General features: G+C 64.0%; 157 protein-coding genes, 1 tRNA gene, 1 other RNA gene, 3 pseudogenes and 1 riboswitch. Of the genes and pseudogenes, 88 read left to right on the forward strand and 74 right to left on the reverse strand.

What is annotated here, in order from left to right; genetic code table 11:
• The first annotated feature begins 45 nt into the window (after positions 1 to 45).
• Positions 46 to 3,036, forward strand: coding sequence for an FtsK/SpoIIIE family DNA translocase (locus tag ACO1XS_RS05935; protein WP_486390221.1), 2,991 nt, complete (start codon positions 46 to 48; stop codon positions 3,034 to 3,036).
• Between the two features lie 316 nt (positions 3,037 to 3,352).
• Here ACO1XS_RS05935 and ACO1XS_RS05940 read toward each other — a convergent pair whose 3' ends face one another.
• On the reverse strand, positions 3,353 to 4,558 hold the full coding sequence (locus tag ACO1XS_RS05940) for a lactonase family protein (RefSeq protein ID WP_486390222.1): 1,206 nt from the start codon (positions 4,556 to 4,558) through the stop codon (positions 3,353 to 3,355).
• Between the two features lie 222 nt (positions 4,559 to 4,780).
• On the opposite strand from ACO1XS_RS05940, the gene ACO1XS_RS05945 reads away from it, so the two are divergent.
• A complete protein-coding gene (locus ACO1XS_RS05945) occupies positions 4,781 to 4,939 on the forward strand; it encodes a DUF3096 domain-containing protein (protein ID WP_173256516.1) in 159 nt (52 codons plus the stop codon).
• Between the two features lie 39 nt (positions 4,940 to 4,978).
• Here the strand turns inward: ACO1XS_RS05945 and ACO1XS_RS05950 are convergent, their stop codons facing one another.
• Positions 4,979 to 5,224 (reverse strand): hypothetical protein, encoded by a 246-nt coding sequence (locus ACO1XS_RS05950; RefSeq protein ID WP_331571792.1) that lies wholly within the window; start codon positions 5,222 to 5,224, stop codon positions 4,979 to 4,981.
• Between the two features lie 199 nt (positions 5,225 to 5,423).
• Here ACO1XS_RS05950 and ACO1XS_RS05955 point away from each other — a divergent pair, with 199 nt between their 5' ends.
• Together ACO1XS_RS05955 and ACO1XS_RS05960 are read left to right on the forward strand one after the other, a co-directional pair.
• A complete protein-coding gene (locus ACO1XS_RS05955) occupies positions 5,424 to 7,262 on the forward strand; it encodes a glycoside hydrolase family 15 protein (RefSeq protein WP_331571794.1) in 1,839 nt (612 codons plus the stop codon).
• Positions 7,263 to 7,551: 289 nt separating this feature from the next.
• On the forward strand, positions 7,552 to 8,829 hold the full coding sequence (locus tag ACO1XS_RS05960; RefSeq protein ID WP_481581927.1) for a polyhydroxyalkanoate depolymerase: 1,278 nt from the start codon (positions 7,552 to 7,554) through the stop codon (positions 8,827 to 8,829).
• Between the two features lie 84 nt (positions 8,830 to 8,913).
• Here ACO1XS_RS05960 and ACO1XS_RS05965 read toward each other — a convergent pair whose 3' ends face one another.
• Positions 8,914 to 9,546 carry a TetR/AcrR family transcriptional regulator gene (locus ACO1XS_RS05965; protein WP_331571798.1) on the reverse strand — a complete coding sequence of 211 codons (633 nt, stop codon included), beginning with the start codon at positions 9,544 to 9,546 and terminating at the stop codon, positions 8,914 to 8,916.
• A gap of 291 nt (positions 9,547 to 9,837) precedes the next feature.
• Between ACO1XS_RS05965 and rsxB the strand changes: the two genes are divergently transcribed.
• Positions 9,838 to 10,680, forward strand: coding sequence for an electron transport complex subunit RsxB (gene rsxB, locus ACO1XS_RS05970; RefSeq protein ID WP_331571800.1), 843 nt, complete (start codon positions 9,838 to 9,840; stop codon positions 10,678 to 10,680).
• A 10-nt stretch (positions 10,681 to 10,690) separates the two neighbouring features.
• Positions 10,691 to 11,335: an endonuclease III gene (gene nth / locus ACO1XS_RS05975; protein ID WP_486390223.1), complete on the forward strand. Its 645-nt coding sequence runs from the start codon at positions 10,691 to 10,693 to the stop codon at positions 11,333 to 11,335.
• Between the two features lie 43 nt (positions 11,336 to 11,378).
• On the opposite strand, the gene ACO1XS_RS05980 is transcribed toward nth, so the two are convergent.
• Positions 11,379 to 12,296 (reverse strand): DMT family transporter, encoded by a 918-nt coding sequence (locus ACO1XS_RS05980; protein WP_331571804.1) that lies wholly within the window; start codon positions 12,294 to 12,296, stop codon positions 11,379 to 11,381.
• 127 nt (positions 12,297 to 12,423) lie between these two features.
• Between ACO1XS_RS05980 and ACO1XS_RS05985 the strand changes: the two genes are divergently transcribed.
• Positions 12,424 to 12,858, forward strand: coding sequence for a DUF1841 family protein (locus tag ACO1XS_RS05985; RefSeq protein WP_331571866.1), 435 nt, complete (start codon positions 12,424 to 12,426; stop codon positions 12,856 to 12,858).
• A 146-nt stretch (positions 12,859 to 13,004) separates the two neighbouring features.
• Here the strand turns inward: ACO1XS_RS05985 and ACO1XS_RS05990 are convergent, their stop codons facing one another.
• Positions 13,005 to 13,388 carry a c-type cytochrome gene (locus ACO1XS_RS05990; protein WP_331571806.1) on the reverse strand — a complete coding sequence of 128 codons (384 nt, stop codon included), beginning with the start codon at positions 13,386 to 13,388 and terminating at the stop codon, positions 13,005 to 13,007.
• Between the two features lie 57 nt (positions 13,389 to 13,445).
• A complete protein-coding gene (locus tag ACO1XS_RS05995) occupies positions 13,446 to 13,814 on the reverse strand; it encodes a c-type cytochrome (RefSeq protein WP_331571808.1) in 369 nt (122 codons plus the stop codon).
• A 267-nt stretch (positions 13,815 to 14,081) separates the two neighbouring features.
• Here ACO1XS_RS05995 and ACO1XS_RS06000 point away from each other — a divergent pair, with 267 nt between their 5' ends.
• The 4 genes from ACO1XS_RS06000 to ACO1XS_RS06015 all read left to right on the forward strand — a co-directional run bounded on the left by ACO1XS_RS06000 (position 14,082) and on the right by ACO1XS_RS06015 (position 17,714).
• Entirely contained in the window at positions 14,082 to 14,924 is an 843-nt protein-coding gene (locus ACO1XS_RS06000) for an AAA family ATPase (RefSeq protein ID WP_331571810.1), read from the forward strand.
• 37 nt (positions 14,925 to 14,961) lie between these two features.
• Positions 14,962 to 16,137 (forward strand): vWA domain-containing protein, encoded by a 1,176-nt coding sequence (locus tag ACO1XS_RS06005; RefSeq protein ID WP_331571812.1) that lies wholly within the window; start codon positions 14,962 to 14,964, stop codon positions 16,135 to 16,137.
• Positions 16,138 to 16,268: 131 nt separating this feature from the next.
• A complete protein-coding gene (gene tal / locus ACO1XS_RS06010; protein ID WP_331571814.1) occupies positions 16,269 to 17,222 on the forward strand; it encodes a transaldolase in 954 nt (317 codons plus the stop codon).
• Between the two features lie 60 nt (positions 17,223 to 17,282).
• Positions 17,283 to 17,714: a VOC family protein gene (locus tag ACO1XS_RS06015; protein ID WP_331571816.1), complete on the forward strand. Its 432-nt coding sequence runs from the start codon at positions 17,283 to 17,285 to the stop codon at positions 17,712 to 17,714.
• A 52-nt stretch (positions 17,715 to 17,766) separates the two neighbouring features.
• On the opposite strand, the gene ACO1XS_RS06020 is transcribed toward ACO1XS_RS06015, so the two are convergent.
• The 4 genes from ACO1XS_RS06020 to ACO1XS_RS06035 form a co-directional block, all read right to left on the reverse strand.
• Positions 17,767 to 18,876, reverse strand: coding sequence for an FUSC family protein (locus tag ACO1XS_RS06020; RefSeq protein ID WP_331571818.1), 1,110 nt, complete (start codon positions 18,874 to 18,876; stop codon positions 17,767 to 17,769).
• Between the two features lie 59 nt (positions 18,877 to 18,935).
• Complete coding sequence (gene mctP, locus ACO1XS_RS06025) at positions 18,936 to 20,486, reverse strand: monocarboxylate uptake permease MctP (RefSeq protein WP_331571820.1); 1,551 nt, start codon at positions 20,484 to 20,486, stop codon at positions 18,936 to 18,938.
• Complete coding sequence (locus ACO1XS_RS06030) at positions 20,483 to 20,725, reverse strand: DUF3311 domain-containing protein (protein WP_173256500.1); 243 nt, start codon at positions 20,723 to 20,725, stop codon at positions 20,483 to 20,485. The genes mctP and ACO1XS_RS06030 overlap by 4 nt, the downstream gene beginning before the upstream one ends.
• A 168-nt stretch (positions 20,726 to 20,893) precedes the next feature.
• Positions 20,894 to 21,817: a class I SAM-dependent methyltransferase gene (locus tag ACO1XS_RS06035; RefSeq protein ID WP_331571822.1), complete on the reverse strand. Its 924-nt coding sequence runs from the start codon at positions 21,815 to 21,817 to the stop codon at positions 20,894 to 20,896.
• Positions 21,818 to 22,057: 240 nt separating this feature from the next.
• On the opposite strand from ACO1XS_RS06035, the gene ACO1XS_RS06040 reads away from it, so the two are divergent.
• The 6 genes from ACO1XS_RS06040 to ACO1XS_RS06065 all read left to right on the forward strand — a co-directional run bounded on the left by ACO1XS_RS06040 (position 22,058) and on the right by ACO1XS_RS06065 (position 30,588).
• Positions 22,058 to 24,163, forward strand: coding sequence for a hypothetical protein (locus tag ACO1XS_RS06040; RefSeq protein WP_486390224.1), 2,106 nt, complete (start codon positions 22,058 to 22,060; stop codon positions 24,161 to 24,163).
• Between the two features lie 80 nt (positions 24,164 to 24,243).
• Positions 24,244 to 25,464, forward strand: a complete 1,221-nt coding sequence (locus ACO1XS_RS06045; protein WP_331571826.1) for an MFS transporter — start codon at positions 24,244 to 24,246, stop codon at positions 25,462 to 25,464.
• A 162-nt stretch (positions 25,465 to 25,626) separates the two neighbouring features.
• Positions 25,627 to 26,736, forward strand: coding sequence for an aromatic ring-hydroxylating dioxygenase subunit alpha (locus ACO1XS_RS06050; RefSeq protein WP_331571828.1), 1,110 nt, complete (start codon positions 25,627 to 25,629; stop codon positions 26,734 to 26,736).
• Positions 26,737 to 26,824: 88 nt separating this feature from the next.
• Positions 26,825 to 29,203, forward strand: a complete 2,379-nt coding sequence (locus ACO1XS_RS06055; RefSeq protein ID WP_486390279.1) for a penicillin acylase family protein — start codon at positions 26,825 to 26,827, stop codon at positions 29,201 to 29,203.
• Between the two features lie 78 nt (positions 29,204 to 29,281).
• On the forward strand, positions 29,282 to 29,848 hold the full coding sequence (locus tag ACO1XS_RS06060; protein WP_331571830.1) for a TetR/AcrR family transcriptional regulator: 567 nt from the start codon (positions 29,282 to 29,284) through the stop codon (positions 29,846 to 29,848).
• A 314-nt stretch (positions 29,849 to 30,162) separates the two neighbouring features.
• Positions 30,163 to 30,588, forward strand: coding sequence for an organic hydroperoxide resistance protein (locus tag ACO1XS_RS06065; RefSeq protein WP_331571832.1), 426 nt, complete (start codon positions 30,163 to 30,165; stop codon positions 30,586 to 30,588).
• 434 nt (positions 30,589 to 31,022) lie between these two features.
• On the opposite strand, the gene ACO1XS_RS06070 is transcribed toward ACO1XS_RS06065, so the two are convergent.
• Positions 31,023 to 31,925: a LysR family transcriptional regulator gene (locus tag ACO1XS_RS06070; protein ID WP_331571836.1), complete on the reverse strand. Its 903-nt coding sequence runs from the start codon at positions 31,923 to 31,925 to the stop codon at positions 31,023 to 31,025.
• Between the two features lie 111 nt (positions 31,926 to 32,036).
• Between ACO1XS_RS06070 and ACO1XS_RS06075 the strand changes: the two genes are divergently transcribed.
• The 11 genes from ACO1XS_RS06075 to ACO1XS_RS06125 all read left to right on the forward strand — a co-directional run bounded on the left by ACO1XS_RS06075 (position 32,037) and on the right by ACO1XS_RS06125 (position 42,926).
• Positions 32,037 to 32,915, forward strand: a complete 879-nt coding sequence (locus tag ACO1XS_RS06075) for an alpha/beta fold hydrolase (RefSeq protein ID WP_331571838.1) — start codon at positions 32,037 to 32,039, stop codon at positions 32,913 to 32,915.
• Between the two features lie 4 nt (positions 32,916 to 32,919).
• Positions 32,920 to 34,338 (forward strand): 3-isopropylmalate dehydratase large subunit, encoded by a 1,419-nt coding sequence (gene leuC, locus ACO1XS_RS06080; protein ID WP_486390225.1) that lies wholly within the window; start codon positions 32,920 to 32,922, stop codon positions 34,336 to 34,338.
• Positions 34,335 to 34,949 carry a 3-isopropylmalate dehydratase small subunit gene (gene leuD, locus ACO1XS_RS06085; protein WP_331571842.1) on the forward strand — a complete coding sequence of 205 codons (615 nt, stop codon included), beginning with the start codon at positions 34,335 to 34,337 and terminating at the stop codon, positions 34,947 to 34,949. The genes leuC and leuD overlap by 4 nt, the downstream gene beginning before the upstream one ends.
• Before the next feature lie 108 nt (positions 34,950 to 35,057).
• Entirely contained in the window at positions 35,058 to 36,365 is a 1,308-nt protein-coding gene (locus ACO1XS_RS06090; RefSeq protein WP_486390226.1) for a dicarboxylate/amino acid:cation symporter, read from the forward strand.
• 139 nt (positions 36,366 to 36,504) lie between these two features.
• Positions 36,505 to 39,090 carry a bifunctional aconitate hydratase 2/2-methylisocitrate dehydratase gene (acnB, locus tag ACO1XS_RS06095; RefSeq protein WP_331571846.1) on the forward strand — a complete coding sequence of 862 codons (2,586 nt, stop codon included), beginning with the start codon at positions 36,505 to 36,507 and terminating at the stop codon, positions 39,088 to 39,090.
• Between the two features lie 308 nt (positions 39,091 to 39,398).
• Positions 39,399 to 40,226 carry an AraC family transcriptional regulator gene (locus ACO1XS_RS06100; protein WP_486390227.1) on the forward strand — a complete coding sequence of 276 codons (828 nt, stop codon included), beginning with the start codon at positions 39,399 to 39,401 and terminating at the stop codon, positions 40,224 to 40,226.
• 81 nt (positions 40,227 to 40,307) lie between these two features.
• A complete protein-coding gene (locus ACO1XS_RS06105; RefSeq protein ID WP_486390228.1) occupies positions 40,308 to 40,709 on the forward strand; it encodes a cupin domain-containing protein in 402 nt (133 codons plus the stop codon).
• A gap of 8 nt (positions 40,710 to 40,717) precedes the next feature.
• Entirely contained in the window at positions 40,718 to 41,194 is a 477-nt protein-coding gene (locus ACO1XS_RS06110) for a GNAT family N-acetyltransferase (protein ID WP_331571870.1), read from the forward strand.
• A 158-nt stretch (positions 41,195 to 41,352) separates the two neighbouring features.
• The gene (locus tag ACO1XS_RS06115) at positions 41,353 to 41,883 is read left to right on the forward strand and encodes a GNAT family N-acetyltransferase (protein WP_331571852.1); all 531 of its coding nucleotides are present in this window, start codon (positions 41,353 to 41,355) and stop codon (positions 41,881 to 41,883) included.
• A 304-nt stretch (positions 41,884 to 42,187) separates the two neighbouring features.
• Positions 42,188 to 42,565: a toxin-antitoxin system TumE family protein gene (locus ACO1XS_RS06120; protein ID WP_331571854.1), complete on the forward strand. Its 378-nt coding sequence runs from the start codon at positions 42,188 to 42,190 to the stop codon at positions 42,563 to 42,565.
• On the forward strand, positions 42,558 to 42,926 hold the full coding sequence (locus ACO1XS_RS06125) for an HVO_A0114 family putative DNA-binding protein (RefSeq protein ID WP_331571856.1): 369 nt from the start codon (positions 42,558 to 42,560) through the stop codon (positions 42,924 to 42,926). Before ACO1XS_RS06120 ends, ACO1XS_RS06125 begins: the two co-directional genes overlap by 8 nt.
• A 112-nt stretch (positions 42,927 to 43,038) precedes the next feature.
• On the opposite strand, the pseudogene ACO1XS_RS06130 reads toward ACO1XS_RS06125, so the two are convergent.
• Positions 43,039 to 43,287 (reverse strand): annotated as a pseudogene (locus ACO1XS_RS06130) (DNA-deoxyinosine glycosylase); the annotation flags it as partial.
• Between the two features lie 64 nt (positions 43,288 to 43,351).
• Here ACO1XS_RS06130 and ACO1XS_RS06135 point away from each other — a divergent pair.
• A pseudogene (locus ACO1XS_RS06135) lies at positions 43,352 to 44,089 on the forward strand (IS3 family transposase); the annotation flags it as partial.
• 115 nt (positions 44,090 to 44,204) lie between these two features.
• Here the strand turns inward: ACO1XS_RS06135 and ACO1XS_RS06140 are convergent.
• Both ACO1XS_RS06140 and ACO1XS_RS06145 read right to left on the reverse strand, forming a co-directional pair.
• A complete protein-coding gene (locus tag ACO1XS_RS06140; RefSeq protein ID WP_486390229.1) occupies positions 44,205 to 44,483 on the reverse strand; it encodes a hypothetical protein in 279 nt (92 codons plus the stop codon).
• A gap of 62 nt (positions 44,484 to 44,545) precedes the next feature.
• Entirely contained in the window at positions 44,546 to 44,836 is a 291-nt protein-coding gene (locus ACO1XS_RS06145; RefSeq protein WP_486390230.1) for a type II toxin-antitoxin system ParD family antitoxin, read from the reverse strand.
• Between the two features lie 435 nt (positions 44,837 to 45,271).
• Here ACO1XS_RS06145 and ACO1XS_RS06150 point away from each other — a divergent pair, with 435 nt between their 5' ends.
• Entirely contained in the window at positions 45,272 to 45,769 is a 498-nt protein-coding gene (locus ACO1XS_RS06150) for a hypothetical protein (protein ID WP_440563870.1), read from the forward strand.
• 159 nt (positions 45,770 to 45,928) lie between these two features.
• Here the strand turns inward: ACO1XS_RS06150 and ACO1XS_RS06155 are convergent, their stop codons facing one another.
• From ACO1XS_RS06155 to ACO1XS_RS06185, 7 genes are all read right to left on the reverse strand, one after another.
• Entirely contained in the window at positions 45,929 to 46,354 is a 426-nt protein-coding gene (locus tag ACO1XS_RS06155) for a DNA-deoxyinosine glycosylase (RefSeq protein ID WP_486390280.1), read from the reverse strand.
• Positions 46,351 to 46,917, reverse strand: coding sequence for a hypothetical protein (locus ACO1XS_RS06160; protein ID WP_486390231.1), 567 nt, complete (start codon positions 46,915 to 46,917; stop codon positions 46,351 to 46,353). The genes ACO1XS_RS06155 and ACO1XS_RS06160 overlap by 4 nt, the downstream gene beginning before the upstream one ends.
• Positions 46,907 to 47,395, reverse strand: coding sequence for a hypothetical protein (locus tag ACO1XS_RS06165; protein ID WP_486390232.1), 489 nt, complete (start codon positions 47,393 to 47,395; stop codon positions 46,907 to 46,909). Before ACO1XS_RS06165 ends, ACO1XS_RS06160 begins: the two co-directional genes overlap by 11 nt.
• A 308-nt stretch (positions 47,396 to 47,703) precedes the next feature.
• Positions 47,704 to 48,204 (reverse strand): DNA-deoxyinosine glycosylase, encoded by a 501-nt coding sequence (locus ACO1XS_RS06170; RefSeq protein WP_440563876.1) that lies wholly within the window; start codon positions 48,202 to 48,204, stop codon positions 47,704 to 47,706.
• Positions 48,201 to 48,812: a chorismate--pyruvate lyase family protein gene (locus ACO1XS_RS06175; RefSeq protein WP_486390233.1), complete on the reverse strand. Its 612-nt coding sequence runs from the start codon at positions 48,810 to 48,812 to the stop codon at positions 48,201 to 48,203. Before ACO1XS_RS06175 ends, ACO1XS_RS06170 begins: the two co-directional genes overlap by 4 nt.
• Positions 48,812 to 50,704, reverse strand: a complete 1,893-nt coding sequence (htpG, locus tag ACO1XS_RS06180; protein ID WP_331572864.1) for a molecular chaperone HtpG — start codon at positions 50,702 to 50,704, stop codon at positions 48,812 to 48,814. The genes ACO1XS_RS06175 and htpG overlap by 1 nt, the downstream gene beginning before the upstream one ends.
• 135 nt (positions 50,705 to 50,839) lie before the next feature.
• Entirely contained in the window at positions 50,840 to 52,327 is a 1,488-nt protein-coding gene (locus tag ACO1XS_RS06185) for an aminotransferase-like domain-containing protein (RefSeq protein ID WP_331572862.1), read from the reverse strand.
• Between the two features lie 136 nt (positions 52,328 to 52,463).
• Between ACO1XS_RS06185 and ACO1XS_RS06190 the strand changes: the two genes are divergently transcribed.
• From ACO1XS_RS06190 to ACO1XS_RS06220, 7 genes are all read left to right on the forward strand, one after another.
• Positions 52,464 to 53,159 carry a VOC family protein gene (locus ACO1XS_RS06190; RefSeq protein WP_331572871.1) on the forward strand — a complete coding sequence of 232 codons (696 nt, stop codon included), beginning with the start codon at positions 52,464 to 52,466 and terminating at the stop codon, positions 53,157 to 53,159.
• A 106-nt stretch (positions 53,160 to 53,265) separates the two neighbouring features.
• Positions 53,266 to 54,189, forward strand: coding sequence for a DMT family transporter (locus ACO1XS_RS06195; RefSeq protein WP_486390234.1), 924 nt, complete (start codon positions 53,266 to 53,268; stop codon positions 54,187 to 54,189).
• Positions 54,190 to 54,317: 128 nt separating this feature from the next.
• The gene (locus ACO1XS_RS06200) at positions 54,318 to 55,514 is read left to right on the forward strand and encodes an aminotransferase-like domain-containing protein (protein ID WP_331572859.1); all 1,197 of its coding nucleotides are present in this window, start codon (positions 54,318 to 54,320) and stop codon (positions 55,512 to 55,514) included.
• Between the two features lie 56 nt (positions 55,515 to 55,570).
• A complete protein-coding gene (locus tag ACO1XS_RS06205; protein WP_331572858.1) occupies positions 55,571 to 56,035 on the forward strand; it encodes a RidA family protein in 465 nt (154 codons plus the stop codon).
• 15 nt (positions 56,036 to 56,050) lie between these two features.
• Positions 56,051 to 56,944, forward strand: coding sequence for a PhzF family phenazine biosynthesis protein (locus ACO1XS_RS06210; protein WP_331572857.1), 894 nt, complete (start codon positions 56,051 to 56,053; stop codon positions 56,942 to 56,944).
• Positions 56,945 to 57,296: 352 nt separating this feature from the next.
• Positions 57,297 to 59,657, forward strand: coding sequence for a bifunctional diguanylate cyclase/phosphodiesterase (locus ACO1XS_RS06215; protein ID WP_486390235.1), 2,361 nt, complete (start codon positions 57,297 to 57,299; stop codon positions 59,655 to 59,657).
• A gap of 55 nt (positions 59,658 to 59,712) precedes the next feature.
• Complete coding sequence (locus tag ACO1XS_RS06220; RefSeq protein WP_331572855.1) at positions 59,713 to 60,981, forward strand: chromate transporter; 1,269 nt, start codon at positions 59,713 to 59,715, stop codon at positions 60,979 to 60,981.
• Positions 60,982 to 61,020: 39 nt separating this feature from the next.
• On the opposite strand, the gene ACO1XS_RS06225 is transcribed toward ACO1XS_RS06220, so the two are convergent.
• From ACO1XS_RS06225 to ACO1XS_RS06240, 4 genes are all read right to left on the reverse strand, one after another.
• A complete protein-coding gene (locus ACO1XS_RS06225; protein ID WP_331572853.1) occupies positions 61,021 to 61,479 on the reverse strand; it encodes a CopD family protein in 459 nt (152 codons plus the stop codon).
• Between the two features lie 67 nt (positions 61,480 to 61,546).
• Positions 61,547 to 63,865, reverse strand: a complete 2,319-nt coding sequence (parC, locus tag ACO1XS_RS06230; RefSeq protein WP_331572851.1) for a DNA topoisomerase IV subunit A — start codon at positions 63,863 to 63,865, stop codon at positions 61,547 to 61,549.
• A gap of 64 nt (positions 63,866 to 63,929) precedes the next feature.
• Complete coding sequence (locus ACO1XS_RS06235; RefSeq protein WP_331572849.1) at positions 63,930 to 65,915, reverse strand: DNA topoisomerase IV subunit B; 1,986 nt, start codon at positions 65,913 to 65,915, stop codon at positions 63,930 to 63,932.
• Between the two features lie 219 nt (positions 65,916 to 66,134).
• Positions 66,135 to 68,069, reverse strand: coding sequence for an ATP-binding cassette domain-containing protein (locus tag ACO1XS_RS06240; protein ID WP_331572847.1), 1,935 nt, complete (start codon positions 68,067 to 68,069; stop codon positions 66,135 to 66,137).
• Positions 68,070 to 68,280: 211 nt separating this feature from the next.
• Between ACO1XS_RS06240 and ACO1XS_RS06245 the strand changes: the two genes are divergently transcribed.
• Positions 68,281 to 68,463, forward strand: coding sequence for a rubredoxin (locus tag ACO1XS_RS06245; RefSeq protein ID WP_440560729.1), 183 nt, complete (start codon positions 68,281 to 68,283; stop codon positions 68,461 to 68,463).
• Positions 68,464 to 68,618: 155 nt separating this feature from the next.
• Positions 68,619 to 68,693 (forward strand) — tRNA-Arg (locus ACO1XS_RS06250).
• A 46-nt stretch (positions 68,694 to 68,739) separates the two neighbouring features.
• Here the strand turns inward: ACO1XS_RS06250 and ACO1XS_RS06255 are convergent.
• From ACO1XS_RS06255 to ACO1XS_RS06270, 4 genes are all read right to left on the reverse strand, one after another.
• Complete coding sequence (locus tag ACO1XS_RS06255) at positions 68,740 to 69,270, reverse strand: TIGR00645 family protein (protein WP_331572336.1); 531 nt, start codon at positions 69,268 to 69,270, stop codon at positions 68,740 to 68,742.
• 264 nt (positions 69,271 to 69,534) lie between these two features.
• Positions 69,535 to 69,693: a hypothetical protein gene (locus tag ACO1XS_RS06260; RefSeq protein ID WP_331572337.1), complete on the reverse strand. Its 159-nt coding sequence runs from the start codon at positions 69,691 to 69,693 to the stop codon at positions 69,535 to 69,537.
• 207 nt (positions 69,694 to 69,900) lie between these two features.
• Positions 69,901 to 71,403, reverse strand: a complete 1,503-nt coding sequence (locus tag ACO1XS_RS06265; RefSeq protein ID WP_331572338.1) for a SulP family inorganic anion transporter — start codon at positions 71,401 to 71,403, stop codon at positions 69,901 to 69,903.
• A gap of 117 nt (positions 71,404 to 71,520) precedes the next feature.
• On the reverse strand, positions 71,521 to 72,198 hold the full coding sequence (locus ACO1XS_RS06270) for a carbonic anhydrase (RefSeq protein ID WP_486390236.1): 678 nt from the start codon (positions 72,196 to 72,198) through the stop codon (positions 71,521 to 71,523).
• Between the two features lie 348 nt (positions 72,199 to 72,546).
• Here ACO1XS_RS06270 and ACO1XS_RS06275 point away from each other — a divergent pair, with 348 nt between their 5' ends.
• The 5 genes from ACO1XS_RS06275 (at position 72,547) to ACO1XS_RS06295 (ending at position 78,380) form a co-directional block, all read left to right on the forward strand.
• Positions 72,547 to 73,230: a heavy metal response regulator transcription factor gene (locus ACO1XS_RS06275; protein WP_173260020.1), complete on the forward strand. Its 684-nt coding sequence runs from the start codon at positions 72,547 to 72,549 to the stop codon at positions 73,228 to 73,230.
• Positions 73,227 to 74,630, forward strand: coding sequence for a heavy metal sensor histidine kinase (locus tag ACO1XS_RS06280; RefSeq protein WP_331572340.1), 1,404 nt, complete (start codon positions 73,227 to 73,229; stop codon positions 74,628 to 74,630). The genes ACO1XS_RS06275 and ACO1XS_RS06280 overlap by 4 nt, the downstream gene beginning before the upstream one ends.
• Before the next feature lie 134 nt (positions 74,631 to 74,764).
• Positions 74,765 to 75,274 carry a YbhB/YbcL family Raf kinase inhibitor-like protein gene (locus tag ACO1XS_RS06285; protein WP_331572341.1) on the forward strand — a complete coding sequence of 170 codons (510 nt, stop codon included), beginning with the start codon at positions 74,765 to 74,767 and terminating at the stop codon, positions 75,272 to 75,274.
• Between the two features lie 7 nt (positions 75,275 to 75,281).
• Positions 75,282 to 76,646, forward strand: coding sequence for an MFS transporter (locus ACO1XS_RS06290; protein ID WP_486390237.1), 1,365 nt, complete (start codon positions 75,282 to 75,284; stop codon positions 76,644 to 76,646).
• A 243-nt stretch (positions 76,647 to 76,889) separates the two neighbouring features.
• The gene (locus ACO1XS_RS06295) at positions 76,890 to 78,380 is read left to right on the forward strand and encodes an RNA polymerase factor sigma-54 (RefSeq protein WP_331572344.1); all 1,491 of its coding nucleotides are present in this window, start codon (positions 76,890 to 76,892) and stop codon (positions 78,378 to 78,380) included.
• Positions 78,381 to 78,473: 93 nt separating this feature from the next.
• Here the strand turns inward: ACO1XS_RS06295 and otsA are convergent, their stop codons facing one another.
• The 5 genes from otsA to ACO1XS_RS06320 all read right to left on the reverse strand — a co-directional run bounded on the left by otsA (position 78,474) and on the right by ACO1XS_RS06320 (position 82,668).
• Complete coding sequence (gene otsA / locus ACO1XS_RS06300; RefSeq protein ID WP_331572345.1) at positions 78,474 to 79,955, reverse strand: alpha,alpha-trehalose-phosphate synthase (UDP-forming); 1,482 nt, start codon at positions 79,953 to 79,955, stop codon at positions 78,474 to 78,476.
• A gap of 203 nt (positions 79,956 to 80,158) precedes the next feature.
• Positions 80,159 to 80,371, reverse strand: coding sequence for a hypothetical protein (locus ACO1XS_RS06305; protein ID WP_173260014.1), 213 nt, complete (start codon positions 80,369 to 80,371; stop codon positions 80,159 to 80,161).
• Between the two features lie 140 nt (positions 80,372 to 80,511).
• Positions 80,512 to 80,688: a hypothetical protein gene (locus tag ACO1XS_RS06310; RefSeq protein ID WP_331572346.1), complete on the reverse strand. Its 177-nt coding sequence runs from the start codon at positions 80,686 to 80,688 to the stop codon at positions 80,512 to 80,514.
• 109 nt (positions 80,689 to 80,797) lie between these two features.
• Positions 80,798 to 82,219 (reverse strand): sigma-54-dependent transcriptional regulator, encoded by a 1,422-nt coding sequence (locus ACO1XS_RS06315; protein WP_331572347.1) that lies wholly within the window; start codon positions 82,217 to 82,219, stop codon positions 80,798 to 80,800.
• Positions 82,220 to 82,404: 185 nt separating this feature from the next.
• Positions 82,405 to 82,668, reverse strand: coding sequence for a hypothetical protein (locus ACO1XS_RS06320; protein WP_331572387.1), 264 nt, complete (start codon positions 82,666 to 82,668; stop codon positions 82,405 to 82,407).
• A gap of 292 nt (positions 82,669 to 82,960) precedes the next feature.
• Here ACO1XS_RS06320 and ACO1XS_RS06325 point away from each other — a divergent pair, with 292 nt between their 5' ends.
• Complete coding sequence (locus tag ACO1XS_RS06325; RefSeq protein ID WP_331572348.1) at positions 82,961 to 84,025, forward strand: sigma-54 interaction domain-containing protein; 1,065 nt, start codon at positions 82,961 to 82,963, stop codon at positions 84,023 to 84,025.
• Positions 84,026 to 84,181: 156 nt separating this feature from the next.
• Here the strand turns inward: ACO1XS_RS06325 and ACO1XS_RS06330 are convergent, their stop codons facing one another.
• Both ACO1XS_RS06330 and ACO1XS_RS06335 read right to left on the reverse strand, forming a co-directional pair.
• Positions 84,182 to 85,543, reverse strand: coding sequence for an ABC transporter ATP-binding protein (locus ACO1XS_RS06330; RefSeq protein WP_486390238.1), 1,362 nt, complete (start codon positions 85,541 to 85,543; stop codon positions 84,182 to 84,184).
• A 41-nt stretch (positions 85,544 to 85,584) separates the two neighbouring features.
• On the reverse strand, positions 85,585 to 87,342 hold the full coding sequence (locus tag ACO1XS_RS06335) for an ABC transporter permease (protein WP_486390239.1): 1,758 nt from the start codon (positions 87,340 to 87,342) through the stop codon (positions 85,585 to 85,587).
• A 376-nt stretch (positions 87,343 to 87,718) separates the two neighbouring features.
• Here ACO1XS_RS06335 and ACO1XS_RS06340 point away from each other — a divergent pair, with 376 nt between their 5' ends.
• Together ACO1XS_RS06340 and ACO1XS_RS06345 are read left to right on the forward strand one after the other, a co-directional pair.
• On the forward strand, positions 87,719 to 89,395 hold the full coding sequence (locus ACO1XS_RS06340; protein WP_486390240.1) for a sensor domain-containing diguanylate cyclase: 1,677 nt from the start codon (positions 87,719 to 87,721) through the stop codon (positions 89,393 to 89,395).
• A gap of 116 nt (positions 89,396 to 89,511) precedes the next feature.
• The gene (locus tag ACO1XS_RS06345; RefSeq protein ID WP_331572352.1) at positions 89,512 to 89,775 is read left to right on the forward strand and encodes a double-stranded DNA-specific endonuclease; all 264 of its coding nucleotides are present in this window, start codon (positions 89,512 to 89,514) and stop codon (positions 89,773 to 89,775) included.
• 14 nt (positions 89,776 to 89,789) lie between these two features.
• Here ACO1XS_RS06345 and ACO1XS_RS06350 read toward each other — a convergent pair whose 3' ends face one another.
• Positions 89,790 to 91,088: an ATP-binding protein gene (locus tag ACO1XS_RS06350; protein ID WP_486390241.1), complete on the reverse strand. Its 1,299-nt coding sequence runs from the start codon at positions 91,086 to 91,088 to the stop codon at positions 89,790 to 89,792.
• Entirely contained in the window at positions 91,072 to 91,794 is a 723-nt protein-coding gene (locus tag ACO1XS_RS06355) for a response regulator (RefSeq protein WP_331572356.1), read from the reverse strand. The genes ACO1XS_RS06350 and ACO1XS_RS06355 overlap by 17 nt, the downstream gene beginning before the upstream one ends.
• A 218-nt stretch (positions 91,795 to 92,012) precedes the next feature.
• Between ACO1XS_RS06355 and ACO1XS_RS06360 the strand changes: the two genes are divergently transcribed.
• The 5 genes from ACO1XS_RS06360 (at position 92,013) to ACO1XS_RS06380 (ending at position 96,825) form a co-directional block, all read left to right on the forward strand.
• Positions 92,013 to 92,591 carry a periplasmic heavy metal sensor gene (locus ACO1XS_RS06360; RefSeq protein ID WP_331572358.1) on the forward strand — a complete coding sequence of 193 codons (579 nt, stop codon included), beginning with the start codon at positions 92,013 to 92,015 and terminating at the stop codon, positions 92,589 to 92,591.
• 411 nt (positions 92,592 to 93,002) lie between these two features.
• Complete coding sequence (locus ACO1XS_RS06365; RefSeq protein ID WP_331572359.1) at positions 93,003 to 93,692, forward strand: ABC transporter permease; 690 nt, start codon at positions 93,003 to 93,005, stop codon at positions 93,690 to 93,692.
• A 3-nt stretch (positions 93,693 to 93,695) separates the two neighbouring features.
• The gene (locus ACO1XS_RS06370) at positions 93,696 to 94,409 is read left to right on the forward strand and encodes an ABC transporter permease (RefSeq protein WP_486390242.1); all 714 of its coding nucleotides are present in this window, start codon (positions 93,696 to 93,698) and stop codon (positions 94,407 to 94,409) included.
• Positions 94,410 to 94,424: 15 nt separating this feature from the next.
• Positions 94,425 to 95,192, forward strand: a complete 768-nt coding sequence (locus tag ACO1XS_RS06375) for an ABC transporter ATP-binding protein (protein WP_331572362.1) — start codon at positions 94,425 to 94,427, stop codon at positions 95,190 to 95,192.
• A 517-nt stretch (positions 95,193 to 95,709) separates the two neighbouring features.
• The gene (locus tag ACO1XS_RS06380; RefSeq protein WP_440562085.1) at positions 95,710 to 96,825 is read left to right on the forward strand and encodes a porin; all 1,116 of its coding nucleotides are present in this window, start codon (positions 95,710 to 95,712) and stop codon (positions 96,823 to 96,825) included.
• Positions 96,826 to 96,969: 144 nt separating this feature from the next.
• Here ACO1XS_RS06380 and ACO1XS_RS06385 read toward each other — a convergent pair whose 3' ends face one another.
• Positions 96,970 to 97,308 (reverse strand): P-II family nitrogen regulator, encoded by a 339-nt coding sequence (locus tag ACO1XS_RS06385; RefSeq protein ID WP_173260618.1) that lies wholly within the window; start codon positions 97,306 to 97,308, stop codon positions 96,970 to 96,972.
• A gap of 156 nt (positions 97,309 to 97,464) precedes the next feature.
• Between ACO1XS_RS06385 and ACO1XS_RS06390 the strand changes: the two genes are divergently transcribed.
• Positions 97,465 to 98,634, forward strand: a complete 1,170-nt coding sequence (locus ACO1XS_RS06390; protein ID WP_331572365.1) for a GNAT family N-acetyltransferase — start codon at positions 97,465 to 97,467, stop codon at positions 98,632 to 98,634.
• Positions 98,635 to 98,661: 27 nt separating this feature from the next.
• Positions 98,662 to 98,952, forward strand: a pseudogene (locus tag ACO1XS_RS06395) (GIY-YIG nuclease family protein); the annotation flags it as partial.
• Here the strand turns inward: ACO1XS_RS06395 and ppa are convergent.
• A complete protein-coding gene (gene ppa, locus ACO1XS_RS06400; protein ID WP_331572367.1) occupies positions 98,952 to 99,479 on the reverse strand; it encodes an inorganic diphosphatase in 528 nt (175 codons plus the stop codon). The pseudogene ACO1XS_RS06395 and the gene ppa overlap by 1 nt on opposite strands.
• A 199-nt stretch (positions 99,480 to 99,678) precedes the next feature.
• Between ppa and ACO1XS_RS06405 the strand changes: the two genes are divergently transcribed.
• From ACO1XS_RS06405 to ACO1XS_RS06420, 4 genes are all read left to right on the forward strand, one after another.
• Positions 99,679 to 101,118, forward strand: coding sequence for an aldehyde dehydrogenase family protein (locus tag ACO1XS_RS06405; RefSeq protein WP_331572369.1), 1,440 nt, complete (start codon positions 99,679 to 99,681; stop codon positions 101,116 to 101,118).
• A 162-nt stretch (positions 101,119 to 101,280) separates the two neighbouring features.
• Positions 101,281 to 102,039 carry an SDR family oxidoreductase gene (locus ACO1XS_RS06410; protein WP_173260608.1) on the forward strand — a complete coding sequence of 253 codons (759 nt, stop codon included), beginning with the start codon at positions 101,281 to 101,283 and terminating at the stop codon, positions 102,037 to 102,039.
• Positions 102,040 to 102,198: 159 nt separating this feature from the next.
• Positions 102,199 to 103,524 (forward strand): MFS transporter, encoded by a 1,326-nt coding sequence (locus ACO1XS_RS06415; protein WP_331572371.1) that lies wholly within the window; start codon positions 102,199 to 102,201, stop codon positions 103,522 to 103,524.
• A gap of 841 nt (positions 103,525 to 104,365) precedes the next feature.
• A complete protein-coding gene (locus tag ACO1XS_RS06420; protein ID WP_331572389.1) occupies positions 104,366 to 105,619 on the forward strand; it encodes a hypothetical protein in 1,254 nt (417 codons plus the stop codon).
• Positions 105,620 to 105,663: 44 nt separating this feature from the next.
• Here ACO1XS_RS06420 and ACO1XS_RS06425 read toward each other — a convergent pair whose 3' ends face one another.
• From ACO1XS_RS06425 to hemC, 3 genes are read right to left on the reverse strand one after another with little or no spacing between them, the layout of a single operon-like run.
• Positions 105,664 to 106,860, reverse strand: coding sequence for a heme biosynthesis protein HemY (locus ACO1XS_RS06425; protein WP_331572372.1), 1,197 nt, complete (start codon positions 106,858 to 106,860; stop codon positions 105,664 to 105,666).
• A gap of 2 nt (positions 106,861 to 106,862) precedes the next feature.
• Positions 106,863 to 108,950, reverse strand: coding sequence for a fused uroporphyrinogen-III synthase HemD/membrane protein HemX (gene hemDX, locus ACO1XS_RS06430; RefSeq protein WP_486390243.1), 2,088 nt, complete (start codon positions 108,948 to 108,950; stop codon positions 106,863 to 106,865).
• 17 nt (positions 108,951 to 108,967) lie between these two features.
• Positions 108,968 to 109,954: a hydroxymethylbilane synthase gene (hemC, locus tag ACO1XS_RS06435; RefSeq protein ID WP_486390244.1), complete on the reverse strand. Its 987-nt coding sequence runs from the start codon at positions 109,952 to 109,954 to the stop codon at positions 108,968 to 108,970.
• Between the two features lie 293 nt (positions 109,955 to 110,247).
• Here hemC and ppc point away from each other — a divergent pair, with 293 nt between their 5' ends.
• The 4 genes from ppc (at position 110,248) to ACO1XS_RS06455 (ending at position 119,414) form a co-directional block, all read left to right on the forward strand.
• Positions 110,248 to 113,121 carry a phosphoenolpyruvate carboxylase gene (ppc, locus tag ACO1XS_RS06440; protein WP_486390281.1) on the forward strand — a complete coding sequence of 958 codons (2,874 nt, stop codon included), beginning with the start codon at positions 110,248 to 110,250 and terminating at the stop codon, positions 113,119 to 113,121.
• A gap of 190 nt (positions 113,122 to 113,311) precedes the next feature.
• Positions 113,312 to 117,067, forward strand: coding sequence for a PAS domain S-box protein (locus ACO1XS_RS06445; protein ID WP_331572377.1), 3,756 nt, complete (start codon positions 113,312 to 113,314; stop codon positions 117,065 to 117,067).
• Between the two features lie 22 nt (positions 117,068 to 117,089).
• A complete protein-coding gene (locus tag ACO1XS_RS06450) occupies positions 117,090 to 118,133 on the forward strand; it encodes a response regulator (protein ID WP_486390245.1) in 1,044 nt (347 codons plus the stop codon).
• A 72-nt stretch (positions 118,134 to 118,205) separates the two neighbouring features.
• Positions 118,206 to 119,414, forward strand: a complete 1,209-nt coding sequence (locus ACO1XS_RS06455) for an EAL domain-containing response regulator (protein ID WP_486390246.1) — start codon at positions 118,206 to 118,208, stop codon at positions 119,412 to 119,414.
• A gap of 42 nt (positions 119,415 to 119,456) precedes the next feature.
• Here ACO1XS_RS06455 and ACO1XS_RS06460 read toward each other — a convergent pair whose 3' ends face one another.
• A complete protein-coding gene (locus ACO1XS_RS06460; RefSeq protein ID WP_331572381.1) occupies positions 119,457 to 120,209 on the reverse strand; it encodes a class I SAM-dependent methyltransferase in 753 nt (250 codons plus the stop codon).
• A gap of 318 nt (positions 120,210 to 120,527) precedes the next feature.
• Here ACO1XS_RS06460 and ACO1XS_RS06465 point away from each other — a divergent pair, with 318 nt between their 5' ends.
• Complete coding sequence (locus ACO1XS_RS06465) at positions 120,528 to 121,361, forward strand: helix-turn-helix transcriptional regulator (protein WP_486390282.1); 834 nt, start codon at positions 120,528 to 120,530, stop codon at positions 121,359 to 121,361.
• Positions 121,362 to 121,364: 3 nt separating this feature from the next.
• Here ACO1XS_RS06465 and ACO1XS_RS06470 read toward each other — a convergent pair whose 3' ends face one another.
• The 7 genes from ACO1XS_RS06470 to ACO1XS_RS06500 all read right to left on the reverse strand — a co-directional run bounded on the left by ACO1XS_RS06470 (position 121,365) and on the right by ACO1XS_RS06500 (position 133,793).
• Positions 121,365 to 125,066, reverse strand: a complete 3,702-nt coding sequence (locus ACO1XS_RS06470; RefSeq protein ID WP_486390247.1) for a hypothetical protein — start codon at positions 125,064 to 125,066, stop codon at positions 121,365 to 121,367.
• Positions 125,067 to 125,118: 52 nt separating this feature from the next.
• The gene (locus ACO1XS_RS06475; RefSeq protein WP_486390248.1) at positions 125,119 to 127,071 is read right to left on the reverse strand and encodes an ABC transporter ATP-binding protein; all 1,953 of its coding nucleotides are present in this window, start codon (positions 127,069 to 127,071) and stop codon (positions 125,119 to 125,121) included.
• Between the two features lie 102 nt (positions 127,072 to 127,173).
• Entirely contained in the window at positions 127,174 to 128,460 is a 1,287-nt protein-coding gene (locus ACO1XS_RS06480; protein WP_486390249.1) for a DegT/DnrJ/EryC1/StrS aminotransferase family protein, read from the reverse strand.
• 160 nt (positions 128,461 to 128,620) lie between these two features.
• On the reverse strand, positions 128,621 to 129,352 hold the full coding sequence (locus ACO1XS_RS06485; RefSeq protein WP_486390250.1) for a PIG-L deacetylase family protein: 732 nt from the start codon (positions 129,350 to 129,352) through the stop codon (positions 128,621 to 128,623).
• A complete protein-coding gene (locus ACO1XS_RS06490; RefSeq protein ID WP_486390251.1) occupies positions 129,349 to 130,596 on the reverse strand; it encodes an aminotransferase class III-fold pyridoxal phosphate-dependent enzyme in 1,248 nt (415 codons plus the stop codon). Before ACO1XS_RS06490 ends, ACO1XS_RS06485 begins: the two co-directional genes overlap by 4 nt.
• Positions 130,597 to 130,606: 10 nt before the next feature.
• Positions 130,607 to 132,427, reverse strand: coding sequence for a hypothetical protein (locus ACO1XS_RS06495; protein WP_486390252.1), 1,821 nt, complete (start codon positions 132,425 to 132,427; stop codon positions 130,607 to 130,609).
• A gap of 220 nt (positions 132,428 to 132,647) precedes the next feature.
• On the reverse strand, positions 132,648 to 133,793 hold the full coding sequence (locus ACO1XS_RS06500; RefSeq protein WP_486390253.1) for a 2-deoxy-scyllo-inosose synthase: 1,146 nt from the start codon (positions 133,791 to 133,793) through the stop codon (positions 132,648 to 132,650).
• A 710-nt stretch (positions 133,794 to 134,503) separates the two neighbouring features.
• Between ACO1XS_RS06500 and ACO1XS_RS06505 the strand changes: the two genes are divergently transcribed.
• The 7 genes from ACO1XS_RS06505 (at position 134,504) to argH (ending at position 142,052) form a co-directional block, all read left to right on the forward strand.
• Positions 134,504 to 136,114: a GMC oxidoreductase gene (locus ACO1XS_RS06505; RefSeq protein ID WP_486390254.1), complete on the forward strand. Its 1,611-nt coding sequence runs from the start codon at positions 134,504 to 134,506 to the stop codon at positions 136,112 to 136,114.
• A 27-nt stretch (positions 136,115 to 136,141) separates the two neighbouring features.
• Positions 136,142 to 136,390, forward strand: a complete 249-nt coding sequence (locus ACO1XS_RS06510; RefSeq protein WP_486390255.1) for a DUF6137 domain-containing protein — start codon at positions 136,142 to 136,144, stop codon at positions 136,388 to 136,390.
• Between the two features lie 59 nt (positions 136,391 to 136,449).
• The gene (locus ACO1XS_RS06515) at positions 136,450 to 137,685 is read left to right on the forward strand and encodes a glycosyltransferase (RefSeq protein ID WP_486390256.1); all 1,236 of its coding nucleotides are present in this window, start codon (positions 136,450 to 136,452) and stop codon (positions 137,683 to 137,685) included.
• Between the two features lie 76 nt (positions 137,686 to 137,761).
• A complete protein-coding gene (locus ACO1XS_RS06520) occupies positions 137,762 to 138,652 on the forward strand; it encodes a phytanoyl-CoA dioxygenase family protein (RefSeq protein WP_486390257.1) in 891 nt (296 codons plus the stop codon).
• 396 nt (positions 138,653 to 139,048) lie between these two features.
• Positions 139,049 to 139,654, forward strand: a complete 606-nt coding sequence (locus ACO1XS_RS06525) for a sigma-70 family RNA polymerase sigma factor (RefSeq protein ID WP_486390258.1) — start codon at positions 139,049 to 139,051, stop codon at positions 139,652 to 139,654.
• Positions 139,651 to 140,475, forward strand: coding sequence for an anti-sigma factor (locus tag ACO1XS_RS06530; protein WP_486390259.1), 825 nt, complete (start codon positions 139,651 to 139,653; stop codon positions 140,473 to 140,475). Before ACO1XS_RS06525 ends, ACO1XS_RS06530 begins: the two co-directional genes overlap by 4 nt.
• A gap of 152 nt (positions 140,476 to 140,627) precedes the next feature.
• Positions 140,628 to 142,052: an argininosuccinate lyase gene (argH, locus tag ACO1XS_RS06535; protein ID WP_486390260.1), complete on the forward strand. Its 1,425-nt coding sequence runs from the start codon at positions 140,628 to 140,630 to the stop codon at positions 142,050 to 142,052.
• 48 nt (positions 142,053 to 142,100) lie between these two features.
• On the opposite strand, the gene ACO1XS_RS06540 is transcribed toward argH, so the two are convergent.
• The 5 genes from ACO1XS_RS06540 to apbC form a co-directional block, all read right to left on the reverse strand.
• A complete protein-coding gene (locus ACO1XS_RS06540; protein ID WP_331568417.1) occupies positions 142,101 to 142,853 on the reverse strand; it encodes a lysozyme inhibitor LprI family protein in 753 nt (250 codons plus the stop codon).
• A 2-nt stretch (positions 142,854 to 142,855) separates the two neighbouring features.
• Positions 142,856 to 145,135 (reverse strand): Orn/Lys/Arg family decarboxylase, encoded by a 2,280-nt coding sequence (locus ACO1XS_RS06545; RefSeq protein WP_486390261.1) that lies wholly within the window; start codon positions 145,133 to 145,135, stop codon positions 142,856 to 142,858.
• 126 nt (positions 145,136 to 145,261) lie between these two features.
• Positions 145,262 to 145,831: a dCTP deaminase gene (dcd, locus tag ACO1XS_RS06550; protein ID WP_331568415.1), complete on the reverse strand. Its 570-nt coding sequence runs from the start codon at positions 145,829 to 145,831 to the stop codon at positions 145,262 to 145,264.
• 25 nt (positions 145,832 to 145,856) lie between these two features.
• Positions 145,857 to 146,408, reverse strand: a complete 552-nt coding sequence (locus tag ACO1XS_RS06555) for a superoxide dismutase family protein (RefSeq protein WP_331568414.1) — start codon at positions 146,406 to 146,408, stop codon at positions 145,857 to 145,859.
• A gap of 149 nt (positions 146,409 to 146,557) precedes the next feature.
• Positions 146,558 to 147,646, reverse strand: coding sequence for an iron-sulfur cluster carrier protein ApbC (gene apbC, locus ACO1XS_RS06560; protein WP_486390262.1), 1,089 nt, complete (start codon positions 147,644 to 147,646; stop codon positions 146,558 to 146,560).
• Positions 147,647 to 147,964: 318 nt separating this feature from the next.
• Here apbC and ACO1XS_RS06565 point away from each other — a divergent pair, with 318 nt between their 5' ends.
• Positions 147,965 to 148,630 (forward strand): YiaD family glycine zipper/OmpA-like lipoprotein, encoded by a 666-nt coding sequence (locus tag ACO1XS_RS06565; protein ID WP_331568412.1) that lies wholly within the window; start codon positions 147,965 to 147,967, stop codon positions 148,628 to 148,630.
• Positions 148,631 to 149,012: 382 nt separating this feature from the next.
• Positions 149,013 to 151,181, forward strand: coding sequence for a methionine--tRNA ligase (gene metG / locus ACO1XS_RS06570; protein ID WP_486390263.1), 2,169 nt, complete (start codon positions 149,013 to 149,015; stop codon positions 151,179 to 151,181).
• A gap of 48 nt (positions 151,182 to 151,229) precedes the next feature.
• Here metG and ACO1XS_RS06575 read toward each other — a convergent pair whose 3' ends face one another.
• From ACO1XS_RS06575 to ACO1XS_RS06590, 4 genes are all read right to left on the reverse strand, one after another.
• A complete protein-coding gene (locus tag ACO1XS_RS06575) occupies positions 151,230 to 151,997 on the reverse strand; it encodes a hypothetical protein (protein ID WP_486390264.1) in 768 nt (255 codons plus the stop codon).
• Positions 151,912 to 152,610, reverse strand: a complete 699-nt coding sequence (locus ACO1XS_RS06580) for a hypothetical protein (protein WP_331568409.1) — start codon at positions 152,608 to 152,610, stop codon at positions 151,912 to 151,914. Before ACO1XS_RS06580 ends, ACO1XS_RS06575 begins: the two co-directional genes overlap by 86 nt.
• Positions 152,611 to 152,698: 88 nt before the next feature.
• Positions 152,699 to 156,859, reverse strand: coding sequence for a translocation/assembly module TamB domain-containing protein (locus ACO1XS_RS06585; RefSeq protein WP_486390265.1), 4,161 nt, complete (start codon positions 156,857 to 156,859; stop codon positions 152,699 to 152,701).
• 71 nt (positions 156,860 to 156,930) lie between these two features.
• Positions 156,931 to 158,730: an autotransporter assembly complex protein TamA gene (locus ACO1XS_RS06590; protein WP_486390266.1), complete on the reverse strand. Its 1,800-nt coding sequence runs from the start codon at positions 158,728 to 158,730 to the stop codon at positions 156,931 to 156,933.
• 251 nt (positions 158,731 to 158,981) lie between these two features.
• Between ACO1XS_RS06590 and ACO1XS_RS06595 the strand changes: the two genes are divergently transcribed.
• From ACO1XS_RS06595 to panD, 4 genes are all read left to right on the forward strand, one after another.
• The gene (locus ACO1XS_RS06595; RefSeq protein WP_331568407.1) at positions 158,982 to 159,167 is read left to right on the forward strand and encodes a DUF3460 family protein; all 186 of its coding nucleotides are present in this window, start codon (positions 158,982 to 158,984) and stop codon (positions 159,165 to 159,167) included.
• Positions 159,168 to 159,178: 11 nt separating this feature from the next.
• Positions 159,179 to 160,048, forward strand: coding sequence for a segregation and condensation protein A (locus ACO1XS_RS06600; RefSeq protein WP_481582005.1), 870 nt, complete (start codon positions 159,179 to 159,181; stop codon positions 160,046 to 160,048).
• 124 nt (positions 160,049 to 160,172) lie between these two features.
• Entirely contained in the window at positions 160,173 to 161,006 is an 834-nt protein-coding gene (gene panC / locus ACO1XS_RS06605; protein WP_331568404.1) for a pantoate--beta-alanine ligase, read from the forward strand.
• Between the two features lie 42 nt (positions 161,007 to 161,048).
• Positions 161,049 to 161,435 carry an aspartate 1-decarboxylase gene (gene panD / locus ACO1XS_RS06610; protein ID WP_486390267.1) on the forward strand — a complete coding sequence of 129 codons (387 nt, stop codon included), beginning with the start codon at positions 161,049 to 161,051 and terminating at the stop codon, positions 161,433 to 161,435.
• 64 nt (positions 161,436 to 161,499) lie between these two features.
• On the opposite strand, the gene ACO1XS_RS06615 is transcribed toward panD, so the two are convergent.
• On the reverse strand, positions 161,500 to 162,123 hold the full coding sequence (locus tag ACO1XS_RS06615) for a ParA family protein (RefSeq protein WP_440559801.1): 624 nt from the start codon (positions 162,121 to 162,123) through the stop codon (positions 161,500 to 161,502).
• 133 nt (positions 162,124 to 162,256) lie between these two features.
• Between ACO1XS_RS06615 and cobU the strand changes: the two genes are divergently transcribed.
• Together cobU and ACO1XS_RS06625 are read left to right on the forward strand one after the other, a co-directional pair.
• Entirely contained in the window at positions 162,257 to 162,820 is a 564-nt protein-coding gene (gene cobU, locus ACO1XS_RS06620) for a bifunctional adenosylcobinamide kinase/adenosylcobinamide-phosphate guanylyltransferase (RefSeq protein ID WP_486390268.1), read from the forward strand.
• The gene (locus tag ACO1XS_RS06625) at positions 162,820 to 163,773 is read left to right on the forward strand and encodes a cobalamin-binding protein (protein ID WP_331568400.1); all 954 of its coding nucleotides are present in this window, start codon (positions 162,820 to 162,822) and stop codon (positions 163,771 to 163,773) included. Before cobU ends, ACO1XS_RS06625 begins: the two co-directional genes overlap by 1 nt.
• Before the next feature lie 60 nt (positions 163,774 to 163,833).
• On the opposite strand, the gene ACO1XS_RS06630 is transcribed toward ACO1XS_RS06625, so the two are convergent.
• The 6 genes from ACO1XS_RS06630 to ACO1XS_RS06655 all read right to left on the reverse strand — a co-directional run bounded on the left by ACO1XS_RS06630 (position 163,834) and on the right by ACO1XS_RS06655 (position 170,250).
• Positions 163,834 to 164,451: a histidine phosphatase family protein gene (locus ACO1XS_RS06630; RefSeq protein WP_331568399.1), complete on the reverse strand. Its 618-nt coding sequence runs from the start codon at positions 164,449 to 164,451 to the stop codon at positions 163,834 to 163,836.
• Complete coding sequence (locus ACO1XS_RS06635) at positions 164,436 to 165,239, reverse strand: adenosylcobinamide-GDP ribazoletransferase (protein ID WP_331568398.1); 804 nt, start codon at positions 165,237 to 165,239, stop codon at positions 164,436 to 164,438. The genes ACO1XS_RS06630 and ACO1XS_RS06635 overlap by 16 nt, the downstream gene beginning before the upstream one ends.
• Complete coding sequence (cobT, locus tag ACO1XS_RS06640) at positions 165,236 to 166,348, reverse strand: nicotinate-nucleotide--dimethylbenzimidazole phosphoribosyltransferase (protein ID WP_486390269.1); 1,113 nt, start codon at positions 166,346 to 166,348, stop codon at positions 165,236 to 165,238. Before cobT ends, ACO1XS_RS06635 begins: the two co-directional genes overlap by 4 nt.
• A 99-nt stretch (positions 166,349 to 166,447) precedes the next feature.
• Positions 166,448 to 167,269 (reverse strand): ABC transporter ATP-binding protein, encoded by an 822-nt coding sequence (locus ACO1XS_RS06645; RefSeq protein ID WP_486390270.1) that lies wholly within the window; start codon positions 167,267 to 167,269, stop codon positions 166,448 to 166,450.
• Positions 167,266 to 168,267: a FecCD family ABC transporter permease gene (locus ACO1XS_RS06650; protein ID WP_331568395.1), complete on the reverse strand. Its 1,002-nt coding sequence runs from the start codon at positions 168,265 to 168,267 to the stop codon at positions 167,266 to 167,268. Before ACO1XS_RS06650 ends, ACO1XS_RS06645 begins: the two co-directional genes overlap by 4 nt.
• Positions 168,268 to 168,330: 63 nt before the next feature.
• The gene (locus ACO1XS_RS06655) at positions 168,331 to 170,250 is read right to left on the reverse strand and encodes a TonB-dependent receptor plug domain-containing protein (protein ID WP_486390271.1); all 1,920 of its coding nucleotides are present in this window, start codon (positions 170,248 to 170,250) and stop codon (positions 168,331 to 168,333) included.
• A gap of 102 nt (positions 170,251 to 170,352) precedes the next feature.
• Positions 170,353 to 170,588: riboswitch (cobalamin riboswitch) on the reverse strand.
• A 159-nt stretch (positions 170,589 to 170,747) separates the two neighbouring features.
• Between ACO1XS_RS06655 and ACO1XS_RS06660 the strand changes: the two genes are divergently transcribed.
• The 5 genes from ACO1XS_RS06660 (at position 170,748) to ACO1XS_RS06680 (ending at position 173,032) form a co-directional block, all read left to right on the forward strand.
• A complete protein-coding gene (locus tag ACO1XS_RS06660; RefSeq protein ID WP_173259339.1) occupies positions 170,748 to 171,116 on the forward strand; it encodes an ATPase in 369 nt (122 codons plus the stop codon).
• Positions 171,113 to 171,427 (forward strand): cell division protein ZapA, encoded by a 315-nt coding sequence (locus tag ACO1XS_RS06665; RefSeq protein ID WP_331568393.1) that lies wholly within the window; start codon positions 171,113 to 171,115, stop codon positions 171,425 to 171,427. The genes ACO1XS_RS06660 and ACO1XS_RS06665 overlap by 4 nt, the downstream gene beginning before the upstream one ends.
• Positions 171,428 to 171,504: 77 nt before the next feature.
• Positions 171,505 to 171,686, forward strand: a non-coding RNA gene (gene ssrS, locus ACO1XS_RS06670) — 6S RNA.
• Positions 171,687 to 171,795: 109 nt separating this feature from the next.
• Entirely contained in the window at positions 171,796 to 172,254 is a 459-nt protein-coding gene (locus ACO1XS_RS06675) for an EVE domain-containing protein (RefSeq protein WP_331568392.1), read from the forward strand.
• 40 nt (positions 172,255 to 172,294) lie between these two features.
• Positions 172,295 to 173,032 carry an SIMPL domain-containing protein gene (locus ACO1XS_RS06680; protein ID WP_486390272.1) on the forward strand — a complete coding sequence of 246 codons (738 nt, stop codon included), beginning with the start codon at positions 172,295 to 172,297 and terminating at the stop codon, positions 173,030 to 173,032.
• A 65-nt stretch (positions 173,033 to 173,097) separates the two neighbouring features.
• Here the strand turns inward: ACO1XS_RS06680 and lgt are convergent, their stop codons facing one another.
• Together lgt and ACO1XS_RS06690 are read right to left on the reverse strand one after the other, a co-directional pair.
• On the reverse strand, positions 173,098 to 173,997 hold the full coding sequence (gene lgt, locus ACO1XS_RS06685; RefSeq protein ID WP_331568390.1) for a prolipoprotein diacylglyceryl transferase: 900 nt from the start codon (positions 173,995 to 173,997) through the stop codon (positions 173,098 to 173,100).
• A gap of 91 nt (positions 173,998 to 174,088) precedes the next feature.
• The gene (locus ACO1XS_RS06690; RefSeq protein ID WP_331568389.1) at positions 174,089 to 175,057 is read right to left on the reverse strand and encodes a LysR substrate-binding domain-containing protein; all 969 of its coding nucleotides are present in this window, start codon (positions 175,055 to 175,057) and stop codon (positions 174,089 to 174,091) included.
• Between the two features lie 204 nt (positions 175,058 to 175,261).
• Here ACO1XS_RS06690 and ilvD point away from each other — a divergent pair, with 204 nt between their 5' ends.
• A complete protein-coding gene (gene ilvD, locus ACO1XS_RS06695) occupies positions 175,262 to 176,935 on the forward strand; it encodes a dihydroxy-acid dehydratase (protein WP_486390273.1) in 1,674 nt (557 codons plus the stop codon).
• Between the two features lie 13 nt (positions 176,936 to 176,948).
• On the opposite strand, the gene ACO1XS_RS06700 is transcribed toward ilvD, so the two are convergent.
• The 3 genes from ACO1XS_RS06700 to ACO1XS_RS06710 form a co-directional block, all read right to left on the reverse strand.
• A complete protein-coding gene (locus tag ACO1XS_RS06700; protein ID WP_486390274.1) occupies positions 176,949 to 177,692 on the reverse strand; it encodes a DUF2486 family protein in 744 nt (247 codons plus the stop codon).
• 110 nt (positions 177,693 to 177,802) lie between these two features.
• Entirely contained in the window at positions 177,803 to 178,219 is a 417-nt protein-coding gene (locus ACO1XS_RS06705) for a DNA polymerase III subunit chi (RefSeq protein WP_440559581.1), read from the reverse strand.
• A 40-nt stretch (positions 178,220 to 178,259) separates the two neighbouring features.
• Positions 178,260 to 179,771 carry a leucyl aminopeptidase gene (locus tag ACO1XS_RS06710; protein ID WP_486390275.1) on the reverse strand — a complete coding sequence of 504 codons (1,512 nt, stop codon included), beginning with the start codon at positions 179,769 to 179,771 and terminating at the stop codon, positions 178,260 to 178,262.
• Positions 179,772 to 179,903: 132 nt separating this feature from the next.
• On the opposite strand from ACO1XS_RS06710, the gene lptF reads away from it, so the two are divergent.
• From lptF to ACO1XS_RS06730, 4 genes are all read left to right on the forward strand, one after another.
• Entirely contained in the window at positions 179,904 to 181,001 is a 1,098-nt protein-coding gene (gene lptF / locus ACO1XS_RS06715) for an LPS export ABC transporter permease LptF (protein ID WP_331568384.1), read from the forward strand.
• Between the two features lie 4 nt (positions 181,002 to 181,005).
• A complete protein-coding gene (gene lptG, locus ACO1XS_RS06720; protein ID WP_331568383.1) occupies positions 181,006 to 182,154 on the forward strand; it encodes an LPS export ABC transporter permease LptG in 1,149 nt (382 codons plus the stop codon).
• A 19-nt stretch (positions 182,155 to 182,173) separates the two neighbouring features.
• Complete coding sequence (locus ACO1XS_RS06725; protein WP_486390276.1) at positions 182,174 to 182,569, forward strand: sirohydrochlorin chelatase; 396 nt, start codon at positions 182,174 to 182,176, stop codon at positions 182,567 to 182,569.
• Positions 182,570 to 182,857: 288 nt separating this feature from the next.
• Positions 182,858 to 183,790, forward strand: coding sequence for an HAD family hydrolase (locus tag ACO1XS_RS06730; RefSeq protein WP_486390277.1), 933 nt, complete (start codon positions 182,858 to 182,860; stop codon positions 183,788 to 183,790).
• A gap of 38 nt (positions 183,791 to 183,828) precedes the next feature.
• On the opposite strand, the gene cobA is transcribed toward ACO1XS_RS06730, so the two are convergent.
• Complete coding sequence (gene cobA, locus ACO1XS_RS06735) at positions 183,829 to 184,602, reverse strand: uroporphyrinogen-III C-methyltransferase (RefSeq protein ID WP_331568380.1); 774 nt, start codon at positions 184,600 to 184,602, stop codon at positions 183,829 to 183,831.
• Between the two features lie 65 nt (positions 184,603 to 184,667).
• On the reverse strand, positions 184,668 to 185,031 hold a 364-nt coding region (locus ACO1XS_RS06740), incomplete at its 5' end, for an elongation factor 1-alpha C-terminal domain-related protein (RefSeq protein ID WP_486390278.1).

Below are 185,031 nucleotides of genomic sequence, written 5' to 3' on the forward strand. Positions count from 1 at the left end.
AAACTCGCCGGGTTTGGCGCTTCCTCGTCTCGTTCTCGCTCTCGCATGCATACGGTCGTTCTGGGCTGGTTCGGCGTCTCTGCCTTCTGGTTTCTTCCCTTTTTGTGGCGTCTGATCAAGGCGGCGCTGCCCGGCGGCGACGGCTTGCGCGGCCCCGGGACGATTCGCCTATGGCTCGGCTTCGTGTGCGTGCTCGCCGCGAGTTGCGCGCTCGAAGCCGCGCTCTTCTCGCCTGCCGGCGATGCGCTCGGGCACCTGGTGATGAGCGGTGCGGGCCGCCTCGCCGGACGCATCGGCGCGCCGCTGCTGATGCTCGTACTGCTGGTCGTCGCGTTGCCCTGGCTGCTTGGTTTTCGCTGGCTGGACACGCTCGCCGCGGCCGATCGAGCGTTCGGCCTGGGCCTTCGCCTGGGCCGGGAGGGACAACGCTCTCAGCCCTCCCGCATGCCGAGCGGCGCGCGCGACGAAGCGCCGCGTTCCCGCGCGAGCAGCAACCCCGCGCGCCTCGCGACGGTGAATCCGATGGCGCCGAAACCGACTGGGCGATACGCGCGACCGACCGCATGGCAGCCGCCCTCAACATCGACGATTCGCCCGAGCGCCGCCGCGGCATCGCCTGCGGCGGCAAAAAGCCTATCGACCGGGCGAAAAACGTCGGTCACCGACGCAGTACCGAGACGGCCAGGGACGCGGCCGCAAACTGTGGCCGGCAACCCCACGAGCACGTCAACGCCGTTTTCGGGCGCCGATCGATCCCCTCGGACACCGCACGCCCGCGCACGGGCAGCCGCTTCGGCAAATGCAGGTCCGCGTCCGGCGCGTGCGCCCATCGACTTCGATATGGCCAACGTCGCACCCGAGCGTGCCGCGACGCCCGCCCCATCGCCCGGTGTGCTCGAAACGCTGCGCGCAATCGAAGCAAACGCCGCGCAATGGACGGCGCTTGCCGGCGTCAGTCTTGCGCGGCGCGGCGCGTCGGCCGCTCGCGATGACGCTTCCGAGCGGGCGCCGGAGGTGTCGCAGACGGCATTGCCAGAGGCGCCCGCAAACGCGCCGCGGCCGATGAAGCCCGAACCGCCGACCGAGTGCGAACCCGCGCGCGAGCCGGTTCCCGCGCCGCCGTTCGATGGCGTCGGGCTCGATGTCGGTACACGGGGCGGCGACCCACTCTCCCCTGACGTACCGCCAACCGGCGCACCGCATGTCGAAGCACCAGATGACGATGCGCTCCCCCCGGAAACAGCATCCGCGCAAGCATCGCGCGCCGAGGCTCCCGTAGCGGACATGCCGTTCGCCGAAACATCGGCCGCCGAAGCCGCCCCAGCCGATGCGTCTTCCGAGGATCCAGCTTCGGCCGCTCCCCCTTGGGCGGATCCATCGTTCGCCGAAAGAGATTCTGACGAAACACGCGCTACCGAGACGCCGCTCGCCGAACGCTTGCCCGAGCACGCGCCCCCGATCGCAGAAGCCAGCGCGCCCGCGGCTTCCGGACCGCGGGCATCCTTGCGTGGCCACGGCGCGGCCGAATTCGCGTTCCACGCCCCTGCGGCAACGCCGACCGAGTTACCCCCGCTCGAGCTCCTCGAGCGCGCCACGGCCCAGGCCGAGCCCGTCTCCGACGAACGTCTCGCCCAGACCGGCCAATTGATCGAGCAACGGCTGCAGGAGTTCAAGGTGCCTGTGACCGTGGTGGGTGCCACAGCGGGCCCCGTCATCACACGCTTCGAGGTCGAGCCGGCACTCGGCGTGCGCGGCAGCCAGATCGTCGGCCTCATGAAGGACCTTTCGCGCGGGCTCGGCCTCACATCGGTGCGCGTCGTCGAAACCATCCCCGGCAAGACTTGCATGGGGCTCGAACTGCCGAATGCGAAGCGCCAGACGATCCGCCTCTCGGAGATCCTCGAGGCCGACGCCTATCGCGGCTCGGGTTCGAAGCTGACGATCGCGATGGGCAAGGACATCACGGGCCACCCCGTGGTGACCGATCTGGCGAAAGCGCCGCACATGCTCGTTGCGGGCACGACCGGTTCGGGCAAATCGGTGGCGATCAACGCAATGATTCTTTCGCTGCTCTACCAGGCGACACCCGAGGAAGTGCGGCTCATCATGATCGACCCGAAGATGCTCGAGCTGTCGGTCTACGAAGGCATCCCGCACCTGCTCGCGCCCGTCGTCACGGACATGAAGCTCGCCGCCAACGCGCTCAACTGGTGCGTCGGCGAAATGGAAAAGCGCTACCGGCTGATGTCGGCCGTCGGCGTGCGCAATCTCCCGGGGTTCAACCAGAAGGTGCGCGACGCCGACGCGGCCGGGAAAAAGTTGACGAATCCTTTCTCGCTGACACCAGACGCGCCCGAGCCGCTTTCGACGCTGCCGCTCATCGTCGTCGTCATCGACGAGCTGGCCGACCTCATGATGGTGGCCGGCAAGAAGATCGAAGAGCTGATCGCGCGTCTCGCGCAAAAGGCCCGTGCAGCGGGCATCCACCTGATTCTCGCCACGCAGCGTCCGTCGGTCGACGTCATTACCGGGCTCATCAAGGCCAATATTCCTACCCGCGTGGCCTTCCAGGTTTCGTCGAAAATCGATTCCCGTACGATTCTCGACCAGATGGGCGCCGAATCGCTGCTCGGGCAAGGCGATATGTTGTTTCTGCCGCCCGGTACGGGCTACCCGCAGCGCGTCCATGGGGCATTCGTCGCCGACGAGGAAGTACACCGTGTCGTCGAGCATCTGAAGCAATTCGGCGAGCCGCAATACGAGGACGGAATACTCGACGGTCCGGCGACCGAAGGCGCGCCTCAAGACCTGTTCGGCGATGCGCCCGACGCCGAGGCTGATCCGCTTTACGACGAGGCGGTGGCGTTCGTCGTGCGTACGCGCCGCGCCTCGATTTCCTCAGTGCAGCGGCAGTTGCGCATCGGCTACAACCGGGCTGCGCGGCTTGTCGAACAGATGGAGGCCGCGGGCCTCGTCTCTTCGATGAGCGTCAACGGCAGCCGCGAAGTCCTGGCCCCGCCGGGACCGGAGCAATGACGGACGCCTTGCTGTAAAAGCTGCGCGGGGGTTGCAAGAACTAGCGGGTGGATCCGCCTCGCGGCAGGCGCAACGGAAGTGGGCGCCGCTGCGACCCGCGACGCGGCGCGCTTGCGGCGTGCGCATGGATGAGCCGGCATGGGCATTGCATACCCAACGCAGGCCGGAATCGCTGACGCACGACGCTCCGGCGCCGTTTCATCCCCTGCCGCCCCGCCCCCCGTGAGGCGGTAGCTTCGAGCCTGCGCGTGTGCTCTGATGCGCAGGCTCTCTTTGTATGCGCGCCTCTTGCGCGATTCGTCACGGCGTCACGCCTTCATGACGCAGGCGTGAACTTGAAATCCACGGGTGCCCCGACATCGAGCCGCACCGGGTTCGGCTCGAGCTTCCCGGTCTGCGGGTCGCGCCGAAAAACATACGCGGTATCGCTTTCCTGGTTGCCGACGATGAGCCAATGACCGCTCGGGTCGATCGCGAACTCCCGCGGCGTCCGTCCGAGCGTCGACTGGCGGCCGACGAGCGTCAGCCTCCCATCGCCCGAATTCACCGCAAAAATCACGATTTCATTCGCGTCCCCACGATTCGATACGTAAAGAAAGCGTCCATCGGCCGACAGGTGAACGGCAGCCGCGCCTTGCTTGCCCTTGAAACCGGGCGCGGCGAGCGGCAGCGTCTGCAGGGTTTCCAGTGTGCCATCACGGTATCGCAGCACCGTCACGGTGGCGGCGAGCTCGCTCGTCAGATAGGCATATTTCCCGAGCGCGTCGAAGACGAGGTGCCGCGGGCCCGAACCGGCTCCCATTTGCACATATCGTGTCTCGGTGGGACTCAGCAGGCCGCGGCTGCCATCCGACGTGTATCGGTACGCGTAAAGTTTGTCGGTGCCGAGGTCTTGCGCGAAGAGGTAGCGCCCGTCGGGCGACATGACCGTCGAATGGACATGCGCGCTGTCCTGCCTCCCCTTCATCGGGCCGCGGCCGTCATGATGAACGCTCAGCACCGCGTCGCCGAGGCTGCCGTCGCCCTTGACCGGAAGTACAGCGAAGCTGCCGCCGGGATCGGAGGCGACCGAGTAGTTCGCCACGAACAGATACCTGCCGTCGGGCGAAAGGCTCAGATAACAAGGATCGTTGCCTTGCGACGAGACGTGATCGAGCAGCTTCAACTGACCGCTCACCGCATCGAACGAGAACGCGCTGACGCCGCCATGCTCAGTGGCCGGGCCATTGTCCCCAGGCAGCTCGTTCACCGCATAGACAGTCCGGTTGCCGCGACCCACGAGCAGATACGATGGATTGACCGTTTGTACGGACGAAAGCGGCGACACCGAGCCGCTTTGCGGATCGAACCGGTAGACGTGGATGCCGTTGCTCTTACCGGTATTCGTGTAGGTGCCGACGAGCAGGTCGTAGCTCGCGGCCCCTTGCGCGTCGCTGTCGGCATGCGCCGCCGAGGGCGCCACTGCGAGCGCGGCCAGTGCCGCCAGGGCCGACGTCAGCGCGAAACCTTTTCGGCCCGACACGGCTCTGAGGGTACGGGCACGCGAATCGCTGTCTGACCCTCGAGTGCCGGCCCGTCCCTCCGCGAGGCCGGACGAAGGGCACGACAAAACGTAGGGCAAGGCCGGCCGCTTTGGCGGCCGGATCGAGGAAAGCTGACTCGGCATCGAAGCTCCTTCGTCGAGAGGCTCACCCTCGCCGCGAGCGCAAAGCGCCCACCCGATCAATCTGTGCGAGGCTTCGCCATGAACATTTCTGTCAGTCTGGGACCCCTTGCCGCGCTGATCGCCGGCATCCTGATTCTGATCGTGCCGCGACTCCTGAACTACATCGTCGCGCTTTACCTCATCATCATCGGATTACTGGGGTTGTTCGGCCCGGCATCGCAGCACTTGCGGTTCTGACGCCGCCCGGGCGTCGGCTGGCCGCCGGTTCGGTCGACTTCATCCGTTGGCAAGTTGCTCGAGCCGCAGCTTTCCCTGCAGCGAAAGCGCGCCGACCGCATAATGGCCATCGGCTTGCTGGTGCGACGTGAAACAGGCGCGCTCGAGCAGAAACGACATGGCGGTATCCATGCCGTTGCGCGACAAGCCGAGCGCCTTTGGATCGAGGGAAATCAAGCTACCGTCGCGAAGTTCGCGAGCGGCGGACAGAATAGCGATGCAATCGGTTTTGGACGGGTTCTGCATGGCGTCAATCCTTGTAGTGAATGAGCGTCACAGAAGCATGACTGGCCGAAGCGCGCCGCGCACGCGGTGTTGTTCCCGCTTGCATCGTCGTTCGACGTCGCACTTTCAGCCTTGATCCCCGGAGTTTGATTGTAGCCAGCAGCCGGCAACGTTGGCAACGCCCCATAGCCGCACCGGCTCCTATCGCTTACGACACGACATGCCCGCACTCATCGAAGACTATGCGCTCGTCGGCGACGGCCACACGGCCGCGCTCATATCCCGCGACGGTTCGGTCGACTGGCTCTGCTGGCCGCGCTTCGACAGCGCCGCCTGCTTCGCCGCACTGCTCGGCGCGCCCGAACACGGCTCCTGGCAACTCGCCCCGGCAAGCGAGGTGCAGACAAGCCGCCGGTGCTACCGCGACGGCACGTTGGTCCTTGAAACCGATTACGAGACGGCCGAGGGCGCCGTCACCGTGATCGATTTCATGCCGCCCGGCAACGGATGGTCGGAGCTCGTGCGCATCGTCATCGGCCGGCGCGGCCGCGTGCCGATGCATATGTCGCTCACACTGCGATTCGATTACGGATTCTCGGTGCCCTGGGTGACGCGACTCACGCATGGCAACGGCATACGCGCCGTCGTGGGACCGGACATGGCCGTCTTGCGCACCGATGTCGAATTGCATGGCGAGAACATGCACACAGTCGCCGATTTCACGGTGTCCGAGGGCGAGCGCATACCGTTTACGCTCGCGTATTCGTCGTCGCATCAGCGCATGCCGCCGGCCACCGATCCTTTCTCCGCGCTCGCGCGCACCGAGAATCATTGGCGCGACTGGACGGCGCGCTGCGAGGTAAAGGGCCGCTATGCGGCGCCTATCATGCGCTCGCTGATCACGCTGAAGGCGCTTGCTTATGCGCCGACGGGCGGGATCGTTGCCGCACCGACGACATCGCTGCCTGAACTGCTGGGCGGCACGCGCAACTGGGATTACCGCTACTGCTGGTTGCGCGATGCGACGATCACGTTGCTCGCGCTCATGCGCTGCGGTTATTACGACGAAGCGCGCGCGTGGCGATCCTGGCTCGAACGCGCATTGGCCGGCTCGCCGGCGCAGGTCCAGATCATGTATGGGCTCGCTGGAGAACGGCGGTTGCCGGAATCCGAGATCGACTGGCTGCCGGGCTATCTCGGTGCGAAACCGGTGCGCATCGGCAACATGGCGGTCGGCCAGCTCCAGCTCGATGTCTACGGCGAAGTGATGAATGCGCTGCATCTGGCGCGCGTCGGCGGCTTGCACACGAACGAATCGGTGTGGGCCGTGCAGCGCGTCATGCTCGACCATCTGGAGACGATCTGGCAAGAACCGGACGAAGGGCTCTGGGAGGTGCGCAGCGGCCGGCGCCATTTCACCTTCTCCAAGGTCATGACGTGGGTCGCCTTCGATCGCGCGGTCAAATCGGCGGAAAAATTCAAGCTGGACGGCCCGGTGGCGCACTGGCGCGAACTCCGTGACACCATCCATGCCGATGTCTGCCGCCACGGCTTCAACCCGGAGCGCAATGCCTTCACGCAGGTCTACGGCGGCGACGACCTCGACGCCAGCCTGCTGCTGGTCCCGCTCGTCGGGTTTTTACCGCCGGACGACCCGCGCGTCGCTTCGACGGTCGCTGCCATCGAGCGCACGCTGCTACGCGATGGGCTCGTCGTGCGCTATCACACGTCCGAAGTCGACGACGGTTTGCCGCCGGGCGAAGGCACGTTCCTCGCCTGCAGTTTCTGGTTCGTCGACAATTTGATGCTGCAGGGCCGGGTCGACGAAGCGCATGCCATGTATGAGCGCCTCGTGGGCCTCGCGAACGATGTCGGCCTGCTCGCCGAGGAATACGATCCTCGCGTCAAGCGCTTCACAGGCAATTTTCCGCAAGCTTTCTCGCATGTTGCGCTCGTGCACACGGGCTTGAATCTGATGCGGCACGAGCAGGAAATGACGCATGCCACCGGCCATCCACGAAACGGCTCGCAATCGAAGGAAAGCGGCAATGCCGCATGAACGCCGCGCGGCGCCCGCCACGCGTGCCGCGCCGGCGTTTTGCAGCGCATGCGGCATTCAGCGAATCTTTCAATCAGCCTTCGGCCATACCGCATATCGGCACCCCAGCGCGAGACTGCATCCGGGAAAATCCCGGTCAGGTTGAGAATTTGCTGCGTTGCAGCTAGCCATGTTTGTCCTATATCATCGACGAGCCGGTTCGGAATTAGGCAGACTTTTTCAGCACGGCATGCCGCGACGCCGAAACGCCGCGTAATACTTCAGTGACCACACGCGGGAGCCTTTCACCATGCTTTACCAGCTCTACGAATTTCAGCGCGCGCTCTTGACTCCGTTGACGGCCTGGGCCGAGGCCGCCTCCCGCTCATTTGCGAACCCGGCGAGTCCATTGGCCTACGTGCCGGGCGCCACCCGGTTTTCCGCCGCCTACGAGTTGCTCTATCGGCTCGGAAAGGATTACGAAAAGCCGGAGTTCAACATTCGCCAGATCGTCAAGGACGGCCACAACATCCCGATCATCGAACAAACGATCGTCGAGAAGCCGTTTTGCCGTTTGCTGCGTTTCAAGCGTTTCGCCGACGATAGCGAGGCGGTCGCACAGTTGAAGGACGAACCGGTCGTGCTCGTATGCGCACCGCTGTCGGGCCATCACTCGACGCTATTGCGCGACACGGTCCGCACGCTGTTGCAGGACCACAAGGTCTACATCACGGACTGGATGGATGCACGGATGGTCCCGATCGAGAACGGTCCGTTCCATCTGGACGACTACGTCACCTACATCCAGGAGTTCATCCGCTATATCGGCGCGAAGAATCTGCACGTGCTGTCGGTCTGTCAGCCGACGGTGCCGGTGCTGGCTGCCATCTCGCTGATGGCGAGCCGCGGCGAGGACACGCCGCGCACGATGACGATGATGGGCGGCCCGATCGACGCGCGCTGCAGCCCCACGTCGGTGAACTCGCTGGCGATGCAGCACTCGTACGAGTGGTTCGAGAACAACGTGATCCACACGGTGCCGCAAAACTACCCCGGGGTGGGGCGTCACGTCTATCCCGGCTTCCTTCAGCATTCGGGCTTCGTGGCGATGAACCCCGAGCGCCATGCCGCCTCGCATTGGGATTTCTATCAAAGCCTGCTGCGCGGCGACGAGGAAGACGCGGAAGCGCATCGCAGCTTTTACGATGAGTACAACGCTGTCCTCGATATGGCGGCCGAGTATTACCTCGACACCATTCGCATCGTGTTCCAGGAATTCCGCCTGGCCGAGGGCACATGGGAAATCGATGGCGAGCTGGTGCGTCCGCAGGACATCAAGCGCACGGCCCTCTTCACGATCGAAGGCGAGCTCGACGACATCTCGGGCTGCGGACAGACGCGCGCCGCGCATCAACTGTGCAAGGGGATTCCGGCAGCGCGCAAACGCCATTTCACGGCGGAAAAGTGCGGTCACTACGGCATTTTCTCGGGCCGGCGCTGGCGCACGATCATCTATCCGCAACTGCGCGATTTCATCCTCGAGCACAACAAGGAATCCAGGCATAAAGCCGAGCCCGTAGAGGCTTGAGCCGACGCCATCGCTTTTACTACCAGTGCTTCGTCGAACGGGCGGCCCAGGCCGCCCGTTTGCATTATTCGGCGCCTTTGCGTTTCAACGCCGCATCAGGTATGCGAGCAGCAGTTCGGTATTCATGCGCACGATTTCGCTGCGCTCCGCGGGCGCATCGAAATCGCGGCCTAGCGTGGCCTGCAGCGTGAAACGGTTGGAGACGATGTAATAGCCGAGGCCCGAGAGCGTCACGTAAAAGCGCAGGGGGTCCACGTTGGCGCGAAAGAGTCCGGCCCGCTGGCCGCGCTCGAGAATCGACGACAGCGTTGCGACGATCGGCGAGATCATGTCCCGAATCTGCGTCGATTTCTGCAGATACCGCGCCTCGTGGAGATTTTCATTGTTGACGAGCCGCAGCAGCTCCGGATGATCGCGGTAGTAGTCCCAGACGAAGTGGGCAAGCCGCGTCATGGCCTCCACGGGGGCGATGCCGGACAGATCGAGGGCCTTTTCGGCCTCCGTCAGTGCGCTGAATGCATGCTCCAGAACAGCCGTGAAAAGCTGCTCCTTACTGCCGAAGTAGTAATAGAGCATGCGCTCGTTCGTTTCGGCACGACGGGCGATCTGATCGACACGGGCGCCGAACAAGCCACCATTTGCGAATTCCTCAGCCGCCGCCAGCAGAATCCGGCGCCGGGTGCCCTCGGGATCACGTTTGATTTTCAGCTGGTTCATGGTGGCCTTTGCTTCGTGCGCCGCGGTGTCCGCGTCACGCTGCCGGCTCCTCCTGGCACCCTACACCGGCTGCATGCAATGGACGCGCCTTTTCGTGGGAGATACCCCTTATTAAGCGGTCATGCGAAAAGCGCTTCGATTATGCGCACATGGCTTGCCGATGGCAACCCGGGAAATCGGCGATAATGCCGGCTTTGCGCGCACCGTGAGAACGCGTGCCACCATGGTGCGCCGGGCGCACACGCCCATATGCGTAAAGCCGCTTCACGCCGCGGCGAGAATCTCCCCACCGTGACCGACCGAAAGACCCTCGCGGATCGCATCGAAGATCTGCTTCCTCAAACGCAGTGCACGAAGTGCGGCTATGCGGGCTGCCGCCCTTATGCCGAAGCCGTCGCGCGCGGCGAGGCGGGCTATAACCAATGCCCGCCCGGCGGCGTGGAAGGCGTGGCTCGGCTCGCCTCTCTCCTGGGCAAGCCCGTCATTGCGCTGAACCCGGCCAACGGCGCCGAACGCCCGCGGCCGGTCGCCTTCATCGACGAGTCGCTTTGCATCGGCTGCACGCTCTGCATGCAGGCTTGTCCCGTCGATGCGATCGTCGGCGCACCGAAGCTGATGCACACCGTCGTCTCCGCGCTGTGCACGGGATGCGACTTGTGCGTCGCGCCCTGCCCGGTCGATTGCATCTCGATGCCGCCGGTCACCCGCGACGCGACGGGCTGGCAGGCGTGGAGCGCCGATCAGGCCGAAGCGGCGCGCAAGCGGCATGACCGCCGCACCGCACGGATCGCGCGCGAGCGCGAAGCTGCCGAGGCGCGCGCCGCCGCCCGGCGCGCCGCGGCATCGCCCGCCGCTGCGGCACCGCCCGCAAGCGCCACCGCGGAAGACGAAGCGGCCGCCAAAAAGCGCGCCATCATCGCGGCCGCGCTCGAACGCGCGCGCCAGAAGAAAGCCGCTCTCGAAGCCGAAGGCGTCGCGCCCAAGAACGTCAGCAACGTCAGTCCGGCCGTGCAGGCGCAAATCGATGCGGCCGAAGCACGGCGCCAGCGCTTGCGCACGACATCGGACGAGCCGGGCAAAGACGTACCGCGCGAAGACGCGTCCGGCGAATCCGATACGCCCTCTTCCCGGTGAAGCGAACCGCATGAACGTCACCAAACGTCGCGCCATTTACGAAGCGCTGCAAAGTCTCAATCCGCATCCGACGACCGAGCTCGAATACACGACACCGTTCGAACTACTGATCGCGGTCGTGCTTTCGGCGCAGGCGACCGACGTGGGCGTCAACAAAGCGACGCGCAAGCTTTTTCCGGTCGCCAATACGCCGCAGCAGTTCGTCGAATTGGGCGAAGCGCGTCTTGCCGACTACATCAAGACGATCGGCCTTTATCGGACCAAGGCAAAAAACGTCATTGCGACATGCCGTCTGCTGCTCGAAAAACACGGCGGCGAAGTCCCCGCCGAGCGCGAAGCACTCGAGAGCCTGCCGGGCGTCGGCCGCAAAACGGCCAGCGTCGTGCTCAATACGGCATTCGGCCAACCGACCATCGCCGTCGATACGCATATCTTCCGGGTGGCGAATCGCACCGGACTCGCGCCGGGCAGGGATGTGCGCGCCGTCGAAGCGGCCCTGGAGAAGTTCACGCCGCCCGAGTTCAGGCACGACGCACATCACTGGCTGATCCTGCATGGCCGTTATGTCTGCAAGGCACGCCGGCCCGAATGCTGGCACTGCGTCATCGAGCCGCTTTGCGAGTACAAGCCGAAGACGCCCCCGCCCGACCTCTGAGCGGCGAGCAGGCGCCCGGCCGATCGGTCAACCGATTGCGCGCCTACTGGTTCGCCTCCAGCGCGACCGCATCCTCCGACGCCCCACCGCCGGCACGCACGAGCCAGAGGACGCCACCGAGCACGGATGCGCCGCCGACCCATTGCATGGCGCTCAACGATTCGCCGAGCAGCAGCGACGCGAGCGTCACGGTGACGACGGGTTCGAGCGTCGAAAGCATCGACGTACGCGCCGCACCGAGCCGCGCGAGACCCGCGAAGAACGCGAGCATGGCGAGCACCGTGGAAATGAGCGCGATGGCGATGACAGCAGCCCAGCCCCCGGCCGTCGCGGGCCAGTGGGGCGGCGCGCCCGCTGCCGTGCGTGCGAGCGACAGCGCGCCGAATACGACGGCGGCTACGAGGCAGATAACGCTCGTCGTCACATGGGGGTCGATGCCACGCGTCGCGCGCGTACCGGCGACGATATAGATCGAGTAGATCACCGCTGCGCCGAGGCCGAGCGCAATGCCGAGCGGCTCGCCGCGGCCGCCTCCCACCATCAGCGCCGTACCCGCGAGGCAGAGTACGAGCGCCGCGCATTTGACCGGGGTGAGCCGCTCATGCAGCCACCATGCTGCGAGCACGGTGACGAACGCGGGGTACAGATAAAGCAGTAGCGCGACGAGACTCGCTTGCGCATGCTGCAGCGCAATGAAATAGCAGAGCGATTGTCCGACGTAGCCTACGGCCCCCAACGCCGCGATTGCGGCCAGCGCGCGCCCTCTGGGCCAAACCATACCGCGGCGGCGCGCCGTCCAGCCGAGGATGGCGCCGCCGATGGCAAAGCGCAACGTGAGCAGACCCAGCACGTCAGTGCCGCCGGCATAGGCGTAGCGGGCGAAGATGGCCATCGCGCCAAATGCCGCGGCGGACAGCGCGACGAACGCCGCGCCGTAAAGCGTATCGATACGGGAGGTCATGGAAACCGGGATATTCGAAATGAGGGAATCTCTCGCGCGACGTAGAATACCGGTTTCAGCCATCCGCCGTCGGCACGAATGCGCCATCGCCCGCGCTCGCGCGACGGGCACCTTGCCCCTTTCGACGATGTTCAATCCCAGCCGCGACGAAGTCCGACGCTTTTTCACCGACACTTGGCGCAAACAGCGCGCAGGTGAAATTCTCACACCGCTCGAAGCGATTGCGGCCGACTGGATCGTCGAGCACCCGGAATATCACGAAGAGCTCGCCGACGAAGCGGCCGCGTCGTCGGCCGAATATTCGCCCGAAAGCGGGCGCACCAATCCTTATCTGCATCTGTCGATGCACCTCGCGATTAGCGAGCAGCTTTCGATTGATCAGCCGCCGGGCATCCGTGCGGCGCATGAGCGGCTCGTCGTGCGGCTCGGCTCGACGCACGAAGCACACCACGCGATCATGGACTGCTTGGGCGAAACGATCTGGGAGGCACAACGCAATAACGCGCCGCTCGATACCGACGCCTATCTCGCCCGCATCGAGCGGCGCGCATCGCGCGACTGAGCCGCTCTCGCGTGCCCTCGGCAACGACACGACGCCTCGTTGCCAGGCGCGCTAAAAGCAAACACCCCGCTCACGGCGGGGTGTTTGCTTGGTTGCCGCGGCGCTCCCGGTGAACGGGGACGACACGCGCCGGACGAACGCCGCCCTTACTTCTTCTGGACGAGATCTCCGTCGAGCGATTCGATATAAGCGGCGATATCCTTCATATCGCTTTGCGACAAGCTTTGCACCTGCGCCTGCATGATCGCGTTGTTGCGGCCGAGCTTCGGATTGCTGGTGCCCATCTGGTATTGCTTCAAAGCCCAGTAGACGTAGCTCGAGTGCTGACCGGCGAGCTTCGGGTACTCCGGCGTCACAGGCTTGTTCAGATTCGGACCGTGACACGCCGCGCAGTTATGGCTCTCGACGAGCGCCTTGCCATTCGATGCGCTCGCAGCGGCCGCCGGATTCGATACGGCAAGCGCGCCGATGGCCATCGCCGCCCCCGCAACCATGGCGATTGTCCGAAGTGCCTGATCGGGCTTGTACATGAATTCTCCTATCCCGCGAAATGAGAGTGCCTGAAAGAGCTGGAAGCGACCGCGCGGTTACTTTTCGGGATTGTTCGGCGACGAGGCCGTCTGCGCCGCGTAGTAAGCGGCGATATCGGCGATGTCCTGATCGGTCAGCGAACTCGCGATTGCATGCATCGTGTCGAAGTGGCGATCGCCCTTCTTGTACCCGTGCAATGCGTTCGCCAGGTATTGCGCGTTCTGGCCGCCCAGCATCGGAACCTTGTAGACCTCGGGATAAGCCGTGCGGTAATCGGCAATGCCATGGCAGCCGATACACATCGCGACCTTGCCCTGAGCCGCCTTCGCATTGCCGACGATATCGGCCGCCTGGGCGTTCAGCGCGAACCCCGCGAGCGCGGCAAGCGCTGCGGTCACGACATGTTTGCCGACGAAAGAGTTCATAGCTTGTAACCTGGCTGAGGGGAAACGAGCGCCCGCACACCTGCTGCCGGGCGGCGGCACAGATCGTATCGCGCCGCGCTTCATTATGGAATGGCCAAGAGACCAAAAAATCGCGGCAATTGTACCGCGACGGATGGCCGCGGTCCACATCGGCAATACCCCCCGCCGGCCCCGCCCGAAAAGGCTCGCGCATAGGCCTGCGACATCGTGCCGCAGGCGGCGGCGCCTTCTGGCATATACTGGATTCTTTTCGCGAGAGCGGTCGCCATGCGTTTCGAAGGTTCGTCGCAATACGTCGCCACAGACGATCTCAAGCTCGCCGTCAACGCCGCCATGACGCTCAAAAGGCCGCTGCTGATCAAGGGCGAGCCTGGCACGGGCAAGACGATGCTCGCGGAAGAGGTCGCTGCCTCGCTCGGCATGCCGCTCTTTCAGTGGCACATCAAATCGACGACGAAAGCCCAGCAAGGCCTGTACGAGTACGATGCCGTCTCGCGTCTGCGCGATTCGCAGCTCGGCGACGCGCGCGTGCGCGACATTGCCAATTACATCGTCAAGGGCGTGCTCTGGCAAGCCTTCGAATCGGACGAGCCGGCCGTGCTGCTCATCGACGAAATCGACAAGGCCGACATCGAATTCCCGAACGACTTGCTGCGCGAGCTCGATCGCATGGAGTTCCACGTCTATGAAACACGCGAGATCGTACGTGCCCGCCACCGTCCGCTCGTCGTCATCACCTCGAACAACGAAAAGGAGCTGCCCGACGCATTCCTGCGCCGCTGCTTCTTTCACTACATCCAGTTCCCCGACCCGGCGACGATGCAAAAGATCGTCGAAGTGCACTATCCCAACGTCCGCGAGGATCTGCTGCATGCCGCGCTCGAAAGCTTCTTTTCGCTACGCAGCGTATCGGGCTTGAAGAAAAAACCGTCCACCTCGGAGCTGCTCGACTGGCTCAAACTGCTGCTCGCCGAAGACATCGCCCCCGAGGCGCTGCACGCGCCCGACGGCAAGCAAGTCGTGCCGCCGCTTGCCGGCGCGCTGCTGAAAAACGAACAGGACGTGAGCCTTCTCGAGCGGCTCGTCTTCATGAACCGGCATAACCGGTAAGCCGCGAGCTCGGCCGCGTTTTTCGGATCAGTCCGCCATGCTCATCGACTTCTTCTATACGTTGCGCGCGGCGCGCCTGCCCGTCTCGGTCAAGGAGTATCTGACGCTCGTCGAGGCGTTGCGCGCGCGCGTGATTGCGCCGTCGCTCGATGAGTTCTACTTCCTGGCCCGCCTCACACTCGTGAAAGACGAGCGCTACTTCGACAAGTTCGATCAGGCCTTCGCGGCGTATTTCCGCGGTGCCGAGAAGCTTGCCGAGGCGATGGTCGCCGTGCCGCCCGAATGGCTGAAACGACGCCTCGAACGCGAGTTCACGCCCGAGGAAAAGGCGGCGGTCGAGGCGATGGGTGGCCTCGACAAGCTGATGGAGCGCCTGAAGGCGCTCTTCGATGAACAAAAAGCGCGCCACGAAGGCGGCAACAAGTGGATCGGCACGGGCGGCACCTCGCCGTTCGGCAATGGCGGCTATCACCCCGAAGGCATCCGCATCGGTGGAGAATCCGCCGGCCACCGCACAGCGGTCAAGGTTTGGGAAGCCCGCGGCTATCGCGACTACGACGATCAGGTGGAAATCGGCACGCGCAATATCAAAGTGGCGCTGCGCCGGCTGCGCCGCTTCGCGCGCGAGGGCGCGGCCGAAGAGCTCGACTTGCCCGATACGATTCGCAGCACGGCAGCCAACGCCGGCTGGCTCGACCTCAAGATGGTGCCGGAGCGGCACAACACGGTGAAGGTGCTGATGCTGCTCGATGTCGGCGGCTCGATGGACGATCACATCCTGCGCACCGAGGAACTTTTTTCGGCGGCGAAGGCCGAATTCAAGCATCTCGAGTTCTACTACTTCCACAATTGCGTCTATGACTTCCTGTGGAAAAACAATCGCCGCCGGCATCTCGAACGCATCGCCACATGGGACGTACTGCACAAGTTCACGCCCGACTACAAGCTCGTCTTCGTCGGCGACGCCACCATGAGCCCCTACGAGGTGCTGCAAGCGGGCGGCTCCGTCGAATACAACAATCCCGAGGCAGGGGCCGTCTGGCTGCGCCGCCTGGCCGACCAGTTCCCGCACCATGCCTGGCTGAACCCCGAACCGCAGGGACTGTGGGAGTACCGCCAGTCGGTCGCGATCATCAGGCAATTGCTCGGCGAGCGCATGTACCCGCTGACGCTGGCCGGACTCGAGACGGCCATGCGCGCGCTCAGTAAGTAGCCGTGCGCGCGGGCTTTAGAAACACCGCCGCGCGCCGCTGCCGCTAAAATAGAGTTGTCGTCGGCGCGCCGGACGCGGTGCCCGACCCTTTCACCGTCTTCCAGCACGGGCTACGGGCCCGCTCATCCGCCATGACCACTGCCCTCGACCAACTGAAGCAATACACGATCGTCGTCGCCGACACGGGCGATTTCCAGCAGTTCGTGCAGTACAAGCCGCGCGACGCGACCACGAACCCGTCGCTGGTGCTCAAGGCCGTGCAAAAAGACGCCTACAAGCCGCTGCTCGAAAAAACCGTGCGCGATCACGCCGACAGGCCGGCCAAGGCTATCATCGACAATCTGCTCATCGCGTTCGGAACCGAGATCCTCAAGATCATTCCCGGGCGCGTATCGACGGAAGTCGATGCCCGGCTCTCGTTCGACACGCAGGCTTCGATCGACAAAGCCCACGAGCTCATCGCACTGTACAAGGCCGCCGGCGTCGACCGCGAGCGCGTCCTGATCAAGCTCGCTTCGACCTGGGAAGGCGTGCGCGCGGCCGAGGCGCTGCAAAAAGAAGGCGTGAACTGCAACATGACGCTGCTCTTTTCGCCCGTGCAGGCAGCGGCCTCCGCCGAGGCCGGGGCGAAGCTGATCTCGCCGTTCGTCGGTCGCATCTACGACTGGTACAAGAAACAAGCCGGCAGCGACTGGAACGAAGCGACGATGGGCGGCGCCAACGATCCGGGCGTTCAATCGGTGCGGCGCATCTATGCTTATTACAAGAAGTTCGGCTTTCCGACGGAAGTCATGGGCGCGAGCTTTCGCACGACGAGCCAGATCCTCGAACTCGCGGGCTGCGACCTGTTGACGATCAGCCCGGATCTGCTGCAAAAACTGCAGGACAGCAAGGAGCCGGTCGAGCGCAAGCTTTCGCCGCAAATGGAAACTGACTCGTCCATCGAGCGTATCGCGGTTGACGAGCCGTCGTTCCGCTTTCAGCTCAACGACGACGCGATGGCGACCGAAAAGCTCGCCGAAGGCATCCGTGTCTTCGCAGCCGACGCGATCAAGCTCGAAAAGCTGATCGAGACGCTGCGCTGAAGGTCGGCCGCGCGACAGGCCGGAGTTGCCCCCCACCGAACATCACCCAAGGAGACGATCATGCAGGTCCAGAGCTATCTCTTCTTTTATGGTCGCTGCGAGGAGGCACTCGCCTTCTACCGGGACAAGCTGGGCGCCGAAGTGCTGTTCATGTTGCGCAACAACGAGGCCCCCGGCGCCGATGCGGCTCAGGGAGAACACGGCGATCAGATCATGCACACGAGTTTCCGGGTCGGCGAGGCGGTGCTGATGGCAAGCGACGGCCACCCCGGTCAGCAGCCCGAGTCCCACACGGGGTTCAGCCTGTCGCTTTCGCTAGACGACCCGGCCGAAGCGAAGGCGCGCTTCGATGCGCTGGCCGAAGGCGGCCAAATCAGGCTCGAATGGCAACCGACTTTCTTTGCCAATGGCTTCGGCATGGTGACCGATAAGTTCGGGATCCCGTGGATGGTCATGGCGGCAAAGACGATGACCGAACGCGCGGCGGCCTGACGCTCCCACCCGGCAGCGGCCAGCGGCGCCGCGTCCGGAGATAGGCAGCGGGTCAGCGCTGAGCCACCACAGCGGATCGCCGCTCGATATTCCAGTGGCTCTCGGTGCGCGCGAGCAGCACGCGTAGTTCGTCCACCTGCGCGGCGAAGCGCTCGGCGAGCCACTGCGGGCCGTTTAGCGCTTCGGAACCGCTCACCACGATAGGCAACGCGTCGGGCGGCCAGGCGCCGGTGACCGGCAGCCACTTCCGGGTATTCGAGCCGAAACGCAACGCGCGGGCGATCGCGATCAGCGTCGTGCGGACCGCGTAAATATTGGGGGTGCGCCGATCGTCGCGGGCGGTCGTTGCCGCGCCGCGCGGCTCGGCGCGCATCGCCGTCGCCATCATTTCCAGTGCGCTCAAAATCGAACGGTGCAGCCGCTGGATCGACTCGAGCTCCTTGAGCGGCACATCGATCTCCTTGGCCACCGACGGCATGAGCGAGCGCAGCTTGACGAGCCGCTGCCCCAGCGCGGCGAACGCGGCTAGCTGCTCGCCCGGATCGACAGGCACACCCGTAACGACACGCGTGTAAAGACGCGCGCATTCGCGCAGATTGCGCGCGAGCAGATAGCGCCACGAGTAAGTCGCGTAAAGCGGCAGCGCGAACGAGAACGCGAGCGCGACGGCGATGCCGATCAACACGTTGAGCGTGCGCCACAGGCCAGTATCGATGGTGCTCTCGCCATGACCGGCGACGATGCAGATCGTGATCGCCGCCAGAAGCGCGATATAGCCGGGCCGTCCGATCGCGAAATAGCCGCAGATGCCGGCCGCGAGCGACATGAGCACATACATGAGCGGCATCGAGCCGATCACGTGCAACTGAACCAGCAACAACAGGCCGACGCCGGCCCCAAGCACGGTGCCCAGCGCGCGTTCGACCGCACGCTTGCGGATGTTGCCGTGATGCTGAAGCCCGCCGATCACGACGAGCACGGTTACTGACGCCCAGATCCCGTTCGGGATATGAATGCCTGTCGTGACGAGAATGGAGGCGAGCATCGCCAGCCCCACGCGCACCGCGTGCAGAGCACGCGCATAGCGATAGCGGTAGTACGGGGACGAGACGGCGCGCGCGAGGCGCGCGACGAGCGTGCGCGGACGGAGGTGAGTGAGCATGGCGCCACATTGTAGCGCCGCGCGCACCGCTCACCTCTGCGGTGCGCGCGGGATCGTGCTCAGCTTTCGATGGCGTCGAGGTAGTCTTCGGGACGCGTGCGGTCTTCGGCGAGGCTCATCCCAATCGCGCGAACGATGACGCTCACGACCACGGCGACGACGACATTCGCGATCAGCGACCAGAGTGCGGCGTAGCCGGGAATCGCCATGCCGCCCAGGTGCAGCGTGAAGATCGAGCTCTTGAGGCTCTGCGAGGCCGCCATCCAGGTACCGATGCCGATGCCGACTGCCCAGCCCGCCAGCAGGCCCCGGTGGTCGAGCTTACGCGTGTAAAGGCCGAGCACGATGGCCGGCAGCGTCTGGATGATCCAGATTCCGCCGAGCAGCTGCAGCTGGATCGCGTAAGTCAACGGCAAGCCCAGGATGAATGCCACGGCGCCGACCTTCACGATCAGCGAAACCAGCTTCGCGACATTCGTCTCCTGCTCGTGCGTCATGTTGCGGTTGACGAACTCGCGGTGGATGTTGCGCGTGTACAGATTGGCGGCCGCAATCGACATGATCGCGGCCGGCACGAGCGCCCCGATGCCGATTGCCGCGAACGCGACACCGACGAACCACGACGGGAAGAAATGCAGGAAGAGCGCCGGCACCGCGAAGTTCGGGCCAAAAGCCTTGAAGTAAGGCGCGAATTCCGGCATGTCCTTCACGCCCGATGCCAGTGCCATGAAGCCCAGCAGCGCGAGCAGCCCGAGCACGAGCGAGTACGCCGGCAGCATCGCCATGTTGCGGCGAATCGTGTTGCCGGAGGACGACGACAGAATCGCCGTGATCGAGTGCGGATACAGAAAGAGCGCGAGCGCCGAACCGACCGCGAGCGAGGCGTAGGCACTGTAGCCGTTCAAGCTTGCGGTATCCGGTGCCTTGAGCAGCAGTTTCGCCGGAGGCACAGCGCTGAAGATGTGGGAGAAGCCCCCCAACTGCATCGGAATCACCACGATGGCTACCGCGATCGTGATGTAGATCAGCAAATCCTTCACGACGGCGATCATTGCGGGCGCGCGCAAGCCAGACGTGTACGTATAGGCTGCGAGGATCGCGAATGCGATGATGAGCGGCAGATCGCCCACGAAGCCCGACGTATTGAAGCCGAGCGCACCGATCACGACTTCGATGCCGACGAGCTGCAGCGCGATGTAGGGCATCGTCGCGAGAATGCCGGTCACCGCGATGGCGAGCGCCAGCATCCGGCTGCCGTAGCGCGCACTCACGAAGTCGGCCGAGGTCACGTAGCCGTGGCGCTTCGCGACGGCCCAGAGCTTCGGGAACACGACGAAGGCGAACGGATAGATGAGAATCGTATAGGGCAGCGCGAAAAAGCCCATCGCGCCGGCGCCGAACACGAGCGCCGGGACGGCGACGAACGTATAGGCCGTATAGAGATCGCCGCCCAGCAGGAACCAGGTGACGATCGTGCCGAAGCGCCGGCCGCCCAGGCCCCACTCCTCGAGATGAGCGAGGTCGCCGCGACGCCAGTTCGCGGCGAAGAAACCGAGAATCGTGACACCGACGAAAAATAGAACGAAGACGATAGTTGCGGTGGCGTTCATCGCGCGCCCCCGTTTCCGGCGCTCGCCTTGGAGATATTCTTGGTTTTCAGATAAACGAAGGCCGTGATGACAGCGCTCACGAGCACCCAGAAGAGCTGATACCAGTAAAAGAACGGGAAACCCCACAGCTGCGGGTCGACCTTGTTGTACGACGGCACCCAGATCATGGCGATCCAGGGGATGACTAACAGCCAGAGCCAGTGTTTGGCGGCTCGATTGGCGTCGGCATTGTGAGCCATGACGTCTCCTCTTTTACTCTTTATCGAAGCTGCTACCCGTATCGTGACCGGTCCGCCTCCCCCGCGGGTGCGTTCCCGGGCATCTTATAAAGCTTCGCAAGAGTATAGGAGCGCCGCGCAGCCGGTCAAGCGGGGAGGACCCTGGCAAGCGAGCGCCCCGCCACGGGCTCAGATGGAGAAGACGGGCGTGCGCTCCGGCTGGACGGCTTCGAGCGCGCCCACCCACTTGCGCGCCGGCAGGCCCAGCTTGTCTTCGATCAGCCGGGCACGCGATTTGAGCGCCGTGAACGGCACGGCGAGCTCCGGCCCCGAGAAAGCGAGCACGATGCGGTTACCTTCGTGGACCTCGGGCAAAGCGACGATGCGGCCGTCGAAGGCAGCCTTCAAGTGCTTCATGTTGCGCACGAAGCTCGGATGATCGCCAAAGAGGTTGATCGTCGCCATGCCGGCGTTCGTCAGGCAGGCCCGCACGGCGCGATAGAACGCCACACTGTCGAGCACCGGACCGCGGGCCGTCGCGTCGTAAAGATCGATTTGCATGACGCCGACGTCGCCGCGGTTCGCACGATCGTTGACGAAATCCCAGGCATCGGCTTCATGAACCGAGAGGCGGGCATCGTCGGACGGCAGCGCGAACATCGTGCGGGCCGCAACAACGACGGCGGGATTCAGTTCGACCGCGTCGACGCGCGCCCGCGGCAAGAAGCGATAGGCGAATTTCGTGAGCGCGCCGGTACCGAGGCCGAGCTGGACGATGCGCTTCGGCGTTTCGAGAAAAAGCAGCCACGCCATCATCTGCTGCGCGTATTCGAGCTCGATGTGATCGGGCTTTCGGATACGCATTGCGCCTTGCACCCACTCAGTACCGAAATGCAGATAACGGACGCCGCCCTCTTCCGAGAACGTAACGGGGGCGAATCGCGGTTTGCGCGGCACGTCGATGCGCGGGGCGTCGTCGAGTGCGGCCGCGCGGCGCGCCGCGGCACGCTTGCCATTGATGCTCGCGCTTTCGCGTTCGAGACGGGATGAACGGGCGGATTTGCCACGGAAAGCGCGCGCCTCGGCCGAAGCGCGCTTGATGAGATCGGTCATGGATGATGTCGCGCGACACGCGCGCCGGGTTGAATCGGACGAGAGGATAGCATCGCGCGCCATTCAAGCCGGGCAACCGCGCGCCGCCGGTGTTCGCCCTCTTCTCCGCCGTTTCGCCGCAGGCATAGGGCAGCGGGCGCGGCGGCTCGTATTCTCGAAGACTTTTTTCGCGGCGGCATGCTCAGCGGCGGCGCTTATGGCGGGGCTATCCGTTCGCGTTTTCCAAGGAGGCTTGCTTGTATGTTGAAGTCCATCGCGTCATCCAGCCCAGCATCTGAGCCGTCCTCGCCCGAGCATATCGCGATCGATATCGACCCGCCGAACCCCGGCTCGCGCACCGACAGGCGCCTCGTCGACTCGCCGCTCGCGCCGTTCGCATCGAGCAGCCCCGCCGACGGAGCGGGTGTCTCGACGACGGCGCCGAGAAGCGCCACCACGGCGAAACTGCAAGGCCTGCACACAGGTGGCTCGCAGGACGAGATTGCGTCGGATGGAAGTCGAGGCAACGCCAGCTCGCGATCCTCGCAAGCCTCTTCGCGCGACGATATCGCGATCGATATCGAGCAGTTGGCCGCCGCCCACGGAATCGACAAGGCGCACGTGCTCGGCGAAACGTTGCCATCGGTGGCCGACCTGCGGCTGCCGAGCGTGATGGGCGGGACTGTCGCACGCGGCAGCGACGCCAAGCTGCGATCCAACGATCGTTTCGTCAACGCGGTGCTGAAATTCGTCGATGCCAAGTTCCCCGGTGAACTCGATCAGCTGGACTTGCCCAAGGGAACGAGACTTTCGCTGCCGCTCGAGAAATCGATCCTGCTCAATGCTCGTCGGTTCGAGCAAGGCTGCAAAGTCCAGCACATCGATGTGCCCGGCGCCGAAGAGCCGCTGTCCGTAGATATCGACCTGTCCACCTACAGTGCCCGACAGGCGATCAAAAAAGGCCCGAGCGGCTTTGCCGACGGTGCCCGTCTGAACCTCGATGCCCGCCAACTGCGAAGCGGATCCGAACCAACCGGCGAAGCTTCGATATCTGGCCGCGCCGCAAGCGATGGACGTTCAGCCGATCTGCATCCTTTCGAATTCCTCAAGGGCACGAAGTACGAGGTCGAGACCGATCATCCCGGGCTGACGGCGTTGATCGAAAAGGCGCTCAGCGACGAAGACCCCGCTACGCTCGAACTTCGTGCGCGCCTCGGCGCGCATTCGATCAACACCGTACTCAATCAGAAGACACTCGACTGGAAACTTCTTGCCGCCATGGCGCTGAGCCTCGGAGGCAGCACACTCATCGCCTATCTGCTGGACGTGAAAGCGGTCTCGGCGATGGTCAAGAAGGTGGGCAAGAAGCTAGGCAAGGACAGCACGGCGACGCGCTTCGTCGAAGCATTCGCGTCTTCCACCGTTCCCTCTCCGGCGGAGTTCTCCGACTCGATGTTCGTCAAGCGAATCATCGAGCGGTTCCGAGGCAACAGCTTGCTGCCGGAATCGATGGAGGAGGTCAAGGACGATGTAAAAGACTCCGCCGTTTCCGGCTTGATCGCCGCGATCGGATCGATTCCGTCGAACCTCGTGCAGGTCACCCGCAAGAGCGGAGCGATCGCCGGCAACGTCGTCACCAATGTGCTCGCCACGGCCACCTCCGCGGCGATGGCGCCGATGGAGGTGGCCAAAGCGCGGGAACAGATGATCGCCGCTGTCATTCAACAGCGCTCGGCCGGCTTTTTCCCCGCACCCGAGGCGAGCGGTGCGTCTTCGTCGGACGTCACGCCGGCTCGGGCGCTGGTCAAGGAAGTCGGGCACGAGATTCAGGGAGCGTTCGAAGTGACTCGCGGTGTCGGGGACACGATCAACTCGATGGGCATCGGTCAGGTACTGAGTCTGGCAGCCTTCGCTCCAGTGACCGCGCTGGCGCGCGCGCACCTGATCTCGGAGATGATGCAAAAGGTCGCAATGATCGCGGTGAATACGCCAACCGAGGTTCTGAGCCTTGGCACCGGTATTTTGACGGGCAAGTACCTTGGCGGTCTGGGCGGATTAATGACGACGGATCAGGAGAAAAACCGCCGCATCGCCGAGCTGATCGTCAACAAGACGATCGAGCGGCTGCACAACGCCACGGCTGGCAATGGCGATGCCACGGTCCAGATCAGCGAGGCAGAGTTGCGTGCGATCGAACATCCTCCGCTGGAGCTGACGTTTCCGGTCGGCAACAGCATCGTGAATGCCATGAACGGCACGATCGACTTCTTTGCCGAGATCGCCGCCAAGGCCCGCGGCACGCCCCGCGAGCCGAGCCTCGCTGAGAAAGCGGCCCAGGCCGCCACGCGGGCGGCGCTGGAAGAATAAGCCATCGATGCTGTGCCGGCCGGCTCCCGCGGAACGAAGCTTGCTCCGTCAATGAAGCGTTCGAATCCGCGGGGAAAACGATGCACACGCGAACCTTGCACAAGGCGGCATTGAACGGCCGGACATCGCTCGTCGCGGTTTCGGTACTACTCGGCGCGCTGTATGCGGGCAGCACGATCGTCACGCCGCTCTATCCGCTCTATCAGCACGCGTTCGGCCTGTCCGAACTGTCGATCACGCTCGTGTATGCCACTTACGTGGTCGGCAATCTGGCTGCACTGTTCGTGTTCGGACGGATCTCGGACCAGGCCGGTCGCCGGCCCGTCAGCTTGACCGTGCTGGCGGTGAGCGGTGTCAGCGCACTGCTGTTCCTCTTTGCCTTCCACCCGGCTCTTCTGTTTCTCGGGCGTGCCGCAAGCGGCCTCGCAATCGGCGTGGGCGCGGCCACGGCGACGGCCTGGATCGCCGATCTGTACGGGGCCGCCGACAAGGCAAACGCGAGCCGTCTCGCTGCTGCCGTCAATCTGGCAGGACTTGCCGTCGGCGTGTCGGCAGCCGGGCTGCTCGCGCAATTCGCGCCTTGGCCGCTACATACGGTCTATGCGGTCTATCTGCTGGTGCTCGTCGTTACGGCCGTGCTCACCGCGCGAACCCGCGAGACGGTCGAATCTTCGGCGCACTCGGGCGGCGAGGTCTCCTACAAGCCTCGGATTGGGATCCCCCCGGAGTCCCGGTCGGCGTTTGTTCCCCCTGCCGTCACGGCATTCGCGACGCTTGCGTTGCTCGGCTTTTATGCCGCGCTTTTGCCGAATCTGCTGGCCAACAGCATGCACGAACACAGTCCCGCGTTGAGCGGGGCGGTTGTCGCCGAAATCTTCGTCGTCGGTGCGGCGACGGTCGCGCTCGCGCCGATGCTGGCTTCGCGCACCACCATGTTCATCGGTTTGTGGCTGCTGCCGCCTAGCCTCGCGTTGCTGTTGTGGGCACAGTTCGCCGGATCGATGGTGCTGTTGATATCGGCGACGGCGCTATGCGGAATCGCATCGGCCTTCGGGTTTCGGGGAAGCCTGCAGGAGGCCAACCGGATCGCGCCCCCCGAACGCCGCGCGGAACTGCTGTCCGCCTACCTGCTGTGCTGCTACAGCGGCAACTCGCTGCCGGCGGTCGGCGTCGCGGTACTCGCACGCTTCGTCGGGCGCCTATGGGCGGATGTCGTCTTCGCGGCCATTTTGGTCGTGCTTGCGTTCAGCGCATTGGCCATCGGCTTGCGCCACGCGCGCCGGTCGGACCGAGCGCGTTGACAGCCTCATTGCCGCCCGATGGCGGCCCCGCGTCGGTGCGGCGATAGGACGAGATTTCGGTCAATTCATCCAAGTTCGCGTAAACTGCGCCCAATGCCCGTTCGCCATCGCATTGCTCTTGGCGATGCCCGGAGGCTCCCCTTATGGAAGGAGGTGTCACGCATGCATGCAGTGCCTTTGCAGGATGGCAGTGCGATCGAACCGCCGGTAACCGCTCCGGTGCGCGATCTGCGCCGTGTCCCGATCCATCCCGATCACTGGTATCCGCTCGCGTGGTCGAGCGAACTGAAGCGAGGTAAAACACTCGGGGTGCGGTTCGCGGGCGATCCGATCGTCCTGGCACGCACGAAATCCGGCACGCTGTTCGCGCTCGAAGATCGTTGTGCGCATCGGCAAGTTCCGCTGCATGCGGGCGTGGTGGACGGCGAGTCCATCCGCTGCGGATATCACGGTTGGACCTACGACTGCACGGGCCGCTGCGTCGACGTGCCGTATCTCGGGCGCGAGCGGCTGCCCAACGGTGTACGCGCCTATCCTTGCCGCGAGGCACACGGCTTGATCTTCGTGTTTCCCGGCGATGCCGCGCTGGCGGACGAACGGCCGCTGCCCGAGCTGACGTCCGCGGCGGACAAAGCGTACAAAACGCGCCGCTTCGGCCGCGAGGTGAAGTGCCACTACTCGTTCATGCATGAAAACCTGATGGATATGAATCATCAGTTTCTGCACCGGCGGCAGATGGGGCAGATGCGCGCGCGCTCGTTGGGTCGCCGTCGCGGCGACGACTGGGTGGAAGTGGACTACACGTTTGCGCGCATGGAAGGCAAACAGCCCGTGGGCGAAGCGCTCGTGTTCGGCGCCAGCAAGAAAGAGAGCGAGCGCAATCACAAGGACGTGATGACGGTACGCACGCTCTATCCGTACCAAACGCTGCAGATACGCTCGGGCGACGGTACGTTGGTGATGGATCTGTGGATCGTCTATGTGCCGCTGGATGCGGCGCAGCGCACCAATCGAACGTTTGGCGTGCTTTCGATTCGCAAGCCCGGCATTCCGTTTGCGTTGGATCTGGCGTGGCCGCTGCTCGTCTGGTTCACGGAGCGCATTTTCAAGGAAGACCGCTGGATCGTCGAGCGCGAACAAGAAGCGCATGACATGCAAGGCGCCGACTGGAATCACGAGGTGTTTCCCGTCATCAACGAGTTGCGGGATCTGCTGCGCAATTGCGGCGGGCCGACGGTGATTCCCATTCGGCAAGTCAGCGATGGCGGTTGATGCGTCGCCGATCGAGTATTCCTCGCTTCCCGAAGAAGAAAAGCAAGTGTCGGTAAGGTCCGCTCTAACGAGCGCTTTTGCCGTTGCGATGTTCGGCGCATTGCCCGTCCAGCACGCCTATGCCGATGTCGCCCCCGACGAGACGATTGCCGTCGAGGGCCTGGTCCATCCCGCGGATATCCTCATCGATAAATGGGGCGTACCGCATATCTTCGCGGACAACGAGCGGGACGCATTCTTTGTACAAGGCTTCAATGCCGCACGCGATCGCTTGTTCCAGATCGATCTCTGGCGCCGCCGCGGACTCGGCCAACTCGCGGAAGTCTTCGGTCCCGCATACGTCGAGCAAGACGAAGCAACGCGCCTTTTCCTCTATCGCGGCGACATGTCCGCTGAATGGAAGCGCTACGGACCCGACGCAAAGCCTGTCGCAACGCGGTTCGCGGCGGGCGTCAACGCGTACATCGCCTGGCTGGCCGCACATCCCGATCGCTTGCCCTATGAGTTTCGCAAAGTCGGCTACTGGCCCGCGAAATGGAACCCCGAAGACATCGTACGCATTCGCAGTCACGGCCTCACACGTAACGTAAAGAGCGAAGTCGCACGCGCAAAGGTCGCCTGCAAGAGCTCGCTCGCCGACGATTCCGTTCGCTTCGGTTTGCAGCCTCCCTGGCAAACGCAAATACCCGAAGGACTCGATCCCTGTCTGCCGGACGACGTCCTGAAGGTCTTTACACTGGCGACGCAGAGCGTGCGCATCACGCAGGAGTCTCTCGAGAGCGCCGATGCGTCCACAACGACTATAGCGGCAGCCGACAATCCGGAAGAAGTCGCCGAAGGCAGCAATAACTGGGTGATGGCACCCAGCAAATCGACAACAGGCCGCGCGATCATGGCCAACGATCCGCATCGCGCCTATGCGGCGCCGAGCCTGCGTTATATCCAACAGATCAGCACGCCGACGCTCGACATCATTGGCGGCGGCGAACCCTCGGCGCCGGGCATTTCGATCGGACACAACGGCTCGATCGCGTATGGCCTCACGATCTTCAACATCGATCAGGAAGACCTATACGTCTACCGGCTAAACCCTGCGAACCTGCACGAATACCGCTACCGAGGCCATTGGGAGCCGATGCATATCGTGCACGAGAAGATCGCCGTGCGGGGGGACGTGCCTGTCGATGCCGAACTGGCGTTCACGCGCCACGGTCCGGTCATCTATACCGAGCGCGCAAAAAATCGAGCATTCGCGGTCCGCACGGCGTGGCTGCAACCGGGCATGTCGCCGTATTTCGATTCGATGCGCTATATGCGCGCCAAGAACTTCGCTCAATTCAAACGCGCTCTCGCGACCTGGGGTGCGCCCACGGTGAACCAGGTGTATGCGGACACGCACGGCCACATCGGCTGGGTGCCGAGCGGACTCGCGCCGAAGCGCCCGAACTGGGACGGCCTCATGCCGGTGCCGGGCGACGGCCGCTACGAATGGGCCGGCTTCTGGCGGCGCGATCAAATGCCTTCTGATTACGACCCGCGCAGCGGTTATTTCACCACCTCCAATGAGATGAACCTGCCCGCCGATTTCCCATACGGCGAGCGCAAACTCGGCTTCGAATGGACCAACGGATCGCGCCATCAGCGCATTGACGAAGTGCTGCGGTCGTTGCCGAAGGTATCGATCGAAGACAGCGAGCGACTGCAGAACGATATCGAATCGATTCCCGCGCGAAGGCTCGTCGCACTGCTGGCGCCGCTGTCGAGCGACGACCCTTCCACGCGCGCCGCGCTGTCCATGCTCAAAGGCTGGGACGCACAAATGCGCGCGGAGTCGGCACAAGCGGCACTGGAAGAAGTATGGCTGAGCCGGCACCTCGGCCGTGCGTTCAAACGGGCCGTGCTGCCGCAATCGGCCGCCGCTGCGTTCGGCCCGCCGGACACGGCTGTGATGCTCGATGCTCTCGAGCATCCGCACGCACGTTTTGGCGAGCACGCGCAGGCCAAGCGCGACGCGCTTCTCCTCGCGAGTCTGCGCGCCGCATATGAGGAGATGGCGCGCCTGCAAGGCTCGAATCCCGACGCATGGCAATGGGGGAAGCTTCAGACAAACCTCAATGAACATCCGTTCGCCGGTCTCGTCGACGATGAGACCCGCGCCAAGCTCGATGTGGGCCCCATCGCAAAAGGCGGCAGCGCGTACACACCCAACCAGTCGACGTATCGCGCGAGCGATTTCCGGCAGACCAACGGTCCGTCGTTTCGGGTGATCGTCGATGTGGGCAACTGGGACAACTCCCGGGCGATGAACCTGCCCGGCGAATCCGGCGATCCCGATAATCCGCATTATCGCGATCTGACTCGAATGTGGCTGAACGGCGAGTACTTTCCGTTGCTCTATACGCGCGCCGCCGTCGAACAAGCGACTGAGAAACGCATTCATCTGCTGCCGGCGACTCGGACACCCTGAGCCCGCCTTGCACATCGGACTGACCGCCCCCCTCGTTCGCGCTTGACAATCTATCTACAGGTAGATAAAGTCCCGCCCATGGAAACGAAATCGACCGTACGAGAGCAGTTGCTGGACCACGCCATCACGCTGATCATGTTGCGCGGGTTCCACGGCTTCAGCTATCGCGATCTGTCCGAACTGGTCGGCGTCAAGACGTCGAGCATCCACTATTACTTTCCGTCGAAGGACGATCTGGTGCTCGAGGCCGTCGCCGAATACAGCCGGAATGTGCTGCGTGCGCTCGATTCGATCGACGCGGCATTGCCGGCCGATGCGAAACTCAGCCGCTATACGAAACTGTTCGGCGGGACGCTTGGCGATGGCAACCAGATTTGTCTATGCGGAATGCTCGCCGCGGACATCGGGTCGTTGCCGGACAACGTTCGTCAGGCGGTGCAGGCGTTCTTCAGGGCGAACGAGGCATGGCTCGCCGATGTCCTCGCGCAAGGCGCGCGGGAAGGCACGCTGGCGTTTAGCGGCAAACCGCAGAACGCGGCCCGTGCGTTGTTCGCGGCCTTTCAGGGCAGCGTGCTCGCCAGCCGGCTCTTCCATACGAAGGCTCGGCTCGAAGACATCGAACTGGTCTGGAAAAAAGTGTCGTGACGTGGGGGGCGCGGTTGCTAGCGCCCTGCCGTTTTAGCCCCAAATCTATCTATGGATAGATAAGCTGCGCTACGCGGCGTGATAGGAGCCCCGGCGGCCGCGGGCATTACCGCCTCCGGTCTCGTGGGTTTCTACCCCCCTGTGCGATGGTGGAGCATCTCGCGAAACAATAGAAACGATGACGTTGTAGTGAAGTCCAAGCCTACCGAGGTTTGTGGTGTGTTCAAGGTGTTGATCAAGCCGTACCGGATGCGATGCGAGGCCGCGAAATATCGGCTCCGCTTGCGATTCTTACCGTTAAAGGAGTATTCATCATGTCGGTTGAAAAAGTTCTCTATCGTGCCCACGCAACGGCAACGGGCGGTCGCGACGGCCGCGCCGTCGTGCCCGAAGGCAATCTCGACCTCAAGCTGACGACCCCGCGCGAGCTCGGCGGCGCGGGCGGAGCCGGCACGAACCCTGAACAGTTGTTCGCGGCCGGCTATAGCGCCTGCTTTCTTGGCGCGATGAAGTTCGTCGCCGCGCGCGATCGGATTGCGATCCCGGCCGATGTATCGATCGAGGGGAGCGTTGGGATCGGCGCGATCCCGAACGGCTTCGGCATCGAAGTGGAATTGAAGATTTCGCTGCCGGGCATGGACCGCGAAGCGGCACGCGCCCTCGTCGACAAGGCCCACATCGTCTGCCCGTACTCGAACGCGACTCGAAACAACATCGACGTCACGCTCACGCTGGTCTGAATGCCCCTTCCCGTCGATCCATAGGCGACGGGCTGCCCCAACGATCGGTTTCCGGGGCGGCCCCGTCGCCTCGACATCCTGAAACCTGCCGACCGAAGGCATTGTTCTTGCGTCACCGCAGCGTGAACGAACTCGATCGGGAGAAACCGATGACAGAGGAAAAGCCAGACAAAGCGTCCGTCCGGAAACCCGGCCCACAACCCGCACAGCCGGCCCCCCATGAACAAAAGACAAGCCGCGAAACCGATCGCTCACGCACCGGCGAAGGCTCGGGCGCGAGCGGTGGCGGAGCGCTCGGAAATCTCCCCGGCGCGCCGGTGACGGGCGGTAGCCCGGAATTCGGTCCCAAGGAGATCCGTCCGCAAAAACCGCCAACCGATCAGCCCGCTCGCGACCGCAAAAACGAGGAGCCCTGACAGCGGCCGGATGCCATCTCACGCGACGTCTGCCGGCCTACGCAGAGACTCACCCAGAAAGTCGACAAACGTCCGCAGCTTGACCGAAAGCTGATTGCGCTCGAGATAGATCGCGTGGATGTTGGCATCCGGCAACGCCCAGTCCGAGAGCAACGGTACGAGTTCCCCGCTCGCGAGGTAGCGCTCGATCTCCCACTGCGATCGCACGACGATGCCCCGCCCTTCGAGCGCCCAATGCAGCACGACGCTACCGTCGTTGCTCGACAATGCGCCATCGACCTTGACCGTTTCGGTACGCTTCGCTCGTGAAAAATGCCACGTGCCATAAGCCGACTCGTTCTCACGCAGCACGATGCACGCGTGTCGCGTCAGATCGTGCGGCACGGCAGGCTCGCCGCACCGCGCCACGTACTCGGGCGATGCACACACCCATCGCCGGTTTTCGAGGAGCAGCCGCGAATTGATCCGCGCATCGGGCACCTCCCCGAACCGGATGCCGAGATCGAACCCCTCGTGCTGCAGATTCATCGGCCGCTCCGTCAGATGCAGCAGGATTTTCATCGCGGGATAACGCGCGACGAACGCCGATACCGCCGGCGCAATCCGCGCCCGCCCAAATCCGAACGATGCGTTCACACGCAACAATCCCGTCGGTTCGCCGCGGCTTTGGGCGACGAGATGTTCCAGTTCCGATAAGTCATCCAGAATGCGCGAACCGCTCGACAGATAGAGTTCACCCTCGGGCGTCAGGCTCAAACGCCGCGTCGTGCGGTTCATCAACCGCACGCCGAGGCGCCGTTCCAGTTGCGCGAGCCGCTTGCTGACCGCAGGCGGCGTGACGCCCAATTCGCGCGCCGCGGCAGCCAAATTCCGATGCCGCGCGACTAGCGCAAACACGTTCAAGTCCGAGAAACCGTCCATCTCTCACCCCTCTGCCCCAATTCGTTCCTAAAAGTTACGGCCGAAATAAATTCCTGGAAACCCAATCGCGTCATTCATCAATTAGACTCGAATCACCCTGAGGAGACAACCATGTTCGAAGGCTTCACGAAGGTATCGACGACCGTCGATGGCATACGCATCAACGCCATCCAGGGCGGACGCGGGCCGTCCCTCCTACTGTTGCACGGGCATCCGCAAACGCATGCGATCTGGCACAAAGTGGCACCGGCGCTGGCCGAACATTTCACGGTGATCGCCGCCGACTTGCGCGGGTACGGCGACAGCGGCAAGCCGCCGGGCGCAGCCGATCATGCCAACTACGCGAAGCGCCGCATGGCGCTCGATCAAATCGAACTGATGCGCGGCCTCGGCCATGAGACGTTTGCGGTAATGGGCCACGATCGCGGCGGGCGCGTCGCCGTGCGCATGGCGCTCGACCATCCCGAAGCGGTCACGCGCCTCGTGACGCTCGATGTCGCTCCGACGCTGGCGATGTACGAAAAGACCTCGTTCGACTTCGCGCGTGCCTATTGGCACTGGTTCATGCTCGTGCGCCCCGCGCCGTTCCCGGAAACACTGATGCGCGCGGACCCCGACCTCTATCTCAAGCAGACCATCGGTGCGCGCAGCGCCGGCCTCGCGCCGTTCACGGTAGCGGCTTACGCGGAATATCTGCGGTGCCTCTCCGATCCCGATACCGCGCACGGCATCTGCGAGGACTACCGCGCGAGCGTCACGATCGATCTCGAACACGATCGCGCGACGCTCGCTTCCCGGCAGCGAATCGCTTGCCCGTTCCTGGCGTTGTGGGGCGCGCAAGGTGTCATCGAACAATGCTTCGATCCGCTCGCCGAGTGGCGGCCCTATGCCCCAGGCGTGCACGGCGAAGCGCTGCCTTGCGGCCACTACATCCCCGAGGAAGCGCCCGAGCTCCTGCTCGAACGCGTGCTGCCTTTTCTCAACGAGTGAGGTCATGTCCGAACGAACCCTTTACGACAAGCTCGTCGATTCGCACACGGTGCTGCATATCGACGAGCACAACGTGCTGCTGTACGCCGACCTTCATCTGATGAACGAGTACACCAGTCCGCAAGCGTTCAGCGCGCTTGAAGCACGCGGCCGCCCGGTGCGCCGTCCGCGACAGCAACTGGCCGTCGTGAGCCATATCATTCCTACTCATGCCGAGTCGCCGCGCGTGATTCGCGATGCGGCATCGCTCATGCAGGCGACGAACCTCGCGCGCAACTGCGAGCGAGCCGGCATCCAGCTCCTGGCGGCGAACGATCCGCTACAAGGGATCGAACACATCGTCGCGCCGGAACTCGGGCTGATTCGTCCGGGCATGGTCGTGCTGTGCGGCGACAGCCATACCACCACGTACGGGGCGCTCGGCGCATTGGGCTTTGGCATCGGCACATCGGAAGTCGAGCAGGTGCTCGCGACGCAAACGCTCGTGTATCGGCTGGCGCGGACCATGCGAATCACGATCGAGGGCGCACTGCCGTACGGCACGTCGTCGAAGGACCTCATCCTCTGGGTCATCAGCAAGATCGGCGCGCAAGGGGCACGCGGATATGCCGTCGAATTCACCGGCTCGACGATCGAATCGCTGTCTGCCGAGGCACGCATGACCTTGTGCAACATGACGGTCGAAGCCGGTGCGCGCGCCGCGCTCATTGCGCCCGACGCGACCACCTTCGAATACGTGCGTGCCCACGCGCCTTCATTCGACGAATCGGCTTGGCGAGATGCGCTCGAAGACTGGCGCGCCCTGCATTCCGACGCCGGCGCGCGCTTCGACGTCGAACACCATTTCGACGCGCGGCACATCGCCCCATTCGTCACCTGGGGCACGAGCCCCGACCAGGCCGTCGCCATCGATGAGCCGATTCCCGACGAAGGTGCACAAACGACACCGGAAGCTGCGGCGTCGCTGCGCCGCGCGCTCGCATACATGGACCTCGCACCGAATCGACCGATGGCCGGCACGCCCATCGATCGCGTATTCGTTGGTTCTTGCACCAACGGGCGCATCGAAGACTTGCGCACGGTGGCTGCCATCGTACGGGGCAAGCGCGTCGCGCCGGGTGTGCGCGCGATGGTCGTGCCGGGTTCGGGCAGCGTTCGCCGGGCAGCCGAACGGGAAGGCATCGCAAAGACGCTGGTCGATGCGGGCTTCGAATGGCGCGAGCCGGGCTGCTCGATGTGCCTCGCGATGAACGACGACGTGCTCGGTGCCTCCGAGCGCTGTGCGTCCACCACCAACCGCAATTTCGAAGGCCGCCAGGGACGCGGCGGCCGCACGCATCTGATGAGTCCCGCGATGGCCGCAGCGGCCGCCATCACTGGCCGCATCACCGATGTCCGCACGCTCGAGGCCCCCACACCATGACCCGGCTCACGACTATTCAAGGCAGCGCCCTTCCGTTGCCCATCGACAATCTCGACACCGACCAGATCATGCCGAAGCAGTTCCTGCGCGTCATCGATAAAGCAGGTCTCGCCGACGGTCTGTTGTACGACCTGCGCTTCGACGAGTCGGGTGAGCCTCGCGCGGAGTGTGTGCTCAATCAGCGCGCTTATGCGAGCGCGCGCATCCTGATCGGCGGCGCCAACTTCGGCTGCGGATCGAGCCGCGAGCACGCGGTATGGGGTCTGCAGCAATACGGATTCCAGGCCGTGATCGCGCCGAGCTTCGCAGAGATCTTCTATTCGAACGCAATGAACAACCGCCTGCTGCTCGTACCGCTCGCGCGTGACGCAATCGACGCGCTGACGCGCTCGGCGATCGAATCGCCCGGCGCATCGCTCTCGATCGATCTCGATCAACAGACGGTGAGTTCCGCGTCGGGCGAACGCTATGCGTATACGATCTGCGCGCGCCACAAGCGCATGGTCATCGAAGGCATGGACACCGTGGACCTGACGCTCGACTCACTCGCCGCAATCGAAGCCTTCGAACAGTCGCATTTTGTCCGACATCCCTGGGCGCGCGTGATGTAAGCGCCCATCCGTTGCACGCGGTAACCGCTTGCCTGCTCGAGCCATGCCGATTCCCTTCCGACAGAAGAAGGGACGGCTATCCCTTTGCCTCTAGAAAGGAGGAGACACATGAAACGCAAACCGTTATACAAGATTCTCTATGTTCAAGTGCTGGCGGCCATTGTCGCCGGCGTCCTGCTCGGCCATTTCGCGCCGCAAGCCGCGGTCGCGCTCAAGCCGCTCGGCGATCTGTTCATCAAGCTCGTGCGGATGATCATCGGGCCGGTGATTTTCTGCACGGTCGTGACCGGTATCGCGGGCATGCAGGACATGAAGAAGGTCGGGCGCGTCGGCGGCAAGGCGTTGCTCTATTTCGAGCTCGCGTCCACGCTCGCGCTCGCGATCGGTTTGCTCGCCGCGCATGTGCTCGCGCCCGGCAATGGGTTCAATGTCGATCCGTCGACGCTCGATGCGCACGCCGTTTCGAGCTACGCGGCGCAAGCCGCCCACGGCGACGGCTTGGCCGGATTCATTGCACACGTCATTCCCGATACGTTTGTCGGCGCCCTCGTGCATGGCGACATCCTCCCCGTGCTGCTGATCGCGATGCTGTTCGGCACAGCATTGACGCTGACAGGCAAGCCCGCCGAGCCCGTCACGCATTTGATCGAGGCATCGTCCAAAGCGTTCTTTCGCATCGTCGGCATGGTCACGAGTCTCGCGCCGATCGGTGCCTTCGGCGCCATCGCCTTCACGATCGGCCGTTACGGCATCGTCTCGCTGCTGCCGATGTTCAAGTTGATCGGTGCCTTCTATCTCACCGCGTTCCTGTTCGTCGCCGTGGTGCTCGGCATGGTCGCGCGCGTCGCTGGATTCAATCTGTGGCGCTTCCTGGCCTATATTCGCGACGAACTGCTGATCGTCCTCGGCACATCGACGTCCGAAGCGGCGTTGCCGCAATTGATGGAAAAACTCGAACGTCTCGGTTGCCCACGCGGCGTCGTGGGGCTGGTGGTGCCCACCGGTTATTCGTTCAATCTCGACGGCACGAACATCTACATGACGCTCGCGGTGCTGTTTCTCGCACAGGCGACCAACATCCATTTGACGTTCGCGCAGGAAATCGTGCTGCTGCTCGTCACGATGCTGACCTCGAAGGGCGCGGCGAGCGTTGCGGGCGCGGGCTTCATCACGCTCGCCGCAAGCTTGTCCGTTGTGCCGACCGTTCCCGTCAGTGCAATGGTGCTGATTCTCGGTATCGATCGCTTCATGTCCGAATGCAGGGCGCTCACGAACATCATAGGCAACGGCGTGGCAGCGATCGTCGTATCGGCGTGGGAAGGCGAGCTCGATCGGACGAAGCTCGCGGCAACGTTGGGAGACGACGCGCGGACCGGGCGCGGTGCGTCTATCGCGAATCGCGAAGCATCTCAATGAATGGCAACTCTTATATAAGACATAAGACATTTGACGTTGGAGTGGGTTATGACTAAAATCGCGTTCGATGCAGTGTCCCCGAACCGCTGCCGAACGCCTGACAAGCCTTCCCCTTAAATGCCATCTCAGCAGGTCCCCCATGCTTGAAGATCTTCGTGCTCACGTGGCCGCACGCGCCGCGCTCGGTATTCCTCCCCTGCCGCTGACGGCTCAGCAGACCGCCGAGCTGGTGGAATTGCTGGCGAATCCGCCTGCCGGTGAAGAGCAAACCCTGCTCGAGTTGATCACCCACCGTGTGCCCGCCGGCGTGGACGAAGCCGCGCGTGTCAAGGCGGGCTTCCTGGCTGCGGTGGCGAAAGGCCAGACCGCCTGTGCGCTGATCTCTCGCGAGCGCGCCACCGAACTGCTGGGCACGATGCTGGGCGGCTACAACATCCAGCCGCTGATCGAACTGCTGTCCGACACCGAAGTGGGCGCCGTGGCCGCCGGTGCACTGAAAAAAACGCTACTCATGTTCGACCAGTTCCACGACGTGAGGGAGCTGGCCGAACAGGGCAATGCCAACGCCCGGGCCGTCATGCAGAGCTGGGCCGATGCCGAATGGTTCACGAGCCGTCCGGAAGTGCCGCAAAGCCTGACTGTCACCGTCTTCAAAGTTACGGGCGAAACCAACACCGACGACCTGTCGCCGGCCCCGGACGCCACCACCCGTCCGGACATCCCGATGCACGCGCTCGCGATGCTGAAGAACGCCCGTCCCGGCATCACCCCGGAAGAAGATGGCAAGCGTGGCCCGGTCAAGTTCATCGAGTCGCTGAAGGAAAAGGGCCATTTGGTTGCGTACGTGGGTGACGTCGTCGGCACCGGCTCGTCGCGCAAGTCGGCCACCAACTCGGTGTTGTGGTTCACGGGCGAAGACATTCCGTTCGTTCCGAACAAGCGCTTCGGCGGCGTATGCCTGGGCGGCAAAATCGCCCCGATCTTCTACAACACGATGGAAGACGCGGGCGCGCTGCCGATCGAGCTCGACGTGTCGAAGATGGAAATGGGCGATGTGATCGAACTTCGCCCATACGACGGCAAGGCCCTGAAAAACGGCGAAGTGATCGCTGAGTTTCGGGTGAAGTCCGACGTGCTGTTCGATGAAGTGCGCGCCGGCGGCCGCATTCCCCTCATCATCGGCCGCGGACTGACTGCCAAGGCGCGTGAAGCGCTGGGTCTGCCCCCGTCGACGCTGTTCCGCCTGCCGCAGCAGCCGGCCGCTAGCAAAAATGGCTTCTCGCTGGCTCAGAAGATGGTCGGCCGCGCCTGCGGTCTGCCGGAAGGCCAGGGTGTCCGTCCGGGCACGTACTGCGAACCGAAGATGACCTCCGTCGGCTCGCAGGACACGACAGGCCCGATGACCCGCGACGAACTCAAGGATCTGGCGTGTCTGGGCTTTTCGGCCGATCTCGTCATGCAGTCGTTCTGCCACACCGCCGCCTATCCGAAGCCGGTGGACGTGAAGACTCACCAGACGTTGCCGAACTTCATCAGCACGCGCGGCGGCATCGCGCTACGCCCGGGCGACGGCGTGATCCACTCGTGGCTCAACCGCATGCTGCTGCCCGACACGGTGGGCACCGGCGGCGATTCGCACACCCGCTTCCCGATCGGCATCAGCTTCCCGGCGGGTTCGGGTCTGGTCGCTTTCGCGGCTGCCACCGGCACGATGCCGCTGGACATGCCGGAATCGGTGCTGGTGCGCTTCAAGGGCAAGATGCAGCCGGGTGTGACGCTGCGTGATCTCGTCAACGCCATTCCGCTGTATGCCATCAAGCAAGGCCTGCTGACGGTGGCCAAACAAGGCAAGAAGAACATTTTCTCTGGCCGCATTCTCGAAATCGAAGGTCTGCCCGATCTGAAGGTCGAGCAAGCCTTCGAATTGTCGGATGCTTCCGCCGAGCGCTCTGCCGCCGGTTGCACGGTCCACTTGAATAAAGAGCCGATCATCGAGTACCTCAACAGCAACGTCACGCTGCTGAAGTGGATGATCGCCCAAGGCTACCAGGACCCGCGCAGCCTGCAGCGGCGCGTCGCGGCGATGGAACAGTGGCTGGCCGATCCGCAACTGTTGTCTCCCGATGCCGACGCCGATTACGCGGCTGTCATCGAAATCGACTTGGCCGACATCCACGAGCCGATCGTGGCCTGCCCGAACGATCCGGACGATGTGAAGACACTGTCCGATGTGGCGGGCGCCAAGATCGACGAGGTGTTCATCGGCTCGTGCATGACCAACATCGGCCACTTCCGAGCAGCATCGAAGCTGCTCGAGGGCAAACGCGACATCCCGGTCAAGCTGTGGGTGGCCCCGCCGACCAAAATGGACCAGAAGCAGCTGACCGAGGAAGGCCACTACGGCGTCTTCGGCACAGCCGGCGCGCGTACCGAAATGCCCGGCTGCTCGCTGTGCATGGGCAACCAGGCACAGGTGCGCGAAGGCGCGACTGTCATGTCGACTTCCACCCGTAACTTCCCGAACCGCCTGGGCAAGAATACGAACGTGTACCTCGGCTCGGCGGAACTCGCGGCGATCTGCTCGCGCCTGGGCAAAATTCCGAGCCGGGACGAGTATATGGCCGACATGAGCGTGCTCAACGCCGACGGCGACAAGATCTATCAATACATGAACTTCGACCAAATCGAAGATTTCAAGGAAGTCGCCGATACCGTGAAGATGTAACGCGCGCTTTAGGCTACGGCGCGGTATCTGCGTCCGTGGCGCCGCGCGATGGCGCCGCAGGCTGAACGCCTGCGGCGCCATTTTCGTTTGGTGCGGCGCGCCCGGCGAACGAAAGGGGTGGGGGTCTGGAAATGGCGCCGCGCGCCAACTACTCCGGCGTAGAATTGGCAATTTCAGTTGCGTGATGTCAATCTCCAGCAGCGCCAAAGCGCGAGCGCCGCTGTCGGAACGCCTTCGCGGCGCGCGTTTGCGATGACTTCCCGCACCCGCATTCCCGTATATCCGCGCAGACGAAGCCGGAGAGTTCGATGAACGGCGATACCAGGAAGGTCCGATCCGGCTGGATTTACCGTTCCGAGTCCAACGACGGAATAGAACGCATCGAAGCGTTTTTTCGTGGCAACGCGTACTCAATGCATCGGCACGACACGTACGCAATCGGCGTGACCCTCGCCGGCGTCCAATGTTTCCATTATCGGCGCAGCTTGCGCAGCAGCCTGCCGGGACAGACGATGGTCCTGCATCCCGACGAAGCGCACGACGGTCAAGCCGGCACGAACGAGGGATTTCGTTACCGGATGCTGTACGTCCAGCCGGCGGCGATTCAGGAAGTGCTCGGAGGCCAGTCTTTACCGTTCATCGAAGGCGGCGTAACGACCGATCCGCGCTTGTTCGAAGCGACGAAGGCAGCCCTGCGCCAGATGCACCCCGATGCGGAGCCGCTCGAACGCGACGATGCGCTCGCCGGTCTCGCGCTGGCCCTGGATAGCGCATCCGGCGCGCGCTCGATCCGCCCGTCCGCGGATTTCGCGGCGGCGCGGCGCGCGCGAGAATATCTGGATGCATCGTGCACCCGCACCGTTACGCTCGATGAGCTTGCCGCAGTCAGCGGACAGGATCGATGGAGCCTCTCGCGCGATTTCAGAGCCTTTTACGGCACGAGTCCCTATCGCTATCTCGTCATGCGCCGGCTCGAAGCGGCGCGCGCGATGATGACATGCGGCGTTTCCCTCGTGGATACTGCAGCCGCGACCGGCTTCGCCGACCAGAGCCATATGACGCGACATTTTCGCAGCGCATACGGAATCCCTCCCGCACGTTGGCTCGCGATGATGGGCGGTCCGCGCGACGGCTAGCGCAGGCGTGCACAATCGTTCAAGACAATCGCCGGTAGCAGGCTTAAGCTTCGTTCCAGACATCACTGGAACGGAGCAATCATGCACGACGATTCTCAGCTCGCGCCCGAGCAGCGCGGCCAATACACGCCGATCAATCTCCTCGACAAGATTCGTCAGCTCGACGGTCACTGGCAGCCACGCGTCGTTGCCGAGATGAACGACTATCAGTTCAAGGTCGTGAAGATAGTCGGCGATTTCGTCTGGCACCGGCATGCCGACACCGACGAAACGTTTATCGTTCTCGACGGTCACTTGCGCATCGACTTTCGCGATCGCTCGATCGAGTTGCATCCCGGCGAAATGGCGGTCGTTCCGAAGGGAGTCGAGCACAAGCCGTATGCCGAATCCGAAGTGAAGTTGCTGCTGATCGAACCGCGCGGCGTCGTCAACACGGGCGATACGACCAACGAAAGGACGGCCGAAAACGACGTATGGATTTGAGCGGCGCCATGCGAATGCCGGTGCCCGTCGTCCGCGAAGCCGTTTTTCCCGCTGATACGCGCAGCCTCGTCGCGGTGATCCGCGAGTATGTCCGCTGGCTGGACATGGACTTGTCGTACCGCGGATTCGATGCCGAGATGGACGCGTTCGAACACATGTATACGCTGCCCTCCGGCATGTTCTTCGTCGCGGACGCCGGCGGCGAACTCGCCGGTTGCGCCGGGCTGCTTCGTTGTACGGCACAGACTGCGGAAATCAAGCGACTCTATGTTCGCGAAACATTCCGCGGGTTATCGCTCGGCGAAACGCTGGTTACGTGCGTGATCCGGAAAGCGAAGGCATTGGGATTCTCGACGCTGGTTCTGGACTCGGTTCCGCAAACCCGTTTCGCACAGCGCATTTACGAGCGATTGGGCTTCGTCGATACGGCGCCGTACTACGAAAATCCGGTCGAAGGCACCCGGTTTCTTGCGCTCGATCTCTGATGGCGGCGCGGCCGATGTGTCACTCGCATCGGCAATTTTCAGTCGATCTCCAACGCGCTCGTCAATGGATTGGCCAATCAATTTTTCACAACCGCTCGAGCCGGCGAGCACGATATATTGCTGCACTATGCTGCCTCCAGCCAATCACGGAGCCAACGATGATCCGAGTGCCGTGCATACGAAAGCTTCACCCCGATGAAGTCATTGCCTATGTAGACCCGCTGGCGGAACTGCTGATCGACTGCGTCGAGGGCGGTGCATCCGTAAGCTTCATGTTGCCGATTTCCAGGAAGACGGCGGTGGACTTCTGGAGGCAAGTCGCCGAAGGTGTAGTACGCCGGGAGCGGATACTCCTCATTGCGCAGGACGAGGATGGTCGTGTCGTCGGCACTGTGCAATTGATCACTGCCTTGCCCGAGAACCAGCCTCACCGCGCAGACGTCGCAAAGATGCTGGTTCACCGTGGCGCAAGGCGCCGAGGCATCGCGGCTCGCTTGATGGCTGCGGTCGATGACGCCGCGCGAGAGGCCGGCAAATCGGTTCTCGTACTCGATACAGTCACGGGCGGCGATGCGGAAAGACTTTACGAACGCGCAGGCTGGCAGCGAGTCGGTCATGTCCCGAACTACGCGCTCATGCCCGATGGCAGGTACTGCGGAACGACTTTCTTCCACAAGCAATTGCCCTGAATGGGCCGCTATTCCAGCCCGACAGGCATGTCTCGGATCGGTTTTGGAGGAAGCTACAGCGGCAACCGCTGACGCAAGGCTACACAGCGTCGAATGGCGCAAGCCTGACATTCGGTCTTAGAAACAGGCGAACGCGCCGCGAGGACGACGTTCCCTCGTTAGCATCTAGCGATTCGCAGACCTCCACTTGGCCTATACCGCGCTATGCAGGCGGACGACGGCCGGCAGCCGTGCCGCAACGGCATCTGCACAGATAGTCCGGTAGGGAGGTGATTGATAAAGTTATGATCGGGTGATAACATCCATGCAAACGAACGCGCGCGATCCCGGCCTTGACACGCTGCTTTACCTCGATGGAGAAACGCTTGTCGTGGATTCCGGCGGCACGTGTTGGGTTAAGTTCGCGGTGAGGCCGTGCGCCGTGACGGCTGAACGCCCTCAGGGGCTTAGGTATTCGCTGACGCTCCATGACGAGGCAGGCTCTCGTCTCTTGGGCTTTGATAACGCGCACCCCATCCGCGAGGGCTCAGGACCGGGAGCGCGTACGCGCATCGAATATGACCACAAGCATCATGGCCCCCAGGTTCGTTTCTATTCCTACGAGGACGCCGGGAAGTTGCTGGCGGATTTCTGGGTCGAAGTTGAAGCGATTCTCGCGAGAAGGAGCAGTCAGCATGAGTAGAGCCAACGTCCTGAAGGTCGGGATTGCGTCATTGGAGCAATACAAAGCTCGGACGATGGCAATCGCCCGAGGCGACTATGTGCCCAACCCGGATGAGCCCAAAGTCTGGTTCCAGTCGCTCGAAACGCTGGCGCAGGTGCTTTCCGACAGAAACCGCTCGTTGCTTGCGTTGATCGCCGAGACGAAGCCCGCGTCACTGAGCGAACTCGCGGAGCGCTCGGGCCGTGCAAAATCCAATCTATCACGGACGCTTCGGACAATGGAGCGATACGGCCTCGTTCGTTTCGAAGAAGGCGAGGGTCGAGAAGTGGCGCCGCGCGTCAACTACTCGGGCGTGGAGCTGGAAATGTCGTTCGCATGATGTCGGTGGCAACTGCATGAACGTCGAGACGCGGATTGCCGTGGACCTCATCGTCATTTCAACGCCGAAGGACATATGAAAGTCATACGCGCTAGTTGAGCGCGACGAACCGCTATACCAACCACTTCCGCAACGCCTCCCACGCCCTGAACTTCTGCGCATAAGGCAGAGCCGCATACGCCGGACTGCTCGACGGCAGCTTTATAAGATCCAGCGACACTCGACTCTCGGCCAACGCCTGCATGCCGATCTTCGCCGCCGTCCCGCCGTTAAACGCGACCGCGACAAGATTCGGCAACGCAGCTACAAGCGCCGCAAGGTCGTTCGTGGCGTGATCGTGAATGCGGCTATCCAGACTGCTGAGCTTGCCCCGAAAAGCGATTCCCTTACTGAGCGTTTAAACTCAAGCAAGGAGAGTCAAGAAGATGAGCAAGACGACGCGGGCGCGCTACACGCTCGAATTCAAGCTGGAAGCGGTTCGGCTGGTCAAAGCCGGTCAGAGCGTTGCGGCGGTGGCCACGACATTGGACGTGCCGGCACAGTCGATTTCCCACTGGTAGAGGGCTGAGCAGGAAGGCAAGCTTGGCGGGGCCGGCACGAAGCCGGTGAGCGCGGAGCAAATGGAGTTGTCGAGACTTCGCGCCGAAGTGGCGCGCCTGAAGATGGAGCGCGACATCCTAAAAAAGGCCTGTGCGTACTTCGCGAAGGACTCGACGTGAAGTACGCCCTTCATCGAACGCAATCGCCATCACTGGCCGATTTCGGTGTGATGCGAAGTGCTCGATGTGAGCCCCAGCAGCTTTCATCAGCGGCGGCAACGTGTCGCTCAGAACAAGCCGAACCGAGGCCGCATGAGCAACAACGCACTGCTGGCGCACATCAAGGCGATTCACGCGGAGGTCAAGGGCGAGTACGGTTGGCCGCGCATGTGGAAAGAGCTGGTTGCGCGCGGCGTACGCGTGAGCAAAGAGCGAGTTCGCAAGCTGATGGCGCAGCACGGTATCCGCGCACGGCACAAGCGCAAGTTCATCGCGACGACGAACTCGAACCACAACCTGCCGGTCGCGCCAAACCTGTTGGAGCGCAACTTCACGGCGACAGCGCCGAATCAGGTCTGGACGAGCGACATCACGTATGTGGCGACGGCCGAAGGCTGGCTGTACCCCACGCCCTACACGTCTTGGCGTAAGGCACGCCGCATATGCTGGGCCACGAATTCCAAAAACGTCATGCATCGATGAGGCAGCATCACCGACTTTTCCTCCATCGTTGCGATGGTCAATGGCGTCGGCGCTGGACTTCCAACGGATGCATGGCGAGAATCTCAGCCCAGTCTTGGCCGCCGTATGTGATGCCTGCGAACGTAACCGTCGACGCCAAGTCATCCACGGCGTATGCGAGGATGGTCTCGCCTTCGATGTTCCACGTTCGAAGCCCGGCCATTAGGTCACCCTGACTGGTGCCACGATTCGGAAATGTGGCGAACTTTTCGCACGTATCGAACACTTGGGACCTGTAGCGATCGATTGAAGCATCGGAGCGATCATGGTCGGCCATGTAGAACTCTATGTTCTGAAGCATTTCGTAGAACGACTGCAAGTACTGAACTTTATACTTCCTCACCCAGTGGATCCCGATTTATTCCCACGATGTTTGCGGCGATCATGATTCAGCTTTTCCTCGATCTGCTCCCTGGTCATCGCAGTTCCCGGGTTGGCTTTGTATTGGAGGTAGGCAGGGACCACATTCTCGGCTAGCCATTGCCGAACAGCCTTGTCCCGCTCCTTCAGCAGCCGAAGCCCGTCTCTGATCACCTCGCTGTCGCTGTTGTAGTCACCGCCTGCGGTTTGCTCGCGGACGAAGTCGAGCAGTTCAGGCGTCAATGTAATCGTCAACCGTTCGCTAGCCATGGTTAGCCCCTATCCGTTGCAGTATGACACTATCATACACCGGTAGGACCGGCCCCATGGGTGGGATCAGTGCTCGATGAATGTTGCCCCGAGCTGTCCGCGCCGGGGGGACAGCGCCACCCTATCACCGTATACATCTCAAAACCAGGAGCAAAGGAATCCCACGGACCCAGGTCGACGAGCAGGATTTCAGAATCACTGGTTTGGAATTTTGGAGAGGCGCGCCTCTGGATGTATCAGGACGTATTCGGGCGAGTACACTCCCGAACTGCGCAGAGAACCGTCTTTCGGCGGCCAGCGACTAACGATCGCCAGACCAGGCGCTTGTTACTCGCCTCTGTACCGACTGTCTAAAGTATTCCCCGATACCGTCGTTAACGTCGAATAACCAAGAGGGGCGGTACCCCGGTTTGAATCGAAATACAAGGCAGAGCTATGAAAATTCGACATTTGAGTGTCTACCTGATCGCTGCAGTCGGCCTTGCTGGATGTGCAAGTCCGTATGTTCCACCGACATCGGGGGCCACGGCACAGCTCACTTTCAAGAAATATAAGGATTCGACTACCGGCATTCAAATCTACGACCAGGCCGAAACATGCGCTTCGCGACATAACATCGCGCTGCTTCGTTCCGATTTGGAGAAGAGCATTGTCGTGAAAGCTGATGCCCCGCTATCCATTACGATGAGCGTAGATAAAGCAGTCATCCCGTTGCCGGTTGGCTTCGTCGTTCGAGGATGCAACCCAACCGTGACGTTCGTTCCCGAAAACGGCGTTTCCTATACGGCCGAATTGATAACAGAACACGACATGTGCTCAATCAGGATTGAGCAGCTTAGCTCCATCCAGACGACCAGCGATGTACCGAAAAGCGCCGTTAGAAACAGGAAGTGGAAGCGCGGCTTCGACGAAGGTTCATCGTTTTGTGACTGAATCGGCAGGGAACCCGCCTGCGCAAACGCCAGCCACGATTTCCGAATCCCCGGTTCGGAAATCGGCAGCGCCAGCGTGACGCGAGATAGCGATGGCGGTACGCTCCCATACATTGCAAAATTGTCTCCGCGCTGAGGAGACAATTCAATTCGAACGAAGCTACCCCAACAACCACTTCCGCAACGCCTCCCACGCCCTTAATTTCTCGGCATAAGGCACCGCGGCGTACGCTGGGCTACTCGAAGGCAGCTTGACGAGATCGAGCGACATACGCGTTTCCACCAACGCTTGCATCCCGATCTTCGCGGCCGTGCCGCCATTGAAAGCAACAGCCGCAAGATTCGGCAGCCCAGCCAAATCATTCGTCGCATGATCGCGAATGCGGCTATCGAGACTCCCCTCGCGTTTTGCCTTCGCAATCACGTCCCACAGCCCCACGCGATGATCGAGCAGCGCTTGCAGCCGCGCCTCGTACTCCATGCCCGGCAGCGCCACGCCAATCACGTCCCCCATCAAATGCCAAAACCGATTGTGGTTTTGGTCAATTTGACATCCGCTCAGCCCGGGCCATTGAACCGCATTCAGCCGACGGCAGCCTCAGCCGCTTCCTGGTCCACCGGCGGCGTGTGAGTCAGCCGAATTTGCTCGATCATCCTCGTCAACACGTCGAAGGCCGTTTCGGGCGTGGCCTGCGTTGGGGTTGGCTTGTTCGGGTTTTGATGAGCGATCCAATCACGATATTGTTTGATCTGCTTCACCTGTCCGACTAGATCGGCTTCGACTTCGCCCTTGAAGAGGTCGAGAATTTCGCCAAATCTCCAGTATTCGACCTCACTCCCGAATTTCTCCGCCAGCTTGGCCGAGTACTGCTGCGGGTATCCCTCGGCAAGCAGACGGTTCGCTGTCTGTAGATGCTCGATGACAAATCGCTCGAACGTTGCAAACAGCGCCAAGATGGCGAGGTCAGCAGCCTGTTTTGCCGCGTCTTGAAGTACCGTGTTTGCTTCCTCCTCAGTGGCTCCGATGAACTGAGTGCGACGGATAAGCTCCTCGTGCTGGACTTGAATAGTGCGTGTAGCGACCTTGAAGCAATCGCTCGCTACAGAGAACGCCTTATAGACTGGAGCGAGCGGGTTGTCAGAATTCATAATCGGAGACGTCCGTAAGCAAGTCGAGGAACAGAGTTTCTTCGACGCGTTTCGCTCGTCGGACTGTCGCCTCAATCCAGTACCAACCGTCTCCGTCAACGCCAGGAAGCATCGGCATCGATGATGAGCGTGTGGCTTTCCCCGCTACAACGGTTTGTTCAGAAATCACCGGACCTTTGCCAACATAGAAAAGGAACGCATGCCTCGTCACTCGGCCAACTAGGTCGATTCTTCCTTGCGCGCCAATAATCCTAGATCCAACCGGCATGATCTTCGCGACTGGCATACCGTCCGTCGAAATCGCGAGGGTTGGCACATCATATTCGGCCATTCGCTCTTCCCTGAGCGTCACGACACCTCTTTCGACGGCCAGACCATGCCTTTCACACCATCCCCTCGCTTCTATCAGGAAAGTCTCAACGCGTTGCACATACTCTTCGGGGGAGAAGAGCAAGGGTTCCTGTTTGGGCTCGGTCACTGTTGATCCTGTATATCGTCACAATGCGCGCACGGTGGCTTTTCGGCACCTGTTGCGCCGCTCACAATGATGCATATCGATGCGGCGTGGCGAGGCTTTCATCGGCACCCGCGCTCTAGAGATCAGCCTACCACCGAATTCATCTCGAAACCCCGTAGCAGAGAACCCGCGGACTCGTGTCGAGCGAGCAGGATTTCCGAATCGTTGATTCGGAATTTCAGGGAAACCGCACAACCAGATCTATCACGAGATATCACCGAGCGAGCAAACACTCTCCGCGCTGCGGAGAGAATCGCCTTTCGGCTACGCTACGCCGTTAACCACTTACGCAACGCCTCCCAGGCCCTCAACTTCTCGGCATAAGGCACGGCCGCATAAGCCGGACTGCTCGACGGCAGCTTGATGAGGTCCAGCGACGGGCGGCTTTCCGCCAACGCCTGCATCCCGATTTTCGCCGCCGTGCCTCCGTTGAACGCAACAGCAGCAAGGTTCGGCAACGCGGCCACGAGCGCGGCAACGTCATTCGTCGCATGATCTCGAATGCGGCTATCGAGACTTCCCTCGCGCTTCGCCTTCGCAATCACATCCCAGAGGCCGACTCGATGATCGAGCAGCGCCTGCAATCGCGCCTCGTACTCCATCCCCGGCAGCGCCACGCCAATCACATCCCCCATCAAATGCCAAAACCGATTCTGCCGATGCGCGTAGTACTGCCCCTGCGCGAGCGATACCTCACCCGGCAGACTACCGAGCACGAGTACGCGGGTCGCGTCATCAACCACCGGAGCAAATGAGCGCTTGAACGTCACGACATCGATGGATCGAGCAACGCTGAGCGCGACCGCCGCCCGAGGCATTCCCAAAGCGCCGGCAGCATGCACTCGGTCACCATCAGCGGTGCGTCCTGACGCATGAATACGGAACGACGCGCGACAAGCGCGTGCGGCGCCGGACCGGCAATCGCTCGGCAAGCCAGCGTGAAAAGCGGATGGCGGCCAGTGAGCCGCGCGCTCGCGAGCGCCGAGCGCGAAACGTCGCGATCGCTGTACAAGAGCTCGGCAAGCGGGCGCGTACGCAACCGGCGCATCGATTGCCATATACCGCGGCTGGCAGCGAGCGGCGCGATGCTGTGCGCCACGACGAACGGCACGCCGCCCACTTCGAGCACGACCTCACGCACCCACACCGGCGAACGCGGCGCAATGCCGAGCGCGGCGTGCTCGTCAGGCCACGCTTGCGCAACCGTTTCGCGCGTGACGCGTACGGCGACCTCGCCAAGCGTGCGCAAATGCGCGGTCAGAGAACCGCCGCGCGTCAACCAGTCCTTCTGATCGGGCGAGCATATCGGGCGCGGCGCGAGCCCCCACCGGGCGCCCGCGGCGCGCGACCGAAGCAAGCGCTGCACTGCCTCCGGCATCACCGCGCAAGCAAGAGCGCGTTAGTGCGCTTCACGAAGCTCGCCGGATCCTCCAGCGCGCCCCCCTCCGCCAGCACAGCCTGATCGAACAGCAGATGACACCAATCGCCGAAATCCGCATGCTCGGTCGAAAGCTGCTTCACGAGCGCGTGCTCGGGGTTGACCTCGAGGATCGGATGAAACTCCGGGGCTTGCTGTCCCGCCGCCTTCAGCATGCGCTGAAGGTAGCCGCTCATCTCGCCCTCGTCGGCGACGAGACACGTAGGCGAATCGGTCAGACGGAACGTCAGCCGGACATCCTTCGCCTTGTCCTTGAGCACTTCTTTCATCCTCTCGACGAGCGGCTTCATCGTCTCGCTCAAAGCCTCGTGCGCCTTTTTCTCCTCGTCGTTGAATGCATCGAGGTCCAAATCGCCACGCGCAACGCTCACGAGCGGCTTGCCCTCGAACTCCGTGAAATAGGCCAGCGCCCACTCGTCGACGCGATCCGACAGCAACAGCACTTCGATGCCCTTCTTGCGGAACACTTCGAGATGCGGACTGTTCTTCGCGGCCTGCCAGCTCTCGGCGCTGACGTAATAGATCTTCGACTGGTCGGGCTTCATCCGCGAGACATACTCGGCAAGCGAAACGGTCTGTTCCGCCGAATCCGTGTGCGTCGTGGCAAAGCGCAGCAGCTTGGCGATGCGCTCGCGGTTCGCGAAGTCCTCGCCGAGGCCTTCCTTCAGCACCTGGCCGAATTCCTTCCAGAACGTAGCGTATTTCGCCTTGCCTTCCTCGGTCTCGGCGTTCGCGAGCTCCTCGAGCATCGAGAGGACGCGCTTGGTCACGCCCTCGCGAATCGAACGCACGTCCCGGCTTTCCTGAAGAATTTCACGCGATACGTTGAGCGGCAGATCGCTCGAATCGACGACGCCCTTGATGAAGCGCAGATACGACGGCACCAACTGTTCGGCGTCGTCCATGATGAACACGCGCTTCACATAGAGCTTCAGGCCGCCGCGACGCTCGCGGTTCCAGAGATCGAACGGCGCGTGCGACGGCACGTAAAGCAGCTGCGTGTACTCGCTGCGCCCCTCGACCCGGTTGTGCGTCCATGCGAGCGGGTCCTGATGATCGTGCGAGAGATGCTGATAGAACTGCGTGTATTGCTCGTCGGTGATCTCGCTTTTGGGCCGGCTCCAGAGCGCGCTGGCCTGGTTCACGGTCTCGTCCTCGTCCTTCTCGACCGTCTCGCCCTTTTCCGAATCCCACTCCTCCTTTTTCATGAGGATCGGCAGCGCCACGTGGTCGGAATACTTGCGGATGATCGAGCGCAGACGGTGGCCGGACAGCAATTCATCCTCACCTTCGCGCAAGTGAAGCGTGATCGTCGTGCCGCGCGCGGGGCGCTCGATCGTTTCGACCGAGAAATCGCCCTCGCCCGCGCTCGTCCAGCGCACACCCTCCGCGGCCGGCAGCCCCGCGCGGCGCGTCTCGACCGTTATCTTGTCGGCAACGATGAAGCCCGAATAGAAACCGACACCGAACTGGCCGATGAGCGCCGCGTCTTTTTGCTGATCGCCCGAGAGGTTCGCAAAGAATTCCTTCGTCCCCGAGCGGGCGATCGTGCCGAGGTGCGAGATCGCCTCGTCGCGGCTCATGCCGATCCCGTTATCGTCGATCGTGATCGTCCTCGCCGTCTTGTCGAACGACACGCGAATGCGCAGATTCGGATCGTCCTCGAAAAGACCGCTGTTCGCGATCGCCTCGAAGCGCAGCTTGTCGGCCGCATCCGACGCATTCGAAATCAGCTCGCGCAGAAAGATTTCCTTGTTGCTGTACAGCGAATGGATCATCAACTGCAGGAGCTGCTTCACTTCCGCCTGGAAGCTCATGGTTTCTTGTGCCATGCTCTCGATTCCCTATTTCTCGTCAGTAACGGTTGGACACTCATCGGCTGCGGGCCACACGCGCAGCAAGGCGCATTCCCCGGCGCGCACCGCGGCAACGCCAGGCGGTGCTGGCAATTCGCCGCGAACGGCCGCTCAAATGGGGGCGGCCTGTGCCGTTTTCAAGACCCTGGCCGGGCGTCGGCCGTCCAGGTAGCCGGACAGAAAACCCGGCAGCGCGGGATCGCCGCAATTGGCTACGTTAAAACGCATCCAGGTCGTCGGCGATTGATGCGGCGAAAAAAGACTACCCGGCGCAAGCAAAAACCCCACCTCCTGCCCCGCCGCGGCCAGCGCATCGGAATCGACTCCGGTGTCCGCCCACAGGAACATGCCGGCCGCCGGCATCGTGAACAGCGAGAGGCCGGCGGCTTCGAGCATCCGCGCGCACTTGTCGCGCACGCCGTCGAGCCGCCCGCGAAGACGCTCGACATGCCGGCGGTAGTGCCCCTCGGTCAGTATTTTGTAAAGCAAACGCTCGTTGAGCTCGGGCGTGGCCATCCCGACGAGCAGTTTTTGATCGGCGAGCGTTTGCGAGAGATCGGCCGATGAAGCAATGAATCCGACGCGAAGATTGCCCGTCAGCGTCTTCGAAAAGCTGCCGAGATAGATGACGCGCCTCAATTGATCGAGGCTCGCCAGCCGCGTCGCCGGATAGCTCGGCGGACACAGATCGCCGTAGACGTCGTCCTCGACGACGATGAAATCGTACGCCTCCGCGAGCCGCAGAATGCGAAACGCCTGAGCCGGTGTCAGCGACGTCCCGGTGGGGTTGTGCAGCACCGAATTGATGACCAGCATCTTCGGCCGCCAGGTGGCGACGAGCGTTTCCAGCGCATCGATATCGGGTCCGTTCGGCGTGTAGGGCATCCCGATGAGCCGCGCGCCTTGCGAGGCAAAGCGCCCGAACATCTGGAACCAGGCCGGATCGCCCACGATCACCGGGTCGCCCGGTTGGATATAGACGCGCGCGATGAGATCGATCGCCTGCGTAATCCCCGATACGAGGACGATCTGCTCGGGCGCCGCGCCGATTTCGAGTTCCTCGAGACGCGTCTGCAATTGCTGGCGCAGCGGCAAGAAGCCTTGCGCCGTGCCGTTGCCGAGCCATTGCGTCGGGCTTTGGCGGCCGAGCGTGCGCAACGCCCCCGCCATGAGTTCGCCGTCCAGCCAGCGAGTCGGCAAGTACCCGAGCCCCGGGCCTTTTTCCGGCGTGCTGGTTTGCACGGTAACGCGCAGCAGCCAGGCGACATCGATCGGGCTGGGCGGCCGCGCTTCCCGCAACGTGGTGCCGGATTGCTGGCGCTGGAAATCGGGCGTTCCAGACGAACGCTCCCGCACATAGAAGCCCGAGCCTCGCCGCGATTCGAGATATCCCTGCGCCACGAGCCGCTCGTACGCCTCCACGACGGTAAAGCGCGACACGCCCTTGTCCTGAGCCAGCTTGCGGATCGACGGCATGCGCATGCCGGGGCGGAACACGCGCTCCTCGACACGTCGACGCGCCCATTGAACCAGCTGTTCGACGAGCGTGAGCTGCGAGGCGCCGTGCGGCGCGGGGATGAGATCGAGAGGGACGGACATGGCGGGATCCGAACTGTACAGAAAAGTATCGAAGCGATTGTACCGTTACTGTGCAGGCCACGCCGATTAAAGTGAAGCACAATCCGTTTTTTCGGCTGTCGAACCGTCCGTCGCTATCGCGCACCGTTTCCGCATGATGTCTGCCACCGCACTCGAACTCGACCACCTGATCGTCGCAGCCCGCACCCTCGAGGACGGCGCGCGCCACGTCGCCGAAACGCTCGGCGTCGAACCGGTCGCCGGCGGCGCCCACGCACGGATGGGCACGCATAACAGGCTGCTGGGCCTTTTCGGCACGGTGTATCTCGAAGTCATCGCTGTCGATCCCGAGGCGCAACGCCGCAGCGAACCGGCGAACGAGCGGCGTCCCCGCTGGTTCTCGCTCGACGACGACGCGATGAAGGCTCGTCTCGAGGCGGGCCCGTTTCTCGCCCATTGGGCCGTGCGCGTCGTTCGTCCGAAAGATCTCGGGCGCTGGCAAGCGCAATACCCGTCGAGAATCGCGCCCGTCATGCCGATGTCCCGCGGCGAGCTCACCTGGCGGCTGACGGTCCCCGATGACGGCAGCTTTCCCAGTTGGCAAGGCGCGGGCGACGGCGTGCTGCCGACTTTGATCCAGTGGGACACCACCGCGCATCCGGCCGGTCGGCTACCCGCCACCGACCTCGCGCTGCGTGCGCTCAAGGCGCGGCATCCGCGCCCGGCGCCGATCCGGGAGCAACTGGCATGGCTGGGCGTCGGCCACTTGATCGAACTCGACGACGCGCCGGCTGACGCGCCAGCACTCGCGGCCGAAATCGAAACACCCGCCGGCACGCGCCTGCTGCGTTGAGCGACACGCTCGCGGCGCCGAGCAGCGCACGCCGGGCGCTGCGGCGAGAGCGGCAATAGATGCACCCGATGCAATCGACAAAATCGACTCAGGAATCCCGTCCTCAATGAACACCCGCGAATCGAATGGCATGCTGCTCGGCCTCGTCGGCGTCATCGTCTTCAGCCTGACGCTGCCGATGACCCGCATCGTCGTGCAGGAATTTCACCCCCTCCTGAACGGTCTCGGCCGCGCGCTCGCCGCAGCGGTGCCCGCCGGTGCGCTCCTCGCCTGGCGTCGCGAGCGGCTGCCCAATCGCGCCGAACTGCGCAGCCTGTTCATCGTGGCGCTCGGCGTCATCGTCGCATTTCCGGTGTTTTCGGCGTGGGCGATGAAAAGCGTTCCCGCCTCGCACGGTGCGCTCGTCGGGGGCTTACAGCCGCTTTTCGTGGCGCTTTATGCGGCGTGGCTTTCGCATGAACGGCCCTCGCCCGCTTTCTGGGCCAGCGCGGCGCTCGGCAGCGCGCTCGTCGTCGCGTTCGCGCTCCATGCCGGCGGCGGGGCGCTGCGGGCCGGCGACGGGCTGATGCTCGTTGCCGTCGCCATCGGCGCGCTCGGCTATGCGGAAGGTGCCCGGCTCGCGCGCCACATGGGCGGTTGGCAGGTGATCTGCTGGGCGCTCGTCGTAGCGGCGCCGTTTCTCGTCATCCCCGTCGGCGGGCTGGCCTGGCGGCAACATCTGATACACCCGGCGCCTTTTGCGCTCGCGACCTGGCTCGCGTTCGGCTATGTCGCGCTCTTCTCCCAATTCATCGGCTTTTTCGCCTGGTATGCGGGACTCGCCATGGGCGGCACCGCACGCGTGGGCCAAGTGCAGTTGCTGCAGATCTTCTTTACGATCGCTTTCTCCGCGCTCTTTTTCGGCGAATCGGTGCAGCCGTCGACCTGGCTTTTCGCGGCCGCCGTCATCGCGACCGTGCTCGTGGGCCGCAAGGCCGCCGTACGGACGGCCGCGCCGCGAGCACGCGCCGGGCTGCGACTGGAGCGATAATCGCGTCTTTTGCCGCGCGAGTCCGTCGAGACGACGCATTCGCTCCGGCTTTGCGCCCCGCCATCGTGCGCCGCCCGATTGGCCCATTTTTTTCAAGCCCACTCATCGACCATTCCAAGGAGACTTTCATGGACCACAGCGATATGCCGCAACGCGACTGGCAGCTTTCCGAGCGAGCCCGCAAGCTGACGAGTTCGGCCATCCGCGAAATCCTGAAAGTCACCGAGCGGCCCGAGGTCATTTCGTTTGCGGGCGGCCTGCCGGCACCCGCCACCTTCCCGGCCGAGCGCATTCGCGAAGCGACCGATCGCGTGCTGCGCGAGGCGCCGGCCGCGGCACTGCAGTACAGCGCGACGGAAGGTTTCATGCCGCTGCGGGAGTGGGTCGCCGCGCGTCTGTCGACGAGCAATGCAACGATTCGTCCGTCGCAGGTACTGATCACGACGGGCTCTCAACAGGCGCTCGATCTGCTCGGCAAAGTGCTGATCGATCCGGCCAGCCCGATTCTCGTCGAAACTCCGACTTATCTCGGCGCGCTGCAGGCGTTCTCGCTTTACGAGCCCCACTGCGTGCAGGTACCGACCGACGATCACGGTCTCGTTCCGCAGAGCCTGACGCCGGCGCTCACGCAGGGCGCGCGCCTGCTCTACGCGCAACCGAACTTTCAGAATCCGACAGGCCGGCGCCTGCCGCTCGAGCGGCGCGTCGCGCTCGCCGAGTTCGCGCGCGCGAGCAAATTCCCCGTCATCGAGGACGATCCCTACGGCGCGCTCGATTACGCGGGTTCGCCCTTGCCGACGATGTTGTCGATGGCGCCCGATCACATCGTCTATTGCGGCACGTTCTCGAAGGTGCTCGCCCCCGGATTGCGGCTCGGCTACATCGTCGCGCCTGAAGACCTTCACTTCAAACTCGTGCAGGCCAAGCAGGCCACGGATCTCCATACGCCAACGCTCACTCAGCGCATCGTTCACGAAGTCGTGAAGGACGGCTACCTCGACGAGCAAATCCCGGCCGTGCGCGCGCTTTATCGCGATCAATGCGAGGCGATGCTGGCCTCACTCGCCCGGCACATGCCCGACGGCGTCAGCTGGAATCGTCCCGAAGGCGGCATGTTCATCTGGGTGACACTGCCCGCTGGCATCGATACCATGGCACTGCTCGAGCACGCCGTTGCCGCGAATGTCGCATTCGTGCCGGGCGCGCCGTTTTTCGCGGGCGACCCGCAACACCATACGTTGCGGCTGTCCTTCGTCACCGTCCCGCCCGCGCGCATCGACGAGGGCGTGGCGCGCCTGGCGGCGCTGATCCGGGAACGCATCTAGTCCGAGCTCGCTCGCTTGGCTCATTCAACTTTCCAGACTCTTCGAGGACACTTCTCATGGCACAACACAACGTCTACGACACGCTGAAGACACTGAACATCGAATTGCCGACAGCCGGCGCACCGGCCGCCGCCTATGTCATGTGCGCGCAAACGGGCAACACGGTCTACGTTTCCGGCCACATCGCGAAAAAGGACGGCAAACCGTGGGTCGGCAAGCTCGGCTCGAACATGGCGACCGAGGAAGGCAAGGCAGCCGCACGCTCGATCGCCATCGATCTGATCGCGACGCTGCATACGCACCTCGGCGACCTGAACCGCATCAAGCGCATCGTCAAGGTGATGAGCCTCGTCAACTCGACGCTCGAATTCACGGAGCAGCACATCGTCACCAACGGTGCGTCGGAACTCTTCGTCGAAGTGTTCGGCGAGGCGGGCAAGCACGCGCGTTCGGCATTCGGCGTCGCGCAAATTCCGACCGGCGCCTGCGTCGAAATCGAACTCGTCGCGGAGCTCGCATAACGCAAAGGAGGCCGTATGAGTGCGCGCCGCGTTCGCTTTAAACAGGTCGACGTCTTTTCGGATGTGCCGTTCAAGGGCAACGCGCTCGCCGTCGTATTCGATGCCGATGGGCTCGACGCCGACGAGATGCTGGCCATCGCCCGATGGACGAATCTCTCGGAAACGACGTTCCTGCTCGAGCCGACCGAACCCTCCGCCGACTACTACGTACGCATCTTCACGCCCGCGGGGGAGTTGCCGTTCGCCGGCCACCCCACCCTCGGCACCGCGCACGCGCTGGTGGAGAGCGGCTACGTCCCGCGTACCGCGGGCCGGCTCGTGCAGCAGTGCGGCGTGGGACTCGTCGAGATCGAAGATCGGGCGCCGGGCGTGCGAGCCTTCGCCGCCCCGCCCGCACGCATTACGCCGCTGCCGGAGACCGAGTTCGCGGCGCTGCGGGAAGCGCTCGGCACGAGGGAGGATGAGATCGATTTCACTCGCGTCCCACCGAGCGCCGTCGACAATGGCGTCCGGTGGCTGACCGTCGGGTTGACCTCACCGGAGCGCTGCGTGACCGTCAAGCTCAACCCGTCCGCGCTTTCTCATATCGTGCAACGCGCGGGCATGAAAGGGCTCACCCTCTATGCAGCCCATCCCGCGGGCGGTCCGGCATCCTACGAGATGCGCTGCATCGTCATGGACGACGAGCTTTCGATCTATGAGGATCCCGCCACCGGCAGTGCGAATGCGGGGCTGGCAAGCCTCTTCTCTTCGCGCGACGCGCGGCCCGGCGACCGTTACACGGTCCGGCAAGGCGTCGCGATCGGCCGGGCCGGCCGTGTCTTCGTCGATTACGACGATGCCCGAGGCAAGACATGGATCGGCGGGGCATCGACGACGGTCGTCGACGGCACGATTTCAGTGCGCTGACTATTCCCCTCCCCCGCGCCGGCGCCTGCCCGCCGGCCGCACAGCGCACCTCGTGGGCGCGCCCGGTCACCGCTTCCGAAAGCGGCCGGCGCGCACCCCAGAGCCAATCGGCTAAGCTCTGCGGAAATCATGCCTGGATAGTCAAACGTTTACCCGATTAACGGACGCTATCCTAATCCTGATCCATTCAGTAATATCCTCCTGACGACTGCCCACGAGGGTGCGACTTCCATTGATGACCTGACAGCGCCGCGGCCAAGCCCCGGGGCACGATGCTCGCCATGCAGCCAACCATGAACCTGTCGACCCTGCCAAACGGTGCCTGCAGTCCTTCGAGACTTCACGGCAAGTGATGAACTTTCCCTGGTTCCATTCAGCCCGTGACACCCGCGCGCGGCGCGATGCGGCCGGCTCGCGGCGGCGCGCGCTGATCGCGATTCCGGCGCTGGGTCTGCTCGTGCTCGTCTTGCTCTGGACGGTCATCTCGGCTCGCCTGTCCGTCGAACGCGATTCGACCTATCGGGAAGCGGCGGCGTGGGCGGCCATCCTGTCCGCCGCACTCGAACAGCATACGATCAAGGCCATTCACCAAGTCGACCAGATCACCCGGTTCGTCAAGTACGAGTTCGAAAAGAACCCCGATCGCTTCGAGTTGCGCAGCACTGTCGAAAAGGGCGTCGTTCAGAGCGACACACTCGTGCAGGTCGCGATCATCAACGAGCACGGTCTGCTCGTCGCCTCGACGGCGGAAGCCAATCCGGAGCCGATCGACCTGTCCGATCGCGAGCACTTCAAGGTGCACGAGCACGAGAACGACGATCAGCTCTATATCAGCACACCGGTGCTGGGCCGCGTGTCGCATCAGTGGACGCTGCAAATGACACGGCGCCTCAATCACCCCGACGGCTCGTTCGCGGGCGTGGTCGTGGTGTCCGAAAACCCCGGCTATTTCACGAGCGATTTCTATAACAACGCCGCCATCGGCAAAGACGGTGTCATTGCGGTGATCGCCGATAGCGGTGCGGTGCTGGCGCGCCGCACCGGTTCCAACACGAGTGCGCCGGGAACGTTTTCGGCAAGCGGCGTCTACCCGATTTCCGAACACGTCTCGGGGACGCAGATCGATCCGATCGACCGCGTGAAGCGCATTGTCTCGTACCGGCACATCGACGGCTATCCGATGGGCGTGCTCGTCGGGCTGTCCGAGGCCGAGGAGTTCGCGGACTACAACCATACGCGCAACGTCTATCTGCTGATGGCGGGTTTCATCTCGCTCGCGATGCTCGGCTTTTTCGCGGTGGCAACCGGACTCATCGGCAAACTGCTCGGGCGCGAACGCGAGATGACCCATCTCGTCGAATACGATTTGCTGACGGGCCTGCGCAACCGCTACGCCACGCTTCAAAGCCTGCGCCAGGATGTGAGCGATCCGAGCAATGTCGGCCGCCTGGCCATCCTCTTCATCGATCTCGATAACTTCAAGACGGTCAACGACACGCTCGGCCACAATGCCGGAGACATCGTGTTGCAGATGACCGCGGCCCGCCTGGCCGATACCGTTGGCGCCACGGGCGTGCTCTCGCGCATCGGCGGAGACGAGTTCGTCGTGATCGTCAAAGGCGGCGATGTCGAGCGGCAAGCGACACAACTGGCCGAAACGATGCGCGAAGTGTTCGAGCATCCGTTCGATGTGCGCGGCACGTCGTTCGTGCTTCACGCCAGTATCGGCATCGCGCTTTTCTCGGTGGGCAGCGAAAGCGAGATCGACCTGCTCAAGAAAGCCGATCTTGCCATGTATAGCGCCAAAGACGCCGGCAAGAACTGCTATCAGTTCTATGCGCCGCATCTCTCGCATCGTGCCGATCACCTGATGCAGTGGGAGCAGCAATTGCGCGTCGCGCTGACCGAACGGCAGCTGTTTCTCGTCTATCAGCCGAAAATCGATCTCGCGCGCCGCTGCATCACAGGGTTCGAAGCCCTCGTGCGCTGGAATCACCCGCAACAGGGCGTCATCGCCGCGAGCGAGTTCATTCCGGTCGCCGAATCCACCGGCCTCATCGTGCCGATCGGCGACTTCGTGATCCAGGAAGCCTGCAAACAACTGGCGATCTGGCAAAGCCAGGGCTACGAAACGCTCTCTCTCGCCGTCAACATTTCGGCTGTCCAGTTCTGGCGCGGCGACCTCTACGAAACCATCGCCCGCGCGATCGAGGAAACCGGCATTGCGGCGCAGCGGCTCGAACTGGAAATTACCGAGACAGCCATGATGGAGTATCCGGATCTCGTCTCGGAGAAGATCGCCGCCCTGAAAAAACGGCTCGGCGTCAGTATCGCCCTCGATGATTTCGGCACCGGTTACTCGTCGCTGTCCTATCTGAATCGCTTCTCGGTCGATACCCTCAAGGTCGATCGTTCGTTCGTGCAAGCCATCCCGGTCGACCGGAGCGTCTGCGTGATGGTATCGGCGATCGTCAACCTCGCGCGCTCGCTCGGTCTCACGGTCGTCGTCGAAGGCACCGAAACGGAAGAGCAGATCGCCTGGCTTTCGGCGCTGGGCAACATCCAGGCGCAAGGTTTTCTGTTCTCGCGCCCGGTGCCGGTGGACGGGATTCCGGCGCTGCTGGAACGCTTCGGCGTATGCGGCATGCGTGAGATCGTCGGCAGCCCCGGCCGTATTGCACCCAGCACGAGCACGAGCGGACAGTCCGCCTGATGGCGATGCCCGAGAACATAAACAGACCCTAGCCGCGCCCGGCCGGGCTGCGCCCATGAACGACGTACCAACGAAAGCGAGATCCGCGCCGCATACGCCGCCGGCAGCACCCCAGCCCGGCGACAGACGAGCGACCGATGCGCCGCCAGCCGCGCGCGAGCCGCTCTGGACGCTCTTTCGAGTCGTCCTCGTGCTCTCGGCGCTTTCCTGGGGTGGCCTTGCGCTGATGGCGCAACTCGAACTCTATTACGTCGAACGCGAGCGGCGCTTCACGCGGCTCGCTTTTTCCGATCTGATCGCGCTCTCCTGGATGGTCCCCGGTGCCGTCGGCTGCAACGTAGCCGTGCAAGTCGGCCACGCGCTGCGCGGAGCCGCCGGTGCCTGGGTGGCTGGCATCGCAGCGGTGCTACCGTTCTTCTGCACGATGACGGCATTCGCGATCTTCTACGATTCGCCGTTCATCCGCTCGATGGCGTCGCCCGAGCTGATCGACCATTTCGCCGTCGTGCTCGGCAGCCTCATCGCCATTACCTGGTACCGGCAGCTGCGTGCGGTCGTCCATACGCGGCTGCAATGGCTGGCGGCGGCCGGAGCCTGCGCCATTTTGCTGCTCACGCAGCGGGCGAGCGCATTCGTGCTGTTGCTGGCGATCGCCTTCATGGCGGGCTGGATCCAAAGTCCGACCCGCGGCGAACGCCTCGCCATTGCGTTCGACCGCAGCGACAAGATTCTGGTCCCCATCCTCGTGTCCCTGGTCGTCCTCTTCGCGCTACCGCTGCCGTTGTCGCCGCAATACCAGCTCGCACTGCTCTGGCCGCGGCTCGCAGGCGCCGCAATGACGCTGTTCGGCGGCGGTTTTTCCGCGCTGCCGGTGCTGAAAACGCTGTTCGTCGCAGCGCCGCTCGGCGTGACGATGCGCGACTTCACACTGGCGTTCGCGCTCTCGCCGGTCTCACCCGGGCCACTACTCAACGTCATTCCGTTTCTGGGCTATCTCACGTACGGCAGCATCGGTGCCGTCGCGGGGACGGTCGCCTTTTTCGTACCGTCAGGGCTCCTGATCATATTCGCAAGGCGTCATCTGCAACGGCTCGAGATGCATGCGCGCTTCGAGCACGGCATGCGCGTGCTGCGCGCCGCCGCCACTTCCTTTCTCATCGTGGCCGTGGTGCACGTCGCGGAGCACGTGCCGCTTCGGTTTTCCTATGTCGGCACGGCAGTCTTCGCTTTCGTGTGCCTCGGGCGCCTCAAGCTGCCGGTGTACGCCGTCTATGCGATGGTGGCACTGACCTACGCCATCGCGATGTTCGTCGCACATCGATGAAGCGTACGGACGACCCGCCCTCTACGCTCGTTACTGCGATCAGAAACCGCGCGAGTAGACAGCGATAGCGATCGTCACGATCCCCAATACGAGATTGGCGATTACGAGACGCCGCATGATCTCGACGGCGCGAGCGCCGTCCGGCCACTTTTGCGCTTGTACCGCGCGCACGATGCGCGGGAAAACGGCAAAGCGTAAATGTCCGAAGATCATCATCATGACGACCCCGAGCGCGGCCATGGCATGCAGCGGCCATGGCGCCTTACCTCCACCGAATCGGACGAGCAGGAAGCCGCCCGAAACCAGAATCAACAGCACGGCCACGCCGACCCAGTCGAGAAACCGCCCGAACACGGCCCCGATCAGCGGCAGGCGCAATTGCGGCGATATGTCCGAGAGCGACGGGCGCAGGCAAAACTGCGCGAATATCATCCCCCCAATCCACACCGCCACGGCCGTCAAATGCAGGAACAACGCAACGTCCATGGCAATCGACATGACACCATTCTCCTAAAGTTAGCAGCCCGAACCGTTTGCCGGTCGCACAGGCCGAAGTGTCATCGCGTCACGCGAGCGCCGGGCGCAAGCCAGCGACCTTCGCCCGCGTATCGGGCGCACGGCCCCGGCGGGCCCGTTTGCCGACATGCGGCGCAAGCGATGCGCCGGCCAGAATCTCCTCGACCGGTTTGCCGCCGCGACCCGTACCGATGAGCACGACGCCGGCCGCCGCAATCGCCAGTGCCTGCACGAGGGTTTCGTTGTCGTCGAGCATCATGAGCGTGACGCCTCGTCCGCCCCCCGAGAGGGTCTTCATCTCGTCGAAAGGAAAAACGAGCAACCTTCCCGCGCTCGACAGACAGGCGACTTGACGCGCATCGGGCAGCACCGGCATCGGCGCGAGCGGCACCGCGCCCGCATCGATCGTCATGAACGACTTGCCCGCCTTTTGGCGGCTGACCATATCGCCCACCTTGGCAACGAAGCCGAATCCGTTGTTCGATGCGAGCAACAGCGCCTGCTCCGGATTCGCGGCGTAATAATGCAAAAGCCGCGTGCCCGCTTCCAGTTCGATCAGCGAAGTGACGGGCACGCCGTCGCCACGCCCACCCGGCAGCATCGCGACGGCCACCGAATAGACGCGGCCCGAGCTGCCCCAGGCGATCAACGTATCTGGAGTGCGGCACTGGAAGGCGGCATACAGGCCGTCGCCGTCCTTGAACGAGAAGCCCGCGGGATCGAGCCCGTGGCCTTTCAGCGCGCGCACCCAGCCGCGTTGCGAGACGACGACCGTGACCGGTTCGTCGACGACGCGGGCCTCGAACGTCGCGCGCTTTTCCTGCTGGATCAGCGTGCGGCGCTCGTCGCCGTACTGCTTCGCGTCGGCCTCGATTTCCTTGATGATCTGCCGCTTCATCGACGATTCGTTGGCAAGCAGTTCCTCGAGTTTCGCTTTCTCGTCGCGCAGCGCCTCGAGCTCTTTTTCGATCTTGATCTTTTCGAGCCGTGCGAGCTGGCGCAGGCGAATCTCGAGGATGTCGTCAGCCTGCCGCTCGGACAGACCGAACGCAGCGATGAGTGCCTGCTTCGGCTCATCCGCCTCGCGAATGATACGAATCACCTCGTCGATGTTGAGGAAGACGATCATCCGCCCTTGGAGGATATGGATACGATCGTCGACCTTGGCCAAGCGGTGCCGCGTGCGGCGTGTGACCGTGGCGAACCGGAAAGCGACCCACTCGCGCAGAATGTCGAGCAGCCCCTTTTGGCGCGGGCGGCCGTCCGCGCCGATCATCACGAGGTTGAGCGGCGCATTCGATTCGAGGCTCGTATGAGCGAGCAGCGAATGGATGAACTCTGTCTGGTCGATGCGGCTCGTCTTCGGTTCGAACACGAGCCGCACGGGCGCATCCTTGCCCGATTCGTCGCGCACGGCGTCGACCAGGGCGAGCAGCGTCTGCTTCGTTTGCAATTGCTCGGGCGTGAGGGTTTTCTTGCCCAGCTTCACCTTGGGATTGGTGAGCTCCTCGATTTCCTCGAGCACTTTCTGTCCCGATGTATTCGGCGGCAGTTCGGTGACGACGAGCTGCCATTGCCCGCGCGCAAGCTCTTCGATCTTCCAGCGCGCCCTGACTTTCAGGCTGCCGCGACCCGCTTCATAGGCGGCCGCGATTTCGGCATCGCTCGAAATGATTTGTCCGCCGCCGGGAAAATCCGGACCCGGCACGAGCTCCATCAGTTCGGCGTGCGAAATGTTGGGACGCCGAATCATCGTCACAGCCGCTGCCGCCACCTCGCGCAGGTTATGCGACGGAATTTCCGTGGCAAGACCGACCGCAATCCCGGATGCGCCGTTGAGCAGCAGGAACGGCAGCCGCGCCGGCAGGATTTTGGGCTCCTGGAACGAGCCGTCGTAGTTCGGCATGAAATCGACGGTACCTTCGTCGATCTCATCGAGCAAAAGCCGGGCGATCGGTGTCAGGCGTGCTTCGGTGTAACGCATGGCCGCCGCGCCGTCGCCGTCGCGCGAGCCGAAGTTGCCCTGACCGTCGATGAGCGGATAGCGCATCGAGAAATCCTGGGCAAGGCGAACGAGCGCGTCATATGCCGACTGGTCGCCATGCGGGTGATATTTGCCGAGCACATCGCCGACGACGCGCGCCGACTTCACGGGCTTCGCATCGGCGGCGAGGCCCATCTCGTTCATCGCGTAAAGGATGCGCCGCTGCACGGGCTTTTGGCCATCGCTCACGTCGGGCAAGGCACGCCCCTTGACGACGCTCACCGCGTAATCGAGGTAGGCGCGCTCGGCATAATGGCCGAGCGTCAGGGATTCGCCGTCTGGCGGCACAACGGCCGGGGCGAAAAGGTCGTCTTGTTGAGCCATTGAAAATGGTGTCCGTATTCAGAATTCGAGCGGGGAACGATCAAGCTGCGCAGCGCAAAGCGATTCAGATGTCCGCCTCGACTTCGTTGCCCTTCTCTTCGAGCCAGCTGCGACGCGCGGCCGCCTCGCCCTTGCCCATCAGCATCGTCATGCGCGAGACCGTGCTGTCATAGTCGAGCTCGCCCAGTGCGACGGGCATCAGGCGCCGCGTGTCCGGGTTCATCGTCGTATCCCAGAGCTGCTCCGCGCTCATTTCGCCGAGCCCCTTGAAGCGGCTGATCGACCACTGCGATTCGCGCACACCGTCCTTGCGCAGCTTGTCGAGGATCGCTTCCAGCTCGCCCTCGTCGAGCGCATACAGTTTCTGAGCGGGCTTCTTGCCGCGCGCGGGTGCGTCGACGCGAAAGAGCGGCGGACGCGCCACATGGATATGGCCACGCTCGATGAGCTGCGGAAAGTGCTTGAAGAACAGCGTCAGCAACAACACCTGGATGTGGGCGCCGTCGACGTCCGCGTCCGAAAGGACGCAGATCTTGCCGTAGCGCAGATTCGACAGGTCGACCTTATCGTCAGGATTGTGCGGATCGACGCCGATGGCCACCGAGATGTCGTGCACCTCGTTGTTGGCGAAGAGCCTGTCGCGCTCCGTTTCCCACGTGTTGAGGACCTTGCCGCGCAACGGCAGGATGGCCTGATACTCCTTGTCGCGGCCCATCTTGGCCGAGCCGCCCGCCGAATCGCCCTCCACGAGAAAGAGTTCGTTGCGCGAGATGTCGGTCGATTCGCAATCGGTCAGCTTGCCCGGCAGCACGGCCACGCCGGAGCTCTTGCGCTTTTCGATCTTCTGGCCCGCCCGCGTGCGGGCCTGCGCCTGTTTGATCACCAGTTCGGCGAGCTTTTTGCCGTGCTCGACGTGGTGATTGAGCCATAGTTCGAGCGCTGGCTTGACGAACCACGATACGAGCTTCACCGCGTCGCGGCTATTGAGGCGCTCCTTGATCTGCCCTTGGAACTGCGGATCGAGCACTTTGGCGGAGAGCACGAACGAAACCCGCGCGAAGACATCCTCCGCCAGCAGCTTCACGCCTTTGGGCTGGAGGTTGTGCAGTTCGACAAAGCTCTTCACGGCCTGGAACAGCCCATCGCGCAGGCCGGACTCGTGCGTGCCGCCCGCCGGTGTCGGAATGAGGTTCACGTACGACTCGCGCGTGAGCGGTCCTTCTTCGCTCCAGGCCACCACCCAGGCAGCGCCCTCGCCTTCGGCGAACGCATCTTCGCTCATGCGTGCGCTGTCGGCATAACGCTCGCCTTCGAAAAGCGGCACCAGCAACTCGCTGCCCGCCATACCCTCGAGCAGGTAACCGCGCAGACCGTCGTCGTATTTCCAGCTCTGCCGCTCGCCCGTCTTTTCGTTGACGAGCGCAACTTCCACACCGGGCAGCAGCACCGCTTTCGAGCGCAAGAGCCGCTGAAGCTCCCCAAGCGGGATGTTCGAGGAATCGAAATATTTCGGATCCGGCTGCGCCGTCACGCGCGTGCCGGTGCGCTTGCCGTTCTTCTCGGCCGCGCGCACCTGCAGCGGTCGCGCGACATCGCCGTGCGCGAAGCCGATTTCGGCCACCTTGCCGTCGCGCCACACCGTCACATCGAGCCGCGAGGAAAGCGCGTTCGTCACCGAGACGCCAACACCGTGCAGCCCGCCCGAGAAGGTATAGGCGCCGCCCGCCGCCTTGTCGAACTTGCCGCCCGCATGCAAGCGCGTGAAGACGATCTCCACGACGGGTACGCCTTCATCCGGATGCATCCCGAACGGGATGCCGCGCCCGTCGTCGTCGACGGAGACCGAGTGATCGGCGTGCAGCGTCACCGTGATCTGCCGGCCGAAGCCGCCGAGCGCTTCGTCCGACGCGTTATCGATGACTTCCTGGATGATGTGCAGCGGATTTTCGGTGCGGGTGTACATGCCGGGCCGTTGCTTGACCGGCTCGAGACCCTTGAGCACCTTGATCGACGCCTCGCTGTATGCGGTGCTTGGCTTTTTCGTGGACATCGTTTCGTATTGGAACTCGTCATCGTTGTCCACAGGCGATGGGGATATCTACGTGGACAATGCGTTGAAAATTCAAAAAAAGCGAGCCGAAACAAGGCTCGCGCAGAGCGTGCCCGCAAAACAGGCGGCCCTGCAGTCGCGGCGTATTTTACTGGTTTCGACCTGGCGGGCAATTCGGCCGAAACGCCAATCGCGCCGCCGGGCGACTTCCCGTGCAGCTTACTTGCGCTTGGCCTCGAGCGCCTCCCAACGCTCCAACGCGGCCAACAACTCCTCGTCGATGGCGGCAAAGCGCTCGGTCAATCGCGCGCCCTCCTTGGCATCGGTCACAAAAATGGCGCCGTCCTCGAGCTTTGCCGAGATCGCTTTTTGTTCGGCCTCCAATGCCGCGATCGCCTCCGGCAAGGCCTCGAGTTCGCGTTGCTCCTTGAACGACAGCTTCACTGTGCGTTGAGCGTTGCGGCCCGCGGCGCTCTCCTTGGGCGCGGCGTCGCGCGAGGCGGTAGCGGGTGCCGGCTTGGCCGCCGCCTGGGCGAGCTGAGCCGCACGTTCGCTTTGCAACTGCCAGTCGGTGAAACCGCCGACGTACTCGCGCCAGCGCCCTTCGTCCTCGGATGCGATGACCGATGTCACGACGTTGTCGAGAAAGAACCGGTCGTGGCTCACGAGCAAGACCGTGCCCGCGTACTCGTCGAGCAACTCCTCGAGCAGCTCGAGCGTCGGAATGTCGAGATCGTTGGTGGGCTCGTCGAGCACGAGTACGTTCGCGGGCCGCGCGAAGAGCCGCGCGAGCAAGAGCCGGTTGCGCTCGCCGCCCGACAGGGATTTGACAGGCGAACGCGCGCGCTCGGGTGCGAACAGGAAGTCGCCCAGGTAGCTCATCACATGCTTGCGCGTGCCGTTGACTTCGATCCAGTCGCTACCGGGGCTGATCGTATCGGCGAGGCTTTTGTCGGGATCGAGCTGGGCGCGCATCTGGTCGAAATACGCGACCTGCAGGTTCGTGCCCACGCGCACCGTGCCTTCGTCGGGCGCGATCTCGCCGAGAATCAGTTTCAGCAGCGTCGTCTTGCCCGCCCCGTTCGGGCCTACGAACCCGATCTTGTCGCCGCGCATGACGGTCGTGGAAAAACGTTCGATGACCGTGCGGGCGCCGTAACGCTTCGTCACGTCCGTGAGCTCAGCCACGATCTTCCCCGAGCGTTCGCCCTGCCCCACGTCGAGCTTGACATTGCCCTGCACGTTGCGGCGCTCGGCGCGTTCATGCCGCATCTGCTCGAGCCGCGCAATGCGGCCGACGCTACGCGTGCGGCGCGCCTCGACGCCCTTGCGGATCCAGACTTCCTCCTGCGCGAGCAGTTTGTCGAACTTCTCGTTTTCGATCCGCTCGACCTCGAGCTGCTGGGCCTTGCGCGTCTGATAGGCCGAGAAATTGCCCGGGTACGACAGCAGCCTGCCGCGATCGAGTTCGACGATGCGCGTGGCGACGCGGTCGAGAAACGCGCGGTCGTGAGTGATGAAAAAGAGCCCGGCGCGCGCGCCGACGAGGAGTTCCTCGAGCCAGCGGATGCCATCGAAATCGAGGTGGTTGGTCGGCTCGTCGAGCAGCAGGATGTCGGGGTCGGTCACGAGTGCGCGCGCCAGTGCCACGCGCTTTTGCATACCGCCCGAGAGCGCACCCACGCGGGCGTCGCCATCGAGGCCGATTTGCGCGAGCGTCGTCGCCACGCGCGTGCGCCAGCTCCAGGCGTTCGTCGCATCGAGCCGCGACTGCAGCGTGTTCATGCGGGCGAGCAGCGCGTCGTGTGCGGCTCCTTCGGGTGTCGCCGCCAGCTCGTGGGCAACGGCGTCGTATTCGTCGAGCGAGGCGCGCACTTCGGCGAGGCCGCTCGCCACGGTATCGAAGACGGACACTTGCGGGTCGAACTCGGGCTCCTGCGGCACGTAGACGGTCGTGAGTTCCTGTTGGCGCGTGACGAGCCCGTCGTCGGGCTGCATGAGGCCCACGACGATTTTCAGCAGCGACGACTTACCGGCGCCGTTGCGGCCGATGAGGCCCACGCGTTCCCCGGCTTCCAGGGAGAAATCCGCATGATCGAGCAGCGCGACGTGCCCGAACGCGAGCTGCGCGCCGGCGATGGTGTAAAGCGACATGGAAGCGCGCCTTGCGAAAAGTCGGAAACGTCAATTGTACCGGGCGCGGGCCGGACGCTTCGTCGCATCGCAAGGGAGCCGGGCTTCGGTAAAATAGCGCGCTTCATTTCGCGAAGCCGCCATTCGAGGCCGGCAGGCGTGTCCGCTCGGTCGGGGCCGGCCACGCTAAGCGATCGTTTTGATTTCGAGATGTGAAAGGACCAAAAGCGCCGTGAGCGACGTAATCGAATACAAAAGCTGGGTTTGCCTGATTTGCGGGTGGGTGTACGACGAGGCAGCAGGGCTGCCCGAAGAGGGCATTGCGCCGGGGACGCGGTTTTCGGACATCCCCGAGGATTGGCGCTGCCCGTTGTGCGACGTGAGCAAAGCTGAATTCAGCGTCGTGGAGTTTTGATCGAGCGCTTTTTTTTGCGGTCGGCGGCCGAGGCAGGCACGCCGGAGTGATGCGGCGGCGCGCGTGCAACGCCGCGCAAGCACGCTGTCGCGTCTTTGTTATACTCTGCCCGCACTGGCACACGTGAGCGCTCCGCGCCTCGCGCATTCATCCCCCTCCCCGTAGTTCAATGGATAGAACAAGCGCCTCCTAAGCGCTAGATACAGGTTCGATTCCTGTCGGGGGGACCACAAAAGCCGTAGGTCCGCACAAGTCAGCCAATGGCGAGCGTTCCCGTCAATGCTTCTCCGACTGCGCCGCCACCCAGTCCATGGCGGCAAACAGCAACCCCGAGCCGACGAACGTCAAATGCAGGATCACGAGCCACCGGATACGCACCTCGTCGAGCACGCTGCCCGGCTCGGTCAGCGTCATGAATGCACGCAGTAGCGAAATGGCCGAGATCGCCACGATCGAGCCGATCAGTTTCATCTTCAAGCCCGAAAAATCGAGCGTACCCATCCAGCTCGGCCGATCCTCGCTATGTCCCGTATCGATCTTCGAGACGAAGTTCTCGTAGCCCGAGAACATCACGATAACGACGAGGTTGCCCGCCAGCGACAAATCGATCAACGTCAGTACGCCGAGGATGATGTCCTCGGGGCTCGCCTGCAAAAGATTCGGAACGAGATGCGCGAGATCGCCGATAAACGCGACGAGCAACATCATCAGCGATACCACGAGGCCGACATAAAACGGGGCGAGCAGCCACCGGGAATTAAATAACAGACTTTCGAGAATTTTTTCCAATGCGTTGCGTTGGTGCATAGAGCGCTCAAAGTTTGATCGATTTATTGCTATTCGCGAGCGTGGGATGTGCCGGTCCGGGTAGCCCAACTCGCAAGAATCCGCCGCATCCGCCGCGAGGACGAATTCGGCAGGCAATGCGCATTGTAACGGTGCTGCGTATCGGTTCGATGACTCGGCACGCCGCCCCGCAGGGGACGCGCCAGCGAGTCGGGCCGGCCACTCGAACTTCGAGTGCGAGCGCCAAAGGTCAACGGCAAGGCATGGTCGGTAGAGGCCGGCGCCTCAATGCCGGCGATGCGTCCGGCCGACCCGGTGATGGTCACCGAGCCAACGCCGCAGGTCGCTCAAAGGATGGTCGGTGTGATAACGCGTGGCCAGCGCCATGGCAATGCCGACGAAAACCGCCAGCATCAGCATCAAGCCGATCGAGGACTCGGGCATGATCGCCTCCTCAACGTCGCGATAACCGCATTGTAGGCCTGTCACGGGCCGTGGCAAGTTCGATACCGAGCAAAGCCTCATTGGTAATACGAGAGCGATCGTGCCGACCGATGTCATTATGTTCGCCCCATATCGCGCAAAAGGCGCCGCATCTTCATGCGACGCCTGTGCAGCGCTAGCGGTACGGACGGCGGCGACGCCCTTGCCTCACCGCCAACTCACCGAAATCCCGCGATGGGCGGACTGCGCCGCGAACTCGGAGATCATATGCCGCACATCGGGGTCGACGAAGTCGGCACGGCTCGTATCGACGATGAGCGTGGCGCGGTCGGGAATCTGCGCGAGATGCTGCTTGAGCTTCACGCGAATGAAACACGATACGTCCTTGCGGAACAGCAGCAGAAACTCGTTGCCGTGCCGCGCAATCGAAAACGGGTTGCGCAGATTCGGATGCAGCGCGAGCACGATGCTGCACGCGATACCGAGGCCGATGCCGATCAGCAGATCCGTCGCCAGCACGCCGCCGATCGTCGCGAGAAACGGCACCAGTGCGTTCACGCCGCGCTTGGCGACATCGACGAAGAGCGCGGGCTTTGCAAGCTTGTAGCCGGTGGCGATCAGGATTGCCGCGAGCGATGCAAGCGGAATCTTGTTGAGAATCTCGCTCAGCACGAAAACACTCGCGAGCAGCAGCAACCCGTGCACGAAAGCCGACATGCGCGAGCGCGCCCCCGCATGCAGATTCGCCGAACTGCGCACGATCACCGATGTGATCGGCAAGCCGCCGAGCAAGCCGGCCAGCATGTTGCCGACGCCTTGCGCTTTGAGCTCGCGGTCCGGCGAGGCGGCGCGCTTTTGCGGATCCATCTGTTCGATGGCCTCGAGACACAACAGCGTCTCCAGACTGGCGACGATCGCGATCGTGGCCGCGAGCCGCCAGACGTCCAGGCTCGCGAGGCGTGTCAGATCGGGCGCGGCCAGCGCACTGGTCAGCGCGGCCATCGAATCGAGCGGCGCAAGGTTCACGCGGTACGAGGCAGGCAACGCGAGTGCCGGCGCGAAGGCGTCGATGCCGAGCGTGACGGCAACGCCGAATGCCACGACGAGGAGCGGCGCAGGCACGAGCCCGACCAGCGGCAAACGCCGCACGAACCGGCTTTCCCAACCGAAGAGAATCGCAAGCGATATCGCCGCGAGAGCGCAGGCCACGACCGATGTCGTGCCGAACGGCGTCTCGAGAAAACCAGCCGCGTAGCTGGCGCCGGCCCCGCTGGCGGCGCCGCCCGTTGCAAGCCCCAGCGCGACGGGCGTTTGCTTGACGATCAACAAGAGACCGATTGCGGCCAGCATGCCCTTGATGACGGGCGACGGCACGTAGGCCGCGAACCGCCCAGCCTTCAGGACACCGAAGCAAAACTGCATGGCGCCGCCCACCAGCAGGGCGCTCAGAAACGCAGGAAATCCGCCGACGTTCGCGATACCGTCGACGACGATCATGATGAGCCCGGCCGCCGGTCCGCTCACGCTCAGTTGCGAGCCGCTCAGCAGCGAGATGACAAGACCGCCGATGATGCCGGCCAACAGCCCGGCGAACGGCTCGACGCCGGACGCCTGGGCGATCCCGAGGCACAGCGGCAGCGCGACGAGAAAAACGACCGTTCCCGAAAAACAATCCCGCGGCAGCGTAGCCGCCAGTTTGGCATTCGTCATGGTGTTGGGTTGCGAGAGAATGAAGCGCGCGCCCGACCGGTACGAGGCCGGCGCGCGCCATGGGGTTCGTTCGAAGGAGTCGATGTGCCCCGACGCAAAACTGCCGTGCGCCGAGCCTCAGCCGACGTTGGCGACGCGAATCGGCGCAGGTTCGCGCCGGCCGGGCCGATGCGATAGGTCGGAGCCGTACGACGGCTCGGCCCCCTCGGCATGCTCGAACGGCAACGCTCGAATGAGCCCATCGCGGATATCGAAGATCCAGGCATGGACTTGCGGGCGAGGCACGGCATCGTGAACGACGGGCGACGCACGCAGCACACGCGCCTGTTCGAGCACGTTCAGCTCAGCGAGGCGGTTCGTACGCTCATCGGAATCGGCGATCGCATCGAGTTCGTCGCGGTGACGCCGCGCAAGCCACCGCAACGGACGAATGCGCTGCTCGACGTGCGGCACCCCGTCGTTCGGCGCCCCCAGCGCCGCCCGCACGCCACCGCAGCCATAGTGCCCGCAGATCACGATGTCCTTCACTTTCAGCACGCAGACCGCGTACTCGAGCACGCTCATGGTGTTGTCGTCATGCGGCACGAACAGATTGGCGATATTCCGGTGCACGAACAGCTCGCCGGGCCGCGCGCCCGTCACGATTTCCGCCGGCACGCGGCTGTCGGCACAGCCGATCCATAGCACCTTCGGATCCTGCCCTTGCCTCAGTCGTTCGAAAAGGCGCGGGTCGCCATCGCACGCCTCACGGGCCCATGCAGCGTTTTGCAAAATCATTTGTTTCGTAAAATTCATTGCTTTTTCCTCCTAAGCCGGAATGGAGAACATCAATGAGCGTAGATGACGCGACGTTCACGAGTTGAATTCTGGCGAATAGGCGCATCGCAAACATGACGGCAAGATGATTTTGTCGTCATGTTCGTCGGTAGTGGCCAAAATGCCGATCGATATCGATTCGGTTTTTTCTATTACCGGGCTACCTGCGCGGACGTGGAGTCCATTGAAATCGATTTGAGCGGAACTTATCGAGATACGACCCGGTCAACAATCGTTTCGATTGCCGGCCGCGCATATTCTTTGCATGGTATGCACGTTCGCCCTTTTTCATCGCCCATTCGTTCAACGGCGCACCCCAATACCGAAATGAAGATCCTGATTGTGGAAGACGAGCCCAAAACCCGGACTTATCTGAAACAAGGGCTCGTCGAAGCGGGCTTTGTCTGCGACATCGCCGCGGACGGCGTCACCGGGCTGCATCAGTTGCAGACAGAAGCGTACGATCTCGCCATCCTCGATGTGATGCTGCCCGGCAAGAGCGGCTGGTCGATCGTCGAGGAACTGCGCAAGACGCATCGCACGCCGGTACTTTTTCTGACCGCACGCGACGACGTGGACGATCGCGTCAAAGGGCTCGAACTCGGCGGGGACGACTATCTCGTCAAGCCGTTCGATTTCGTCGAGTTGCTCGCGCGCGTGCGCTCGCTGTTGCGCCGCGGGCAAACACTGGACGCGTCGGTGCTGCGTGTGGGCGATCTCGAGCTCGATCTCATGCGCCGCAAAGCGAAACGGCAAGGCCGTACGATCCTGCTCACGGCCAAGGAGTTTGCGCTGCTGTGGCTGCTCATGCGCCGCGAGGGCGAGATCCTGACGCGCTCGCTGATCGCCTCGCAGGTGTGGGACATCAACTTCGAAAGCGATACGAATATCGTCGACGCGGCGATCCGCCGCGTGCGCGCGAAAGTCGACGATCCCTATGAGCCGAAGCTGATCCATACCGTGCGCGGCATGGGCTACGTGCTCGAACAACGCGATGACTCCCTTGTATGATCGGACATCTCGTGCCGAAAACGATGCGCGGCCGGCTCGCGGTGCTGTTCGCGCTGTCGACTTCGATCATTCTCGCCGTGAGCGGCGCGCTACTCTACGAAACGCTGGATCGATCGATCGCGAAGTCGCTGCGGCACGAGATGGAGGCGACGCTCGATGCGGCCATTTCGCGGCTTGGCACCGTGGAGACGATCGAAGAACTGCGTGACGAACGTCCCGCTTCGTCCCTGCTGCTGCAAGGCCATGAAGACGTCGACCTGGCGGTCTTCGACGAACGCGGCAACACGCTCGTCAGCAGCCCGAACTTCGTGCCGAGTCCGAACGTATTGGCAAGCGCCTTGAGCGCATTGAGCACCACGCCGGTCGCCGTGCAACACGAGCAGCGGCCGTTGCGCTATCTCGTCGCGCGAGCCAGGATTGCCGAAAAGGACGTCCCGGTGCGCGTGGTCGTGCAGCGCAACTATCGCGGTGCTCAAGCCTTCTTGCACATCTGCGCACTGAGTGTCGTGCTGGGCGTGCTCGTCGGCACCGTGCTCGCCGCCCTCGTCGCTTACAGAATCGCCGTATTCGCGCTGAAACCGCTGAGCCAGCTCGCCGCGCGCGCCGACGAGATTTCCGGCAACCGCCTCGCGCACCCGCTGCCCGATACGGGCATGGCCGACGAGTTGCGCGAGCTCACGCATGCGTTCAACCGCATGCTGCAGCGGCTCGACGAGTCATTCACGCGGCTCACGCAATTCTCTTCCGATCTTGCGCACGACATCCGCACACCGCTCACGAACCTGCTGGCGCAGGCGCAAGTCGGGCTCTCCCAGCCGCGTTCCAACGAGCAATACCGCGCGATCATCGAATCGAGCGTGGAGGAATTCCAGCGCCTCTCGCGCATGGTCGACGACATGCTCTTTCTCGCCCGCGCCGACGCGCGGCAACGGCGCACACATTTCCAGCGCGTCGACGGGCAGCGCGAAGCGCTGCGCGTCGCGCGCTACTACGAATCGATCGCCGAGGACCGCGGCATCGCGATCACCGTCGATGGCCACTGCGCGTTCGATGGCGATCCGCTGCTCGTGCAGCGCGCGCTCGGCAATCTGCTGTCGAATGCGTTCGCGCATGCGCCTCAGGGCTCCGCAGTGTCGATCGAATGCCGGGAGTTCGATGCCGTGGCTTCGGTGTCAGTCACCGATACAGGCCCCGGCATTGCGCCGGCGCATATCGAGCGGATCTTCGATCGCTTCTACCGGCTCGACCCCGCGCGCCAGAATTCCGCGGCGGGCACCGGGCTCGGCCTGGCGATCGTCAAGTCGATCATGGACGAGCACGGCGGCGAGTGCCGCGTCGACAGCGTGCCCGACGTCCGAACGACGTTTTCGCTGCGCTTCGCTCGCAGCGTCCGTGCTTGAGCGACCAGTAGCGCGCCTATACTGCTATCCATGCCGGCGCTCCCCCGCGCCTCGCGCGCGGACCCGGTGCTAAACTCGGCTCGCTCGCCGCTTCGCGGCCTCGACGTTGACGTTTCAAAAAATGGAGGCATTCGATGGCTGACTTCAGACTGTGGTCCGACGACTTCCCGATCAACGGCTTCATGCCGAAGGATCAGGAATGCGACGACAAAATGTTCGGTGTCGACGGTAACGGCGCGAACGCATCGCCCTCCCTCCAATGGGAAGGCGTCCCCGAAGACGCGCAAAGCCTCGCACTGACCGTCCACGACCCGGACGCGCCGACCGGCAGCGGCTTTTGGCATTGGGTCGTCGTCAACATTCCGCCCGACGCGCGATCGCTGCCACGCAACGCCGGCAAGGCCGACGGCTCGCTGCTTCCGGCCGGCGCGGTGCAGGTGCGCAACGACTACGGCACGCAAGGCTTCGGCGGTGCTGCGCCACCGCGCGGAGACAAGCCGCACCGCTACATCTTCCGTCTTCACGCGCTCAAGGTGCCGCATCTGCCGGTCACGGCCGAGACGACGAACGCCGTCGCACGCTTCATGACGCATATGAACGAAATCGACTCGACGATCTACACGGGCCTTTACGAGCTGAAATGAAACGCGGATGTTGACAGACCAAGGCCTTCCCGTTCCCGAACGCTACTGGGCCGTCGCGGTCATTGCGCTTGGCCTGACGCTGGCCGTCCTCGATAGCGCCATCGCCAACGTCGCGTTGCCGACCATCGCGCGCGACACGCACGCGAGTGCCGCGGCGTCCATCTGGGTCGTCAACGCGTACCAGCTGTCAATCACGATCTCGCTGCTGCCGCTCGCCTCGCTCGGCGATCGCATCGGCTATCGGCGGGTCTATACGGCGGGGCTCGCGCTTTTCACGCTGGCGTCGCTCGGCTGCGCGCTGTCCGGCTCGCTGCCCATGCTCGCCGCGATGCGCGTCGTGCAAGGCTTCGGCGCAGCCGGCCTGATGAGCGTCAACACTGCGCTCGTGCGCGCAATCTATCCGCCCGCGCACCTCGGGCGCGGCGTCGCATTGAACGCGATGGTGGTGGCGCTCGCCTCGGCAGTGGGACCGACGGTCGCGTCCGGCATTCTCGCCGTTGCATCGTGGCCGTGGCTGTTTGCGATCAACGTGCCCATCGGCATCGTCACGATCGTCGGTGCATTCAAGGCGCTGCCCAACACCCCCGGACACAATGCGCCTTACGACTACCTGAGCGCGGTCATGAACGCGTTCGTGTTCGGCCTCATGGTCTTCACGATCGACGGCGTGGGCCACGGCGAATCCTGGCCTTATGTGACGCTGCAAGCGTTGGCGGTGATAGCCGTCGGCTACTTCTTCGTGAAGCGGCAACTGCGGCAGCGCGCACCGCTTTTGCCGGTCGACTTATTGAGGATTCCTGTCTTTGCGCTTTCGGTCGGCACATCGATCTGTTCCTTTTGCGCTCAGATGCTGGCATTCGTGTCGCTGCCGTTTCTTTTTCAAGCGACGTTCGGCTTCACGCAGGTTCAAACCGGCCTGCTCATCACGCCCTGGCCCCTCGCGATCGTCTTCGCCGCTCCGCTCTCGGGCGTGCTTTCGGATCGCTACTCGGCCGGTATCCTCGGCGGCATCGGCCTCGCGATTCTCGCCGCTGGCCTCGTGCTGCTGGCCACGCTCGGCTCGCACCCCGGCGGCGCCGACATCGCCTGGCGCATGGCCGTTTGCGGCGCGGGCTTCGGCCTCTTCCAGGCGCCGAACAACCGCCAGTTGCTGTCCGCCGCACCGCGCGAGCGCAGCGGGGGCGCGAGCGGCATGCTCGGCACCGCGCGGCTCACCGGGCAAACGCTCGGCGCCGCGCTCGTTGCGCTGGTATTCGGCGTCGCGCCGACGAGCGGTCCGATGATTTGCCTTCAGCTCGGAGCGGGTTTCGCGGCGCTCGCCGCATGCGTGAGCCTGCTTCGATTGAGGCAAACGCAGCGCGCCACCGCCTGACGCGCGCTTCGTTGGCGCCAGTTCCCGCCCCCGCTTACCGCGCGCAAGCGTACGCCAGCGCACACGATCGCGCGTAAGCCGAGGAATGCGGCGCGTTTTTTGCACACTACCTGTAAAAGCTGCTACCTGGATAAGGCTGCCGACATGGCGTGAGCCCCCCGCCTGCCGGGTGCCGTCGCTCGTTGCGTGGCATGGTATGGGCGTTGCTTTAGTTGCTGGGACCTCTTCAAACGGACCCAGACTATGCCACCGACTCTCGAACTTCGCAGCAAACAACACGTCGCGTTGACGCCGCGCCTGCAGCAATCGGTGCGGTTGCTGCAGTTGTCGTCGCTCGAGTTTCAGCACGAGCTGCGTCAAGCGCTGGACAGCAATCCGTTTCTCGAATACGACGAACTGGTTCCCGACGGGGAGACCGAGTCCGATCGCGTCAAAGAGGTCCACGGCGTCGGACAGGACGCCGCGGAAACCGTTGCGCCCACAACCACTGAAGCCACCGAGGGGCTCGACAGCCTCGCCGCAGCCGATGCATCGGCCGCCGCCGCCAGCGAGGAGGCCAGCGGCGATTTCTCGCAGGACTGGTCACTGCGCTCCGCGTCGCGTCATAACGGCGACGGCGACGACGTGGACCCGGGCGCATGGGCGCATGCCCAGCCGACGATGCATGAACATCTGCACGATCTGCTGAGCCTTTATCCGCTCAACGAGCGCGATCGTGCCGCGGCGCAAGTCGTGATCGAAGCGCTCGACGACGACGGCTACCTGCGCGATTCGCTCAGCGATCTCGCCGCCGCGTTCGAAGCCGACCCTCCGCTGGCCGAAGAAGAGCTGCGGGTGGCGCTGCGGCTCGTGCAAACGCTCGATCGGCCCGGTGTGGGCGCGCGTTCGCTCGCCGAATGCCTACAGTTGCAACTCGATGCGATGCCGCCTGAAACGGCGGGGCGCGATCTCGCGCACGAAATCGCCGCAAGCCATCTCGAGCGGCTCGCGCGCCGCGAACATGCCGAGCTCCAGAAACAGCTCGGCTGCTCGGCCGAGGAGTTGCGCGTCGCATGCGCGCTCGTGCGGCGGCTCGATCCCAAGCCGGGCGAGTATTACGCCCGCACCGACGACAACTACGTCATTCCGGATGTGATCGTCCGACGGGTGAAGAACCGCTGGGTCGCGACAATCAACCCCGCCGTCCTGCCCCGCGCGCGGATCCATCGCGTCTATGCGGAACTCTTCGCTCAATCCGCCGGGGGCAGTGGCTCGCCGCTCGCCCAGCAACTGCAAGAAGCCCGTTGGCTGCTGCGCAACGCCGAGCAGCGTTTCACGACCATTCAGCGCGTCGCGCAATGCATCGTGTCGTATCAGAAGGCGTTCTTCGATTACGGCGAAATCGCGCTGAAGCCGCTCGTACTGAGCAAGCTCGCGGAGGAACTCGGCCTGCACGAGTCGACCGTCTCGCGCGCATCGAGCAACAAGTACATGGCCACGCCGCGCGGCATCTTCGAATTCAGACATTTCTTTCCGCGCGAGCTCGCGACCGAAACCGGCGGGCGTTGCTCAGCCGCGGCCGTGCGCGCCCTCATCAAAGAGATGATCGAGCAGGAGGACCCGCGCAATCCGCTCTCGGACGTGGCGCTGGCGAAGATGCTGACGCAAGAAGGCATGCTCGTCGCGCGACGCACCGTCGCCAAATACCGCAATTTGCTCAAACTGCCGCCCGCGCAATTGCGACGTCAAGGGTAGCAGCCCATAACGGGCGCGCAGCATGAACGAAGGGCCGCTCTCGAAGAGCGGCCCTTTTTTATCGATTGCGTTCCGGAGATACCGTCGATCGCCTCAGGACCGATGCAGGGCACGCGCCGGCCGGTTCACGGGATAGCGAAACGGAATCGGCACGTCGAGGCCCTTGTCGGCCAGTTCGACGGCGCGACGCGTCACCGACGCGGCCTCGACGACGTGCCGCAGGTCGTCGAGGAACGCATCGCGCCAGGTCGATAGATCGTTGGCACGCAGGCGCGCCATCATGTCGGCGTGGCGCGCCTTGCGCTCGGTGAGCGGCATCGACAACGCGCAGGCCAGCGCATCGCCCATTTGAGAAAGATCGAACGGATTGACGACGAGTGCCCCGGGCAGTTGTTCCACCGCGCCCGCGAATTGCGACAGCACGAGCACGCCGGGATCGGCCGGATCCTGCGACGCGACATACTCTTTCGCCACGAGATTCATTCCGTCGCGCAGCGGCGTGACGTAGCCCACTTGCGACAATCGGAACAGCGCCATCAGCACGTTGCGTTCGTATTTGCGATTCAGGTATTGGATCGGCGTCCAGTCGAGCTGAGCGAAACGTCCGTTGATGCGCCCCGCCTCGCCTTCGAGCGTTTGGCGGATGCGCTGATAGGTCTGCACATCCGAGCGCGTCGGCGGTGCGATTTGCACGAGCGAGACCTTTCCTTGCCAGTGCGGCACGTCGGCCAAAAGCCGTTCGAACGCCTGAAAGCGCTCGACGAGGCCTTTCGAGTAATCGAGCCGGTCCACGCTCATGATGAGCTTGCGCCCGCCTGCCGCCTCGCGCAGTTCGGCGACGGATTTGCGATCGCTGAACTGTTCGGCGGCCTTCGCAACCGCATCCGGATAGATACCGATCGGGTAGGCACCCACTTTCAGCAGCCGTCCGAACGCATGCACCATGCCCTCCGCGCTCACTGAACCGAAGCCCCCGCGTTCGATGTAGTCGACGAACGCTTGACGGTCGGTCTGCGTCTGGAATCCAAGCACGTCGTAACTGCACATCGCGTGGACGAGCTCGGCATGCGGCGGGACGGCTCGCAGCATCTCCGGCACCGGAAACGGAATATGCAGGAAGAAGCCGATCGGATTCGTTACACCGAGATCGCGCAGCGCGCGCCCGAACGGCAACAGGTGATAGTCATGCACCCAAATGATGTCGTCGGGCTTGAGCAGTGCCTTCAATTGCGTTGCGAGCGCGATATTGACGCGCAGATAGCCGGCGTATTCCTGCCGGTCGTAGCGGGAGAGATCGGTGCGATAGTGAAACGTCGGCCACAGCGTCGCATTCGAAAACCCTCGGTAGTACTGATCGTAATCGCGACGCGTCAAACCCACCGTCGCGTAAGTGACGTTGCCTTGCTTCTCGATAGCGGGCCCGTCGCCCTGTGTGACGATTTCGCCGCTCCATCCAAACCACAGGCCACCCGTCTCCTTCAACGCATCGAGAACGCCGATTGCCAGCCCTCCGGCGGCGGGACGTCCCTCTTGCGTCGGCGCAACACGATTCGATACCACGATAAGTCTGCTCATTGCGGCCCCACCTCGTCGAATTGGCGTTCTCGCGTGGCGACAACCATCGCCGCTCCGGTTCATCGAATGCAAGTCGCGTGCCGTCGCAATGCACCGCTTTCGAGCATGCGAGGCGCGAGCGCGTCGCGTCCCCTGAGCGACGCGCTCGCGTGCATCGAATTAACTTAGGTGTCCTCTACGATTACGCGCACCGGGCCAGGCGTTCAGGCGTCCTGCTCAGCCCCGAGATCGCGCTGGTAATCGAGCCCCTCCGGACGCGCACCGCCCTGGTTGAACGCCCCGTCAGGCGGCGCATTTGGCGCAACGCGGTTCTGCGCGGATGGGTCGTGCGCAGGCGGCCCGGATGTCTGACCGGTGTTTTTGGCTTCGCGCTTGGAAGCGTGGCGCGGCGAACGCCGCAACGCTGGATGTCTCATGGGATACCTCTCGTCGAAGCGCGCCCGGATGGGCGAAACCGGATCTGCCTATGCGAACAGTCTAGGATGCGGCGCGCTGTTTCGCGCGGTAACAATTGCGCAAGATATGTAACCCATACAGGACAGTATTCGCCGGGACTTTACGCGCTTGCCTGCATCGGCTCGGGCGGCGGATCGCCGATCGGCGGCATAGGCGGCTCCGGAGGTTCGCGCTCGGGCTCGGGATGCGGCCCGGGCGGATCCTCCGTGGGGGGCGGCCCAGGCGGGTCGGGTTCGGGCGTGTGGAGCCGGATCGGCTCGCGCTTCGATTCGTGCATCGCGATCTCCTCGAGTGGGCATGAGTGATACGCAGCGATGCGTTGCACACATCGCCCGCCACCGCTATCGAGCAATCGGTTTGCCCAGCCGTGCATGCCGGGCCACGCCTCAGGGGCCCGCCGCCGGCTCGCCCGTTTCTCCGGCCGGATCGGGGTCGCCGGCCGCTTCTCCCGCCGCGGATTTGCCGCCTTCCTCGTTGTACTCGACGAGCCGGTTATAGAGCGTCTTGAGGCTGATGCCGAGAATTTCGGCGGCACGCGTCTTCACTCCGCCGCACTGATCGAGCGTGGCGAGAATGAGCTGACGATCGGCGACTGCGAGCGATGTCCCGAATGGTATGGTGACGGCTGTGCCCGTCGTAGGCTTGGATAGCGAAATCTGCAGCGGTACCGCGGCCGTCGTATCGGAATCGGCGCCGGACATGATATAGGCGCGTTGCACATAATTCTTCAGCTCACGGACGTTGCCCGGCCAGGGGTACGACAGCATCATGTCCTTGGCCGCGGGTGGGAATTGCTTATGCGTGCCGTGTTGTTCGTTGTGTTCATCGAGAAACGCCTGCGCCAGCAGCCAGACGTCGTTGCCGCGCTCGCGCAGCGGCGGCAGGCTGATCGGAAAAACGTTGAGCCGGTGATAGAGATCGAGCCGCAGCTTGCCTTCGAGCACCGCCTCTTCCGGATCGCGATTCGTCGCAGCAATGACCCGCACGTCGGTTTCGATCTCTTTTGTCGTACCGACACGCATGAACATGCCCGTCTCCAACACGCGCAGGAACTTGACCTGCAACTCGGCCGGCATCTCCGTGATTTCGTCGAGAAAAATCGTTCCACCGTTGGCCCGTTCGAAATAGCCCTTGTGCTGACGATCCGCACCGGTAAACGAGCCCCGCTCGTGTCCGAACATTTCCGATTCGATCAGGTTCGGCGAGATCGCGCCGCAATTGACCGCTAAAAACGCGTGCTTGCGCCGCAGGCTCAACTCGTGAATCGTCTGCGCCGCCACTTCCTTGCCGGTGCCCGACTCGCCCACCAGCAGCACCGACGCCGCTGTTGGCGCCACGCGCCCGATCTGGTCGTACACAGACTGCATGGCCGGCGAACTGCCGAGCATGAGGCCGAAACGGCCCATGCGCCGCAGTTCGCCACGCAAGTTGCCGATTTGCGCTTTCAGATCGCCGGCGCGCGGCAGCCGGTCGAGCACCGCTTTCACGCGCTGCATGTTGATCGGCTTCACCAGGTAGTCGGAGGCGCCCATTTTGAGCGCCGACACCGCGGATTCGACCGTGGCATGCCCTGTGATCACGACGATTTCGACGCCCGAGCGCGGGTCGAGATCTTCGAACAGATCGACGCCGCTGCCGTCCGGCAGTTGTAGATCGGTGAACACGACGTCGGGCGTTTGCCGGACGAGCTGAATGCGCGCTTCGCGCAGATCGCCCGCCGTCGCGGTCGTCAGTCCATCTTCGGCAATGATCGAGACCAGCGCTTCACGGGTCTCGGGGTCGTCGTCAACTATCAGCACGTGTGGCATCGGGTTCTGTCATCAATGAGTAGTGTCGAAATGGAACGGAATCCAATCAACGGAGCGAATTCCAAGCGCACAACAGCCCTGCCGCGCCGCGGCGCCGCGGCCTCTCCGACGGGGCTCTATCCTGCCCGCCCGGGCCGAACCGCGCAAGAACGGACGGACAGCCGGCCGACTCGCGTGGAATAGGGTCAGCTATGCGGGAAGCGCCATGCGTCTGCCGTGCCGCCTACCTGCGCATGGCCGTTCGACATGGTGCCTGGCGACACGTGCGAAGCCAGCGTCGAGGGCGCTTCCTGGCTGGTGGACGCCAGTGCGCCGCCTTCAGCTTCCCAACGATTCAATTCGCCGGCGAGCCGCGCCTGCGACGCACGGTGTTTCTGCGCCCACCGCCACGCGAGCACGCCGCCTACCGCGACCAGCGCGCCGAAAATACCGATTCTGGGACGGGCCATTTGATTCCCCTTGCATTCGTTGCCGATATGAATGGTATAGACCGTTGCAAGTTTTTCCGCATGCGGATTCTCGATGCCGCGGACTTTCATTCGGATCGATCCGACGGCCGCGAGTTCCCGCTGCGAGGCCATACCAAGAGCATGTTTCATGCCACTCGGTAAGCGGGGTTCGCTTGGCATCTTTGGCCGACGTAAGCAGGCTCCGACGTGGTTAAATACCGGTTCGACTACTCGGAAAAACGCGCGCGGCGATGCACACGGCATCCGCTTGCGCGCTTCGGATCCCGAACTCATGGCGACGTCAAGCGACTTTGACACTCCGGCGGAAGCTCCGGACAACGGCTCCGCCCAACGAAACGATTCCGGCCCCCAGCGTACACCCGAGGGGCTCGAGTCCTATGGCATGCTCTACGGCGCATCGCCCGCGATGCTCGAGCTGTTCGAGCAAATCGAGCGCGTGGCGGCGACGGATGCAACCGTGCTCATCGTCGGCGAATCCGGTACCGGCAAGGAACTGATCGCGCGGACGATTCACGATCGCAGCCGTCGGCACGATCAACCGTTCGTGGCCGTCAACTGCGGTGCGATTCCCGATAATCTGATCGAAGCCGAACTCTTCGGCCATGAGCGCGGCAGTTTCACCGGCGCCGTGCAAGGCCGTGCCGGTTACTTCGAGCATGCCAATGGCGGGACGCTCTTTCTCGACGAGGTGACCGAGATGATGCCCGTGCGCCAGGTCAAGTTGCTGCGCGCGCTGGAAACGGGCACGTTCTATCGCGTCGGCGGCACGGAACTGCTGCATAGCGACGTGCGTGTCATCGCGGCGACGAATCGCGACCCGGCGTCGGCGGTGAAGGAGAACGGCTTGCGCGAGGACTTGATGTATCGCCTCGCCGTGTTTCCGCTGCGTGCGCCGCCGCTGCGCGAGCGCGAGGGCGATCGCGAGTTGCTCGCTCAACACTTTCTCGCGGAGCTCAACACGCGGGAGGGCACGAACAAGGTCTTCAGCAAGCGGGCGAGGGAAACGCTACGCACCTACTCGTGGCCGGGCAACGTGCGCGAGCTGAAGAACAGCATCTACCGGGCCTTCATCCTGGCCGAAAAGACGGTCGAGATCGAGCATCCGCGGCTCGCGGCGCGCTCGAAAAAGGCCGTAACGCAAGGCGATGCGATGAGCATCTGGGTCGGCACGCCGCTCGCCGAAGCCCAGCGCCAGATCATTCTCGGCACGCTGAAGCACTGCGGCGGCGACAAGCGGCGCACGGCAAAGGCGCTCGGCGTCAGCCTGAAGACGCTTTACAACCGTCTGGGCGCGTATGAGGACGAAGATGACGCGCCGTCGGCGGGCAATGCCTGAGACGCGCTCGCACATTGCAACATGTCCACCGCCATGATCGATGCGTGACGGTACAGGACTGTCTTTTGACAAGTCCATGCGCGCCCCAAGCGGCCCATTCAGGTGATCATGGTCAGCGGAGCCGCAAACAGGCTCCGCGCCCGTGATAGATGACGATCAGGACTCGACGTCCTCGAGGCTGAAGATTTCGGTCTGGTCGTTATACGAAAAAATCTCGCCGTAGCGGCCCCAGTTGATGACGGCGTCGAGCGTTTCCTCGGCCGCGCTGTCCGACAGAAAATCCTCGAGCTCCTGCTCGAACCGCACGCGCGGCGCCCGATGGCCCGGGCGTTCGTTGAGTACCTTCTTGATCCGCGCGGCAAGCGGCACATGACGCAACAGGTGCTCGGCGAACATCATCTTGCGTTCCTGCGTGCCGAACTCGGCGAAGACTCGCGCGGGCGGCGTGAGGAAGATATCGCCCTCTCGCACGTCGGTGAAGCCGAGGTGCTGCAGCACTTCCGCGATCGGGAAGAGATCGTCGACCTCGAGATGCAGCGAGCGCGCGATTTCCGGCATATCGGCCCGGCCGTGATACGGCGGCGCCGCGAGCGTTTCGATGAGACCCGCCATCAAGTTCGTCGAGACGCTCGGCAGCCAGCTGCCGAGCTCGAGCCCCTTCTTCGTGGCTTCGTCGGTACGGCGCGCCGTCATCTTCGCGTAGATGTCGTCGACGAGACGCTTGAACGCCGGATCGAGACGGTTGCGCGGATGCACGAACGGCACCTTGATCTCTGCGATCACCCGCCCCGGGTTCGACGAAAGCACGAGGATGCGATCGCACATGAACACCGCCTCTTCGATGTTGTGCGTGACGATCAGAATCGATTTGATGGGCATGCGCCGCTGCGTCCACAAGTCGAGCAAGTCCGTGCGCAACGTCTCCGCGGTCAGCACGTCGAGCGCCGAAAACGGTTCATCCATCAAGAGCAACGTGGGATCGACGACCAGCGCGCGCGCAAAGCCGACGCGTTGGCGCATGCCGCCCGACAGTTCGCGCGGGTACGCGTTCTCGAAGCCGTCGAGACCGATCAGATCGATCGCGGCCAACGCCCGTTCGCGCCGCTCGCGCGCACCGACGCCCTGCGCCTCGAGACCCGCTTCCACGTTCTGCAAGACGGTGAGCCAGGGAAAGAGCGCAAAGGTCTGAAACACCATGGCGACGCCCTCGGCGGGACCGGCGAGCGGTTGGCCGAGATAGTCGACGTGGCCATCCGTCGGCTCGATGAGCCCGGCGATGATGCGCAACAGCGTCGACTTGCCCGAACCGGACCGTCCGAGCAAACCAACGATTTCGCCCGAGCGCAGCGAGAGATTGACGTCGTCGAGAACGAGCAGTTCGCCCTGCGCTTTCGAAAAGCCGCGGCACACGTCTTTGACGTTGAGGATTTCCTCGCCGAGGCGAGGCGCGGCACCGGCGCCGAGCGACGCGGGTGAAACGGACGACGCCGAGCTCGGTTCAGCTTTGGGGTTTTGCATTGCGCTTCACTCTCGAATGGACTTATCGTGCGTTTTTTGCATCAATCGAGCCGGAGCTTCGACTCGGCATAAGCATAGAGCGGCCGCCACAGACTGCGGTTGAACAGCGTGACGAAAAGCGACATGACGGTGATGCCGAGAATGATCTTCGGAAAGTCGCCCGCGGCAGTCATCTGCGCGATATAGGCACCCAGCCCATGCGCGACGACATGCGTGTCGCCCCACTGGACCGCCTCGGAGACGATGCTCGCGTTCCAGGCGCCGCCCGAGGCCGTCAGCGCACCCGTCACGTAATAGGGGAAAATGCCCGGCAGCATGCACTGGCGCCACCATTGCCAGCCGCGAATGCGGAAGTTCGTCGCAGCTTCCCGGTAATCGTTCGGATAGGCCGTCGCTCCGGCGATCACGTTGAACAAAATGTACCACTGCGTGCCGAGCACGATGAGCGGCGAAAGCCAGATGTCCGGATTCAGGTGGAAGCGGACGATCACGACCACGAACACCGGAAAGAGCAGATTGGCCGGAAAGGCAGCGAAAAACTGCGCAAGCGGCTGAATCTTCTCGGCCAAGGCCGGACGCAGCCCGATGAGGACCCCGATGGGCACCCAGATCAGCGAGGAAAGCGCGATCAGGATCGCGACGCGCACAAGCGTGATGAAGCCGAGCAGAATGACGTGCCAGACTTCGTCGAGCGTCACGCCGGTCCGCACATAGGCCGCGACGCGCCAGACGACGTACAGCGTACCGGCGAGCAGAACGAGCGCCCACGCGATATCGGCGGCGCGCGACGATGCCCGCCGCGCGCCACCGGCCCGGCCCAGCCGCAAGCGCGGCCGCAACGACAACCGGATCGGCACGCGCGCAGCCTTCGAAAAAAGCCACCCCACCGGCACGAGCAACCGATGAATGAGCCGCGTGCGCCGCACGACATCGAGCAGCCACGACTCGGGCGCGTTGCCCGAACTCGTCGTCTCCATCCGAAATTTGTCGGCCCACGCGACGAGCGGGCGGAACATCAACTGGTCGTACGCGAGGATGACGACCGTCATCGCGAGGATGACCCAGCCGACGGCGACGAGGTTCTTGTCCGAGATTGCCTGCGCAAGATAGGCGCCGATGCCGGGCAGCGTGATCGTGTTGTTGCCGACGGTGATGGCCTCCGATGCGACGACGAAGAACCAGCCCCCTGACATCGACATCATCATGTTCCAGATGAGACCCGGCATCGAGAACGGAACTTCGAGCTTCCAGAAACGCTGCCAGGCGGTCAGGTGGAAGCCGCGCGAGACCTCGTCGAGATCGCGCGGCACCGTGCGCAGCGACTGGTAGAAGCTGAACGTCATGTTCCAGGCCTGGCTCGTGAAGATCGCGAAGATGGCCGCGAGCTCGGCGCCGAGGACCTGCTTCGGGAACAGCGCCAGGAAAAACGTTACCGTAAACGAAATGTAGCCAAGCACGGGCACGGACTGAAGGATGTCCAGGACCGGGATCAGCACCATGCCCGCGCGCCGGCTTTTCGCGGCGAGCGTGCCATAGACGAGCGTGAACGTGAGCGACGCGCACATCGCGGCAAGCATCCGCAGCGTGGTGCGCAGCGCATACTCGGGCAAGTTCGACGGGTCAAGCGAGATCACCTGCGTCTTGAGCGTCGAAATCGGCGCCATCGTCTGGTGAACGCCGATGGCCGCCATCGCGATCAGGCAGATGATGAGCGGAAAGGCGACGAAGTCCCAGCGGTTGGGCAAAAGCCGCCACACCGATGCGTTGGCAGTGCGCTTCAGGTCGAAGCTGAAGTCCATCAGCGCCCCCTGGCCTGGCGGCGTGAGGCAGCAGCCTGGCAAGCGGGCCAATGCGCCGGCAAACCCGAAACTGGTAAGTTGAACATGTCGAGGCGTATGGATGCAGTCATTCGTGGGCTCCGGCCGCCCGGCGGTACGATGGGCACGTGTCCGGCTTTTTCCTGCTTTTGCGACGGCAAGACAGTACTACAGACTGTGTTTCAGGCACAACCGCGCGCCTACGATGAAACCCCGAGAGCCGTTCAGTTTGGGCCGGTCAGGCCGATAATACCGAGCAGGTAGTGCGCCGCGTGAGAGCCGGGGGGGCGTCGGGGGCGGCATGCGGCCCCATTGTCGCGCCGCCCGGCGAGAGCAGTCCGCATGGACCAGGGAGTCGATGAACAAGAAAACATTGCACTGGATGATGATCGGGGCGAGCGCCGTCATGGGCATGCTCGTCTGTTGGCTCGTCGCCGGTCAAGTCGCTGACCGGATGGTCCTGCACGATCTGAACGACACGGTGCGCGGGCAATCGCAGCTCTCGCTCGCCACGGCCGACAATATCGCCCAGATCATCGCGAGCGACCTGTCGATGGCGCGCGCCATTCCGGCCACGCTCGCGGAAACGCCTGTCATCCAGCGTGTGCTCACGCAAGCGTACCGTCTTCCCGAGAAGCGCGCGGCGCAGGAATCGGAACGGCGGGCGCGACTGCTCGCCGTGCCCGCCTTACGCCGAGCCGACGCGTTCTTGCACGACGTGCGCGGCTTTGCCGGGCTCGACAATATGTGGCTCGTCGATACGAACGGCCTGTGCGTCGCCTCCAGCGACGCGTTCGAGCGCCTGTCGTGCGTCGGGGTGGATCTCGCGGGCCGGGGCTATGTCAAAGAGGCGCTGCTCGGCGCGTATGGCCAGATGTACGCCGTGGGGCGCGTCAGCGGCGAAAACGGAGTGTTCCTCTCTGCCCCGGTCTACAGCGACGGCACCCTCGTCGGTGCGATCGTGGCCAAGATCGGATTACGCAGGCTGCGGCACTGGGTCGCGGCACCCGGCTCCTTCGTCGCCGACGAGAACGGTGTCATCGTCATGGCCAACGAAAGCCGGTTCGAAGGCTATCGCCTGCCCGGCGCACGCATTACCCACATGGACGCGGCCCAACGCTTCGACAGCTACCGCCGCTCCAGCTTTCCCGTGCTCGATATCGCTCCGCTGCGTCCCCGCATGGCGCGCAGCGCGCCCTGGGTACCGGCGGCGTTGGCCAACCAGATGGTCGAGTTGCAGGCGGCCGGTCCGCCCTCGCTTTACATCATGCGCAACGGGATCAACTCGGGTTTCTCGGTACATTTGCTCACGCCTATCGCGCTTTGGCAGCATTTAGTCGATGAGCGCATCAATATTCGTGGGCTGACTTTCGCCGCTCTGATGGGTTCGCTGCTGCTGGCTGCCACGATCGCGGCCTCGTACCGCCGCGAGAAACGCCATCATGGCGAGGCGCGCCGTCTCGCGAGCGAGCTCCAGGCCTCGAACGCCCAGTTGTCCGCGGAGGCCCGCGACGACGCGTTGACAGGCGCCCTCTCACGGAGATACTTCCTCAGCCTGCTGCAGCGCGAGATCGATGCTGCGCGCACGCGCGGCACGCCGCTTTGCGTGGCGATCGCCGATCTCGACCACTTCAAGCAGATCAACGATCGATTCGGCCACACTATCGGCGATTACGCGCTCGAGCACTTCGTCGGGCGCTGCCGCACCGTTCTGCGGGCGACCGATGCGATCGGCCGTCTGGGCGGCGAAGAATTCGCCATCCTGCTGCCGGCCACTTCGCTCGCCGAAGGGCTGGCAGTCGCCGAACGCATACGTGACACGCTGCGGGAGGAGCGCTCCCCGAGGCTGCCGGACGCCGTCGACCTGCGCGTCAGCATCGGCGTGACCGGTCTGGCCGATGACGATACGCTCGAGCGCTTCATCAGCCGGGCCGACCGGGCCCTTTACAACGCGAAAGCCGCAGGCCGCGATCGCGCAGCGGCCTTCGCGGCGCATGTCGCGGTGCCGCCGTCAAACGCGGCAGTCCACCGGTAGCGCCCGCGGCGGCGAAGCTCGGCCGATCGGCCAATCGACTGCGCCTTGACGAATAGACCGGGTATCATCGTCCTTTCTTGGCATGAAGCCGCCGATCGATCTACCTGGAGGTTCGCATGAAGGGCAATTTGGTCATCATCTGTCGCGACCAGGACACGGATGCGTTCGATCATCTGATGGCCGAGTACGGCGCATTTCAGACCCGCCTATCTTCGACCGCGTGGTATCTGAAGTTCGACGCCGCCCCCGAAGCGGTGCAGGACGAAATTCTGGCGCGGCTCGGCAAGTACACGACTCATTACATCTTCGGCGCCGATAGCGTGACGTACAACACCGTCGACAGCGAAGCTGCCTCAGCGCTCGATACGCTGTTCCAATAGCACGCTGGGCGGCCTCACGCCGCCGCCCTCACGGGCACATCGCGAGGAAAACGCATCGTCACGCGCAAACCGCCGTCGTGCGCGTTGCCGATTTCGCACTCGCCACCCATACGACGCACGAGCCGCTCGACGATCGCAAGCCCGAGGCCGCTGTGCCCATTGCCGCCACGGGCCGGATCGAGCCTCACGAAAGGCCGGCTCGCGTCGATGAGGTCGCGCGGCGCGATGCCCTTGCCGTGATCGCCGACGGCGAGCAGCCATCCGTCGGCCGTGCGCGCCGTTTCGACGACGACGGGCGGCGCGCCGTAGGCATGTGCGTTGTCGAGCAGGTTCGAGAGCACGCGATCGAGCGTGGCCGTCGGCAGCCTGAAGCCCGGTCCCGCCGCCAAGGCGGTCTGCACCGGCGGCGCGCCGGGCGCAACCGCACGATAGCTGCGCACGAGACGTTCGCACTGGGCGTCGACTTCGACGGGCTCGCTGGAATCCACGCCGTCGTGCGCAAAAACGAGAAATTGATCGACGATGTGCGTCATCGAATCGACGTCGCGCACGACGCCATCGCGCTGCTTGATGTCGTCCATCATTTCGGCGCGCAACCGCATGCGCGCGAGCGGAGTACGCAGATCGTGCGCGATGCCGGCGAGCATGATGGCGCGGTCGTTATCGGCGCGCGATACCTCGGTCACCATCTGATTGAAGCCATGCGTGAGCGCGCGCAGCTCGCTCGGACCGCGCTCGGGCACGGGCGGCACGGGCTGCCCGCGGCCGAAGCGCGCGACGGCCGAACTGAGCGCCCTGAGCGGCCGTTGCAGCCGCCAGGCCACGAACAGCGCGCACATCACCGCCGCCGAAAAGATGATCGCGAGCCACAGCACCATGCGATCGAGCGAGCGCGGCGGATGCAGCGAAAGCATCGGCACGACGATCCAGTGCGAATCGCCCGCCTCGTGGACCCAGAGCATCGGCGGGTGCCCGGGCGGGCCGATCCGCACGTCCGAGCCCGCGGGCAGGCGGTCGCGGAACTCGTCGACGAAACGCAGGATCGCGGGCGGCAGATCGCGGCGCGGCGGCGGAACATCGGGGTTGGCCGTATCGATCGCGCGCACGCGCGAGGGCAGCGGTTGGTTCGGCGCACGTGCGACATGCTCGCGCACGGCCTCCACGAGGAACGCAGCCTCCTCGACGGCATAGCGGGCCTGCGAATGGCTGCGCTCGATGCGGATCAGCACGAACCAGGCGAAGTGGGAGATGAGCAGTACCGCTACGACGAGCAGCGCCAGCCGCCCGAACAGCGAATCAATGGGTCGGCGCATTGGGCTCGCCATTCGGCACGAAGACATAGCCGCGTCCGCGCACGGTCTGCACGAAGCGCGGCGCCGACGGATCGGTTTCCAGGATTCGGCGCAAACGCCAGACCTGGACGTCGATGCCGCGGTCCGTGCCGTCGTACTCGGGCCCGTGCAGGAGCTCCAGCAGCCGCTCGCGGGTGAGCGTACGCATCGGATGGTTGATGAAGATCTTGAGCAGCGCGAACTCACTGCCCGACAACGTCAGCGGGCGGCCGTCCATCGTCAGCGTGCGGCTCTCGAAGTCGAGCACGAAACGCCCGAACGCGAACGGCTCGCGCTGTTCGGGCGCCGCGGACGGTACCGTGCGGCGGCGGCGCAAGACGGCCTGCACGCGCGCAAGCAACTCGCGCGGGTTGAACGGTTTGCCGAGATAGTCGTCGGCGCCGAGTTCGAGGCCAACGATGCGATCGACGTCGTCCGCGCGCGCCGTCAGCATGATGACGGGGATGTCGTCGCCGGCGGCGCGCAGTTTGCGCAAGGCGGTGAGCCCATCGACGCCGGGCATCATGAGATCGAGCACGATGAGATCGGGGCGCTCGCGCTCGAGCCGCCGCTCGAGCGTGGCAGCGTCATGGAGCACCGACACTTCGATGCCCTGCCGCACGAGATAGTCCCGCAGCAGATCGCGCAATTCTGCGTCGTCGTCGACGATGAGGATTTGAGTAGCCATGGCGCGAAGTTTAGCGCGAGCCAGGTCCCCGTAACGGGCCCGCGGCGGTGAAAGGGTTACGGAAGGTTACGGCGAAAGCCGGGCGTAAACGCACGTAACCGGGCCGGATACGCGCGTAACACGTCGGCTTCGTTGCGAAGGCTAGTCTTCACGCAGCGTTCGTGGCGCCGCATGGCCGGCGTCCTCGCATCGCTTCACTTTCCATGAAGGAGTATTCGATGAACCCGATCTTGCGCGGATCGTCCCGCTTTCTCGCGACCGCAGCCGCCGCGCTCGCCGTCACGTTCGGCACTGCCTATGCCGCCGGCGGCAATGTGTCGCCGGCCGGCCCCGACGGGGCCGCGATGCAAGGTGGCCCGGGGGGCTGGCATGGCCACGGTCCATTCATGATGGAGCGCTTGAACGCGCTGCACGCACGGCTTGCGCTGACGCCTGAACAGGAGCAGAAATGGCAGACGGCGCTCGCGACGATGAAACGAAACCATGAAGCCGAGCGCGCCAATCACGAGAAGATGCGCGAGCAGTTCAAGGCGGCGCAGCAGCAGCCGATCCTCGATCTCGATGCCCTGCACGCCACGCATCAGCAGATTCGCCAACAAAGCGACGCGCTTCACGAGCAGACGGCCACGGCATGGCTGGCTTTCTACGACAGCCTCGACGATCAGCAAAAGACGACCGTCAGTACCGAGCTGAAACAACATTTCGCGAAGATGGGCTCGCGCCACGAGAAGATGCGTGAATTCTGGCGGCAGCATCACGGCGCCGGCAGCGCCGGCGGCCAGCCGACGGCGCCTTGAACCGGGCCCATCTCCAGCTCCGAAGCGCAGCTAAAGGGCGTACCCGCAACGGGTCCCCGGCGCCCCGCGTTGCGCCCGCAAACGCCTGACGTCCCCTCGAGCCGCCGCGCGCCGAATGGCCGCGGCGCTTTTTTTCATGCACTGCCCGGTTGCACCCGCAACCGCCGAATCGGGCGTGCGGGTGACACCCGCGGGTTCCCCCGCAGTAGCGCCCTATCCGGGTTGAGGTAAAATACCGCGCTTTTCGCGGGGGCGAGCTCCGGCAACCGGTAGTGCCACGGAGACCGCTCGCCGTTGAGCCGGTCACACCGGACGAAAAGTCGCGCACTGCGGCCGGGCACGCCATTTTTGGCCACCTAGAATCTCCGGTCGCGCGTTGTTTCGCACACCGTCAAGGATTGCACCTCCAACATGTTTCTTGAAGGCTACGGCCCGCTGATCCTCGCCGGCACTTGGCAGACCGTCAAGCTGGCGGTGCTTTCGCTCGCGTTCGCATTCGCGCTTGGCCTCGTCGGCGCCGCGGCCAAGCTTTCCAAAAATCGTCCGTCTCGCGTGCTGGCGACCGGCTACACGACACTCGTGCGCGGCGTGCCCGATCTCGTGCTGATGCTGCTGCTCTTTTACAGCATTCAGATCTGGCTCAACGATCTGACGGACTTCATCGGCTGGGACCAGATCGACATCGATCCGTTCGTGGCAGGCGTCATCGTCCTGGGCTTCATCTACGGCGCCTACTTCACGGAGACCTTCCGCGGCGCGTTCCTTTCGGTGCCGCGCGGGCAGCTCGAAGCGGGAAGCGCATTCGGCATGTCCGGCTGGCAGGTCTTTGCCCGCATCATGTTCCCTCAAATGATGCGCTTCGCATTGCCCGGCATCGGCAATAACTGGCAAGTCATGGTCAAGGCGACGGCGCTCGTGTCCATCATCGGGCTCGCCGATGTCGTCAAAGCGGCGCAGGACGCCGGCAAGGGCACGCTGCGTTTTTTCTTTTTCACGCTGATCGCGGGCGCGATCTATCTGGCGATCACGACCGTTTCGAATCTCGTGCTGCTGTGGCTCGAGAAGCGCTATTCGATCGGCGTGCGCCGTGCCGAGCTATAAGCCATGATCGAGCTGATTCACGAGTACTGGCGCAATTATCTTTTCACCGATGGGTTTCGCATCACCGGGCTGGCAATCACGATGTGGCTGCTCGTCGTATCGATCGGCATCGGCTTTTGCCTGTCGGTGCCGCTGGCGGTGGCGCGCGTATCGAAGAATCGCCTGATCTCGGGCCCGGTCTGGCTCTATACGTACATCTTCCGCGGCACGCCGCTGTACGTGCAGTTGCTGATTTGCTATACCGGCCTCTATAGCCTCGAAGTCGTACGCTCGCACGCGCTGCTCAACGAGTTCTTCCGCGACGGCATGCACTGCACGCTGCTCGCGTTCACGCTGAACACCTGCGCCTACACGACCGAAATCTTCGCGGGCTCGATCAAGGCCACCGCGTACGGCGAGATCGAAGCTGCGCGCGCCTACGGCATGTCGCGCTTCACGGTCTATCGGCGCATCATCCTGCCGTCCGCACTGCGCCGCGCTCTGCCGCTTTACAGCAACGAAGTCATTCTGATGCTGCACGCGACGACCGTCGCCTTTACCGCGACCGTGCCCGACATCCTCAAGATCGCGCGCGACGTCAATTCGGCCACCTACATGTCGTTTCACGCGTTCGGCATCGCCGCCCTGCTCTATCTGGCGATCTCGTTCGCGCTCGTCGGCCTCTTTCGCCGCGCGGAACAGCATTGGCTCGCCTATTTGCGGCCGCAAGGCAAGTAACCCGGATCTCACCCGATGCAAAAGCTTTTCATCGACGAACTGTACAAGTACTACGGAGACCACGAGGTCCTCAAAGGCGTCTCGCTCAAGGCCAATGCGGGCGACGTCATCAGCGTCATCGGCTCGTCGGGCTCGGGCAAGAGCACCATGCTTCGCTGCATCAACTTTCTCGAGCAGCCGAGCGCCGGGCGCATCCTGGTCGACGGCGAGGAGATCCTGACCAGGAAAGACCGGACCGGAGCGCTGCGCGCGGCCGATCCCAAGCAACTCCAACGCATGCGCACGAAGCTGGCGATGGTGTTTCAGCACTTCAATTTGTGGGCGCACATGACGGTGCTCGAAAACGTCGTCGAGGCGCCGATTCACGTGCTCGGGCTGCCGCGGCGCGAAGCCGAGGAACGCGCGCGTACGTATCTCGAGAAGGTCGGGCTCGCGCCGCGGCTCGAAAAACAATATCCGTCGCACCTGTCGGGCGGACAGCAGCAACGCGTGGCGATCGCGCGGGCACTGGCCGTGCATCCCGACGTCATGCTCTTCGACGAGCCGACTTCGGCGCTCGATCCGGAGCTCGTCGGCGAAGTGCTGAAGGTCATGCAGAAACTCGCCGAAGAAGGACGCACGATGGTTGTCGTGACGCACGAGATGAGTTTCGCGCGCAACGTCTCGAACCATGTCGTCTTTTTGCATCAGGGGCGCATCGAAGAAGAAGGCGCGCCCAACGACGTCTTCGGCCATACCAAAAGCGAACGGCTCCGGCAATTCCTGTCCGGCAGCCTCAAGTAGCCGTTTCGCGCGGCCGGTGCCGCCCACAGGGTGGCCGGGCCTCCCTCCCGAACTTCAAAGGCGCCTCGGCGCCTTTTTCATTGGCGCGACGCATTACCCCCGCCAATTTCCCGCGTCAATAGCGAAATTCCTGGACTCAACCTGCGAGCCATCGGCCGCCCCTTATGGCACAAGGGTTAGCGCGGTGCATCCCGCACCGGTGTTGCATAACGGGACACAACCATATGGCAATTTGGCGACAGGTCCGTCCGCTAGCCGGATTTCTATACCCACCCCTGTCTATTTTTGCTAAATTAGTAACCAAAGTAGCAAAACGCAACGCTACAAATGTAGTTTTACTTCAAAGAAGGAGACGCCGTTCCGCCATCGGAGCGGACCGGAACGGCCACCAGAGCGCGCCGGTCGCGCCCTTTCCGCGAGCGATCTCCCTGAAGTCGGATTCCCGCCCGGGCGTCTCACGCCGCCCGGGCGCTATTCGCAGTATGGCTTCACTTTTTGACAGGGTATGGAGGAGAAGATGAAGAAAGCATTGCTCGCCGCGGCACTCATGTCGGCAGGCGTCATCGCTCACGCTCAAAGCAGCGTGACGTTGTATGGTCGCCTCGACGCGGGTATCGAGTACATCAGCGGCTTGCCGAACGCCAGCTACACCGGATCGACCTCGCGTTGGCGCGCGGAAAGCGGCGACTGGGGCACGAGCCTGTGGGGCATGAAGGGTACGGAAGACATCGGCGGCGGCAATAAGGTCGTGTTCAAGTTGGAAGGCAGCTTCAACACGATGACCGGCGCAGGCCCCGGCGGCGGCGGTCTCTTCAATCGTTGGGCAACCGTCGGCCTGTCTAACGCCAACTACGGTACGTTCACGATGGGCCGCATGCTCTACATCGCCAACGGCGTGTGGGACTTCGATCCGTTCGGTCAATCGAACTGGTCGTCGGCATCGCTCGTGCGTGGCCGCAACTGGCCGCAATCGAGCAACAACGTCGCGTACCAATCGCCGAACTGGGGCGGCTTCGACGTCTACGGCCAGTACGCGCTGTCGAACGCGACGAGCTGGAACGGCAACGGCACGACGGCACAAGGCCGCGAAGCGGGCTTGCAAGTGACGTACACGAGCCCGATCTTCCAGGTGCGCGGTATCTATGACGAGATCCGCAATCCGGCCAACGGTGTCCTGAGCGGCGCCGACGGTGCATTCTCGTTCTCGCGCGAGTACACGGCGGGCGTGAACGTGTTCCTCGGCCCGGTCAAGATTCAAGGCGTCTACCAAGCTCTGCGTACGTCGGGCTTCACGGGCGGCCTCAGCGCTCCGAGCTCGATCGATCACGAATGGGGCGGCGTGACGTGGCAAGCTACGCCGGCGGCAGCGTTGATCGGTGCGGTGTACCACGTGAACACGAACCACGGCTTCGGCAACGCGACGATCTACACCGTCGGTGGCACGTACAACCTGTCCAAGCGCACGCTGCTCGACTTCCAGGTCGCGACCGTGCGCAACAGCAAGTCGGCTAACTTCGGCCTCGATGCCAACGCGTTCGGCAACGGCGGCAACACCGCGGCCGGCTTCAACGAGAACCCGCTGCATGGCCACAGCCAGACCGGCGTCTATGCTGGTATCCAGCACACGTTCTAATCGAACGGGGTAGTCAGAAAAGTTTTACTTCATCAGTTTTAACGCTGCTGCGAGAGGCGCGTATCGGTGCGGTGTCCGTCAGGGCATCGCACCGTTTTTTTTATGTTTGCGGGCATGCGCTCATTGGCAGGCCCGGCCGCGGCATCAAACGGCCGCTTCGTTTTCTTCGCCCGTGCGGATACGGATCACGCGCTCGACATCGGTCACGAAGATCTTGCCGTCGCCGATCTTGCCTGTGCGCGCGGCACCGATGATGGCGTCGATCACTTGATCGCACTGCCGGTCGGCCACCACGACTTCGATCTTCACTTTCGGCAGGAAATCGACGACATATTCGGCACCGCGATAAAGTTCGGTGTGCCCTTTTTGCCGGCCGAAACCCTTGACCTCGGTCACCGTCAGGCCCGTCAACCCCACTTCGGCGAGCGCCTCGCGCACTTCGTCGAGCTTGAACGGTTTGATGATTGCGGTAATGCGTTTCATGGCTGAGCCTCGTTTCGGTCTTTCGATGGAATGGCACGATTTTACGCCGCGTCCGAGGCAAGCTTCATTCGATGCGCAGCATCGCGACGTGGCGGATTGCATTACCATGACCGCTCGCATGCTGCGACGAACAGGCGACGAACACGGTCTACACAAGTGAAACACGAACGCATCGATTATCGCATGGGCATTCTCTCGTCCTTGGACGAGGTCGACGCGCGCCAGTGGAATGCGCTGCTCGCACGGCAGCCGCAACCGACGCCGTTTTTACGTCACGAATTTCTGAGCGCACTCACTGCAACACATTGCACGACCGAGCGCACCGGGTGGGCGATGCGCTTCGTCACACTCGTCGATGCCACGAGCGGCGCGCTCGCGGCAGCGGCGCCGCTTTACGTCAAGAGCCACTCGTACGGCGAGTACGTGTTCGATTGGGCCTGGGCCGACGCGTATCAGCGCAACGGACTCGAGTACTACCCGAAGCTCGTCTGCGCAGTGCCGTTCACACCCGTACAAGGCACCCGGCTCATCGCGGTCGATGACGCGGCGCGGCGTCAACTCGCGGCTTCGATCATCACGCTTGCCGAGCAATCGGACGTGTCGTCGCTGCACGTGCTCTTCCCGACGGCGGACGAAGCCGATACGCTAGCGGCGCTCGGGATGATGCTGCGCGAAGGCATCCAGTTCCACTGGGTGAACCCGGGTTACCGCGATTTCGACGATTTTCTCGCGACGCTCGAGCAGAAAAAACGCAAGAATATCCGCGCCGAGCGGCGCAAGGTCCATGACGCCGGTGTGACGCTGCGCCGCGTGCGCGGCGAACAGGCGACCGACGACGACTGGCGTTTTTTCACGCGCTGCTATCGGCAAACGTACCGGGAGCACTTCTCGTCGCCGTACCTGAATCTCGAGTTTTTTCGCATGATCGGCGCTTCGATGCCCGAGAACCTGCTGCTCGTCATCGCCGAGCGCGAAGGCCGGCCGATCGCGAGTTCGCTCGTCGTCTATCAGCGCGACGAGCGAACGGGCGGCACGCTCTACGGCCGTTATTGGGGCGCCGTCGAGCACGTACCATGCCTGCACTTCGAAACGGCCTATTATCAGCCGCTCGAATTTTGCATCGAAGAGAAGCTCGCCGTATTCGAAGGCGGTGCGCAAGGCGAACACAAGATGGCGCGCGGCTTCATGCCGAAGGTCACGCACTCGGCGCATTGGCTCGGCCATCCCGCGTTCGCCGACGCCGTCGGACGTTTTCTGGATAACGAGGCCAATCTGATCGAAGCGCATGTCGACGAATTGCGCGAGCACGATCCGTTCAAAAAATAGCGAACTCCGATTCGACGACGACCCACGATGGCCTGGTTTCTATATTTGATCGAATGCGCCGACGGCAGCGTCTATACCGGCATCGCCACGGATGTCGACGCGCGCTTCGCCAAGCACGCGAACGGCACCGGCGCGCGATATACGCGTGCGCGCAAACCGATATGCGTGCTGGCGAGATTCGAGCTCGACGATCGTTCGAGCGCGTTGCGCGCCGAATATCGGGTCAAGCGTCTGTCACCGACGCAAAAGCGCGCACTGGCCGCGGGCGAACTCACGCTCGCGTCGGTGTTGGAGCGTGCCGCGCGCGGCACGTCGGATCACTTCTTGTAGTTGGCCACGCCGTCCACGATTTCCTTGTGGGCCGCGTCGATGCCGGCCCAGCCCTCGACCTTGACCCACTTGCCCTTTTCGAGCGCCTTGTATTGCTCGAAGAAGTGCTTGATCTGGTCCTTCAGGTACGCCGGAACGTCGTCGATCGATTTCATGTGTGCCGTCATCGGGCACAGTTTGTCGTGCGGCACCGCGACGAGCTTCGCATCGACGCCGGACTCGTCCGTCATTTGCAACATTCCGAGCGCGCGTGAACGTACGACGCATCCGGGGATCAGAGGGAACGGCGTGATGACGAGGACGTCGACGGGGTCACCGTCGCCCGAAAGCGTCTGAGGAATATAGCCGTAGTTCACGGGGTAGCGCATGCCCGTGCCAATGAAGCGGTCGACGACGAGCAGACCAAGTTCCTTGTCCGCTTCGTATTTCACCGGATCGCTCTGCGCCGGGATTTCGATGATGACGTTGAAGTCTTGCGGAAGATCCTTGCCCGGGGGGACGTGATTGAAGCTCATGACGTTCTCGTGAGGGAAGTGAAAGGAAAGCGTCGGGCGGCCGAATCCAACGTATTGCGGCGGCCCCGGCATAAGCGCTGCGCGCCATTATAGCCGAGCGGCAAACGCGCACTTTGGCGGTGGCGCCTCGGCGATCGGCGCGATAATCGACGCTCGCTGCGTTTCGACTGACGGTTCGGACTTTACTTGGGAGCCTTGCATGGAGGAAGCGAAACACTTCGTCGGCGGTGAATGGATTACGCCGTCGAGCCGAGAAACCATCGATGTCGTCAACCCGTCGACGGGGCAGGTCTTCACGCGCATTGCGCGCGGCAACGCCGCCGATATCGACGCGGCAGTGAGCTGTGCGCGCGCGGCGTTCGAGGGGCCCTGGGGCTTGTTGAGCGCCGCCGAAAAGGGGCGCCTGTTGTACCGCCTCTCGGCGCTCGTCACGACCCATCGCGACGAGCTTGCCGAGCTCGAGGCCCGCGACACGGGCAAGCCGCTCAGAGAGGCCTGCGCGGATGCCGCCGCACTCGCGCGGTATTTCGAGTTCTATGCCGGCGCCGCGGACAAGCTGCACGGCGAGACGCTGCCCTATCAAAACGGCTACACGGTGCTTACCGTGCGCGAACCGCACGGCGTGACCGGGCACATCGTGCCGTGGAACTATCCGATGCAGATTTTCGGACGCAGCATCGCCGCGTCGCTCGCAGCCGGCAATGCCTGCGTCGTGAAGCCGGCGGAGGACGCCTGTTTGTCTGTCTTGCGCATGGCTTCGCTTGCCGCCGAAGCCGGTCTGCCCGCCGGCACGCTGAACGTGGTCACCGGTTATGGCGACGAGGCTGGCGCGGCGCTTGCGCGCCACCCGGGCGTCGACCATATTTCGTTCACCGGCTCTCCCGGGACCGGCGCGCTCGTCGCGCAAATGGCGGCCGAGCACTACGCGCCGGTGACGCTCGAGCTCGGCGGTAAATCGCCGCAGATCGTCTTTGCCGACGCCGATCTCGACGCGGCCATGCCGACGCTCATGTCGGCCATTCTCCAGAACGCGGGCCAGACCTGTTCCGCGGGTTCGCGCGTGCTGATCGAGCGCGCGATCTACGCGCCGCTCGTGGACCGCCTCGCCTGCGCATTCGATGCGCTGCGCGCGGGCCCGGGCCAGACCGAAGCCGATTGCGGCCCGCTCATCAACGCGAAGCAACAGCAGCGCGTCGCGGAATTCGTCGCACTTGCCAGGCGCGACGGCATCCGCGTCGCGGGACAAGGCTCGATCCTCTCGGGAGCCCATCCGAGCGGCTTTTATCAGCCGCCGACGCTGCTCGCCGACGTGCCTCGCACGCATCGCATCGCGCGCGAGGAAATCTTCGGACCCGTGCTCGCCGCCATGCCTTTCGAGGACGAAGCCGATGCCGTTGCCCTTGCCAACAGCACGCCGTACGGCCTCGTCGCGGGCATATGGACGCGCGACGGCGCGCGGCAATTCAGGCTCGCGCGCAGCATTCGCGCGGGTCAGGTCTTCATCAACAACTACGGCGCGGGCGGCGGAGTCGAACTGCCGTTCGGCGGCACGGGGCATTCGGGATTCGGGCGGGAAAAAGGCCTGGAAGCGCTGCACGGCTTTACGACGCTCAAGACGATCGCGATTCGTCACGGCTGAATCAAAGGCTGCGTTTCATCGTTTGTCCGGCGGCACGGCACAGAACGGCTTTCGTGCCGTGCCGTGCCTTCGCCCGACGCGCCTGGCGCTCCTCGAATTTGCCTCTTGCCTGCCGTGCGCCGTCGGAGCACTATCGCTCAAAACACAAAATCAGGAGACACGATGCGACTGACTGGCAAAACGGCTATCGTCACGGGCGGCGGCTCGGGCTTCGGCGAAGGAATCGCCAGGACATTCGCGCGCGAAGGCGCCAATGTCGTCGTCAACGATCTGAACGGTGCGGCCGCGGAGCGCGTCGCCAGCGAGATCGCGCTCGCGGGCGGCCGCGCGATCGCGGTGGCGGGCGACGTCGCCCGGCTCGCCGATTGGCAAACGCTGCGCGAGGCGGCGCTCGAAGACTTCAAGAGCGTGCAGATCGTCGTCAACAACGCGGGGACCACCCACCGCAACAAGCCTGTCCTCGATGTGACGGAAGCAGAGTTCGACCGCGTGCATGCGGTCAACGTGAAGAGCATCTTCTGGAGCGTGCAAGCGTTCGTGCCGTACTTCCGTCAGCAAGGCGGCGGCGTTTTCGTGAACATCGCCTCGACCGCCGGCGTGCGTCCGCGCCCCGGACTCGTCTGGTACAACGGGAGCAAGGGCGCCGTCATCGTCGCCAGCAAGTCGCTGGCTGCCGAGCTCGGCAGCGACCGCATCCGCGTGAACTGCGTGAATCCGGTGATCGGCGAGACCGCGTTGCTCTCCGAGTTCATGGGCATGGAAGACACGCCCGCCAACCGCCAACGTTTTTTGGCCGGCATTCCGCTGGGCCGGTTTTCGACGCCGCAGGATGTCGCGAACGCCGCGCTCTTTCTCGCATCCGACGAAGCCGAATTCATTACCGGCGTGTGCCTCGAAGTCGATGGCGGACGCTGCGTTTGATGTGCCCCGGGGCGGTTTCGCCCGCTCCGGCCGCTGGGTTGCATTTTTCACGTTTCGCTCTCGTATCGCCGCTCATTCCATACAACAAGTGCCTTGCACGGGACGGGCGTATGCACGCCCGCTTGCTGCCAACGCCTACTCCATTGGAGGAGACACATCATGAATCAACCTCGCGCGGGCCTGGACCCGCTCTCGACACCCGGTGACGCGCAATCGTCGAGCTTCGAAGAAGCGACTTACCGCAAAGTCTCGCTGCGCATTTTGCCGCTACTGCTGATCTGCTACCTCGTCGCGTATCTCGATCGGGTCAACGTCGGCTTCGCCAAGCTGCAGATGGCGACCGATCTGCATCTGAGCGACGCGGTCTACGGGCTCGGCGCAGGAATCTTCTTTCTCGGCTACTTCATTTTCGAAGTTCCGAGCAACCTGATCCTGCACCGTGTCGGCGCGCGGGTATGGATTGCGCGGATCATGATTACCTGGGGGCTCGTGTCCGTGTTGACGATGTTCGTCACCACGTCCGCCATGTTCTATGTCATGCGCTTCTTGCTGGGGCTCGCCGAAGCGGGATTCTTCCCCGGCATCATCCTCTACCTCACCTACTGGTACCCCGCCAACCGGCGCGGGCGCATGACGACCTGGTTCATGACGGCCGTGGCACTCTCGGGTGTGGTCGGCGGTCCGATCTCGGGCTACATCCTCAAGGCTTTTCACGGTGCGAACGGCTGGCACGGATGGCAATGGCTGTTTCTGCTCGAAGGCATACCGTCCATCGTTGCGGGCCTCGTCGTACTGGCTGCGCTCGACGATCGCATCGTTCACGCGCGCTGGCTGACGGACGACGAGAAACGATTGCTCGCACGCAACATCGAAGCGGAGGACACAGGCAAGGAAGATCTGAAACTCGGCGCCGTGCTGACGAGCCCGCGGGTGTGGCTCATGAGCTTCATTTATTTCTCTTTCGTGGTCGGACTCTACGGCGTGAGCTTCTGGCTGCCGACGATCATCAAGGCAACGGGCGTGACGGATTCGTTCATCATCGGGTTGCTTTCGGCGATTCCGTTCGCTGCCGCCGTCGTCGCGATGCTGCTCGTCGCGCGGAGCGCGGACAAGCGGCGCGAGCGGCGTTGGCATGTCGCATTGCCCGCGCTCGCCGGCGCGGTCGGGCTCGTCCTCTCGGTGACCTGGGCCCACCAGACGGCCCTGGCGATGGCGGCGCTCACGCTGGCAACGGCCGGCATCATTACGTCGCTGCCGCTTTTTTGGAGCTTGCCGACGGCGTTTCTCGCCGGCGCGGGTGCCGCAGCCGGCATCGCGATGGTCAATTCGATCGGCAATCTGGCCGGTTTTCTCGGTCCTTATGCGATGGGCTGGCTCAAACAGGCCACGGGCGTCAACGATATGGGCATGTATCTACTCGCCGCCTTCATGGTGCTCGGCGCACTCCTCGCGCTGAGCGTGCCGGCTCGGCTCGTGAACAAGTAGGGTCGACGATGCTCGCCGCCAGCGCCGTTCGCTGGCGGCCTATGCTTTTCGCCGGTATTACGCAGACATTCGGGCATCGCGGCATAGGCTGGAACCGTATCCAAAACGGTCCGCCGGAGGAAAAGGCCCCATGCCCGGAATCAGTAGAACGAGCCCCATCCACTCCCCGTCGGCGGAGCGACTCGGCAATGAAACGCCGACGCGAAGCCCCAACGGGTCCAACGACAGCGGCCGAGCATCCGGCGAGCGCCGGCGTCATGGCGTATTAGGCTTCCTCACGCGCCCGTTCCGGACAACGAACGCGGCGCCGCAAGCGCAAGGCAGCGTCGGCGCGGAATCGTCAGCGGGTCGTGATGCGCGCTCCACGCCGGCGACACCGCCGCGAGGCGCGGCCGCGGCACTTCGGCGGTTGGAGGCGCTGCCGCGCGGCCACGGGGAGGAAGTGATGGCGCGGCAAACGCCGCCCCGCGCGGGCGCGCGGGCGCCGAGCGGCTCGCGCCCGACCTCCGCGGCCCCAAGCGCCGCCACGCCGCCGCGGTTGGAACAACGCACACGCGCGCCAAACGCGGATGGCATCGTCGAACAACTTCGGAGTGCCGGGGTCGATCTCCGTCACGCGCATGAAACCGTATCCGGTTTGATCAACGGAGAGCCGCGGAACGTCGACGGCCGAACGATGCGCGTTTTGGTGCAACACTTTCCCAATATGGTGATGATCGGCCTCGATGAACGCGATCCACTTGCCGTTGCGCTTCGCGACGCGCTTGGCAGAGCGGCGCCCTCGTCACCGCGGGCGGCCCTTTCGCCCCCCCGTGCGCCGACAGGACCGCGACAGGGAGCGATGGGCGGCGGATTGCGAAGAACCCCCGCCCCGCCTCGTGCAGGCGAGGCGAACGCGCCGACACGGCAGGCCCGGTCCCACCGAGCGGATCTGCGACCGGCCAGTGCGGCTTTGGAGCGACTGGCCCGATCGGGTATCGACATGCAGCAAGTGCGCGACGCCCTGGAGAACACTCTAGTTTGGGGGCAGGACTTGCCCGCCCATGTCAGGAATGCACTGGAACGCGCCGGGATCGATACCCGCATCGAGGAGGGCGTCTCGCTCGTCGATCATCCCCTGATGCACGTGAGCAGAGCGATGCGCCTCATGGAGCACGCCCGGGGCAGCGCAGGCGCGCAGCGACAAGCAGCCGGAGGAACGCGGCCAGGCGCCGCTACGCCATCCCGAGGCTCACCGCGCGGATCGACACCCGAGGCAAGCGATATCGTTCGGCAATTGCAAAGCGCAGGGGTCGACCTGACTGAAGCGCACGGCGTCGTCTCCGCGTTGATCGACGGGGACCCAGCGCGTGTGAACCGGCGAATGATGCCTGTATTGCGATCGCATTTCCCCAACATGCACGAAATCGGACTGCTGGGGAATCTGCCGCTCGCTAATGCGCTCCGTGAAGCGCTGGGTCCGAACTCGGCTTCGTCCTCCGGGACGACCGGTCAACCGGCCACGCCGGCTTCGCGTCCCGTCGAGGCCGATCGCACACGGCGCGCCGCACCGGACAGCGCGTTGGAGATGCCGGCTCGGAGCGACGCGGAGGACAACGGTCAATACGCCTTTCGAATCCACACGCGGAACCCGGGGGCATCGGCCGAAGAGATCGCATCGGCGGTTGTCCGTGCCGGAGGCGGGTCTCGGCGAGCCACGATCGCCGAGCTCAAAGCGCACATCGCGACCTATGAGAAGATCGTCGCGACGTTCGATCGGTTGCGGCCCATTTCCAGGGCCGATGCCGAGCGCCATGAGTTCAAGGATGCGGCCATCTACAACCAGGAAGGCGACGGGGAGTTCAGCAAGGACAACGCGTCGGTCGGTCTTTTCGGCGAAGAACTGTCCTTGAACAACCCGGCTCAGAAAGTGATCGGATTGGCCACAGTCGCATCGGACCCGTCGCGCGGCTTCGACACAAGGGTCAACAAGGGAGTCGAGTTCATGGACATGAAGGAGCTGGCCAAGTATCTCGTCAGCAATCCCAAACATCCGATGACCAACGCGAAGCTCGATGCCGACAACATCGCGGACTTCGCCTTCAGAGTGTCTTGAGTCGCCCCCCCGGAGCACGCTTTCGAGGCGTGCCCCGACGGCCGTCAGACGACCTTCATCGCCAGCGCACTCGCACGATAGTGTTCGCCGGCCCGACCCGTATCGCCGAGCTGTTCGAATAACCGTGCAAGCGCACGATGGGTGCGGATCACGAGGGCGTCGTTATCGTCGGCGAGCCTGAGCGCCGATTCCAGGAACGACTGCGCCTTGCCCCACAATTGCTGGTGCAGGCACAGGCGCCCCAGCGCGAACAGCAGATCCGGATCCTCGGGGCGCGTTTTGCGCCAAGCCTCGGCCTTTTGGATCAACGGCAGCGCTTCGCCGGGTAATGCCGTCTCCGGATAGCGGCGCAGCAACCGGGCATCCCAGTTGTGCTGCAACGCCTCCTCGACGATCCGGCGAGCCTCGTCGTGCCGACTCAGTGCGATCAGCAGCTCAGCCGCGAGATCGGCGAGCCGCGGCGAGTGCCGTTCGACGGGTGCCAGCGAATGCCAAAGCGTCAACAGCGCTTCGGCATCGTGCCGCCGATCGCGTAGCAGGTTTTCCGCGGCCTGCTGACGCAACCTGACCGCGACGGCCGGATGGATGGCCTCGCGCTTTTCGAGCGTCTTCACGAGCTTGAGGACCTCGCCCCAATTCTTGAGCTGCTGCTGCGCGCGCAGTGCAATCTGCTGCGCATGAATACGCCGGGCTCCTTGCGATTGCATCTCCGTCAGCGCCGCCAGCGCGCCTTCGGGATCGCGGCCATCGGCGCGCATGTCCGCGCTGGCCATGAGCCGGGCGTCCTGCCAATCCGGCGCATCGATGGCCCCGAGCCACTCGTCGCGTCGCATGTACTCGCGCATGCGATGCGCTGCCACCGCCGCGACGAGTCCTGCCGCGCCCTTGTTCGACTGGCTCGCAAGCGCCTCGCGCGCTGCCTTCTCGGCTCGCGAGAAGCGCCCCGCGTACAGATTGCCGATGGCTTCGCGCAGCGCCGAATGCGCCTTGGCCTCTCTCGCGCGCGCCCGGTAAGCGGCGACGCGGCGCGGCATTTGCCAGATGTTGCGCACCATGCGCGTGAGCGCGTAAAGCAGCGCGAACAGCACCACGATGCCGACCACGAAGAGATTCAGCGAAATGTCGACGCGATACGGTGGATAGACGAGCAGCACCTGCCCCGCATCGAAGTGCCCCACTGTCGCAAGCGCGGCCGCGAGCGCGAAAAGCAGTGCGAGCCACAAGAGTCCCCTGAGTGCCATGGTTACCCCCGGCTCTTGGTGTTGTGCACGGCTTGCAAGCTCGTGTTGATGTTCGGCGTCTCGACCGATGCCGCACCGGCACCCACCTCCTTGAGGAGCGCGCGCACGGACTGCACGCGTCTTGCGCCGCCATCGAAGTAGCGGGCGAGCGCGGCATCGGCGGCCTGCAGGTCGGACCTCAGCGTCGTCTGGTTGCGCGAGAGCAGCGCGAGCCGCGCCGACAACAGCCGCAGCTTCACGTTTTCGCGGATGTATTCGCCCTGTTCGGGCGTATTGAGCATCGCGTCGGCATTGTCGATACGGCGGACCTGCACGAGCCCCTTGAGTTCCACGCCGACGGCCGAAGACACCTCGCGCCACCAGACCTTCCAGCGAGGCTCGCCGGCCGCGGCCGCGCTTGCGCCAGCCGCGGCCGGTACGCTGCTCGCCGGTGCGGGACGGGGCACGCGCGCCTCGCCCAGCAGCGGCAACGAGTCGACCTGCGAGATCGCGTCATCGAGTTTGATCGCCAGGCCCGTCAAATCGACCGAAGGGGTCGCCTTCAGCTTGTCGATGTCCTGCGCGATCGCGCGGCGCATCAGCATCGCCTGCGGGCTCGCGAGCGCTGCCAGCCGCGTGTCCGCGCTTTGCAGCGCAAAGAGGGCGAGCTGCGTGTTGCCGGTCAGTTGCAGTTGTTCGCTCGCGCTCGAGAGCATCTGCTCGACTTCGGCGAAGGTCCAGTCGTCGCGGTTGCGCGCCAGATCCTCGTACTGCTTTTGCAGCGCCTGCTGAGCCGTTTGCGCATCGGCGAGCTTGCCTTGCAGTTGCGCGAACTGCGCATCGACCTGGTGAACGGTGGCGAGCGCCTGATCGATCTTCACGCGCAGCTCGGCCGCTTGAGCGTCGATCGCCTGCTGCCGTGCCGCGACGCGCGCATCGAGGCGGTCCACCTTGCGATTGAGCGCGTATGCGCCGATGCCGGTCGCGCAGGCCACCGCCAACACGACGATCAAGAGAAGCAACACCCCGCCGCCCCGGCGGCGCTTCGGCTCGTCATAGACGAACGCGCCGGACTGCGGCTGGTTGAAGGCCGCATGCTCGGCGGGGTTCGGGGAATCCTGGTTCGAGTCAGTCATGCGCAATGGAGCCGAAAAAGAGGCCGAAGCCGGTTGATCGAAGGATGCGCGAGACGATGCCGAAATGGCGCGCAAGGCCGCAGCGATGCGTTCATCGCCGGGGCCGGATTGCGTAATCCTATCAAAACCCAATGCCCGCGCCGTCTCGGCGATGCGCGGATGGGGAGCGACGAGCGGAGCATGCCTGAGCGCGCTGAATTCGGCAGCCGATAATTGCGCTCGGGCCATCGTCTCGAGGTTGCGCAAGCCTTCGGAACTCGTCACGAGCCAGGCATGCGGCACGCCGGCCAACAATGCGCGCGCGCGCGACCATCCATCGGGGCTCGCTTGCGGCACGCGGCGTCGGTAGGCGGCCACGGCCTGAACATTCGCGCCCGCCTCGCGCAAACGCTCGGCGAGCCATTCGCGGCCACCATCGCCGCGCACGATCAGCACATCCTTGGCGGCCAGGCCGCCTTCGCCGAACCTCGCCTCGAGCGCGGCCCAGAGCGATTCGGAATCGAACCGCTGGCTCGCGGCGTCATCGCCGTTGCCGTTGCCGGCCCCCTTGACGCGGGCCTCGCGTGCATCGGCGCCCGCGGGACAGATCACTTCGATCGCGGGTGGCGCGAGACCGTGCCGCGCCAGCGCGGCGACGCTTCCCGGCCCAATGGCCGCGGCAGGCACGGCCTTCGGCCACGGCAGGCTCAGCTCGGCAAGCCCGTGGTCGATCGCATTCGGCGAAACGAAGACGACCAGCGCATAGCGCTCGAGCGTTGCCAGCGCATCGCGCAGCGGCAGCGGGTCCTCGACGGGCGCAATTTCGATCAGCGGAAATTCGAATACGTCCATGCCGTCTCGCGCCAGCCGCGCAGCAAGCGCGGCCGACTGCCCGGCCGGGCGCGTGAGAACGGCAGTAAACGAGCGAGCTTCACGGGCACGATCGCCGCCGGCCGGGCGGCCACCGCCCTGCGGATCGGAAACGGAGTCGGCCATCGGAGCGGCGCGCGGGCTCAAACGGCAGACTCGCCGCCGCTTTGCGTCGCCAGCGCCGCGATGATCTCACGCGCACCTTGTAATGCGAGCGCGTCAGCGAGCCGGCGTCCGAGCGCCAGTGCCTCGGCATCGCTCGCGACCGGCGCGACGACCTCGGCCGAGGCTGTGCGGGAGCCATCCGGCATCGACACGCGGCCTGCGAGATGCAGGTTGCCGGCGCCACCCCAGTGGCCATGCGCCGCAAGCGGCACGTCGCAACTGCCGCCCAGGTTGCGCGATACGGCCCGCTCGGCCTGCACGGCGAGCGCCGTCGGCCGGTGATCGAGCGGCGCGAGCCAGGCGGCAAGGTCGGCCCGATCGGCACGCACCTCGATGGCCAGCGCGCCCTGCCCGGCCAACGGCAGGCTCTCGTCCGTCTCGATCAGTGCGCGGATACGCGCGCCGAGCCCGAGCCGCTTCAAACCGGCCGCGGCCAGAATGATGGCTGCATACTGGCCGCGGTCGAGCTTCCCGAGCCGCGTGTCGAGATTGCCGCGCAACGGCTCGACCACCAGATGGGGATAGCGCAGACGCAGCATGGCTTCGCGCCGCAGACTCGCGGTGCCGACCACGCTGCCGGGCGGCAGCGCGGCCAGGCTCGCGTAGTCGTTCGAAATGAAAGCATCGCGCGCATCCTCGCGCTCCATGACGGCAGCCAGCGCAAAGCCCTCGGGCAGATCCATCGGCACGTCCTTGAGCGAATGGACCGCCAGATCGGCCCGGCCGTCGGCCAGCGCGGTCTCCAGTTCCTTCACGAAAAGCCCTTTGCCGCCGATCTTCGAGAGCGTGCGATCGAGAATCCGATCGCCTTGCGTCGTCATTCCGAGAATTCGTAGCTCGCAAGATGGATATAATTTGTGCAGCGCATCGCGCACATGCTCGGCCTGCCACATCGCGAGACGGCTCTCGCGCGAGGCAATGACGAGTGTGGCGGGCGATGCGGGGAAATGCGTCTCGGAATTCATTGATCGGTATTTCGAATGACGGGATCGAACATCGAAGAATGGTAGCACGCACGCCTTGCCCCATTTTTCGCGCCGGCCGGGAAGCGGCCGCGCTCCACGGCGCGGCGCCCGGCATCGGGATGTGCGTTGCGCCACAAGCGCACGCCGCGAAGGCTCGGGCGCCGTTTTATCAGTTTTGCTGTCATGGGTCTCGTTTGGTATGACGAGACCGCCACTCCATCGACTCTAGCTTCACTGAGGACATCACCGTGACGTCTAACGGACCGGCACACGCCGCCCGCCCCAACGAGGCATTGCACCCCACACCCGCGGACGCCCCAGGCGCCGCCACGCCGCCCGCGTCCGGCGCCCCCGGCGGGCGCGACGACAAGGACCAGCCGCTCTTTCAGGACATTCGCTACCTCGGCCGCCTGCTCGGCGACGTCGTGCGCGAACAGGAGGGCGACGCTGTGTTCGACGTCGTCGAAACGATTCGCCAGAACGCCGTCAAGTTCCGGCGCGAGGACGATCACGGCGCCGCACTGGCGCTCGAAAAGCAGTTGCGCGCGCTCACGCCCGAACAGACCGTGAGTGTCGTGCGGGCGTTCAGCTACTTCTCGCATCTGGCAAACATCGCCGAAGACCGCCATCACAACCGGCGCCGCCGCATTCACGCGCTCGCCGGATCGGCTCCGCAGGCCGGCACCGTCGCCTACGCGCTGGAGCGTTTCACGCGCTCGGGCGACATCGACGCCGACATGCTCAAGCGTTTTTTCGATGACGCGCTGATCGTACCCGTGCTCACGGCACACCCGACCGAAGTGCAGCGCAAGAGCATTCTCGATGCGCAGCACGATATCGCGCGGCTGCTGGCCGAGCGCGATCAACCGCTCACCGAGCGCGAGCGCGCGCAAAACGAAGCGCTGCTGCGGGCCCGCGTCTCGGCGCTCTGGCAAACGCGCATGCTGCGCGATTCGCGACTCACCGTCGCCGATGAAATCGAAAACGCGCTGTCGTATTACCGCGCGACGTTCCTGCGAGAAATACCGGCGCTCTACACCGATATCGAGGAGGCGATCGGCGACCGATACGCGCTCGACAAGCGACTACCCGCCTTTTTCCAGATGGGCAGCTGGATCGGCGGCGATCGCGACGGCAACCCGAATGTCACGGCCGAAACGCTCGAGCATGCCCTCGCGCGCCAGGCTACGGTCATCTTCGAGCACTATCTCGAGGAAGTGCATGCGCTCGGTGCCGAGCTCTCGGTGTCCAATATGCTCTCCGGTTGCAGCGAGGCACTGAAGACGCTCGCCCAGGCTTCACCGGATCAATCGCCGCATCGCGTGGACGAACCGTATCGCCGCGCGTTGATCGGCGTCTATACGCGGCTTGCCGCGAGCGTGCGCGTGCGGCTCGGCGAAGGCACGGTGCCGCTGCGCAGCGCCGGCCACGGCGCGCCGCCCGTGCGTGCGACGCCCTATGCCGGTGCCACCGAGTTCGTGCGCGATCTGAACGTACTCGTCGAATCGCTCGAAGCGCATCACGGCGGCACGCTGATCGCGCCGAGGCTCGCGCCGCTCGTGCGCTCGGCCGAAGTATTCGGCTTTCACCTGGCGAGCATCGACTTGCGCCAGAGCTCCGATATGCACGAAGCGGTCATTGCCGAGCTGTTCAAACGCGCGGGCGTACACGACGACTATGCCTCGCTGCCCGAAGCCGACAAGCTGCGGCTGCTGCTGACCGAGCTCGAACAGCCGCGCCTGTTGCGCTCTCCGTATCTCGAGTATTCGCAGCTCGTGCGCAGCGAACTGGGCGTGCTCGAAACGGCGCGTGTCATGCGCGAGCGGTTCGGCAAGCGCGCCGTGCGCAACTACATCATTTCGCATACCGAGACCGTCAGCGACCTCGTCGAGGTGCTGCTGCTCCAGAAGGAGACTGGACTGCTCGAAGGCACGCTTGCGGCCACGCACGCGAGCGCGCGTAACGGGCTCATGGTCATTCCGCTGTTCGAGACGATCGCCGACTTGCGCAACGCGCCCGTCATCATGCGCGAGTACTTCGCGCTTCCGGGGCTCGATGCGCTCATCGCGCATCAAGGCAGCGAGCAGGAGGTCATGCTGGGCTATTCGGACAGCAACAAGGACGGCGGGTTCTTGACCTCGAACTGGGAGCTTTATCGTGCCGAGCTCGCGCTCGTCGCGCTGTTCAAGGAACGCGGCGTCAGGCTGCGGCTCTTTCACGGCCGCGGCGGCACCGTGGGCCGCGGGGGCGGGCCGACCTACCAGGCGATTCTTTCGCAGCCGCCCGGCACGGTCGACGGCCAGATCCGCCTGACCGAGCAAGGCGAGGTGATCGGCAGCAAATTCGCGAACCCCGAGATCGGCCGCCGCAATCTCGAAACGGTCGTCGCGGCGACGCTCGAGGCCTCGCTGCTGCCGCACGGCGACGCGCCCGCGAGTCTGCCCGAGAGCGAACAGACGATGCAGACCCTCTCCGATGCGGCGATGGCCGCGTACCGCGCGCTCGTCTACGAGACGCCCGGCTTCACCGACTATTTCTTCCAGGCCACGCCCATCGTCGAGATCGCCGAGCTGAACATCGGCAGCCGCCCGGCCTCGCGCAAGCTGCAAGATCCGCAGCACCGCCGCATCGAGGACTTGCGCGCCATCCCCTGGGGGTTCTCCTGGGGCCAGTGCCGGCTGCTGCTCACGGGCTGGTACGGCTTCGGCAGCGCCGTCCAGGCCCATATCGCCGGCGCGGCAAGTGAAGTGGAGCGAGCGCAGCGCCTCTCGACGCTCCAGAAAATGTACAAGAGCTGGCCCTTTTTCTCGACGCTGATCTCGAACATGGACATGGTGCTGGCCAAGACGGACCTCGCCGTTGCGTCACGCTATGCGCAGCTCGTCGAAGACAAGAAGCTGCGCCAGCAGGTATTTTCACGGATCGTCGCCGAGTGGGAGCGCACCACCGAGGCGCTTGCGCAGATCACCGGGAAAGAACAACGCCTTTCCGATAATCCGCTGCTTGCGCGCTCGATCAAGAACCGCTTCCCTTATCTCGATCCGCTCAACCACCTGCAAGTCGAGCTGCTCAAGCGCCATCGCGCCGGCGATACCAATGCGCGGTTGCGGCGCGGCATTCACCTGACCATCAACGGAATCGCCGCAGGCTTGCGCAATACGGGCTGAGTGCCCGGGCGAAAATCGTTCTTCACCGTCCGTCGGGGCCGTGCGCGCAAGCCACGGCCCTTTTTCATTGCCAACGGCGCCCCGGTTGACGGACCGGTCTACCTCTCAGACCCCGATTTACAAGGCTCGGCGCATTAAAGTTCGCCCCGGTTTCGGTCGATAAAAATGTCGAAGCCAACTGATCGCCACCATGAGCCACGCCCCCCGGATTCCATCGTCGAGCGCGCAAACGAGCCGCACGTCGCGCGTCAATCGCGCGGCGGCGCTGGGACTCGTCTTCGCGCTATGGCTCGCGCTAGGTGCGTTCTCGGCCTGGAACCTCAATGCCGAGCGCCAGAACGAGCGCTTGCAGACCGAGGCGCTCGCGAGCGCGCTGGCCTCGCATACGACCCGGGTGTTGCGCGAGGCGAATCAGGTCGCCGATGTCGTCACATGGCTCGTGAAGCGCGACGGACCCGAACTCGCGCTGGAAGACTACGTCCATTCGGGCCTCGTCGATCTCGACGTGTTCACCCAGGTGGCCGTCATCGACAAGCACGGCATTCTGCGTGCTTCGACGTTTCACGGCTTCGTGCCGATGGACCACACGGATCGCGACTACTACCGCGTCCACATGGACGACCCCAGCGCACGCCTGTTCATCAGCAAGCCCGTCATCGATCGCGTGAGCGGCGAACGTTCGGTCCAGCTGTCACGCCGCATCAACGATCCGCAGGGACGATTCGTCGGCGTGGTCGTGGTGTCCGTGCCGCCGTCGGTCTTCACGGAGCTGCTCGAATCGGAGCGCATCGGGCGCGACGGCCTCTTTGCGGTCATCGGCACGAACGATTATGTGCTGCGCGCCCGCCGCACAGGCACGCACTACAACTTCGACACGAGCTGGCCGATCCCGCCGCGCTCGCCGTTGCGCGTCGCGCTCGCGCGAGCGTTGCGCGGCACGTTCGAAGCGGCCAGCTTCTACGACGGCGTGCAGCGCACGATCAGCTACGAGCGTCTCGAGGACTATCCCGTCGTGGCGATGGTCGGGTTTTCGAACGCCGAATATCTGCAAGCGTTTCGGCAGCGCACGACAGCGCTCGTCGCCGCGGGTATCGTCCTGACGCTGCTGATCCTCGGCGCCGCGCTCGTTCAGGGGCGGCTCGCCAAGCGCCTCGAAGCGTCGTCGGCACGCGAGAGCGAAGCGCTCGCGCGCACGCGCGACGAAGTCGAGCGCGCCGAAGCGCTCTTCAAGGCGATCCCCGATGCAGCGGTCGGCTTTTCCGCCGAAGGCCGCATCGATGGCCACAATCCTCACTTTCTCGCGCTCGTCGGCTGGACGGGCGACGACGCGGTCAACGCCACGCCGGCCGATGTCGCCCGCGCATTTTTCCGCGACGACCTCGAGCAGGAGGGCGCGGCCGAGGCTGAGCGCCTGGCGGCCGTGCTGGCCGGCGACGCGACGCTCGGCAACGCGCAAAGCGCGATCTTCCGCCTCGAAACGCCGGTGCCGGCCGTCTTCGAAGTGCGCGTCGAAAAACGCGGTACGGCATCGGCGGGGGTGGTCGCGCTGATTCGCGACGTGAGCCGCGAGCGGGCCAGCGAGGAAGCGCTCAAGAACAGCGAAGCGCGCTATCGGCAGTTGATCGAACTGTCGCCCTACGCGGTCTTGCTCATTCAAGAGCAAACGATTGCGTTCGCCAATCCGAAGGCGCTTCAGACGCTCGGCGCCTATTCCGCCGCGCAAATACGCGGGCTTTCGCTGATGGAGTTCCTGCGTCCCGACAGCCGCGCGACGATCGAGGAACGCATGCTGCGTTTGTCGCGCTCGCGCATCGCTTCGCCCGCGCGCGAAGCGAATTGGCTGCGACTCGACGGCAGCACGTTCATCGGCGAAATGACGGCGGTACCGTACGAAGTGGACGGCGCCTGGGGTGCGCTGGTCATGCTGCAGGACATCACGAGCCGCAAGGAAGCCGAAACGCAGCGCGACCGTTTCTTCGATCTCTCACTCGACCTCATCTGCCTCACCGACGCCAACCCGGCGGGCTACTTCAAACGGGTCAATCCAGCCTTCACGAAGGTGCTCGGCTGGTCGAGCGAGGCGTTGCTGTCGCGGCCTTTCATCGAATTCGTACACCCCGACGATCGGGCCGCGACGGTCGCCGAAATCGAGCGCCGCGCGCCGGGCGAGCCGATCGAGAATGTCGAAAACCGCTACCTGTGCCAGGACGGCAGCGTACGCTGGCTCGCGTGGAAAGCCATCCAACTCGACGGGCTCATCTATGCGACTGCGCGCGATGTCACCGAAAGCCGGCTGGCCACGCAGCAACTCGAACAGGCGCGTGCCGAGGCCGAGGCCGCCTCACGTGCGAAGAGCGCCTTCCTCGCGGCGATGAGCCACGAAATCCGTACGCCGATGAACGGCGTGATCGGCATGACCGAGGTCCTTGCGCAAACGGGGCTTACCGCCGATCAGGGCGACATGATCACGACGATTCGCGAATCGGCGAATGCGCTGCTGACGCTCATAGACGATATCCTCGACTTTTCGAAGATCGAGGCGGGACGTTTGCATATCGAGTTCGTGCCGGTTTGCCTCGCCCATCTGACCGATGGGCTGTGCCAGTCGCTCACGCCCGTGGCCGAGCGCGCGGGCGTCAAACTGTCGAAATTCGTCGCGCCCGATCTCCCGCGAGCCGTACTGTCGGACGACACACGGCTGCGGCAAGTGCTCAATAACCTCGTCGGCAACGCGATCAAGTTTTCGGGCGGACGGCCCGACACACCGGGCAGCGTGTCGGTGCGCGTCACCGCCACGCCGCTCGAATCGGGACGCGTCGAGGTGGCGTTCGCCATCGCCGACAACGGCATCGGCATCTCGGCGGAGACCCTACCGAAGCTGTTCAAGCCGTTCACGCAAGCCGAAGCGTCGACCACGCGCCGCTTCGGCGGGACGGGACTCGGCCTCGCGATCTGCCGCCGGCTCGTCGATCTCATGGGCGGGACCGTGACCGTCGACAGCACCGTCGGCGCGGGCTCCACATTCACGGTACGGCTGCCCTTCGATGTCGAAACGGAGGCCGTCTCCGTCAGCCGCTTTGGCGTGCACGCCACGGCACAGGGGCGCGACCCGGCCCGCATCGAGCGTTCTGGCCCGGTGTTATCGGTCGCACAGGCGCGCGAGCAAGGCCGGCTGATCCTCGTCGCCGAGGACGATGCGATCAATCAGAAAGTGATCCTGCGCCAGCTCGGCTTGCTGGGACATGTGGCCGAGATCGCGAGCGATGGCCAGGAAGCGCTCGCGCTGTGGCGGGCGCATCGCTACGCGCTGCTGCTGACCGATCTGCACATGCCCGAAATGGACGGCTACGAACTCGTCGAGACGATCCGCCGCGAAGAGCCGCCCGGCACACGGCTCGCGATCGTCGCCTTGACGGCCAACGCCGTGCAGGGCGAAGCGGCGCGCGTCCAGGCGGTCGGGATGGACGGGTATCTCACCAAGCCGCTTCAGCTCAACCGGCTGCAGGCCGTCCTCGAGGCGCACTTTCGCGCACCCGACGCCATGGTGCCGATGACCGCGCCCATTGCGGAGTCTCAAGCGCATACGACCGCGCAAACAGCGGCGGCCGTCGATGTCGAGATACTGAAGGGCATCGTGGGCGACGATCCGGACATCGTGCGTGAATTGCTGTCGGACTATCAGCAATCCGTCGGCAAGCTGGCCGCCGAGTTGCGCACGCACTGCGATGCCGGACGCGGACGCGAAGCCGGCGCGATCGCCCACAAGCTCAAATCGTCGTCGCGCTCGGTAGGCGCGATGGCGCTCGGCGATCTGTGCGCCGAACTCGAAAACGCCGGCAAGGCGGGCGATCTCGCGACGCTTGCCAACTGGGCGAATCAATTCGATACGGCACTCGCGGCCGTGGAAGACACGCTCGAGCACCTGCTCGCGGCAGAACTGAAATAAATGAATCGATAGGGGCTCAACGATGTTCAACGAAGCCGATCTCTCTTGCGAACACGCCTCGATTCTCGTGGCGTCCGAAGCCGTCGCCGACGCGGAGCTGGTCGGAAAACTGCTTGCCGACGACTTCGGCACCGTGCGTTTGTCCGTCAAACCGGAATCCGCCGTTGCCGACTTCGAAACGCACCGCCCGGCCGTGCTCGTGCTCGCGTTCGATACGATCGAAGCCGCGCAGCGTTATTACCTCGGGCTCTACCGGCTCGGCACGACAGTGCACACGGTGCCGCATCGCACCGTGCTGCTCTGCAATTCCCGCGATCTCCGCACCGCTTACGAACTGTGCCGCAAGGAACACTTCGACGATTACGTGCTGTTCTGGCCGGCCACGAACGATGCGCCGCGCATTCGCATGTCCGTGCATCAGGTGCTGCGGCTCATGCGCACGGAAAACCGCGCCGGCGAGTCGTGGCTGCGCGCGGCTCCCGGCCAGCCCGCCACTGCCCGCTCCGTGCGGGCGACGGCTCGCGCCGCTGTCGCGCCAGCGCCCCAGGCCAGTGCCCAACCGGCTGCCGCCGCACCGCGCGCGGGCGGGTTCTTCGAGGAGGCGCAGCGCGCAAGCCCCATCGCTGCCGGCGCCGCCCCCGAGGCAGTGCCTGCGAAGCCCGACGCGAGCGCCGCGCCGCAACCGGATCGGCCCAAAGTCCTCATCGTCGAAGACGACGAATTCCAGCAAAAGCTGCTCGCACGGCTGCTCTCCGGGCAGAACCTGCAGCTGGCGTTCGCGGGCACGGGCGCCGAAGCGCAATCGCTGATGTGGGAGATGAAACCCGATCTCGTGCTGATGGACGTCGGCCTGCCCGATACGAGCGGTGTCGAGGCGACGCGCGCGATCAAAGCGATCGCGCAATTCGCGCACGTGCCGATCGTCATGGTGACCGGCCACAGCGAACGCGCCATCGTCGTCGAAAGCCTGAAGGCAGGCGCCGTCGATTTCCTCGTGAAGCCTTTCGATCGCAATACGCTGGTCGACAAGCTGCGCCTTTTCCTGTCCGTAACGGCAATGTCATGACAGTCGCGCGCGGCGCGGTCCACGCGCCGCCTGCCTCACTCATTCATTGATTCATTGATAACGGTGAACTGCATGACTCAACCCACCAAGCAACGCAAGATCCTGGTGGTCGACGACGAGCCTTTCGTTCTGAAGGTGCTCGTGCGCCAACTCACGCAGCTCGGCTACGAGGCGATACTGCCGTACGAGCACGCGCAAGACGCGCTGGCCGCGCTCGAAGCCGAGGACCATGAGATCGACGTCGTCTTCACGGACTTGCAGATGCCCGAGATGGATGGCGTCGAGTTCCTGCGCCAGCTCGTGGCGCGCGGCTACGATGGACAAGTCGTGCTCGTGAGCGGCGAAGATCTGCGCGTACTGAAGAGTGCGGAAAAGCTGGCTTACTCGCGCGGGCTGCGCGTGCTGGGCTCCCTCGCGAAGCCGGCCACGCGCGAGCAATTGCAGCAGCGCCTCGCGACCGATGCGCCGAATACCGCGGCCAACGCGAGCGATGCGCCCAGCTACTCGCCCGATGAATTGCGCGTGGCCATTGCAGCGGGGCAGATCGTGATGTGCTATCAACCGCAGGCCGCGTTCGCAACGGGAGAAGTGGCCGGCGTCGAGGCACTCGTCGCATGGCAGCACCCGCGCGATGGCCTCGTGCTCGTCGGACGCTTTCTCAAGATGGCCGAGCAGCATGGCATCGTGGACGATGTCACGCGGGGCCTGCTCCCAGCTTTGTTAGAACAAGCACGGCAATGGCACGCGCTCGGCCCCGATTTCCGGCTCGGGATCAACCTGTCGACGGACGATCTCGCCTCGCTCGATTTTCCCGATTTCATCGTCGACGCCGCCCATGCCGCCGACTTCCCGCTTTCGCGGCTCGTGCTCGAGATCACCGAAACGCGCATCCAGCGCAACCGCCTCATCTCGCTCGATGTCCTCACGCGTTTGCGCTTGAAGCGCATCAGTCTGTTGATCGACGATTTCGGCACCGGCGACGCGGCGCTCGCCCATCTGCGCGACATTCCGTTCGACGAACTCAAGCTCGAGCGCAGTTTCGTGCATGGCGCAAGCCGCGATTCGTCGCTCGGCGCGATCGTCAAGGCCACGCTTTCACTCGCGCGCCAGCTCAACATGCGCACTGTGGCGCAAGGTATCGACGACCTCGAGGACTGGAAGGCGATGCGCGACATGGGCTGCGAGGTCGCACAGGGCGCGTTCGTCGGTGCGCCGATGCCAGCGGCGCAACTGGCCGGCTGGCACGAGGCGTGGACGCAACGTTATGCGTCGATGATGTAGGCCTCCCGCTTTAGGCCGAACGCGCGGTCCCGTGAGCGTCGTTCATCGCGCGTCGATCATGAGGACATCGATCTCGAACGAGTCGTCCTCGGCAACGGCGAAGTACTCGCGCACTTCGTCGGGTGCCGCGCGCCAAAGCGAGCGGATCCCCGCCACGCGCTCCGCGGGTGTGCGCATGCGCGCCACCCATTCGTCGAACTGCATGGGCAGCCTCCAGCGCTCGCGCACATGCGCTTCGAAGCCCGCCCGTTCGAAAAAGGTCAACCATTCGTCGGCACGGTAATCGCGGATGTGGGACGTGTCGCGCAGGAGCTCGACACTCTGCACGTAAGTGTCGAGCAACGGATGGTCGGCACCGGCCACGTCGACGAAGATCGCCCGCGCGCCCGGCTTCAAAACGCGGCGCACCTCGGCGAGGGCGGCCGGCACGTCGTGCCAATGATGGGCACTGAACCGGCTCAAGACCCAATCGAACGACGCATCGGCGAACGGCAGCGCTTCGGCGGCGCCTTGCTGAGTCCGGATATTGTCGAATCCGCGCTCGTGAGCGGCTGCGGCGACCGTCTCGAGCATCTGGGCCGAAAGATCGTAGGCGGTCACCGTGGCCGCATGGGGCGCCACCGCAAAGCTTACATGGCCCGCACCGCAGCCCAGATCGAGCACGCTGCCGCCCGGGGCCGCGGCGAGCTCGCCGGCCAGTGTCCGCAGATCGGCGCCACTCGCGTGAGATTGACTGACGAGATAGGCGGCAGCGGTCGAGCCGAATGCATCGGCAACCTGTTCGCGGTGTTTCATTGCGGCAACTCCTTCGAAGAGTAAAAGACGGATCGGACGAATCCGGCGACGACGCCCGCACGGCCGGCAACATCACGTGCACAGCCCCGAGGCGTCACATCTGACGCTACAATACGGTTGCCTCGGTACCGGTACAAGGCAAGCGATTATCCTGGTATCCGATCCACCCGGCTTGGCCCAGGCTGCCCGCTCGGGAACTGTCCGCGGGGCTCTACACGTTATGCATCACGAGCTGGCCCGGCAGCCGGCCTCGCGCCCAATCTTGTACATGAATCGAAGATGGCCAATACGAACGATCGACCGCCGGCTTCGCGCGCCATCCCGACACCGGCATCGTCGGCCGCTGGCGATGCGGGGCCGCTCGGCGAAACACCCGCACGCGCGCTCGGAGATTTCATCCGCGCCCATCGGGAGCGTCTTTCTCCTCAGGCCGTGGGGCTGCCACCGGGCCCGCGTCGCCGCACACCGGGGCTGCGGCGCGAGGAAGTTGCTCAACTGTGCGGCGTGAGTCCCACTTGGTACACCTGGATCGAGCAAGGGCGGTCGGTCTCGGCATCCCCCGATGCGCTCGCACGCATAGCGGCAGCCTTGCAGCTCACGCGGGCGGAGCGCGCCTACCTTTTCGAGTTGGCGGGGGAACGCGACCCGTCGGAACCCGCGCCGGCCGCGGCGGACGCCCCCACCGCGCTGCTGGCGACGGTACGCCATCTCGATACGCCTGCTTATGTGCTCGATCGGCAATGGAATGCGCTGGCGTGGAACGCGCCGGCGGCCGCGCTGTTCGTCGGCTGGCTCGATGGCGCGCCGCAAGACCCCACGCGCGAGCGCAACTTGCTGCGTTTCACGTTCACTGTGCCTGCGGCGCGCACGTTCATCGTCGATTGGGAAACGCGCGCGCGGCGCCTCGTCGCCCAGTTCCGCGCCGATTCGATCCGGCACCTGAACGACGCGCCGACACGGGCCCTCATCGATGGGCTCGTTGCCGAAAGCGAGGACTTCGCGCGGTTTTGGGCGTCGCAGGATGTCGGCGAACGCGAAGTCGGCAGGCGTGAATTCGATCATCCCGATGCGGGTCGCGTCGTCTACGAACAAATCACGTTCAAGCCCGCGCATCGGGAGGATTTGCTGCTTGTGGTGCTCGTGCGGGACTGAGGCTTACGGCGCGGGTCGGGGCTCACACCGTTCTCGCGAGGTCGTTGAGCAAGAGTCCAGCATCGTCCAGTCAATGCCTCGCTCCAGTTCGAATCGGCAGGTAAGCCCCCGCGTCGATATCTGCGTCTGGACGGCCTGCTCCGCGGCTGCGGTGCGTCCCCACGGTACAGTCTCCATGTCCTCGATCAGACGCCCCAGCACGGCCAGATCGATGCGATCACTGTAGTGAGCGACCAAGAAGTGTTTGGCGCGCCGGAACCGAACGCCGGTGTCGGCGAGTTGCGCGGCCAAGGCCTCCGCGCCGCAGCCCGCCGCAGCGATCTTTGGGGCATGCCGCGTGATGAGTGCGGACATTCCGGACAGCTCTGCGCCCCCCGCAGTCATGATGTGCTGCAGTTCATCCTCCAAGTCCGAGCGCTTGAAGAGGCACGCCGCGATTAGGTCATGGCCTACGTGAAAGCTTGCCCGGGAGGCGAGCCCCTTAAGGGCTTGCCGCGGCCACATCGCCGCCAGGAACAGGCTGGCCTGCCGGAGGCACTCATAACGACCGCGCCACCGGTCGTCATCTTCAGCGCACATCTCCAGCCACCGCGCGTACGTGTCGATCAGCGACCAGCAGTACTCGATACCACCGCGCCGACAGCGCAGTATCAGCCCACGCACCACACGACTCTGCGCGATCGCGCTGACAGCCGAAGACATCGGCAAAGTATGCAAGGCAACGTACTGCGATGCGTCCTCGAAGACCTCCCGATACCGGACCAGCGTAGCGACCACCGACTCCCAATTCGGGCCGTTAAAGCGCTCGGCAAAGCCGTCGACCGCATCGTTCTCGACGTACGAGAAATCGTACGACGCATCGAAGAGGAAACGCGTTGCGGCCACAAAGCGTGTGATGTCCTCGTGATGCCAGCGACCTGATGCCGGCACGCCGAGGCGGATAAACAATGTCCAAGTGCCCAACACCTGCTCGCGCCGGACCGTGAGCCCCGGAAACATCCAGGTGCGCAAACGATCCAGAAATACTTCGAACGCCAGGATTCGCGCAATCTCGTCGCCGCGGCAATCGGGCGGCTCTGCCCATTCCACCGTGATCTGACGGGGCGTGAACACGTAGCTAGCCTTATGCGTCCCCATCGGGATCTGAATCTCTAGGAGCTCTCGCTCAAAGCGCAAAACCTTCGTCGACCGGCTGCTGAATGTCGAGCAGAAACGCGCAAGCGCTTGTACCCGTTGCGGTAGCCAACGCGTATCCAGTCGCAGCCCCGCCAGGGACCACTGGTGCAGGAGGTTGTGCAGAACGTGCGGGTTTTCATAGCGAGGAGCAGCCTCGCGTGCAGCCATAATTTTGTCAAACTCGGAACGCCAGTTGCGGTCCTCTATCTCGAACGACTTGAGTATCTCCTCATCTTTCCACTGACGCAGCCATACCTCGAAGCGACGGAGCACTATGTCATCGCGCTCAGAAAGCGGCTCCGCGCTCAGGAGTGCGATCCATTGCTGCATCACCACAAGGTATCGCTGGTAGCTAGCGGCATCGCCCCCCTCCACCGCACGAGCGAGCAGTCCCTTCAGCGACGCGTCGTAGGTTTCAATCAGCGATCCCCTGAACTGCTCGGCGACATCCTTCAGATCGGCGTCGCACAGCGCGTTTCGCAGCCTCGAGTAGGCCTCATTCAACTGCTGTGAGAGCCACGCCGCCGCGGCTCCGGCAGACACAATTCCCCTGAACGACGCCACCGCCTGCTGGAAGGCGTTCACTGGTTCGAGGACGGCAGGACGATCCAGCACCCGCATGGCCAGCCGCACGACGCTGGAGATCGGCAGCTCCAATGAATGGATGGACGCCATCGATCTAGCGGTCAGACCACTCTCAAAGGCGCGTGCCAACGTATTCAGGTATGAAACGGTCTCATCCGCCTCATAGAGCGGCAGTCGTGCGCATTCCGCACTGACTAACGATACGGTCTCCAAGACAACCACGGCGTTGTCTCGCTGCTGCGCAGCCAGCTGTATGGCTGCCGAATTGAGCAAACAGGAAAGAGTTCCCGCTGGTACCCAAGCCGCTGCTGCTTCGCAAACCAGCAACGCCATTATGAGACGCAGGTCGGCGCTTTCGACTAGTGGGCGTATATCGGATGACAGCGCAAATAGCGTGGGCAGTTCGCGCCACAGCTCGATGCGCGACACGCGGGCGGCGCGTTCATAGGCTTGTGCGAATTCGGTGCGCGCGGCGAGTCCTCCAGCGTACCCCGAATGCCGCGATCGCCCGATCTGCGCGAGGAGGGACGGCGACTCCACCGCGCCGCCGACCCGCTGCATCCACAGTGTCGCCATCGGCTGTTCGGTGCGCGCAAGCAGTCGTTCTTTGACCTCCTTGGCCAGCGGCAGAAGATGCAGTTGGGATAGGGCGTCGGTGCATTCCAGTGTCAGCTCGCCGGTGGGAGAAAGCACCTCCTCCGTGAAGACGCAGGCGCAGTCGTCGGGCAAAATCAGCTCTCGGCGAACCTCTGTCTGAATTGACCGCAGCATGGTTGCTCCCCCCAGCACGCATGTGCCGCGATCGAATGCAGCACAGTCCGCCCCGGCTGGCACACGCCGCGTGTCCGCTCTGACGCAGGTGATCTTCTGCTGCCGAAACATGATGCCGGCATGTTCTTCCGCACTGCCTTTGTCCACCATGACCACCGCCACAGCGGCCTGCCCCTGCGTATCTAAGGCGAGATACCGACGCCACGCACTCATAAGGTCCGGCGCTACCAAAACGTGGCCAAAGGACGCCGCGCCTAGCATCAATAGCCCGGCCTCCACCACGTCGTAGTGTTGGTTTAGCGCTTCGTAGCAGTCGTCGGTAAGCGACGACCGCTCACAGAAGGCAGCATCAAGATGTGCCGGCCTAGCCTGCAGCAAATGCAATCGCTGAACCAGGGTCTCACGCAAGTGTTGTCCCCGCCAGAGTCGGAGGCCAGTGGTGGCCGGACGCAGGGCAAGAGTCGTCGCCCGCGAGCCGGTGTTCTGGGCGCTGGCGAAGCCGAAGCCCATCGTATGGGCGACGTTCATCAGCCTCTGATTGCGCGGCGCAATGGTGGTAATGGAGACGAAGCCCAGCGTCGTTTCGAGGCCCCATTCGCAATCAATGGCCGCGAAGTCGAAGGCCTCCATCAGCTCGGCACATACCGCCTCCATTCGATCCAAGACCGTCGCGTCCAGAAATGGCGAGTGATTGGGGCCGACATCATCAGCAACATCGATCTTCAGCAGCGGCTGCACAAAGCATGAAATGGCCTCGGAACGAGCAGTTCGACCCGAAAGTGCCTGCTGACGCCGTGCATGCTCGGTCGATCCGCTCAGGGCCACGGCGGCGATGCGCTGCATCAGATCTTGCGGCGCGAGGCATATCAGGCTTTCGTAGCCCCCCGCGTTGACATGATCCGTCAAATCCTCGATGCCGGCACTACGCACGATCCACGGCGCCGGACCGCAGATCTCCTCCACCGCCTGTGGCAGTCCGGGTAACGCCTCCGCCAATAAGGCGGCGTAGCCCGACACCGCTCCATCGGTCGGCGTCAAGACGCCCGTGACGTTGCTCGGCAGCGGGGCGATGGGGAAAATGGGCGGTACCAGATCGCCCAATGAATCGATCTTCCGAATGCGCAAAAGCCGATCCAGCTTGGGGCCGTAGTACTGTTCGTCGTCTGTAATCATAGGTTTGGCACGCAAACTCTGATGGATGGGGTGCTGCGGCCCATCTAGCGGGCTAGCAGCTGGGAGTCACTCTTGCTTTGGAAGATGCCCGCCGATCTCCGTTGACCGAGTCAAAGCGCATGAGGTCCACGTGTGGACTTTCAGTAGCGTCATCATTGGATCGCATTGCCTCATCCGGTATATCTCCCAGGAACCCACCCCTTTGGTGGGCCCACAGCCGCGCATAGAGGCCGCCTTGGGCGAGCAGCTTCGTGTGATCGCCTTCTTCGACCACACGGCCTTCATCAAGAACGATCAGCCGGTCCATCGCCGCGAGGGTCGACAGCCTGTGCGCGATCGCGATTACCGTCTTACCTTCCATCAGGCGGTAGAGGCTGTGCTGAATCGCGGCTTCTACTTCGGAGTCGAGCGCACTGGTGGCCTCATCGAGTAGCAGGATCGGCGCGTTCTTGAGCATCACACGCGCAATTGCGATACGCTGACGCTGCCCTCCCGAAAGCTTGACGCCGCGCTCGCCCACGTGCGCCTCGTACCCGGTCCGGCCGCCTGCATCCCTCAAGTTCTTAATGAATTCATGGGCCTCGGCACGCCGGGCTGCCGCCTCGATCTGCGATAGCGTAGCGTCAGGTCGGCCGTAGGCAACGTTGTCGGCCACTGAGCGGTGCAGCAGCGACGTGTCCTGCGTGACCATGCCAATGTGTCTGCGCAGCGAGTCCTGCGTGACGTGCGCAATATCCTGCCCATCGATCAGAATGCGGCCGCTCTCCAGGTCATGAAAGCGCAGCAGCAGGTTCAGCAGCGTCGATTTGCCGGCCCCCGAGCGACCTACCAGACCAATCTTCTCGCCCGGTTTGACTGTTAGGTTAAGTTCGTCGATTACTCGGCGGCCGGTATCGGCGTATCGGAAGCTGACATGCGCAAAGCGCACCTCGCCACGCGGCACGTCGAGGACGGGAGCGTCGACCGCGTCTAGCACGGTGCGCGGTCGCGACAGCGTCTTCATACCGTCCCGCACCGTGCCGATGTTCTCGAAAAGGCTTGTCATCTCCCACATGAACCAGTGCGACATTCCGTGCAGCCGCAAAGCCATCGCGATGGCTGCAGCCACAGCCCCCACGCCCACCGCGCCGTGCGACCACAACCAAAGCGCCGCACCCGTCACGCCGGCGGTGAGGCCCAGGGTCAGCAGGTGGTTGACAACGTCGAAGGCACTCACTATGCGCATCTCACTGTAGCCCGTGTGCATGAATTCCCGCATCGCCTCGCGCGCGAAGTCTGCCTCGCGTCCCGTGTGCGAGAACAGCTTGACCGTGGCGATGTTGGCGTAGGCGTCTGTCACGCGCCCGGTCATCAGTGCGCGCGCATCGGCCTGCGCCCTGGCGACCTTGCCGAGGCGGGGTACGAAATAGAACAGCGACGCGATATACAAACAGAGCCATGTCACGAACGGCCACACCAATTGCATGTCGAGTACGCCGGCCAAGACGATCATGGTTGCGACATACACGCCCATCGTGACCAGGACGTCGGCCAGCACGAAAATGGTTTCGCGCACCGCGACCGCCGTTTGCAGCACCTTGGACGTGAGTCGGCCTGCGAATTCGTCCTGGTAGAAGGCCATGCTCTGGCCCAGCATGAGCCGGTGGAAATTCCAGCGCAGCCGCATCGGCAAATTCTCGGTGAGCGTCTGATGCTTGACGACGGTCTGCAATGCCACGACGACGATGCTGAGAGCCATCAATGCGGCCACCAACAACAGTCTGTCACCGCACTCGGCCCACAGGCGCGACGGCACTTGGGTGCCGAGCCAATCGACGAGGCGCCCAAGCATCGCAAACAGCAACGCCTCGAACGCCGACACGACGGCCGTGAGTACCGCCAAGACGGCGAGCTGCCCACGTAGACCCCGCGTGCATGCCAACATGAAGGCGACGAAACCCTGGGGTGGCAGCGGGGGTTCCGCGGTGGGGAACGGGTGAAGTAGTTTTTCGAAGAAACTGAACAAGGTATCGGCCTCTCAGACTGTCCACGACCATCGCCATACGTCCGTCCGGACTACGGAAGATGCGCCCGGACCGAGCGATGAACAAGCAGGTAGTGCGTTCTGTCAGGCACGGAGGTCATCGATCGATAGGGACAATTTCTCGAAGGCGGCGGCCACACGGACCATCGCGTCCGCATCGGCCAAAAGCATGCGGTGGGGCAGTGCAATGCAGGATCGCGAGAACGCATGCGCTACGGGCAGGTGGTAACGGGACGGATCAATAGCGTCGGTAAAGTCCTTGTCCAGCGCGAACCGCTTGCGCGAGAACGGCTTGTACAAACGATTCCGGCTGAGTGCGCTGTACATCGGCTTACAGGGCAACCGGATCTCAGCACTCAGCGCCGCGGCGAATCGCTCGACGCCCGCGGCCTCGACGATCGACTGCGGCAGTCGGACGACGTAGGTGTAATGTGCACGAGCCGTGGTGCCGACGGCGGTCGCTTGTGGTGAAAAACCTAGAGAAATCAGTAAGCTATCCAGCGCGGAGGCATTGCGACGGCGCCGTTCAAGTTGCTCGTCCAACATCTCCAATTGCGCCACTAAGATGGCCGCATGAAACTCAGAGAGACAGTAATTGCTGCCCATGATGTCAGCGGTCTCGACCAGCGCCATCTCGTTCATCTGTGGCGGCTGCACAGACAATGTGCGGCCGTCGGCCCGCAGATGCGCCAAGCGGCGCGCCAAGCCGGCGTCGTCCGTAATCACCGAACCGCCCTCGCCGCTCGTCAGCAACTTGCTGTGCTGCATTGAGAAGGTACCGGCTGCGCCGAAGCGCCCGACGTGCCGCCCGGCGTAGCGAGCCCCATGCGCCTGAGCGCAATCTTCGATCAACGGAATCGATCTCTCTTGGGCGATTGCCACCAGGCGATCCAGGTTGGCGACGGCCGATCCAAGATGGACCACGGTAATCGCCCGCGTACGCGACGTGATGGCACGCTCAAGCGACGACGGATCCAGGCAACCGGTCTCCGGCTCGACATCGGTTAGTACAGGGATCGCATTGACGCCGAGTACCGCCGACGCTGATGCGACCCAACTCACGCCGGGCACGATCACCTCGTCGTGTGCCCCGACCTCGCAGGCCTCCAACGCCATGGTCAGACTAGCGGTGCCCGTCGCGGATGGAACGCAAAATGCGGCGCCGGTGTAGGCCGCAAACGCCTGCCCGAAACGCTCTTCCCACGATGCCTGCCCGCGGTATTGACCGCTTATTGACCAACGGTGGCTGCCGAGCACCGCGTCAATGTTGCGCCGCGTGTTCTCACTACTCTGTGGCCAATCCGGCCAATGTCCATCAACAACGGCAGCGCCTCCGTGAATTGCCAGCTTTTCCAACAGGGATACCTCCATAAATCATCGTTCATCAAGATAGTGCAGGCAGCCGGAACGTCCGCTTGACGTTTATGCGGAGCGATCTGCTTTACCGACCCGATTCACGTTGGCCACGGCATGGAAATGGGGCTATGCGCGTGGAGTATCGAGTTCGGTGCGCGCATTGCACGACCGTCCGTCAATTCGCGCGGCGCCATAGGCGCTCCGCGTACCGCGCGATGCCCGCGCCGACACGACTAGCATGCAGCAGCATGTCGGCAATGGTCGGCGCGCTAGTCTGAGAGCGATAGCCCCACATGTCATCGCGCTTTGCTTCCAACACGCTCTCGATATCGATCGTCACGGCTGGCGCCAGGCCTTGACCGGTAAGCTGCCTATTGAGCACGGCCAGCGGTAATCTCGCGCTGTAGGGAACGTCCTCGTAGTAAAGGACATCGACCTGACCCAGTGCTTCCGCTGCAGCCCGCACGATTTGGTGATCAACATGTCCGCCAAGGCCGCACGGCGCTAGTACGAGATCAGGCTGCAGACGCGCCGCGGAGTTGCCAATCAGCTTTACGACGTTCGCGGTTCGCGGATCATCATCAGGTGCTACGCTAAGCTCCTTCGCCTCGTCATAGCCCATCACGAAACTGTCAGGACAGGGCAGAAGGGCGTAATCGATCCGACGTCGCTCGCAGTAGGCCCGATCCTCCCGCTCCCGCATCGCCGATATGGCGTCCACGGAATGCCGTCGCAGCGCCTGTGGGAGCGCCCACCCGCTGCGCCCGAAGACCGTCGTCAGTTGAATCTTCGTCCGCCCGGAAAGGTGAGCTACGATGCCACCTATCGAATATGCAACATCATCCGCGTGCGGCGAAAGCAGCAAGGCCCTCTTGTCCATTATCGATTTCAAGGTCGATGGGATCATCGATTCATTCCGATCCACTCAATGGCCTGCTCAGCGGGAATGATGTCCGTGGCCCCGTCCATCATGCTGAAGGCTGCCTGGAAGCGTCGCTGCAGGCTTACCGGCATGGTGCCGATCGCTCCCAACTGGCGCGACGTGGCAGCCAGCGCGGTTTCGAAGCGCTGAAGCAATTCGTCCAGCACATCAGCTGTTGCCAACGAGACCGCCTGATTATCCGCTTCATACAGCAGCAGACCAGCCGCAGCACAATTCGCGTACAGGATTCGGTCCATGGCCTCGGTTGCAGCGACGATCTGAAGCATCGGGCCGTCACCGTAAATATCAATCGGTAGTGCGCTCCGCCGCACGGAGTCCCGCATTTCGGAGGCCAGGGTGGCACCGCACTGAACGAGCCGCTGATAGCCATCCTGGTTCGCCATGTACTCCAGCGTGGCCAACGCCGACACGATCGGGATTGTGTCGAAATAGGCGGTATAGGTGAATTCCTTCGCCAACGCCATCACATCGGGTCGACCGATCAGGCACGACAGTCGATGGCCATTCGCCAGCCCCTTGGCAAAGGTGTACAAATCCGCGTGGAAACCGACCGTCTTAGGAAATCGGGAAGCGGGCACCGAGCGATAGCCTTGTTTGACGTCATCGCAGCACAGCAGGACACCCTCGCGGCTGGTGATTTCCGCCAGCCGACGCAGCGTATCGGGTTGCAGATGGACATAGTCCGGCGACAGAATCACCACGGCCACCTGCCCGCGATGTTGCTCGAGCAGTCGTTCGAGCAGTTCGGGCACAAAGTAGAAGTCAATAATGCCGCTGGCATTAGCATCGAGCAGGCGATCAGCGCTGACCCAGTAGTCGCCCCAACCATGAAAGCCCGCGCTGGCAACAAGCCGTCGACCGGAAAACTGCCGTGCAACCTGGACGGCAGCCCGGCAGGCCTCCGTGCCTGTGCTGAAAAAAGCCAAATGGGCGTTATCCATGCCCACGTCGCCGATGATCCGATTCGCGAGCTCCTCGTGCTGGTCGCTCCAGCACGTAATCGACGCCCCCTCGCTTTGTAGATGACGGGTTATCGCCGCATTCACCGCTGCGTGATGATGCCCGAGGGTGACGCAGCCTTTACCATTCATCAGGTCGATGTACTGTTTTCCGTCCGAGAGCGTCACCTTGGCGCCACTGGAATGGACGGCACGCAGCCTGGGCGGCGCGGTGTAGATGCGGGTAACGATGTTGTTCGGTCTGTCCATTTCGTCCTGTTCAATGTATATCGAACCCGGCCAATTCAGAGGTCGTCATAAGCAACTGACGGAAGTCTTGGCATAAGGCGAGGCGACCGCCATCGCTGAGCGTCCTCACGCTTCGCACTCTGGCCTCGGCGATCGTCAGCGCGGCCAGCGGCAACGTCTCACGGACGCTCGAATAGGCCAGGCCGCACAGTGACGCAAGGTGCCGAGCGTCCGCAAGCGTCAGGCGGTTCTCCAAACTGAAGGCTGCCACCTCCAGTTCAGGAAAGCTGACGTCGCCCCAATTCGCTTCCAGCTGAAAGCGATGAATTCGCCCCTGCTCGTCGACCTGCCAATGCCACCCGCCACAGGCATAGCGCAATGACGAACGAATCGCCTTGCCGGTCCGCCCTAGCCACGGTACTGGCCGCGACAAAAAAGCACCCAACGGTTTCGGCACCTTTAGCAATGGGTCGCATCGCTCTCGCATAGCGTCTACGATGGCTGACCAGCGGGGGCCGAGCGCCATCGCCGCTCCGCTGTTGTGTGTACATGCGACGGCTTGATGTGTAAGGACACTCAACCAGTTCGCGGCCTGCGATAGCAGGTCGGCACGCAAAGACGGGCTCGCGCCATGAAACTGCTTCCGGAACGGCCGCGCTGCTCCGATGTCGACAGAGACAACATAGCCATCGATGAACCACGCTGGGCGCGCGCTGCCCATTTCCAGCACCCGCTGGAACTCCGCCTTACCGAATACGCCTTCACCAACGAAACGCAGGTGCAACAGCGCGCGACGATCAGGTCCGCAGACCGCGAGCGGCGTCTTCCGCGGATTCACCAATGGCCGCCGCCCATTCAGAACCTGTAGGTCATTCCACGGCAACCAGGGACGGCCGAGTCCATAACGCGCCTCGCCTTGCGGACATCGGAATTCCAATTGCACATGGTCGGGAAGCGCATGCAGACCTGGCACGCCCCGTAGCCGCGCGATGAATGTCGGATGTTCATTAACTAGCAAACACTCCCAGAGCCGTGGATACCGACGGTCGCGCATCACGGGTACTGGCGCGGGCGTTGGCGCAGGATGTCCCGCCGGACCGCGCCAAAGCTTCCCGACGCTGGAGAACCACAACTCGATGCCGGGCGCGCGCAGCACGGCTGCCACGCGTTCCATCGTGCCCCCCGTATCCGGCCGATCGTCCACCACCACAACCACCGGCGCGACCCGGCGCTCCAACCAGGCCTGACCGGTCGCTAGTCCATCGAACGCCTCGTGTCCCGTCTCCGGGCGCACCGTGCACCAGTGCGCGTCAGTGACGCCCAGCCCTGTCAGCGCGGCCTTCCAAAGCGGCGCGAGATAGGTACCCCCGGTACGGATCCCGACGACCAGCATGGGGCGGCCAATGCCCACCTGCTCTGTCAGCCGCTCGCCATCGCCAACGATCAACTCAAGGTCTACGAGGTCGTAACCGCAGCACTCCGGCATCGGCAGATGGAGCAGTTTGCTCAGAAGAGCGGGCCTCGAATCCTCCCCGAACTGGATGCATGCAAAGGCGACGTCATTGTTCATCGCTGGCGCTGCCACCACATGGCCGAGCAGCGACTGTGCGGCATGATCGGCCTCGCCTTCTGCACGACGAAGCTCTCCTTCGATCTGGTCCGTCGTCGTGACCATAAGATCCCCCCCCGACTGACGGGTGGCAAGGAGGTCGGCCCAGAATTGCACGGCGGCGCAGGCCACTAGGTATCGGTCCAAGTTCCCCTGACCAGCGGCGGCGCGCAACCGGCCCAGCGCTTGTCGGATGTCGATGCGAATCATCCCCGCAAGGCATTCAATGGCGGAATCGCTCATCGTGGTCCTCTGTTGAGAGATACATGGGCAGGCCAGTTGATGAACTCTTGATGCGGCTTGGAGCGATCCCGGCGCTGCGATCAACTGAATTCACGGTCTTCTCGGCGCAGATCTAGGACATCTCCGTCCTGCAATGGGTACAACGCACAATGCAGAATGCCTTGCTCACGATGTTGCGGAACGCTGGATCGCTGACCCTGGTTGGACCAGAATGAACCAATCACAGCTTGGCCTCCTCGACTGCAACATTTGCAACCTCGGCCAAGCAGGCCTCTATGCACGACTGAACCAGTGAGGACTGCACTAGCGTCAAAGGCCTATCGATTGGTCCGCCGGGAATCCCCAGACCCTTCAGCAAGATCATGGCCACCTGATCTGATCCGGCGGACACATAGCCGCGCTTGTTGTCCGTGCGCAGCAACGACATCACCGCTCCGACGGTAACGCCGGCGGGCAATCGCACCGCCAGTCCATTGCGCTTCAGCAGCCGATAGTGAAGCTCCACGTCGGCCTCGCGCAGCAACCCGAGACGACCGGCCACTTCCGCCGCCACGATCATTCCGAGGCCGACGGCTTCGCCGTGCGGCACACGACCATTCGCCGCCAACTCGATGGCATGGCCTACCGTGTGGCCATACTCGAATACGAGCGCCTGCTTACGCTCACATTTATCGACAATCATGACCTTCTGCTTGGCAAGCAGGCCGGCTTGGACGATGAGCATTAACTCGGCATCGGAATAGCGTGCGTTGGAGTTCAATCCACTCTCAAGTAACGGGATGTTCTCCGTCGCCACGGTCACTGCATTCTTTATGATCTCGTACATGCCTGATCGAATTTGCGAAGCAGGCAATGTTTGCAGAAAGCTGATATCCACCAGCGCCGCTGTCGGCTTGTGAAAAGAGCCCAACAAGTTTTTACCCTGCGGCAAATTCACCGCCTGTTTAAGTGAGGCCACTGAATCTGCCGCGGCAATCAGGGTCGTCGGCACATGCACTAGAGGAATGCCGCGAAACAGCAAAGCGGCTGTCAACCCGGCCAGGTTACCAATGACCCCGCCACCAACGGCGACGATCAAACCGCTACGATCGATGCCCGCGCACACCATTTCCTGGGCCAGGTGCTCAACCGTTGCCATGGACTTCGTCGACTCGCCCTCCTCGACAATCCAGAGCCTGGCCGGCACCTTAGCAGCGAGCCGATCAAACAATGCATCTCCGTACAGCCGAGCGACGGTCCTGTCAGTGATTAAGTGATAGCTCGAGGCCTTAAAGTCACGCAACCTGACGACGATCTCATCCACACATCGAGTCCCGATCCATATAGGGCAACACTCGTTTTCAAATTGGAGTTGCAGGTTGTGCATAGAACACGTTCTCCTTTTCACTGGCGTTGTCGCATCGAGCACAGCGGGATGAAATCTCGCTTTCCCCGTTGTTTAAACCCCCTGCGCCTACAGCGAATCGACTGCGGGTCCGCAGCTGCTAGCATGCGGTATCAGCGTCTCGTAGACGTTTGTCATCGTTTCGCCTAACGCGCGTTTGCCACTACATCGACGTATGGTGGCTGCAAGCGCCCCGTCAACTCCCCCCGCCGACCATTTTCGGACCAAATCACCGTACCCATAACTTCGTGCGCTGCGATGTATGCGAGGGGCGTTAAGGAAATGATGGTTAATGAAGCTAAGGCGTATCCGGGACGGAGCCGAGGACGGATATAGAAGGCACTTCACGAAGCGGGCCGACGACGATGAAAGCCAGATCCGCTTCGCGGAAGCGGAAATCGCAGGCACGAGGCGCGTGACGAAGCGGCAACGCTTTCTCGCCGAGAGAGGAACGAGATATGTGCAGGGTAACTTCGTCCGAAAACGATTGAGCGTAGCGAATTTTCAGTGCGCTTGCCGGCACCATGCGTTTGCTCGATAGCAAACGCGCGTTGGGGAAATGGCGACAAACGCCTGCAAGGCGCTGATCGGGACTGGGCTGCGTTCATGCAGCGGATCAACAGGGGAAACCTTTTAGACGCGAAAAGCGAGATTTCGTCCGGCCCTCTCCATGCAACAACACTAACATCGAGATGACCTCTTCATTGACACCGTTCGTTGAACACCTTGCTCTTGGCGCGTCGCACAGGCACGGGCTTCGGTCTGAGGTCTCGCTTGGGGACCCTTTCGATGTAGTCGTTATCGGCAGCGGCGCTGGTGGTGCCGTGGCAGCAGAGACCTTTGTACGTGCCGGGCTTCGCACGCTGTTGCTGGAAGAAGGCGCTAGGCTCAATGCGAGTGCAGAGAATGCAGCCGTGGATGCGGACGCCGATAACGCGTTGGCTGGCAATGACGCGCAGGGTTGGAATTCGCGCGGATGGCCATGGAGTACGCGTAATCTTGGCGGTGGCACCGTCTTCTACGGCGGCGCGTCATTCCGGTACACCGAGTTCGACTTCGACCCCAGCGAACGTATTCGCGTCGACGGGCTGCCGGTGAAGTGGCCCATCGATGCCGCCGACCTCCTTCCCTTTTATCAGGAGATGGAGTCGCGTCTTTCCATCGATCACGCGGGGTTCGTGTGCGAACGGCGACAGCCCCCCGAATCTTTGAGCCTGCCTGCGGAACACCTGTGGGATGGTGCGCTCCGATTAGGCCTTTCGCCCCGCGCTACCCCCGTAGCAATCGATCGTGCCCTTTGCAATTACTGCTCGCTTTGCATCTCGGCGCAATGCACGCGCGGCGCCAAGCGCGATGCGGTGAAAGCCATTCTCGGCCCGCTGGCTGATGCATCCAATCTAGTGCTGCTGACCGGCGTTAAAGCTCTCGCGCTGACGCAGGAGAAGCGTAATCGCGTCAATGCCGTGCAATGTATGGATGTCGGGACCGGCCATGCTCGATCCATCCGAGGGCATCGCTTCGTCCTGGCCTGCAATGCGATTCAGACGGCCGCCTTGCTGCTGCGTTCAGTTACACCCTATGCGCCCAGTGGGCTCGGGAATGAGCATGGCGTTGTCGGTCGAGGGCTCTGCATGAAGCTAAGCGAATACTCGCAGGGCATTGCGAAGGCGGATCGACAACAAATGGACGCGCATCCAGTTGGCTATCGCGGGCCGTTCTCGACGGTCTGCGTGCTCGACCATTATCTCGATGGACGGTGTCCGAATGGTGTTGGTGGACTGATCTACGAAGCCAAGCACGATGACTGGCGCCCTTTGCAGGTCGACGGTCTGCTATTGCGAGTCGAAACCATTCTTGCAGACCACCCCTCTCTCGGGAATCGGGTGCGTCTCTCCAGTAGCACGGACCGCTGGGGCCTGCCGAAAATCATGATCGACTACACGACGGACTCGCGAGACCTAGCGCGCTTGGCGTACATGCTAGAACGCTCCGCCGACTGGCTAAAGGCCGCCGGCGCACGAGATATTCGTCACCAAGCCTCGAACTTTGCCGCGGGCAGTACCCATCTGCATGGCACCTGCCGCGCGGGCAAAGATCCGCGGACTTCGGTGGTAGATCGGGATGGTAGGCTCCATTCACTGGATAACGTCTACGTCGCGGACGGTAGCTATATGCCCTATCCCGGCGGATTGAATCCCACTCTGACGATCCAGGCCAATGCACTGCGAATCGCTCGCCTAATCGCTCGAGAGGCAACTGGTCATGCGGACACCTCGCGAGTGCAGCAACCCGCTGCTTCTTAAAGAACGTTGATAAAAGCGACCACGATTATGACGCCCGAGTTCATCCGCCAGCTCATCATCCATACGATCTGCAATGTAACCGGCGAGGAGCCAAAGGCTATCGTAGCCCTCGACAGAATCGAATTGAATGCCCGCGACTGGGAACAGATTTTCAGTCGACTGGAAGCGACCCTCGACATTCACACTGGCATGTTGACGTCAACTAAGAGATCGATCTCCATTGATGCCCTAATGCGCGCGCTGCACGCCAAGCTTGCTGGTGACATTATCTTCTGACCGAGCAAGCGTGCAGTCTTTGCCCGTCATCACTATGATTTGCCGAAGGCTCGATTCCCATGAAAGTCCTGAAGCTGACTCCCTTTTTCCATCATCCAGACGTCGAATCGTGGCCAATGGATTACGATTCGGTCGGCGGCATGCAGGTGCAGACTTGGCGACAGTCGGTCTGGCTCGCGGAAGCTGGCATTCATCAGCACGTCATGACAATCGGCTTTCCGGGGCTGCCCAAGCTTCGGCAGCTGCATCCGTTTCTGTGGGTGGAGCGGATGATGGTACCCATGCCACGGATCCGCTCCGAGTTCAGCGGGCTAGTCGGGCTAACCCAGTCTTGGGCGGCGGCGACACTGGGCGCATTACTTCATCGAGCGCGCAAGCAAGACTTCGACATCGTCCATGCGCACTTGGACGGACAAATTCCTGCGCTGCTGGTCGCTTGGCTGGCGCCTCGATTATTGCGGCGCCCGTTGATCGTGACGGTGCACTGCTCCCGTCTCGCGGTCTATACCCCAACTTCCTGGCTGGATATGCTTCAACACCGGCTGGCTCGACGGCTGGAGCAGCGAACCATCGCCAAAGCCTTCGCAACTATGGCCCTAACCCAACTAACGGCCAGGGTGCTCGCCCGCGATGCCCGGCTCGTCGAGATCGTCCCCGATGTGGTCGATACAACACAGTTCGCACCGCCGCCACCGGAGGCAGTGAGCGCATTCCGTGAGCGCCATGGCCTGCGGAAAAGAACGGTCGGCTTTGTCGGCCGGATAGCGAAAGAGAAGGGTTGGCCCCATCTCATCGCACTCGCCGCCGCCCTCCGCGACGAACAGTGCGAGTTGCTAATCGTCGGCGATGGAACGCAACGAGATCGCCTTCAGCGCGCCATCGATAAGGCCGGGCTGCAAGCATGGGTGACGATTACGGGCTTTATCCCGAATCACGAGGTGCCGCTGGCAATGGCGGCCTGTCGTGTGATCGTTATGCCGTCGACATATGAGGAATTCGGGGGTGCCAGCATCGAAGCCCTGGCCACCGGCGTGCCGGTAGTGGGCTTTGCTGTCGGAGGCCTACAGGAGATTTTGCGCGACGTCACCCCTGAACTGCTGGTGACACCGCAGGATACGCCCGCGCTGATCGCGCGGGTTAAGGAGCTGCTGGCCGGTCACTATGCAGACAAGGTCCATCCGGCTCGGCTGCGGGCCTATGTCGAGGGGCGCTACGCCCCATCGGCGATGTGCGCGCGGACCTTGGACCTTTACCGGTCGGCACAAGTCAACTCAACGAAGGCTGCTAAGTCATGACCATCGGGTCGCACCGGTTATGCCGCGCCGCAACAGGACATCCACCCAAAAGTTACCCTCCACAAAGGAACCGACGGTGTCGCTGATTCACCTTCCCAACAGCGCTTCTGCAACAGAAGTAGAGCACTGCCTGCGCGAGCACGGCTACGCCATCATCGACAAACTCGTGCCGGCCGCTACCATGGATCGCATTGCCGACGAGCTTGAACCCTACATCGAGGCCACGCCGTTCGGGCCGGACGGCATTCTCGGCAGACGAACCAAACGCATCGGGGGCTTGATCGCTCGATCGCCGGCCGCGCGGGAGTTGATCGTCAATCCGATCATCCTCGAGACAACCCAGCGCTTTTTGTCTCACGCCACGACCTTTCAGATCCATTGCACGCAAGTCGTGTCCATTCATCCCGGCGCCAACGCACAGACGCTGCATCAAGACGAAGTGGCCTGGGACATGTTCCATTTCCCCCTCGATTATCATGCGCAATGCAACACGCTGTGGGCCATGACAGATTACACCGAGGAGATGGGCGCCACGCGCGTCGTCCCTGGCAGTCATCGAGTGGGTCGCAGAATTGAATTTGAGGTCGCAGACAGCCTTCCGGCAGAGATGGAAAAGGGCTCGGTGCTGGTCTACGATGGGAAGGTCTATCACGGGGGCGGCGAAAATCGTTCCGACCGCGTTCGGTCTGCTGTCAACCTAACTTACGCACTCGGCTGGCTTCGGCAGGAGGAGAACCAGTTTCTCTCTTGTCCGCTAGAGATCGCCCGCACATTGTCGGACGAGTTGTTGCGCCTGATGGGCTATCAGTGCGGTGCGTTCGCTCTGGGCTATGTCCATGGGTTCGAGGATCCGATGACGGTGCTAGGCCGGTGTCAACCCGGCAAACTCGTGGGCGCGGAGCTAATGCTGAAGGCTGAGCAAAACGAGGATCGGAAGTCATTCCTTCGGGAAGCTGATGTTGGGTGAGTGGTTGTGGAACGTTGACGCCTTCGCCGCGAAGCCGTCCATTTGGCACAGGAGCACAAAACGCGCCCTGCGCTCGACTAGCGCGCCTACAGCAGAGCGATTGAAGGCACCGTTGATGAAGTCAGCCTCCAAGGGCCCCGACCGCAGACGTTGCTCGATTTCTCCGGGCGATACTGGATGCGCAGCCCTTGAGGAACGAAATCGCCGCCGGCAACGGTTGTGCGCCGACATTCACGCGCAGGTTTCTGTTGGAGCAGCGCCTCGTTCATCGCATCCGCACGGTCGTGGGATGCTCATTATCTTCAGATGTTCGAACCGGAGATCAAGCTTTCGCCCCACCGCATGAAGCGTGTAGCGCGTAAGATAGCGTGCAACGCCGCAATGGCGCCGCCGCCTATGACGCCCCCCTCTCCCGCCGAATCCACGCCATCCGTACTCGCCGCGCTGCTCGCGCGCGTCGCCCGTCAGGATGCCGCGGCCATGCGTGCGCTCTATGAGCTCACAGCAGCGAAACTGTTTGGCGTTGCGCTGCGTATATTGGTCAAGCGTGAATGGGCGGAGGAAGCCTTGCAGGAATCATTCGTCAATATCTGGCGCCATGCGGGCGAATACCGGGAAGAGCGCTCGGCGCCGCTCACCTGGATGAGCGCGATCGTACGCAACCGCTCGCTCGACTGCCTGCGCCGGCAGCACGTCGGTCGAACGGATGCGGACGCCGGATTCGCCGGTTTTGCCGAGTGGAGCGATGTCTTTGACGAGAGCCTTCCGGATGACTCGCGCGACCCCGTCGACGCGGCGCTCGTAAGCCAGTCGGCGCGGCGCCTCGCGTACTGCATGCAGCGGCTCGACGCCCATCAGCGGCAGGCGGTGGCGCTCGCTTATCTGCGCGACGCGAGCCATGGAGAAATCGCCGAAACGCTTGCCGTGCCGCTCGGCACCGTGAAATCGTGGGTGCGCCGTGGCCTGGAGAAACTGCGCACCTGCATGGGGGCCACGCAATGAATTTGCACCGGTACCCGGGCCTCGTCGATCGCCTGGCCGGCGAGTACGCACTCGGCGTCTTGCGCGGCGGCGCGCGACGCCGGCTGGAAGCGCTCGCCGCGCACGATACCGCCATTCGCACGGCTATCGCGGCGTGGCAGGCTCGCCTTGGCGCGCTGCCCGAGCTGGTCCCCGCCGTCGCGCCTCCGACAGGCACCTGGCAGGCAATCGAACGAGCGCTCGGATGGGCCGATTCGACACGCCGCGCGGCCGGCGAAGCGCCCGGCAATCGGGTGCTCGCTCGCACCGTGGCCGCGCGCGAGCGCCATCGGCGCTGGTTCGACAGTCTCGCGTTCTGGCGGGGTTGGTCGTTTGCGGCCACCGGTGCGGCATTGGCCGCCGCAATCGGCTTTGCCATCGTTTTGCGGCCCGCGCCGCTCGCCGTCCAATCCGCCGCAAGCGGCGGCGCGGGCGACACGGTTGCCCACGAGAACGCGATCGAGCGCGTGTCCTACGTCGCGGCGCTGGCCGATGTGAAGACGAGCAAGACGATGGTCTTTGTGATGTGGGACGACAAAAGCGCGATGATGAGTGCACACCGCATGAGCGGCGGCGATGCGGCACCGCCGGGCCATTCGGAGCAGCTCTGGGGAATCCCCGAGCACGGCGCGCCAGTCTCGCTCGGCATGTTGCCGCCGGGCAAGGTCGTGCATATGAAGGTGCGCGATATGAACGCCTATGTAAGGCTCGCCGTATCGGTTGAGCCGCCCGGCGGCTCCACGAGCGCAAGCGGGCCGAGCGGCCCGGTGGTCTGCGCGGGCAAGCTGATGGCGACCGCTTAGGCGAGCGCACGACGGCCGCACCGGGCCGGTCGTTGGCGCGGTGATAAAATCGAGCGTTTCCCGGCATGCGCCGCGCGAGCCGTGCCGCGGCCAGACGTACTCTCGGCGCACGCCAGGCGCTCTCACGACGGACCACTTCTCAGCCCATCATCATGACGTCTCAACTGCATAAAAAAGGCGAAGCCTGGTCGGCTCGCTTCTCGGAGCCGATGTCCGAGCTCGTCAAGCGCTACACGTCGTCAGTGTTCTTCGACAAGCGCATGGCGCTCGTCGACATCGAAGGCTCGCTCGCGCACGCGAAGATGCTCGCGGCGCAAAAAATCATCGCCGCCGAAGACCTCGCGGCCATCGAGCGCGGCATGGCGCAGATCCGCGGTGAAATCGAGCGCGGCGAATTCGTCTGGCAACTCGATCTCGAAGACGTCCATCTGAATATCGAGGCGCGTTTGACGGCGCTGATCGGCGATGCCGGCAAGCGCCTGCATACCGGCCGCTCGCGCAACGATCAGGTCGCCACCGACATTCGCCTCTGGCTGCGCGGCGAAATCGACCGCATCGGCGGCTTGCTCGGCGATTTGCGTCTTGCGCTCGTCGAATTGGCCGAGCAGCACGCCGGAACGATCATGCCGGGCTTCACGCACCTGCAGGTCGCGCAGCCCGTCACGTTCGGCCATCACCTGCTCGCGTACGTCGAAATGTTCGGGCGTGACGCCGAGCGCCTGCGCGACTGTCGTACGCGCGTGAACCGCCTGCCGCTCGGCGCGGCCGCACTGGCCGGCACGAGCTATCCGATCGATCGGCACGCCGTCGCCAAAACGCTCGGCTTCGACGGCATCTGCGCCAATTCGCTCGACGCCGTTTCGGACCGCGACTTCGCCATCGAATTTACCGCCGCGGCGGCGCTCGTGATGACGCACGTCTCGCGATTCTCCGAAGAGCTCGTCCTCTGGATGAGCCCGCGAGTCGGCTTCATCGATCTGGCCGATCGCTTTTGCACGGGCTCGTCGATCATGCCGCAAAAGAAAAACCCCGATGTGCCCGAACTCGCGCGCGGCAAAACCGGGCGCGTCAACGGCCATCTCATGGCGCTGCTCACGTTGATGAAGGGCCAGCCGCTCGCCTACAACAAGGACAACCAGGAAGACAAGGAGCCGCTTTTCGACACGGTCGATACCGTGGCGGATACGCTGCGGATCTTCGCGGAAATGGTGGCCGGCATCACGGTCAAGCCGGATGCAATGCGGGCCGCAGCGCTACAGGGCTTTTCGACGGCAACGGATCTGGCCGACTATCTCGTCAAGCGCGGCCTGCCGTTTCGCGATGCGCACGAGGCCGTCGCGCACGCGGTGCGGGTATGCGTGGACCGGCAGTGCGATCTCGCCGATCTGACGCTCGATGAAATGCGCGCCGAGCTTCCCAACGTCGCACACCTGATCGGTGAAGACGTATTCGATTACCTCACGCTCGAAGGCTCGGTGGCAAGCCGCAATCATCCGGGCGGCACGGCCCCCGAGCAGGTTCGCGCCGCGGCGCAGGCCGCGCGCCAGGCACTGCAAGCCCAGCTTCGGCACGACTAAGCCGGCCGGGACGCCCGGCGGGGCGGGCGCTTAGCGGGAGAGCGCCGGTTAGTCGTTGCCGGCCGTCTCGGCCAGCCGCTTGAGCGTCGCCACGCGCGCGCCGACCAGATCGACGCGCTCGGCCTCCGTGCCCAGCCCCGAGGTGGCCTCAAAATAGGCAAGCCAGGCGCGCTGCGCATGCGAAAGAACGACGCGCGAGCGCGCCGCCAATTTCGCGCGCAGCTTGCGTGCATAACGGTTCAGATCGAATTGCGCATGCTCGCAAGCCGCATCGACGGTGCACGGGCGCAAACGCGTCGGACGTTTGGGCGGAGCCGGATCGGCATCGCTTGCCGAGTTCACGGTAGCGTCGAACTGCGCGGCCGCATGACGCAGCTGCAGCGCGCGGTCGCGCACCGGCTGCAACAAAACGTTAGCTTCGGTGATGACATAAGCCGAACCGTGCGTCGTCTGGAACACGGCATGCACGAGCGGCACTTCCTTGTCCCGCCATGTCTGCCAGCGCCGCTGGCTCTCCTCCCAGCCACGCCGCATCTTGTCGGGCGCGGCTGCCGTCAGCGACCGATAAGCGGCATCGATGGCGGCCTGCCATGAATCGCGTGCGGCATCCATGCATTGCGCCTGCCCGGCAGGCGACGAGCGGTCCGCGCGCGCGAGACAGGTGCGCATCGCCGTATCGATCGGATCCGCGGGGGCCGCTTCGGCATGGGCGGCGACGGGTACGACGAACGAGGCGCCGACCAGGACCAACGCGCCAAGCGCGAGCCTCGTAGGGAGCAGCGTTCTTGCAGCGCACTTCATGATCAGACACGCACGCAATCGACGAAGTATTCGATGCGCCCGTCCACCCGCTCGGCGACGAGGCCATGAATATCGGTCGAGAAACCGGGGAAGCGCTCGTTGAACTCGCGCGCGAACTTCAGATAGTTGACGATCGTCCGATTGAACCGCTCGCCTGGAATGAGCAGCGGGATACCGGGCGGATAAGGCGTCAGCAACACGCTCGTCACGCGGCCCTCCAGCTCGTCGATGGGCACGCGATCGATCTCGCGGTGTGCGAGCTTCGCGAACGCATCGGAAGGCTTCATCGCGGGTTCCATGTTCGACAGGTACATCTCCGTCGTGAGCCGGGCGATGTCGTTGGCGCGATAAACGCTGTGGATCGCCTGGCACAGATCGCGCAGCCCCATGCGCTCGTAAGCGGGATGCTGGGCCACGAACTCGGGCAGGACACGCCACAGCGGCTGGTTGCTGTCGTAGTCGTCCTTGAACTGCTGAAGCTCCGTCACCATCGAGTTCCAACGGCCCTTCGTGATGCCGATCGTGAACATGATGAAAAACGAGTAGAGCCCCGTCTTTTCGACGATGATGCCGTGCTCGGCCAGATACCGGGTGACGATGGCGGCCGGGATGCCCGACTCGGCGAACTCGCCGGCGAGGTCGAGCCCTGGCGTGACGATCGTCGCCTTGATCGGGTCCAGCATGTTGAAGCCTTCGGCAAGCGGGCCGAAGCCGTGCCACGGATCGTTCGCGCGCAGTATCCAGTCCTCGCGCGAGCCGATGCCCTCGTCGGCAAGCGCCTCCGGGCCCCAGACCTGGAAGAACCAATCCTCGCCGTATTCGGCGTCGACCTTGCGCATCGCGCGTCTGAAGTCGAGCGCCTCGGCAATCGATTCCTCGACGAGCGCCGTACCGCCCGGCGGCTCCATCATCGCCGCCGCGACGTCGCACGAGGCGATGATCGCGTACTGCGGGCTCGTCGACGTATGCATCAAGTAGGCCTCGTTGAAGCGATGCCGGTCGAACGCACCGTCGGCGGAATCCTGAACGACGATCTGCGAAGCCTGCGAAATGCCCGCGAGCAGCTTATGCGTCGAATGCGTTGCAAACACGAGCGCACCGGTGCGCGGACGGCCGGCACCGATCGCATGCATGTCCTGATAGAACGAATGGAATTCGGCATGCGGCAGCCACGCTTCGTCGAAATGCAGCGTATCGAGGAAGTCGCCGAGCAGCGACTTGATCGTTTCGACGTTGTAGATGACGCCGTCGTACGTGCTTTGCGTGATCGTCAGGATGCGCGGCTTCAGATTCGGGTTGCGCTCGAGCGCTTCGCGCGCAAACGGATTGGCCTCGATCTTCTTGCGGATGTTCTCGGGCTTGAACTCGTCGAGCGGGATCGGGCCGATGATGCCGAAATTGTTGCGCGTCGGCGTCAGGAACACCGGAATGGCGCCCGTCATCGTGATCGCATGGAGGATCGACTTGTGGCAGTTGCGATCGACGACGACGATGTCGCCCGGCGCCACCGTCGCATGCCAGACGATCTTGTTCGAAGTCGACGTACCGTTAGTGACGAAGAACAGATGATCGGCGCTGAAGATGCGGGCCGCGTTGCGCTCGGACGCCGCGACGGGGCCGATGTGATCGAGCAGTTGCCCGAGTTCGTCGACGGCGTTGCAGACGTCGGCGCGCAGCATGTTCTCGCCGAAGAACTGGTGGAACATCTGGCCGAGCGGGCTCTTGAGGAAGGCCACGCCCCCCGAATGGCCCGGACAATGCCACGAATACGAGCCTTCGTCGGCGTACTTGACGAGTTCCTTGAAAAACGGCGGCGAGAGCGAATCGAGATAGACCTTCGCTTCGCGCACGATATGGCGCGCGACGAACTCGGGCGTATCCTCGAACATGTGGATGAACCCGTGCAGCTCGCGCAGGATGTCGTTCGGCAGGTGGCGCGACGTGCGCGTCTCGCCGTACAGGAAAATCGGAATGTCCGCGTTGCGCCGGCGCACCTCGTTGACGAACGCACGCAACTCGAGAATCGCCGTCGCGAACTCGGGCAGCTCGCCATCGGGACCGGTCTCGCCGAGCATCAGTTCGTCGTCGTCGAGCGACAGAATGAAGCACGACGCGCGGCTCGATTGCTGCGCGAACGAGGTCAGGTCCCCGTAGCTCGTCAGGCCGAGGACCTCGACGCCCTCCCCTTCGATCGCCTCGGCGAGCGCCCGAATGCCGGAACCCGAGATGTTCTCGGAACGGAAGTCCTCATCGATGATGACGACGGGGAAACGGAACTTCATGAACGATTCTCCAAAAACAAGGACCGCTGGCGCGGGTCATGTTCTCCGTGCCGAGCGGTCGCTCGAAAACCTGTCAGTCTCTTTGCGCTTTGCGTCAGTGTCGTGACGGCGGCACGCCGACGGCATTCAGGTCTTCGGCAGCGTGACGCCGTGCTGGCCCTGATACTTGCCGCCCCGGTCCGCGTAGGACACGTCGCAGACTTCGTCGCTTTCGAAAAAGAGCACCTGCGCCACGCCCTCGTTCGCATAGATCTTCGCCGGCAACGGCGTCGTGTTCGAGAACTCGAGCGTCACGTAGCCTTCCCATTCGGGCTCGAACGGCGTCACGTTCACGATGATGCCGCAGCGCGCATAGGTCGACTTGCCGAGGCAGACCGTCAGGACGTTGCGCGGAATGCGGAAGTACTCGACCGTGCGCGCGAGCGCGAACGAATTCGGCGGAATGATACAGACGTCGCCCTTGAAATCGACGAATGATTTCTCGTCGAAGTTCTTCGGGTCGACGATCGTCGAGTTGATGTTCGTGAAGATCTTGAATTCGTCGGCGCAGCGGATATCGTAACCGTAGCTCGACGTGCCGTAGCTCACGATCTTGCGGCCGTCCTCCGCCGTGCGGACCTGATCGCCCACGAACGGCTCGATCATGTTGTGCTCGGCGGCCATTCGCCGAATCCACTTGTCGGATTTGATGCTCATAAATATCGAGGTCTCTCGGTCCTGCTCATTGTCCGTGAATCACGCCGCACCCGAGCGCGGGCCCGACGCTGTGATCGGGAAATGCCGGGTCGACCGGCTCGCGATAGATCAGCACCGAACGCCCGATGACCGAGCGCACGCCATCGAGCGAGACGTCGGGGGCGACGATGAACCCGGTCGCGCCGCCGTTCGCGTCCGCATGAAGATTGCCGAGATCGCCCTCGAGCCGCACCCCGGCGCGCAGCCTCGACGCGGCCGGCGCGAAGACGGGGCCGGCGCTCGCGCCGTCGACCGCATTGCAATCGCCACGCTCGTGCACCTGCAGCGCATGGTCGGTGTTGGGCGGCAAGCCCGCGAGGTTGTATGTGACCTGCACGCCGTCCGCCCGTTCTATGAACGTGACGGCACCTTGCACCGCGCTGCCGACCGTCGGCCGCAATTGCGCATCGGCGCGCTTTTCGTGGTGGCCCAAAAACGCGGTGCAGCCCGCAAGCGGCGCGCCCGCCAGGCCCAACAGGGCGACGCAGGCGACGACGCTCAACGCACGCGCGTGCCGCCCGTCGGTTCGTTGTCTCATGCGATCCTCATGCCGGCCGCAGCGCCCCTGCGCTGCCGTCCCGGACTCAAGCGAAGGCGACATGATACCGCGCCGCGCGGCCGGCGCGGCGCAAGGGCATGCCAGGCCCTCGCGCGAAAGCCTCGCATGCCGCCTGAAGCAGGGCCCGCTCAGGTGTTCTGAACGACGATGCTCGGGAATTTGCCGGTCATGTCGCGCGCGCGCTCCGCAATCTGGATGGCCACTTTGCGGGCAATGGCGCGGTATGTCTCGGCGATGCGTCCGCTCGGATCGGCGACGACGGACGGGTGCCCGCTGTCGGCCTGCTCGCGAATCGAGATGTCGAGCGGCAAGCTGCCGAGCACCACGACACCGTATTCGCCGGCCATGCGCTCGGCGCCGCCGGCGCCGAAGATATGCTCGGCATGGCCGCAGTTCGAGCAGACGTGGATGCTCATGTTCTCGACGATGCCAAGGATCGGCACGCCGACCTTCTCGAACATCTTCAGGCCCTTCTTGGCGTCGATGAGGGCGATGTCCTGCGGCGTCGTGACGATGACCGCTCCCGTCACCGGGACGCGCTGCGCAAGCGTCAGTTGGATGTCGCCCGTACCGGGCGGCATGTCGACGACGAGGTAGTCGAGCTCGCGCCAATTGGTTTGCCTGAGCAGTTGCTCGAGTGCGGATGTGACCATCGGGCCGCGCCAGACCATCGGATTGTCCTGCTCGACGAGAAAGCCGATCGAATTCGCCTGCACGCCGTGACCCTCGAGCGGGTTCATCGTTTGTCCGTCGGGCGAATCCGGCCGCCCCTCGATGCCGAGCATCATCGGGATCGACGGTCCATAGATATCGGCATCGAGCACGCCGACCGACGCCCCTTCGCTTGCCAGCGCCAGCGCGAGATTGACGGCGGTCGTGCTCTTGCCGACCCCGCCCTTGCCCGACGCCACGGCGACGATATTCTTCACGTTGGGAAGCAGTTTGACCCCGCGCTGTACGGCGTGCGCGACGATCGATTGCGAGAGCGCGACCTCGGCGCGCTCCACGCCGGGCACCTGCCGCAGCGCCGCAACGATCACCGCACGCAGCGCGTCGAGTTGGCTTTTCGCGGGATAGCCGAGGACGATCTCCGCCCGTACGGTCGTACCGTCGACGGCGACCGACTTCACGCCCTTGGCTGCCGCGAACGGTCGGCCGGTGTTGGGATCCGTCACGGCCGCGAGTGCGGCGTCGACCAAGGCCCGATCAATGCTCATCGAAAAGACTCCGAAGCGAAACGGCTCGCGGCGAGGCGCACCGACGGGCCACAGCGTATGCGGCTCGAGGGCGACTCACGCCGCAAGGCAGGAAAATTGAAAGAAAGTGTTGCTCGCCATTGCCAAATAGCGGGCTGCCGGGCACTTTCGCCCTCGGCGCCCGCCACGGGGCCGCGTGCGGACCCCGTACGCGCTATTGTAGTGGCTTGCGTCGTCGTGGCTGGAAGACATTGCGCGCGGCAAGGCTTAGCGGTTTTCCGCCCGGGTTCGGGCCGCGCGGGCGTCGTTCCGACACGTTTTCTTGAGAGGACTCGAAAAATGAACTCGAAAATCATGACCCGCTTGACGGTATTCACGCTGGCCGGCGCACTGCTCGCCGGCTGCGCCACGGAGCAGCAAACGAACGCGGCCTATGGCACGGGCGCCGGTGCGGCCGCGGGCGCCGGACTCGGCGCCATCTTCGGCGGCGGCAAGGGCGCGGCCATCGGCGCGGGTGTCGGCGGGCTGTTGGGCGGCATCACGGGCTACAACTGGAGCAACATCCGCAACCGGATTTCGGGCGCGTCGCGCGGCACCGGCACGACCGTCAACGAACAGCCCGATGGCTCGCTGAAGGTCAACATCCCGAGCAACGTGACGTTCGCGACCGATAGCTACCAGATCAACCCGGCGCTCTATCCGACGCTCAATGAAGTGGCGACCCAGATGGGCCAAAACCCTGAACTCGTTGCCGAAGTGCGCGGCTATACGGACAGCACGGGGTCGCCCCAGTACAACCAGACGCTTTCGCAAAACCGCGCACAAAGCGTGGCGAACTACCTCAGTCAGCACGGCGTATCGCCGAACCGTCTGGCCGCTGCTGGATACGGTCCGAACAACCCGGTCGCCGACAACGGCACGGACCAGGGCCGCGCCCAGAACCGCCGCGTCGAAATCTATTTGAAAGCGACCGCGCAGCACGGCCAGGCGCCGCGCTACCAGTAAGCTGGCCGCAGCCCGCCGGGCGGCCTGCGGGCTGACCGGGAATACGCCCGGAATGTTTCGGTAAACAAATCGAAAAATTTTTCGAACTCGCCCGGAAATCGGCTGTCTCTACGTACGGTACGCGGATGGCGAAGGCCGCCGCGTCACCATTCTCCTCTTGTCGTTGTTGCTCCGGGGCCGGTTCATATTCGCCCCGGTTTTTTTTGCCCGCTGTTCTCGGTACGCGGGCCGCAACGGTTCCCGACCCTCGGCGCCTCCGAGTCGGTGGGCCCTCCGCCCCTCGCGCCAACGTCATGGGGGCGCACCCCGCTCGCTGCCGCGAATTGCGCGCCCGCCCTGTTAAAATCGGCGTTTTCCCTGCGCGGTCCCTCCTCGAACGCCAATGACAGCACCCGACATCGCCTCCAGCCCGCCCGCGCTCCGTCGCCGGATTCTCGTCACATCCGCCTTGCCTTACGCGAATGGACAGATCCACCTCGGCCATCTGGTCGAATATATCCAGACCGACATCTGGGTTCGCACGCTGCGCATGCACGGGCACGAGGTGTACTACGTCGGCGCCGACGACACGCACGGCACGCCGGTCATGCTGAGCGCCGAAAAGGAAGGCATCACGCCGAAGGCGTTGATCGAGCGCGTCGGGCGGGAGCACAAGCGCGATTTCGACAGCTTCCTGGTCTCGTTCGACAATTACTATTCGACCGATTCGGACGAGAACCGCGAACTGTGCGAGTCGATCTTTCTCTCGCTGCAGGCAGCCGGGTTCATCGATGCCCGCGAGATCGAGCAGGCCTACGATCCCGTCAAGGAAATGTTCCTGCCCGATCGCTTCATCAAGGGTCAATGCCCGAAGTGCGGCGCGAAGGATCAATACGGCGACAGCTGCGAGGTCTGCGGTTCGACCTATCAGCCGACGGAGCTGATCAACCCCTACTCGGCCGTCTCGGGCGCGACGCCCGTGCGCCGCAAGTCGACGCATTACTTCTTCCGCCTCTCGGACGTGCGCTGCGAATCGTTCCTGCGCAGCTGGGTGAGCGGGCTTGCGCAGCCGGAAGCCACGAACAAGATGCGCGAATGGCTGGGCGAAAAGGGCGAGGCGAAGCTCGCCGATTGGGATATCTCGCGCGACGCTCCGTATTTCGGTTTCGAAATTCCGGGCGCGAGCGGCAAGTACTTCTATGTCTGGCTCGATGCGCCGGTCGGCTATTACGCCAGCTTCAAGAATCTGGCCGCGCGCGTCGGGCTCGACTTCGAAGCATGGATCCGCCCGGGCACCGAGACCGAGCAGTACCACTTCATCGGCAAGGACATCCTCTACTTTCACACGCTCTTTTGGCCGGCGATGCTCGAGTTCTCGGGCCACCGCACGCCGACCAACGTCTTTGCACACGGCTTTCTGACCGTGGACGGCGCGAAGATGTCGAAATCGCGCGGCACCTTCATCACGGCGAAGAGCTATGTCGACACGGGGCTCAACCCCGAATGGCTGCGTTATTACTTCGCCGCGAAGCTCAACGCCACGATGGAAGACATCGACCTGAACCTCGAGGATTTCCTCGCGCGCGTGAACAGCGACATCGTCGGCAAGTTCGTCAATATCGCGAGCCGCGCGGCGGGCTTCCTCGTCAAGCGATTCGACGCCCGCGTGCAGGACAGCGCGATGCATCACCCGCTGCTCGGCATGCTGCGCGAGGCGCTGCCGCAAATCGCCACCCATTACGAAGCGCGCGAGTACGGCCGTGCCGTCCGGCAGACCATGGAGCTCGCCGATGCCGTCAACGCCTATGTCGATGCGGCCAAACCGTGGGATCAGGCGAAAGATCCGGCCAACGCGGCGGCGCTGCACGAAACGGTCAGCGTCAGCATCGAGGCGTTCCGGCTGCTCACGCTCGCACTGAAGCCGGTCCTGCCGGCATTGGCCGCGAACGTCGAGGCGTTTCTCGGTATCCCGCCGTTGACTTGGGCCGATGCCGGCAACGTCCTTTCGTCGGCACGCCCGATCAACGCCTATAAGCATCTGATGACGCGTGTCGACCCCGCACAGATCGAAGCGCTGATCGCGGCGAACCGCGCATCGCTGCAACCCACGGACACCACACCACCTCATCGGCAAGCGGCCTCGGCAGCGAAAACCACCGCCGAAGCGGCCAAAAGCGCCAAGGGCCACAGCGTGGCAGCAGCCGCGAAAGCGGCCGAAAGCGCCGAGGCCTCGGTCATTTCCATCGACGACTTCGCCAAGATCGACTTGCGCATCGCACGGATCGTCGAATGCAAGGCCGTCGAGGGCTCCGACAAGTTGCTGCAACTGACGCTCGACATCGGCGAAGAGAAGACCCGCAACGTGTTCTCGGGCATCAAGTCGGCCTACCGGCCCGAGGACCTCGTCGGCAAGCTGACCGTGATGGTGGCGAATCTGGCGCCGCGCAAGATGAAGTTCGGGCTCTCCGAGGGAATGGTCCTGGCGGCATCGGCTGCCGACGAGAAAGCCGAACCGGGGCTTTATATCCTCGAACCGCACAGCGGCGCACAGCCGGGTATGCGCGTGAAGTAGCGGCGGGCTGCGGGCGTGCGCGCCATGAATCGGCGTGCGCCCCGGCCATCAATACTGCTGCAACACGGCCTTATCGATATCGCGAAAAAACAGCTTGCCGGTGCCGATCTTTCGAGAACCGCCGAACGGCACATGCCAAAACTTGACCATCAGGATCCCGCTGCCCTGGGCAGCGGGCGCCGCGGCAAATCCCGGGTTGCGCACCTTCGGTATCTCCTTATGGAGCTTCGACGCGAGTTTGCCCAACGACGCTGCAATCCGTGAGCCCACCGCACTGCTCGGCATTTTCAGACCCATCGCGCCGAACGTCGCGGGCGAACTGAGGGTCCCGCCGGCAAACTTCGCCACTCTCGTGGCTACTTCGTTATAGGGGTATAGCGACTTGTAACGCGCCACGGTGGAAAGCTCGAAGACGGACATATAAATGTCCGGCTTGCCCGAAAAGGTATTCGGTGAAGTGTTTTCGATGCCCTTGTCCGCGTTTGCGCCGAAGAACCCGGCAATTTCGTCGAGCGTACCGTAGACGACGAGCGCCCGCGCACCCTGCCCGTTATCGGACAACAGCCACATGCCGTTCATTTGCGGACGGCAAGGAACAGGCACGCCACCATGATCGAATATCACCGCACCGAAACTACCGAAGTCGGGCCTTCCCGATGATAACCGGCACATCCGGCCGGCATGCTCCTTAATGCATATATCCATTTCGGAATCCTGAATGATAGTGACGTCAGAGCCGGAAAAGACGTTTGAAGTCATTGCCGTCGGCCGTGGAGTTCGGCATGCCCTGGCCGCTAAACCTGGAGAAGAAGACACGCCTTTGTCCGATCCGCCGCATGCCCTCGCCCGGAAACGGACTGAATGTGACGCGAAATAGCGCCCCCGCCTTGCCGTTCGATTCGGCGATACCGGGATTGCGGATGAACTTGTACATGTCGTAGACCGTGGCGATCAGGTCGCCGATATCGCCCACGTCGCCGACGGGTGCCGTACAGCCGCCAATGCCGCAGGCGAGCGCATGGGAATCTTGCGGCACGAATTTCGAGGTCGACCAATCCTTCAGGGCGACACATCGGATCAACGTGTTCGCGACGCTGACACCGGCCATGGCCGCGTCATTTCCGGCAAAGAGCGTCCTGTAACGGTTGCGCGAGACGTGCGCCGTCACGCCCATGAAAATCGATGGCAATTCCGGTATCGTGTTTTCGATGCCGTACATCGCCTCGCGCTCGAAGAAATCGACGATCTGCGCACCAGTACCAACGAGTACCAAATCGCGCGCACCGGTTTGTGTGTCCGCGAATAAATAGCGGTTGTACGCCCCGCTCCTGATGGCGGTCGTGAATGCGCCGCGATCCTCGATGAAATTCATCGGACCGGTCCGGTGGACCATCGACGATGGGGCACGCATCATTCTGATCGGCTGCATAGTTCGGTTTTCGATAAAGTCGGAAACCGCTATCGGAACATGCAACCCCCAGGCGGGAATAGGGAACTTTTCTCAGTTATTTTCCAGCTCACCGTTTCGACCAGAACGCATCGAAGCGGCGCGTGTAATTGATATCGACGCCCTGGAACGTGCCCGTATAAGTCGAAAGCGCCCAGAAACGCGAGAGATTGATCGTCGCCTTGAACGCATTGGCCGCCGATTGCAGACCCTGCTCGTAGCCGAGCACGAGCCGCTCGTTGATCGCTTTCGAGAGCATGACCACCTGCGGATCGGTCAATCCGACCTCGCTGCGGCCCACCGTGAATTCGTCGAGTCCGAACGTCTGCGCCACGCGTTTGCCCGTCGCACTGCCGAGCAGTGCGAGCGCGGTCGTCATCGAGCTTTGCTGGCCGAGATTGTTGCCTTGATCCGTGCCATGGCCGAACAGCAGCCACGACAATTTTTCGTTGTCGGACACGTTCGGCTCAGACACGAGTTTGACGATCGGCGCATCGACGGTGCCCGTGACCTGCACGCCGGCCTCGACCTCCTGATTGCGGCGCATCGCGAGGATATTGATGCCGGGATTCGCCACCGGTCCGTTGAACGTGAAAAAGCCGTTCTCGATTGCGAGCTTGCGGCCGAACTCGGTATAGGTCGAGCCCTCGGTCACGCCGACATTGCCGATGGCCCGCAGCGGCTGGCTCGGTGCCGACATCACGGTCACCATGCCGCGCAGCCCCAGATCCGCGCCGCGCCCCCGGAAACGGAAGTTGCGCCCCAGATCGATGTCGATGTTCGCGCGCGGCGCGAAGGGGCTCACCGGCTTGTTCATCGCCGGCTCGATCGGCTGCGGCGCACCTCGCACGGCGGCGTTGTTGCGCAAGATCACGACATCGTCCGACAAGCTGGGCGCCGGTTGCTCCGGCATGTCGAACAGCGCGCGGTCGATCTTGAACTTGCCGTCGATATTCATACCGCCGGCCGGCCCGCCGTTCGCAACCGTCGCACTGCCCGACAGCGAGAGCCGCCGGTCCGGCGCGGCGAACAACTCGAGCTTGTCCGCAACGATTTGCGCTGTGATGTCGGGCTCGGCGCGATCGAGCCGCACTTGACCGGTCGCACGCAGCGTACCGTCGCCGCCATGAAACTCCACGCGTTGAAAGTCGACGAGATTCTCCGATAGCGCAATGCGTACGACACCGTCTTTCAACTGCACGCCCTGATCGATGAACGTCGCCGCGAGCCCGTCGCCGGTCAGCGCCCCCGAAAGCGCCGGTTTCGCGATCGTGCCCGCCACGGTCAGCCTGAGCGCCGCGCGCCCATCGAGCACGTAGCTCGGCCCGAACAGGCCGCCCGTCGTTTTCAGCGAAGGTACGTCGGCCGCGATCGTGCCCCCAAGCGGCGCATCGGCCGCCAGCCCAAGCTGACCGCCGCGCGCCGGATCGGGGGAAAGCGCTACGCTCAGGTTCGCGTCCGCCCTGCCGATGCGGCTCGCCGCCGCGCGCAACGTGACGCTCAATCGCGAGCCGGTACGAAAATCGGCGCGCGCGCCGAGCGCGGTGATGCCGAGCGGCGCCAATCCGCCCCGGACCGTGTCGACCGACACGTCTCCGCTCACGCGTTCGAGGCGCGCGTAGCCGGACGCGGTGCGGCCCAGCGTGAAGTCCCAATCGCCCGCGAAGACGAGATCGCTACGCATGCGCGAAGGCGTGCCGGTCAGTTGCTCGCGTATCGCGAGCAGTCTCGCCACCGACAGATTCGAGGCCGAGCCGGCCGAGCGTATCGCGCCGCGATCGTAGACGAACGACTTGATATCGATCCGCGCGCCTTCGAGCGCGAGCCGCGTCGCGCCGAGCGTCACGAACTCGCGGCTCGCGTTGATCGCAAGCGGCGCCTGCAGTTCGAGCGCCGGCATGCCGCGATTGGCGAAGCGCGTGACGGTGCCGGCCCACTGCAGGCCGTCGCGTGTATCGGTCAAACCGCCCGACGCCGCCAATACGAGGTCTACCGGCCGGCCGCGCAGCGTGCCTTTCGCCGCGACATCGAACGCGTGCTTCGCGCGCGTGCCGCTCGCGTGCGCGGAAAGGCTCGTGAAATCGGCGACGCTCGTATGGACGTCGCGCGCATCGGTCGTGAATTCGAGCGCGCCGTTCGCGCCGTCACGCACGAGCGCACGCCCCGTCGCCGCACCGACGCGGTTTTCGCCGAACGACACGCCGTGCGCATCGTAGCTGAGCGTGGCATTGGGATGAGCGAGCGAGCCCGTCACGTCGCCGTCGGCATTCACCGCGCCCGCCAGGCCAAAGCCGAGCCGCTCGAGCTGCGGCGCGGCAATGCGAAAACGCAGTCGATCGCCCGGTGCGCCGAAGCTGCCGTGCAGCTCGACGTCATTGCCGGCGATCGATAGCGCCGCGTCGCTCGGCAATAAGCGCTTGTCGGCCACCTGCACCGTGCCTTCGCCTTTGAGCGGAAGGCCGTCGTAGAGGCTGTCGGCGAGCTTGAACCGCAGCTTCGTCGCGATACTCGGGGCCAAGGTGCCGCTCGCTTCCATCGTGCCCGTCACGCGCGCCTCGGGCCACCGCGTCGACGCGCCCCGCGCCACCGCGGCGGACTTTCTTGCCGGGGCCGATGGATGCGATGTCGCTTGCCGCTTCGATGCGGTCGATGCGGTCGATGTCTTCGACGATGTGCCTGCGCGCGGCGGGTGCGGAGCACCTGGGCGCTTTGCCGCAGCCGGCGGCGCACTCGCCGCGAGCACGAGACGCGGATCGAAGCTCTTCAGCGTTGCGCGCAGCGAGAAAGTCGATCGAGCATCCCGCATCAGAGCGCCGTCGAGATCGACGTGGCCATTGCCGGCCGCGACGCGCACATCGCGCAACGCGATACGCTCCGGCTCCAACGCGATTTTGGCCCGTGCGCCGAGACCCGCACGCTTGTCGGCAAGGTCGAACTCGAGCCCGGTGGTGGCGCCGTCGAGCTGTACGCTGATCGGCCCGTCGAGGGCCGTCGTGCGCACCCATGGCGTGATCGTGTTCAGATCGAGGCGGCTGGCCTGCAAGGCGATGCGGCCTCGGCCGCGTTTGAGCGTGCCGCCGCCCGCCAGCTCGGCGTCGTCGACGAGCCGCACACGCAGGTTCGCAATGCGCTCCTCGCTTGCATCGAGCCGCACATCGGCGTGTGCGTCGATGAGCGGCAGCAACCGCGCGTCGAGTCTGCCCGGCTTCGCGTTGACGATCGAGACCGGACCGGCCACGACCGACGTGCCCGCCCCTGGCACGGGGCCGAGGTCGGCGTCGAGCGAAAGATCGGCCGCGGGCGCACCGGGGCTGAACGTCTGCGGGTTCACGTGAGCGAGCGCGACTTGCGCGCGCTTGAGCGGCACCGGTGCAAAAGGCGTGGCCTCCACCCGCGCGTGCCCCTGGAGCTTGAAACCGCTCGCGTCGATCTCGGCCGTCAGCGCCTCCAGCGTGCCCGTGACCTGCGCGCTCGCCCGCGCCGGCTCGCCCGCGAACTCGCCGGCATAACCGGCGTTGCCCGAGAGCGCAAACGGTCGCACGCCGTCGAGCGAAAGCTGGGCCGTGATCGCCCCGTAAGGCGTATCGAGCCCGCCGAGCGCGAGCGTATGATGCCGCCCGTCGCTGCGGCCGCTCATCCGCAAACGGTCGAACTCCGTCACGCTGGCGCCGTCATGGATGCGCAGCCGGTCGATACCGATTGCGCGCACGTCGAGCTGGATCGGCAAGCGCAGGCTCTGCGGCAAAGTCATCGGCGCATTGCTGCGGGACGGCGCAAGACGCGCATCGACAGTGCCCGCGTGCAGATCGACGATGGTCAGCCGCCACGGCGACGGCGTGAGCGCCCATCGGCCGCTCAGCCGGTCGATGCGAATCTCGGTCGTCGCGGCTGTTGCGGCCGAGGGACCGCCCGTTACCGTCGGCCGCTCGACAAAATGCACGTCGGCCAACCTCAGCCCGCTGGCGAGCGTGCCGCCCTGGAACGTGCCGGCGAGCCGTCCGCCAGAGAGCGCCACGGCCGCACGCCAAACGAGCCCGGTCCCGCGCTCGGTCGTGAGCGCACCGAATAGCGCAAGCGATTCGGCGCCCAGCATGAGCACGATACCCAGCACCGTCAACGCGAACACGCGCAGCGCCCGGCGCGGCTTGCGACGGGGCGGCGGTGCATCGCGCCCGGCGTCGTCGACGTCTGGCGGCGGTGCTGAGGGCGGCGGTGGCGAATCGTTCGTCATGCTCGTTTCGGGAAAAGCGCGCTCAAGGCGAAAGCGGTATCGAAGCTGTTTTCATGCAGTTTGCGGCCGTTTCAAAAGGCGATGCCAAGCGTCAGATACGGCCTTACGCTCTTGTTGCGAATGCCATACGCGAGGTCGACGTTGACTGGGCCGACCGGGCTGCGCCAGCGCGCGCCGAAGCCGACGCCGGGGAAGAACGTCCGCTCGTGCCAGGTATCCGTGGCTGCACCGATGTCATAGAACACCGCGGCGCCCCAATCGTGCGTGAACCAGTGCTGATACTCGGCCGTGCCGGTGATGAGGTACTTCGTCGGCAGCACCGAACCCGACACCTTGTTGCCGATACTCTGAAAGCCATAGCCGCGTACCGAGTTCGAACCGCCCGCGCGAAACAGCAGCGATGCCGGCACATCGGCCGAGCTGCCGCTCGTGAACACTCCGCCGAGCTCCGCGCGAAAAAGCAGGAGATCGCGTTTGCCGACCGGCAGATACTGCACGCCGCGCGCATAGCCGCGCACGAAGGTCTCGTCCGAGAGCGCGTGGCGCACCGCGAAGCCCGCCTCGGCATGGAGCAGATTGCCCGAATGCGGAAATAGCGGATCGTCGACATTGCGCCGCGTCCACGACCACTGCGGCACGAGCGCGTGGCTCGTCTTCGGGCTGGCGGCGTTCTGATCGAGCCGATCGACGTAGTACTGCAGCGAGTAGGTGTAATCGATGAACTGCGACGTGCGCGCGCGCTGCACGCCGATGCGCGCGCTATAAATGCGCGTGTCCGATACGTTCGTGCTCGTGTACGACGCGAGCGCGCTGTTGACCCAGCCCCGCCGCCCCGGCGGCATCGACAACTGGATCTGGCCGTATTGCTGGATCTGATCGATCCGGCCCTGGACCGTAAACGGCCAGGCGGCCCCGAACGTATTCAGATACGAGTAGGCCCCCTGGACGTGCGCGCCCGTATCGGTCGCGTAGCCGACCCCTCCGCGCACGCTGTTATACGGATACTCGCTGACCTTCACGTGAATCGGCGTCTCGTGCGGCTTGTCGACGTCGCTGTCGACATCGATCGCGACACTGGCGTAATACGGCGTGTTCTGCAATTGCCGTTGCAGTTCCTCGATCCGCGTCGTGTCATAAAACTCGCCGACGGCAATCGGATTGACGTTGGTCACGATCCATTCGGGATAGCGGCGCACGCCCGATACGTCGAGCGGACCCACCGTAAACGTCGGACCGCTCTCGAACGCGACTGAAAGCGCCGCCGTCTTTTTGCGCGGATCGATGAGCGCCTGAGAGCGCGCGATCTTCGCGCCGAGATAGCGACGGGCCTGCAGCGCCTTGAGCGCTGCCGATTTGGCATCGCTCCAGCCCGACTGCGTAAAGGGGTCGCCCGGGTGCAGCGAGAAGGCGAAACGCGCCGCGTTCTCGCGGGAAGGGTCTTCCGTTTTCACCGGGCCGGCGAACGAGAGATCGATCGACGAGACGTTCGTGCGCGGCCCCGGATCGACATGCACGATCACCTTTTTCTTGCCCTCGGCCGTGCGGACATCGGTACGCACGACCGGTGAAAAATAGCCGTCCGTGGCTGCGAGATCGCGCACCTGCTGCGGCGTCGCCGTCAAGAGAAAATCGAATTGATCGTCCGTGATGTCATCGCGCTTGGCAAAGCGGGAGAGGTCGAGATGCGCCTTGAGCAGCTTGCGAAGTTCGCGCGGCGCATCGATCTCGATGCCATATTTGGCCGAAGCCGGCAACGCAAGCCCCGCAAGCAGTGCCCCGACAGCCGCTGCGAGCCAGCTGCGGGCGAGGCGTCCGGCGCACCGGCGGGCGGTGCGCGTCAAGCACGGGTTGTCGATCGCTGCTTCCCGCAAACGGGGCCTCCCGGCAACGTTGAAAAGACGAACTCACCCGCGGCGCATACGAGCACGCGCCGCCGGCCGCCCATTTGACCACAGCCGCGGCCTGGGGGCGACCGCGCGAAAGCGAGTCCGCTGAGCCCGCGCGGTTTTGACGCCATCGCGCCCGCGATGTTCCGCCTGCGATGGCATGCGTTAAAATCCCGGTTTGCGAGAGACGGTGCTCGCCGCACCGATGCGCCCCTATTTTCCACGATCGACGAGCCATGTATCAATCGGATATCACGCAGTTCCTGAACCAGCTCAAGCAGCAACAACCGACGCTCGAGGAAGAGCAGCGCCGCGGCCGCGCACTCCTGTGGGACAAACAGCCGCTCGATCTCGAGGAGCGGGCGCGTCAGCAGGCTGCGGGCGTCAAGCAATTGCCGTACGTCTACTACCAGAACTTCTGAGCGCCCACCGCGTGAACCCTGCCGACGAGGCCACGCGCTCGCAAGAGCCGGTCTCGGCGCTCGCCGCGCCGGCCACCGATACCACGCCCGACACGATCGACGGCGTGGCATTCGCGCGTCTTTACGGCGAGCCGCTCTTCAAGCTGCCGCAGGACCTCTATATCCCGCCGGACGCGCTCGAAGTCTTTCTCGAAACGTTCGAAGGTCCGCTGGATCTGCTGCTCTATCTGATCCGCAAGCAGAACTTCAACGTACTCGATATCCCGATGGCCGATGTCACGGTGCAATACCTCGGCTATGTCGAACAACTGCGCCAGACGAACCTCGAACTCGCCTCCGAGTATCTGCTGATGGCCGCGATGCTCATCGAGATCAAGTCGCGCATGCTGTTGCCGGTGAAGAAAGCGGATACGGGCGAGGAAGCGGAGGATCCGCGCGCCGAGCTCGTGCGGCGCTTGCTCGAGTACGAACGGATCAAGCTCGCCGCGCAGCGCATCGATCAATTGCCTCAGCTCGGGCGGGATTTTCTGCGGGCCGACGTCTATATCGAGCAGAGCATCGCGCCGCGCTTTCCCGACGTCGTCATCGACGATCTGCGGGCGGCCTGGGCCGATGTGCTCAAGCGGGCCAAGCTCGTTGCGCATCACAAGATTTCGCGCGAGGAGCTGTCCGTACGCGAGCATATGAGCCTGATCCTGCGGCGGCTGCAAAATGCGCGCTTCATGGAGTTCGCCGAACTGTTCGACGTCTCGCGCGGCGTGCCTGTCGTCGTCGTCAACTTCATCGCCATGCTCGAGCTGTCGCGCGAATCGCTGATCGAGATCACGCAGGCCGAACCGTTCGCGCCGATCTACGTGCGGCTGGCTTATCTGCCGGCGTAGCGCTGAACGGCGCCAAGGTGTCCTGGAGGATCCGCCCTTTTCGCTATCGCGCCTCGTCGAATCCTCTACAATCGGCGCCCTGTTGCAGTCCACGCGCCTCGCCGCGCTTCAACCCCGGTCCATCATGAAAGTCATCAGCTCGATCCAGGAATTGCGCGACCAGTTGCGCGGACAGAACCGTACGGCTTTCGTGCCGACCATGGGCAACCTGCACGAGGGACATCTCTCGCTGATGCGTCTCGCGCGTCAGCACGGCGACCCGGTCGTCGCGAGCATCTTCGTCAACCGGCTGCAGTTCGGCCCGAACGAGGACTTCGACAAGTACCCGCGCACGCTCGAAGCCGACATCGACAAGCTGCAAAGGGAAAACGTCTACGTGCTGTTCGCGCCGACCGAGCGCGACATGTATCCCGAGCCGCAGGAATATAGCGTGCGTCCGCCGCACGACCTCGGCGACATCCTCGAGGGCGAATTCCGGCCCGGCTTTTTCACGGGCGTGTGCACGGTCGTCATGAAGCTGATGGCCTGCGTGCAACCGCGGGTGGCCGTATTCGGCAAGAAGGACTACCAGCAGCTCATGATCGTGCGGCGCATGTGCCATCAGTTCGCGCTGCAGACCGACATCATCGCGGCCGAAACGGTGCGCGACGCGGATGGGCTCGCGCTCAGCTCCCGCAACCGCTATCTGACCGAAGCCGAGCGCGGCGAAGCGCCGATGCTCGCCGTCACGCTCGGGCGCCTGCGCGATGCCGTGCACACCGGCGAGCGCGATTTCAAGCGGCTCGAGCGCGACGCAATGGCGAGCCTCGCCGCACGCGGCTGGCAACCCGATTACGTGGCCGTGCGCAAGCGCGAGGATCTCATCGCGCCCGCCCCTCACGAAACCGATGCGCCCCTCGTCGTGCTGGCCGCGGCGAAGCTCGGCGCCACACGTCTCATCGACAATCTGGAAATCTGAAGCGGCACGCGTGAGTTGCCGCGCACGTCAGAGGAAACGACCATGCAGCGCCATTTGCTCAAATCGAAGATTCATCGCGCCGTCGTCACGCACTGCGAGCTCCATTACGAAGGCTCCTGCGCGATCGACGAAGATCTGCTCGATGCGGCCGATATCGTCGAAAACGAACGCATCGACATCTGGAACGTCAACAACGGCGAGCGGTTCTCGACCTACGCCATTCGCGGCGAACGCGGCAGCGGCATGATCTCGCTGAACGGCTCGGCCGCGCGGCGGGCCCAGCTCGGGGATCTCGTGATCATCGCCGCGTTCGCGATAGTCGACGAGGCGGATCGGGCGGCCGGCTGGGAGCCGAAACTCGTGTTCGTCGACGAGCGCAACAAGATCAAGGGCAGCCGGGCCCAGGTGCCCGTGCAAAGCTGGAGCTGACGCACCCGGCGGCTGCGCGCGGAGCGCATCGCGTGCTGCGCACGGGCGCCTCGGCCAGCAGCCCTCAGCGGGCCGCCCAGGCGACGATGGGTTCCCACTGCTCGAGGTCTTTCTCGACGCGGCTTTTTGCCACGTCCCATAGCGTGAGTCCGTGCGCGGCCAATTGCACGTAGTTCTGCGTATCGCGCAAAAATCCCAGCACCGGCAGATCGAGCCCCTCCACGAAGCGGTGCAACTGGTCCGCCGAGCGCGTGCGCGCGTCCACGCGCATCCCGACGACGCCGACTTCGATGGCGCCCCTGCGCACGGCCTTCTCCTTCGCGAGCCGTTCGAGGAAATGCTGTGTGGCGAGAATGTCGAACATCGACGGCTGCAGCGGCACGATGACCTTGTCCGCCAGCTCGAGAGCACTCACGAGACGATTGCCGTGCAATCCGGCCGGCGTATCGACGACGGCCCGCTCCAGGCCGCGCGGCGGCTTGGCGGGCGCATCGGGATCGACCTCCCAGCTCTCGATGGGCGGCAGGCCACCGGGCCGCAACGCCAGCCACGACTGGGCCGATTGCTGCCGGTCCAGGTCCGCGAGCGCAACCCATTCCCCGTTTGCCGCGAACGAGCCGGCCAGATTGGTCGACAACGTGCTCTTGCCCACCCCGCCCTTGGGGTTGGCCACCACGATTACCGTCATGAACGCTCCCGATTTGCGAAGCCGTCTGGCCCCGTATGGGTGTCGATGATATCGGCAAATCGGTTCGCGCCGTAGCCCCTTCGGCAACCGCCCGGACGCCATGTCGGGCCCGCGATGCCGTTACAATCGCGCGATGACCACGCCAGACCTCATTTTCGTGCTCGGCGGCGCCCGCTCGGGCAAGAGCGCCTATGCCGAGGGCCTCGCCGGGGCCAGCGGCCGCGGCGTCACCTACATCGCCACGGCCCGCGGCGCCGATGCCGAGTTCAGCGAGCGGATCGCTCACCACCGCGCGCGGCGGCCGGCGCATTGGCGGCTCGTCGAAGCCGGTGCCGCGCTCGACGATGCGCTTCGCGCGGCCGACGGGGACGATGCCTGTGTACTCGTCGACTGCCTGACGCTATGGCTCGCCGGTCTTCTGTGCCCGCCCGAAGCATGCGGCCCCGCGGCTGTGGACGCCGACGCCCGGATCGACGCGTTCATGGCGGCGCTGGCGGCCGCTCGCGCGCGCGTCATCGTCGTCAGCAACGAGATCGGCCTGGGCGTGGTGCCGCTCGGTTCGGTGACACGCCGCTATGTCGATGCGCTCGGCCGGCTCAATCAGCGCGTGGCCGCGCTCGCGCCCGAGGTCACGCTGATGGTGGCGGGCCTTCCGCTCGCCGTCAAAACGGCGCCGCGCCCGATGCGAACCGCCTGATGCGCAAGCTCGTCGAAGCGCTGACTCTCGCCATTGCATTCGCCTGGGCCGCCGGTTCGCCGCTGCCCGCGCGCGCGGCCGTTTCCGTCGTCGACGACGCGGGCCGCACCGTCACGCTCGCCCAGCCCGCGGCACGCGTCATTTCGCTCGCGCCGCACACGACGGAGCTCGTCTATGCAGCCGGCGGCGGCGCACGGCTCGTGGGGGCGGTGTCCTATAGCGACTATCCGCCCGAAGCCAACGCGCTGCCGCGTGTGGGCAGCAATTCCGCCCTCGATCTCGAGCGCATCGTCGCGCTCAGGCCCGAACTCATCGTCGTGTGGCGGCATGGCAACGACACGCGGCAGCTCGATAAGCTGCGTGCCCTCGGCATCCCGCTTTTCGTCAGCGAGCCGCACAAGGTCGATGACGTCGCGACGAATCTGGAACGCCTCGGGACGTTGCTCGGCACCGAAAGCACGGCCCGCGCCGCGGCGCAGCGCTATCGCGACGAAATCGCCCGGCTGCGGGCGCGCTATGCGGCGCGACCCGTGGTCAGCGTGTTCTATCAGGTCTGGGACCGCCCGCTCCTGACGCTCAACGGCGCGCATATCGTCAGTGACGCCATTGCGCTATGCGGCGGACGCAACGTATTCGGCGAGCTGGCCGCTCGCGTGCCCACAGTGTCGGTCGAAGCCGTCGTCGCGGCGAACCCCGAGGCCATCGTCACGGCGGCCAAGGGTGCCACCGCGCCCTCACCCGACGCGCCGCTGCCCGATCTCGCGCGCTGGCGCGCCTGGCCGCGCATGACTGCCGTCGCGCGCGGCAATCTGTTCGCCATCGACGGCGACCTGATCAACCGGCCGGGGCCACGTCTGGCCGAAGGCATCGATGCGCTGTGCCGCGACCTGGAAACGGCTCGAGCGAAACGGCCTGCCTCGGGCGCAGCCGCCGGGGCTTCGGACGCGCACTGAGCGAATCCACCTCGGTTCATCGATCCGGTCGACCCGGTCGACCCCGTCGACGGCCAAATGTCATCCATTCCACCGAATCACGCGCCAGGCGTCGCCCTCCTCGTCTCCCCGGAGCCAAACGATGCCGGCCATCGCGACGGGCCACGCAAGTGTGCGCTCGAGCGGTACGACAAGTGCGAGCGACGCCAGCATACGGATCACGCCCGCGTGCGTGACCGCGATCGTCGGCGCCTTGCTTCCTCGCTGCCCCGCTCCCGCGGCCTTGCTCGCCCGTTTCCAGGTCTCGAACCATTCGCCCACGCGTGTGCCGAATTGCGCCACGCTTTCGCCGCCGTGCGTGCGCGCGTGGCGCAAATCGGCAGCCCAGGCGTCGAGCGCCGCACGGTCGATGGCATCCCATCTGAGACGCTCCCAGGCGCCGAAATCGATCTCCTGGACCCTGGCGTCGGCGGTCTCGGCGCAGTCGAAGCGGCGCGCCAATTGACGCGCCACGCCGGCGCACCGAACGAGCGGACTCGTGACGAGCGCGCGCGGCAGGGGGACATCGAGTGCCGCCAGCCGCGCGAAGATGGCGGCAGCCGCCTCGCGCTCGTCGACGGCGAGCGGCACGTCGGTGCGCCCGTAGCAGACGCCGCGCTCGACAGCCGGCGGCGGATGGCGGATCAGGACGAGATCCATGCGAGAACGACGAGGTAGATCGCCAGCTCGAAGACTTGCTGCGCGAAGCCCAGGCAATCGCCCGTATAGCCGCCGAGGCGCCGCTGGAAATAGCGCGACATCAGCATGCGCAGCACGGCCGCCACGGCCAGCGCGGCAAGCCCGGCGCGCCAGTCCGGCCAGAAGAGCCAAGGCAGTCCGAGTGCAGCGATGAGGCCGTACGCGCGTACGGACAGGCGCCGCACGACAGCGCCCGCCTTGCCTTCGGCTCGCGCGTAATCGAGCGTGACGAGCAGACTCGCCGCGAGCGCCCGGCTGGCCGCATGCGCGGCCACCATGACCCAGGCAGCCAGGAGCGGGGGAAGCGCGGCGAGCGCCTGCCATTTGATGGCGAGAGCCATGACGAGCGCGATCGCGCCGAACGCACCAATGCGCGGATCGCGCATGATTCGCAGGACATCCTCGCGCGCCATGCCGCCGCCGAACGCGTCGCAGCAGTCGGCCAGCCCGTCTTCGTGAAAGGCCCCCGTTACCAACAGTGTCGCCGCCATCGAAAGCAGTACGGCCAGCGACACCGGGAAAACGCGCCACGCCAGCAGGTAGACGAGCGCGCCGAATGCACCGACCAACGCGCCGATGAGGGGGAAGTAGCGGATGGCGCCGGCCAGATCGCCTTGCGCGGCACCGACGCCATACGGTACCGGCACGCGCGTGAAATAGCCCAGTGCCGCGCACAGATAGCGCCACTCGGCACGCGGATCGAGGCGGCGCACGCGCTCGGTCTCCTCGCCGCCGGCATGGCGCGTCACGATGTGCCGCGCCCGCCGCGGAGCGGGTCCGACGCGCCGGGTTGCCCTGTTTGGCCGGCGTCGCAGCACCCGGCTACACCGGCGGACTCGAAGCTCGCCATCTCGTTGAGAAACGCGACCGCCGCGCGCAAGAGCGGCAAGGCAAGCGCAGCACCCGTGCCCTCGCCGAGCCGCATGTCGAGGGCTAGCAGCGGCTTGGCGTCGAAGGCGTCGAGCATGCGCCGGTGACCCGCCTCGTTCGACAGGTGCGCGAAGACGCAATAATCGCGCACCGCCGGCGCGAGCGCGTTGGCGACGAGAAACGCCGCCGTGGCGATGAATCCATCGACGAGGATCGTCATCTTCGCCTCGGCCGCGGCGAGATAGGCGCCGGTCATCATCGCGATCTCGAAGCCGCCGAACGCCGCCAGGGCGTCGAGCGGCTGCGTCGCGCCTGCGTGGCGCGCCAGCGCCGCGCCGAGCACGCGGCGCTTGTGCGCAAGCCCGGCATCGTTGAGTCCGGTGCCCCGGCCGACGCACTCGTCGATCGGCACGCCTGCGAGGCGGCTCATCAGGCATGCCGCGGACGACGTATTCGCAATGCCCATCTCGCCGAAGCCGATCACGTTGGTGCCGAGCGCCGCATGATGACGCACGCGCTGCGCGCCGGCCGCGATGGCCGCGAGCGCCGCCTCGCGCGTCATGGCGCACTCGCGTGCGAAGTTGCGCGTGCCGCGGGCGATGGGAATATCGACGAGCCCTGGCAACGCGTCGAGCGTCGCGGCCACGCCCGCGTTGACCACCTCCAGCGTGAAGCCGGCCACCGAGCTGATCGCATTGATCGCCGCGCCTCCGGCGAGAAAGTTCGCGACCATCTGCGCCGTGACCGCCTGTGGATAGGGGCTGACACCTTCCTCGGCGATGCCGTGGTCGCCCGCGAAGACGATCATGGCCGGCCGCGCGAGCGTGGGGTGCGTCGTGCGCTGGATCATGCCGATCTGGCATGCGAGCGCTTCGAGCCGGCCAAGGCTGCCGGGCGGCTTGGTCTTGCCGTCGATGATGCGTTGAAGCTCGGAGCCGAGCGAACGGTCGAGCGGTTCGACGACGGGCAACGTAACGGAGGCGTTCATACCTTTCCTATGGGTTCGGTCGAAATCATCGTGCCGATGGCGAACGATTTCGCGAAAGAATCGGCATAAGCCGACATGCGGCCAGGTTCACTGGGGGGTTCAAGGTTCGGGGGACTCCCTTTCAGGTCGACACAGCGCGGGCACGAGCGCCTCGTGACCGTCGGCTTCGATCAGCACGAGCGGGTATCCGAACACGCGGCTCGCGAGTTCGGGCGTGAGCACGTCCCGCACGGGCCCGGCATGCGCCGTACCGTCACCGGGCATCAGCAGCGCGTGGGTCGCGAAACGACGCGCGAGGTTCAGATCGTGACAGGAAAATATGACTGTGCGCGGACTTTCTCGGGCCCAGTGCGCGAGCAACGTCAGACAGTCGATCTGATGACGCAGGTCGAGATGCGCAAGCGGCTCGTCGAGCAACAAAAGCGGCGCATCCTGACAGAGCGCGGCGGCGAGCGCCACGCGCTGGCGCTCGCCGCCCGACAGCGAACGTACGTCGCGTGCCGCCAGTTGGGCAAGCGCAAGCGCGTCGAGCGCCGCGTGCGCGGCGGCGCGATCGCGCTCAGTCTCCCAGCCCCAGCCGCCAAGATACGGAAAACGGTTCAGAAGCACGATGTCGAACACCGTTGCGCTGAACGCGTCGTGCATGTTTTGCGGCATCAGCGCACGGCGTTTCGCGAGCTCGCCCGGCCGCCAATCGCCGATCGGCACACCATCGAGTGCAACGCGCCCCCGCGCCGGCGGCACGAGCCCCGCGAGCGTCGAAAGCAGCGTCGTCTTGCCCGCACCGTTCGGACCCGCCACGCACCAGAGCTCGCCGGCGCCGAACGTCTGCGTGAAATCGGCCAGCAAGACGCGCTCGCCTGCGTCGAGCGCGAGCTCGTACGCCGCGAGCGTCGAAACGACCATTCGCGCGCTGCTCATCGCGACCTCCGCGCCAGCATCCACAGAAACACCGGCACGCCGAACAATGCCGTGATCACGCCCACCGGCAACTGCGCCGGCGCGGCGACCGTGCGCGCGAGCAGGTCGGCACTCATGACGAACAGCCCCCCGGCCAGCGCGCTCGCCGGCACGAGCATGCGCTGATCGTTGCCGAACGCGAGACGCAACGCGTGCGGCACCACGAGGCCGACGAAGCCTATGGTCCCCGCCGTCGTCACCGCTGCGGCGGTGGCGAGCGACGCGACCAGATAAATGCGCAAGCGCAGCTGTCCCGCGTTCACGCCTAGGGCGAACGCCACCGCTTCGCCGCGCGCGAGGACATTGAGCTGCGGCGCAACCGATGCCGCCGCGGCCAGCGCGAGCGCGAGCGCCGCCAGCGCGGGCCATGGGCTGGCCACGCCGTTGAGGTCGCCCGCGAGCCAAAAGAGAATGCCCCGCAGCCGCTCGTCCGGCGCCAGCGTCAGCAGGAGCGTGACGCCGGCCCCCCAGCCCGTGGCGAGTACGACACCGGTGAGCAACAGCCGCGGCGACGCCTCTTGCGGCTCGCCGCGGGCAAGCGCACGGCGGGCGAAGCCGAGCACGAGCGCGATGGTGAACAAGGCCCCCGCGAACGCAGCCGCATCGACGAGCCACCATGCCGCGCCCGCGAGCAAAGCGCCGATCGCGAACACGGCGGCGCCGCCCGATACGCCAAGCACGTACGGTTCGGCAAGCGGATTGCGCAGCAGCACCTGCAGCAGCGCGCCGGCCAGCGCAAGCAAAGCGCCACAGCCGAACCCCGCGAGTGCACGCGGCAGACGAAGACTGCGCACGATTTCGTCGATCGTATCGGCGCCCGCCGTGCCGGAATGTGCAAGCGCGCCCAACGCGCGCAGCGGCGGGACGCTCACACTGCCGAGCGTCAGCGCGGCGACGAATACGATGCCCGCCAGCGCGGCCAGCGCAAGCCAGATGGCGATCGCGCGTTGCGCATTCATGGCCTGAGCCTCCGCCGAGCCGCCCAAAGCACGATGAGCGCCCCGCTCGCGCGCGCACGCGCGCTACTGCTGTTGCCAGCCGAGCGTGATGAACGCACTGCGCCGCGGCGTGTTGTAGGTATAGGCGAGCTCATAGTGCTTATCGAAGAGATTGTCGATCTGGGCGGCCACGTACCAGGCCTTCGTGATGCGGTAGCGCGCCGAGAGGTTCACGACGCCATATCCTCCCAGGACAGTGCCGCTATCGTTGCGCGCGCCGCTCGCGATCCACTCGCCGCCGACGCGCCATGTGCCGATGCTCCGGTTCGCCGCAAACGATGCGAAGTGCCGCGCACGCCGGTTCAGATCGACGTGGGCATCTTCGTCGACGGGGTTTTGCACCGTGAGCGCTGCCCGGATATCGGTCTTGCCGAGGTGACCGCGCCACGATGCCTCCAGGCCCTGCACCTTCGCGCGCCCCACGTTCTTCGCGATATAGAAGAGCCCGCCTTGTGTCGGCACATAGTTGATGAGGTCGCTGTAGTTCGTCTGAAAGGCGGTAAGGCGCGCCACGCCGAATGCATCGGAAGCATACTGCAGCGCCGCCTCGAGAGCATGACTGCGCTCGGGCCTGATCGATCGATTGCCGCTGCCGGGGTAGTACAGATCGTCGAAGCTCGGGGCCCGGAACGCGCTCGCATAGCTGAAGCGCGCCCCCCAGTGCTCGGTGATGTCGTATCCGTAGCCGAGGTAGTAGGTGTTCGCGCCGCCGAAATCGGAATACTGATCGCGGCGCACGTTCGCCTGAATACGGCTCGCGCCGAATCGGCCCGTATAGCCCGCGAATGCCGAATCGACGCGCCGCGCGGGCGCGGCGAAGATATCCGACTCGAGCGATTGATCGAGATGCTCGTAGCCGAGTTGCAGCGTATGGTCCGGCGACAGCTTGAAATCGTTCTGCCACGTGTACTGGCGGTTGTTCGTATCGAAGCGGTTGTCGTAGACGCCGTTCGTTTTCTCGACACTGCGATCGTCGCCCTCCGCTACGGTGAAGTGGGTGGTCCACCGATCGCTCAGCTTGCTGTTCGCGAATACGGAGACCTCGCGCACTTTGCTATAGAGGTTGTTCAAATCGGCGGGCATTCCGAACGGGTTGTCGAAACTCGCGTTGCCGTTCGATTGAAAAAAGCGCACGCCCGCGTCCCACGTGTCGCTGAACCGATGACGAATCGCCGCCGACACCGTCTCGTTGAGGTAACCGTTCGCATTGGGATTGGCATTCGGAGCAAGCGCCGGGTCGATCGACGAAAAGCCATCGTTCTTGAAGCGCGAAACATCGAAGCTGAAGGTCGTCTTGCCTTCCTTGTCCAATGCGCCATCGACACCCGCTTCCTGCGTTTGCGTGTGATAGCTGCCGTAGCCGAGCGAAAAATGAAAACGCGGCGGATGATTGCCGCCGTCTTTCGTGAAGACCTGCACGACGCCTCCCATCGCGCCCGAGCCATAAAGCGCTGAGACGTCCCCGTTCACGACCTCGACATGGTCGATTTGCGACAGCGGAAGCTGCGCGATCTGCGCCTGCGCGAGACTGACCGAATCGACGCGCACCCCGTCGATCAGCACGAGCGATTGCGTCGGCGAGCCGCCGCGCAGCGTCAGCGACGCATTGCCGCCGGGCCCGCCGTTACGAATGAGCTGCGCGCCCGGCGCGAGCGACAGCAGCCCCGGCAGATCGATCGCCGTCGAATCCTCGATATCTTGCCGCGTAAAACTCGTGGTTTGCGGGATCGCATCGGCGAGGGCCTGCGGCGAACGCCGCGCCGTCACGACGATCGGCTCCAACGTGCCAAGGGTCGAATCGGATGCGGTGGGGGTGGAGATGGAACCTGAAGCCGAAACCGTCGACGAACTCGACGGTGAATCGAAGGCGGCCGATTGCGCGAGCGCGGCAAGCGGCAGGCCTGCGAACGCAACGCACGCCGCGCGGGGCATGGACAAGGACATCGTTGGTATTCCCATGGGTCGGCAGGCAGCCCGCTTCCCCGCAGGCCGCCCCGTCATGAGCACGCCCCGAAACACGCGATGCAGCATCGCGTTGCCGTCGGGAGCGGCGCTCCCCCTTTGGCCGGTATCCGGGCTGACGAGCTCTCGAATCCGCCTTCCCACGCGCCAAGGCGCGCAGTGGCTTCGGATCGATTTCGCCGCGACGAACGCGGACGACGCATCGCTTACCGTTGCGGGGGCAGCACAGGTTGACGCGCGAAACGCCGCACGCTCCCTGTTTCCCGTTTAACCGCGCGCATCGGAAACGAACGCGCGGGCACCAAAGTGCCGCAAGTGTAGGAGCGGGCCCCTTGAGCGTCAAGAATCGACCGTTTTGGCGTCTCGGGCGGCAACATCGGCACAAATCGACAGGATGTTGTTACGTCTCGAAACGAGACAAGGATCGGACGCTCGCGTATTCCGCGCTAAAATGCGCAAGTCTTTAGAGGACGCAGCAGATGCTCACCGAACTCGAAACCCTGTCACACAACATCGGCCGGCTGATCGCGATCAACGAACGCCATCAGCAGGCCCGCCACGCGCTCGAAGAGCAGCTTGCGCAATTGCGCGCGGAAAACGACTCGGCCCGCGCCGAGCTCGAACTCCTGCGCGACGAACGCAATGCCTTGCAAGTCGAGCGCGATACATTACTTGCCAAGATCGACGATGCGCAGGTGCGCCTGAACGCCATTCTCGAAAAACTGCCGCGCACGAAGGGCCCGTACGAAGGCGATAACCAGCTCGATCTGCTCGCCGAACCGGGCGAGCGCGAAGCGCCGCACGGCAATTCGGCGAACGCGGCGGCTCAGCAGGGAGAAAACGCATGACGACGAAGCAGATCGAAGCGACGATTCTCGGGCAGACGTACCGTCTTGCGTGCTCCCCCGAAACCGAAACGCAACTGCTCGACGCCGTTGCGCGCGTGGACGCCGAAATGACGAAAGTCCGCTCGGTGAGCAGCGTGCGCGGCACCGATCGCATCGCAGTCATGGCGGCCCTCTCGCTCGCGTCGGAACTGGTCAAGCTGCAAGAAAGTATCCGGCATGGGGAAGCATTCCCGGCCGAGGAAATCAGGCGTACAATGCGTCAAATGAACGAACAGCTTGGCGCGGTGCTGGAGCAAAGCGAAGCGCGGTAGCCGTTGCATGAGGCACGACGCTTCGAGCACCGGTGGTTGTGACTGTTCGGTATGTTGAGCTTTACACAAGTTTTACGGCTTCCCTGCCTGGTTCGCCAAGGTCATAAATTCCTTGAACCAATGCCATGTGCACGGTTGCGGAAATTTGCAGCACGGGTGTGCGCGTCACTCTGTCTGATGTACCCGAAGTGCGGCTAACTGCGACCAATTCTGAACTCCCGGTTCAGGATGCCGGCCTAGCGGCTAAGGCGGGGACTTTATTCGACGGCATCGGTTCTACCGATGCCGTTTTCATTTGCGGCGCGAGAAGGCCAAAACTACCGGGCCGTGTTGGTTTCATCCACCGTTGAACGCATTCAATCGATCCTATGCGCTATTGGCTGATGAAGTCCGAACCGGACGAAGCGAGTATCGACGATCTCGCCACCGCTTCCTCGCGCACGCTCCCCTGGACCGGCGTACGCAACTATCAGGCGCGCAACTTCATGCGCGATACGATGCAGCTCGGCGACGGTGTGCTTTTTTACCATTCGAGCTGTCCCGAGCCCGGCATCGCGGGGATTGCCCGCGTGGTCTCCGGCGCCTATCCCGATCCGACGCAGTTCGACCCCAAAAGCGTGTACTTCGATCCGAAATCGACACGCGAGTCGCCGCGCTGGATGCTGGTCGACGTCGAGTTCGTCAAGAAAATACCGCTCATTTCGCTCGCCGAGCTGCGCAAACATCGCGAGCTCGCCGACATGCGCGTGCTGGCGAAAGGCAACCGCCTGTCGATCACACCCGTCACGGAAGCCGAATGGCGCTTCATCACCGAACGGCTGGCGTGAACCTCATCCATCGATTTTTCCAAGAAAAAGGACCTGAGAGATGACAAGAACGACCGCCACTGTTTTCACGCTCGTTGCCGCCGCCGCACTGACGTCTGTTGCCCCATTCGCAACCGACGCGGCGCGCGCGGCCACTCCGCCGTCCGCGGAGAGCGCGCCGGCCGGTGTGTTGTCGCTGTCCGCGCAGGCGAGCGACGAAGTGCCTCAGGATGTCGTCGACATCACGCTGTTTTACGAACAGGAAGCCGCCGATGCGGCTTCATTGACGGATGCCCTCAACAAACGCACGGCCACGGCGCTTGCGCAGGCAAAGAGCGTGAGCGGCGTGAGTGCACATACGGGCGCGTTTTCGATCTATCCGTCGACCGATCGGAGTGGCCGCATTTCCGCCTGGCGCGGACGCACGGAAGTCGTGCTCGAATCGCGCGATTTCGCCGCGGCGTCGAAGCTTGCAGGGCAAATGAATACGTCGATGCAAGTCGCCAATGTCTCGTTTTCGTTGTCGCCCGAAGCGCAGCGCACGGCGGCCGAACACCTGACCCGGCAGGCGATCGACTCGTTCCGCAAGCAGGCCGAATCGGCCGCGCAGGCCTTCGGTTACAACGGCTACACGATACGGCAGGTCAACATCGGTCAGGAAGCGCCGCCGCCGAGACCGCTCTTCGCCATGCGCGCGATGGCTGCGGCGCCAGCCGCGGAAGCGGCGCCGCTGCCCGTCGAAGGGGGCAAGGCTCGTGTGAGCGTGAATGTCTCGGGTTCGGTGCAAATGACGCGGTAGGCGCGGTTCCCGCTCATTGCCGGCTTGCGCTGGCGCCAGCCAGCGCTGCCGTCCGCGCTGCCGCCTCAGCGGGCAAGCGCGGCAGGCGCCTTGTCCGCGCGACGGTACGACCACGCGAACAGCACGATGCCCACGACGATCATCGGCAGCGAGAGCCACTGCCCCATCGACATGCCGAGCGCCAGCAGCCCGAGGAAGTCGTCCGGCTCGCGCGCGAACTCGACGATGAAGCGGGCCAGCCCGTAGCCCATCAGAAACACGGCGGAGGTTGCACCGACGGGCCGTGGCTTGCGCGAGAAAAACCAGAGCACGAAAAAGAGCACGATCCCTTCGAGCGCGATCTCGTAGAGCTCCGACGGGTGCCGCGGCAGCATATGGTACTTGGCGAAGATTTCGCCGAGATGCCAGCGCGCCGCGAGCTCGGGATGCGCGATGAGCCAGCGCGCGTCGTCTTCCGTCGCGTTCTGAAACAGCATCGCCCACGGCGCGTTCGGATCAGTCACGCGGCCCCAGAGTTCACCGTTGATGAAGTTACCGAGCCGGCCGGCCGCGAGCCCGGCGGGCACCATCGGCGCGACGAAATCCGTCACCTGCAGCCAGGTGCGCTTGCGCTGGAACGCGAACAGCATCATCGCGAGCGTGACGCCGAGAAAGCCGCCGTGAAACGACATGCCCCCCTGCCAGACCTTGAAGATGTCGAGCGGATGCATGAAGTAGTAGTCGGGCTTGTAAAAGAGCACGTAACCGAGCCGCCCGCCGACGATCGTGCCGAGCACACCGTAGAACATCATGTCGTCGATATCGCGCACGCTCCAGCCTTGCGCAGCGACATGCGGCAACCGCAGGCGCAGCCGGCCGACGACGATCGCCATCGTGAACGCGGCGAGGTACATCAGGCCGTACCAGCGCACGGCGAGCGGTCCGAGATGGATCGCCACCGGATCGAAGTTGGGATGAATCAGCATCGTATAGGCTTAATTGGCATAGAACGGTTGATCGACGGGTAGGACCGCGACGGCCGGCCCGCGCCCGGGTGGCGGCGGCGCGACGCCACGGTCATGCCGACGCATTCGCACCGGCGTTCGCCGCCAGTGCCGCGGCGTGACCATGCACGACATCCAGGAACCCGGCCAGCACGGGACTGACATCGGCCGTGCGCCAGACGAGCCCGGTCTCGACGATCGGCGCGCGCTCGGCCAGCGGTCGATAGACAACACCGGTGCGGCGCAAGTTGCGCAACGATTGCGGCACGAGCGCCACGCCCATGCCTGCCGAGACCAGGCTGACGATCGTTTGCATCTGAATCGCCTCCTGGCCGATGCGCGGCGTGAGCCCCGCGGCACCGTAGCAGCCCGTAATGATGTCATAAAACCCCGGCGCCAAACGACGCGGGAAGATCACGAGCGGCAACTGGGCCAGATCGGCGAGCGTCACGGGTGTCTCGTCCCATTCGGGCGGCTCCCCATGCCGATTGCGCGAGCGCACGCGCGCGGCAGTGCTGGGCAGCGCGGCGATAAGCGGCTCGCGCATGACGGGAAGGTAGGTCAGCGCCGCCGCGTGTCGCGGCGGCAAAGGCGCGATGACGAGCCCCGCGTCGACGCGGCCCGCCACGAGCTCGTCGATCTGCACGTCGCTCGTCGCTTCGGCAAGCTGCAGCCGCACACCGGGGTAGCGTCCTGCGAATTCGCGCAGAAGCTGCGGCAACAATCCGTAATCGGCCGTCGAAACGAACGCCAGTGCCAACGTACCGGCCTCGCCCCGCGCCAGGCTTTGCGCGAGGGGGCGCAGGCCCTCCGCCGCGGCCAGCAGCTTGCGCACCTCGGGCAGCAAATCGGCGCCTACCGGCGTGAGCTCGACGGTACGCTTCGTGCGCGCGAAAAGCGCGACGCCGAGTTCCTCCTCGAGTGCGCGGATAGCTTGCGAAAGCGGCGGCTGGGTCATCGCCAGCCGCTTGGCGGCACGGCCGAAGTGCCGCTCCTCGGCTACGGCGACGAAGTAACGCAATTGCCGCAGATCGGGCGTCATGGAGGGCTCCCTTCCCTTTCGGGTTTCGATCGTCTGATATGTTTTTCGACTTAATCAGCCCTCAATAATATATTGGACACGCGTATCGAGTCAGGGCATTCTGGCGCCACCCCACGCGAGGCTGCTGCGGCATGCGGCCAATGCGCCCGCATCAGGCTTTGCGTGCACGGCATCTACAGGCAATCGAACGAACCCGGAGTCCCCATGGCTTACAACCGTCGCTCGCAAAACATCACGCAGGGCGTTGCCCGCGCGCCGAACCGCTCGATGTACTACGCGCTCGGCTACAAGAAGGACGATTTCGACAAGCCGATGATCGGCGTCGCCAACGGTCATTCGACCATCACGCCTTGCAACGCGGGCCTGCAACGCCTCGCCGATGCCGCCGTGAGCGCCGTGAAAGACGCGGGCGCCAACCCGCAGATATTCGGTACGCCGACGATCTCCGACGGCATGTCGATGGGCACCGAAGGCATGAAGTACTCGCTCGTCTCGCGCGAAGTCATCGCCGATTGCATCGAGACTTGCGTGAAGGGTCAGTGGATGGATGGCGTCGTCGTCATCGGCGGATGCGACAAGAATATGCCGGGCGGCATGATCTCGCTCGCGCGCATGAACGTGCCCGGCATCTACGTCTACGGTGGCACGATCCGTCCCGGTAACTGGAAGGGCAAGGATCTGACGATCGTCTCGTCGTTCGAGGCCGTCGGCGAATTCACGGCCGGACGCATGTCGCAGGAAGACTTCGACGGCATCGAGCAAAACGCCTGCCCGAGCACCGGTTCATGCGGCGGCATGTACACGGCCAATACGATGAGCTCGTCGTTCGAGGCGCTCGGCATGTCGCTGCTCTACTCGTCGACGATGGCCAACCCCGACGATGAAAAAGTCACGTCCGCGGCTGAGTCGGCCCGCGTGCTGGTCGAGGCCGTCAAGCGCGATCTGAAGCCGCGCGACATCATCACGAAGAAGTCGATCGAAAACGCCGTGGCCGTCATCATGGCGACGGGCGGCTCGACGAACGCGGTGTTGCACTACCTTGCGATTGCACATGCGGCCGAGGTCGAATGGACGATCGACGATTTCGAGCGCGTGCGCCAGCGTGTGCCCGTCATCTGCAATCTGAAGCCGTCGGGCGAATACGTGGCGACCGATCTGCATCGCGCGGGCGGCGTACCCCAAGTCATGAAGATTCTGCTCGACGCGGGCCTGCTGCATGGCGATTGCATCACGATCACCGGCAAGACCCTCGCCGAAGAACTGAAGGACGTGCCGAGCGTGCCGCGTGCCGATCAGCAAGTGATTTTCCCGATCGACAAGGCGCTTTACAAGGAAGGCCACCTCGCCATTCTGAAGGGCAACCTCGCGACCGATGGGGCCGTCGCCAAAATCACCGGTCTCAAGAACCCCGCGATCACGGGCCCTGCACGCGTATTCGACGACGAGCAAAGCGCGCTCGCCGCGATTCTTGCCGACCAGATCCGGCCCGGCGATGTCCTCGTGCTGCGCTATCTGGGCCCGCAAGGCGGTCCCGGCATGCCCGAGATGCTGGCACCCACGTCGGCGCTGATCGGCAAGGGCCTCGGCGAATCGGTCGGGCTCATCACCGACGGCCGTTTCTCGGGCGGGACCTGGGGCATGGTGGTCGGTCACGTCGCCCCCGAAGCATTCGTGGGCGGCACGATCGCATTCGTTCAGGAGGGCGATTCGATCACGATCGATGCACACAAGCTGCTGTTGCAGCTGAATGTCGACGATGCCGAACTCGAACGCCGCCGCGCGGCGTGGAAGCAGCCGGCGCCGCGCTACACGCGGGGCGTGCTGGCGAAGTACGCGGCGCTTGCGCGGCCCGCGAACAAGGGCGCGGTCACCGGCTGACGCCGGGCACGCATTACGCGCCCGGGCGGCGCGATGCGCGGTGCGCCGCGAGTTCCTCGCGCACCGCGTCGCGCACCCAGCCCACCACCTCCCCTTCGAGGGCGAGCGCGACTTCACGCGTCACTTGCCGGACGAGCCAGCTCGTGTGCTCCTGCAAAGCGTCGCGGCAACGTGCTTCTATGACCGCTCGCCCTTCTTCGCGCAGGTAGCCTGCAAACCGCACGCGCAGACGCTCGGCAAGCTGCTCCGCATCGCGTTCGGACAAATCCTCCGCGGCAGGCAGTTCGACGGCAGGCGCGGCTGACGACAGCGGCGCCGAGGCCTGAGCCTGTTGTTGCGCCGTTGCGTCTAGCGCTGCTTCGGCTTGTCGCTCCGCTTCAGCTTGTCGCTCTACCTCTGCCTGTTGCTTTGCCGCGGTCGATGCCTCGAGCGGCGCTTCAACTGGCGTATCGGCCGGCGCTTCCGCGGATGTCGATGGTGCAGCGGCAGCCGGCTCGACAAACTCCTCGATCTGCGCGGCTCGGACCGCTTCGGTGCTCGACTCCGTCGGGCGGCGTGCCTCCTGCTGCTCCACGGTCGCGAACGATCGCGCCGATTCGTGCATCGACGGCTCGCTTCGCGTCGCGGCATCGGGCTCGTGCTGTGCCGTAGGGCGCGGCATGGGCGGCCGCCCCGCCACGAGTACGTCGGTCAGCACGGGGAGCGAATCGGGATCGCCCGGATCGCTCGAATGTTCGGGATGCTTGGGATCGGTCACGATGGGTCTCCCTTTCTCTTGGATCGGCCCGTTAGGCTGGACGGCCCGGGCGTTTGCGCCACGATGGCATGCCAGCCTTGCGGGTGTCGGACAAACGCTAGTGCGCCATCTCAGGCGCCCTGCTTGTAGTTGTTGAGCGCATAGCCGCGGTCGCGATAAAAGCGATAACGCTCGCGGCCCGCAAGCAACTCGTCCTCGGCATTCCCGACGACTTCGAGCAGACGCTCGAAGCGCGCGAACTGCGCCGGCACCGTCGCACCGAGATTGAGCAAGACGCGATGGTGAGGCGCCGCTTCGAGATCGGTCGCGAGTACCACGGGCGTGCGCTCGGCGAGCGGCTGACCCGCCATGCAGTGCGGCACGAACTCGAGCGGCGAGAAGGTCCACAACCGCTCGTCGAACGCCCGCAGGCGCGCCGCGTCGGCCAGCACGACGATGGGCTGACCGGCCAGGTAGGCCTTGCGGGCGAGCCGGCACGCGTAGAGCAGCGAGTCGCCGACATTCGTATGAAAATCGATGCGCGTCACCGCGGGCTCCTCGTCGCGCAAGAGGCCATGCGTGCCGCCATCACTGCGCCGCGCGGTCGATGAGGAACTGGGTGAGCAACGGCACCGGCCGGCCCGTCGAACCCTTGGCCGCCCCGCTCTTCCATGCCGTACCTGCAATATCGAGGTGCGCCCACGGATAGGCCGAAGTGAAGCGCGACAGGAAGCAGGCCGCGGTGACGCTGCCGCCCGGGCGCCCGCCGATATTGGCGACATCGGCGAAATTCGATTTGAGCTGCTCCTGATACTCCTCGTCGAGCGGCATGCGCCAGGCCGGATCCGCGGCCTCGCGCGCGGCATCGAGCAGCTCGCCGGCCAGCGCATCGTCTTTCGAAAAGAGTCCGCTCATATGATGGCCGAGTGCGATCACGCAGGCTCCCGTCAGCGTGGCGACGTCGACCACGGCCGCCGGCTTGAAGCGCTCCGCGTAAGTCAGCGCGTCGCAGAGCACGAGCCGGCCTTCGGCATCCGTATTGAGGATTTCGATCGTCTGGCCCGACATGCTCGTGACGATGTCGCCCGGCTTCGTGGCCGTGCTGCTCGGCATGTTCTCGCACGCCGGCACGATGCCGACGACGTTCAGCTTCAGGCCGAGTTCCGCAACGGCACGCAGCGTCCCGAAAACGGAGGCCGCGCCGCACATGTCGTACTTCATTTCGTCCATGCCCTCGCCGGGCTTCAGCGAAATGCCGCCGCTATCGAACGTGATCCCCTTGCCGACGAGCACGATCGGCGCCGTCTTGGCGCCGGCGCCCTGATACTGCATGACGATGAATTGCGGCGGCTGGGCCGAGCCGCGCGTGACCGACAGCATCGAGCCCATCTTGAGCGCCTCGAGTTGCTTCACGCCCAGTATCTCGGTCTTCAGATTCCATTCCTTGCCGAGCTTTTTCGCCGTGTCGGCGAGGTAGGTCGGCGTGCATACGTTACCGGGCAGATTGCCGAGATCGCGGGCGAGGTCCATGCCGTTCGCCAGTGCGGCGCCTTCCTTGGCCGCGGCCTTGGCGAGCTTCTCGTCCGCCGCATCGACGCTGAAAACGATCCGCTTGAGGTTGCGTTTGACGGGCTCGGGCTTGCCCTTCATCTGCGTGAACTGATAGGTTTCGGCCCGCAGCGCGAGGATGGCGGCTTTCACGGCCCACTCGCCGCCGCGCTCCTGGATCGGCAGTTGGCTCAGCGTGAACGTGACCTGTGCGATCTTCGTGCCGAGAATGGCGCGCCAGGCGGCGCGCACGGCGTCGCCGTAGGCCTTCTGCCCGAAGCCGTCCTGCTTTCCGAGCCCGACCAGCAGCAAGCGCGACGCGCCGATGCCGGAGACCTCCGGCAAAAAGAGGGTCGTGCCGCTCTTGCCCTGCATATCGCCGGCCTTGACGATGCGCGTAATGAGCCCTTTGGTGGCCGTGTCGATCTCGAGCGCCGCCCCGTTCAGGGTTTGCGACTCGAAGACGCCCAGCACGATGCAATCCGATTTGCCCGTCAGGAAACCGTTCGTCGTGCCTTTCGTCCACTCACAGGCTTTTATGCTAAAGTCCATCGCGCTCGTCCTCGGATAAAATTCGGCTACTGCTTTGAAGGAAAGTAGCCGCAATTATCCGCTATTTTTTTGCGGCGTCGGACCGCGACGCACACCGTCCGCGTTCTCCGCCCCCGCCATCTCTCGCCGACAATGATCTTCGAACGCTCCTTGCAGCGCGAGCTCGCATATACGGCAGGCGCCGTTTTCATGGTGCTGCTGACCATCTTTCTGACGACGATGATGATCCGCATCGTCGGCTTTGCCGCTTCGGGCGAAGTGGACCCGAAGGACGTTCTCGTGCTGATCGGGCTCACCGTCATCGGCTATCTCGCCGTGATGCTCGTGGTGACGCTGTTCGTCTCGATTCTGTTCGTCCTGACGCGCTGGTACCGCGATTCGGAAATGGTGGTCTGGCTCGCCTCCGGCGTGAGTCTCACGCGCTTCATCAAGCCGATCGCCACCTTCGCGGCGCCGATGCTGCTGCTCATCGCGTTCTTCGCGTACGTGGGCTGGCCTTGGTCCAACGCGCAAAACAAGCTTATCCGCGCGCGTTTTCAACAGCGCGACGAGGTGTCGCTGCTGGCGCCGGGCCAGTTCCGCGAATCGCCCGCGAGCCATCGCGTCTTTTTCGTCGAGAAGATGACGCCCGACCAGGCCAAGGTCGAGAATGTCTTCGTGACGAGCACTGAAAACGGCAAGGTGAGCGTCGTCGTCTCGAAGCAGGGTCACACCGAAACCGAAAAAGACGGCGCGCGATTCGTCGTGCTCGACAATGGCCGCCGCTATGACGGCGAGCCGGGCAAGCCGGACTTCCGCATCATGGAATTCGAGCGCTACGGCGTAAAGATCACGCAACAGCCGGTCGTCAGCAAGCCATCGACAACCGGTCTGCCTACACTCGCGCTGTTGCGCCACCCGAGCAACACGAATCTCGCCGAGTTCGCCTGGCGCACGGGGCTGCCGCTCATGGCCATCAATCTGATGCTGCTCGGGATCCCGCTCGCCTATCAGAATCCGCGTCGCGGGCGCACGATCAACCTCGTCATGGCCGTGCTGATCTTTCTGACCTACTCGAACCTGCTCAACGTCGTGCAGTCGTGGGTCGAACAGGGTCGGATGTCGTTCGTCGTCGGCCTGCTGGGGCTGCATGCGGTCGTGACGGCGCTCGTCGTCGTCGTGTTCTGGCTGCGCGTGCGCAACCGGCCGCTGATCTCTCGCGCGCTGTTCAAGCGCGCGGCAGGAGCGTGACGCGATGCGCATCTACGAAAAATACTTCGCCCGCCAGATCTATCTCGCGTTCATCTTCATCCTGTTCGCGTTCTCGGGGCTCTTTTTCTTTTTCGATCTGATCAACGAGCTCAACACGGTCGGGCACGGCAACTACAAGTTCGGTTATGCCGTGCTTCGCGTCGCGCTGCAAACGCCGTCGCGGTTCTACGAGATCATCCCGGTGGCGGCGCTGATCAGTGCGATCTACGTCTTCGCGCAAATGGCCGCGAGCTCCGAGTACACGATCTTCCGCGTTTCGGGGCTCGCTACCGGGCAGGCGCTTCGGTCGCTGCTCAAGATCGGCATTCCCATCGTGGCACTGACCTACTTCATCGGCGAAGTCGTCGGGCCCTATACCGATCAATTATCGGAGCGCGTCCGGCTCGAAGCGCTCGGCTCTGCCGTATCGACGAATTTCGCGTCGGGCGTCTGGGTCAAGGACACGCTCGGCGCGCGCGAGAACGGCGAGCGCATCACGCGCTTCGTCAACGTGGGCGAGTTGATGCCCGACACGTCGATCAGCAATGTGCGCATTTACGAGTTCGATCCCGGGTTCCGGCTGACGAACATACGCATCGCGCAAAGCGGTCGCTACCAGGGTAACGGCCATTGGTTGCTCAAAGGTGTCACCGATACCGAGCTCACGAGCATCGCGCCGCCCGACGCGCACCCCGCCGACGCGCTGAACCCCGTCTATCGTGCGGCGCAGACAACGCTGCCCGAATATTCGCTGCGCTCGGAGCTCACGCCGCAAATCCTCTCGGTGCTGCTGATCGCGCCCGACCGGATGTCGATGTTCAACCTGTTCCGGTATATCCAGCATTTGACCGAGAATCGGCAGGACACTCAGCGCTACGACATCGCACTCTGGAAAAAGCTGCTCTATCCGTTCGCCGTGCTCGTCATGCTCGTGCTGTCGCTGCCGTTCGCGTACCTGCATACGCGTGCGGGTGTGGTCGGCGTGAAGGTATTCGGTGGCATCATGCTCGGCATGAGTTTCCAGCTCATCAACACGCTTTTTTCGCATATCGGCATGCTCACCACATGGCCCGCGCCGATGACAGCGGCCACGCCCGCACTGATCTACCTCGTGCTCGGCTTCGTGGCGCTGAAGTGGGTCGATCGGCACTGACGTTCGGAGCGCGATCATCATGACGACGGTACGCAACGGCATCGTTCTCTTCGGCCACGGCGCGCGCGACGCACGCTGGGCCGAGCCGTTCGAACGGCTCGCTGCGAAGCTGCGCGGTCTAGCCGGCCCCGACGCGCGCGTCGACCTGGCATTCCTCGAACTGATGACGCCGGATCTGCCGACGGCCATCGCGGCGCAGGTGGCGGTCGGCTGCACGGTGGTGACGGTGGTGCCGGTGTTCATCGGCATAGGTGGGCACATCCGGCGAGATTTGCCTGCTGTCGTCGACCAATGCCGCGCCGCGCACGCGGGTGTCGAGATTCGCTGCGCTCAACCCGTCGGCGAAGACGACGCGGTACTCGACGCGCTCGCCGCGTACTGCCAACGGCTGATCGGCGTACGCGATCAGCGATAGGGCCAACACTGACGAGCCGGGTGCCTCGCTCGTGTTCACGAAAGCTCCCCATCTTCTGCCTTTCCTCGCCGCCTCTCGCTGAAAGCCGCACTGCTCGCCTGAGCTTTCGAGAATTCGTTTCCTCCCCCCGGCCTTCGCCTCCATTCCGTTGGAATCAGACGAAGGGTCCTAACATGCGCTCGTTCCAGGTGCATAGCACCGGAAATAAGGCGCCGCTCCGTCGCAGTCCCGCTCCACCCACGTGACGGGCGACGAACGTGCGGTCGAATCTTCGACAGGAGGATTGACATGAGAGTTGGAGACACAGGAGATACACAAGGTGCGTACAGGCCTCGCCAGGCAGCAGCTCGGCTGTCGGCGGACGGTGCCGATAGCGATACGCTGGACCTCGGTCGGTTGCACAAGAGTCACCGCGGCCACCCGTTGGAAGGCCCGCTGAGCCATTTGCGGGCTATGCGCCTCGCGCAACCCGGCGACGCGCCGCGCCTTGCGCGCGCTACGTTCTCGGACGACGGCCGCGACAGCCGATTTGCATCGGTAACGGATGGTGACGGTACGGTCTTCGACAGTGCGCCTGTGCACGCTCAAGCGTGGTGCGTCTTCTTCGAGCAGTGTTTCAATATCAAGGTCGAAGCCGACGAGCCGAATCACTTCCACGGCAGCGACGAAGAGATCGTCATCCGGGAGATCCGTAAGCGAGAAAATCGCGACCTGACCACGGAAGAACTGAAGCTCTACGAAAAGAAGGACGAGATATTCCGAGACCTCGTCAGGAAGAACGGAATCAAGCCGGTGCGAGGAGCGCCCGAATTTTTCGCGCACGTCAGGACCCATGGGCCGGTCGCGCTGGTGACGAACAGTCCCGGAGAGAGTGTGGACGCGATGAAATACTGGACGGGGACACGCGACGCATTCAGCTACACGGTTACCGGAGATGACGTGAAGCAGAAGAAGCCCGCACCGGAAGGCTATCTCAAAGCAGCGGAGTTGCTAGGGGTGCCCCCTGACGAGCTCGTTGGATTCGAAGATACGCCGGGAGGAGAAGAGGCAGCGCTGCGAGCGGGAATACGCGAGATGTATATCGTCGGCAACACGGTTGCGCGGGACGACTTTCCCGCAGCGGACCATCACCGAATATTCGGGGTGGATTACCACGAGCTGAGTAAAGCTTTGCGGATCCCGGAAGCATTACTGCGGCAGCACCGCATTCCTCGGCTCTGAAGCGCGCGCCGAACCGTAGGCCCGTCGAGAGGAGGACGCTAGGCCGCAGCGCGCGCGGGCCGTTCGTCGACCAAGCCTTGCCCGCTGGCGTCCTGTGTCCGCGCCCCACGCTCGGCGAACGCCTCGCCGATCATCAGCAGGCTCGGCTGAGCCGGATCGAGCCACTGCTGGGCTTCGCCCGCCGCGAGCGCTTCGAGCGTCAAGGTCAGCGTACGCTCGCGGGCGGTACTGCAAGCTTCCACGATCGCAACCGGCGTCGCGGCAGCCCGTCCCGCATCGATCAGTTGCTGCGCGATCTCGGGCGCGCTGTCGCGGCCCATGTAGAAGACCAGCGAATCCGCATTGACCTGCTCGCGGATTTCCTGCGAATCCGGTGCGCGGCTGCGCGTGGCCAGCGCCACACTGCGCGAAACGCCGCGCAAGGTCAGCGAGCGCTTGACGGCCGATGCGGCCGCGAGCGCCGCCGTGATGCCCGGCACCACTTCGTACTCGATACCGGCTTGCTCCAGTGCGCGCATTTCCTCGTCGGCGCGGCCAAACAGCATCGGGTCGCCACCCTTCAGCCGCACCACGAACTCGTGCGTCAGCGCCGCATCGACGATCTGCTTATTGATGAACTGCTGCGCCGTCGAGCGCCGACCGCAGCGCTTGCCGACAGCGATCTTGCGAGCCGTCGGCGCGTATTCGAGCATTTCCGGTTCGACCAGCGCGTCGTGCAGCACCACGTCCGCCATGCCCAATAAACGGGCACCGCGCACCGTAATGAGGTCCGCCGCTCCTGGCCCCGCACCGATCAAGTACACCTTGCCCATACGCCATCCGTCCCGTTCGAGTTCATGCGGCCGTCTGTCGCCTGCTTGGTGGGTCTCAGGCCGCGTCAGGCAGAGTATGCACGAATCATGCCGGCGGCCACCGTATGATGCGTGGCCTCGTCGATGAGCACGAACGCGCCCGTCGCCGGCTGCTCGTCATACACGTCGCACACCACCGGCTTTTGCAGCGTCAGCGACACGCGCCCGATGTCGTTCATCGTCAGCGCATGCCGCTCGCTCGTGTGCGCGAGCGTATGTACGTCGAGCACTTCCTTGACCGCCCCCACGCGCGCGAACACCGTGTTCGTCGTCTGCTTGAGCAGATACTTGCGCTGCGTCGATAGCGGCTCCTCGTCGAACCAGCACAAGTCCGCCTCCAGCTTCTTCGCCGGCTGCGGCGCACGCTGCGCCGCCACGAACGTGTCGCCG

Source organism: Trinickia sp. (genome assembly GCF_057351765.1).

Coding starts and splice junctions, on each gene's coding strand:
- ACO1XS_RS05935 (WP_486390221.1), top strand. CDS start 46: ATGCATACGGTCGTTCTGGGCTGGTTCGGCGTCTCTGCCTTCTGGTTT.
- ACO1XS_RS05945 (WP_173256516.1), top strand. CDS start 4,781: ATGAACATTTCTGTCAGTCTGGGACCCCTTGCCGCGCTGATCGCCGGC.
- ACO1XS_RS05950 (WP_331571792.1), bottom strand. CDS start 5,224: ATGCAGAACCCGTCCAAAACCGATTGCATCGCTATTCTGTCCGCCGCT.
- ACO1XS_RS05955 (WP_331571794.1), top strand. CDS start 5,424: ATGCCCGCACTCATCGAAGACTATGCGCTCGTCGGCGACGGCCACACG.
- ACO1XS_RS05960 (WP_481581927.1), top strand. CDS start 7,552: ATGCTTTACCAGCTCTACGAATTTCAGCGCGCGCTCTTGACTCCGTTG.
- ACO1XS_RS05965 (WP_331571798.1), bottom strand. CDS start 9,546: ATGAACCAGCTGAAAATCAAACGTGATCCCGAGGGCACCCGGCGCCGG.
- nth (WP_486390223.1), top strand. CDS start 10,691: ATGAACGTCACCAAACGTCGCGCCATTTACGAAGCGCTGCAAAGTCTC.
- ACO1XS_RS05980 (WP_331571804.1), bottom strand. CDS start 12,296: ATGACCTCCCGTATCGATACGCTTTACGGCGCGGCGTTCGTCGCGCTG.
- ACO1XS_RS05985 (WP_331571866.1), top strand. CDS start 12,424: ATGTTCAATCCCAGCCGCGACGAAGTCCGACGCTTTTTCACCGACACT.
- ACO1XS_RS05990 (WP_331571806.1), bottom strand. CDS start 13,388: ATGTACAAGCCCGATCAGGCACTTCGGACAATCGCCATGGTTGCGGGG.
- ACO1XS_RS05995 (WP_331571808.1), bottom strand. CDS start 13,814: ATGAACTCTTTCGTCGGCAAACATGTCGTGACCGCAGCGCTTGCCGCG.
- ACO1XS_RS06000 (WP_331571810.1), top strand. CDS start 14,082: ATGCGTTTCGAAGGTTCGTCGCAATACGTCGCCACAGACGATCTCAAG.
- ACO1XS_RS06005 (WP_331571812.1), top strand. CDS start 14,962: ATGCTCATCGACTTCTTCTATACGTTGCGCGCGGCGCGCCTGCCCGTC.
- tal (WP_331571814.1), top strand. CDS start 16,269: ATGACCACTGCCCTCGACCAACTGAAGCAATACACGATCGTCGTCGCC.
- ACO1XS_RS06015 (WP_331571816.1), top strand. CDS start 17,283: ATGCAGGTCCAGAGCTATCTCTTCTTTTATGGTCGCTGCGAGGAGGCA.
- ACO1XS_RS06020 (WP_331571818.1), bottom strand. CDS start 18,876: ATGCTCACTCACCTCCGTCCGCGCACGCTCGTCGCGCGCCTCGCGCGC.
- mctP (WP_331571820.1), bottom strand. CDS start 20,486: ATGAACGCCACCGCAACTATCGTCTTCGTTCTATTTTTCGTCGGTGTC.
- ACO1XS_RS06030 (WP_173256500.1), bottom strand. CDS start 20,725: ATGGCTCACAATGCCGACGCCAATCGAGCCGCCAAACACTGGCTCTGG.
- ACO1XS_RS06035 (WP_331571822.1), bottom strand. CDS start 21,817: ATGACCGATCTCATCAAGCGCGCTTCGGCCGAGGCGCGCGCTTTCCGT.
- ACO1XS_RS06040 (WP_486390224.1), top strand. CDS start 22,058: ATGTTGAAGTCCATCGCGTCATCCAGCCCAGCATCTGAGCCGTCCTCG.
- ACO1XS_RS06045 (WP_331571826.1), top strand. CDS start 24,244: ATGCACACGCGAACCTTGCACAAGGCGGCATTGAACGGCCGGACATCG.
- ACO1XS_RS06050 (WP_331571828.1), top strand. CDS start 25,627: ATGCATGCAGTGCCTTTGCAGGATGGCAGTGCGATCGAACCGCCGGTA.
- ACO1XS_RS06055 (WP_486390279.1), top strand. CDS start 26,825: ATGTTCGGCGCATTGCCCGTCCAGCACGCCTATGCCGATGTCGCCCCC.
- ACO1XS_RS06060 (WP_331571830.1), top strand. CDS start 29,282: ATGGAAACGAAATCGACCGTACGAGAGCAGTTGCTGGACCACGCCATC.
- ACO1XS_RS06065 (WP_331571832.1), top strand. CDS start 30,163: ATGTCGGTTGAAAAAGTTCTCTATCGTGCCCACGCAACGGCAACGGGC.
- ACO1XS_RS06070 (WP_331571836.1), bottom strand. CDS start 31,925: ATGGACGGTTTCTCGGACTTGAACGTGTTTGCGCTAGTCGCGCGGCAT.
- ACO1XS_RS06075 (WP_331571838.1), top strand. CDS start 32,037: ATGTTCGAAGGCTTCACGAAGGTATCGACGACCGTCGATGGCATACGC.
- leuC (WP_486390225.1), top strand. CDS start 32,920: ATGTCCGAACGAACCCTTTACGACAAGCTCGTCGATTCGCACACGGTG.
- leuD (WP_331571842.1), top strand. CDS start 34,335: ATGACCCGGCTCACGACTATTCAAGGCAGCGCCCTTCCGTTGCCCATC.
- ACO1XS_RS06090 (WP_486390226.1), top strand. CDS start 35,058: ATGAAACGCAAACCGTTATACAAGATTCTCTATGTTCAAGTGCTGGCG.
- acnB (WP_331571846.1), top strand. CDS start 36,505: ATGCTTGAAGATCTTCGTGCTCACGTGGCCGCACGCGCCGCGCTCGGT.
- ACO1XS_RS06100 (WP_486390227.1), top strand. CDS start 39,399: ATGAACGGCGATACCAGGAAGGTCCGATCCGGCTGGATTTACCGTTCC.
- ACO1XS_RS06105 (WP_486390228.1), top strand. CDS start 40,308: ATGCACGACGATTCTCAGCTCGCGCCCGAGCAGCGCGGCCAATACACG.
- ACO1XS_RS06110 (WP_331571870.1), top strand. CDS start 40,718: ATGCGAATGCCGGTGCCCGTCGTCCGCGAAGCCGTTTTTCCCGCTGAT.
- ACO1XS_RS06115 (WP_331571852.1), top strand. CDS start 41,353: ATGATCCGAGTGCCGTGCATACGAAAGCTTCACCCCGATGAAGTCATT.
- ACO1XS_RS06120 (WP_331571854.1), top strand. CDS start 42,188: ATGCAAACGAACGCGCGCGATCCCGGCCTTGACACGCTGCTTTACCTC.
- ACO1XS_RS06125 (WP_331571856.1), top strand. CDS start 42,558: ATGAGTAGAGCCAACGTCCTGAAGGTCGGGATTGCGTCATTGGAGCAA.
- ACO1XS_RS06140 (WP_486390229.1), bottom strand. CDS start 44,483: ATGGCCGACCATGATCGCTCCGATGCTTCAATCGATCGCTACAGGTCC.
- ACO1XS_RS06145 (WP_486390230.1), bottom strand. CDS start 44,836: ATGGCTAGCGAACGGTTGACGATTACATTGACGCCTGAACTGCTCGAC.
- ACO1XS_RS06150 (WP_440563870.1), top strand. CDS start 45,272: ATGAAAATTCGACATTTGAGTGTCTACCTGATCGCTGCAGTCGGCCTT.
- ACO1XS_RS06160 (WP_486390231.1), bottom strand. CDS start 46,917: ATGAATTCTGACAACCCGCTCGCTCCAGTCTATAAGGCGTTCTCTGTA.
- ACO1XS_RS06175 (WP_486390233.1), bottom strand. CDS start 48,812: ATGCCGGAGGCAGTGCAGCGCTTGCTTCGGTCGCGCGCCGCGGGCGCC.
- htpG (WP_331572864.1), bottom strand. CDS start 50,704: ATGGCACAAGAAACCATGAGCTTCCAGGCGGAAGTGAAGCAGCTCCTG.
- ACO1XS_RS06185 (WP_331572862.1), bottom strand. CDS start 52,327: ATGTCCGTCCCTCTCGATCTCATCCCCGCGCCGCACGGCGCCTCGCAG.
- ACO1XS_RS06190 (WP_331572871.1), top strand. CDS start 52,464: ATGTCTGCCACCGCACTCGAACTCGACCACCTGATCGTCGCAGCCCGC.
- ACO1XS_RS06195 (WP_486390234.1), top strand. CDS start 53,266: ATGAACACCCGCGAATCGAATGGCATGCTGCTCGGCCTCGTCGGCGTC.
- ACO1XS_RS06200 (WP_331572859.1), top strand. CDS start 54,318: ATGGACCACAGCGATATGCCGCAACGCGACTGGCAGCTTTCCGAGCGA.
- ACO1XS_RS06205 (WP_331572858.1), top strand. CDS start 55,571: ATGGCACAACACAACGTCTACGACACGCTGAAGACACTGAACATCGAA.
- ACO1XS_RS06210 (WP_331572857.1), top strand. CDS start 56,051: ATGAGTGCGCGCCGCGTTCGCTTTAAACAGGTCGACGTCTTTTCGGAT.
- ACO1XS_RS06215 (WP_486390235.1), top strand. CDS start 57,297: ATGAACTTTCCCTGGTTCCATTCAGCCCGTGACACCCGCGCGCGGCGC.
- ACO1XS_RS06220 (WP_331572855.1), top strand. CDS start 59,713: ATGAACGACGTACCAACGAAAGCGAGATCCGCGCCGCATACGCCGCCG.
- ACO1XS_RS06225 (WP_331572853.1), bottom strand. CDS start 61,479: ATGTCGATTGCCATGGACGTTGCGTTGTTCCTGCATTTGACGGCCGTG.
- parC (WP_331572851.1), bottom strand. CDS start 63,865: ATGGCTCAACAAGACGACCTTTTCGCCCCGGCCGTTGTGCCGCCAGAC.
- ACO1XS_RS06235 (WP_331572849.1), bottom strand. CDS start 65,915: ATGTCCACGAAAAAGCCAAGCACCGCATACAGCGAGGCGTCGATCAAG.
- ACO1XS_RS06240 (WP_331572847.1), bottom strand. CDS start 68,069: ATGTCGCTTTACACCATCGCCGGCGCGCAGCTCGCGTTCGGGCACGTC.
- ACO1XS_RS06255 (WP_331572336.1), bottom strand. CDS start 69,270: ATGCACCAACGCAACGCATTGGAAAAAATTCTCGAAAGTCTGTTATTT.
- ACO1XS_RS06260 (WP_331572337.1), bottom strand. CDS start 69,693: ATGCCCGAGTCCTCGATCGGCTTGATGCTGATGCTGGCGGTTTTCGTC.
- ACO1XS_RS06265 (WP_331572338.1), bottom strand. CDS start 71,403: ATGACGAATGCCAAACTGGCGGCTACGCTGCCGCGGGATTGTTTTTCG.
- ACO1XS_RS06270 (WP_486390236.1), bottom strand. CDS start 72,198: ATGAATTTTACGAAACAAATGATTTTGCAAAACGCTGCATGGGCCCGT.
- ACO1XS_RS06275 (WP_173260020.1), top strand. CDS start 72,547: ATGAAGATCCTGATTGTGGAAGACGAGCCCAAAACCCGGACTTATCTG.
- ACO1XS_RS06280 (WP_331572340.1), top strand. CDS start 73,227: ATGATCGGACATCTCGTGCCGAAAACGATGCGCGGCCGGCTCGCGGTG.
- ACO1XS_RS06285 (WP_331572341.1), top strand. CDS start 74,765: ATGGCTGACTTCAGACTGTGGTCCGACGACTTCCCGATCAACGGCTTC.
- ACO1XS_RS06290 (WP_486390237.1), top strand. CDS start 75,282: ATGTTGACAGACCAAGGCCTTCCCGTTCCCGAACGCTACTGGGCCGTC.
- ACO1XS_RS06295 (WP_331572344.1), top strand. CDS start 76,890: ATGCCACCGACTCTCGAACTTCGCAGCAAACAACACGTCGCGTTGACG.
- otsA (WP_331572345.1), bottom strand. CDS start 79,955: ATGAGCAGACTTATCGTGGTATCGAATCGTGTTGCGCCGACGCAAGAG.
- ACO1XS_RS06305 (WP_173260014.1), bottom strand. CDS start 80,371: ATGAGACATCCAGCGTTGCGGCGTTCGCCGCGCCACGCTTCCAAGCGC.
- ACO1XS_RS06310 (WP_331572346.1), bottom strand. CDS start 80,688: ATGCACGAATCGAAGCGCGAGCCGATCCGGCTCCACACGCCCGAACCC.
- ACO1XS_RS06315 (WP_331572347.1), bottom strand. CDS start 82,219: ATGCCACACGTGCTGATAGTTGACGACGACCCCGAGACCCGTGAAGCG.
- ACO1XS_RS06320 (WP_331572387.1), bottom strand. CDS start 82,668: ATGGCCCGTCCCAGAATCGGTATTTTCGGCGCGCTGGTCGCGGTAGGC.
- ACO1XS_RS06325 (WP_331572348.1), top strand. CDS start 82,961: ATGGCGACGTCAAGCGACTTTGACACTCCGGCGGAAGCTCCGGACAAC.
- ACO1XS_RS06330 (WP_486390238.1), bottom strand. CDS start 85,543: ATGCAAAACCCCAAAGCTGAACCGAGCTCGGCGTCGTCCGTTTCACCC.
- ACO1XS_RS06335 (WP_486390239.1), bottom strand. CDS start 87,342: ATGGACTTCAGCTTCGACCTGAAGCGCACTGCCAACGCATCGGTGTGG.
- ACO1XS_RS06340 (WP_486390240.1), top strand. CDS start 87,719: ATGAACAAGAAAACATTGCACTGGATGATGATCGGGGCGAGCGCCGTC.
- ACO1XS_RS06345 (WP_331572352.1), top strand. CDS start 89,512: ATGAAGGGCAATTTGGTCATCATCTGTCGCGACCAGGACACGGATGCG.
- ACO1XS_RS06350 (WP_486390241.1), bottom strand. CDS start 91,088: ATGCGCCGACCCATTGATTCGCTGTTCGGGCGGCTGGCGCTGCTCGTC.
- ACO1XS_RS06355 (WP_331572356.1), bottom strand. CDS start 91,794: ATGGCTACTCAAATCCTCATCGTCGACGACGACGCAGAATTGCGCGAT.
- ACO1XS_RS06360 (WP_331572358.1), top strand. CDS start 92,013: ATGAACCCGATCTTGCGCGGATCGTCCCGCTTTCTCGCGACCGCAGCC.
- ACO1XS_RS06365 (WP_331572359.1), top strand. CDS start 93,003: ATGTTTCTTGAAGGCTACGGCCCGCTGATCCTCGCCGGCACTTGGCAG.
- ACO1XS_RS06370 (WP_486390242.1), top strand. CDS start 93,696: ATGATCGAGCTGATTCACGAGTACTGGCGCAATTATCTTTTCACCGAT.
- ACO1XS_RS06375 (WP_331572362.1), top strand. CDS start 94,425: ATGCAAAAGCTTTTCATCGACGAACTGTACAAGTACTACGGAGACCAC.
- ACO1XS_RS06380 (WP_440562085.1), top strand. CDS start 95,710: ATGAAGAAAGCATTGCTCGCCGCGGCACTCATGTCGGCAGGCGTCATC.
- ACO1XS_RS06385 (WP_173260618.1), bottom strand. CDS start 97,308: ATGAAACGCATTACCGCAATCATCAAACCGTTCAAGCTCGACGAAGTG.
- ppa (WP_331572367.1), bottom strand. CDS start 99,479: ATGAGCTTCAATCACGTCCCCCCGGGCAAGGATCTTCCGCAAGACTTC.
- ACO1XS_RS06405 (WP_331572369.1), top strand. CDS start 99,679: ATGGAGGAAGCGAAACACTTCGTCGGCGGTGAATGGATTACGCCGTCG.
- ACO1XS_RS06410 (WP_173260608.1), top strand. CDS start 101,281: ATGCGACTGACTGGCAAAACGGCTATCGTCACGGGCGGCGGCTCGGGC.
- ACO1XS_RS06415 (WP_331572371.1), top strand. CDS start 102,199: ATGAATCAACCTCGCGCGGGCCTGGACCCGCTCTCGACACCCGGTGAC.
- ACO1XS_RS06420 (WP_331572389.1), top strand. CDS start 104,366: ATGGGCGGCGGATTGCGAAGAACCCCCGCCCCGCCTCGTGCAGGCGAG.
- ACO1XS_RS06425 (WP_331572372.1), bottom strand. CDS start 106,860: ATGGCACTCAGGGGACTCTTGTGGCTCGCACTGCTTTTCGCGCTCGCG.
- hemDX (WP_486390243.1), bottom strand. CDS start 108,950: ATGGCCGACTCCGTTTCCGATCCGCAGGGCGGTGGCCGCCCGGCCGGC.
- hemC (WP_486390244.1), bottom strand. CDS start 109,954: ATGAATTCCGAGACGCATTTCCCCGCATCGCCCGCCACACTCGTCATT.
- ACO1XS_RS06445 (WP_331572377.1), top strand. CDS start 113,312: ATGAGCCACGCCCCCCGGATTCCATCGTCGAGCGCGCAAACGAGCCGC.
- ACO1XS_RS06450 (WP_486390245.1), top strand. CDS start 117,090: ATGTTCAACGAAGCCGATCTCTCTTGCGAACACGCCTCGATTCTCGTG.
- ACO1XS_RS06455 (WP_486390246.1), top strand. CDS start 118,206: ATGACTCAACCCACCAAGCAACGCAAGATCCTGGTGGTCGACGACGAG.
- ACO1XS_RS06460 (WP_331572381.1), bottom strand. CDS start 120,209: ATGAAACACCGCGAACAGGTTGCCGATGCATTCGGCTCGACCGCTGCC.
- ACO1XS_RS06470 (WP_486390247.1), bottom strand. CDS start 125,066: ATGATTACAGACGACGAACAGTACTACGGCCCCAAGCTGGATCGGCTT.
- ACO1XS_RS06480 (WP_486390249.1), bottom strand. CDS start 128,460: ATGGAGGTATCCCTGTTGGAAAAGCTGGCAATTCACGGAGGCGCTGCC.
- ACO1XS_RS06485 (WP_486390250.1), bottom strand. CDS start 129,352: ATGATCCCATCGACCTTGAAATCGATAATGGACAAGAGGGCCTTGCTG.
- ACO1XS_RS06490 (WP_486390251.1), bottom strand. CDS start 130,596: ATGGACAGACCGAACAACATCGTTACCCGCATCTACACCGCGCCGCCC.
- ACO1XS_RS06495 (WP_486390252.1), bottom strand. CDS start 132,427: ATGAGCGATTCCGCCATTGAATGCCTTGCGGGGATGATTCGCATCGAC.
- ACO1XS_RS06500 (WP_486390253.1), bottom strand. CDS start 133,793: ATGCACAACCTGCAACTCCAATTTGAAAACGAGTGTTGCCCTATATGG.
- ACO1XS_RS06505 (WP_486390254.1), top strand. CDS start 134,504: ATGACCTCTTCATTGACACCGTTCGTTGAACACCTTGCTCTTGGCGCG.
- ACO1XS_RS06510 (WP_486390255.1), top strand. CDS start 136,142: ATGACGCCCGAGTTCATCCGCCAGCTCATCATCCATACGATCTGCAAT.
- ACO1XS_RS06515 (WP_486390256.1), top strand. CDS start 136,450: ATGAAAGTCCTGAAGCTGACTCCCTTTTTCCATCATCCAGACGTCGAA.
- ACO1XS_RS06525 (WP_486390258.1), top strand. CDS start 139,049: ATGACGCCCCCCTCTCCCGCCGAATCCACGCCATCCGTACTCGCCGCG.
- ACO1XS_RS06530 (WP_486390259.1), top strand. CDS start 139,651: ATGAATTTGCACCGGTACCCGGGCCTCGTCGATCGCCTGGCCGGCGAG.
- argH (WP_486390260.1), top strand. CDS start 140,628: ATGACGTCTCAACTGCATAAAAAAGGCGAAGCCTGGTCGGCTCGCTTC.
- ACO1XS_RS06540 (WP_331568417.1), bottom strand. CDS start 142,853: ATGAAGTGCGCTGCAAGAACGCTGCTCCCTACGAGGCTCGCGCTTGGC.
- ACO1XS_RS06545 (WP_486390261.1), bottom strand. CDS start 145,135: ATGAAGTTCCGTTTCCCCGTCGTCATCATCGATGAGGACTTCCGTTCC.
- dcd (WP_331568415.1), bottom strand. CDS start 145,831: ATGAGCATCAAATCCGACAAGTGGATTCGGCGAATGGCCGCCGAGCAC.
- ACO1XS_RS06555 (WP_331568414.1), bottom strand. CDS start 146,408: ATGAGACAACGAACCGACGGGCGGCACGCGCGTGCGTTGAGCGTCGTC.
- apbC (WP_486390262.1), bottom strand. CDS start 147,646: ATGAGCATTGATCGGGCCTTGGTCGACGCCGCACTCGCGGCCGTGACG.
- ACO1XS_RS06565 (WP_331568412.1), top strand. CDS start 147,965: ATGAACTCGAAAATCATGACCCGCTTGACGGTATTCACGCTGGCCGGC.
- metG (WP_486390263.1), top strand. CDS start 149,013: ATGACAGCACCCGACATCGCCTCCAGCCCGCCCGCGCTCCGTCGCCGG.
- ACO1XS_RS06580 (WP_331568409.1), bottom strand. CDS start 152,610: ATGCAGCCGATCAGAATGATGCGTGCCCCATCGTCGATGGTCCACCGG.
- ACO1XS_RS06585 (WP_486390265.1), bottom strand. CDS start 156,859: ATGACGAACGATTCGCCACCGCCGCCCTCAGCACCGCCGCCAGACGTC.
- ACO1XS_RS06595 (WP_331568407.1), top strand. CDS start 158,982: ATGTATCAATCGGATATCACGCAGTTCCTGAACCAGCTCAAGCAGCAA.
- panC (WP_331568404.1), top strand. CDS start 160,173: ATGAAAGTCATCAGCTCGATCCAGGAATTGCGCGACCAGTTGCGCGGA.
- panD (WP_486390267.1), top strand. CDS start 161,049: ATGCAGCGCCATTTGCTCAAATCGAAGATTCATCGCGCCGTCGTCACG.
- ACO1XS_RS06615 (WP_440559801.1), bottom strand. CDS start 162,123: ATGACGGTAATCGTGGTGGCCAACCCCAAGGGCGGGGTGGGCAAGAGC.
- cobU (WP_486390268.1), top strand. CDS start 162,257: ATGACCACGCCAGACCTCATTTTCGTGCTCGGCGGCGCCCGCTCGGGC.
- ACO1XS_RS06625 (WP_331568400.1), top strand. CDS start 162,820: ATGCGCAAGCTCGTCGAAGCGCTGACTCTCGCCATTGCATTCGCCTGG.
- ACO1XS_RS06630 (WP_331568399.1), bottom strand. CDS start 164,451: ATGGATCTCGTCCTGATCCGCCATCCGCCGCCGGCTGTCGAGCGCGGC.
- cobT (WP_486390269.1), bottom strand. CDS start 166,348: ATGAACGCCTCCGTTACGTTGCCCGTCGTCGAACCGCTCGACCGTTCG.
- ACO1XS_RS06645 (WP_486390270.1), bottom strand. CDS start 167,269: ATGAGCAGCGCGCGAATGGTCGTTTCGACGCTCGCGGCGTACGAGCTC.
- ACO1XS_RS06650 (WP_331568395.1), bottom strand. CDS start 168,267: ATGAATGCGCAACGCGCGATCGCCATCTGGCTTGCGCTGGCCGCGCTG.
- ACO1XS_RS06655 (WP_486390271.1), bottom strand. CDS start 170,250: ATGTCCTTGTCCATGCCCCGCGCGGCGTGCGTTGCGTTCGCAGGCCTG.
- ACO1XS_RS06660 (WP_173259339.1), top strand. CDS start 170,748: ATGCTCACCGAACTCGAAACCCTGTCACACAACATCGGCCGGCTGATC.
- ACO1XS_RS06665 (WP_331568393.1), top strand. CDS start 171,113: ATGACGACGAAGCAGATCGAAGCGACGATTCTCGGGCAGACGTACCGT.
- ACO1XS_RS06675 (WP_331568392.1), top strand. CDS start 171,796: ATGCGCTATTGGCTGATGAAGTCCGAACCGGACGAAGCGAGTATCGAC.
- ACO1XS_RS06680 (WP_486390272.1), top strand. CDS start 172,295: ATGACAAGAACGACCGCCACTGTTTTCACGCTCGTTGCCGCCGCCGCA.
- lgt (WP_331568390.1), bottom strand. CDS start 173,997: ATGCTGATTCATCCCAACTTCGATCCGGTGGCGATCCATCTCGGACCG.
- ACO1XS_RS06690 (WP_331568389.1), bottom strand. CDS start 175,057: ATGACGCCCGATCTGCGGCAATTGCGTTACTTCGTCGCCGTAGCCGAG.
- ilvD (WP_486390273.1), top strand. CDS start 175,262: ATGGCTTACAACCGTCGCTCGCAAAACATCACGCAGGGCGTTGCCCGC.
- ACO1XS_RS06710 (WP_486390275.1), bottom strand. CDS start 179,771: ATGGACTTTAGCATAAAAGCCTGTGAGTGGACGAAAGGCACGACGAAC.
- lptF (WP_331568384.1), top strand. CDS start 179,904: ATGATCTTCGAACGCTCCTTGCAGCGCGAGCTCGCATATACGGCAGGC.
- lptG (WP_331568383.1), top strand. CDS start 181,006: ATGCGCATCTACGAAAAATACTTCGCCCGCCAGATCTATCTCGCGTTC.
- ACO1XS_RS06725 (WP_486390276.1), top strand. CDS start 182,174: ATGACGACGGTACGCAACGGCATCGTTCTCTTCGGCCACGGCGCGCGC.
- ACO1XS_RS06730 (WP_486390277.1), top strand. CDS start 182,858: ATGAGAGTTGGAGACACAGGAGATACACAAGGTGCGTACAGGCCTCGC.
- cobA (WP_331568380.1), bottom strand. CDS start 184,602: ATGGGCAAGGTGTACTTGATCGGTGCGGGGCCAGGAGCGGCGGACCTC.